Source organism: Staphylococcus sp. FSL W8-0056 (genome assembly GCF_037963075.1).
GTDB lineage: Bacteria > Bacillota > Bacilli > Staphylococcales > Staphylococcaceae > Staphylococcus > Staphylococcus aureus.
The window spans coordinates 2,131,495-2,362,180 of record NZ_CP150142.1; the positions used below are offsets into that span (position 1 = coordinate 2,131,495).

Annotated in this window: 219 protein-coding genes and 5 pseudogenes (2 of these 224 running past the window's edge); 62 read left to right on the forward strand and 162 right to left on the reverse strand. The window is 33.3% G+C overall.

Going from position 1 to position 230,686, the window contains the following annotated elements; all coding sequences use genetic code 11:
• The 16 genes and pseudogenes from NSS86_RS10910 to NSS86_RS10985 form a co-directional block, all read right to left on the reverse strand.
• A protein-coding gene (locus NSS86_RS10910; RefSeq protein WP_000514408.1) for a nitrate reductase subunit alpha crosses the window boundary here: on the reverse strand, positions 1-2,646 show its 5' portion. It extends 1,044 nt beyond the left edge of the window; the window shows 2,646 of its 3,690 coding nt (coding positions 1-2,646); it begins with the start codon at positions 2,644-2,646; the stop codon falls past the left edge of the window.
• Positions 2,647-2,954: 308 nt separating this feature from the next.
• The gene (gene cobA / locus NSS86_RS10915; protein ID WP_000109877.1) at positions 2,955-3,932 is read right to left on the reverse strand and encodes a uroporphyrinogen-III C-methyltransferase; all 978 of its coding nucleotides are present in this window, start codon (positions 3,930-3,932) and stop codon (positions 2,955-2,957) included.
• Positions 3,923-4,237: a nitrite reductase small subunit NirD gene (gene nirD, locus NSS86_RS10920; protein ID WP_000448224.1), complete on the reverse strand. Its 315-nt coding sequence runs from the start codon at positions 4,235-4,237 to the stop codon at positions 3,923-3,925. The genes cobA and nirD overlap by 10 nt, the downstream gene beginning before the upstream one ends.
• Positions 4,238-4,240: 3 nt before the next feature.
• A complete protein-coding gene (gene nirB, locus NSS86_RS10925; protein WP_001118725.1) occupies positions 4,241-6,646 on the reverse strand; it encodes a nitrite reductase large subunit NirB in 2,406 nt (801 codons plus the stop codon).
• A 65-nt stretch (positions 6,647-6,711) separates the two neighbouring features.
• Positions 6,712-7,443, reverse strand: a complete 732-nt coding sequence (locus tag NSS86_RS10930) for a sirohydrochlorin chelatase (protein WP_001014063.1) — start codon at positions 7,441-7,443, stop codon at positions 6,712-6,714.
• Positions 7,444-7,672: 229 nt separating this feature from the next.
• Complete coding sequence (locus NSS86_RS10935) at positions 7,673-8,209, reverse strand: GNAT family N-acetyltransferase (protein ID WP_000169317.1); 537 nt, start codon at positions 8,207-8,209, stop codon at positions 7,673-7,675.
• 233 nt (positions 8,210-8,442) lie between these two features.
• A complete protein-coding gene (locus NSS86_RS10940; RefSeq protein WP_000572038.1) occupies positions 8,443-9,267 on the reverse strand; it encodes a formate/nitrite transporter family protein in 825 nt (274 codons plus the stop codon).
• Between the two features lie 216 nt (positions 9,268-9,483).
• Entirely contained in the window at positions 9,484-9,666 is a 183-nt protein-coding gene (locus NSS86_RS10945) for a hypothetical protein (RefSeq protein ID WP_000230292.1), read from the reverse strand.
• An 83-nt stretch (positions 9,667-9,749) separates the two neighbouring features.
• Positions 9,750-10,217 (reverse strand): SRPBCC domain-containing protein, encoded by a 468-nt coding sequence (locus NSS86_RS10950; RefSeq protein WP_000153347.1) that lies wholly within the window; start codon positions 10,215-10,217, stop codon positions 9,750-9,752.
• 185 nt (positions 10,218-10,402) lie between these two features.
• Positions 10,403-11,950 (reverse strand): zinc ABC transporter substrate-binding lipoprotein AdcA, encoded by a 1,548-nt coding sequence (gene adcA / locus NSS86_RS10955; RefSeq protein WP_339302246.1) that lies wholly within the window; start codon positions 11,948-11,950, stop codon positions 10,403-10,405.
• Between the two features lie 188 nt (positions 11,951-12,138).
• Positions 12,139-12,210 (reverse strand): annotated as a pseudogene (locus NSS86_RS10960) (hypothetical protein); the annotation flags it as partial.
• 34 nt (positions 12,211-12,244) lie between these two features.
• On the reverse strand, positions 12,245-12,511 hold the full coding sequence (locus NSS86_RS10965; protein WP_000113265.1) for a Txe/YoeB family addiction module toxin: 267 nt from the start codon (positions 12,509-12,511) through the stop codon (positions 12,245-12,247).
• Positions 12,511-12,762, reverse strand: coding sequence for a type II toxin-antitoxin system Phd/YefM family antitoxin (locus NSS86_RS10970; RefSeq protein WP_000584499.1), 252 nt, complete (start codon positions 12,760-12,762; stop codon positions 12,511-12,513). The genes NSS86_RS10965 and NSS86_RS10970 overlap by 1 nt, the downstream gene beginning before the upstream one ends.
• Before the next feature lie 164 nt (positions 12,763-12,926).
• Positions 12,927-13,007, reverse strand: coding sequence for a hypothetical protein (locus NSS86_RS10975; RefSeq protein ID WP_223197974.1), 81 nt, complete (start codon positions 13,005-13,007; stop codon positions 12,927-12,929).
• 27 nt (positions 13,008-13,034) lie between these two features.
• Positions 13,035-13,634 carry a DsbA family protein gene (locus tag NSS86_RS10980; protein WP_000162810.1) on the reverse strand — a complete coding sequence of 200 codons (600 nt, stop codon included), beginning with the start codon at positions 13,632-13,634 and terminating at the stop codon, positions 13,035-13,037.
• An 18-nt stretch (positions 13,635-13,652) separates the two neighbouring features.
• Positions 13,653-14,015, reverse strand: a complete 363-nt coding sequence (locus tag NSS86_RS10985; RefSeq protein ID WP_000819843.1) for a DUF4467 domain-containing protein — start codon at positions 14,013-14,015, stop codon at positions 13,653-13,655.
• Positions 14,016-14,269: 254 nt separating this feature from the next.
• Here NSS86_RS10985 and fmhA point away from each other — a divergent pair, with 254 nt between their 5' ends.
• Positions 14,270-15,520, forward strand: coding sequence for a FemA/FemB family glycyltransferase FmhA (gene fmhA / locus NSS86_RS10990; protein WP_001012225.1), 1,251 nt, complete (start codon positions 14,270-14,272; stop codon positions 15,518-15,520).
• A gap of 96 nt (positions 15,521-15,616) precedes the next feature.
• Here fmhA and NSS86_RS10995 read toward each other — a convergent pair whose 3' ends face one another.
• The 4 genes from NSS86_RS10995 to mdeA form a co-directional block, all read right to left on the reverse strand.
• Positions 15,617-16,348, reverse strand: a complete 732-nt coding sequence (locus NSS86_RS10995; RefSeq protein WP_000615461.1) for an amino acid ABC transporter ATP-binding protein — start codon at positions 16,346-16,348, stop codon at positions 15,617-15,619.
• Complete coding sequence (locus NSS86_RS11000) at positions 16,345-17,064, reverse strand: amino acid ABC transporter permease (RefSeq protein ID WP_000479576.1); 720 nt, start codon at positions 17,062-17,064, stop codon at positions 16,345-16,347. The genes NSS86_RS10995 and NSS86_RS11000 overlap by 4 nt, the downstream gene beginning before the upstream one ends.
• The gene (locus NSS86_RS11005) at positions 17,045-17,824 is read right to left on the reverse strand and encodes a transporter substrate-binding domain-containing protein (RefSeq protein ID WP_000825921.1); all 780 of its coding nucleotides are present in this window, start codon (positions 17,822-17,824) and stop codon (positions 17,045-17,047) included. The genes NSS86_RS11000 and NSS86_RS11005 overlap by 20 nt, the downstream gene beginning before the upstream one ends.
• Before the next feature lie 120 nt (positions 17,825-17,944).
• On the reverse strand, positions 17,945-19,384 hold the full coding sequence (mdeA, locus tag NSS86_RS11010; protein WP_000038968.1) for a multidrug efflux MFS transporter MdeA: 1,440 nt from the start codon (positions 19,382-19,384) through the stop codon (positions 17,945-17,947).
• Between the two features lie 173 nt (positions 19,385-19,557).
• Here mdeA and NSS86_RS11015 point away from each other — a divergent pair, with 173 nt between their 5' ends.
• Positions 19,558-19,662, forward strand: coding sequence for a putative metal homeostasis protein (locus NSS86_RS11015; protein ID WP_000762708.1), 105 nt, complete (start codon positions 19,558-19,560; stop codon positions 19,660-19,662).
• A 153-nt stretch (positions 19,663-19,815) separates the two neighbouring features.
• Here the strand turns inward: NSS86_RS11015 and NSS86_RS11020 are convergent, their stop codons facing one another.
• From NSS86_RS11020 to NSS86_RS11030, 3 genes are all read right to left on the reverse strand, one after another.
• Positions 19,816-20,502: a 2,3-diphosphoglycerate-dependent phosphoglycerate mutase gene (locus tag NSS86_RS11020; RefSeq protein ID WP_001125208.1), complete on the reverse strand. Its 687-nt coding sequence runs from the start codon at positions 20,500-20,502 to the stop codon at positions 19,816-19,818.
• 326 nt (positions 20,503-20,828) lie between these two features.
• The gene (locus NSS86_RS11025) at positions 20,829-21,695 is read right to left on the reverse strand and encodes a cation diffusion facilitator family transporter (protein WP_000019127.1); all 867 of its coding nucleotides are present in this window, start codon (positions 21,693-21,695) and stop codon (positions 20,829-20,831) included.
• 620 nt (positions 21,696-22,315) lie between these two features.
• On the reverse strand, positions 22,316-22,420 hold the full coding sequence (locus NSS86_RS11030) for a hypothetical protein (RefSeq protein WP_001789935.1): 105 nt from the start codon (positions 22,418-22,420) through the stop codon (positions 22,316-22,318).
• A 94-nt stretch (positions 22,421-22,514) separates the two neighbouring features.
• Between NSS86_RS11030 and sbi the strand changes: the two genes are divergently transcribed.
• The 4 genes from sbi to hlgB all read left to right on the forward strand — a co-directional run bounded on the left by sbi (position 22,515) and on the right by hlgB (position 27,783).
• Positions 22,515-23,825: an immunoglobulin-binding protein Sbi gene (gene sbi, locus NSS86_RS11035; protein ID WP_000792559.1), complete on the forward strand. Its 1,311-nt coding sequence runs from the start codon at positions 22,515-22,517 to the stop codon at positions 23,823-23,825.
• 535 nt (positions 23,826-24,360) lie between these two features.
• Positions 24,361-25,290, forward strand: a complete 930-nt coding sequence (gene hlgA, locus NSS86_RS11040) for a bi-component gamma-hemolysin HlgAB subunit A (RefSeq protein ID WP_000594519.1) — start codon at positions 24,361-24,363, stop codon at positions 25,288-25,290.
• Positions 25,291-25,856: 566 nt separating this feature from the next.
• The gene (hlgC, locus tag NSS86_RS11045) at positions 25,857-26,804 is read left to right on the forward strand and encodes a bi-component gamma-hemolysin HlgCB subunit C (RefSeq protein WP_000916704.1); all 948 of its coding nucleotides are present in this window, start codon (positions 25,857-25,859) and stop codon (positions 26,802-26,804) included.
• Position 26,805: 1 nt separating this feature from the next.
• Positions 26,806-27,783 (forward strand): bi-component gamma-hemolysin HlgAB/HlgCB subunit B, encoded by a 978-nt coding sequence (gene hlgB, locus NSS86_RS11050; RefSeq protein WP_000783428.1) that lies wholly within the window; start codon positions 26,806-26,808, stop codon positions 27,781-27,783.
• Positions 27,784-27,834: 51 nt separating this feature from the next.
• Here hlgB and NSS86_RS11055 read toward each other — a convergent pair whose 3' ends face one another.
• From NSS86_RS11055 to gtxA, 11 genes are all read right to left on the reverse strand, one after another.
• A complete protein-coding gene (locus NSS86_RS11055; protein ID WP_000200956.1) occupies positions 27,835-28,302 on the reverse strand; it encodes a QueT transporter family protein in 468 nt (155 codons plus the stop codon).
• 10 nt (positions 28,303-28,312) lie between these two features.
• The gene (locus NSS86_RS11060) at positions 28,313-29,005 is read right to left on the reverse strand and encodes a 6-carboxyhexanoate--CoA ligase (protein WP_000286875.1); all 693 of its coding nucleotides are present in this window, start codon (positions 29,003-29,005) and stop codon (positions 28,313-28,315) included.
• Positions 29,006-29,015: 10 nt separating this feature from the next.
• A complete protein-coding gene (locus NSS86_RS11065; RefSeq protein ID WP_000971550.1) occupies positions 29,016-30,131 on the reverse strand; it encodes a pyridoxal phosphate-dependent aminotransferase family protein in 1,116 nt (371 codons plus the stop codon).
• Complete coding sequence (gene bioB / locus NSS86_RS11070; protein WP_001046645.1) at positions 30,109-31,116, reverse strand: biotin synthase BioB; 1,008 nt, start codon at positions 31,114-31,116, stop codon at positions 30,109-30,111. The genes NSS86_RS11065 and bioB overlap by 23 nt, the downstream gene beginning before the upstream one ends.
• A gap of 1 nt (position 31,117) precedes the next feature.
• Entirely contained in the window at positions 31,118-32,476 is a 1,359-nt protein-coding gene (gene bioA / locus NSS86_RS11075; RefSeq protein WP_001110061.1) for an adenosylmethionine--8-amino-7-oxononanoate transaminase, read from the reverse strand.
• Positions 32,454-33,140: a dethiobiotin synthase gene (gene bioD / locus NSS86_RS11080; RefSeq protein ID WP_001217926.1), complete on the reverse strand. Its 687-nt coding sequence runs from the start codon at positions 33,138-33,140 to the stop codon at positions 32,454-32,456. The genes bioA and bioD overlap by 23 nt, the downstream gene beginning before the upstream one ends.
• 54 nt (positions 33,141-33,194) lie before the next feature.
• Positions 33,195-33,326 (reverse strand): hypothetical protein, encoded by a 132-nt coding sequence (locus NSS86_RS11085; protein ID WP_223197975.1) that lies wholly within the window; start codon positions 33,324-33,326, stop codon positions 33,195-33,197.
• Between the two features lie 266 nt (positions 33,327-33,592).
• Positions 33,593-35,326 carry an ABC transporter ATP-binding protein gene (locus tag NSS86_RS11090; RefSeq protein ID WP_000486487.1) on the reverse strand — a complete coding sequence of 578 codons (1,734 nt, stop codon included), beginning with the start codon at positions 35,324-35,326 and terminating at the stop codon, positions 33,593-33,595.
• A 24-nt stretch (positions 35,327-35,350) separates the two neighbouring features.
• Positions 35,351-37,114: an ABC transporter ATP-binding protein gene (locus tag NSS86_RS11095; protein WP_001064825.1), complete on the reverse strand. Its 1,764-nt coding sequence runs from the start codon at positions 37,112-37,114 to the stop codon at positions 35,351-35,353.
• 702 nt (positions 37,115-37,816) lie between these two features.
• Positions 37,817-37,924 (reverse strand): type I toxin-antitoxin system Fst family toxin, encoded by a 108-nt coding sequence (locus tag NSS86_RS11100; protein ID WP_000482652.1) that lies wholly within the window; start codon positions 37,922-37,924, stop codon positions 37,817-37,819.
• A gap of 133 nt (positions 37,925-38,057) precedes the next feature.
• Positions 38,058-38,444 (reverse strand): flippase GtxA, encoded by a 387-nt coding sequence (gene gtxA / locus NSS86_RS11105; protein WP_000779360.1) that lies wholly within the window; start codon positions 38,442-38,444, stop codon positions 38,058-38,060.
• Positions 38,445-38,711: 267 nt separating this feature from the next.
• Between gtxA and NSS86_RS11110 the strand changes: the two genes are divergently transcribed.
• The 3 genes from NSS86_RS11110 (at position 38,712) to NSS86_RS11120 (ending at position 41,966) form a co-directional block, all read left to right on the forward strand.
• Complete coding sequence (locus NSS86_RS11110) at positions 38,712-39,854, forward strand: glycerate kinase (RefSeq protein ID WP_001176863.1); 1,143 nt, start codon at positions 38,712-38,714, stop codon at positions 39,852-39,854.
• Positions 39,855-39,913: 59 nt separating this feature from the next.
• Positions 39,914-40,573 (forward strand): membrane protein, encoded by a 660-nt coding sequence (locus NSS86_RS11115; protein ID WP_000831298.1) that lies wholly within the window; start codon positions 39,914-39,916, stop codon positions 40,571-40,573.
• Positions 40,574-40,754: 181 nt separating this feature from the next.
• The gene (locus NSS86_RS11120; RefSeq protein WP_001192075.1) at positions 40,755-41,966 is read left to right on the forward strand and encodes a multidrug effflux MFS transporter; all 1,212 of its coding nucleotides are present in this window, start codon (positions 40,755-40,757) and stop codon (positions 41,964-41,966) included.
• Positions 41,967-42,088: 122 nt separating this feature from the next.
• On the opposite strand, the gene NSS86_RS11125 is transcribed toward NSS86_RS11120, so the two are convergent.
• The gene (locus NSS86_RS11125; RefSeq protein ID WP_000456486.1) at positions 42,089-42,562 is read right to left on the reverse strand and encodes a GyrI-like domain-containing protein; all 474 of its coding nucleotides are present in this window, start codon (positions 42,560-42,562) and stop codon (positions 42,089-42,091) included.
• A 112-nt stretch (positions 42,563-42,674) separates the two neighbouring features.
• On the opposite strand from NSS86_RS11125, the gene NSS86_RS11130 reads away from it, so the two are divergent.
• Positions 42,675-43,331 (forward strand): C39 family peptidase, encoded by a 657-nt coding sequence (locus NSS86_RS11130; RefSeq protein ID WP_001080281.1) that lies wholly within the window; start codon positions 42,675-42,677, stop codon positions 43,329-43,331.
• 62 nt (positions 43,332-43,393) lie between these two features.
• On the opposite strand, the gene NSS86_RS11135 is transcribed toward NSS86_RS11130, so the two are convergent.
• Entirely contained in the window at positions 43,394-44,200 is an 807-nt protein-coding gene (locus NSS86_RS11135; protein WP_000690200.1) for a metallophosphoesterase, read from the reverse strand.
• Positions 44,201-44,485: 285 nt separating this feature from the next.
• Between NSS86_RS11135 and NSS86_RS11140 the strand changes: the two genes are divergently transcribed.
• Together NSS86_RS11140 and NSS86_RS11145 are read left to right on the forward strand one after the other, a co-directional pair.
• Positions 44,486-45,895 carry an amino acid permease gene (locus tag NSS86_RS11140; protein WP_000101538.1) on the forward strand — a complete coding sequence of 470 codons (1,410 nt, stop codon included), beginning with the start codon at positions 44,486-44,488 and terminating at the stop codon, positions 45,893-45,895.
• A 137-nt stretch (positions 45,896-46,032) separates the two neighbouring features.
• A complete protein-coding gene (locus NSS86_RS11145; RefSeq protein WP_001185695.1) occupies positions 46,033-48,111 on the forward strand; it encodes a sodium:proton antiporter in 2,079 nt (692 codons plus the stop codon).
• 140 nt (positions 48,112-48,251) lie between these two features.
• Here the strand turns inward: NSS86_RS11145 and NSS86_RS11150 are convergent, their stop codons facing one another.
• Complete coding sequence (locus NSS86_RS11150; RefSeq protein ID WP_000483052.1) at positions 48,252-50,081, reverse strand: APC family permease; 1,830 nt, start codon at positions 50,079-50,081, stop codon at positions 48,252-48,254.
• Positions 50,082-50,312: 231 nt separating this feature from the next.
• Between NSS86_RS11150 and NSS86_RS11155 the strand changes: the two genes are divergently transcribed.
• A complete protein-coding gene (locus tag NSS86_RS11155; protein ID WP_000208563.1) occupies positions 50,313-51,809 on the forward strand; it encodes a serine hydrolase domain-containing protein in 1,497 nt (498 codons plus the stop codon).
• Between the two features lie 91 nt (positions 51,810-51,900).
• On the opposite strand, the gene NSS86_RS11160 is transcribed toward NSS86_RS11155, so the two are convergent.
• The 10 genes from NSS86_RS11160 to NSS86_RS11205 all read right to left on the reverse strand — a co-directional run bounded on the left by NSS86_RS11160 (position 51,901) and on the right by NSS86_RS11205 (position 60,709).
• Positions 51,901-52,752 (reverse strand): NAD(P)-dependent oxidoreductase, encoded by an 852-nt coding sequence (locus tag NSS86_RS11160; protein ID WP_000034497.1) that lies wholly within the window; start codon positions 52,750-52,752, stop codon positions 51,901-51,903.
• A 321-nt stretch (positions 52,753-53,073) separates the two neighbouring features.
• On the reverse strand, positions 53,074-54,009 hold the full coding sequence (locus NSS86_RS11165) for a 2-dehydropantoate 2-reductase (protein WP_000684061.1): 936 nt from the start codon (positions 54,007-54,009) through the stop codon (positions 53,074-53,076).
• 225 nt (positions 54,010-54,234) lie between these two features.
• Positions 54,235-55,635: an MFS transporter gene (locus tag NSS86_RS11170; RefSeq protein WP_000381269.1), complete on the reverse strand. Its 1,401-nt coding sequence runs from the start codon at positions 55,633-55,635 to the stop codon at positions 54,235-54,237.
• Between the two features lie 293 nt (positions 55,636-55,928).
• A complete protein-coding gene (locus NSS86_RS11175; protein WP_000398941.1) occupies positions 55,929-56,624 on the reverse strand; it encodes an ABC transporter permease in 696 nt (231 codons plus the stop codon).
• A complete protein-coding gene (locus NSS86_RS11180; RefSeq protein WP_000721551.1) occupies positions 56,624-57,565 on the reverse strand; it encodes an osmoprotectant ABC transporter substrate-binding protein in 942 nt (313 codons plus the stop codon). The genes NSS86_RS11175 and NSS86_RS11180 overlap by 1 nt, the downstream gene beginning before the upstream one ends.
• Positions 57,566-57,581: 16 nt before the next feature.
• A complete protein-coding gene (locus NSS86_RS11185) occupies positions 57,582-58,217 on the reverse strand; it encodes an ABC transporter permease (protein ID WP_000569120.1) in 636 nt (211 codons plus the stop codon).
• The gene (locus tag NSS86_RS11190) at positions 58,214-59,440 is read right to left on the reverse strand and encodes an ABC transporter ATP-binding protein (RefSeq protein ID WP_000948974.1); all 1,227 of its coding nucleotides are present in this window, start codon (positions 59,438-59,440) and stop codon (positions 58,214-58,216) included. Before NSS86_RS11190 ends, NSS86_RS11185 begins: the two co-directional genes overlap by 4 nt.
• Positions 59,441-59,766: 326 nt before the next feature.
• Positions 59,767-59,886, reverse strand: a complete 120-nt coding sequence (locus NSS86_RS11195) for a hypothetical protein (protein ID WP_001789925.1) — start codon at positions 59,884-59,886, stop codon at positions 59,767-59,769.
• Between the two features lie 79 nt (positions 59,887-59,965).
• A complete protein-coding gene (locus NSS86_RS11200) occupies positions 59,966-60,106 on the reverse strand; it encodes a hypothetical protein (protein ID WP_001791736.1) in 141 nt (46 codons plus the stop codon).
• Between the two features lie 3 nt (positions 60,107-60,109).
• Complete coding sequence (locus NSS86_RS11205; protein ID WP_001291519.1) at positions 60,110-60,709, reverse strand: YdeI family protein; 600 nt, start codon at positions 60,707-60,709, stop codon at positions 60,110-60,112.
• A 179-nt stretch (positions 60,710-60,888) separates the two neighbouring features.
• Here NSS86_RS11205 and NSS86_RS11210 point away from each other — a divergent pair, with 179 nt between their 5' ends.
• Positions 60,889-62,526, forward strand: coding sequence for an APC family permease (locus NSS86_RS11210; RefSeq protein WP_001030712.1), 1,638 nt, complete (start codon positions 60,889-60,891; stop codon positions 62,524-62,526).
• Positions 62,527-62,834: 308 nt separating this feature from the next.
• Positions 62,835-64,187, forward strand: a complete 1,353-nt coding sequence (locus NSS86_RS11215; protein ID WP_000700925.1) for a carboxylesterase/lipase family protein — start codon at positions 62,835-62,837, stop codon at positions 64,185-64,187.
• Between the two features lie 61 nt (positions 64,188-64,248).
• Here the strand turns inward: NSS86_RS11215 and NSS86_RS11220 are convergent, their stop codons facing one another.
• From NSS86_RS11220 to NSS86_RS11245, 6 genes are all read right to left on the reverse strand, one after another.
• Positions 64,249-65,436, reverse strand: a complete 1,188-nt coding sequence (locus NSS86_RS11220) for an MFS transporter (RefSeq protein WP_000026189.1) — start codon at positions 65,434-65,436, stop codon at positions 64,249-64,251.
• Positions 65,437-65,831: 395 nt separating this feature from the next.
• Positions 65,832-66,608 (reverse strand): iron export ABC transporter permease subunit FetB, encoded by a 777-nt coding sequence (fetB, locus tag NSS86_RS11225; protein WP_000072149.1) that lies wholly within the window; start codon positions 66,606-66,608, stop codon positions 65,832-65,834.
• Positions 66,601-67,263 (reverse strand): ATP-binding cassette domain-containing protein, encoded by a 663-nt coding sequence (locus NSS86_RS11230; protein ID WP_000923526.1) that lies wholly within the window; start codon positions 67,261-67,263, stop codon positions 66,601-66,603. The genes fetB and NSS86_RS11230 overlap by 8 nt, the downstream gene beginning before the upstream one ends.
• A 247-nt stretch (positions 67,264-67,510) precedes the next feature.
• Complete coding sequence (locus NSS86_RS11235; RefSeq protein WP_001076673.1) at positions 67,511-68,587, reverse strand: M42 family metallopeptidase; 1,077 nt, start codon at positions 68,585-68,587, stop codon at positions 67,511-67,513.
• 354 nt (positions 68,588-68,941) lie between these two features.
• Complete coding sequence (locus NSS86_RS11240; RefSeq protein WP_000074049.1) at positions 68,942-69,208, reverse strand: Txe/YoeB family addiction module toxin; 267 nt, start codon at positions 69,206-69,208, stop codon at positions 68,942-68,944.
• The gene (locus NSS86_RS11245) at positions 69,208-69,465 is read right to left on the reverse strand and encodes a type II toxin-antitoxin system Phd/YefM family antitoxin (protein ID WP_000587616.1); all 258 of its coding nucleotides are present in this window, start codon (positions 69,463-69,465) and stop codon (positions 69,208-69,210) included. The genes NSS86_RS11240 and NSS86_RS11245 overlap by 1 nt, the downstream gene beginning before the upstream one ends.
• Before the next feature lie 358 nt (positions 69,466-69,823).
• Here NSS86_RS11245 and NSS86_RS11250 point away from each other — a divergent pair, with 358 nt between their 5' ends.
• The gene (locus NSS86_RS11250) at positions 69,824-70,279 is read left to right on the forward strand and encodes a DUF1307 domain-containing protein (protein ID WP_000732076.1); all 456 of its coding nucleotides are present in this window, start codon (positions 69,824-69,826) and stop codon (positions 70,277-70,279) included.
• Positions 70,280-70,446: 167 nt separating this feature from the next.
• Here the strand turns inward: NSS86_RS11250 and NSS86_RS11255 are convergent, their stop codons facing one another.
• Positions 70,447-72,024: an FMN-binding glutamate synthase family protein gene (locus tag NSS86_RS11255; protein WP_000143494.1), complete on the reverse strand. Its 1,578-nt coding sequence runs from the start codon at positions 72,022-72,024 to the stop codon at positions 70,447-70,449.
• 194 nt (positions 72,025-72,218) lie between these two features.
• Here NSS86_RS11255 and lnsB point away from each other — a divergent pair, with 194 nt between their 5' ends.
• A complete protein-coding gene (lnsB, locus tag NSS86_RS11260; RefSeq protein ID WP_000072462.1) occupies positions 72,219-72,968 on the forward strand; it encodes a CPBP family lipoprotein N-acylation protein LnsB in 750 nt (249 codons plus the stop codon).
• A gap of 361 nt (positions 72,969-73,329) precedes the next feature.
• Here the strand turns inward: lnsB and NSS86_RS11265 are convergent, their stop codons facing one another.
• The 11 genes from NSS86_RS11265 to NSS86_RS11315 form a co-directional block, all read right to left on the reverse strand.
• Positions 73,330-74,523, reverse strand: a complete 1,194-nt coding sequence (locus tag NSS86_RS11265) for an MFS transporter (protein WP_000675401.1) — start codon at positions 74,521-74,523, stop codon at positions 73,330-73,332.
• 11 nt (positions 74,524-74,534) lie between these two features.
• Positions 74,535-75,284 carry an ABC transporter ATP-binding protein gene (locus NSS86_RS11270; protein WP_000598772.1) on the reverse strand — a complete coding sequence of 250 codons (750 nt, stop codon included), beginning with the start codon at positions 75,282-75,284 and terminating at the stop codon, positions 74,535-74,537.
• Positions 75,277-76,092 carry an ABC transporter ATP-binding protein gene (locus NSS86_RS11275; protein ID WP_000173871.1) on the reverse strand — a complete coding sequence of 272 codons (816 nt, stop codon included), beginning with the start codon at positions 76,090-76,092 and terminating at the stop codon, positions 75,277-75,279. The genes NSS86_RS11270 and NSS86_RS11275 overlap by 8 nt, the downstream gene beginning before the upstream one ends.
• Positions 76,089-76,958: a nickel/cobalt ABC transporter permease gene (opp1C, locus tag NSS86_RS11280; RefSeq protein ID WP_000584759.1), complete on the reverse strand. Its 870-nt coding sequence runs from the start codon at positions 76,956-76,958 to the stop codon at positions 76,089-76,091. The genes NSS86_RS11275 and opp1C overlap by 4 nt, the downstream gene beginning before the upstream one ends.
• On the reverse strand, positions 76,955-77,890 hold the full coding sequence (gene opp1B, locus NSS86_RS11285; RefSeq protein WP_000472243.1) for a nickel/cobalt ABC transporter permease: 936 nt from the start codon (positions 77,888-77,890) through the stop codon (positions 76,955-76,957). Before opp1B ends, opp1C begins: the two co-directional genes overlap by 4 nt.
• Positions 77,891-77,902: 12 nt before the next feature.
• Positions 77,903-79,501 carry a staphylopine-dependent metal ABC transporter substrate-binding protein CntA gene (gene cntA / locus NSS86_RS11290; protein ID WP_001229087.1) on the reverse strand — a complete coding sequence of 533 codons (1,599 nt, stop codon included), beginning with the start codon at positions 79,499-79,501 and terminating at the stop codon, positions 77,903-77,905.
• A gap of 142 nt (positions 79,502-79,643) precedes the next feature.
• Complete coding sequence (cntM, locus tag NSS86_RS11295) at positions 79,644-80,945, reverse strand: staphylopine dehydrogenase CntM (RefSeq protein WP_000040588.1); 1,302 nt, start codon at positions 80,943-80,945, stop codon at positions 79,644-79,646.
• A complete protein-coding gene (gene cntL / locus NSS86_RS11300) occupies positions 80,938-81,756 on the reverse strand; it encodes a D-histidine (S)-2-aminobutanoyltransferase CntL (RefSeq protein WP_001058848.1) in 819 nt (272 codons plus the stop codon). The genes cntM and cntL overlap by 8 nt, the downstream gene beginning before the upstream one ends.
• Positions 81,757-81,766: 10 nt before the next feature.
• The gene (gene cntK / locus NSS86_RS11305) at positions 81,767-82,588 is read right to left on the reverse strand and encodes a histidine racemase CntK (RefSeq protein WP_001081693.1); all 822 of its coding nucleotides are present in this window, start codon (positions 82,586-82,588) and stop codon (positions 81,767-81,769) included.
• A gap of 689 nt (positions 82,589-83,277) precedes the next feature.
• Positions 83,278-84,045, reverse strand: coding sequence for an MBL fold metallo-hydrolase (locus NSS86_RS11310; protein WP_001026122.1), 768 nt, complete (start codon positions 84,043-84,045; stop codon positions 83,278-83,280).
• A gap of 99 nt (positions 84,046-84,144) precedes the next feature.
• Positions 84,145-84,963 (reverse strand): SDR family oxidoreductase, encoded by an 819-nt coding sequence (locus NSS86_RS11315; protein ID WP_000824948.1) that lies wholly within the window; start codon positions 84,961-84,963, stop codon positions 84,145-84,147.
• A 234-nt stretch (positions 84,964-85,197) separates the two neighbouring features.
• Here NSS86_RS11315 and NSS86_RS11320 point away from each other — a divergent pair, with 234 nt between their 5' ends.
• Positions 85,198-86,736: an AbgT family transporter gene (locus NSS86_RS11320; RefSeq protein ID WP_000202034.1), complete on the forward strand. Its 1,539-nt coding sequence runs from the start codon at positions 85,198-85,200 to the stop codon at positions 86,734-86,736.
• Positions 86,737-86,848: 112 nt separating this feature from the next.
• Here the strand turns inward: NSS86_RS11320 and NSS86_RS11325 are convergent, their stop codons facing one another.
• The 5 genes from NSS86_RS11325 to NSS86_RS11345 form a co-directional block, all read right to left on the reverse strand.
• Complete coding sequence (locus tag NSS86_RS11325; protein ID WP_001146763.1) at positions 86,849-87,271, reverse strand: carboxymuconolactone decarboxylase family protein; 423 nt, start codon at positions 87,269-87,271, stop codon at positions 86,849-86,851.
• Positions 87,272-87,722: 451 nt separating this feature from the next.
• Positions 87,723-88,142 (reverse strand): DUF1433 domain-containing protein, encoded by a 420-nt coding sequence (locus NSS86_RS11330; protein ID WP_001034766.1) that lies wholly within the window; start codon positions 88,140-88,142, stop codon positions 87,723-87,725.
• 26 nt (positions 88,143-88,168) lie between these two features.
• Positions 88,169-88,579, reverse strand: a complete 411-nt coding sequence (locus NSS86_RS11335) for a DUF1433 domain-containing protein (RefSeq protein ID WP_000038240.1) — start codon at positions 88,577-88,579, stop codon at positions 88,169-88,171.
• A gap of 266 nt (positions 88,580-88,845) precedes the next feature.
• The gene (locus tag NSS86_RS11340; protein ID WP_001034758.1) at positions 88,846-89,268 is read right to left on the reverse strand and encodes a DUF1433 domain-containing protein; all 423 of its coding nucleotides are present in this window, start codon (positions 89,266-89,268) and stop codon (positions 88,846-88,848) included.
• A gap of 249 nt (positions 89,269-89,517) precedes the next feature.
• Entirely contained in the window at positions 89,518-90,213 is a 696-nt protein-coding gene (locus NSS86_RS11345) for an SDR family oxidoreductase (protein ID WP_000217456.1), read from the reverse strand.
• Between the two features lie 288 nt (positions 90,214-90,501).
• On the opposite strand from NSS86_RS11345, the gene NSS86_RS11350 reads away from it, so the two are divergent.
• Positions 90,502-90,783, forward strand: coding sequence for a single-stranded DNA-binding protein (locus tag NSS86_RS11350; protein WP_000220938.1), 282 nt, complete (start codon positions 90,502-90,504; stop codon positions 90,781-90,783).
• Positions 90,719-90,904 (forward strand): hypothetical protein, encoded by a 186-nt coding sequence (locus tag NSS86_RS11355; RefSeq protein ID WP_001791851.1) that lies wholly within the window; start codon positions 90,719-90,721, stop codon positions 90,902-90,904. The genes NSS86_RS11350 and NSS86_RS11355 overlap by 65 nt, the downstream gene beginning before the upstream one ends.
• A gap of 138 nt (positions 90,905-91,042) precedes the next feature.
• Here the strand turns inward: NSS86_RS11355 and NSS86_RS11360 are convergent, their stop codons facing one another.
• Positions 91,043-91,234, reverse strand: a complete 192-nt coding sequence (locus tag NSS86_RS11360; RefSeq protein ID WP_001224379.1) for a hypothetical protein — start codon at positions 91,232-91,234, stop codon at positions 91,043-91,045.
• Between the two features lie 434 nt (positions 91,235-91,668).
• Between NSS86_RS11360 and NSS86_RS11365 the strand changes: the two genes are divergently transcribed.
• Positions 91,669-91,791, forward strand: coding sequence for a hypothetical protein (locus tag NSS86_RS11365; protein ID WP_001790144.1), 123 nt, complete (start codon positions 91,669-91,671; stop codon positions 91,789-91,791).
• Between the two features lie 3 nt (positions 91,792-91,794).
• Here the strand turns inward: NSS86_RS11365 and NSS86_RS11370 are convergent, their stop codons facing one another.
• The 11 genes and pseudogenes from NSS86_RS11370 to NSS86_RS11420 form a co-directional block, all read right to left on the reverse strand.
• Positions 91,795-92,589 carry a tandem-type lipoprotein gene (locus NSS86_RS11370; RefSeq protein ID WP_000581894.1) on the reverse strand — a complete coding sequence of 265 codons (795 nt, stop codon included), beginning with the start codon at positions 92,587-92,589 and terminating at the stop codon, positions 91,795-91,797.
• Between the two features lie 111 nt (positions 92,590-92,700).
• Positions 92,701-92,808 (reverse strand): annotated as a pseudogene (locus NSS86_RS11375) (Csa1 family protein); the annotation flags it as partial.
• Between the two features lie 316 nt (positions 92,809-93,124).
• Positions 93,125-93,412: a hypothetical protein gene (locus NSS86_RS11380; protein ID WP_000521959.1), complete on the reverse strand. Its 288-nt coding sequence runs from the start codon at positions 93,410-93,412 to the stop codon at positions 93,125-93,127.
• A gap of 2 nt (positions 93,413-93,414) precedes the next feature.
• Positions 93,415-93,741 carry a hypothetical protein gene (locus NSS86_RS11385; protein WP_000495498.1) on the reverse strand — a complete coding sequence of 109 codons (327 nt, stop codon included), beginning with the start codon at positions 93,739-93,741 and terminating at the stop codon, positions 93,415-93,417.
• The gene (locus NSS86_RS11390) at positions 93,741-95,066 is read right to left on the reverse strand and encodes a membrane protein (protein WP_001044255.1); all 1,326 of its coding nucleotides are present in this window, start codon (positions 95,064-95,066) and stop codon (positions 93,741-93,743) included. Before NSS86_RS11390 ends, NSS86_RS11385 begins: the two co-directional genes overlap by 1 nt.
• Positions 95,053-95,847 carry a tandem-type lipoprotein gene (locus tag NSS86_RS11395; RefSeq protein WP_000581871.1) on the reverse strand — a complete coding sequence of 265 codons (795 nt, stop codon included), beginning with the start codon at positions 95,845-95,847 and terminating at the stop codon, positions 95,053-95,055. The genes NSS86_RS11390 and NSS86_RS11395 overlap by 14 nt, the downstream gene beginning before the upstream one ends.
• Positions 95,848-96,090: 243 nt before the next feature.
• Positions 96,091-96,864, reverse strand: a complete 774-nt coding sequence (locus NSS86_RS11400; RefSeq protein ID WP_000581906.1) for a tandem-type lipoprotein — start codon at positions 96,862-96,864, stop codon at positions 96,091-96,093.
• A 113-nt stretch (positions 96,865-96,977) separates the two neighbouring features.
• The gene (locus NSS86_RS11405) at positions 96,978-97,772 is read right to left on the reverse strand and encodes a tandem-type lipoprotein (protein ID WP_000972275.1); all 795 of its coding nucleotides are present in this window, start codon (positions 97,770-97,772) and stop codon (positions 96,978-96,980) included.
• Between the two features lie 111 nt (positions 97,773-97,883).
• Positions 97,884-98,660: a tandem-type lipoprotein gene (locus tag NSS86_RS11410; RefSeq protein WP_000972657.1), complete on the reverse strand. Its 777-nt coding sequence runs from the start codon at positions 98,658-98,660 to the stop codon at positions 97,884-97,886.
• 303 nt (positions 98,661-98,963) lie between these two features.
• Complete coding sequence (locus tag NSS86_RS11415; RefSeq protein ID WP_000088733.1) at positions 98,964-101,825, reverse strand: DUF3427 domain-containing protein; 2,862 nt, start codon at positions 101,823-101,825, stop codon at positions 98,964-98,966.
• A gap of 1 nt (position 101,826) precedes the next feature.
• Complete coding sequence (locus NSS86_RS11420) at positions 101,827-102,219, reverse strand: (deoxy)nucleoside triphosphate pyrophosphohydrolase (RefSeq protein ID WP_000755946.1); 393 nt, start codon at positions 102,217-102,219, stop codon at positions 101,827-101,829.
• Between the two features lie 131 nt (positions 102,220-102,350).
• On the opposite strand from NSS86_RS11420, the gene NSS86_RS11425 reads away from it, so the two are divergent.
• The 3 genes from NSS86_RS11425 (at position 102,351) to NSS86_RS11435 (ending at position 105,161) form a co-directional block, all read left to right on the forward strand.
• Positions 102,351-104,159 (forward strand): phospho-sugar mutase, encoded by a 1,809-nt coding sequence (locus NSS86_RS11425; RefSeq protein WP_001835549.1) that lies wholly within the window; start codon positions 102,351-102,353, stop codon positions 104,157-104,159.
• Positions 104,160-104,442: 283 nt separating this feature from the next.
• Positions 104,443-104,709: a SaeRS system activator ScrA gene (scrA, locus tag NSS86_RS11430; protein ID WP_000678764.1), complete on the forward strand. Its 267-nt coding sequence runs from the start codon at positions 104,443-104,445 to the stop codon at positions 104,707-104,709.
• Between the two features lie 143 nt (positions 104,710-104,852).
• Complete coding sequence (locus NSS86_RS11435) at positions 104,853-105,161, forward strand: hypothetical protein (protein ID WP_000217714.1); 309 nt, start codon at positions 104,853-104,855, stop codon at positions 105,159-105,161.
• A 107-nt stretch (positions 105,162-105,268) separates the two neighbouring features.
• Here NSS86_RS11435 and NSS86_RS11440 read toward each other — a convergent pair whose 3' ends face one another.
• From NSS86_RS11440 to sarT, 4 genes and pseudogenes are all read right to left on the reverse strand, one after another.
• Positions 105,269-105,502 (reverse strand): hypothetical protein, encoded by a 234-nt coding sequence (locus tag NSS86_RS11440; protein ID WP_001795286.1) that lies wholly within the window; start codon positions 105,500-105,502, stop codon positions 105,269-105,271.
• A pseudogene (locus NSS86_RS11445) lies at positions 105,474-106,675 on the reverse strand (MFS transporter). Before NSS86_RS11445 ends, NSS86_RS11440 begins: the two are co-directional and overlap by 29 nt.
• A gap of 383 nt (positions 106,676-107,058) precedes the next feature.
• Positions 107,059-111,174 carry an E domain-containing protein gene (locus tag NSS86_RS11450; protein ID WP_339302254.1) on the reverse strand — a complete coding sequence of 1,372 codons (4,116 nt, stop codon included), beginning with the start codon at positions 111,172-111,174 and terminating at the stop codon, positions 107,059-107,061.
• 304 nt (positions 111,175-111,478) lie between these two features.
• Positions 111,479-111,835 carry an HTH-type transcriptional regulator SarT gene (gene sarT, locus NSS86_RS11455; protein ID WP_000998872.1) on the reverse strand — a complete coding sequence of 119 codons (357 nt, stop codon included), beginning with the start codon at positions 111,833-111,835 and terminating at the stop codon, positions 111,479-111,481.
• Between the two features lie 323 nt (positions 111,836-112,158).
• Between sarT and sarU the strand changes: the two genes are divergently transcribed.
• Positions 112,159-112,902, forward strand: a complete 744-nt coding sequence (sarU, locus tag NSS86_RS11460; RefSeq protein WP_000386367.1) for an HTH-type transcriptional regulator SarU — start codon at positions 112,159-112,161, stop codon at positions 112,900-112,902.
• Between the two features lie 210 nt (positions 112,903-113,112).
• Here the strand turns inward: sarU and galU are convergent, their stop codons facing one another.
• The 12 genes and pseudogenes from galU to NSS86_RS11520 all read right to left on the reverse strand — a co-directional run bounded on the left by galU (position 113,113) and on the right by NSS86_RS11520 (position 131,180).
• On the reverse strand, positions 113,113-113,979 hold the full coding sequence (gene galU / locus NSS86_RS11465) for a UTP--glucose-1-phosphate uridylyltransferase GalU (protein WP_000721336.1): 867 nt from the start codon (positions 113,977-113,979) through the stop codon (positions 113,113-113,115).
• A gap of 180 nt (positions 113,980-114,159) precedes the next feature.
• On the reverse strand, positions 114,160-117,045 hold the full coding sequence (gene fnbB / locus NSS86_RS11470; RefSeq protein WP_000841404.1) for a fibronectin-binding protein FnbB: 2,886 nt from the start codon (positions 117,043-117,045) through the stop codon (positions 114,160-114,162).
• A 680-nt stretch (positions 117,046-117,725) separates the two neighbouring features.
• Entirely contained in the window at positions 117,726-120,842 is a 3,117-nt protein-coding gene (fnbA, locus tag NSS86_RS11475; protein ID WP_000794607.1) for a fibronectin-binding protein FnbA, read from the reverse strand.
• Positions 120,826-120,928: pseudogene (locus tag NSS86_RS11480) on the reverse strand (hypothetical protein). Before NSS86_RS11480 ends, fnbA begins: the two are co-directional and overlap by 17 nt.
• A gap of 382 nt (positions 120,929-121,310) precedes the next feature.
• Entirely contained in the window at positions 121,311-122,669 is a 1,359-nt protein-coding gene (locus tag NSS86_RS11485; RefSeq protein WP_000481425.1) for a gluconate:H+ symporter, read from the reverse strand.
• A 116-nt stretch (positions 122,670-122,785) separates the two neighbouring features.
• Positions 122,786-124,339: a gluconokinase gene (gene gntK, locus NSS86_RS11490; RefSeq protein WP_000876638.1), complete on the reverse strand. Its 1,554-nt coding sequence runs from the start codon at positions 124,337-124,339 to the stop codon at positions 122,786-122,788.
• Positions 124,340-124,362: 23 nt separating this feature from the next.
• Entirely contained in the window at positions 124,363-125,043 is a 681-nt protein-coding gene (locus NSS86_RS11495; RefSeq protein WP_000990133.1) for a GntR family transcriptional regulator, read from the reverse strand.
• Positions 125,044-125,195: 152 nt separating this feature from the next.
• Positions 125,196-125,960 (reverse strand): MerR family transcriptional regulator, encoded by a 765-nt coding sequence (locus NSS86_RS11500; RefSeq protein WP_000074011.1) that lies wholly within the window; start codon positions 125,958-125,960, stop codon positions 125,196-125,198.
• 164 nt (positions 125,961-126,124) lie between these two features.
• Positions 126,125-126,817, reverse strand: coding sequence for a GTP pyrophosphokinase family protein (locus NSS86_RS11505; RefSeq protein ID WP_000289136.1), 693 nt, complete (start codon positions 126,815-126,817; stop codon positions 126,125-126,127).
• Positions 126,818-127,047: 230 nt separating this feature from the next.
• The gene (locus NSS86_RS11510; protein ID WP_001117049.1) at positions 127,048-127,464 is read right to left on the reverse strand and encodes a DUF2188 domain-containing protein; all 417 of its coding nucleotides are present in this window, start codon (positions 127,462-127,464) and stop codon (positions 127,048-127,050) included.
• A 138-nt stretch (positions 127,465-127,602) separates the two neighbouring features.
• On the reverse strand, positions 127,603-129,426 hold the full coding sequence (locus NSS86_RS11515; protein ID WP_001557523.1) for an FUSC family protein: 1,824 nt from the start codon (positions 129,424-129,426) through the stop codon (positions 127,603-127,605).
• Positions 129,427-129,902: 476 nt separating this feature from the next.
• Positions 129,903-131,180: an MFS transporter gene (locus NSS86_RS11520; protein ID WP_000660710.1), complete on the reverse strand. Its 1,278-nt coding sequence runs from the start codon at positions 131,178-131,180 to the stop codon at positions 129,903-129,905.
• A 546-nt stretch (positions 131,181-131,726) separates the two neighbouring features.
• Between NSS86_RS11520 and NSS86_RS11525 the strand changes: the two genes are divergently transcribed.
• Entirely contained in the window at positions 131,727-132,338 is a 612-nt protein-coding gene (locus NSS86_RS11525; RefSeq protein ID WP_000435044.1) for a DedA family protein, read from the forward strand.
• 8 nt (positions 132,339-132,346) lie between these two features.
• Here NSS86_RS11525 and NSS86_RS11530 read toward each other — a convergent pair.
• Positions 132,347-132,446 (reverse strand): annotated as a pseudogene (locus NSS86_RS11530) (hypothetical protein).
• A gap of 409 nt (positions 132,447-132,855) precedes the next feature.
• Between NSS86_RS11530 and NSS86_RS11535 the strand changes: the two are divergent.
• The 4 genes from NSS86_RS11535 to NSS86_RS11550 all read left to right on the forward strand — a co-directional run bounded on the left by NSS86_RS11535 (position 132,856) and on the right by NSS86_RS11550 (position 138,081).
• A complete protein-coding gene (locus tag NSS86_RS11535; RefSeq protein WP_000538625.1) occupies positions 132,856-133,551 on the forward strand; it encodes an ATP-binding cassette domain-containing protein in 696 nt (231 codons plus the stop codon).
• A gap of 1 nt (position 133,552) precedes the next feature.
• Entirely contained in the window at positions 133,553-134,323 is a 771-nt protein-coding gene (locus tag NSS86_RS11540) for an ABC transporter permease (protein WP_000536961.1), read from the forward strand.
• 372 nt (positions 134,324-134,695) lie between these two features.
• Entirely contained in the window at positions 134,696-136,660 is a 1,965-nt protein-coding gene (locus NSS86_RS11545; protein ID WP_000192172.1) for a fructose-1,6-bisphosphatase, read from the forward strand.
• A 341-nt stretch (positions 136,661-137,001) separates the two neighbouring features.
• The gene (locus NSS86_RS11550; RefSeq protein ID WP_001549787.1) at positions 137,002-138,081 is read left to right on the forward strand and encodes a membrane protein; all 1,080 of its coding nucleotides are present in this window, start codon (positions 137,002-137,004) and stop codon (positions 138,079-138,081) included.
• 104 nt (positions 138,082-138,185) lie between these two features.
• On the opposite strand, the gene NSS86_RS11555 is transcribed toward NSS86_RS11550, so the two are convergent.
• The 3 genes from NSS86_RS11555 to NSS86_RS11565 all read right to left on the reverse strand — a co-directional run bounded on the left by NSS86_RS11555 (position 138,186) and on the right by NSS86_RS11565 (position 140,281).
• Complete coding sequence (locus NSS86_RS11555; protein ID WP_000400021.1) at positions 138,186-138,779, reverse strand: alpha/beta hydrolase; 594 nt, start codon at positions 138,777-138,779, stop codon at positions 138,186-138,188.
• Between the two features lie 30 nt (positions 138,780-138,809).
• Positions 138,810-139,769 (reverse strand): ring-cleaving dioxygenase, encoded by a 960-nt coding sequence (locus tag NSS86_RS11560; RefSeq protein WP_000609346.1) that lies wholly within the window; start codon positions 139,767-139,769, stop codon positions 138,810-138,812.
• Between the two features lie 77 nt (positions 139,770-139,846).
• Complete coding sequence (locus tag NSS86_RS11565; protein ID WP_000376235.1) at positions 139,847-140,281, reverse strand: MarR family transcriptional regulator; 435 nt, start codon at positions 140,279-140,281, stop codon at positions 139,847-139,849.
• A 225-nt stretch (positions 140,282-140,506) separates the two neighbouring features.
• Between NSS86_RS11565 and NSS86_RS11570 the strand changes: the two genes are divergently transcribed.
• Both NSS86_RS11570 and NSS86_RS11575 read left to right on the forward strand, forming a co-directional pair.
• Positions 140,507-140,791 carry a GNAT family N-acetyltransferase gene (locus NSS86_RS11570; RefSeq protein WP_000067116.1) on the forward strand — a complete coding sequence of 95 codons (285 nt, stop codon included), beginning with the start codon at positions 140,507-140,509 and terminating at the stop codon, positions 140,789-140,791.
• Between the two features lie 170 nt (positions 140,792-140,961).
• Positions 140,962-141,768 carry a VOC family protein gene (locus NSS86_RS11575; protein ID WP_000863968.1) on the forward strand — a complete coding sequence of 269 codons (807 nt, stop codon included), beginning with the start codon at positions 140,962-140,964 and terminating at the stop codon, positions 141,766-141,768.
• Between the two features lie 120 nt (positions 141,769-141,888).
• Here the strand turns inward: NSS86_RS11575 and NSS86_RS11580 are convergent, their stop codons facing one another.
• A complete protein-coding gene (locus NSS86_RS11580; RefSeq protein WP_000069098.1) occupies positions 141,889-142,560 on the reverse strand; it encodes an NAD(P)H-dependent oxidoreductase in 672 nt (223 codons plus the stop codon).
• Between the two features lie 269 nt (positions 142,561-142,829).
• On the opposite strand from NSS86_RS11580, the gene NSS86_RS11585 reads away from it, so the two are divergent.
• Positions 142,830-143,822: a D-lactate dehydrogenase gene (locus NSS86_RS11585; RefSeq protein WP_000161545.1), complete on the forward strand. Its 993-nt coding sequence runs from the start codon at positions 142,830-142,832 to the stop codon at positions 143,820-143,822.
• 246 nt (positions 143,823-144,068) lie between these two features.
• Here the strand turns inward: NSS86_RS11585 and NSS86_RS11590 are convergent, their stop codons facing one another.
• Complete coding sequence (locus NSS86_RS11590; RefSeq protein ID WP_000237528.1) at positions 144,069-144,869, reverse strand: Cof-type HAD-IIB family hydrolase; 801 nt, start codon at positions 144,867-144,869, stop codon at positions 144,069-144,071.
• A 319-nt stretch (positions 144,870-145,188) separates the two neighbouring features.
• Between NSS86_RS11590 and NSS86_RS11595 the strand changes: the two genes are divergently transcribed.
• Positions 145,189-145,824 (forward strand): ATP-binding cassette domain-containing protein, encoded by a 636-nt coding sequence (locus NSS86_RS11595; RefSeq protein ID WP_000773921.1) that lies wholly within the window; start codon positions 145,189-145,191, stop codon positions 145,822-145,824.
• A 5-nt stretch (positions 145,825-145,829) separates the two neighbouring features.
• Positions 145,830-146,561 (forward strand): peptide ABC transporter permease, encoded by a 732-nt coding sequence (locus tag NSS86_RS11600; protein ID WP_078064089.1) that lies wholly within the window; start codon positions 145,830-145,832, stop codon positions 146,559-146,561.
• 161 nt (positions 146,562-146,722) lie between these two features.
• Here the strand turns inward: NSS86_RS11600 and srtA are convergent, their stop codons facing one another.
• Positions 146,723-147,343, reverse strand: coding sequence for a class A sortase SrtA (gene srtA, locus NSS86_RS11605; protein ID WP_000759366.1), 621 nt, complete (start codon positions 147,341-147,343; stop codon positions 146,723-146,725).
• A gap of 193 nt (positions 147,344-147,536) precedes the next feature.
• On the opposite strand from srtA, the gene NSS86_RS11610 reads away from it, so the two are divergent.
• Positions 147,537-148,028 (forward strand): GNAT family N-acetyltransferase, encoded by a 492-nt coding sequence (locus NSS86_RS11610; RefSeq protein ID WP_000617356.1) that lies wholly within the window; start codon positions 147,537-147,539, stop codon positions 148,026-148,028.
• A 143-nt stretch (positions 148,029-148,171) separates the two neighbouring features.
• On the opposite strand, the gene NSS86_RS11615 is transcribed toward NSS86_RS11610, so the two are convergent.
• The 5 genes from NSS86_RS11615 to NSS86_RS11635 form a co-directional block, all read right to left on the reverse strand.
• Complete coding sequence (locus NSS86_RS11615) at positions 148,172-148,342, reverse strand: hypothetical protein (protein ID WP_031764502.1); 171 nt, start codon at positions 148,340-148,342, stop codon at positions 148,172-148,174.
• 61 nt (positions 148,343-148,403) lie between these two features.
• Positions 148,404-148,502: a hypothetical protein gene (locus NSS86_RS11620; protein ID WP_031762133.1), complete on the reverse strand. Its 99-nt coding sequence runs from the start codon at positions 148,500-148,502 to the stop codon at positions 148,404-148,406.
• An 18-nt stretch (positions 148,503-148,520) separates the two neighbouring features.
• Positions 148,521-149,420 carry an L-serine ammonia-lyase, iron-sulfur-dependent, subunit alpha gene (sdaAA, locus tag NSS86_RS11625; protein ID WP_000460421.1) on the reverse strand — a complete coding sequence of 300 codons (900 nt, stop codon included), beginning with the start codon at positions 149,418-149,420 and terminating at the stop codon, positions 148,521-148,523.
• A 13-nt stretch (positions 149,421-149,433) separates the two neighbouring features.
• A complete protein-coding gene (gene sdaAB, locus NSS86_RS11630; protein ID WP_001140234.1) occupies positions 149,434-150,114 on the reverse strand; it encodes an L-serine ammonia-lyase, iron-sulfur-dependent subunit beta in 681 nt (226 codons plus the stop codon).
• Positions 150,115-150,116: 2 nt separating this feature from the next.
• On the reverse strand, positions 150,117-151,160 hold the full coding sequence (locus NSS86_RS11635; RefSeq protein WP_000353630.1) for a PTS fructose transporter subunit IIC: 1,044 nt from the start codon (positions 151,158-151,160) through the stop codon (positions 150,117-150,119).
• A gap of 549 nt (positions 151,161-151,709) precedes the next feature.
• Here NSS86_RS11635 and NSS86_RS11640 point away from each other — a divergent pair.
• Together NSS86_RS11640 and NSS86_RS11645 are read left to right on the forward strand one after the other, a co-directional pair.
• Complete coding sequence (locus NSS86_RS11640; RefSeq protein ID WP_001177186.1) at positions 151,710-151,913, forward strand: hypothetical protein; 204 nt, start codon at positions 151,710-151,712, stop codon at positions 151,911-151,913.
• Between the two features lie 182 nt (positions 151,914-152,095).
• Positions 152,096-153,031 carry a DMT family transporter gene (locus tag NSS86_RS11645; protein WP_072362001.1) on the forward strand — a complete coding sequence of 312 codons (936 nt, stop codon included), beginning with the start codon at positions 152,096-152,098 and terminating at the stop codon, positions 153,029-153,031.
• A gap of 80 nt (positions 153,032-153,111) precedes the next feature.
• On the opposite strand, the gene NSS86_RS11650 is transcribed toward NSS86_RS11645, so the two are convergent.
• From NSS86_RS11650 to NSS86_RS11685, 8 genes are all read right to left on the reverse strand, one after another.
• Positions 153,112-154,080 carry an alpha/beta hydrolase gene (locus NSS86_RS11650; protein WP_001228167.1) on the reverse strand — a complete coding sequence of 323 codons (969 nt, stop codon included), beginning with the start codon at positions 154,078-154,080 and terminating at the stop codon, positions 153,112-153,114.
• 120 nt (positions 154,081-154,200) lie between these two features.
• Complete coding sequence (locus NSS86_RS11655) at positions 154,201-154,557, reverse strand: thioredoxin family protein (protein WP_339302257.1); 357 nt, start codon at positions 154,555-154,557, stop codon at positions 154,201-154,203.
• Positions 154,558-154,598: 41 nt separating this feature from the next.
• Complete coding sequence (locus NSS86_RS11660) at positions 154,599-155,009, reverse strand: thioesterase family protein (RefSeq protein ID WP_000206031.1); 411 nt, start codon at positions 155,007-155,009, stop codon at positions 154,599-154,601.
• Positions 155,010-155,388: 379 nt separating this feature from the next.
• The gene (gene ptsG / locus NSS86_RS11665; RefSeq protein WP_000473679.1) at positions 155,389-157,455 is read right to left on the reverse strand and encodes a glucose-specific PTS transporter subunit IIBC; all 2,067 of its coding nucleotides are present in this window, start codon (positions 157,453-157,455) and stop codon (positions 155,389-155,391) included.
• 300 nt (positions 157,456-157,755) lie between these two features.
• Entirely contained in the window at positions 157,756-159,495 is a 1,740-nt protein-coding gene (locus NSS86_RS11670; RefSeq protein WP_001062663.1) for a pyruvate oxidase, read from the reverse strand.
• Between the two features lie 50 nt (positions 159,496-159,545).
• Entirely contained in the window at positions 159,546-160,235 is a 690-nt protein-coding gene (locus tag NSS86_RS11675) for an LrgB family protein (RefSeq protein ID WP_001001019.1), read from the reverse strand.
• Complete coding sequence (gene cidA / locus NSS86_RS11680; RefSeq protein WP_000549734.1) at positions 160,228-160,623, reverse strand: holin-like murein hydrolase modulator CidA; 396 nt, start codon at positions 160,621-160,623, stop codon at positions 160,228-160,230. The genes NSS86_RS11675 and cidA overlap by 8 nt, the downstream gene beginning before the upstream one ends.
• Positions 160,624-160,835: 212 nt before the next feature.
• Positions 160,836-161,714, reverse strand: a complete 879-nt coding sequence (locus NSS86_RS11685) for a LysR family transcriptional regulator (protein ID WP_000351761.1) — start codon at positions 161,712-161,714, stop codon at positions 160,836-160,838.
• Between the two features lie 166 nt (positions 161,715-161,880).
• On the opposite strand from NSS86_RS11685, the gene NSS86_RS11690 reads away from it, so the two are divergent.
• Complete coding sequence (locus tag NSS86_RS11690; protein WP_000011687.1) at positions 161,881-162,099, forward strand: sterile alpha motif-like domain-containing protein; 219 nt, start codon at positions 161,881-161,883, stop codon at positions 162,097-162,099.
• 389 nt (positions 162,100-162,488) lie between these two features.
• Positions 162,489-162,920 carry a CHAP domain-containing protein gene (locus NSS86_RS11695; RefSeq protein ID WP_000455861.1) on the forward strand — a complete coding sequence of 144 codons (432 nt, stop codon included), beginning with the start codon at positions 162,489-162,491 and terminating at the stop codon, positions 162,918-162,920.
• 138 nt (positions 162,921-163,058) lie between these two features.
• Here NSS86_RS11695 and NSS86_RS11700 read toward each other — a convergent pair whose 3' ends face one another.
• Positions 163,059-164,336, reverse strand: a complete 1,278-nt coding sequence (locus tag NSS86_RS11700; RefSeq protein ID WP_001190998.1) for a hydroxymethylglutaryl-CoA reductase, degradative — start codon at positions 164,334-164,336, stop codon at positions 163,059-163,061.
• A 254-nt stretch (positions 164,337-164,590) separates the two neighbouring features.
• Between NSS86_RS11700 and NSS86_RS11705 the strand changes: the two genes are divergently transcribed.
• On the forward strand, positions 164,591-165,757 hold the full coding sequence (locus NSS86_RS11705) for a hydroxymethylglutaryl-CoA synthase (protein ID WP_000151982.1): 1,167 nt from the start codon (positions 164,591-164,593) through the stop codon (positions 165,755-165,757).
• Between the two features lie 164 nt (positions 165,758-165,921).
• Here NSS86_RS11705 and NSS86_RS11710 read toward each other — a convergent pair whose 3' ends face one another.
• Positions 165,922-166,443 (reverse strand): methylated-DNA--[protein]-cysteine S-methyltransferase, encoded by a 522-nt coding sequence (locus tag NSS86_RS11710; protein ID WP_000455988.1) that lies wholly within the window; start codon positions 166,441-166,443, stop codon positions 165,922-165,924.
• 408 nt (positions 166,444-166,851) lie between these two features.
• Between NSS86_RS11710 and clpL the strand changes: the two genes are divergently transcribed.
• Positions 166,852-168,957: an ATP-dependent Clp protease ATP-binding subunit ClpL gene (clpL, locus tag NSS86_RS11715; RefSeq protein ID WP_001058993.1), complete on the forward strand. Its 2,106-nt coding sequence runs from the start codon at positions 166,852-166,854 to the stop codon at positions 168,955-168,957.
• A gap of 68 nt (positions 168,958-169,025) precedes the next feature.
• Here the strand turns inward: clpL and NSS86_RS11720 are convergent, their stop codons facing one another.
• The 4 genes from NSS86_RS11720 to farE all read right to left on the reverse strand — a co-directional run bounded on the left by NSS86_RS11720 (position 169,026) and on the right by farE (position 174,147).
• Positions 169,026-169,196 (reverse strand): FeoB-associated Cys-rich membrane protein, encoded by a 171-nt coding sequence (locus NSS86_RS11720; RefSeq protein ID WP_000111118.1) that lies wholly within the window; start codon positions 169,194-169,196, stop codon positions 169,026-169,028.
• 12 nt (positions 169,197-169,208) lie between these two features.
• Positions 169,209-171,203, reverse strand: a complete 1,995-nt coding sequence (gene feoB, locus NSS86_RS11725) for a ferrous iron transport protein B (RefSeq protein ID WP_000432915.1) — start codon at positions 171,201-171,203, stop codon at positions 169,209-169,211.
• Between the two features lie 11 nt (positions 171,204-171,214).
• Complete coding sequence (locus NSS86_RS11730) at positions 171,215-171,442, reverse strand: ferrous iron transport protein A (RefSeq protein WP_000932073.1); 228 nt, start codon at positions 171,440-171,442, stop codon at positions 171,215-171,217.
• 215 nt (positions 171,443-171,657) lie between these two features.
• On the reverse strand, positions 171,658-174,147 hold the full coding sequence (gene farE, locus NSS86_RS11735) for a fatty acid efflux MMPL transporter FarE (RefSeq protein ID WP_001051420.1): 2,490 nt from the start codon (positions 174,145-174,147) through the stop codon (positions 171,658-171,660).
• Between the two features lie 144 nt (positions 174,148-174,291).
• On the opposite strand from farE, the gene farR reads away from it, so the two are divergent.
• Entirely contained in the window at positions 174,292-174,840 is a 549-nt protein-coding gene (gene farR / locus NSS86_RS11740; protein ID WP_000665238.1) for a fatty acid efflux pump transcriptional regulator FarR, read from the forward strand.
• Positions 174,841-174,916: 76 nt separating this feature from the next.
• On the opposite strand, the gene NSS86_RS11745 is transcribed toward farR, so the two are convergent.
• The 3 genes from NSS86_RS11745 to NSS86_RS11755 all read right to left on the reverse strand — a co-directional run bounded on the left by NSS86_RS11745 (position 174,917) and on the right by NSS86_RS11755 (position 177,529).
• Positions 174,917-175,084 carry a hypothetical protein gene (locus NSS86_RS11745; RefSeq protein ID WP_001791990.1) on the reverse strand — a complete coding sequence of 56 codons (168 nt, stop codon included), beginning with the start codon at positions 175,082-175,084 and terminating at the stop codon, positions 174,917-174,919.
• 111 nt (positions 175,085-175,195) lie between these two features.
• Complete coding sequence (gene pruA, locus NSS86_RS11750; protein WP_000259692.1) at positions 175,196-176,740, reverse strand: L-glutamate gamma-semialdehyde dehydrogenase; 1,545 nt, start codon at positions 176,738-176,740, stop codon at positions 175,196-175,198.
• Positions 176,741-176,929: 189 nt separating this feature from the next.
• Positions 176,930-177,529: a sugar O-acetyltransferase gene (locus NSS86_RS11755; RefSeq protein ID WP_000136487.1), complete on the reverse strand. Its 600-nt coding sequence runs from the start codon at positions 177,527-177,529 to the stop codon at positions 176,930-176,932.
• Positions 177,530-177,767: 238 nt separating this feature from the next.
• Between NSS86_RS11755 and cwrA the strand changes: the two genes are divergently transcribed.
• From cwrA to copZ, 3 genes are all read left to right on the forward strand, one after another.
• Positions 177,768-177,959 carry a cell wall inhibition responsive protein CwrA gene (gene cwrA, locus NSS86_RS11760; protein WP_001221404.1) on the forward strand — a complete coding sequence of 64 codons (192 nt, stop codon included), beginning with the start codon at positions 177,768-177,770 and terminating at the stop codon, positions 177,957-177,959.
• A 239-nt stretch (positions 177,960-178,198) separates the two neighbouring features.
• Entirely contained in the window at positions 178,199-180,607 is a 2,409-nt protein-coding gene (locus NSS86_RS11765; RefSeq protein WP_000024139.1) for a heavy metal translocating P-type ATPase, read from the forward strand.
• A 410-nt stretch (positions 180,608-181,017) separates the two neighbouring features.
• The gene (copZ, locus tag NSS86_RS11770) at positions 181,018-181,224 is read left to right on the forward strand and encodes a copper chaperone CopZ (protein WP_000076661.1); all 207 of its coding nucleotides are present in this window, start codon (positions 181,018-181,020) and stop codon (positions 181,222-181,224) included.
• Positions 181,225-181,314: 90 nt separating this feature from the next.
• On the opposite strand, the gene NSS86_RS11775 is transcribed toward copZ, so the two are convergent.
• From NSS86_RS11775 to NSS86_RS11835, 13 genes are all read right to left on the reverse strand, one after another.
• Positions 181,315-182,313 carry a D-lactate dehydrogenase gene (locus NSS86_RS11775; protein ID WP_000161368.1) on the reverse strand — a complete coding sequence of 333 codons (999 nt, stop codon included), beginning with the start codon at positions 182,311-182,313 and terminating at the stop codon, positions 181,315-181,317.
• A gap of 22 nt (positions 182,314-182,335) precedes the next feature.
• Positions 182,336-183,490 carry an aminotransferase class I/II-fold pyridoxal phosphate-dependent enzyme gene (locus tag NSS86_RS11780; RefSeq protein WP_000625061.1) on the reverse strand — a complete coding sequence of 385 codons (1,155 nt, stop codon included), beginning with the start codon at positions 183,488-183,490 and terminating at the stop codon, positions 182,336-182,338.
• Positions 183,491-183,917: 427 nt separating this feature from the next.
• Positions 183,918-185,426 (reverse strand): NAD(P)/FAD-dependent oxidoreductase, encoded by a 1,509-nt coding sequence (locus tag NSS86_RS11785; protein ID WP_000686168.1) that lies wholly within the window; start codon positions 185,424-185,426, stop codon positions 183,918-183,920.
• An 11-nt stretch (positions 185,427-185,437) separates the two neighbouring features.
• Positions 185,438-186,301, reverse strand: coding sequence for a 4,4'-diapophytoene synthase CrtM (crtM, locus tag NSS86_RS11790; protein WP_000178308.1), 864 nt, complete (start codon positions 186,299-186,301; stop codon positions 185,438-185,440).
• 36 nt (positions 186,302-186,337) lie between these two features.
• Complete coding sequence (gene crtQ / locus NSS86_RS11795) at positions 186,338-187,465, reverse strand: 4,4'-diaponeurosporenoate glycosyltransferase (protein ID WP_000871744.1); 1,128 nt, start codon at positions 187,463-187,465, stop codon at positions 186,338-186,340.
• A 5-nt stretch (positions 187,466-187,470) separates the two neighbouring features.
• Positions 187,471-188,964, reverse strand: coding sequence for an NAD(P)/FAD-dependent oxidoreductase (locus NSS86_RS11800; RefSeq protein ID WP_000160471.1), 1,494 nt, complete (start codon positions 188,962-188,964; stop codon positions 187,471-187,473).
• A complete protein-coding gene (gene crtO / locus NSS86_RS11805) occupies positions 188,957-189,445 on the reverse strand; it encodes a glycosyl-4,4'-diaponeurosporenoate acyltransferase (protein WP_001805835.1) in 489 nt (162 codons plus the stop codon). Before crtO ends, NSS86_RS11800 begins: the two co-directional genes overlap by 8 nt.
• 174 nt (positions 189,446-189,619) lie before the next feature.
• Positions 189,620-190,387 (reverse strand): CHAP domain-containing protein, encoded by a 768-nt coding sequence (locus NSS86_RS11810; protein ID WP_000725225.1) that lies wholly within the window; start codon positions 190,385-190,387, stop codon positions 189,620-189,622.
• A gap of 360 nt (positions 190,388-190,747) precedes the next feature.
• Positions 190,748-192,559, reverse strand: coding sequence for an acyltransferase family protein (locus NSS86_RS11815; protein WP_000379821.1), 1,812 nt, complete (start codon positions 192,557-192,559; stop codon positions 190,748-190,750).
• Between the two features lie 513 nt (positions 192,560-193,072).
• A complete protein-coding gene (locus tag NSS86_RS11820) occupies positions 193,073-193,561 on the reverse strand; it encodes a GNAT family N-acetyltransferase (RefSeq protein ID WP_000996739.1) in 489 nt (162 codons plus the stop codon).
• 275 nt (positions 193,562-193,836) lie between these two features.
• On the reverse strand, positions 193,837-194,538 hold the full coding sequence (gene isaA, locus NSS86_RS11825) for a lytic transglycosylase IsaA (protein WP_000751263.1): 702 nt from the start codon (positions 194,536-194,538) through the stop codon (positions 193,837-193,839).
• 607 nt (positions 194,539-195,145) lie between these two features.
• Entirely contained in the window at positions 195,146-196,201 is a 1,056-nt protein-coding gene (locus NSS86_RS11830) for a PTS transporter subunit IIC (protein WP_000200684.1), read from the reverse strand.
• 126 nt (positions 196,202-196,327) lie between these two features.
• Positions 196,328-196,426 (reverse strand): hypothetical protein, encoded by a 99-nt coding sequence (locus NSS86_RS11835; RefSeq protein WP_223181132.1) that lies wholly within the window; start codon positions 196,424-196,426, stop codon positions 196,328-196,330.
• 184 nt (positions 196,427-196,610) lie between these two features.
• Between NSS86_RS11835 and NSS86_RS11840 the strand changes: the two genes are divergently transcribed.
• The 3 genes from NSS86_RS11840 to NSS86_RS11850 all read left to right on the forward strand — a co-directional run bounded on the left by NSS86_RS11840 (position 196,611) and on the right by NSS86_RS11850 (position 198,328).
• The gene (locus tag NSS86_RS11840) at positions 196,611-197,180 is read left to right on the forward strand and encodes a TetR/AcrR family transcriptional regulator (RefSeq protein ID WP_001789900.1); all 570 of its coding nucleotides are present in this window, start codon (positions 196,611-196,613) and stop codon (positions 197,178-197,180) included.
• 197 nt (positions 197,181-197,377) lie between these two features.
• The gene (locus NSS86_RS11845) at positions 197,378-197,878 is read left to right on the forward strand and encodes a hypothetical protein (protein WP_001795157.1); all 501 of its coding nucleotides are present in this window, start codon (positions 197,378-197,380) and stop codon (positions 197,876-197,878) included.
• 219 nt (positions 197,879-198,097) lie between these two features.
• The gene (locus tag NSS86_RS11850; protein ID WP_000697134.1) at positions 198,098-198,328 is read left to right on the forward strand and encodes a DUF896 domain-containing protein; all 231 of its coding nucleotides are present in this window, start codon (positions 198,098-198,100) and stop codon (positions 198,326-198,328) included.
• Between the two features lie 301 nt (positions 198,329-198,629).
• On the opposite strand, the gene NSS86_RS11855 is transcribed toward NSS86_RS11850, so the two are convergent.
• From NSS86_RS11855 to NSS86_RS11865, 3 genes are read right to left on the reverse strand one after another with little or no spacing between them, the layout of a single operon-like run.
• Entirely contained in the window at positions 198,630-199,007 is a 378-nt protein-coding gene (locus tag NSS86_RS11855; protein WP_000616225.1) for a VOC family protein, read from the reverse strand.
• 16 nt (positions 199,008-199,023) lie between these two features.
• Positions 199,024-199,845, reverse strand: coding sequence for an NmrA/HSCARG family protein (locus tag NSS86_RS11860; protein ID WP_000651837.1), 822 nt, complete (start codon positions 199,843-199,845; stop codon positions 199,024-199,026).
• A gap of 19 nt (positions 199,846-199,864) precedes the next feature.
• Entirely contained in the window at positions 199,865-200,164 is a 300-nt protein-coding gene (locus NSS86_RS11865) for a DUF2316 family protein (RefSeq protein ID WP_000055856.1), read from the reverse strand.
• Positions 200,165-200,294: 130 nt separating this feature from the next.
• Between NSS86_RS11865 and NSS86_RS11870 the strand changes: the two genes are divergently transcribed.
• The 4 genes from NSS86_RS11870 to NSS86_RS11885 all read left to right on the forward strand — a co-directional run bounded on the left by NSS86_RS11870 (position 200,295) and on the right by NSS86_RS11885 (position 203,507).
• Complete coding sequence (locus NSS86_RS11870; RefSeq protein ID WP_001224187.1) at positions 200,295-200,852, forward strand: TetR/AcrR family transcriptional regulator; 558 nt, start codon at positions 200,295-200,297, stop codon at positions 200,850-200,852.
• On the forward strand, positions 200,845-201,549 hold the full coding sequence (locus NSS86_RS11875) for an SDR family NAD(P)-dependent oxidoreductase (RefSeq protein ID WP_000161829.1): 705 nt from the start codon (positions 200,845-200,847) through the stop codon (positions 201,547-201,549). The genes NSS86_RS11870 and NSS86_RS11875 overlap by 8 nt, the downstream gene beginning before the upstream one ends.
• A gap of 97 nt (positions 201,550-201,646) precedes the next feature.
• Positions 201,647-202,657, forward strand: coding sequence for an amidohydrolase family protein (locus NSS86_RS11880; protein WP_000836421.1), 1,011 nt, complete (start codon positions 201,647-201,649; stop codon positions 202,655-202,657).
• 19 nt (positions 202,658-202,676) lie between these two features.
• Positions 202,677-203,507, forward strand: a complete 831-nt coding sequence (locus NSS86_RS11885) for an alpha/beta hydrolase (RefSeq protein WP_000448918.1) — start codon at positions 202,677-202,679, stop codon at positions 203,505-203,507.
• Positions 203,508-203,653: 146 nt separating this feature from the next.
• On the opposite strand, the gene NSS86_RS11890 is transcribed toward NSS86_RS11885, so the two are convergent.
• From NSS86_RS11890 to NSS86_RS11920, 7 genes are all read right to left on the reverse strand, one after another.
• Entirely contained in the window at positions 203,654-204,544 is an 891-nt protein-coding gene (locus tag NSS86_RS11890; RefSeq protein ID WP_000706515.1) for a GTP-binding protein, read from the reverse strand.
• 96 nt (positions 204,545-204,640) lie between these two features.
• The gene (locus NSS86_RS11895) at positions 204,641-205,981 is read right to left on the reverse strand and encodes a nucleoside recognition domain-containing protein (RefSeq protein WP_000895182.1); all 1,341 of its coding nucleotides are present in this window, start codon (positions 205,979-205,981) and stop codon (positions 204,641-204,643) included.
• Positions 205,975-207,081 carry an NAD(P)/FAD-dependent oxidoreductase gene (locus tag NSS86_RS11900; protein WP_001163746.1) on the reverse strand — a complete coding sequence of 369 codons (1,107 nt, stop codon included), beginning with the start codon at positions 207,079-207,081 and terminating at the stop codon, positions 205,975-205,977. Before NSS86_RS11900 ends, NSS86_RS11895 begins: the two co-directional genes overlap by 7 nt.
• A gap of 332 nt (positions 207,082-207,413) precedes the next feature.
• Complete coding sequence (locus NSS86_RS11905; RefSeq protein ID WP_000447712.1) at positions 207,414-207,710, reverse strand: DUF4176 domain-containing protein; 297 nt, start codon at positions 207,708-207,710, stop codon at positions 207,414-207,416.
• The gene (locus NSS86_RS11910) at positions 207,698-208,066 is read right to left on the reverse strand and encodes a hypothetical protein (RefSeq protein WP_000066369.1); all 369 of its coding nucleotides are present in this window, start codon (positions 208,064-208,066) and stop codon (positions 207,698-207,700) included. Before NSS86_RS11910 ends, NSS86_RS11905 begins: the two co-directional genes overlap by 13 nt.
• Before the next feature lie 14 nt (positions 208,067-208,080).
• Positions 208,081-208,359: a TIGR04197 family type VII secretion effector gene (locus NSS86_RS11915; RefSeq protein ID WP_020977619.1), complete on the reverse strand. Its 279-nt coding sequence runs from the start codon at positions 208,357-208,359 to the stop codon at positions 208,081-208,083.
• A gap of 340 nt (positions 208,360-208,699) precedes the next feature.
• On the reverse strand, positions 208,700-209,566 hold the full coding sequence (locus NSS86_RS11920) for a fructosamine kinase family protein (protein ID WP_001005520.1): 867 nt from the start codon (positions 209,564-209,566) through the stop codon (positions 208,700-208,702).
• A gap of 217 nt (positions 209,567-209,783) precedes the next feature.
• On the opposite strand from NSS86_RS11920, the gene NSS86_RS11925 reads away from it, so the two are divergent.
• On the forward strand, positions 209,784-210,848 hold the full coding sequence (locus tag NSS86_RS11925; RefSeq protein WP_000277419.1) for a quinone-dependent dihydroorotate dehydrogenase: 1,065 nt from the start codon (positions 209,784-209,786) through the stop codon (positions 210,846-210,848).
• Positions 210,849-211,002: 154 nt separating this feature from the next.
• The gene (locus NSS86_RS11930) at positions 211,003-211,278 is read left to right on the forward strand and encodes a hypothetical protein (RefSeq protein WP_000159839.1); all 276 of its coding nucleotides are present in this window, start codon (positions 211,003-211,005) and stop codon (positions 211,276-211,278) included.
• A gap of 185 nt (positions 211,279-211,463) precedes the next feature.
• On the opposite strand, the gene NSS86_RS11935 is transcribed toward NSS86_RS11930, so the two are convergent.
• The gene (locus tag NSS86_RS11935) at positions 211,464-212,186 is read right to left on the reverse strand and encodes an epoxyqueuosine reductase QueH (protein WP_000606210.1); all 723 of its coding nucleotides are present in this window, start codon (positions 212,184-212,186) and stop codon (positions 211,464-211,466) included.
• A 353-nt stretch (positions 212,187-212,539) separates the two neighbouring features.
• Between NSS86_RS11935 and NSS86_RS11940 the strand changes: the two genes are divergently transcribed.
• Entirely contained in the window at positions 212,540-212,989 is a 450-nt protein-coding gene (locus NSS86_RS11940) for a glyoxalase/bleomycin resistance/extradiol dioxygenase family protein (protein ID WP_000125705.1), read from the forward strand.
• Between the two features lie 80 nt (positions 212,990-213,069).
• Here NSS86_RS11940 and NSS86_RS11945 read toward each other — a convergent pair whose 3' ends face one another.
• Complete coding sequence (locus tag NSS86_RS11945) at positions 213,070-213,657, reverse strand: TetR/AcrR family transcriptional regulator (RefSeq protein ID WP_000151110.1); 588 nt, start codon at positions 213,655-213,657, stop codon at positions 213,070-213,072.
• 142 nt (positions 213,658-213,799) lie between these two features.
• Here NSS86_RS11945 and NSS86_RS11950 point away from each other — a divergent pair, with 142 nt between their 5' ends.
• Entirely contained in the window at positions 213,800-215,482 is a 1,683-nt protein-coding gene (locus NSS86_RS11950; RefSeq protein WP_001071595.1) for a CocE/NonD family hydrolase, read from the forward strand.
• Positions 215,483-215,579: 97 nt separating this feature from the next.
• Here the strand turns inward: NSS86_RS11950 and sasK are convergent, their stop codons facing one another.
• The 5 genes from sasK to panB form a co-directional block, all read right to left on the reverse strand.
• A complete protein-coding gene (gene sasK / locus NSS86_RS11955) occupies positions 215,580-216,215 on the reverse strand; it encodes an LPXTG-anchored surface protein SasK (protein WP_000755982.1) in 636 nt (211 codons plus the stop codon).
• Positions 216,216-216,230: 15 nt separating this feature from the next.
• On the reverse strand, positions 216,231-217,307 hold the full coding sequence (locus NSS86_RS11960; RefSeq protein WP_000161220.1) for a trypsin-like serine protease: 1,077 nt from the start codon (positions 217,305-217,307) through the stop codon (positions 216,231-216,233).
• 342 nt (positions 217,308-217,649) lie between these two features.
• Positions 217,650-218,033, reverse strand: coding sequence for an aspartate 1-decarboxylase (panD, locus tag NSS86_RS11965; RefSeq protein WP_000621532.1), 384 nt, complete (start codon positions 218,031-218,033; stop codon positions 217,650-217,652).
• A gap of 1 nt (position 218,034) precedes the next feature.
• Positions 218,035-218,886 carry a pantoate--beta-alanine ligase gene (gene panC / locus NSS86_RS11970; RefSeq protein ID WP_000163737.1) on the reverse strand — a complete coding sequence of 284 codons (852 nt, stop codon included), beginning with the start codon at positions 218,884-218,886 and terminating at the stop codon, positions 218,035-218,037.
• Positions 218,879-219,697, reverse strand: coding sequence for a 3-methyl-2-oxobutanoate hydroxymethyltransferase (gene panB, locus NSS86_RS11975; protein ID WP_000860047.1), 819 nt, complete (start codon positions 219,695-219,697; stop codon positions 218,879-218,881). Before panB ends, panC begins: the two co-directional genes overlap by 8 nt.
• A gap of 72 nt (positions 219,698-219,769) precedes the next feature.
• On the opposite strand from panB, the gene NSS86_RS11980 reads away from it, so the two are divergent.
• Positions 219,770-220,630 carry an oxidoreductase gene (locus NSS86_RS11980; RefSeq protein ID WP_000953572.1) on the forward strand — a complete coding sequence of 287 codons (861 nt, stop codon included), beginning with the start codon at positions 219,770-219,772 and terminating at the stop codon, positions 220,628-220,630.
• Positions 220,631-220,715: 85 nt separating this feature from the next.
• Here the strand turns inward: NSS86_RS11980 and budA are convergent, their stop codons facing one another.
• The gene (gene budA / locus NSS86_RS11985; protein ID WP_000186117.1) at positions 220,716-221,420 is read right to left on the reverse strand and encodes an acetolactate decarboxylase; all 705 of its coding nucleotides are present in this window, start codon (positions 221,418-221,420) and stop codon (positions 220,716-220,718) included.
• Between the two features lie 277 nt (positions 221,421-221,697).
• Positions 221,698-222,657 carry an L-lactate dehydrogenase gene (locus NSS86_RS11990; RefSeq protein ID WP_000846636.1) on the reverse strand — a complete coding sequence of 320 codons (960 nt, stop codon included), beginning with the start codon at positions 222,655-222,657 and terminating at the stop codon, positions 221,698-221,700.
• 685 nt (positions 222,658-223,342) lie between these two features.
• Here NSS86_RS11990 and NSS86_RS11995 point away from each other — a divergent pair.
• The gene (locus NSS86_RS11995) at positions 223,343-224,791 is read left to right on the forward strand and encodes an amino acid permease (protein WP_000534425.1); all 1,449 of its coding nucleotides are present in this window, start codon (positions 223,343-223,345) and stop codon (positions 224,789-224,791) included.
• A gap of 80 nt (positions 224,792-224,871) precedes the next feature.
• Here the strand turns inward: NSS86_RS11995 and NSS86_RS12000 are convergent, their stop codons facing one another.
• A complete protein-coding gene (locus tag NSS86_RS12000) occupies positions 224,872-226,209 on the reverse strand; it encodes an aspartate aminotransferase family protein (protein WP_000030072.1) in 1,338 nt (445 codons plus the stop codon).
• A 257-nt stretch (positions 226,210-226,466) separates the two neighbouring features.
• Between NSS86_RS12000 and NSS86_RS12005 the strand changes: the two genes are divergently transcribed.
• The gene (locus NSS86_RS12005) at positions 226,467-226,883 is read left to right on the forward strand and encodes a hypothetical protein (protein WP_001237629.1); all 417 of its coding nucleotides are present in this window, start codon (positions 226,467-226,469) and stop codon (positions 226,881-226,883) included.
• A 122-nt stretch (positions 226,884-227,005) separates the two neighbouring features.
• Positions 227,006-227,896 (forward strand): fructose bisphosphate aldolase, encoded by an 891-nt coding sequence (locus tag NSS86_RS12010; protein WP_001031409.1) that lies wholly within the window; start codon positions 227,006-227,008, stop codon positions 227,894-227,896.
• Positions 227,897-228,089: 193 nt separating this feature from the next.
• Here NSS86_RS12010 and lqo read toward each other — a convergent pair whose 3' ends face one another.
• Complete coding sequence (lqo, locus tag NSS86_RS12015) at positions 228,090-229,586, reverse strand: L-lactate dehydrogenase (quinone) (RefSeq protein ID WP_001130051.1); 1,497 nt, start codon at positions 229,584-229,586, stop codon at positions 228,090-228,092.
• Positions 229,587-229,881: 295 nt separating this feature from the next.
• Here lqo and NSS86_RS12020 point away from each other — a divergent pair, with 295 nt between their 5' ends.
• Positions 229,882-230,211, forward strand: a complete 330-nt coding sequence (locus NSS86_RS12020) for a hypothetical protein (RefSeq protein ID WP_001791980.1) — start codon at positions 229,882-229,884, stop codon at positions 230,209-230,211.
• 59 nt (positions 230,212-230,270) lie between these two features.
• On the opposite strand, the gene NSS86_RS12025 is transcribed toward NSS86_RS12020, so the two are convergent.
• Positions 230,271-230,686, reverse strand: partial view of an AMP-binding protein gene (locus NSS86_RS12025; protein ID WP_001172341.1) — the final stretch only. Its footprint extends 1,183 nt past the window's final position; only the last 416 of its 1,599 coding nucleotides appear in the window; its start codon lies off the right edge, out of view; the stop codon is at positions 230,271-230,273.

Here is a 230,686-nt window from a genome sequence, read left to right on the forward strand (position 1 = left end):
GTAGTCGCGTTCTACAATTGCAAAGTTAGGCATTGTACGTCCAGGTACCGCTTCAATTTCACCCTTCGACCAATCTTTCACTACGCCGTATGGTGTTGAAATTTCTTGCTTTGTATCATGACTAAGTGGAGTTGTCACAACATCTTTAAACGTTCCAGGTAAATAGTCTTTTGCCATTTCTGAAAATGCTTTTGCCAACGTTTTATAAATATCCCAGTCTGAACGCGATTCCCATAATGGATCAATAGCTGGATTAAAAGGATGTACATATGGATGCATATCTGTAGATGACAAATCATGCTTCTCATACCAAGTCGCTGCTGGCAAAACAATGTCAGAATATAAAGGTGTTGCTGTCATTCTGAAATCTAAAGAAACGACTAAATCTAATTTCCCTGTTGTTTCCTCACGCCACGTAATTTCTTCTGGCTTTTCATCTTCATTTGGTGTAGCTAATAACCCTGATTTTGTGCCAAGTAAATGCTTCATAAAGTATTCTTGACCTTTTGCAGAACTTGAGATTAGATTTGAGCGCCATATAAACAGTGATTTCGGATGATTCTTTTTCAAATCCGGATCTTCTATCGCAAATTGCGTTTGTTTTGACTTAACTTCATTTATCGCTCGTTTTAAAATTGCCTCATTCGACTCAATGCCTTCATCTTTAGCTTCTTCTGCAAACAACAAACTATTTTTATTAAATTGTGGATATGATGGTAACCAACCAAGTCTAGCTGCTAAAACATTATAATCAGCTGGGTGTTGATGCTTTAAATCCTCTGTTTTAGCTAATGGAGATTTTAAACGATCTACATTTGACTCTTCATATTTCCATTGGTCTGTTGCAAAATAGAACCAACTTGTTCCATTTTGCAAACGTGGTGGTCCTTGCCAGTCTTTCGCAAATGCGACAGTACTCCATCCTTCAATCGGACGACATTTTTCTTGTCCCACATAGTGAGCCCAACCGCCACCATTCACACCTTGACAGCCACATAACATAACTAAGTTTAAGATTGAACGATAAATCGTATCTGAGTTAAACCAATGGTTAATACCCGCACCCATGATAATCATTGAACGCCCTTCAGTATCGATAGCGTTTTGCGCAAATTCTTTCGCTACTTGAATGACAACACTTTGTTTTACGCCTGAAATGGCTTCTTGCCAAGCAGGTGTATATTTTGATTCTGCATCGTCGTATCCTTTTGATTCTAATTTATGATCAAAACGACGCACGCCATATTGACTTGCCATTAAGTCAAAAATTGTAGCAATACGGACTTTGTCACCATTTGCTAAAGTGACTTGTCGAGTTGGAATTGGACGATTGAATATCCCATCTCCATCACTATCAAAGTATGGGAATTGAATTGTTTCTAATTCGTATCCACCTTCTGCCATTGATAATGTAGGGTTAATTTTAGAACCATCTTCTGTTTCTAGTTTTAAGTTCCACTTCTTACCTTCTTCCCAACGTTGACCCATTGTGCCATTAGGTACTACTAAACTATCGCTGATTGCATCATGAATAACTGGCTTCCATTCGCCTTGCTCTGTTGTTTGACCTAAGTCACTCGCTCTTAAAAATCGACCCGCTTTATATCCATTTTCATCTTCATCCAGCATGATAAGAAACGGCATATCTGTATATTGTTTAGCGTAATTTATAAAGCGTTCATTAGGTTGATTAACATAATGTTCTTGTAAAATAACATGTGTCATTGCTTGAGCAATTGCAGCATCTGAACCAGGATTCGGTGCTAGCCAGTTATCTGCAAATTTCACATTTTCTGCGTAATCTGGTGCTACTGAAATGACTTTTGTACCTTTATAGCGGACTTCTGTCATAAAATGTGCATCCGGAGTACGTGTTAAAGGTACATTAGAGCCCCACATAATAATGTATGATGCGTTATACCAGTCACTTGATTCAGGCACATCTGTTTGCTCTCCCCAAATTTGTGGAGAGGCAGGTGGTAAATCTGCATACCAGTCATAAAAACTAAGCATTTCACCACCAAGCAAATTGATGAATCGAGCACCTGCTGCATAACTAATCATTGACATCGCTGGAATAGGTGTAAATCCTGCGATTCGATCTGGACCATATTTTTTTATTGTATACAGTAATTGTGCTGCGATTATCTCTGTAACGTCTTTCCAATTTGAACGCACGTGCCCTCCCATACCTCGGGCTTGCTTATATTGTTTGGCTTTGTCTTCATTTTCAACAATAGACGCCCATGCAGCAACGCGATTACCATAGTTTTCTTCTAATGCTTCAGTCCATAAATCCCAGAGTTTTCCACGAATATATGGATATTTGATTCGAAGCGGACTGTATTCATACCAAGAGAATGACGCACCTCGTGGACATCCTCTCGGTTCATATTCAGGCATATCCGGACCACAACTTGGATAGTCAGTTTGTTGATTTTCCCAGGTAATCACACCATTTTTCACAAATACTTTCCAAGAACATGAGCCTGTACAGTTAACACCATGTGTTGTTCTTACTTCTTTATCGTGGCTCCAACGTTCTCTGTACATTTTTTCCCATTCTCTACTTTTACTTTCTAGGATCGACCAATTCCCATTAAATTTTTCTGTTGGCTTAAAGAAATTCAATCCAAATTTTCCCATATTTATATCCTCCTACGTATAAAAATACGATGTGTAGATGTCGTGTTTTTAAATACTTTAAAATGCCCAAGACTATTGCTTTAATTAGATTGTACATTTTTTCACAAATATAAAATATTAGGGAATCACCTAATTACTTAAGGAATTTCCCTATCAATAACGGGATTTCATTGAAATAATACACAATCATGTATGGTCGTGCTTATTGCCAATCTAAATCGTTCAAATTTGGCACAACGACAAATAAGGCTTCAACACGAATATATTCTCTCGGTTGAAACCTTACTTATTCATTTATTTTTTATAAATTAGTGACATAACACTGTATTAGCATCTGCACGATCGGTTGAAATATATGTTACATTTTCTTGCTGCTTAATAAATGCATCATAGTAATCATATTGCGACGAATGATATGTGCCATTCGATGTATCATTTGGGTTTAGCAAACAGCCATAACCTTCGTCATATAAATGTTCACAGAGCATAAGGGCGTCATGTCTAGAACCACTTACTACATAAAATTGCTGAGTCGGATTAGAAGTTGTTGAGACATTTTCAGTATAACCCACTACTTCGCCTATAATACATATACCTGGTTTCGCCTCAATTGCGTAATGCTCCAGTTTCCCAACAATATTACTTAAACGCCCCTTAACAACAAACTCGTTAAAACACGATGCTTGAAAGACAATCGCTATCGGATAATCAATATCTGTGTACTGTTGTATCTGGGCGATAATTTTCCCTAAACGTTTAACTCCCATATATATCGCCAACGTACCACCATTTACTAAAGCGTTGACATCTACTTCATTTTCTTCTGAATCTTTAAAGTGACCTGTAGAAAATGTCACACTCTTAGCAACAGCACGCATCGTTAATCCTGTTTGCATCGTAGCAACTGCAGCACTCGCAGATGTCACACCAGGTACAATTTCAAACGCAATATTAAAGTTGTTTAGTGTGTCAACTTCTTCTTGAACTCGTCCAAATATTGCTGGGTCGCCACCTTTAAGCCTCACAACCTTGTTATATCGACGTGCTGCTTCCACGATACATTCATTTATTTTTTCTTGCTGAATGTGTTTTGCATACGGCTTTTTACCAACATCGATAATTTCAGTAGTCAAATTCGCATATTGTAAAATTAACGGATTCACTAATCGATCATATAGTATAACATCCGCTTCACGTATTAAACGCTCAGCCTTTTTAGTCAAATAATTCGGATTACCTGGTCCCGCACCTATCAAGTAAACCTTGCCATATTTATCTACAGACATATATATACGTTCCCGTCTGTAACTTCTACCTCATAAACATCTACACAACCTTCATCAGGTTCTTGTACAATCCCAGTATTTAAATCAATCTTTTGATCATGAAGTGGACAGAATACATATTCACCACTCACTGTTCCCTCTGACAATGGTCCTTGTTTATGCGGACAAATATTGTGAATCGCGTGAATTGTACCACTTTCAGTTAAAAACAATCCTACCTCTTTGCCTTTGACAATAACCTTTTTTCCAATTAGGGGTGTTAATTCATCTATAGTTGTCACTTTAATTTTTTCTTTTGTTTCCATGTATTACACCTTCTCCACTTCAAAAATTTTACGTGCTTGCGCATTGCTAGTTATTGCTTCCCAAGGTTCAGCTTCGACTGCTTTTTTAGCATCCATAATGCGTTCAAATAGTTCATTTTGTCTTTCTGGGTCAAGTAAGACTTCTTTTACATTTTCAAATCCAAGTCTTCTTAACCATGGCGCTGTTCTTTCAGCATATATACCTGTTTCGCGATAATATTGCATCAAAGCACCACATAATTTGATTACTTCATCTTCTGTTTCTACAGTTGTTAAAAATTCAGCTTTTTCGACTTCTGTACCACCATTACCACCGATATAGATTTGGAATCCATTTTCAACTGAGATAATACCAAAATCTTTAACACCTGATTCAACACAACTTCTTGGGCAGCCTGATACACCCATTTTGAATTTATGAGGTGTATCGATGTATTCAAATGTTTTTTCTAAACGAATGCCAAGTCGTGTCGTGTATTGCGTACCAAATCGACAAAACTCTTTACCAACACAGCTTTTAACTGAGCGTGTTTTCTTACCATAAGCTGATGCTGAACGCATACCTAGGTCTTCCCATATATTTGGTAATTCTTCTTTTTTAACTCCATACAAACCAACACGTTGCGAACCTGTCACTTTAACTAGTGGCACATGATATTTCTTAGCCACTTCTCCTAGACGAATCAGTTGGTCTGCATCTGTAACACCTCCACGCATTTGAGGTATAACAGAAAATGTACCATCATTTTGAATATTCGCATGGTAACGTTCGTTAGCAAATCTTGATTCTCTTTCATCTTCATGATCATGTGGATAAACCATGTTTAAATAATAGTTGATTGCTGGTCGACATTTTGGACATCCACCTTTATTTTTAAAGTTTAAAACATGTCGAACTTCTTTAGATGTTTTTAAACCTTTCGCTCTTATTTGCGTTACAATTTGATCGCGTGTCAAATCAGTACAACCACATATACCAGCAGGTTTTGCGGCAACAAAGTCATCTCCTAAGGTGTGCTGCAATATTTGAGCAATTTGCGGTTTACATTTACCACATGAATTCCCCGCTTTTGTTTTAGCCGTTACTTCTTCAACTGTTGTAAAGCCATTTTCCGTAATCGCATTTACTATAGTACCTTTATCAACACCATTACAACCACAAATTGTTTCATCATCAGCCATATCAGCAATTGATAGCGATGCCTCTTCTCCACCTTTAGTAAGCAATGATACAAGTGTGTAATCTTCAGTGGATTCACCTTTTTTCATCATGTTATAAAAGCGTGAACCATCATCGATATCACCATATAGTACTGCACCAACTACATTACCGTCTTTTAAAAAGATTTTTTTATAGTTATTATCAACACTATTAAATATTTCAATACCTTTAATTTCTGCATTTTCTACAATTTGACCAGCACTATACAAGTCACAACCAGAAACTTTTAATGACGTAAATGTTGTTGATCCCTTGTATCCGTTCGTTTCTTTATTTGTTAAATGATCAGCTAATACTTTACCTTGTTCATATAGTGGTGCAACGAGTCCATAAACTTTGCCGTTATGTTCTGCACATTCTCCAACTGCATATACATTGCTATCACTTGTTTGCATCACATCATTGACAACAATACCACGATTAACATCTAGACCTGATTCTTTGGCTACTTCTGTGTATGGTCGTATACCTACTGCCATAACAACTAAGTCTGCCGGAATCTCGCGTCCATCAGCCAATTTAACACCTTCAACATCATCTTCTCCTAAGATTTCAGTTGTGTTGGCTTGCATTTCAAACTTCATACCTTGCTTTTCTAAATCTGCTTTAAGCATATTTCCTGCTTTACGGTCTAGCTGCATTTCCATCAACCATTCAGCTAAATGTAACACCGTTACTTCCATACCTTGATCTAATAAACCACGTGCACACTCTAAACCTAGTAAGCCTCCACCAATTACAATTGCTTTCTTTTTAGTCTTCGCAATGTTCATCATTTGTTCAGTATCATCAATCGTTCTCCAACCAATTACACTCGGTAATGTCGAACCTGGAACTGGAATGACGAATGCTTTAGAACCTGTCGCAAAAATCAATTTATCGTATGATACTTCAATACCATTTGCAGTAGTAACTGATTGATTTGCTCTATCTACTTCAATTACAGGATCATTGGTAATTAACTCGATACCATGTTCCTCATACCACTCATATGGATTCATAATTGTTTCTTCAACTGTCATTTTATTTTGTAAAATATTTGAAAGCATGATGCGGTTATAGTTTGGATAAGGTTCTTTACCTATTACCGTAATATCATATAAATCGTTGGCGCGCTCTAATATTTCTTCGATTGTTCGAATGCCCGCCATACCGTTACCAATCATTACTAGTTTTTGCTTTGCCATAAAATATGCCCCTTTACTCCATAATATTTATTTCAAAAAAAGGTATTAATTTTTCGTTAGTGCTTTTATATTTTCATCGGAATCATTAAGCTTTCTAATCTATCGTTAATGATTTGCTTTAAAATTGGGTCGAAGTTAATTGAAGGTGTGAAGTGTATATCTGTATTAATAACCATGTCATTCATTTGCTGCTTCACTTTGTTAACAAGTCTTCCGTCATATAAAAATAATGGTACGACAATCAATTTTTGATACCGTTTCGAGATGCTTTCTAAATCATGTGTAAAACTAATCTCTCCATATAGCGTTCTCGCATAAGTAGGTTTATTAATCTGCAAATGTTGAGCGCATATTTGTAACTCTTCGTGTGCCTTAGTAAAATTTCCATTAATATTGCCGTGTGCAACAACCATAACTCCAACTTGTTGTTCGTCACCTGCTAATGCGTCACAAATACGTTGTTCAATTAATCGTCTCATTAAAGGATGTGTGCCAAGTGGCTCGCTTACTTCTACCTTTATGTCTGGATACCGTCGTTTCATTTCATGAACGATATTCGGTATATCCTTGAGATAATGCATTGCACTAAAGATTAGCAATGGTACAATTTTAAAATGGTCAACCCCACTTTGAATCAACGTCGTCATTACCGTCTCTAAATCCTGATGCTCACTTTCTAAAAACGCAATATCATAGTGATGTATATCATCTTTTACTAATTCAGAAATAAATGCTTCTAACGCTTGATTCTGTCGTCCGTGCCTCATGCCATGTGCAACAATGATATTCCCATTCACATTTACCAACCCTTTCACACGTATTGTATACCAAATCATTTTGTTTTTGTGAAAAGAATCACATTATAATGTAAAATCAGGGAATTCCCTGATGCCTGTAGTCATGCATATTCCTTATACATTTTCCCTTTTTGTTAAATCAAAAAAAGCGACCGATATATGAATCCCTACTCAACATTTATTTGAGCAAGCATCAATATATCGGTCGCTTGTAGTGTATATTATTATCTTAAAATGGTGGTTGGCCTAATATTGTTTCGTCAAAGCGCTCGGGTATCAATACTTTGCGCATGATCACACCTAAATCGCCATCATCATTTTCATGTTCGCTGTATATTTCATAACCTCTTTTTTCATAAATTTTAAGTAACCACGGATGCAATCTTGCAGATGTACCTAAAGTAACTGCCGCTGACTTTAACGTATCTCGCAAAAATGCTTCTTCAACATAAGTAAGTAATTGGCTACCATAGCCTTTCCCTTCATACTCAGGATTTGTCGCAAACCACCAGACAAAAGGATAGCCCGAAATACTTTTCACACTTCCCCAAGGATATCTAACCGTAATCGTAGATATAATTTCATCATCAATTGTCATGACAAATGTAGTATTTTTATCTATATTTTCTTTAACAGCATCTAAATTAGCATTAACTGAAGGCCAATCAATACCTAGTTCTCTTAGAGGCGTAAATGCTTCATGCATGAGTTGTTGCAATTTTTCTGCATCTTGTTCACTTGCGAGTCGAATCATCGTTTTTGTCATATTAATCCCCACTCTTTTTTAAATGATTTAACCATATTTTATTTTTAAAATAAATATCCATCAAAGTGTATCAATAAATTTATCACATGTCAGAAAGTATGCTTCATCTGAATACACCAATACTCTCATGAAACTTATTAAAAATTACTCTCTCAACGTAAAAAAACCATTCAAATTCATGAATGGTTTGGAAGAATGATTCATTGTTACGCTATTTAATCACTACATCTTAATTATTGTTGCTCTAAACGATTACGCTTACCATTTAAGAAAGCATAAACGAGACCTACAAAAATACCGCCACCGACAAAGTTACCTAAGAAAGCAAAAACGATATTTTTTAAAACATGTAACCATGAAACTGCATCAAGGTTAAAGAATACCATACCTGCATATAGACCTGCATTGAACACAACGTGCTCATATCCCATGTATACAAAGACCACGACACCACAAGCTATGAAGAATGCCTTTGTTAAGCCGCCTTTGAATTGCATAGAGATGAAAATACCAATATTAATAAAGAAGTTACAGAAAATACCTTTTGTAAAAATATTCAACCATGTTGAATCAACAGTCTTTTTCTGAACTAAAGCTGTTAAAGCTTGTGTCATTTCAGGTGTCATGACATGCGCAAATTTCATTAAGAAAAATAACACAAACCCACCTAAAATATTTCCTAAGAAACAATATAATAAAATCCAAGTCATCTTCTTAACAGAAACGACTTTATAATACCAGCCTACTGTAAAGTACATGAAGTTACTTGTTAATAATTCAGAGTTAGTTAATACAACTAAAATCAAACCTAAACTAAACGCAATGGCTCCCATTAAATTGATAAGTCCATCTACGTGAGTATTCGCAAACTGCGTCTTTATTCCGAACATAAATACAGTAACGATTGAGAGTAAAAATCCGGCCATCATTGCTTTAAGCATATATCGGCCAGGTGTTTGCTGTACCATTACTTGCTTCATTTGTACTGAAGATGATATTGAATCAACAATTGCGCCTGTTGAATATGTATCTTCAACTGTTTTCTTATTTTCTATCACAGTACTTCCCCCATTTACTTTGATCAAATAAAATTTACTTTCTAATTATATTAGTAAATCAATGTAATTGATAGATTAAATTTCAGAAAAATCTTTTTATTCTCTCAAAAATGTAGTTTTCTTTCATAAAAACAGCGAGATAAATCGCGTGATTGGCTAATATCTTTATGATTTAAGATATTACGACGCTCATTTTATCTCGCTTTATGTAAAGTATTACTTATTCTTTTTTAAATTTGAAAAGTAATGTAAACCATATGCAAATATACTGTAACCAATTGCAGTACGTAAAATAAACCTTATAACTTTATTAGGTACACATTTTGACGTTACTGAAATAGAAGATAGTAGTGTTGTGAAAATATATAATATTAAAACTTTGATATAACGTTCTACCATCGAATCATCCCTCATTTTTATAATATTACAAGATTATTATAAACCGAATGAAACAAAAAAGTTTTTACATATTTTCAACAACTTTATTTCAATAAAGCATCAAGTTGATCTAAAGTTTGATTCATACCTTGTTCAACACCCATGTTTATGACTTGTTGAGCGGCTTCTTTTGTTGGAAATACCGATGTTGATGTCACTGTCGTTTTCGTTGTATTGCTCTTGGAAAATGACAAAGTAATTTTCATGCTTGGCATTTTTGTATCTTTTGCACCTTGAGGTGTCGCAAATGAGTCAATATATTCAATTAAATATGGACGCTTAACCGTTTTATATTCTGCTAATGTATAGCTGGTCATTGTAGGTGTTTTAATCGCATAAAATGCATCACCGCCTGAAACAGCATTAAAGCGAAATACTTTTGTGCTAGCCCCTTTTGGATGAAACCATTTTTCAAATAATTCTTTTGTCGTATAGGCATCAAACACCTTTTCAATCGGTGCTTCTATCGTTCTTGAAAAAATAATTTTATTATCTTCAACTTTAATCGTCATCTTCCCACTCCCTATCTTTTATATTTACTCATCTTAACATGCATTGAGTAACATATGTTACCAAACCATTTGTTATAAACTATAGTAATATTAATCATTCCCTCTGTTGAAATTGATAACTACGAAATAAAAAACACACTCTATTCAGCTATTAACAGTTGAGTAGAGTGTGCAAACCTGTTGAATTAATGTGCTAACATTTCTTCTTTGATTTGGTCTTTATTTAATTTTGAAGGATAATATGTTGGCCAGTTATCCATTTCTTTTAATAACGCGTCATTATCATTACCCATAAAGATATGGAAGTGTTCTGCCTTTTTAGGTGCAATGTTGTGATCGCTAAATTGGATGAATTTCGGTAAGTCTTTATCATTACCATCGACCAATTTAAACATAAATCTCACGCCACGGTTACCTTTAGGATATTTCAATGTTTTCTTACCATTGTATTCATATTTACCAGTGTGTTTCTTACCATCTTTAGTAAATGTAATTTCATTTCCTTTTATATCAATGTTAGTAATATCAGTTTTATATCCTTTGTCATAATAAGCTTTTAAATCTTTAGCAGATTTCTTCGGATCATTTTCAGCTTTATGTTCCATCACTTCATCAAGCGTACCGTCTTTTAAGTAAGGGTAAACAGATTGCCATTCACCAGCATAATCGCTTAATTCACGGTCTTTAACTTGCTCATCTTTAAAATACCCATCAGAAATTGCTTTATCGTGTTTACTTTCAGCTTTGTCGTCTTTCACTTTAACACCACCGTCTAAAGCTTTACCGATATTTTCAATATTCGATTTCATTAATGATTGATACGTAATATTATCTTTTTTCTGTTGTTCTTTATTTAAAGACTCCATGTTGTAGAATTTTAAAGGCTTCGCATCTGTTTCTTTACGAATTGTTTCAGTCACTTTATTCGCAACATTATCTTCGTAAAGAATATATTTAGCATTGCTATCTCTAATTTCTTTAACAATTTTAGTTAATTCTTTTTGTGATGGATCTTCAGCATTCATATTTTGAATACCTTTTTGAACAAAACCATAACGATCAGCTAAGTATCCAATTGATTCATGTGAAATAAATACTGCATTACCTTGCTTATCTTTTGTAACTTGCTTCATATCGTTATCAATTTTCTTAAGATCGTCGTTTAATTTTTTGTAGTTTTTCTCATAGTCATCTTTATGTTTTGGATCTTTTTTCACTAATTCATCTTTAATTTCTTTAGCGAAAGTTTGGTTAATTTTAGGATCTAACCATACGTGTGGATCATATCCACCATGATGATGATGTTCTTCTTTCTCATGATCATGCCCCTCATGTTCATGCTCTTCACCATGCTCGTGTTGATCAGTTAAAAGCTTTGCTTTATCTAATTTATCCTCTAAAGACCGTTTTTTATCTTTATCTTTGATAGTAGATGCAACTTTCTTAGCAACCGGATCTAAATTATCCCCTGTATACATAAACAAGTCTGACTTGCTTGCACTTAATATATCTTTTTGTGTTGGTTCATAGCTATGTAAATCTGTCCCTGCTGGATAGATTGATGATACCTTCACGTGTTTTCCACCAATTTGCTCTGCAAATGATTGCAATGGATAAACTGTCGTTTTAATTGTTACCTTGCCATCTTTATCTTTTCCATCATCATTCCCACATGCGGCTAATGATAAAGTTACGGCTGGTACAAGAAGTAACATACCTAATTTCTTTTTCATAGTCACCCTCCTAAATAGTAATCTTTACGTTTTAAAATTATATACTCATGCTACTTAAAATACAAGCACTGTTTTTATAAATAATATAAAGTCGAATCATACTTTAGGTATTTACCACTTTTCGTTTTATCTAATACATGACTATTGTACAAATATGATACAGAAAACTTTATAGTATTTACGAACGTCATAATATAAGAAAAAAAGACAATCTCTATCATATTGCTAATAGAAATTGCCTTTTCATATTGTCCTAAAATAACTTACCCTATTTTTATAGTGTGACTTTTATATTTAATAATGGTATTTACATGATGCTATTTTTATATGATTGTCATCTACTGTATAAACCAATCTATGTTCGTGATTGATACGTCTACTATAATACCCAGTCAGATTCGATTTTAACTTTTCAGGCTTACCTATACCTTCCAATGCACCATTTCTGTCAATACTTTTAAGTAACTCATTAATCTTCTTCACCATTTTTTTATTGTTCTGCTGAAAATACTTATAATCTTCAAAGGCTTGAGGCGAAAACGTAATATTTAACCTAGCCATTATACATCTATATCTTTCGTTATAGTTTTCCCACGTTCTAGATCTGCAATTGATTGAGCTAAGTGTTCAGCATTATTTGGGTTCTGTTGGAGGTAAAGTGTTTCCATCATGGAGTTATAATCTGATTCTGACATGATTACTACGTTTTTATCATCAGTAGATGTTACAGTTACCATATCACTATCATCATTTACTTTTGTCATAAGTGCCTTTAAATTCTGTCGAGCGTATGAATAATTTTTAATAATCATATTTATCGCCTCCTTTTAACACACCTCAATTGTACAAATATCTGTACAATAAAACAAGCGACACAGAAAAAAACTACTAATCAAGATTTCGCACGGGGAAGAATCAATACCTATCCTGTACTGATTCCCTACTAAACAATGTTTACATGATAATTTCTACCTATTTAGACTTCATACATTAAAAAGACAATCTCTATCATATCGCTAATAGAAATTGCCTTTTCATATTGTCCTAATAAATTGATATCACTTACTTATCTCAACAATTAAGACTATTTTATTTTATCTTTTAATAACTTCTCATAACTTTCATAATCATATGGATCTTCAACTTTCTCGCCATTAATAAATGCAGTTGGTGTCGTTTTTATATGATTATCTTTCGCTATTTTTTTATCTTTCTCTGCAGCTTTCCAAGACTTGCTATCTTTTGTCTTGTAATCTTTTATAATTTTATTTTCCGTCTCTTTATCTAAATGCAGTTGTTTAATATGTTTATCTAATAGTTCTTTTGTTAACCATTCTTTATTTTCATCTTGCTGGGCAGCAAATAATTGCTTTTGAAAATCTAAAAATGATTTAGGTGCATACATCAATACTGCATGACTCGCACGCGAACCAACAATTGAGTCTTTACCTAAGAAAGCTAAATTGACAAATTGGTATTCCACTTTGTGATTATCTATATAATTTTTACGCAACTTTGGCATGACTTTTTCATCTAATTCTTTACAATAAGGACATTTATAGTCGCCATATATGACAACTAATGGTTTGCCGTTTTTCGAGGATGTCGTTGCTGATTCTTTTTTACCGCAAGCTGTTAAAATTAACATGCTCACTATAAATAATGTTAGTAATTTTTTAGTCATAATAACTCCTGTTCATATCTAGTTCGTCATATTTTCTTCATGATAATCCGCATCATGTTGTTGATAATATCGTCTCGAATCAAAATCTTGCTTATATGATACACGTTTATCACTAAAATCATATGCATAATAATGCACTTCATCATCATTACTCAAAGGTTTATAAGCTAAAATGATAATTTTATCCTTATCATAGACATAAATATTAGCATCTTTGCGTTCAAAATGATCAACACGATCACCGTTGCCTTTTTTGGCAAGTTGTTCTTGTTTTTGATTTTGAATTTTAACTGCTTCATCTATTTCTTTCACATATTTATCATTACCACATCCTGATATAAAGACTAGTAATAATAATACCGTCGCCACAAATCGCTTCAATGCTCCCACTCCTACTATCAACTTCCAACTAACTTTCAATATAATTAATACTATACACCGTCAAACATTAATGCGCTACAACTACTACCAATGCATTTAATATAAATATCCAAAGAAATAACAGTTATGTATAGTCAAAGAAAAATATATTTCATTTTCTATGTGTATTTGTAATCAGTTTTTGATAAAATAAAAAAATAGCATTATTAATAAATTCAAAAATTACAGTTCAATTCAGAGAGGGATGGGATAAAATGAACTTTGTAACGTTGACTTCGGATGAGTTCAATGCGTTTACAACAAAGCATTTTTCACATTACACACAATCAGCTATTCATTACAATCATAGAGTTGATTTAAAAGGCGATGTGCATCTTGTAGGGGTTAAAGATGACAATGGTCAAGTGATTGCAGGATGCTTATTGACAGAAGCACGCACACTTAAATTTTTCAAATATTTTTATACACATCGCGGGCCAGTGATGGATTATACAAATCAATCATTAGTAGCATTTTTCTTTAAAGCATTAACGTCATATTTAAAGAAACACAATTGTTTATATGTCCTTGTAGATCCATATTTAATTGAAAATTTACGCAATGCAGACGGTGAAATTGTTAAATCTTATGATAACCGAGCATTTGTTAGAACAATGGATAAATTAGGTTATAAACACCAAGGTTTCCCTGTAGGTTATGATTCAATGAGCCAAATCCGTTGGCTGTCAGTGTTAGATTTAAAAGATAAGACTGAAGACCAACTTTTAAAAGAAATGGATTATCAAACGAGACGTAATATTAAAAAAACATATGATATTGGTGTCAAAACTAAAACGTTAACGATTGATGAAACGCAAACTTTTTTCGACTTATTCCATATGGCTGAGGAAAAGCACGGTTTCAAATTCCGTGAGTTACCATACTTTGAAGAAATGCAAAAGTTATACGATGACCACGCCATGTTAAAGTTGGCGTATATTGATTTAAACGAGTATTTAAAAACGTTACAATTAAAGCAACAACAATTAACAGCTGAACTCTCAGGTGTTGAAGAAGCATTGGAAGAAAGTCCTAATTCAAAGAAAAATAAAACGAAACGCACACAGCTAGAACAACAGCTAAATAGCAATAAGCGTAAAATCGACAATACAATAGAACAAATTGAACAAGATGGTGCAGTCTTAAACTTAGCTTCTGCTTTATTTATCTACAATGAGCATGAAGTTTATTACTTATCTAGTGGTTCAAACCCTAAATATAATGCTTATATGGGTGCCTACCATTTGCAGTGGGAAATGATTAAGTTTGCTAAAGCGCATCATATTGATCGCTATAATTTTTATGGTATTACCGGTGACTATTCAGAGTCATCAGAAGACTATGGCGTCCAACAATTCAAAAAAGGTTTTAACGCACATGTAGAAGAGTATATCGGTGACTTTATTAAGCCTATCAAACCATTACTATATAAGGTACAAACGTACTTAAATCATAAACGTCGTTAAAATATCGCTCCAAGATTATGACAACATAACAAAGAACCACGCATCATGTATATGGCATCATCACCATACTAAAACATGATACGTGGTTTTATTTGATTATTCTTCATTTATAACATTTAAGAAACGTCTTAATTCTTCTGTTTTCGGACGATTGAACATCTCTTCTGGAGCCCCTTGTTCTCCGATCATGCCTTCATGAATAAATACAATGTTATTAGATACTTCTTTTGCAAAACGCATTTCATGTGTCACAATGACCATTGTCATGCCTTCATTAGCCAAATCTTTAATAACCTTTAAAACATCATTCACAAGTTCAGGATCAAGTGCAGATGTTGGTTCATCAAACAACATCACTTTAGGGTTCATTGCTAGTGCTCTTGCAATAGCAACACGTTGTTGTTGACCACCTGATAATGCATGTGGACGTTGATCTTTGACATGTGTTAAACCAACTTTCTCAAGTAACTCAAGTGATTTCCCACGTGCCTCATCCTTTTTCAACTTTTTAACTGTGATAAGACCTTCCATTACATTTTCTAATGCCGTCTTATGCGGAAAAAGGTTATAACTTTGAAATACCATGCCAGACTGTTTACGAACTTCTATTTGTGATTTTTTATCTTTAGATGTATATGTTTTGCCGTTAACATAAACTGTACCTTCAGTTGGAATTTCTAATGCATTAATCATACGTAACAATGTTGTTTTACCTGAACCAGATCGACCGATTAAGGTTACAACCTCACCTTGTTCAACAGATAAATCAATACCTTTGATGACTTCAACATCATTAAATGATTTATGGATATTGTTCAATTGAATCATGAGCGATACCCTCTTTCAATATAAGATTCATAGATACCTTGGATAATTGAAATAATAAAGCATACCACCCAGTACATTAGCGCAACTAACACATAAATTGTTAAATATTCATATGTTGTAGACGCAACTTCTTGAGCTTTTCTAAACATTTCAGCCACTAAAATAAATCCTAATAATGATGTATCTTTGATTAAACTTAAAAATGTATTACCTAGTGCAGGAATCGACACTCGAATTGCCTGCGGTAAAATGATACGTTGTATCGTTTGACCATACGTCATACCGATGGAATATGCAGCTTCTGTTTGTCCTTTCGGTATAGAAATAATACCGCCACGAATAATTTCCGAAGCATACGCACCTACATTTAATGATAAACCAATAATAGCAGCCACTACAGGTGCCAATGTCCATTGGTTGTCAGCGTCATTTGTTAATAATCTACCTAATTCTGGAATACCATAAAATATGATAAATAGTTGTACTATCATTGGTGTTCCTCGAATAATAGATACATAGACACGTGAAATACTTCTTAAAATTTTACTCGTTGAAATTCGCATTAATGCTGTAAATAATGCAATAATCAATCCTAAAACAAATGTAACTAATGTAATAGGAATTGAATATTTGACCAAACCTTCTAGCATAGGTCCGAAAGCTTGTTTTGCAGCATCTAGCGCATGTTGTTGTTCGCTATTTAGATTTAGAAACATCTTGACCAAACCATTTCTTACCTATTTTAGCTAATTCACCGTTTTCCTCGATTTTTTTCAAGCCATCATTGAATTTTTGAACTGTTTCATCATCTGCTTTTTTAGAAAATGCAAATGCAGATCTACTTTGTTCAGCATTACCTTTGATTGCTTTGATCTTAGCATTAGGTTTTTGTTTTTTATAATCCAAGTATGACAGACTATCATTAAATGTACCATCAACACGCTTAGACAATAATAAATCCATTGATTGGTTAAAGCCATCAACTTTTGTAATATCAGCACCTTTATCCTTAGCTAATTTACCATAATTAGATGTGAATGTTTGTGCTAACTTCTTACCTTTAACATCATCAAAATCTTTAATATCTTTTTCATTTTCACGAATAACTAAAACAGCACTTGAGAATGTGTAAGGCTTAGAAAATTTATATTTCTTTTCTCTATCAGGATTAATACCTACTTGGTTCGCGATTACATCAAAACGCCCTGCGTCTAAACCTGCAAACATAGAATCCCAAGAAGTTTCATTAAATTTAAGTTTTAAACCTTCTTCTTTAGCCACTGCTTTAATAACATCAATATCGTAACCAGTTAATTTACCATCTTTATCATGGAAACTAAATGGTGCATAAGTCCCCTCAGTACCAACATTAATTGTCTTGCTATCTTTATTAGCTTCCTTGTCTTTCGACGAATTGTTTCCACATGCAGCCAATATGAAAACGAAAGCTATCATCACAAATAAAAGTCTTTTCATAGAATATATCTCCTTATTCTTATTATTCTAATCGGAATAAAAATATTTTAATCTGAAATGCCGGATAAGTCAATATGTTGAACTTTTGCTAAAAAGCTTTATATAGCTAGCAACTTATATTTATTGACGAGAATCAACTTCTTTTTTCTTCCCTTGTAACATAAATGAACAAAAGAAACTAACAACTGTAATCAATAATGCAAATAAAAATCCAGCGTGATAACCATGCAACATCGTATCAACTTTAATTTGATTCATCATATCAATTTTGTTCATGCCATTATAGTCTGACATAGTTGGAGAAAAGTTTTTGCTTGCATGAGATAAAATAGTAATTAATGCAGCTGTTCCGATAGAACCAGCAATTTGTTGTACTGTGTTTGTCATAGATGAACCGTGTGCATTCATTTCTGGCTTTAATTGATTCATCGTATGGGTCATTACTGGAATTAATCCTAACGCGATACCAACCATTCGAATCGCATAAACTGTTGCCAACATGATTGTTGATGTTTGTTCATCCATTACAACAAAATAAGCCGTAGTAATAACAACAATCGCCATACCTACTAAAGCAAGCTTTCTAGGACCAAACTTTTCATATAAAGCACCCGAAGTCATCGACATAAATGCCATAACAATTGCTCCTGGTAATAAAGTTAATCCAGAATCTAAAGCTGAACGATGCAATAAATTTTGCACAAAGATAGGTAAAATCGTTTCCGAACCAATCATCGATACCATTGTGACACCCATAATAATGATACCAACTGTAAATTGTTTATTTTTAAATACAGCAAAATTTAATAATGGTGTTGATAGCCGATATTGACGTAATACAAATAATGCGACTAAAACAACGCCTCCAATCATAGATACTAATACGATAGGATTATCAAAACCTTTTTCTGAAATTGAACTCGTTCCATACAATAACCCGCCGAAACCTAGTACAGAAAAAATGACAGAAATAAAATCAATAGGTACTTTAATTGTAGTTCCAACATTTTTTATCGTTTTAAATCCAATTAAAAATGTAACAGCTGCAATTGGAGCGACAACATGGAAAAGCGATCTCCAGTTTAAATATTCAACAAGGTAACCTGAAAGAGTAGGTCCAATAGCTGGTGCTAAACCAATTACCAAACCAAATATCCCCATATATTTACCGCGTTCATGCGGTTGGAAAACATCCAAAATCGTTGTCATCATCAATGGCATCATAATACCTGCGCCTAACGCCTGAATAATTCTAGCAACTAATAATGTTGCAAAGTGCGGACTCAAGCCGCCGAGTAATGTACCTAAGAAAAAGATAGAAATACCCACTAAAAACACTTGTCTTGTTGTATAACGTTGTATAACAAGCGCGGACAAAGGAATAACAATCCCATTAGTCAATAAAAAAGCTGTTGTCAGCCATTGAACTTGTGTATATGAAATTTCAAAATCTTTCATAATACTTGGTAAAGCCGTCACTAATAGTGTTTCATTTAATAATCCAAAAAATCCACCCATCAGCATAGTAATAATCATCGTTAATTTTTGTTTCTTCGACATTTAAAGCTTCCCCCTCACCATCTAAAAAACGACACACATTTTTAGATATCCGGTAATTATACCCATTTTCCAAAAAATTAGCACGACTTTATTACAATTTCTTTAAAACGTAATCATTACTATTTACATATGAGTAGTTATCGGTCATAATATATTTACAAGGAGGGATAGAGATGAAATTAGATTTACAGACTGCTCGTCGAAATTTAAATAGCCCTAACATTAAAACAAGAAAGCGTGCTTTAAAGATTATTAAGCAACACAAAAGAGCGAAATAATTGTTTTAATTTGACTATATTGTATGTCTAACTATATTTTCGAGTATCCCTAGCTCGTTAATATAAACTCTATACTTAACTATTTCCTTACATTACTTCACATATTTAAGAGCTGCATATACACTCACTCCTTGTGTACATGCAGCTCTTTTTTTATAAGTAGTATTTATCTATAACTTCTAAATCATCCGTTAATTCATAAACAAGCGGTGCACCTGTTTTAATTTCATAATTAATGATATCTTCATCTGACACATCTTCAAGATATTTAATTAATGCGCGAATTGAATTTCCGTGTGCAGAAACTAATACCGTTTGACCATCTAGCAAATATTGTGAAATATGATCTGTCCAAAATGGTATCACTCGAACTAAAGTATCTTTCAGACTTTCAGAATAAGGCATCATACGTTTATCTAAATGATTATATCGACGATCAGCTAAGTAAGCTTCACGTTGTTCTTCGGTTTCAGCAGGTGGTTTCACATCATAAGAACGACGCCAAATATGTACTTGTTCTTCTCCAAATTCTTTTCTAGCATCATCTTTATTTAAGCCTTGCAATCCACCATAGTGGCGTTCATTTAAACGCCAGCTTTTATATACAGGAATCCATTGTTGTTTAGATTCAGTTAAAATATAATGCGTTGTATCTAAAGCACGTGTTAATAACGATGTAAAAGCTACATCGATGGCAATGTTATTTTCTCTTACTTTTTCACCTGCTCTAGTCGCTTCATTAATACCTTGTTCAGATAAATTAACATCTTCCCATCCAGTAAATAAGTTTTTAGCATTCCACTCGCTTTGTCCATGACGACATAAAATTAATTTTGGCATAACTTATAACCTCTTTCCTTTAATCTTTAGGACGTTATTTCAGGGATATTTTAAGATGATTTAATCTTAGTAATTTTCTTTTCAATATATTTTAAAATTCAATGATTAAATCAATTATCACTAGACATTAAATACATAAATCCTATTCCCCATTTTCATTTTTTAATTCATAAATGAATCAATAACCACCTAATAACAAATCATATTATACACCTTTGTTCGCTATTTTTCTAAGGTTTAAAAAATATTTTTAGGTAAGCCTAAAAATAGATGTAATAAAAACGCCTCCTCAGATATTTATATATCTATGAAGACGTTTAAATACATTATAGATGGTCTGGTTCTGGGTGAACGTATACTGAGGAAATACCTTTTTTGTGCAAATGATGTTCGACATTGTCACAAATTTGATGCGCTTCTACTAAGGAAAGGTTAGCATCTACAACAATTGTGACATCAATAAACACACTACTTCCATGGTAACGCCCTTTAATACTTTTAACTTCTTGTACTTCATCAACTTCTAAAATATCATTGCGATACGCTTCTAATTCAGTTTCATTGAAACCATCACTCAACATAAAAATTGCTTCTTTAAAAATACCAAAACCAGTATAAACGATTAGTAAGCCTAGTAATGTTGCTAAAATAATATCGACAATTGGGAAACCGATTTGCGTAAAAATTAATCCTATCGCTGTTCCAATGCTGACTAAACTATCTGATAAATTATCTTTGGCAGCCGAATTTAAAGAACTACTTTTCGTTCTTTTCGCTAGTCTTTGATTGACTGCAAATACAATCAACATTACAAGACCACTGATTAAGCTGACGATAATTGTTATTGCGTTAGGTACAACGTCATCTTCTTTGAACAAACGAGGTGCATTTTGAATAACTACTTGGATACCTACAAACATAATGACAAATGACACCAATAATGAAGAAATATTTTCAGACTTCAAATGGCCATAAGGATGATTTCGATCGGCAGGTTTAATTGAAATTTTCAATCCAATAATAACAGCTAAAGAAACGATAATATCTGTCATATTGTTTAATGCGTCGGCTCTTACAGCTGCAGAGTTAAAGACAAAACCCGTGACATACTTAACAATAGATAAGATTATATATACAATTAAACTCAAATAAGCACCGCGTTGCGCCAATTTAAGATTTTCATTATGAGACATGCGTTGAACCACCTTGAATTAGTATAGTAACAATATTATGAATGATTCATTTTAATTTTACAACGTTTTTAATTTTTATAAATTTTTATAAAATTAAACTAATTTATTCATTCGCAACCCCTAAAAATAATTTTTAGCCTTTCTTCAAATTTATTTGTTAGAAAGGCTTATGCATTAGTAGCGATGCTATCTAATGCGTTCCTTTATTTTCTGCGAATTTTATGAGCTAGAAAGGCTTATGCAGTTGACGTTTTACGTCCAACTGCGTTCCTTCGTCTTCTTCAAATTTATTTGTTAGAAAGGCACCCAACTCTCCCTGTTTGTTAACTTTCGTCTCGAAAGTTTCTATGTTGGGACCCAATGCATTAGTAGCGAAGCTATCTAATGCGTTCCTTTATTTTCTGCGAATTTTATGAGCTAGAAAGCCGCCCAACTCTTCCTGTTTGTGAACTTTCGCCTCGAAAGTTTCTATGTTGGGACCCTATGCATTAGTTGCGAAGCTATCTAATGTCGTGACCTAATTATATAGAAGAAAAAGTGCATCAGTGACAAATTAAATGAGATTTCTACTCTACCAAACTCTCTTCGAAAGACAATTTCCTCCTCTATTTATTAGCAAACTATTGCATTTCTCCATATAGTACTTCCTTACTTAAAATACGCTGAATGTTCTGAATTAAACGCTTTTTTACATAGTTAACACTAGTTAATCTATTAGTTAACATTAGTTAATAATTAGTTAATTTCCATTTGTATTCTCATGTGATAAATTCTAAAAGCATACAATAAATTTAATATGTAAAAAGAAAGGGAATACACATGAAAAATAAATATATCTCGAAGTTGCTAGTTGGGGCAGCAACAATTACTTTAGCTACAATGATTTCAAATGGGGAAGCAAAAGCGAGTGAAAACACGCAACAAACTTCAACTAAGCACCAAACAACTCAAAACAACTACGTAACAGATCAACAAAAAGCTTTTTATCAAGTATTACATCTAAAAGGTATCACAGAAGAACAACGTAACCAATACATCAAAACATTACGCGAACACCCAGAACGTGCACAAGAAGTATTCTCTGAATCACTTAAAGACAGCAAGAACCCAGACCGACGTGTTGCACAACAAAACGCTTTTTACAATGTTCTTAAAAATGATAACTTAACTGAACAAGAAAAAAATAATTACATTGCACAAATTAAAGAAAACCCTGATAGAAGCCAACAAGTTTGGGTAGAATCAGTACAATCTTCTAAAGCTAAAGAACGTCAAAATATTGAAAATGCGGATAAAGCAATTAAAGATTTCCAAGATAACAAAGCACCACACGATAAATCAGCAGCATATGAAGCTAACTCAAAATTACCTAAAGATTTACGCGATAAAAATAACCGCTTTGTAGAAAAAGTTTCAATTGAAAAAGCAATCGTTCGTCATGATGAGCGTGTGAAATCAGCAAATGATGCAATCTCAAAATTAAATGAAAAAGATTCAATTGAAAACAGACGTTTAGCACAACGTGAAGTTAACAAAGCACCTATGGATGTAAAAGAGCATTTACAGAAACAATTAGACGCATTAGTAGCTCAAAAAGATGCTGAAAAGAAAGTGGCGCCAAAAGTTGAGGCTCCTCAAATTCAATCACCACAAATTGAAAAACCTAAAGCAGAATCACCAAAAGTTGAAGTCCCTCAAATCCAATCACCAAAAGTTGAGGTTCCTCAATCTAAATTATTAGGTTACTACCAATCATTAAAAGATTCATTTAACTATGGTTACAAGTATTTAACAGATACTTATAAAAGCTATAAAGAAAAATATGATACAGCAAAGTACTACTATAATACGTACTATAAATACAAAGGTGCGATTGATCAAACAGTATTAACAGTACTAGGTAGTGGTTCTAAATCTTACATCCAACCATTGAAAGTTGATGATAAAAACGGCTACTTAGCTAAATCATATGCACAAGTAAGAAACTATGTAACTGAGTCAATCAATACTGGTAAAGTATTATATACTTTCTACCAAAACCCAACATTAGTAAAAACAGCTATTAAAGCTCAAGAAACTGCATCATCAATCAAAAATACATTAAGTAATTTATTATCATTCTGGAAATAATCAATCAAAAATATCTTCTCTAGTTTTACATCATTTTTTAAATAATTTTCGTAATAAACCGTGATTAAAAAGAACCGCTGATTCTCAATCGAATCTGTGGTTCTTTTTTTATTTTCCATCAATTAAATGTTTCTTCGCTATTTGTCAGTCCACTTCTTTACCTGCAACTTGTTAAATAATCCTTACATCGTTAACGAATAGTTCATCATTTAGTTGAATCAGCTCAACTTTATTAACTTCAAATTTTCACAAACTATTGCGAAATCCATTCCTCTTCCACTACAAGCACCATAATTAAACAACAATTCAATAGAATAAGACTTGCAAAACATAGTTATGTCGCTATATAAACGCCTGCGACCAATAAATCTTTTAAACATAACATAATGCAAAAACATCATTTAACAATGCTAAAAATGTCTCTTCAATACATGTTGATAGTAATTAACTTTTAACGAACAGTTAATTCGAAAACGCTTACAAATGGATTATTATATATATGAACTTAAAATTAAATAGAAAGAAAGTGATTTCTATGATTAAAAATAAAATATTAACAGCAACTTTAGCAGTTGGTTTAATAGCCCCTTTAGCCAATCCATTTATAGAAATTTCTAAAGCAGAAAATAAGATAGAAGATATCGGTCAAGGTGCAGAAATCATCAAAAGAACACAAGACATTACTAGCAAACGATTAGCTATAACTCAAAACATTCAATTTGATTTTGTAAAAGATAAAAAATATAACAAAGATGCCCTAGTTGTTAAGATGCAAGGCTTCATCAGCTCTAGAACAACATATTCAGACTTAAAAAAATATCCATATATTAAAAGAATGATATGGCCATTTCAATATAATATCAGTTTGAAAACGAAAGACTCTAATGTTGATTTAATCAATTATCTTCCTAAAAATAAAATTGATTCAGCAGATGTTAGTCAGAAATTAGGCTATAATATCGGCGGAAACTTCCAATCAGCGCCATCAATCGGAGGCAGTGGCTCATTCAACTACTCTAAAACAATTAGTTATAATCAAAAAAACTATGTTACTGAAGTAGAAAGTCAGAACTCTAAAGGTGTTAAATGGGGAGTGAAAGCAAATTCATTCGTTACACCGAATGGTCAAGTATCTGCATATGATCAATACTTATTTGCACAAGACCCAACTGGTCCAGCAGCAAGAGACTATTTCGTCCCAGATAATCAATTACCTCCTTTAATTCAAAGTGGCTTTAATCCATCATTTATTACAACATTGTCACACGAAAGAGGTAAAGGTGATAAAAGCGAGTTTGAAATCACTTACGGCAGAAACATGGATGCTACATATGCTTACGTGACAAGACATCGTTTAGCCGTTGATAGAAAACATGATGCTTTTAAAAACCGAAACGTTACAGTTAAATATGAAGTGAACTGGAAAACACATGAAGTAAAAATTAAAAGCATCACACCTAAGTAAACAGTTCAATCATTTTAAAAAATCCTGGGACACTTCATACTTGTCTCAGGATTTTTTAACATATTGAATCAGCCTCATAACATTAAATTAATTTATCGTACATTAAATTTAATAATAACAACTGATTTTTATAAGAACAAAGTATCGCACCAGAGTAGATACACAAATAATACAAATGAATCCATTTAAGTTGAAAGCTTAAATAAATATTCTCAAGTTAATAAATAATTAACTTTTAGATGGATTCATCAAAAATCGTAAAAAGAACAATTTGTATTTTACAAACATTAATTAAAAATAAAAGCAAGACATTCGTGCAATCGGTTACCTTAAATTGTTTACAACTGTCAACAATACCAAGGTTTTATTAACTATATTTCTCACAAAATTAGCTTTTAGCATTCCAAACAAAAAAGGTTAAATTGAACGGAATTATGGCATTTTTAACTTAATTGTAAAAAAAGTTGATAATGGTCAATTGTTAATGAACAGTTAATTATAATAACGTCCAAAATATATTATTATTTAATTAAGTTAAATAAAATTATAGAAAGAAAGTGAAACTTATGCTTAAAAATAAAATATTAGCTACAACTTTATCTGTGAGCTTACTTGCCCCTCTTGCCAATCCGTTATTAGAAAATGCTAAAGCTGCCAACGATACTGAAGACATCGGTAAAGGAAGCGATATAGAAATTATCAAAAGGACAGAAGATAAAACAAGTAATAAATGGGGCGTGACTCAAAATATTCAATTTGATTTTGTGAAGGATAAAAAATATAACAAAGATGCTCTGATATTAAAGATGCAAGGATTCATTAGCTCTAGAACAACATATTACAACTATAAAAAAACTAATCATGTTAAAGCTATGCGATGGCCATTCCAATATAATATTGGTTTAAAAACAAATGATAAATATGTTTCTTTAATTAATTATTTACCTAAAAATAAAATTGAATCTACAAACGTGAGTCAGACATTAGGATACAATATCGGTGGTAATTTCCAATCAGCCCCATCACTCGGTGGTAATGGATCATTTAACTATTCTAAATCGATTAGCTATACACAACAAAATTATGTAAGTGAAGTAGAACAACAAAACTCAAAAAGTGTTTTATGGGGCGTCAAAGCGAATTCATTCGCCACTGAATCAGGTCAAAAATCAGCATTTGATAGCGATTTATTTGTAGGCTACAAACCTCATAGTAAAGATCCTAGAGATTATTTCGTTCCAGACAGTGAGTTACCTCCTCTTGTACAAAGTGGATTTAACCCTTCATTTATCGCCACAGTATCTCATGAAAAAGGTTCAAGCGATACAAGCGAATTTGAAATTACTTACGGAAGAAACATGGATGTCACTCATGCCATTAAAAGATCAACGCATTATGGCAACAGTTATTTAGACGGACATAGAGTCCATAATGCATTCGTAAATAGAAACTATACTGTTAAATACGAGGTCAATTGGAAGACTCATGAAATCAAGGTGAAAGGACAGAATTGATATGAAAATGAATAAATTAGTCAAATCATCCGTTGCTACATCTATGGCATTATTATTACTTTCTGGTACTGCTAATGCTGAAGGTAAAATAACACCAGTCAGCGTAAAAAAAGTCGATGACAAAGTTACTTTATACAAAACAACAGCCACAGCAGATTCTGATAAGTTTAAAATTTCACAGATTTTAACATTTAATTTCATCAAAGATAAAAGTTATGATAAAGATACTTTAGTACTTAAAGCTACTGGGAATATTAACTCAGGCTTTGTGAAACCTAATCCTAATGACTATGACTTTTCAAAATTATATTGGGGAGCTAAATACAATGTATCTATAAGCTCACAATCTAATGATTCAGTAAACGTCGTTGATTATGCACCAAAAAATCAAAATGAAGAGTTTCAAGTTCAAAATACTTTAGGCTATACATTTGGTGGTGACATTAGTATCTCTAATGGTTTATCTGGTGGACTTAATGGAAATACAGCTTTTTCTGAAACAATTAATTATAAACAAGAAAGTTACAGAACAACATTAAGTCGCAACACAAATTATAAAAATGTTGGCTGGGGAGTTGAAGCACATAAAATTATGAATAATGGTTGGGGACCTTATGGAAGAGATAGCTTCCACCCAACATATGGTAATGAACTCTTCTTAGCTGGCAGACAAAGCAGTGCATACGCTGGCCAAAACTTCATAGCGCAACACCAAATGCCATTATTATCTAGAAGTAACTTCAATCCAGAATTTTTAAGCGTACTATCACACAGACAAGATGGCGCTAAAAAATCTAAAATTACAGTAACTTATCAACGTGAAATGGATTTATACCAAATTCGTTGGAATGGCTTCTACTGGGCAGGCGCAAATTATAAAAACTTTAAAACTAGAACATTTAAATCAACATATGAAATTGATTGGGAAAATCACAAAGTGAAATTGTTAGATACAAAAGAAACTGAAAACAATAAATAGCTAGTAAAACACGGTCGCCAACAGTAATTGTGACGACCGTGTTTTGATTTATTATCTTAGTAAGACTGCCATTCTTTTTCTCAATGTGAGATATAAAGGAATAGCTACAATTAAAGTGAATATTACGCCTGGAATCGCGTTTAACAACACTACCCACACAGGTAAATTTAAAATAATAGATAATAGTAGCCTAGATACCAAACTGCCTAATACACTTGATAAAACTAATGATAGTACATTTATTTTCAATAAATAAACAACTGCAATAGCTATAACTCTAAATATAATAGAAATAATCACATTAATTGGATTAAATACGCCAAATATCAGTAATAATACGCTTGATAAAAGCCCACCTAAAAAGTACTTTTTAATTCCAAAGAAAGCTAATATCAATAATGCTGCCGGTGCAGATAATTGAAAATCTAATCCTGGTATAATGGACGGTATTTTCAAAACTGCCAAAATGGTTAAAATCGCAGCAATGACACTAATTTGAGTAATATCTTTTGATGTCATACTAAAACCCCTATACCGTTTCATAAACAACTTGCTTCGGTGTGCTTTCTAAAAATGATATGTAATGATTTAAATCAATACAATCGTCCACAAATATTATTCTGCCTCCATATCTCGTATTAACTGGTTTAATATCAAATAATCGATGGTAACCAATTTTAGCAGCGGCAAAATAACCTGTCGTATACGTTAAGTCATCGGACACGCAAAGTTCTCCTTTGACATACGGATGCGCATTGATACAACTAGCAATTGCTAAGGCATCAGTCACTCTTTCATTAAGATCACCTTTATTATTTATATCTTCAAACGAAAAATGTGTTGCCCTAATCCCCCTTTGTCCAAATGAATCTAAACGTTTACCAGATATAGCAGATAGAATAATAGCTCCTGTATAAACCGTTTCATTTTTAATATATGTCATCCCTTGATTTAGCGCTTGTTCAGTGACACCACATTCTTGTGTTAAATGTTGGAGATTTGCTTTATCATCCTCAATAATTTGTAATGCTTTTATTTGTTGAATCGGTTCCATAATTTTTTGTATTTTTATATTGAGAAAATCCGGTTGCCCATTTTCATGAAAAAAACCTTTATTATAAAACCTTTGTACCGTCTGTTCTATTTTGTCAAACTCACAAATCGTTTCAGCACCACTAATATGAACATCTTGATTGCTAGAACGCATTTTTATACTATACATGACGATCACCTCAATCTTCTTGATGCAAAATTTCAAACAACCTATCTATATCTTGTTCAGTATGAAAATACGACAATGATATTCTTAACATTGGCTTAGTCACAGTTGGATACCTTAAATAACTTGTAAACACATGATGCTTTAATAATGTTTGATGAATGTTCTCAGCCGCTTCTATGTCATCAAACTCAATAAACTTAATCGGCGAGTTTGAACTATTATAATTAACATTGAGTGCTTTTAACTTTTGGTTAAAATATTTACTCAAACTATTTAATTTAGTGCGTCTATCATCAGCATTTATTAACTTTTCAATGTTTCTTTTTATAAAATACAAATTATAAATTGGCAAACTACTTGAGTAGATGAGTGGTCTACCGTGATTAATTAACATATCCTTCACATCATTTGAACTTAAAATCACACCCCCGTATGCACCACATGCTTTAGATAAACTAGAAGTGAGTATATCTACACCTTGATAATTCGAGTAATTCTCTATTCCAAAACTATGTGAAACATCGAGTATCAGTGTTGCGTTATATTTATGCTTTAATGAGACTAATTGACCAATATCCACAACGTCGCCATTCGTTGAAAATACACTATCAGATATGATTATTTTTGGTATATTTTGATTAGGGTATTTCTCTAACCTTTTTTCTAAATCAGCAATATCTAAATGCTTATATATCACTTTTTCTAAACCACTTAACTTAATACCGTCAATAATACTCGCATGATTTTCTTGATCTGAAAACACGACACAATTTGTATTTTTGAAAATATTAAACAACGCCAAATTAGCATCATAACCACTATTTAAGATAGTACATGCACTATATCCGAGCCAACCTGCTAACATTGTTTCAATTTCTTCATAAGCTGTCGAACTTCCACTAATTAATCTTGAACTTGATAAGTGATAACTATACTTCCGCATAAATCTTTCGAAATCATCCTTATCAAACGCTATTTGACCTAATCCTAAATAATCATTAGATGTATAGTTCGTACATCTCTTATTTTCTACTTCAATATACTGTCTATCTATATACCCTACCGATTTAAGCGACCGATATAACCCTTTCTGTTGTAATAAATCAATTTGCTCTTGAAACATCATTCTTGTTTTCCTTATTTTCACAAGTGTCATAATCAATTTCAAAGCCCAAATCATTAATCATATCGTAGTCTAATTGGTTCGGTTGCCCACCAGTAATTAGATAATCACCGACAAATATTGAATTCGCCGCTTTTAATGCTAATGGCTGTAACGAACGTAAGTTGACCTCTCTTCCTCCAGCAATACGAATTTCTTTCGTAGGATTGATTAATCGGAATAATGCTACGATTCTTAAACATTTCATTGGTGTTAAATCATCCATGCTTCCAAACTTTGTGCCTTTGATTGGATGCAAAAAATTAATCGGAATACTGTCGGCATCCATTTCTTTTAAAGCAAATGCCATATCAACAATATCTTGATTAGATTCTCCCATACCACAAATCACGCCAGAACATGGTGATATATTATTCGCTTTCATTAGTTCTATCGTATCTGTTCTATCTTTATAACTATGCGTTGTCACGACGTTATCATGGTAATTTTCACTTGTATTAATATTGTGGTTATATCTGTCTACACCAGCTGACTTAAGTTTCTTAGCTTGTTCGTCATTCGTTAATCCTAAACATGCACAGATTTTTAGTTGCGGGTGTTGAGATTTAATCGTTCTTACAGTATTACTAATATGATCAACTTCTTTATCGCTCGGTCCTCTACCACTCATAACAATACAATATGTTCCAATATGATTATCATGTGCCACCTTTGCTCCATCGATAATTTGTTCCTCTGGAATTAAAGCATATCGCTGTTTTTGTTTAATATCTCGTGATTGTCCACAGTACCCACAATTCTCAGGACATATACCACTTTTAGCATTTAAAATCATGTTTAATTTTACTTTTTTACCAAAATAATGTTTTCTTAAAATGTACGCCTCATTTAATAAATCTAAGGTATCAATATTAGTATCCTCATAAATTTTCAATACAGTCTCTTTTGTTAATTGTTCCCCTTGTAATATGCGTTTAGCCAAATTCATATTAACACTTCCTATCTAAAATGTTATGTACTGCCTTTTTAAAAATACGTACCATCGTTTTCACTTCTTTATTTGACATACTTAACACTGGCACAAACGTAATGACATTTTCTAAATTTCTAATCATTAGCCCGTTTTCTTTACATTTACGTACAATACGTTCAACTTTTTCAATTTCTAACGGCGTTTTACTATCTTTATCTGTAACTAATTCAACTCCAAACATTAAGCCTCGTCCTCTTACATCACCAACATTTCGATGACGCTTCAGCGCATGTAACTGTTTCTCAAGTGTTGATGATGTCGTTTCAATATGTGACAATAACTTACGTTTTTCATAAAGTCTTATATTTTCTAATGCAACCGTACAAACGATTTGATTTCCGGTGTATGTATGACCATGGAAAAAGGTATTAACACCATGCGAATCACTTAAAAATGTATTGTATATTTTTTGAGATGTCAATGTAGCTGCAAGTGGTAAGTAGCCACCAGTAATCGCCTTACCTAAACACATAATATCCGGTTGAACATCTTCATGGTTGCATGCAAACATCTTTCCAGTTCTCCCAAAACCAACTGCTACCTCATCACAAATTAATAAGACATCGTATTTTTTGCACAATTTCTCGACTTCTTTCAAAAAGCCTTTAGGATGAACAAACAAGCCTGTCGCACCTTGAATCAACGGTTCCAATATAAACCCTGCGATTTCATCATTTCTTTCAATTAGAATTTGCTCTATATTCGTTAAAATAGCTGTCATAATTTCATTTTCAGTATCGTAATTACTGCGATAGAAAGATGGGCTTTCTACTTGAATATTCTCAAATATTAAGTCTTTAAATATTTTATGAAAGGTCTTGATACCACCAACACTTACAGCACCAATCGTATCCCCATGATAACCGTGATTTAGCGTTATAAACTTGTTTTTCTTGGCATATTTTTCTCTATCAATATTTTTCCAATACTGATATGCCATCTTTATTGCGATTTCAACAGACGCACTGCCTGTATCAGAATAAAATACTTTTCTTAGATTACTTGGCGTGATTTCGATTAATTTTTCCGCAAGTTCTATTGACGGAATATTTGATGATCCTAGCAGCGTAGAATGGGCAATTTTATTGAGTTGCTTTTTAATTACCTTATTCAAGTATTTGTTATTATGACCATGCACATTGACCCACAACGATGCATAACCATCTAAATATTTATTGCCATTCGTATCGTAAAGGTAACTACCCTTTCCTTTTTCAATGATGATTGCTTCTTCTTTGCTATATACACCCATTTGTGTAAATGGATGCCAAACATATTCTGAGTCTTTTTGTTTAAGTTGTTGTGTGTAATTCATTTTTAACTCCTATTAATTGTTTTAAAAATGCTTCTGAGAAATTTTCATACGTGGCATGTTCTTCAAATGTATAGACTGTTTTATTTGTTAATTTTCCAATCGTAATTTGATTGTCTTTTTCAATATAGCTGTCTGTATAGCGATTCATTATTAAAAAATTACTCGCCGATACATTCTTATTAACATAATCTTGGTGAACAACGGCATCGCTAATAGCACCTAATTTTGATGGCAACACACTGATGACACAATCTGCACAATCATTGATTAGATCTTTAGTCATGTAGAAATCATCTGTACCTTCATATATTGGTACGGCAATTCCCCCAGCACCCTCAATTAAGATAAAATCAAATTCCTTATCTAAAACTTTTACCTTATCTAATACACGCTGCTTATTTAGAAAAATTTGATCTGTCATTTTAAATGCAAGGTGTGGTGATACAGGTTGCTTAAAAGTATAAAGTGACGTTATGTCATAGCTTAAATCACATTCATTTTTAAATACTTCTAAATCTGGAAATGTCCCGTCTTGGCGTTCCTCAGTTTGAAATGGTTTAAAAACACAAACACGATGACCACGTGTTTTCAAAGCATGGTATAAATGCTTTGTAACATAGGTTTTGCCTACATCAGTATTCGTACTTGTAATAAAAATCCTCATAAAAAATAAGCACCTCAATCCGAATGTAAACTTTTATAATTAATAAGTTTACATTTAAGGCGCATGTTTTTCAAGAAAACATGAATTTAAACTTCTCAGTATAACTATAATTTTTGGCAAAATTTTGACCTTGCTATTGAAATGACTAAGGCTTCTTACGAAATTTGGGCAGATATAAACAGCGATTCGTTAAAATATGTCAGTTAAAATTAATAATTGCATTATTTCTTAACAAAAAGACATCCTAGCTTTACCATGTTGTGAAACAATCCATTAATTGTAATATTACGTTGAGCGCCTTGTTCATCAATGCTATAATTAGTTACATAATAAATTGAACATCTAAATATACCAAATCCCCTCACTATTGCCCTAGTGAGGGGATTTATTTTGCTGTTGATTATCTATCACCCTTTTTATTTCCAAATTCTGATTCCATATTAAACTATTATTTATAATTTCCAGCCTGCTGATTTACTTTTTATTCTTATAAAGTCTTGATACATTCCTGGTTTTCGAATTAATTCATCATGACTACCTTTTTGAATTATTTCACCTTCATTGAGCACTATAATCTGATCTGCATTTTTAATAGTTTCAAGTTTATGTGCAATTGTAATTACTGTTTTGCCTTTACTTAATTCATTAATTGCCGTTTGAATCAGCTGTTCATTTTCAGGGTCAATACTTGCAGTTGCTTCATCTAAAATAATTATTGGTGCATCTTTTAATATCGCCCTAGCAATAGAAATCCTTTGCTTTTCTCCGCCAGATAAATTACTACCTTTTTCATTTAGCATTGTTTGATATCCCTCAGGTAATGACATGATGAAGTCGTGGCAACATGCTTGCTTCGCTGCACGAATAATTTCTTCTTTCGTTGCACCTGGATTGCCAAACAATATGTTATTTTCAATCGTATCATTAAATAAATACACCTTTTGAAATACTGCACTAATTTTCGACATTAACGTACTTAATGTCATATCTTTAATATCAACACCATCGATGCGAATATTTCCATCATCGATATCATAAAAGCGCAAGAGTAAGTGACATAATGTAGATTTCCCACTTCCTGAAGGTCCAATTATTGCTGTTGATGTTTGTGTAGGTATCTCAAAATTCACATTCTTTATCACTTGTTTATCATCATATGAAAAGTTCACGTTTTGAAAAGCGATATTTTCATTTTTAATCGTCAAATTTTTTCCATTCTCATCCAGTTCTGGAGCATTTTTTATCTTTTCAATATCATCTATCGTCATATCTATCATTTCAAGTACGTGTGCAGCACTATTAATATTTTCAACACTATCAAATATCACAAATGAAAAAATTGAAATCATAATAAGGGTAGGTAAATCAATACTATGATTCATATATAATAAGCATGCAACTAATACAATCATTATTGAAACAACTTTTAAACTAAGTAAATGCAATAAATTGAATGGGATATATTGCATTTCTATTTTTGTATTTATACGTTTACTTTCATTGACTGCTTGGTTAAAACTTTTAAGACTCGTATTTTCTTTCGCGAATGATTTTATTACTTGAATACCACGAATAACCTCCAATACCTTTTCCACTAATTGGTTTTGTACATTATGATACGCTGGCGCATTTTGTCGACTCTTTCTTTCTAATAATTGAATCGCAAAAAATGATAGTAATACGCCAATGCATGCTAATAATGATACTTGCCACGAAACTACAAGTAGAGACAATATGAGTACTGTAATTAATATGTATCCATTAACAACAATATCTACCATTTTCATGGCAAAGTTTTCTAGAAATGTTAAATCTGTTGTTACTATTGTTGTTAACTCATTTGAATGATGCGAATTAAAATAACCTAACCTTACATTTTTCAATTTATCCCCTATATCTAAACGTTCTTTCGCACTCATTTCATAAGCGATGCTCTCATGGCTTTTGCTTTTGAAATATGCTGTAATAAATCGTCCAATCACTAATAAAACCATGATAATTACAACATTCAATATATCTTTCATATAAATAGGTTTATGAGATAGCACATTATTAAATATTTTTGCAGCTAAAAAGATAGGTAACGCAATAAAAATAGCATTTAAAAATGACATGCTAAATCCTAAAATCATTCTTGCTTTATATGGTCTTATCCAGTTTAAAATTTTAAATGTAATTTGAAACATATTTGACCTCCTTTTCTCATTAGTTTAATTATGTCCAGTATTGATTCCCCAATCTTTTGTATGCATGTGCGTATCCCACATTTTCTTATAATTACCGTTTAATTTTAGCAATAAGTGATGTGACCCTTTTTCTAAAATTTGTTGTTTACCTAAAACAATAATTTGATCTGCATGTTGAATCGTAGATAACCGATGTGCAATAACAATCAATGTTTTATCCTGCGTCAACACATTTAATGCTTCTTGAATTTTTTGTTCGTTGTCTGGATCAACGTAAGCAGTCGCTTCATCTAATACAATGATAGGCGCATCTTTTAATATCATTCTTGCAATAGTGACTCGTTGTTTTTCACCACCAGACAATTTATCTCCCACTGTACCAACATTCGTATCATATCCATCTGGCAACTTTTCAATAAATTCATGACATTGTGCTAACTTGGCAGCTTTTTCAACTGCCTCATCCGTAGCTTCTGGATTGCCAAGTTTAATATTTTCTTTAAAAGTAAGATTTAATAAAAAGTTATCTTGTCCAACAAAACCAACTAAATCGTTAAGTTGTTTCGATTCAATATCTTTTATATTTATACCGCCAATCGTAATTTCACCTGAAGTCACATCCCAGTATCGTGATATAAGCTTGGCAATGGTTGACTTACCGCTACCAGAAGCCCCGACGATAGCTGTGAAATTATTTTCTGGTACTGTAAATGATAAATGCTTAAAGACCAGATCGTCCTTATCTTTGTTATATGAAAATCCAACATTATTAAAAGCAATTTCATAATGTTGAGGCTTCTTAAATTTTGTTGACAATACTAACTCTTCTAGACTTAATATTTGATTCACTTCAGTTAATGCGTATTGTATAGACTTTAAATGATTTACATAATTAGTAAAATTCTTAATCGGTGCTACTACACCTAAAGATAATACGATGCATAGGAAAAATTCCGCATAGTTTAATTGGTTGATAGATATCAAATACATGCCGACCGGTAAAATCCCTAAAAATGTTGAAGGTAATACACTAGCTCCTAAATTCATATACCCCCATGTATTTTTAAACCAATTCAAAGTGTGAATCTTATAATTATCTACTGCATCTTTATATTTTTTATATGAACTTTGAGATTGATTAAATGTTTTAATCACTTCAATGCCTTCGATAAACTCTACAATCGCGCTATTCATATAATTATTTGATTTCATTTGTTCAGCATATGTCTCATTAAATCCAGACATAACTTTTTTAAAAGCGAAAATTGAAATTGGTATCGTTACTAATAAGGCACTAGCCATACGCCAATCAATGAGCATTATGTATAAAAAGATAGCAGCTGACAAAAGTAAGTTTCCTATAACTTCAGGAATCATATGTGCTAAAGGTAATTCTATTGTTTCAACCTTATCGACAAATATATTTTTTAATTCACCTATTTTCTTAGATTCCACTACGCCTAAAGGGAGGCGCATTAATTTTTGAGCTAATTTTTTACGAATTTCAGATAAAATTTCATATGCCGTAATATGTGATAGCATCGTTGACGCTCCAAAACAACACACTTGTGAAATATAAGTGATTAAAGCAATAAAGATATAAACCATAATCGAATTAATCGTATATGCATTGTTAATCATCATTAAAATAATTTTAAAGACTGCCCAATATGGAACTAATCCAGAAAAGACACTGATGATAGACAACAAAATTGATAACATAATTTTCCATTTACTATCAGAAGCAAATCCGCTGAGTATCTTTATCCAATTTGTCTGATTGTTCATCGTATATGCAACTCCTTTCAATTAATAATCTAAATTAAGCCGCTTATATTATTTATTTCACTGGATGATATACATAATATAAATTTGTCATTTGTTAAAAATTAATACTTATTACAAGTACATCATATATTAGTTGATAACGATTATCAATGTCGCGTGGATTTGTGACACATTTCTTTTAAAAATTCACAAGGTTATGGGGCAGAAATGATAAAGAGCCACTAATGATTTATTATGTAATGATTCTTTATCCTTAGCCACAGCTAATATGTACTTAAAAATAGGAATACATGAGTAAAACTCTATGTTGGGGCTCCGCCAACTTGCACATTATTGTAAGCTGACTTTCCGCCAGCTACTGTGTTGGGGCCCCGCCAACTTGCATTGTCTGTAGAAACTGTGGATCCAAATTCTCTATGTTGGGTCCCTGAGTATAGCCTTGTAGAGTCTAGTACATTGATTTGTATCCCAATGTCCCTATAATTGATTATTCGCTTTATCTAATGATCCTATGACTCAACTATTAAATCATTTTTCGAAATACTTAATTCTAATATAATTAAATTCATTTATTGTAATATTGCAAAATACATTGCACACCTTGTTTATCAATGCTATAATTAATTACATAATAAATTGAACATCTAAATACACCAAATCCCCTCACTACTGCCATAGTGAGGGGATTTATTTAGGTGTTGGTTATTTGTCACCTTTTTTATTGTTGCGCGTTCGTAACCAATGTGCAAAAAACGCAACAAGACAGCCGCTTAAAGCTGAAGTCATGATGTTAATTAATAAATTGAACATCCATCATACACCTCCTCTCTGCGTTAAAGTAACGCCCGAGATGTTAGGCGACCATTATATTATATCATTTATTTATTATATTTCACGCAATATTAAAGTTCGAGTAAAGCGTTTTTTAGTGGTTTACGCTACTTTAATTACTATCTTTTAAAATCCATTTAGATAATACAAATGTGATGGGTATCGTAATCACTAAACCTGCAAATGGCGCAATTTCCGCTGGCAAATTTAGCCAGGATACAAAAACATATAATAAAACTGTTTGTAAGCTTACGTTGACAATCTGCGTAATTGGAAAACTAATGAATTTTCTCCAAGTAGGTTTTACCCTGTAAACAAAATAACAATTCAAATAATACGAAATCACAAAAGCGACTAGAAATCCGGTAATATGACTAATCATATATTCAATGTGTAATAATTTTAACAGCAATAAATAGACAACATAATAATTTAACGTATTAATGCCGCCAACAATGATAAATTTTAAAATTTCAGCATGCGTTTGTGTTAGTTTCATATGTGTAACTCCTCAACATCAAAATATATGCATAGCTACGTTCTCCAACATACTCGAATATGCGAGCCAATCCGCTTCACTTCAAATTTACTTATTTCAACCTTTATACCCTTTCACAGCAAATTTAGTCTCTTTCCTCTCATCCTTATACGCCATTATAATGTAACTGATTTATCGCGTGACTCATTAGCACTATAGAGATTACTTTAGTTCACTAGTAATTTTATATACAATAAGAGCGACAACAGTAATGAGAGGATGTCTACTATGCAATTACAAAAAATTGTCATCGCTCCTGACTCATTTAAGGAAAGTATGACCGCACAGCAAGTTGGCAATATTATAAAACAGGCATTTACTAATGTTTATGGGAATACCCTTCATTATGATATCATTCCGATGGCTGATGGTGGTGAAGGTACCACAGATGCTTTAATGCATGCAACAGGTGCCACTAAGTATACAGTCATCGTTAATGACCCTTTAATGCGACCTATTGAAGCATGTTATGCACGCGCAGACGAACAACAAATTGCAATTATTGAAATGGCGGCAGCGTCAGGTTTGGATTTATTAGAAAAAGAGGAACGTAATCCTTTATACACATCATCATATGGTACCGGTGAACTAATTAAAGATGCATTAAATCATGGTGCTAAGACCATTATTTTAGGGATTGGTGGCAGTGCAACAAATGATGGTGGTACAGGTATGCTAAGTGCACTAGGCGTAAAGTTTACTGATGTAAACGGGGACTTATTACAAATGAATGGTGCTAATCTTGCTCACATTGCACAAATCGATATAACCAATCTAGATTCGCGATTAAAAGAGGTGACCTTTAAAGTGGCCTGTGATGTTTCAAATCCTTTATTGGGTGAAAATGGTGCTACCTATATTTATGGTCCTCAAAAAGGCGCTGATGCAAAGATGATACCAAAGTTGGATTTCGCAATGTCGCATTATCATGATAAGATAAAAATGTGCACAGGAAAGTCCGTTAATCAAATACCAGGTTCTGGTGCAGCTGGCGGTATGGGCGCAGCATTATTAGCGTTTTGTGAGACAACTTTAACAAAAGGTATTGATGTCGTCTTTGACATTACAGATTTTCATCAAAGAATTAAAGATGCAGACCTCGTTATTACTGGAGAAGGACGCATGGATTATCAGACCATCTTTGGTAAAACACCCGTAGGCGTTGCGTTAGCTGCAAAACAATATCATATTCCTGTCATCGCGATTTGTGGCAGTCTAGGCGAAAATTATCAACATGTTTACGATTTCGGTATTGATAGTGCCTATTCTATAATCTCTTCACCTAGCACTTTAGAAGATGTCCTACAAAATAGCGAACAAAATTTATTAAACACTGCAACTGACATTGCTCGTATTCTGAAATTACAATAATGTCAAAGTAAATCATCAGCTTTATTATTTGCAGTTAAAACTTGAATGAGGTGAAACCCATGAAAAGAACTGATAAATACCGTGATTCATATCAATACGACAATCAAAACCAAAATCATCGTCGTCAATCTGAAGACGCATCGTATAGACAACAATATGCTAAAGGCGATCCTGAAGAACACCCGGAACGATACTATAATGGTAGAGATTATCGAAGAGAACAAATTCTTGAAGAAGAAAACGAGAAATCCCGCCGTTCAAAAAAATGGTTATATATCATTATTGCCATTCTCTTAATTATTGTCGCTATTTTTGTCACACGCGCCTTACTTAACAATGATAGCGATAAAGTTAGTAATGACCCTAAAGTCTCTCAAAATTATAAAAAACAAGTTGAAAATCAAGACGGCCAAATTAACCAGCAAGTAGATAATGCTAAAGAAAATATTAAAAACAACCAAAAAACTGATGACATTATTAAAAATTTACAAAATCAAATCGACAACTTGAAGCAGCAAGAACAAAACAAAGCTGATTCTAAGCTAACTCAATTTTATCAAGACCAAATCAACAAATTGACAGAGGCAAATAATGCACTTAAAAACAATGCAAGCCAAGGTAAAATTGAAAGCATGTTAAATGATATTAATACAAAATTCGACAGTATTAAATCTAAATTAGAAAGCTTATTTAAAGATGACAATGGTGGCGCTAATTAATTATTACACCTGCTTTGATGATAAACATTAATTCCCTATACTTTATCTGTATCACTACGTTATTCGTGATGATGCATTAAGAGTATAGGGATTTTTTATATAAACTTGTATTCTAACTACATACAAATACACACAAAACGTATATAATTTATATAATTATATCATTTAAAGGAGTCTGATCATGCAATCAACGAAAACCAAAACGAAGCATTTTTCATTTTTATTGCTAATTACGTTAGGCGTCATGACCGCTTTTGGCCCACTAACTATAGATATGTACGTACCATCATTACCTAAAGTGCAAGGTGATTTTGGTTCTACTACATCAGAAATTCAATTAACATTATCATTCACAATGATTGGTCTTGCACTAGGCCAATTTATCTTTGGACCTTTATCCGATGCTTTTGGTCGCAAACGGATTGCTGTATCCATTTTGATCATTTTCATTTTGGTATCAGGTTTGTCTATGTTTGTTGATCAATTGCCATTATTCTTAACTTTACGATTTATTCAAGGTTTAACTGGTGGTGGCGTCATCGTGATTGCCAAAGCCTCTGCTGGTGATAAATTTAGTGGCAACGCACTCGCTAAATTTTTAGCATCTTTAATGGTAGTAAATGGCATCATCACTATTCTTGCACCATTAGCTGGTGGATTAGCTTTATCCGTAGCAACATGGCGTTCTATTTTCACAATTTTAACTATTGTGGCACTCATCATTTTAATTGGCGTCGCTTCTCAATTACCTAAAACATCTAAAGATGAATTAAAGCAGGTGAATTTTAGTAGCGTCATTAAAGACTTTGGAAGTCTTTTGAAAAAACCAGCATTTATTATTCCAATGCTATTACAAGGTTTAACTTATGTAATGCTTTTTAGTTATTCATCTGCATCGCCATTTATTACTCAAAAATTGTATAATATGACACCCCAACAATTTAGTATCATGTTTGCTGTTAACGGTGTAGGTTTAATCATTGTCAGTCAAGTCGTTGCTTTATTAGTAGAAAAATTACATCGCCACATATTATTAATCATTTTAACTATTATACAAGTGGTGGGTGTTGCTTTAATTATCCTGACACTTACATTCCATTTACCACTTTGGGTCTTACTCATCGCATTCTTCTTAAATGTGTGTCCTGTGACGTCAATTGGACCACTTGGTTTCACAATGGCTATGGAAGAACGAACAGGTGGCAGTGGTAACGCATCAAGTTTACTTGGCTTATTCCAATTTATCTTAGGTGGCGCTGTTGCACCATTAGTTGGCTTAAAAGGCGAATTTAATACATCACCATATATGATTATTATCTTCATTACAGCCATTCTATTAGTCAGTCTACAAATCATTTACTTTAAAATGATTAAAAAGCAACATGTCGCATAACACTTCAACATAATTAGAACCCTAGCAAAGATATCTATCTTTGTCGGGGTTCTTCTTTATGAATTATGAAATCCAATCTTCAACTAAAATTACGCCTTCATATCAAGTACATTTCTATTCAATCACCCTTTAACAGGCATCCAAATTTCTGTAATATATTTTTCACTTGTAGTATCACCATCCTGATACAACTCAAAAAATGGTGCTGATTTTACCGTATTTGCTTGATATTGATGTATGTAGTGATGAACCTCTTCCATTTTTTGTTGAACTGCTTTAGGTACTGCGCCCTGTGCTTCAAATACCATATACTTTGAACTTGCTAATGTTATGACATCATATTTTGCAATATCAGCACTATTATCTCCGGTAACTGCAATCATATATGACATCTTACCGTCTAATTCGGGTATACATAAGCCAAGTATCCCGGCTAAATCACCATTATTTTTTAACTGTAAATCCGCAATTACTCCCTCTTGATAACACCTTTGCCAAAACCCGGCTATATGTTGCTGAGCCTGTCGTCCATTTTCATACGTTTCTTTAATACCTACTAACGTTAACGACGCAAGTTGTTGTAATTGATATTCCATTTTATCACTCCATTAATTTTATTCACTCATGTAAAACATATGTTTAGGACATTTTGCATTGACGCTATATAATTATATTAAATATTTATTGAATCAATGCGAGGACTATATTATGAACCGAAAAATATTACCAGTTAAACCTATCAGTCAGCTATTTCCTATCCCTATGGTCATGGGGTGTGAAGGTGTTTCCGCAGCCATGATGTTGCAATACAATAACCAACATATCCCTGCTACAGAAATTATGAGACATTGGCCGACACATCCGAACAATCCACATAAAGGTTATGTTGGACATCACTTATTCATTAAGCTTGGCAATTATCATCAAACGATATTTCCAGAAGCATATGTACCATTTTTACAAAAATACAATCCTAATATCGTAGACGGCACTGGTAAATCCTTAGAAGATCTTAAAGGTATTATCGATCAAGGTCAACCTGTGTTAATATACCATACTAATCTTGGCTCTAAACCATTACTACGTGTTTTCCGCTTTGATAACAAGCCAGCGAAACAAGTTTCAAATATTCACGTAACGTTACTCATTGGGTACGATGATTACTATTACTATTATATCGATCCACTTTGGAGTCATATTCGTCGTGGCCTAGTTTTACCTGCCATCATTCCAAATCGCAAACAAATTATTAAAATTCGTAAAGAGAAAATGGAATACAGCTTTAATTCACCAGGAAGAAAATGCATTTATGTGCAACCACATTCATATACAATTGAAAATCAACAACAAAATAAACACACGTAAGTAAACACATTACTCGCGTGTGTAAAACATAAAATGCGCAAACTGGGTCAGGTTTGCGCATTTTAAATTTCTATTATTTGTATCGTCTCATTTATTTCCTGGTAAATATCTTCTGAACGCCATTGTCTTGGATAGCCTAGACACGGACAGAGATAACATCTGCCATCATCCATCACACTTTTACGAAAATGAACATGGCCCATAATACTATATGGTATATCGAACATCGCATACAAAGGATTGAAATCACTTGTCCCAATAAATGCATTATAAAAATCGAATATACGATGTGGCATAGGAACAATGAAATCAGGGTGCGTCACAACATGTGTGACTAAAATCACTCGTCTATTTCCTACTTCTAATATATCTTTCTTCACTTGTTCAGCCGCTATTTTAGATAAATTTTGATCTGATATGCCCCAAGATATTCGTTCTTTATCTTGCCAAGTCGCACCATAATGTTTTCCTTTTTGTAAATGTTCTAATGAAAATCGTTGTGCTGCAAAGCTATAATCATACCAACCTGTATGTCCTATTATTGCCCATTCTTCATTTACTATAAATGGTTTTCCTACCAAGCACTGTGACATGCTCTTATAATTATTCCAAATGTCTTGCGTAGTCATACTTTCAACTTCCCATAAATCATGGTTTCCAGGAACAAATTTCACAGGTATATCTAATTGTTTTGTCAATTGCGTTATAAATTGGTGCGTCAATTGATAATGATTTGAGATATCTCCCGCAATCAACAATATATCCAATTTCTTATACTTAACTATTTCAACCAATGCCTCTAAGTAATCTTCGGATGTTTTTTTATTATGACGATCAATATGTAAATCGGCGATTGTCCCTATCTTCATACCCATACCTTCTTTACTCAAATTAAAATGTTATTTATTATGCCATAGCTTATCTAATATATATAGTTAACTGCTTCATTTAGATGATTATTTTATATTTTTGCATAAAAACTTATATCTTTTCAAAAAATCGATAAGTTTTAGTTATCATACCCTTACCTATCAAATGTTTTTTCTTATATTTAAAAAAATAATTGCTTTATTAAATGGATTTCTTTAGTATTTATAATTAAGAAAACGCTTACACACAACTTTTTTATTTGCTTTATCCTGAGGAGGAAAATTATGGCAAGAAAATTGCATAGAGAGTTGAATAACAGACACATCCAATTGATAGCAATTGGGGGCGCAATTGGAACTGGGTTATTCCTAGGATCAGGTCAAACAATATCTTTAACTGGTCCATCACTGTTATTCACATACATGATTATTGGGGTTGTACTATTCGCTTTTATGCGCGCATTAGGCGAATTGTTGTTGAGCAATACAAGATTTAATTCATTTGTTGATATTGCAAATGAATATTTAGGCCCTTTTGGTGGCTTTGTCATTGGCTGGACTTACTGGTTATGTTGGATTGTATCAAGTATGTCAGACCTAACTGCGATGGGACAATACTTTGCATTTTGGTATCCACAAGTCCCAAATTGGATTACCGTGCTATTTATTGTTTTAATCTTGATTAGCTTCAACTTATTAGGTGCCAGATTATTTGGTGAACTGGAGTTTTGGTTCTCTATTATTAAAGTTGTCACAATTATTGCGATGGTTATCGTTGGTCTTGTATTAATCTTTTTCTCATTTAAAACACATTATGGACATGCATCATTCACAAACTTAATCAGTCACGGCGGCATGTTCCCTGGAGGAACATTTGGTTTCCTAATGTCATTCCAAATTGCTGTATATTCATTCATTGGTATTGAACTTATAGGTGTAACTGCTGGTGAAACGAAAGATCCTGAAAAAACCTTACCGAAAGCAATTAATAATGTACCTATCCGTATTTTATTATTCTATATCGGTGGTCTATTAGTAATTATGTCAGTCATACCTTGGAATGATATCGATCCAAATAGTAGCCCTTTCGTTAAACTCTTTACATTAATCGGCGTGCCATTTGCAGCAGGCGTCGTTAACTTTGTCGTGCTAACTGCCGCGGCCTCTGCTACAAATAGTGGTATCTATTCGAATAGTCGTATCTTATTCGGACTGTCACAACAAGGGTTAGGTCCTAAAGTTTTAAATAAAACGAATAGTCATGGCGTGCCTTATTTATCAATGTTAGTTTCATCAATTGCATTACTTATAGCAGCCTTGTTAAACTACATTTTCCCTAATGCAATTCAACTATTCATATACGTTACAACGTTATCAACTGTGTTGTTTTTAGTTGTTTGGGCAATGATTATTGTCGCTTATCTAATGTATTTGAAAAAGCATCCTGAGGCACATAAAAACAGTAAATTTAAGTTGATTGGTGGTAAGCCTATTGCTTACATTATTCTAGCGTTCTTCTTCTTTGTATTCATTTTATTATTCTTTAGTGACGAAACAAGAGCAGCTATTTATATTTCACCATTCTGGTTTATATTTTTATTTTTCTTTTATAAAAAATACAAAACGAATGCTGAAAAGCTCGCGTATGAACAACGACAAAATGACAGCGGTCATTTCAGATATGACAATCAATAATTTAAACATCTCGCTCTAGTATCAGTTCAACCGATACTAGAGTTTTTTTGAAAATAACTTCATTTTATCAATATATCTATGTCATTATGCCTTAAAAGTGATAAAATATTAACTATTAAAATTTTGAGGAGTATTGTATGGCACTATTAGAAGCATTTTTAATTTTTATTTTTGCTGTGATTATTAGTTCGGTTATCAATAATCGATTCCCACAAATTCCTACTGCCTTTATTCAAATTGCATTAGGTGTCGTTATTTTCATTATTCCAATACAAGTTGATTTCCAATTCAATTCTGAAGTGTTTATGTTTGCCGTTATCGCGCCACTACTTTTTGTAGAAGGTACCCACGTCTCTCGAACAAAATTATTAGAATATCGTAAACCTATACTATTAATGTCAATGGCACTAGTGTTTGCAACTGTAGTCGGTGTTGGCTATTTTATACATTGGATTTGGCCTGCCTTACCAATGCCAGCCGCTTTTGCAATAGCAGCAATTTTATGTCCTACTGATGCAGTAGCAGTATCTGCTATTACACGCGGAAAATTATTACCTAAAGGTTCTATGACGATTTTAGAAGGTGAATCTTTACTCAATGATGCAGCAGGTATCATTTCATTTAAAATTGCTGTTACTGCATTAGTAACTGGTACCTTTTCATTATTCCAAGCTGTTGAACAATTTATCATTTCAACAATACTAGGTGTACTTATTGGTGCAATTATTGGATTCGTTGTCGTTAGAATACGTATAGACTTAACCGCTAATAAAGGTTTAAAAGATAACAATACCTTAACTTTTATTCAATTATTAACTCCTTTTGTCGTATACTTTTTAGCAGAAGAAGTTCATGCTTCAGGTATCATTGCAGTTGTAATCGCAGGTCTAATCCATGGTTTAGAACGCGACCGTTTAATTAGAGCACAAACGGAACTACAAATGAATTACCATCAAATTTGGAACACATTTAGTTATGCCTTAAATGGTTTTGTATTTGTTGTATTAGGTTTTATGATTCCTACTGTAGTCATAGATATTTTCCAAACAGAGCCTGACAACTTTTCATTTTTAATAGTGATCACTATATTAATCGCTATTGCAATTTATGCATGTCGATTTGTTTGGGTTTATTTCTGGTACAAAGATTTTTATTTCCCGAAAAATATACAATCTTATCTAGACGAAGAACATGATTCACATGAAACACCACCTTCTCGTGTGCGTTACGCATTTATTATGACGATGTGTGGTATTCACGGTACAATTTCACTTTCAATGGCACTTACATTACCATTTATCATTACAAAAGGACAAGCATTCGAATACCGTAATGATTTATTGTTTATTGCATCTTTCATGGTATTAATTAGTTTAATCTTAGCGCAAATTGTTTTACCTTTAATTACACCATCTGCCGAAGATACTACTTTTAAAGGTATGACTTATCAATCTGCCAAAATTTTCATTGTTCAAAAAGTGATACAGCATTTTAAAAACGAAAGTAAAAAAGACAAAAACGATACAAATTATCGCCCAGTATTAAACCAATACTATGGAGAATTGTTATTTTTATTAAATTCAGAACCTAATAATCAAAATACAAAAGAACTCAAACGTTTAGAAGATATTGCAAAAGTAATCGAAACATCTACACTTGAGCGTTTAATTGATAAAGGTAAGGCAACGTATCAGGATATTAATAATTACCGCAATATTGTCGAATTAACAGAGACACACCGTACTGCATCATTTGTTGAAAAATTTGCAAACTTCTTCAAGATGTTATGGCTTAGACTTAAAGCGATGAAGCACTACAAAGCCTTAAACAAAGAATCTAAGAAGCAAGAATTTGAAAATTCATTCAAAGATGTTCAAAAAATTATGCGTATTGTGAATCACAATATTATTTTACGCTTAAAAGAAGAACAAAATAGTACAAATGTACTTGAGGTTAGCTTAGTCATTAATCATTACTATGATATGAGTCGCTCATTAAAGTGGCGTGCACAACGTCGAAAAGAACGTCAAGAAAACAGCAATCAAATCATACCGCAAGCTATGTTCCATAACCACAAATTGGAAGCATTGTACTTACAACGTCACCTTTTAGATGAATTAATTCGCAAAAATAAAATCAACAATATCGTTGCAGCTCAAATTCGAGAAAATATCAATTACAACGAAATTGTCTTGTCTTTACAGTCCAAACATTAAGCAAGACATAACAATACCCCCCATACATATGAGACAAAGTCATTATCATCTCATATGTACGGGGTTTTTATATTCAACATCAAAAAATCGGATTGATGAAAAGTAAATAACCTTTCATCAATCCGATTTGATTATAGAATCTATTTTTTAAGTTTAAATGGAATTGTACATACGTTAACATTCTTTTGATAAATTAAATACAATTTCATACGCAAACTAGTTTGATTGTGTAATAAATTATGCCAACGTTTCTTAGTAATAAATTCTGGTATCACTACTGTAATCATATAGTTTTGATCGTTTGCTTTACGATTAATCTTATCGATAAAACGTGAAATTGGTCGTATAATACTGCGATATTCCGAATGTAAAATAACTAATCTTACATCTGGGAAATGACGTTTCCATTTCTCTTGGAATGCTTTTTCATCTTCATCTCCAAATGATACATGTACTGCTATGACATCATTATTCGCAAGCATTTGTGCGTAATAAATAGACTTATCAACTGCTGTTGTAATACTTGTTATCGGCACAATTGCTAAATTACGATCTACCACGTCCACATTAAGAACATCAATGTCAGAACGTAATTGTTCTGCGATATCTCGATAATGTTTGTTAATTTTCAAGAAGAAAATCACCACGAACGGCAAGAAAATAAGTATCGGCCATACTTGGCTAAATTTAGTTATGAGTAAAATCATAAAAACAATAAATGTCACGATACCACCTAGTAAGTTCACAGACAACTTACTTAACCAATTCTTAGGACGTTCATGAATCCATTTAATAACCATACCGAATTGTGCTAGTGTAAATGGAATAAATACACCAACAGCATACAATGGAATTAAATCTTCAGTCATACCATCAAATACAATAATTAAAATAATGGCTAATACACCTAAAATAATAATTGAGTTAGAGTAGCCTAAGCGATCACCTCTAACAGTAAACATTCTAGGCATATATTTATCTTTAGACATTGAAGCCGCTAACATCGGAAAAGCTGTAAATCCAGTGTTGGCTGCTAATACCAAAATCATCACGGTCGTTGCCTGTACAAAATAGAAGGCAGCATTATCACCAAATATTTGCATAGCTAATTGTGATAAAACTGTCGTTTCCGTTTGTGGCATAATTCCATAAACATATGCTAAACCAACGATACCAACTAATAAAAACGCTAAAATTGAACCCATAGCAATTAACGTTTTTACAGCATTATTAGCACTTGGTTCTCTAAAATTGGTTACCGCATTTGAAATAGCTTCAACACCTGTTAATGATGAAGCCCCTGATGAAAAAGCTTTTAATAGCAAGAATAATGTTACTCCAGGAACCGCAGTTCCTACTGATGCATGCATATGTGGTTGAATATCTCCTGTCGCCACACGGAAAGTACCTATAAATATTAATATCACTAACCCTATAATGAAAAGATATACTGGATAGGATAATACGGTGGCAGATTCAGTTAAACCACGTAAATTTAATATTAAAATAAAAAGTACAAGTAAACATGCAATCAGTACTTTATGCCCATATAAACTTGGGAATGCAGCAACAAATGCATCAGCACCAGATGATATACTAACAGCGACAGTCAGTATGTAATCGACTAATAATGAGCCTCCTGCAAGCAATCCCCATTTTTCTCCTAAATTGGTCTTGGACACCATATACGCGCCGCCACCTTTAGGATATGCATAAATAATTTGCCTATAAGACATAATTAAAGCAGCTAATAAGATCAGAACAGCACCTGCAATCGGTAAAGTATACCAAGTTGCAACTGCACCCACTACTGATAATGTAATCAGTATTTGTTCGGGACCGTAAGCCACTGAAGATAATGCATCCGACGAAAGAATCGCTAACCCTTTAAACTTCGATATCTTTTCGTCTTTTAGTTCTCTGTTTTTTTTAGGTTGCCCTATAATAAGTCTTTTAAATTGATTGAACATAATCTCCTATTCCTTTTTATAGTTTTTGATGGATATCACTATACGCCTATCTTTCCAAAAAGTATAGAGAGTTAATTAATATTTTTTATGTAATTATACACCTATTAACATATAAGGTGTCAAAAATAATGGTAAATATACCTCTTTAATTAATTTATTCAATAGAACTGGTATAATAAAATAAATCTCATTAGGCACTTAAGTAAATTTAACATATAAAAAGGAACGTTTATGACTACTAAAAAACTGTATTTTCTATCCATTTCTATTATCATTTTAGTCGCCATTTCAATTGCTATATATATAACATTAAATAGCAATACGAAGACACGGCTAACCAATGATTCGCAACAACAAATAGATAAAATTATCGAGCATGATTTACAAAAGGGACACATTCCTGGAGCATCAATTTTAATAGTAAAAAATGGCAAAGTTTTTTTAAATAAAGGTTATGGTTATCAAGATGTTGATAAAAAAGTCAAAGCTTCTCCCACAACAAAGTATGAAATTGCTTCTAATACTAAAGCTTTCACAGGTCTTGCAATTTTAAAATTAGCTCAAGAAGGTCGATTAAACTTAAATGATGACGTATCCAAACATGTGCCTCATTTTAAAATGAACTATAATGGTCAAAATGAAACTATTACGATTAAGCAACTTTTGGCTCAAACAAGTGGTATACCTAGTGATATTACAAGCGAAGACGCCGTAACAAATAAAAATAATCGTTTAAATGATGTAACCCGTGCAATTATGGGTGATGAATTACATCATAAGCCCGGAGAAGAATTTGAATACTCAAATATGAACTATGATTTATTAGGTTTAATTATCCAAAACGTTACGAAGCAATCCTATACAAAATATATTACAAATTCATGGCTCAAGCCTTTGCATATGACACATACATCATTCAAACAAACCAATAACAAATCAAAACATGATGCTATTGGCTACGAATTACAAGGTTCGACACCTGTCGTCTCTAAACCTGAATTTAACCTTTGGGATACACCATCAGCATATATGATGACATCAACTGAAGATTTGGAACATTGGATAAAATTCCAACTTAATCCACCTGATAAATACAAATCATTAGTTCAACAATCACATAAAAATTTATCATCAACAATTGGTGAACCTAATGCCAATGCATATGCTTCGGGCTGGTTTACCAATAATGATGAACATTTAGTGTTTCATTCAGGAACGCTCGATAACTTTTCATCATTTATTTTACTAAATCCAAAACAAAATTATGGAATTGTTGTGCTTGCAAATCTAAATTCGGAATATGTACCCAAATTAGTTGAGCATCTTAATACACAAATTGTAAATCACAAGCGATATTCGACGGTTGCGTCTATACTCAATCAATATAAAGACCAATTTAATATTGTTACCGTTTTGATGACAACACTTATTTTATTAGCATTTATATTCTCAGCTTATCGTGCTTGGCAAATGCGCCATGGTCAAATTCTTTTGCGTAGATCAAAACGGATTGCTGTATTGAGTTGGCTAACTTTATGTTTATGTATCGCTATAGCGCTCATATTATATGCATTACCATATCTCATTCTCGGTAGCAATAATTGGTCTTTTGTACTGACTTGGCTACCAATAGAAATTAAATTAGCACTAATCACAACATTAATTGCATTATTCAGTACATTAATTGTAATTCTGTTATTCCTTCATACAAAGATAACGAAGACATAATAAAAAAGACTTGTTCGAGCCGTGCGTTTGATAATATATCATCCACGATTCGACCAAGTCTTTATTCTTTGTATATTAAACGGATAAATTATTATTTAATTGGATTCATGCCGTCTTTCCAAGTTTTATAAATCAGAGTACCACCTTGCGCTTTAAACTTCTCATTGCTTACGCCACGTTCAAATGGTTGCGCAGGTTGAATATCAATATTTGGTTCAACACCAAGTTGTTCTTTATACCATTCTGCAAATTCAGAACCTTTAACAGGTGCATCATCTGCTACATTATAGATACCATTTTCAAAATGAATAGCTTGAATAGATGTTTCAACTGCATCATCAAGATGCACAAATGATGTTACGCCATCTGAAAGTGTCACTTGACCATCCATAAATTGATTATAAATCATGCCATCTTTTCCGTACCAAGTACCTGGGCCATATAACCAACCAAAACGTAAAACAACGTATTCATCCATACGAGCCGTTTCTTCTTCTAGACCAACCACACCATCAACCGTTACTTTTCTATCACCAGTTGAGTTAAAATCAAGTGAAGTTTCCTCATTTGCTAATCCTTCGCCAGGTTCATACATAAAGGCAATACTTTGGGCAATTACTTTCTTAACGTCATGCTTTTTCGCCGCATCAATTAAGTTTTTAGAACCTTCAATACGTACTTTCGTATTTGCTGCCATATCAACATTTTTTAAATCCGTAATTTGGTTGATAATGATTTCTGGTTTAAAATCTGCTAACGCTTGATCAATAGTATCAGCTTTTAATATATCACCAATATATGCTTTTACATTAATAGCAGCTAGCTTTTGTTGACCATTCTCAGATGTAGTAAAACCAGCAACCTCATGCCCCTCTTCTTTTAGTCTTTGAACTAATTTAATGCCAATAAGGCCCGTTGCACCAGTTACAAAAATTTTACTCATTATAAACACCTTTTCTCTATTTGTCTTTTTAATATAATTACTTGCTTGATGAGTTTACAAAATTCACGTGAGACTTCCAAATGATTTGCCTCAAAATTTTTCAAAGTGTCGTCGTAAAAACTGTCTAGTAAATACTAATAGTATGTCGTAGACCTATGACAAATCTGAATTATGACGAAGATCAATCAAGAAAAACAGCACCAAGATCATTTCAATTTGAAAGTACCTTACTGCTGTTCTTTATTTATTACATTTCAATCTTAATAATGACCGTAATATCACGTGATTGTCATTTCCTTGTAATCATACCTAAAACACCAATTAATCCTGTGCGTGTCGCTGACTTTCTTTAGTATGAATTAAATCAGTAATAAAGCGATTGACTGGCGCTTCAATATGACGTTGTTTACCCAATGTTGCAACTGCGCCATTAATATAATCAATTTCAGTTTTTCTATTATTAACAATTAAATCTTGATACATGGATGGATAATGCGCACCAACTTTTTCATTTAAATCAACTAAATATTCAAATACTTCATCAACATTTAAATGAACATTATCAATCGTCGCTACATGCACTATTTCTTGCGTTAATTTATAAATCAAACACTTCGCATAACTACTTTCATTCAGTGATGCCATATTACACTCCAACACTGTGCTTAATGCATTTGCCGTACCATTAACACAAATCTTTTTCCAAATCGATTGGTATAAATCTTTACTAATGACACCATTCAATTCCGCTTCGTTAAGTAAATCAGCAACTTTTATAACATTTTCTTTACCTTCATCCACTAGTTCACCTATTTCAACTGGTCCACTACCAAGTAAATGACTGTGTCCAGGGCTTTCAAGACCTGCCGTCCAAGTCGTAACACCTCTGACAATTTGTGATTGAGCAACATACTGCGCAATGACTTCTTCATGCTTCAGACCATTCATCGTACATACGACGATCGTTTCATTATCAATATGTGGCTTCATATCTTCCATCACTTCTTTTAATTGCATAGACTTTGGAAATAGAAAGACAACATCGTAAATGCTTTCGTCCCGTTGATCATTAAAATGATACATCGGAATGTTTAACTCGAATGCCTCTCCATTAATCGTTATATTTAATCCATGTTGCTTAACCGCTTCAACATGAGATGTATATCCGTCAATAAGTGTGACATCATATCCTGCTTGAAATAGTTTGGCACCAAAGCCACTACCTAATGCACCCGATCCAGCAATTGCAATTTTCATCCTATAAACCCCTCTTCATCGTTGTTGTTCATTTTAAAAATACTACTTTCGCATATTAGCGTCAATTTGAAAATCATTCGCTTAATATGCACACAGCTTTTATCGTCTATAAAAGAACACACCTAACATTAAACGTCAATACGTAACATTAAGTGTGTATGATAAACTTACTTTCACAAAATTTCCTTTAAAATCCCTACATAATAACTTGCTTTCATTTCGGTTTTACAAATTCGTTTGATTTTTAGGAACTAATAGTAAAATGACTAAAAATGCAACAATTGCTAGCAAGGCATTAAACATCATACCTGTGAAACCACCTAAGTTCAAATTTAAATTAGCTGCTAACACAGTATAAACTGTACCAGATACTGCTACTCCAAATGCATTTCCTAATGATGACGCCATTTTATATACGCCTGAAGCAACACCCGACTTATCATCTGGCGCACTAGCAACTGCTGTATCAGTTGATGGTGTAGCATATAATCCTAAACCAGTACCAAACAATAAATATCCAACTATACTAGATATGATATACCACACTTCTGGTAAAAATGTTAACGACAATAAGATTAACCCAATCACTGTAAAGCCACTTCCTAGTAATAGTGGGCGCTTCGGACCATGTTGAGATAAAATCTTTTCACCTACACGAATCATTGACAACACTGCTATTAAATACGTTAATGAAATATAACCCGTTTGCGAAGAATTAAATCCTAATTGTTGTTGATAATACGTGTTAATAACGATAAGTGCACCACCTGCTACACCATTTAATAAGAAGTTTGAAATAGTTGCACCACTGTATCCTCTATTTTTAAAAATTGAAAAATCAACAAGTGGATGCTTTATTTTATTTTCGTAATATACAAAACCAACTAATGAACAGATAAACACAACAATTAAACCTAGAATTAACGGTGAAACTAAACCAAAATGAGACGTCTGTGTGATGATTACATTTAAACTTAACATCGTCACTACTAAAATGACTAAACCAATAACGTCAAACTTTTTAGCTTCTGCTTTCATACCTTTGATTGGTTCTGCTTTAGTCTCAGGTGCATGTTTGATTAAGTACATTGCTAATAATGTTAATAGAATTGAAACAACAAATATTGAACGCCAACCTATATATGTAGCCATTAAGCCACCAAACAACGTACAAATACCACTACCACCCCAAGAACCAATAGACCAATAGCTTAAGGCACGTTGTCTTCTTGTACCAATATAATATTCGTTAATAATAGCAAGTGTGGATGGCATAATACATGCTGCAGACAAACCTTGAATTATTCTACCTATAATTAAAAATGCTGGCAAAGGTGTAATGATGATGAGTAATGAACCTACAACATTTAATATCAATCCTACATAAGTAATTTTGACGCGACCAAATTTATCAGCAACATCACCAGCACCTACGATAAACAAACCAGCAAATAAGGCAGATAAGCTAACAGCGATATTTATCGTTCCAACGTCACTACTATATGTTGATTGTAATGGGACAACAAGATTAACAAGTGACTGCGCGAATAGCCAAAAGGTAATAACCCCTAAAACGATACCCAAAAGCAATCGGTTGTCACCTCTAAATTGTTTTGATGTGTCCATGAATTAGATAAGCCTCCTATGTTTAAGAAAAACAAATTTTTAATATGATATATTAAGAAACAATATCATAAATTTGCAGAAAATTATAAATAAAACATCTCATTTTTTAGCATTTTTACAATAATTAACGCTTTTTATCCAAAAACTTTCATGATAATAATTGCTATTTTAGTGTAAACGCATACAAACACAACCTATAAAAAGGCTACTCAAAGATTATTTGAGCTCCTTGAGTAGCCTCATTTTTTATAAATCATGAAACGAAATCGCTAAATTATAAACATCTTCTACTATTACATATTAATACTTTGCGGCCGATGATTAGATTGATTTTTACGATGTCGTGTTGTTGGGTCTAATCGTTTTTCTAAAAATCTTAATAGTACATCAATGACGATTGCAATGATAGCAATCGGAATCGCACCTGCTAAAATAAACGTTGTGCCATCCGTCGCATTTGTACCACGAATCACAATGTCACCAAGCGTAGGTGCTCCTATAAATGATCCAACGGCAACAACACCTATCGCAACAACCAAGGCAATACGAATGCCACCGATAATAACCGAAACAGATAACGGTAATTCAATCATTCGTAGCACTTGATTGCGTGTCATTCCCATACCTTTGCCAGCATCCTTAATATTCGCATCAACACTAGCTATACCAGTATAAGTGTTTTTTATAATTGGAAGTAACGCATATAAAAACACTGTTAAAACTACTGTTTCTGAACCTAAGCCCATGACTAACATTAAAATAGCTAACATTGCAATGACTGGAACTGTTTGAATTATATTTGCAATTGTAATTACAAATCCAGAAAGTTTTGTGTATCTTGCAAGCAAGATTCCCAATGGAATACCAATTAAAGCTGCAAACAGCACACCATAGACAGACATTAATAAGTGTTTGAAAAATAAATCCCATAGATAACCAAAGTTCGTAACATAATAATTGAATAATTGCTGTAATAAATTACCTTCCATTACTTATGACCACCTTTCTGTTTATCAAAATAGTGGTGTTTTTTCAAAAATTCTTCTGCGACGACAGCAGGTTCTTTACCTTTACCATCCGCTTCATAATTCAAGCGTTGCATCTCTGAAGTCGAAATCTTTCCTGTCAACTTATTAATCGTCGTTTTAAGTTCTGGGTGTTGCCGTAATAATTCATTTGTTGCAACAGCACTCGCAGCATAAGGTGGGAAAAATTGTTTATCATCTTTAAGTACTTTCAAATCATACGCGGCAATTCGACCATCTGTAGAATAACCTAATGCAACGTCTAACTTCTCTGTGTTTAATGCGTCGTAGACTAGACCTATTTGCATTGGTCTCACTGTACCAAAGTCAAAACCATACTCTTTTTTAAATCCTTCATAGCCATCGCCTTTACGATTCATCCATGAACTATCCATACCTAAACGTAAATCTTTACTATGCTTTGCTAAATCTGAAACTGTCTCTAAATGATATTTTTTAGCAGTTTCCTTCGTTACCATGAATGCATACGTATTCGCAAAACCATACGAATCAAAAAACGTTTGATCAAATTTCTTTTTAAATCCTTGTTGTGTGGCTATCATTGCTTTCTTAGGATCTTTAATTGGTGCTTCCTTCAAAGCTCCCGTTAAATCTGTGCCATTATATCTAACACCTGATATATTAGCATCCCCATTAATTAAGGCATTATGTTGAATCGTACTTGACCCTAAATTATTTACTAATGTTGGCTTTATCTTACCATGTGTATCATGCTCTATTAACAACCGTAACATATGTGAAATAATTTGCGATTCGCTTGTTGATAATGCTGTAATTTTGACATCATTTTTCGTGCTCTTACTACCTAGTCCGGGCAAACTACATCCAGATAATACGGTAAGCGATAAGACAAACACGACAAGTATATATTTAATTTTCTTCATTATCTTAGCCTCCTAATTATCCAGATACTTTTAAGCCTTTGGGAACTACCCATTTTTCAACTAAAGCTAATAAGGCATCAACACCTAATGCTAGTGCAGTAACGAGTACCGTTGCAGTTACAATCATCAGTGGATCATATAAATTTAAACCATTGAAAATGAAATCACCTAATCCACCCGCACCTACATAACTTGCAAGTGTAGCCCAACTAATTACATACACAGATGACAAACGAATGCCACCAATGATAAGCGGCAATGCTAACGGCAATTCAACATCCTTCATCAATTGAAATTGTGTCATTCCCATACTTTTTCCAGCTTCTTTAATGTTGCTATCAATATTTTGAACACCGAGTACCGTGTTATTTAAAATAGGTAATAATACATAAATAAATAGCGCTACAATTGCAGGCGTTTTACCAACACCAAAAATCGGTATCATAATAGCAAGTACAGCTAGTGTTGGAATAGTTTGTAAGACACCTGCCACAGTTAATACAATATTGGCAGTTCGCTTTGTTTTTGATAATAAAATGCCTATAGGTACTGCAACAATGATGGCAAGTAATAATGCCACTATAGAAATATAAAAATGTTCCAGTGTTTTCGACATCAACTGTCCACCATGTTCATGTAGGAACTCAATCATGATTTATCATCTCCTATGTCACGTACTTTGACATTAGTAGTGTGTTGCTCATGCATTTTTGAGGACACAGTGTCTTCCCCCACATGTTCTGTTTGCACTGCATCCTCACTATCGCCCCAAATCGTGTCATATACAATGTCAACAACATTGGCACGCGTAATCAGTCCTACTAAACGTTGCTTATCATCTACGACAGGTACATTCCTAACGTTTCTTTTTAAAATCGTACGTACAGAATCTTGTAATTTAGAATCAATTTGAACGGTATAAATATGTTGTTGCATGGTGTCTCGTAAACTTTTGTGTCCACGTATACCCTGATTTATATCTTCAATGTCTAAGAAACCTAGTAAATGGTTATTACTATCTACTACAAAAATAGTATCAACACGCTTTTGTCTCATAATATGAACAGCATCATTAAGCGTTGCATCTGCCTGTATCGTGATTGGTTTAATCATTACACCTTCTACAGTCTTGTCATTGGGACGGTCTTGAATCAGTCTATTTTGTCCTATAAAATCACGTACAAAATCATTTGCGGGATGTCTTAAAATATTGTCTGGTGTATCAAATTGCACCACCTTACCTTCTGACATAATACAAATTTTGTCTGCTAATTTAATCGCTTCATCCATATCATGTGTTACAAAGATAAACGTCTTGCCTAATTTTCGTTGTAACGTTTTAACTAAATCTTGTAACGTATCTCTCGTAATAGGATCCAATGCACCAAAAGGTTCATCCATTAAAATAATATCTTGTTCGGCCGCAAGTGCTCTTACGACACCGATACGTTGTTGTTGCCCACCTGATAGTTCTGCTGGATAACGCTCTAAAAATGACTCCGGTAAATCCACAAGTTTAATTAATTCCTTTGCACGTTTATCCTTTTCTTCTTTAGTCCATTTCAACAATTTGGGTACCAATACAATATTCTCTTTAATCGTCATATGAGGCATTAACCCAATTTGTTGAATAACATAACCAATATTTCTACGTAATTCGACAGGATTCATACTCCGAACATCTTTACCATCAATTTCAATTTGTCCTTCTGTCGCTTCAATCATACGGTTTATCATTCTTAAAGCAGTTGTTTTACCACTTCCACTGGTTCCAATAAATGCGATAAATTCCCCAGATTGAATATCTAAAGAGATGTCATCTACTGCCTTTTTATTACCAGAATAAATTTTCGTTAAATGCTTAATACTTAACATAATCATTTCTCCTTCCTCATAAAAAATATGGCGAATGATACGCATAAAATAAAAAGACCATTATCGCAATTGTTAAACAAATAGAGTCATAAGTTAAACAAGTACACATCATGGTCTTGATTATGTAGAATTTTATATTTTTCATCTGTAATGTGAATACTTAACAGTAAACGGCGCTATGTATGTTGAATTTCTACCGATTACTTTGTTTGCACATTCGTATATTCGACATTTAAAACTAACATACTCTATATGATGTTATTAAACATTATTATTTTATCTTTGGCAACTAAATAGATAACTCATATTTTTTAAAAGCGAATTTATTATCGCTCAATTGGTTGTTTTATAGCAAAAAAGTGTCGAAAATGTGAAATATTATTACAAAAGTCGAATTTTTGTAATAATGCACACGCATCCATTGTTACAGACGGACAACCGCCCATCCGCCACTCACAAAGTCATCCTTATATTTTAATATCTTCATCATTCATTGTAGACACCCTTGCCTTTTGCTAACATTTTCTACTCCCAAGCCTGTAACGGAATTCCAACGTCAAAGTGTTGCCCATGACAGACACACCTAAAAAAACAACCAACAGCATGAGCCATTGGTTGTTTCGTGTCATCTTGTATGTTGTTGTATAACCGGTATGCTTTACTCATTAATTACTTATCATGCATCCCTTTACCTTCTAGTATTTGGTTAATATACTTTTCAACACGCTTTTGTCTTGTTTCACTGCGTTTAGCTTGTCCAATATGATATATATATTGATGTTGTCTGCCTGGCGTTAATTTATAAAATGAAGACTCTAACTGTGGCATTTCTTCGAACTTAGCTTCTAACTCTTTAGGAATAACATATTCCTCTGTTTTCTTCATTTCAACTTTTTTACCAGCTTTTTCAGCTTTAATTGCTTCGGCTAGATAATATTTAATTTCTTCGGTACGTGCTTGAATCTCTGTTAAATTTTCAAATCGTAACTGACGAGCTGCTTGCACCTTTTCAGTCTGTTGAATGAGTGTATGATATTTATCCTCCAAAATGGCACCTTTATGAAATAATAGTGCAACATAATTTTTGAAGCCATGGATAAGTACTACATTTTTATTATTCAACGTGTAACAAGGATGCATCCATTTATACGCTTCCTCTAATTCTGTTTCATTAAAGATTAACGCTCTCAAATATTTATATTCTTCTTGCCATTGACTCTCTTTATTTAAAAATGCTTCAACTTGTTCATTTGATTGTTTCTCACTCATAGTCATCACTTCCATTTTGTTTTTCAATACACATTGTATTATATATCCTAATTTTATAAAAAACTAATTTTACAAATGCTTTTGCGTTCTTACAAAAAATGCATTTGACTATTATTATAATAAGCGTATAATTGTCGCATATTATTTTTTGTATTTTTGGCAATAACGAAGGAGTATTTATGAATAAAGACAAGCAATTGCACAACGACAAAATCAATCTATCCCAATTAGTCTTATTAGGGTTAGGCTCTTTAATAGGATCTGGTTGGCTATTTGGTGCGTGGGAAGCATCATCAATAGCTGGACCAGCAGCAATCATATCATGGGTTCTTGGATTCCTAGTCATTGGAACCATTGCCTATAACTACATTGAAATCGGCACAATGTTTCCTCAATCAGGTGGCATGAGTAACTATGCCCAGTATACACATGGCTCATTATTAGGCTTTATTGCTGCTTGGGCGAATTGGGTGTCTTTGGTGACAATAATACCTATCGAAGCTGTGTCAGCTGTTCAATATATGAGTTCTTGGCCGTGGCATTGGGCGAAACCAATGAGATATTTAATGGAAAATGGCTCTATTAGCACATACGGATTGCTAGCTGTATATCTCATCATTGTTATTTTTTCATTATTAAACTATTGGTCCGTAAAACTTTTAACATCATTTACGAGTTTAATTTCTGTATTTAAATTAGGCGTACCCATGTTAACCATCATCATGTTGATGTTATCAGGATTCGACACTTCAAATTACGGCCATTCGGCAAGCACATTTATGCCTTACGGAAGTGCACCGATTTTTGCTGCAACAACAGCATCAGGGATTATTTTTTCATTCAATTCATTCCAGACAATTATTAATATGGGTTCAGAAATTAAAAATCCTGAAAAAAATATCGCAAGAGGCATCGCTATTTCACTGTCAATCAGTGCAGTGTTGTACATCATTTTACAAAGTACGTTTATCACTTCTATGCCTCAATCAATGTTACAACATAGTGGATGGAATGGCATCAACTTCAATTCACCATTTGCAGATTTAGCTATCTTATTAGGAATTAATTGGCTCGCAATTTTACTATATATTGAAGCTTTTGTATCACCATTCGGTACTGGCGTGTCATTTGTCGCCGTTACAGGTCGAGTTTTACGAGCAATGGAGAAAAATGGACATATCCCTAAATTTCTTGGGAAGATGAATGAAAAATATCATATCCCACGTGTAGCAATCATCTTTAATGCCATCATTAGTATGATTATGGTTACATTATTTAGAGATTGGGGTACGCTAGCAGCAGTTATTTCTACTGCAACTTTAGTAGCCTATTTAACTGGCCCAACGACAGTGATTGCATTAAGAAAAATGGGACCAACAATGACTCGTCCATTTAGAGCAAAAATTTTAAAAGTAATGGCACCATTATCATTTGTATTAGCTTCATTAGCTATATATTGGGCAATGTGGCCAACAACGGCTGAAGTTATTTTAATCATTATACTTGGATTACCAATCTACTTCTTCTATGAATACCGTATGAATTGGCGTAATACAAAGAAACAAATTGGTGGTAGCTTATGGATTATTGTATATTTAATCGTGCTATCAATACTGTCATTTATAGGAAGCAAAGAATTTAAAGGCTTAAATATGATTCACTATCCATTTGACTTTATCGTTATTATTGTTGTGGCGCTTATATTCTATTACATCGGTACAACGAGTTCATTTGAAAGCGTCTATTTCCGTCGCGCAACACGAATCAATACAAAGATGCGCGAGTCACTAAATAATGAATCAAAGTCATCTCATTAAATATTTTAAAATGCAATGCCATATATGATTTCAACACACACACATTAACCAACCATTGATTTCAACATCTTGGTTGGTTTTTTATTTTGAAAATCGGTTATAAATAACTAACATAACAATGTGGCGAGAGTGATATTGTAATGAAATGTCACTGTAGAAGAACATCATATAATACTGAAAATGGTTTGAGTTAAAACAGATATCAAGCTAGTCTGATTCAGTCACAAAATTGTCTTGTTATACTTGTCACCTATCATCTATAGACCGTGGTATGATTAAATTGGGGATGATAAAGGAGGTTAATAAATATGAAGATTAATACTACAGGTGGTCAAATTCATGGTATTACACAAGATGGTTTAGATATCTTCTTAGGCATTCCTTATGCAGAACCACCAGTTCATGATAATCGCTTTAAACATTCTACGTTAAAAACACAATGGTCAGAGCCAATTGATGCAACTGAAATACAACCCATCCCACCGCAACCAGACAACAAATTAGAAGATTTTTTCTCCTCACAATCTACAACTTTTACTGAACATGAAGACTGTTTATATCTAAATATTTGGAAACAACATAATGATCAGACGAAGAAACCTGTCATCATTTATTTTTATGGTGGTAGTTTTGAAAATGGTCATGGTACAGCCGAACTCTATCAACCGGCACATTTAGTACAAAATAACGACATTATCGTTATTACATGCAATTATCGTTTAGGCGCATTAGGATATTTAGACTGGTCATATTTTAATAAAGATTTTCATTCCAATAATGGACTTTCAGATCAAATCAATGTCATAAAATGGGTGCATCAATTTATTGAATCCTTTGGTGGCGACGCTAATAACATTACTTTAATGGGTCAGTCTGCAGGCAGTATGAGCATTTTGACTTTACTTAAAATACCTGACATTGAGCCATACTTCCATAAAGTCGTTCTACTAAGTGGCGCACTACGATTAGACACCCTTAAGAGTGCACGCAATAAAGCACAATATTTCCAAAAAATGATGCGCGATTATTTAGATACAGATGATGTTACATCATTATCGACAGATGATATTCTTATGCTGATGGCGAAGCTAAAACAATCTCGAGGACCTTCTAAAGGGCTTGATTTAATATATGCGCCTATTAAAACAGATTATATACAAAATGATTATCCAACAACGAAACCAATTTTTGCATGTTATACAAAAGATGAAGGCGATATTTATATTACTAGTGAACAGAAAAAATTATCGCCGCAACGCTTTATCGACATTATGGAATTAAATGATATTCCTTTAAAATACGAAGATGTTCAGACTGCGAAGCAACAATCTTTAGCGATTACACATTGTTATTTCAAACAGCCGATGAAGCAATTTTTACAACATCTTAATATACAAGATTCAAACGCACAACTATGGCTTGCTGAATTTGCATGGCATGATACTTCTAGCGCACACTATCGCAGTGCTTACCATATTCTAGATATGGTATTTTGGTTCGGAAACTTACAAATATTAGCAGCACATCAATATCCAACAACTGCTCACCTTAAATTTTTAAGTCGACAAATGCAAAATGATTTAGCTAATTTTGCTAAAAGCGGTAAAATGCCTTGGCCGATGTATCATAATGAACGTCGCTATTATCGCACATATCAATAACGTTATCGCATCTAAAAAAGCACACCTGAATTTGATAGCAGGCGTGCTTTTCATATGAGAATTATGATGATTTAAATGTTTTAGCATAATGATTATTTTTCAATGTGAAAACAACGATTAATCCTAATGCGCCAATGATGGCACTCGTATATGTGATAGCTTGAACAGAAACATGTGTCATGACCAAGCCTCCAATAATGCCGCCAACACCAATACCAGCGTTTAAACTAGACATGTTCCAACTCATTACTTGGCTTGTGTCGCCTTCAACATGTTGAATCACACCGCTTTGCACTGCTGGATTAGTACTCCATTGCATGATATTCCAAATAAATAGTCCTGCTAACAATAGACCTGAACCAGGTAAGATTAAATTCATAAGTAACATCATAACGATAAAAATAGAAACAGAAATCATTAACCAACGCTTACTTGTAATTTTATCGGAGAATATACCACCCAATGATGTTCCAATAACGCCAGCGATTCCATTTACTAGAAGTGCTAATGAAACGAATGACATATCATGACCATTAGATAAAATAAGTGGATTTATAAAGACGAATGTCACTGAGTTTGCAATCAATACTAAAAACGTAATAATTAAATATTTTGCTACTTCAGCAGGTCTTAATATTTTCGAAGTAACATGATTTTCATGAGATGGTGCCTCATGATTCACAGGGCCTCGTTGTATTTCCTGATCCTTCGGTAAATAGATCATCATCAAGAAGCCAACAATAATACTCACAATAATTAAGAATAGAAATGTATAGCGCCAACCTACTAAATCGCCGATAACCGTTCCAATTGGTACACCAAAAACATTGGCCCCACTAAACCCTGTATAGACAAGTCCAATCATTTTGCCACGATTTTTAGGTGCTGATAACATCGCTGTAATAGCTAATACTTTTACGATAATTAGTGCTGCTGCTGCAGATGAGATAATTCTACCAACTACTAATATTGAAAAATTTGGCGCTACAGCAATAATGCCATTACCAATGATAAATATAAGTAATGTCCATAATAATACAGGCCTTGATGAAAAACGGTTCGTTAATTTAACCAGAATAGGTCCACATATCGCAAATGTTAAAGCGTACATTGTCACTAATTGACCAACGACAGCTTCTGATACATGTAAGTCCTGACTCATCAAGTTCATAATTCCTGCAACCATCATTTCAACCATTCCTACGATAAAAATACTTAAAATGAATGTAAATAGTCGCATGATTGACATTTTAAAACTCCTTTCAAACAAAATTTCCGATATTCATTTCCCTTAGAATAACGATTTATTAAAAAATGTGTGCAACACAATTTTATATATAACCGTTCTATTATATAATATTTTGCTTTAATTTTCTGTGCTTAAATGGAAAATTATTGAAATTGTTTTTCAGTATTTGAAAAATTAACACAAGTATGTCATTTAATAATTATGTATAATTACTTCAGTTTCAACAATGTCTTCAAAAAAGCACGCACGCTTTATATGTCAGAACAGATAACTGACTACAAAGTATGCGTGCCTTTATGAATATTTTCGCTGTGTTAATGAATAGCGATACTATATGTGCGCGTCACTTCATTTCCAATTAAAACTAATGCCTAAATCTGATGCAGTAAAATCTATCATGATTCACTCTTAACATCCGTATTTCGTGCTACTAATTGATGTCTTGCATTGAAAAATTGACCATAGCTTAAATATGTCGCAATCAAAGCAGACATAATGGTCGCAGTTGTATGAATAAACACGACTAACAATTGAAATTTAATCGCTTGTAAAGGTGGTACGCCACCAATAATTAAGCCTGTCATCATACCAGGAATCGACACAAGCCCATATGTTTTAACCGAATCAATTGTTGGCACTATAGCTAAACGAATACTTTCACGTATTGCACCTTTAGAAGCCAATTTAGGTGTAGCTGCAAGTGATAATTTAGATTCAATATTAGTACCATCTTGTACGAATGCACGATCTAAATTCTGGTAAGCTAAATTAATTGCAATCAAGCCATTATTTGCAAGCATGCCGCCGATAGGTATAACTTCATTGGCTGTAAAATGAATTGCCCCTGTAGCTACAGTACCTGCAAGTGGTAATGCTGTTCCAATGAAGATAGCTAGAAATGATATCCAAAACACATGATGCATCACTGGTGATGCTCGACTAATTGTATTCCATGATGCATTAATAATAATGACCAATACACATAAAATAAGCAGCCATTTATCGTTTATTTTAAAAATATAATGCAGCAAAAATCCCAAAATGATTAATTGCACCACTGCGCGTAGTGTCGCAACAATTAAATCTTTAATAATATGTAAACCTTCTTTATATGAAATGATAATCGGAATGACTAAAAGCAATGCCGTCAATCCAAGTGCCGTATTACTCATGTTGATTCAACTCCTCAACCTTAGAAATTTTGCCATCAACAATCGTTATGCGCTTTTGAAAATGTCTCATACTTTGATCATCACTATGGGTAATCCACATGATAGCAACATCCTGTTCCACTAACTTAAAAATGATATTTTCTATCTTTTCTTTATTATTAACGTCTAATGCACTGGTCGATTCATCTAATAAAAGAATATCCGGTGTATACATCAGTTGGCGCGCTATAGCAATTCTTTGCCGCTCACCACCCGACATATTTTCCACTTCCGAACTTAATTGATAATGTCCCAAACCGACATCTTTAATTAATTGCTTTGCACGTTTTCTATCAAATTTATCATTACGTGCAAGTGATGGGAATATCATGTTATCTTCAATCGTTTCACCAAACAAGTCACTTTGCTGCATCAAATAACTGATTCGTTGACGCAATTCTTCCGGGTCATAATCATTATAGGGTTTACCTTTAAAATAAAGTTCTCCACTAGTTGGACTAATCAAATTACATATTTGCTTTTGAAATGTACTTTTACCACTACCTGATGGACCTATAATGGCAATACTCTCGCCTTTATCTACTTTTAGACTGATATGATCTAGTATGATTCTATCGCTCGCTTTATACACTAAATCTTTAATTTCTAACAACATTTGCACCGCTCCTCATGTAATATATCAGGTATATTATTCCCGTTTTTTTGGTTTTTAGTGCAATTACATTTAAGAAAAAATCATTTTCTTGTAATATCAAAATTTAGGCATAATTGATTTTCAGCATTTAAATTAAAAACAAAAAATCCTATTAACATGGATACTGTCTAATGACTAAGAATTAAAGTTAGACAATTGTTTAACAACCTACCATATTAAAAGGATTCTTTATTATTTATGGATTTGATTACCACATGATATTTTTATAACTTTCATCATTCAATGAACGGACAATTTCAGTAACAAGACGGATAGAATTTTCATAATCATCTACATTGAGCACTGAAACATTAGAATGCATGTATCGCAGCGTAACACCGATTGTCATCGTTGGAATACCTTCATTTGCGACATGAATACTTCCCGCATCTGTACCTCCACCTGGTGTCGTATCCCATTGTACTTCGATGTTATGTTCCTTAGCTACATCTTTAATATGCTTACGCAAACCTTGGTGAGCAATACTTGTAGCATCCATCATAATGACAACTGGACCACCGCCTAGTTTACTATCGCTCGTTTGACCTGACATACCTGGGGTATCATAAGCAATACCTACATCGACAGCTATCGCCAAATCTGGTTTAATTGTATTCGCTGCCACTTTCGCACCACGCAAACCAACTTCTTCTTGCACTGTGGCACCACTGTATAAGTTAATTCCAATATTTTCATCTTTTAAACGTTTTAATACCTCAACAGCTAATGCACAGCCATAGCGATTATCAAATGCTTTCGCAGTTAAATATTTATCATTTGCAAGCACTTCAAATTCACTATATGGCGTTACCATATTGCCTACTTCAACGCCAGCTTCTTCAGCTTCTTCCTTGCTACTAACACCAATATCTATAAACATATTTTTGATTTCCATTGGCTTTTTACGTTCTTCAGGCGTTAAGACATGTGGCGGTTTAGAACCGATGATACCTCTAATTTCTTTGCCCGAATCTGTTGTAATCGTTACTTTTTGAGATAGCATGACTTGATTCCACCATCCACCAACTGGCGTAAATGAAATAAAACCATGTTTATCAATCTTTGTTACCATAAAACCAACTTCATCCATATGACCAGAAATCATAATTGAGTATTGACCATTCTCAGCATTTTTCTTTCCAAAAATGCCACCCAAGTTATCTTCAATAATTTGATCACTGACAGGCTCTATATAGTTACGCATTGCTTCTTTAACTTGCATTTCATAACCAGCAATGCCGTTTACATCTGTTAAATGTTTAAGTAATTTGACTGACTGATTCATGTTATTCATCCTCCTGTATTTCAACTTAAAACTATTGTATCACTAACTTTCAGAAAAACGTTCCCTACCGCTTTATCATTTTCAGGCTTAAATTTTTTAAAATTTTGTGAGAAATCCGCTTCAAAAACCTCATATTTTTAAAATTTAATATTCCGAAAAAGTCACAATTTAAAATTCCTTATTATAATATGTTATTCTTTTATTGTTACTAATTTCAATTTGTTTAGTCTTGCGCTATTATAAAATTAAAAAGTGTAGAGATAACAACGCATTAACGTCGCTATTTTCCCTACACTTAAATACTAGTTTCTTTAATTAACTTACCATTAAAGTTATTCAGATATTGAATATTCATTAATCATAATGTGACCATGCCGATAGTATTAATACTTCTTTATTTCGATCATCTACGGTATAGACGACCCTGTGCTGATGGTTAATTCTTCTTGAATATCGCTCTAAATATTTAGGCTCTAATTTTTCAAAAGATTGTGTTATTTTATACGGATCATTTTTTAAAGTCTCAACAATTTCTAAAAATGACTTCTTTAAATAAGAATGTTTTATTTTCCTTAAATCTGATTTCGCTGAATTTTTAATCTTAACCGTGTAATTGCTCATTAAAGATTATCCCAATCAATATCATCTATATTTGTTGTACCACTATTATCTTTTTCTCTTTCTCTTACTTTGTCCATTGTACCAGTAGATTCAAGATATATTGTCTCTTGTATACTTTTCCAATCTTCTAAACCTATAATCACAGCATTATTTTCGGCATTATTGCCACTAATATAAATTGGTTCGTGATTATTATTAACATTTTTTAGTAATTGATAAAAATCTTTTCTCGCTTCTGTAGGGCTAGTGATAATCATATAAACCCTCCTTTGTTTTCTGTTACGCTAATTATAGCGTACGCACTTGAGTACGTCAATATTGCCAACGAGTTCATCGTATTCTTAATACCTATATGCTATCGTACACAAGCTTTTGTTCTTTTCTTCCAACATACCGTCTATAATGCTCAAAAAGAAATCAGCAGTGGAACACACTACGTTCCCTACCGCTTTATCATTTTTCAGGCTTAAATATTTTTAAAATTTTGTGAGGAATCCGCTTAAAAAACTCATATCTTCAAAAAAAATGACAAAATTTAAATTTTTGAATAACATCATTTTTTAGTAAATGTTATAATTTCTTTATAATACAAATATCGAAAGAAGGCGACTGACTTTGAAAAAATTATGTTCATTAATTGTAGTAGCATTAATTTGTATCATTGCATTATCAGCTTGTGGTAAAGAACAAACCAAAACATATGAAGGTGATGTTAGTGGTAAACATGTACTAACTTCTATCACATATAAAGATGATAAGGTTTTAAAACAGTCTACAATCAACACAATTAAATATGACGATCTAGGTATGGATAAAGACGAAGCCAAAAAGTTATTCGCCAAATCTGAAAGTATTTTCAAAGACCTTAAAGGCGTAAAATACAAAGTAGACTATAAAGATAAAAAAGCAATTGAACACTTAGACATAGATTACACAGAAGTTGACATGAAAAAATTAAATAAACGTCTTGGTGTTTCAACTAAAGAAAATAAAGATATTAGTTTTGAAAAACTTGAAAAGCAATTAAAGCACAGAGGTTTAAAAGAAAAAGATAAAATGGACGACAAATAGTTTATAACATAAAAATGCCCTCAGATAAGACTAAGGATACAAACCTTAATTCATATTCTGAGGGCTTTAATATTTGAAATTCTTGTGTGACCAGCATCCACTACTAATATAAAATTATTTGCAGTAACACTAAAATCCGCTGCTTTCATTTTCTCGAAATAGATAAATCAACTAATCAATTTCAATTTATAATCATGTATCGTTTGTAACTCACCATCGACTTTTCGATATACAATATGATCAGCAGTAATTTCTGTAGGACTGGATACGCCAACAGCTGCTGCAATATTGAATAAGCCTTCATGCAAACTTGTTACATAGTTTGTGACACGATATTGCTTTTCTCCAACAATCAATGCTTTTTCTTTTTTCGCATCTGTCGTTGCAACACCTACAGGACATGTATTCATATGGCATTGTTGACTCATAATACAACCGACACTAATCATCATGCCACGTGCGATATTTACAAAATCTGCACCTAAACCTAGTGCAATCGCAATTTTATCTGGTGTCACTAACTTACCAGATGCCGCCAATTTCACTTTATCTCGAATACCATATTTTTCTAACATGCCAGACACAATAGGTAGAGCTGTAAATAGCGGTAAGCCAACACCATCTTGTAATTCTTGGAATGTTGCACCAGTACCACCTTCACCACCATCAATCGTAATAAAGCTTGGATACTTATCTAGTTCCACCATCGTACGTACAAGTGTTTCAATTTCTGAAACTTTGCTTACTACAATTTTGAATCCTACTGGTTTTTGACCTAATTGCTGCAACTGATCGACGAAACGAATCAAATCTTCAGCATTATGAATAAATTCGTAACGGTTAGGTGAATTGATTGTTTTATAAGGTTCAACATTTCGGATTTTAGCAATTTCTTCGTTTACCTTTTCAGCTTCCATATGACCACCACGAGTCTTAGCACCTTGTGCCAACTTCAGCTCAAATGCGCGTACGTTAGATAACTGTGCGACCTCTTTAAATAAACCTTCACTAAAATTACCTTCTTTATCACGAACACCAAATAAACCGGGACCAATTTGGAAAATGATATCCCCATTACCTTTTAAATGATATTCTGATAAGCCACCTTCACCTGTATTCATCCAAGTGCCCGCTTTAGCTAGACCTTTAGATAAAGCTGTAATGGCATTTTTTCCTAAAGCGCCATAACTCATACCAGATTGTCCTACGATACGTTTTAAAATAAATGGATGTTTTAAATGTTCACCTAATTTTATTGCATGGTCATCACTTAAGTAATACGGATCAATCTTTGTCGGTACACGATATTCTTCACGACTAAATAAACGCTCATTCGCGATTTTATAAATGAATGTTGATAACAATGTTGTATTATCTACTGAAATCTCATTACGTTGCATCGGAAACATTGTGTTCTGTATGTAAAAGCCGTCTTGATAATCTTTAGTAGTACCGAAGCTGGTCATACGAGAGTTATATTTTCCAGCCAAAACGATATTTTTATAATCATTACGTGAAAAAGGTTTCCCTTCATTATCCCCAGAAAATAAATACTGACGTAATTCCGGTCCCATTTTTTCTGAAATATATCTAATACGTGCTAGTAAAGGATAATTCCTTAATACACTATGTTGTGATTGTCTTTTATCTTTAATTAACCAAATAAGCCCGATAACAATAACCGTAAGCAGGAAGCCTACAACGATAATGTTAACTATAAATTGCATGACTGTAAGAAACGTCATTACAATACCTCCCCCCAAAATTTCAATTCAATATTTATGATACACCTTACAAAACAAAACACAATGGAAGCGCTTCATTTTATAAAACAATTTTATGATATGTTTTTCATTTTAAATTTTAATGTATAAAACATACAATACAAAGTAATATGTGCTAAAGTATCTATATAATACAACTATTTAAGAGGTATACTATGTCAAATACAAATAAACATTACATAGAAGAAGAATACGCTACTGAACAATCGCGTTTTTTCAAACGTGATATTGGATTTATTTTCCTTTATATATTTTTGGTTAACATCTTGCCAATCATTATCGTCTTTTTAACTTTTGGGTTAGTAGCTGTATTCACTCAACAAGCCCCATGGGGTTTCTCTTTTCCTATTTCAATGAACATTAGCTATTTACTCGCAGTTATTATTTCACTAGCTATTTTTCGTCGGATGCATGAAGATGCATTTGTTCCGATGATACGTACGCAAATCATTGCCAGCACCAAATATAAATGGCATATTCTTATATCATTTACACTAAGTGTCGTACTCTTTTTACTTTTAAATTATTTCGATATTTTCGCACTAAATGTAGATGCCTTTACTGTCTTTGACATTTACCCGCTCATTAGAGATTATGGTTCCATCAGTTTAATAGTAATGTTGTGGTTAACCATTATATTAAATACTTTGATTTGCCAACTTATTTTCCGTCATATTTTAATTCAAGAATTAAGCAGATTAATACCTTTAAAGATTACAATAGTATTATCCGTTATCCTTGAAACACTGTACTATTATCCATACATTAATACATGGTGGGAATTCATTCCAGCATTGATACTAGCTAGTAGTGCGACTTACTTATATTTAAAGTCAAACCGTAATTTTATGGTGAGCTATTTCTATCAATTAGCAGTTATACTCGTTTTGCATATTTTCATGTAAAATTTTTCAGAGTATTATCCATTATCCATACACATCAAAAAGCACACTTAAAAGTCAGTATCACAACTCACTTTTAAGCGTGCTTTATTTAGATATACTGTCGTTCTAAAAACGAGCCATATAGAGAGCCTGAGACATAAATCAATGTTCAATGCTCTACAAAGTTATATTGGCAGTAGTTGACTGAACGAAAATGCGCTTGTAACAAGCTTTTTTCAATTCTAGTCAACCTTGCCGGGGTGGGACGACGAAATAAATTTTTCGAAAATATCATTTCTGTCCCACTCCCATGAATCGCCATGCTCAATATACCTTTTAAAATTTAAATATTCATTAACTTAATATGCTTTAATTCACTTCATTAAAGACTACTCGCTGGACGTGGTGTTGGCTTTTTCAAGAAACTCATAATCATTATTACAATGACTAACATACCACAAATTAGATACATCCATTTAAATCCTACTAAATCGGAAATAGGTCCCATCAATGCGCCACCTAACGATATACCTAAGTCTGCACAGGCAATAAATAAACCTAACAACATATTACGACCTACTTTTGGTAAGACGAAGCTTAAGTATGATGTTAATGTTGGGTACACCATTGCTTGCGTCATTCCTATTAATATCGCACTACCATAGAAAATAATTGCACCTACTTGCGGACCAAATGCCACTACAAATGACGCGATTACTAATAATGATAGTACAGATACCATATATTTAGGATGCCACATACCATCTGACGGAATGTATTTCCTTAAGTAAAATCTTGCCGCAACAACTGCGATGGCCTGTATTGTCAAAAAGATTCCCGCATTCGCGAATCCTAAACTCACTGTGTATAACGGTACAAATGTACTAACTGCACCAAATACAATCGATGCAACAATCATGATAATACCACTGTTCAACAACTCTTTATTTTTGAAAAATTGCGCAAAAACAGTTACAGCGTTAAACGGCATTTTTTCAATCTTATCTGACGTATCGGGTTCCTGTTCAGCAAAGGTCACGCGATAGCCAAAGAATGTTGTTGTTAATGCGATAAAGATAATGACAATTGCAAATAGTGAAATATTATTTGCATTCCAAATACCTACGGCAACTAATGGTCCAATTAAGTTTGGAATCGTTGAAAATAGCGAGTACAATGATACACCTTCAGAACGATGTTCCTCTGGTAATGCATCAATAATACCTAACTGTAAAGACATAGAAAAGAATGCCGTACACACACCTTGCATAACACGTGCTACGAAATAACCTTCTAATCCAGTAAAACCATAAATAATTAAAGCTATGGCATTGATGATCAAAATAATTCTTAAAACTTTAATGGGACCGACACGAGCAATAATTTGTCCTGCCCATGGTCGAAACACCATTGCTGTTAACATGTATGCCCCCATAACGATACCGATAACCGTATTCGTTGCGCCTAAATCATGCCCTCGTAACGGTATAAATACGTTTAAGATTGCATTGGCACTAAAGAACATCAATGTTAATATATATAATCTCAAAAAGGGCCAAGCCATTGCACCTTTCATTATCTCACTCCTTAGAATGATAGTTGTTTTTCTATTAATTCTCTTGTATAAGCATTGTCACTTTTATGCAATGCGCTTGTCGGAATTTGTTCTTCTATTTTTCCGTTTTTAAAAATAATTAATTGATCACATAAATACGTGGCAGCTTGAATATCATGTGTGATAAAAATATAACTCAACTGACGCGTTTCACGTAAATGAATCAATAAATCTAATATTTGTGTTTGAATTGACATGTCGAGTGAACTAATGGCTTCATCAAACAAAATATATTTAGGGTTAATACATATTGCACGCGCAATCGCAACACGCTGCGCTTCTCCACCTGATAACATATTAGGATATTTATCCATGTATGCCTTAGATAGACCGACTTCTTCCAACAATGTAATTGCTTGGACTTCCATAACTTCTTTAGGTTGTCCATCACATTGACACATCACTTCAAATAAGATTTCTCTAACAGTCTGAAATGGGTGTAATGATGACGTATAATCTTGAAATACAGCACCAATTTGATGACGTCTGACTTTCTTCTTATGCATCGGTAGATCATTTAAGGTTACACAGCCTTTATCCGGTTTCTCAATACCTAATATCATACGACTCAACGTCGATTTACCGCTACCACTTTCTCCGATAATCGCAATCGTCGCACCGATTGGACACTCAAATGACACACCTTTCACGATAGGTGTTCGACGACGCTTAAAAACATGTGCGCTTTGATATGATTTTTCAACATCTGTAACTTTAATCATGTACATCACCCCTCATCACATGTTTAAAATGATCATTAATCTTCTTCTTCGTTGATAATAAATACTTCGTATAAACATGTTCTGGATGATGCAAGACTGATTCACGTGTACCATGCTCTATCAGTTGACCATTTTTCATCACAACAACACGGTCTGCAATCTTGTTAATAACCGTTAAATCATGTGAAATGAAAATCATCGCACAGTCAAAGTGTTTTTTAATATCTATAAATGCTTCCAGTACATCATATTGTGTAATTGTATCTAAAGCCGTTGTCGGCTCATCAGCAATGATTAACTTTGGTTTCAAAGCTAACGCTAAAGCAATCATCAATCGCTGTAACATTCCTCCTGATAACATGTAAGGGTATGATTTTAATATACGTTTAGGATCTTTCAAACTTAAATAATCCATATATTCAATCAATGTCTTTTCAATTTCTTGTGTAGACATTGACGTATGTACTTTCATAGTCTCAAACATTTGTTTACCGACAGTAGTTGATGGGTCAAAGGCACGACTACCTTGTTGCATGACCATCGCAATATCTTTACCACGGTACTTTTTCCGTTGCGATTCAGATAATGACAACATTGATGTACCATCAAAGATAATTTCACCTGTCACCCCGAGTCGTTCGGGATTCAAACCAATAATCGATTTGCATGTAATTGATTTACCGCTACCACTTTCTCCAATAACGCCTAAAGTTTCACCCTTAGTTAATGTAAAATTCACATCACTCACGAGTGGTTGATCTGTCCAGGTATCTGTAATCGTCAAATGCTTAACTGTTAACAATGTCATGATTGCACCACTCCTTTTTTCACAGAACGAAGTTTATCTTTAGAAGAGATGCGGGGATCAATAGCAATTTGTAAAGCATCGGATAAGAAGTTAAATGCCATCACTATAATCACTATGGCAATACCTGGCGCAAACATCATTTCAGGATGTGTAAACATCACTTTTCTAGCTTCGTTAAGCATCATGCCCCACTCTGCAGTAGGCGCTTTGACACCTAATCCTAAAAATGAAAAGCCAGATATTTGCAAGATCATTGAACACATCGAACTACTAGAGATGATAGCAATATCTGCTAATGTTAACGGCATAATATGTTTGTGAATAATTTTCATATCATTCATACCGATTGTTTTAGCAAATCTGACATGGTCAGAAGCAGTGTACTGCATAACACTTGTACGTATAACACGACAGAACCATGCCCAACGCGTCAAAATAAATGCCATGATAATATTTTCGGCACCCATTCCAAACAATGCAATTAATGCTAACGTTACAACATAACTTGGGAATGCCAACATAACATCACACGCACGCATGATTAAGGCGTCAACAAACCCTTGGAAATATCCTGATAAGAATCCTAAAATAGATCCAATAAGTACAGAAACAAATAGCGCAACAAAGACATATAACAAACTTGGTCTAATCGCATAAATTAACCTAGTTAAAATATCTCTACCTAAATGGTCAGTACCTAGTAGATGTTGAAAACTGATGCCAGCAAATTTGTTTGCTGTATCGATATGGTTAGGATCATAAAATGTCACAAGTGGTGCTGCTAATCCTAAAAAGACATATAATACAATAATGCCTAAAGCAATTACTGCACCTTTATCTTGTAATAATCGTTTTAAAATTATCATCGTGCGCCCTCCCTTAATCTTGGATTTAATAGCGCATTAATGATATCTGCTAATGTATTAAATACAATAAATAATACCGCTACAATTAATACATATGCTTGAATGACTGGAAAATCGTGTTCAAGTATTGCTTTTAAACTTAATTGACCTAGTCCAGGCCATGCAAAGATATACTCGATAACAACTAGTCCACCCATTATCATTGGTATAGACATACAAAAGATTGATACCGCAACTTGTATAGCATTACGCAACACATGCAACATTAATGTGATAGATTTCACACCGCTTGCTCTTAAATAAAGTACATAATCTTCATTTAATTGTTCCACCATCGAGCGTCTAACATTTCTAAAGTAAATACCAGCATAGGCAATCGTAATAACGATCACTGGCAATATGTAACTTTCTGGACCTGTTAATCCAGAAGTCGGCAATATGTTTAACTTCACTGAAACGTAAATAATAAGTATTGAAGCTATCCAATATGATGGTAATGCAGTTAGAAAGAAAGCCACTGAACGTATCGCACGATCAGTGAACTTTCCTCTTTTTAATGCACTAACTACACCTAAAATAATTGATGTAATCATCACCATAACACTTGAAATTATTGTTAATTTCAATGTGTTCATAAATGCTGGGCCAATGCGTTCAGCAACAGGATCCCCTGTAATGTAACTTGTACCAAAATTAAATTGCATCGCTTCAAGTAACCAGTTTTTATATTGAATTAATAATGGATCATTGAAACCGTACTTTTCATTCGTTTCTGCAATCAACTCTGGTGTTACATTTGGCGTTCCTTGTGCATGTAAAATTGTCACAGCTGGATTTTCATTTGTAATATACGTCAATAGAAATGTCATAAAACTTACTACAATCACTAATGGAAACATGAGCGCAATACGTTTTAAGATAAATTTGAACATCTAATTGCTCCTTTATTTATACTGCATTTCATTGAATGGTAATTCATACTGTGATTGTGTGAATGATACTTTTTCTAAATCTTTCGGCGCAACAACTGTCATACTACCGTGTGAAATAGGGATAAAGATACCTTCATCATCAATTTGTTTCAAAATGTTTTTATAAGCGTCTGAACGCTCTTTACCGTTTTGGATTTTAAATGCGTCATCAATGCTGTTGTATATTTTATCTTTGTTCTCAATGCCTGATGTTGCACTTTCATAACCATTTTTCGCTTTAAATGCTGCAATAGTACTTTGTGGATCGTACAATAATCCCCAAGTTTGGTTGAACATTAAGTCATAATCACCAGAAGTACGACGTTCAGCAATTTTATCTGATGTTTCGCCATTGATGTTTAACTTAATACCCATTTTCTTAAATTCTGCTTGTAAGTATTCTGCTTGTTCTTTTTGACTTGAAGAACCTTTGTCATAGTACATTGCCATTTCAAGGTTTTTACCATCTTTTTGACGAACATCACTGTCTTTACCTTTCTTCCAACCAGCTTCATCTAATAATGATTCTGCTTTTTTAAGGTCATACTTACGTGTTGGCATATCGAAATTAATGTCTGTTACATTTTTCGCAAATAATTGAGTTGCTGGTTTTTCTTGACCATCTAAAATTTCTTTGGCAATTTTATCTCTGTTTACCATATGACCAATCGCTTGTCTGACTGTTTTGTCACTGACAGCGTTATCTTTTTTACCAGAATTGACAACTAACATTTTCGTATTCATAGGTTGACTACGCTTAACTTGATAGTCACCTGTATCTTTCAATTGTTTTAAAGAGTCTTTGTCTAAGCTATCCGTACCTCTATCATCTGTGAAGGCAAAGTTCGTTTCACCTTTTTTCATTGATAGGAATGCTGTTTCACCAGCAGGCATTACTTTTGCTTGTACTTTGTTAAGTTTAGACTTTTCGCCCCAGTATTGATCATTTTTGTTAAAGTCTGCAGACTCATCTTTTTTGTGTTCACCTAATTTAAATGGACCAGTACCATCGAACTTTTTAACGCCATCTTTTGTTGTACCGTTTTTAAAGTCTTTTGGAGACACAAATACATATGGACGAGGCATCGCTAATTCAGCCAATGCAGGTTGATATGCTTCTTTCAAATTCAATTCAACCGTGTACTTATCTTTAACTTTAACATTGTCAATTAATGTTGAAATCTTTAACCAAGAATGCAATTTTTTATTTTGTTGAACCGCATCAATATTTTTCTTAACTGCGTCAGCATCAAATGTTGTTCCATCATGGAATTTCACATCATCTCTTAAATGGAATGTATAAGTCTTCCCATCTTCAGACACATCCCATTTTTTAGCTAGTAAAGGCTTAATACCATCTTTCGTGTTACGTACAAGCGGCTCGTATATCATACTTTCAGCAGACATTGATCCACCGTAAACATGCGGATTCATATCACCGATATCTTTAACCGTCGTATACGTTAATTGCTTGTTTTCTTTTTTCTCCTCTAAACCTTTATTACCGCCACAACCAGTTAAAATTAGCCCTGATGCAAGTAACATTGCACTCATTTTAGTTAGTTTTCTCATTTGCTTTTCCTCTTTCTAAATTGATAAGTTGCATTACTTAATCAAATCGTAATGATTATTTTTCTCAATTATTTGCTTATTTTTATGTAAATGTCAAACATAATTCAATAATTTTTTTCTATTATAAAACTTCAAACCCTTATTATGAAAGCGTTCTATTGATTTCCAAAAATTTTGTGACGAGTGCCTTATCTCCTTCAAATAGATTTGTATTAAATTGAGAAGATAGTTGTTGATCTTGGTGCATATCCTTGTACGCCTGGCAACTTGCTTCATAGCGAGTTAGGAACTGATCAATCATTGGCGTTTTGATACCTAACATTTTCCCAATATGCTGAATCATCGCCGTTCTGTAATAATCTTCACTTGGCATTCTTGGAATTTGAACAACATCCTGTTCATTTTTATAGACTTGCTTAAATGGTACAGCTGAAAAATCAAAGTAATGTCCGTTTTCGTCTGGCTGTGAAAATGGATCAATGAGGATTGCGGTGTATCTTACATAAAGCAGATATTCTTGTAAGATATCTGGCAAGATTTCGAAATGCTCAATATCACCTTCATCCAAAGTTTCAGGACGTACTGGATAATTTTCCTTCACCATAAATTGAAGCAGGTTGACTGACGGCACTCTAAATGCTTGTAAAATAGCCATCATTTCCTTCCACATTAAACGCATTTCACGGATTAATGTCATCGTTATCGGTCCTTCAGGAAATAACTTATACACATAAACCGGTACATCCGTTCCTTCGAAAATGGCTTTCAATGAAAAGTCATTCATAAATAGTGGCGGGTGCACATAAAGCGAACTGTTACGTGTTTCAGCATGCAGTGGCGATTCAACGACTTCTAATTGAATCTTCAATTGCTCAGCTAAAGCAGAGATTCGTTGACACATTGTTGAGTTTGAATGTGTCGATCCCATGTACAATTTCTTTTTTACACCTGTTGTCAACACATGATTAGGTGCTTCTTTATCAACAATACGTGTATCGCCAAGATAAGTTGAAAATGAAATCACTTCGATATCCTGACTGAACTTAGACATAAATTGTTCCACAATCATTTGCGATCCAAATGTCGGTGAAATTAAAATGACATGTTTGACACTTTGCAAAGTTTCTAACGACAATTGCTGTAGTGTGTCATAATAAGCATCTGCTGTGCATGCCATGACAACCGTTTCGTATTCACCCTTAACGTTTTTAACATCTTTATACAAACGATTAATTTCAAACTTACCTTCCAGATGTTGATGCGCCTCGTTTTGTATTTTGACTTCAAATTGTTTCTCTTTTTTATACGCTTGATATAAGCGTTTTGATTTTTCTGATGTTGAGGCACGTCCAACCATATCAATCTCATAATCTGATTTTAAATAGCAAATATTCGCTAATTGGATTGCGACCGGACCAGTGCCTATCATTAATAATTTAGACATCCGTAATACCTACCTTTATAGCTGCTTTTTTATAAAGTGCTATATCAAAAATTTGCTGTGGTCTCATATGTTTATTCACACATTGCCACTTATCTTCCGCTGTTTCTTGTGACGGATAATTAAATATTGCTTTGATGCCATCACCAAAGCGCATTGCAACTACGACATTTTCATTTGTTAAATCATATAATTCTTCTAAAATGCTGTACTTTAAAGGAATTGTCGAGCTGAATATGATATGCGTCACATCTTTGATATCTTTAAGTTCAGATACCTTTTGATCCGTAATTGTTATATCTTCATTTGGTGCTAAGACGTTAACGATTCTGCGCCCTAGGTCAACGGCTTGTGGATCAATATCAATACCGATAACTGAAGCACCTGTTTCTTTTGCTACTTGAATTAACGTCATTGGATATGCACCTGAACCAACTAACAATAATTTGTCATTGCTAGTGATACTACATTGTCCAAACTCTTCATCAATACAATGTTCTATATTGTCAAAGTAACCTGTGGTAGACGCCTGTCCGTCTAATAGACGTCTAGCTCTAATGACTTCCACTTGTTTAACACACTGCGCTGTAATATATTGCAGTGATTTTATTAATTGTGCTTTTTCTTCAACGTCACGCCAAGCATTAAATTGTTGTTCATAAATAGGATTTAAAATAAATTCACTATAGTCATCCATCAATGTTTCTAATGCTTCGATATATTGATCGTCTTGTAATACACGCTCGTAATGCGCTTCAAACTTTTCCAAATATTGTTGTAATATCAATTTGATTTCATTATTAAAGTTATTCATTGTAGGCTCCTTATTCTATATATGCTTTTCCTGTAGCTACAGTTGTAACCTGTCCTTTAATTGAAGTTTGATATCCCAATTGATGACATCGCTTTGATGTCACTAAAATACTGCCCCCTGGCTGATGTACTGTAAAATCTTTGCATGCGTCATTACGTTGATAATTATTAAAAACCCCAATTGATGCTGTACCAGAACCACAGCTATTTTCCCAAATTAAACTTTGAATTTCTGGTATATAGATTAATGGCTGTAAAAATTGACGTTGTTCATCAAAAAGCATCATACCTACTGTTTTATATTTGTGACTCCATTGTTGCTCACGCACAAATGCTTCAACCAAATGTTGAATTTCAGTTGTTACTTGTTTAACTGGAATCACATAATGTACATATGTTTCATAAATAATTTCTAATGCTTTCCATGAATGATTACCCATATTAATTGTTGTTGGCACAACACGATGGGCTTGTGGCATTTGAACTTCATAGTATTGGCAATCATGAATTGCGCATTGCACTAAATCCGAACAGCCAGATACCTTCACCTTAAACTGTTGGTCTTTAAGCAAATGACTTTCCTGCAAATGATGTATATATGACATCGTCGCATTACCGCAAAATTCATTACCGCTCATAACTAAGTGAAAATCATTGCCATCATCATTTTGTGTTGATTCTATAAAGCCTACCTGTTCACAACATACATGTGTTGCGGCCATCAACTGATTGGCGATAGATGCATATTCACTAGCATCATGTTTTGAATGAACAAGTATCGTCATATTCCCCGAAGGATTATACTTAGAAAATTCTATAACCTGCCGATTCATACGACACTCCTTTAGATGTATTTTTAGAGCCTCTTTTACCATAAGTAATTAGAGGCTCTTATGCAGTTGGTGCGAAGCAAGCAACTGTATTCCTCTAAAACTGTAATTTTTAGAAGATGAACCTAATATTTTCCCATCTATTAGGTAAGTCATGCTAACCCGCAAAAGCGAAAACCATGGCTCTTATGCAGTTGGTGCGAAGCAAACAACTGTATTCCTCTAAACCTTGTAATTTTTATAAAAAGAACCTAATATTTTCCCATCTATTAGGTAAGTCATGCTAATCCGCATAGTGGAAAGCATGACTTAGTAATCGGTTGTTTCATCAACATGCAACCGTAAACCTTATTTAAAGTTGCTTCTTGTGGCTCTACAAGTGAATGCAGTTGTCCGTTAACTTCATTCACTTAGATGCTTTTACTGTTTTCACCTCAACTAAAACTTCAAAAAAGTTGCAGAAATCAAATCGTAACTATTACGATTTGATTATATACTATATTAGTTGAGAATCATTGTCAATAAAGGTTGTAAATGAATGCACATTTATATTTTGATAATCTTTCCATAAACATCGTATTCTCAGCACATTCAAGTCTTTTGAAAATTTTTATCAAACAAAAAAACCAGCTTCAACGTAAAATACGTTAAAACTAGCTTTAAGCAATACACTTCATCAAATAAACAAACATTTATTTTTCAAAGGTTAATAATTCCCCGTCATTTGGTACAACAACTCTATTACCTAAGTCGTTAGAATTTATAAATTCATTCAGCTCTTTACGAGATAAATGCCAATGATTGACCGCTTCCATATGCACAACAACAATTTGCGCAAGTGGCAATGTATTAGCAACTTTTAACACATCATGTTCATCCATAACTAACGGCCCACCTTCAAAGAATTGATTTGCACCACCATTAAGAACAACAACATCTGGTTGATACGTTTTTAATGCTTTTTCAACCCCTTCAAACCAAACTGTATCTGCTGCTAAGTATAATGTCGGCTCTTCAGAATGTTTTAAAATCATGCCGTGAACATGTCCTGTCATCTTCAAAATTTCACCATGACCATGTTGAGCATCTGTTTTAATCAACTCAATTTCTCCAATGTGTGTCACATCATTAAATACAGAAACATTTGTAAACCCATAACGCTCTACTTCACTAGCATCTTCTTCATTTTGTGCGTAAATTTTAATATCTTTCGGCAATACTTCAATTGCTTTCGGATCAAAATGATCAATATGCAAATGCGTTAAAATCACTAAATCGATGTCATTTATAATGTCTTCAATTGCCATGGGTAGTTCTACAAGTGGGTTTTTTTGATCTTGTCTCGGTGAATTTGGAAAAGGGTCAAATGAACCTTTATCACTTAACATTGGATCAATCAAAATGCGTTTACCTCCATACTCAATCACGGCCGTGGCATTTCTTATATGTCTAATATTCATGTTAAATCCCCCTATTTCATATGTCTGTCATTGCGACAATATGCATACATTGCCTACTTCATGCCAAATTCTTTTCCACTGGATATCGATTTTAAATAATTATTCCAATGTCCGCTTCCACGAATCATCACTTAACATCTCGCCAGGCCATGTGTAAGCCATCACACCACCATCAATTCGAATCGTCTCTCCAGTTATGAATGAACTGTCGTCAGATGCTAAGAAGACTACTAATTTAGCAACTTCTTCTGGTTTACCTAAACGTCCCAGCGGAGTCATCCATTTTTGATTTTCTCTAAATGTTTTACCTGCATCATCCTCACTCGTACCTGTCAGTTTATCTACTAACGGGGTTTCAATTGTACCTGGTGCAATTGCATTGGATCGAATGCCATCACGACCATACTCAATTGCGATTGATTTTGTAAAATTAATCACTGCGCCTTTCGCAGCATTATATCCTGAGCGATACAAATCTTCTGCCTGTCCTGAAAATGAAGACGTATTAACAATAGAGCCACCTTGATTCATCATTAAAGGTAACATCATTTTCGTCATTAAAATTGTCCCACGCATATCTACATTCATAATCTTGTCATACACATCTATTGGATACTCATGAATTCTACCAGCCGCATTATCCACACCGGCATTATTAAACAACACATCGATTCTTCCAAACTGTTCCTTTATGTCAGACACAAAGTCTACCACTTGTTGTTCATCTGAAATATCCACATTATACGCCTTCGCATTGTCACCGTTACTTTTAATTTTATCGACAGTCTCCGATACCGCTTCAGCTATGTCTACCGCCAATACATACGCACCTTCTTGAGCTAAAGCGATTGCAGAAGCTTGTCCGATACCTGTACTTGCTCCTGTTACGACTGCAACTTTATTTTCCAAACGTTTCATTCAGTCACTCCTATACAACATATCTTAAACTTACAGTCCTTATTTTCCACTGTTCAATGCTTCATAAACCTAATAGATAAGTCTCCAGGCAGTCTTAGCTACTCTCTGCTATACAATTTCTATTGAATAACTCAAAATATTTAACAATATTAGTCTTTTCATTTTCTGAAAATTGTTACTTTTGAGAGTATTTTTTGTTACACTTTAAATATTTAACAAAGGGGGGAATCATTGATGACATCAAAACATCAACAAAAGGGGTCTATCGTCAATCGTTTCTTGAATAGTGTTGAAAAAATTGGAAATAAATTGCCAGATCCTAGCGTCTTATTCTTTTTAATGTGTGTGGGCTTAGCCATTATGACGTGGGTTATCTCATTATTTAATGTATCTGTTAAGCATCCAGGTACGCATCAAACCATTTATATTAAAAATATAATTAGCCATGATGGATTTACGATGATAATGAATGATACGATTAAAAATTTCTCAGAGTTCCCAGCATTAGGCTTAGTACTAGCAGTGATGATTGGTATTGGTGTTGCAGAGAAAACAGGATACTTCGATAAGTTAATGATTTCTGTTGTGAATCGCGCACCACGATTTTTAATTTTACCGACTATTATATTAATTGGTATTTTAGGTAGTACAGCCGGCGATGCTGCGACAATTATCTTGCCGCCGCTTGCAGCAATGCTTTTTATTAAAATTGGCTATCACCCTATTGCTGGTTTAACGATGGCATATGCTTCCGCTGTTGGAGGATTTGCAGCAAATATAGTTGTTGGTATGCAAGATGCTTTGGTCTATTCATTTACAGAACCGGCAACACGTATCGTTTCAGATTCTATTAAAACAAACGTTGCTATGAACTGGTACTTTATCGCAGCGAGTGTCGTTGTATTACTTCCTACGATATTGCTAGTTACAACTAAGCTCATTATTCCTAGATTAGGAAAATATGATGACAGTTTAATGCATGATGACCATGAAGAAGCATCTTCACATATTACTGACAAAGAAGCACATGCTTTAAAATGGGCAAATATCAGTTTCATAGTCACAATTATTTTATTAATTATTACAGCTATTCCTGAACATAGTTTTTTAAGAAATGCTAAAACAGGCAGCTTACTAGACGATGCGCCATTAATTAACGGTGTCGGATTAATTATTCTTGTCGTATTTTTAGTACCTGGATTAGTTTATGGGATTTTAAGCAAAGAAATTAAAAATACAAAAGACTTAGGTAAAATGTTCGGCGATGCTGTAGGATCAATGGGAACATTTATCGTTATTGTGTTTTTTGCAGCACAGCTACTTGCGTATTTAAAGTGGAGTAATTTAGGAATTATCGCTGCTGTTAAAGGTGCCAAATTATTAGAACATCAAAACGGTATTGTATTGATACTAGGTATTATTGTACTGAGTGCAATGGTCAACATGTTAATCGGAAGCGCATCGGCTAAATGGGGTATTTTAGGACCGATATTCGTACCAATGTTAATCCTTATCGGCTTTCATCCCGCATTTACGCAAGTCATTTACCGTGTAGGCGATTCAATTACCAATCCAATTACACCGATGATGCCGTACTTACCTTTATTATTAACTTATGCACAAAAATACGATAAACGCATGAAACTCGGAGCCTTACTTTCTAGTTTAATGCCGTATTCAATCGCGCTAAGCATTGTATGGACAGTATTTGTCATCATTTGGTTCTTATTAGGTATCCCTGTTGGACCAGGTGGACCGATATTCGTTAAATAACAGTATTCAAAGGGATAAATTAAAAATGCCACTATACAAGATTTGACCTGTATAGTGGCATGATTTGTTATGATATAGCGTTCGAGATGAAACTCTGCATTTATATGAACAATTATAGTCTATCACTAATAATATTTAGTCTGTTCCAACCGTTAATTTGGTTTACAACAAAGACAAGATCAATAATTTGTTCTTCATCATAAAATGATTTTAGCCGGTCAATAATTTCAAACTTCTTAAAGTCTTTGATTGAATTTAACATTTCTGCAAATTCAAGCGTCACTTTTTCTTGATCAGTAAATAAATCTAAATGTCTAAAACTCAAGACTTCATCAATTTTCATTTGTGTTACACCCAATTCCTTTAATTCTTTTTTATGGATATCAACACAATAATGACAACCGTTAATTTTTGAAATTAATAACTTAATCAATGCACTAAGTTCATCATTAACCGGTGATTGATGAATAAACTTTTCACCTTGGCTCATTACAGACATTAACTCTCCATTTTGTTTCTTGTAATTATACGGCATTTGCAATCTCTCCTTTACATTGTTTAATACCAATCCAGTGATACTACACTTCGAACAATATTGGATAGAATTTAAAATTCTGTATAACATCTTGTCAATCTATGCTTTAGTTAAAACATTTAGCGCTTATATTTAAAAAATATATAAAATATGAAAACAGATTGAAAGGATATTATACCTTGCTCTACCCTTTTTTATAAAAAATCACACACATTTGAGAAAATTTGATAATGTCAATAAATCACGTCATCGCCATTGTTATTCGGTATATAATGTTTTTATAATGGCTAAACTATTATTTCATTTACATTAATGGGGTTCGCTTGTGTTAATGTACTGTACAAAACTGGGGAAGTATTGGTGATGATGAAGTGATTGATATTAATTGCGAAACACCTTCGATAGCAATGACATAGATTATTGGAAGATTAAATCAAAAATAAAGAAGACCCTAGTGGCCTTCTTTTTTGTCTAATTCTTCTTTGATTTCGTCAGGTGATTTTAATTGATGCGCTGGTTTTAGTAACTCACTTAATCTTTCACTTTCTATCATAGCACCACCAAACTGATAATTATGTTCTGGTGTAGCATAAGCAGTAAAATTATCTTTTTTGTTTTCATTGATGTAGCCTTCAATTACGGCATCGCCCATGGGTCCTCTTTTTAAACTTGTGAAATGCACAGATTTGATGGTATTGGGTTCTTTGGTATTATGCTGGAGATAGAGTGTAATACGCTCCTGTTGTTCTTTATAGTATATTGCTTTTTGTTTTTCTTTTTCGTCATATTTCACTTTTAAATAAATGACTGATGCAACTATACATATACATAAAATGACACCAATAATTACAAAAACATGTTTTTTGTTCATTAAAGTAACTCCTAACTTTAGTGACTCTACTTTTTATTTAGTTCTTTTTTTATATCATCTGGTGATTTTAATTGATGCGCTGGTTTTAGTAACTCACTTAATCTTTCACTTTTAATTAAATCACCTACAAATTGAAAGTTATTTTCAGGTGATGCATAGGCAACAAAATCATCTTCTTTATTTTCATTTATGTAACCTTCAATCACAGCACTTCCCATAGGACTTGTTTCCAATTTTGTGAAATGTACAGATTTGATTGTGTTCGGTTCTATAGTATTATGCTTAAGATAAAGTGTAATGCGCGCTTGTTGTTCTTTATAATAAATTGATTTTTGTTTTTCTTTTTCGTCATATTTCATTTTAAAATAGATACTTGCAACACTAATTAATATGATTAACATAATACTAGTTAATATTAAAATTTTCTTTTTCGACATCTATCACCAGCTCCTAAAATGTGGTGGAATTTTATACAGTTTACATATTTATGATACTACAAAACACACTCTTACAAAGAAAATCTATAATTTTAATCTAGGTCAAGGAAAAGCAGCCAAAAGTGTTTATATAAGATCAACGAAATATTGCGGGTATAAAGTGGTTAACAGATAAATACAGTGGAAATTGTACTAAAAATTCAACTTTTCATTTTTATATGTAAGTATGATTAACTTGAAAACAAAATTAAAACGGCCGCATAGTTTTAGCGGTCGTTCTTTTTAGACTCTAATTCCTTTTTTATCTCATCAGGTGATTTGGTTTGATGTACTGGTTTTAATAACGTGCTTAAATTTTTACTTTTGATTAAACTTCCACCAAATTGATAATTATGTTCTGGAGACCCATATGCAACAAAATCATCTTCTTTATTTTCATTTATGTAACCTTCAATTACTGCATCGCCCATAGGTCCTCTTTTTAAACTTGTGAAATGTACAGTTTTGATGGTATTGGGTTCTTTAGTATTATGATTAAGATAGAGTGTAATACGCTCCTGTTGTTCTTTATAGTATATTGCTTTTTGTTTTTCTTTTTCGTCATATTTCACTTTTAAATAAATGACTGATGCAACTATACATATACATAAAATGACACCAATAATTATAAAAACATGTTTTTTGTTCATTAAAGTAACTCCTAAAATGTGGTGGAAAATGAAATTTTTTTGTAATCTGTAATTACGAACATTATAGATTATAAACCATAACACTAACATCGTCGCCTTCATTAACTTGATTGTTAAAATCACCAATTACTGAGAATTGTACAAGGAATAATTGCCTATTATGCCCTCATGTCATTATTGCCTTACTAACATTAACAAAATCGATAGCTATTACATTAAATGTCTATCTCCCACACCTCAAACACCTTTTTATACAGGACGCACTGTAATTTCATTCACGTTAACATGCTTTGGTTGTGTTAATGCATACAATACCGCTTCTGCAATATCTTGTGGATCAAGCTTTTTACGATCACTTGGATTATATGCGGCTGTTATTGCTGTATCTACCATTCCTGGAGAAATGCTTGTTACTTTAACGCCTGTCTTTGCCAACTCTTTTTCTAATCCTTGAGTAATAGTGTGAACTGCTGCTTTCGTCGCACTATAAATCGTACTACTTTTCGTTACTTCAAAGCCAGAAATAGATGCAATGTTAATAAGATGTCCACTTGATTGTTCTAACATAGTTGGTAATGCAGCCTGTGCCGTATATAAAGTGCCTTTGATATTCACATCAATCATACTATCCCACTCATCTACTTGATAATCAGTAATCTTAGACGATAACATTTGTCCCGCACTATTGATAACAATATCCAAACCACCGAATGTTTGTTGTGCAATTTTCATCAATTCATCGACTTCTTCTTTATTCGTTACATCTGTTGGCACTACCTTCACACTATCTTGAGCTAATTGATTCGCCACATTTTGTAGTTTATCTTTATTTCTACCGGCTAAGACAACTTTCGCCCCTTCTTCATGTAGTAATGTTGCAATTGCTTCTCCAATACCACTACCTGCACCTGTAACTACTGCTATTTTATCTGTTAATACTGTCATAATGATCGACTCCTTTGATTCTTTTTATTTTTTCAGGGTAAATCATAAATACATATTACTTTTAAAAAGCGTATCACAATTCATATAACGGTCATAATAACTCGCTTCATTTTCATAGATAAATTACATTACAAGCCATTCGAAATATACAATTAATCGTTGCTTATATTTTTTATTTTTAAAAATGTTGAAAAATCGTCACTTCTTTATTGTAAAAACATTATATTAGTACTAAAGTTAATACTGTGATTTATCATTCGATTGAATGATTAGAGGGAGGAATTAAACGTGACATATCATGAGCGTGTTTTAGCATTAAGAGCAGAAAGTAAAAGAACCGCATTTGATTTTCGATTCGAAGATTTATTTAGCAAAGAAGAATGGCTAAGTATGTCTCTTGCAGAAAGACAAAAAGCTGAAAAAGCATTTCGACACGAAGTTAAAAATATGGACGATGTAAGAATGCCCTTCTCAAGTGTCCATGACGCCCAAGTAAAATTATATAATGTTGTATATTCTTATAACGGCATTAAACGTAATTTTAAACAAGTTGAAAATGAAGGATTCTAATATCATTTCGTTTATATATAGCAGACATGATAGAATTTTATATGTAAATCTTGTAGGTAATCGTTTTAAAAATAATATAAGTATGACTAAAGCCACATCCAATATAGGACGTGGCTTTTAGTATCGTTCCAGATTTGTGGGGAGTTAGGGTTTACTTAATTAAAGGGATCTGCCCTCAATTGCTCACCAACGAGGGCAAGTTACATCAATCACACTTCAATTGCCGCCGACTAGGGGTAGTAATCATTGGCAATAAGAACTAGTTAGTGACTAACGATTTACGTTCCATAGCAAAGTGATACAAACGCTCAGCATCAATGTAAGGCATAGAATCAATAGTTAGGTAACCATCTTTGATGTCACCAATTAATCCTTGATTTACACCAGTGTTCACGTAAATATCATAGCTACTTACGTCTGAGAAAATAAGCGCTTCAATCTCTTTTCTCATAATCATCACTCCAATGTTTATATATTATTTATATAAACTCTCTCGTCTCTCTCTATTTATTAACTTCTTACAAGTCTAATATTACATGAATTTCCAAATAAATAAAGAGGTTTGTGATGTATTTCACAAATTTATCACTATTTTGGAAAATTAAGAAATAGTTAATTATATAAAAGTTTAATAAGTCAGAAAATATGATAAAATGTAGATGTTCTTTAGACATTAAAAGCTTCTAACATGATACGGAATATGAGGTTCCTGTATCACATTAGAAGCTTTTTTGTTGCGGTGCTTATATTAATAATGGCATGAATGAACGCATGCTGTCTTAGTTTCAGGAATCGGCTAGAATATTAAACTTCCGTTCTTTGAATATTTTTTAATTTCTTACTAATATCATCCAGTTCATTCTTCGCCTTTTTAACCCAATCTCCTTGAGCTACATTATCAAATTCACCTTTAAATTTTTTGAAATGGCTACCTATATTTCACAGCTCACTTTAGATATCGAACTTGTTTCTTCAGAGTTACTTGTTATATTACCAGGTTTTATTTGATATTCAGTTTGACTCATAACTTGTATCCTCACTTGAAGTATATTGTACAGAATCTGTAAAATAAATGTTTTCTTCTTTATTTTCTACAAAGGTAAATTCTAGATTTTTTGACCCTACAGATGAGCCTTTTAAATCACCATCACCTTTTATTAATAATTTCGGAGCTTTGTTGGTTGGAATATTATATCTTTTTCGAAGTTGCTTCACATTGTAGTCATCGTTTTTCAATTGATATTTTGCGGAATAACTTGGAACATTAGGATTATATGAAATGTCACCATCTTTATAATCATTAATATCTTTAAAGTCACCGTATTGTACAAAGAATTTAAAGTTTTCGATTTCTTTTCTTAACTTGTCATTCGGTAGTGGCTTCGTTGGTATGATTTTATTATGTTCCATTTTTACCGGATACCTTTTTTCATCATCCTTTGGTCTGCCGTTACTGTCATCTGTCATTTCACTTATAAAATAATACCCTTTTGTGGTTCTAGTATTGCGATTGATATAGAGCACCATTCCTCTCGTTTCCATATCCTTACCTTTTGGCTCGATTACCATTTCAGAATTAACTATCCAAGTACCTTTATCACCCTTTTTAAATTCTTGATCTCGAAAGCCTTCTTTATCGTAAAAATCATCGAGATTTTTGGTTGGATATAATTTTAATGTTTGATTAAATGTGTCTTTAATTTGGGCGTTTCGACCATTTGTTTTTGTCATAATGACATAACCTACAATCAATATAATGAGTAATACCAAGCATATACCGAGCGTTAATTTCTTTGAATGAATCATCATTTCTCCACCTTATATTTTTAATATTGACTCAATCTTTAATTTATACAACTAAAGCGAAAAATTATTTTGAACACTTTATGAAATTTTTATTTCAAACTTCTATTAACCCTATTCAGTAGGTTTGAAATTAATACTATCAGAAAAATACACATTTTCTTCTTTATTTCTTATAAAGTTAAATTCTAGTTCTTTAGAACCTACGGATGAGCCTTTTAATCGCCATCACCTTCATACAGTTTGAAGTCATATTTACCAATTGTAAATGACGACTAGATGATATATAGTTCAAGAAACATCAAAATTCGTTAAAACATAATCAAATTTTATTATGTTCAAAACTTTATTTTCCAAAAAATAAAAAAGAAGTTAAACAAAGATTGGTTGCTTAACTTCCATTATTGAATTCATTAGTCCGATTTGACATAGATCCCGAAAAATAATGGCTAATAGCCACTTATAGTCGAGATTATGAACTATATAATTTATTTATTATTAAATGGATTATATACTTATTGTGTTTCTTAATACCTTTTTATACTTTAATATCTTGAATTTTTTCTAAATCATTACTAATATCTTTTAATTCGTCTGTGGCATTTTTCACCCAAGCCCCTTGTGCCGCATTTTTAAAATCATCTTCAAAGTTTTTGAAATGACTTACCATTTGGTCAAGTAATATTTTCTCATCACTTTTCAGCTTATTTTGATGATCATGATGCATACGAACATGTTCAGGCGCAATAACCTCACTAATCTGTTCTTTTTCCTTCATTTGTTCCAATACTGCTAAATCTGGTAAACCACTAAAATCAAGTCCCACGCTTATTCATCTCCTTCAATTCTGTCAGATTGTTTTAGATATTCTCTTCTTAACTCATCTTTATAATCTTCTAATTTCATTTCGTGATGTCGGATACGTTGATTCGTTTCTCTATCGAAAGATTCTATAATACGTGTCATCCTGATCATAGCGTCTTCACTATAATTCATTTTATGTTTGAGATATAAGAAATGATCATACATTTGTTCACATTTCTTGCGTGTTTGATGTCTTAATTCATCAATTTGATTGAATGCATCATTCAATTGTTTTCTTTCTTCATCATAGGCATTTTCAAGTTCATTAATATTTTTATACGTAGTAAACATTACATCATCCCATCAATCTGGCTCGCTAACATTTGGTCATTAGAAACAATTGCTTCGATACTCTGTTTAATTTTTGCGATATAGCCATTACAATTTTTATAAACATCATTTAATTTCTTTATCTTATCATCAATTTTTCTTTTGGGATCTGTTTCAAGTTTACTTTCATACGCGCCACCTTTTCTTAATTCATCTATAACCTCTTCAGAGGTTAATTTTTCACCAATTTCATTTCCAACTTCTTGCGCTTTTTTCCAGTTGTCTCCAAATTTATGTGCCATCGCGTGATACATTTTTTTCAAATGTTGGCTTTCTTCATTCACTAATTGATTTAAGCCTTCGGCAATGGTTAGTGCTGTTAAAGCTTCTAATAATTGTTGTTGGGAGGAAGAGAGTGATCCACCCGTTGTTTGAATCCAATTCGCTCTTAACGTCTCTACTTTATGTAATCTATGCCTCGTTTGTTTACGAACGGATTTTAATGCTTTATTATTTTCGTCTTGGTAGCCTTTAACTTTGTTTAATTCAGCTAAGATTATAGCCTGTGTTCTGCTCATTAAAATACCACTCATTGCATGGCCTTCTCCATTTTTAAGTACTATTTTTTCTCCAGCAGTTTCATATAAATGATTGCGGACACCTGCATCTAATTCGTCTTCATCAGACACAAATCTTACAATGTGACCATCGTACTTTTCAATCAATTTTTTAAGTTCTTCTTGATCGGCATAAAGGCCGCTCACATCTTTGATCGCTAATGGAGCTGGATTATACACAACGATATGTTTAATATCATTACTCATACCTAAAATCATCGCATCTCTACCGCCCAGCGAATGTCCGGTAATAATATCAATATCATAGTCTTTTTTGATATTTTTGATAAAGTCTTGGGTATTTTTATAATGTGGATCTTTATCTGTGACGGAATGAAGGCCAATATTGACATCGGCCCCAATATCCTTTAGCGTTTCACTCGCATCTATATATCCTTGATAAGAAGGAACACCAAATGTTTGTTTTAATATTGCGTCTTTGTGTACATTAGTACCTGTCATACCTAAAGTAACTTTGCCAGTGTCTTTATTTAAAAAGGCGCTTGTAGTCGTACCTGTTTTGGGGTCCGTATAACTTTTAAGATATGAAAGATTTTTAGGGAAACTATTTTGTGATTTTAATATTTCTATTTGCGTTTGAATACTTGCATTATTTAAATCGTTATTATTTGCGTTTTCTATTTCATAACTTATACTAGATATTGCGCTTGTTTCTTCAGAGTTACTCTTTATATTGTCAGAATTTATTTGATATTTAGTTTTGTTCATGATTCATTTCCTCAGTAGGTTTGAAATTAATACCATCAGAAAAATACACATTTTCCTCTTTATTTCTTACAAAGTTAAATTCTAGTTCTTTAGAACCTACGGATGAGCCTTTTAAATCGCCAGATCCTCTCAATTTTAATTCAGGTGCCCTTTTGGTTGATATATCATATCGTTTTCTTAATTGTTGGACATTATAATCATCATTATTCAATTGATACTTTGCGGAATAACTTGGTACGTTAGGATTGTATGAAATATCCCCATCTTTATAATCTTTAAAATCTTTAAAATTCCCATATTGTACAAAGAACTTAAAGTTTTCAATCTCTTTTTTTAACTTCTCGTCCGTTATGGGCTTCGTTGGAATTATTCGATTACGTTCCATCTTGACAGGGTATTTTTTATCTTTATTATGAACGTATCCTTTTTTGTCTTCTGTTGTCTCACTTATTAAAAAATATCCCTTAGCTGTTCTAGTGTTACGATTGATGTAAAGTACCATCGCTCTGGATTTTAAGGCTCCTCCTTTTAATTGGATGTACATTCCAGAATTAATAATCCAAGTCCCTTTATCTCTTTTATCAAATTCTTGATCTCGAAAGCCTTCCTTATCGTAAAAATCATCAAGATTCTTGGTTGGATACACATTTAATGTTTGATTAAATGTGTCTTTAATTTGGGCATTTCGACTATTTATTTTTGTCATAATGATACAACCTCCAATCAATATAATGAGTAATACCAAACATATACCGAGCGTTAATTTTTTTGAATGAATCATCATTTCTCCACCTTATATTTATAATTCTGACTCAGTTTTTAATATTTACAACTAAAGCGAAAAATTGTTTTGAACAAATGAATTTAATTGTAATTATTTTGTATTTTAAATCTTCTTATCAGAATTATAAAACAATTAAATCAAAAGATAAAGTTTCTGTGATTTATTATTAATTTTAAGAGTTATCGTTATAATCTTTTACCTAGTGCTTTATGGAATTTTCATTCCAAACTTCTATTAACCCTATTCAGTAGGTTTGAAATTAATACTATCAGAAAAATAAATGTTCTCTTCTTTATTTTCTACAAAGGTAAATTCTAGATTTTTTGATCCTATTGATGAACCTTTTAAATCACCATCACCTTTCAATAATAGTTTCGGAGCTTTGTTGGTTGGAATATTATATCTTTTTCGAAGTTGCTTCACATTGTAATCATCGTTTTTCAATTGATATTTTGCGGAATAACTTGGAACATTAGGATTATATGAAATGTCACCATCTTTATAATCATTAATATCTTTAAAGTCACCGTATTGTACAAAGAATTTAAAGTTTTCTATTTCTTTTCTTAATTTATCATCAGCTATCGGTTTCGTTGGGATAATTCGATTATGTTCCATTTTCACTGGATATTTTGTATCTTTACTTTGTGCATACCCTTTACTATCTTCCCACAATTCTCTAACAATAAAATTACCTTTCGTTGTTCTAGTATTACGATTTATATAGAGCACCATACTTCTAGATTCCATTTTTTTATCCTTCAGCTCAATTACCATCTCAGAATCAACAATCCAATTGCCTTTGTCGCCCTTTTCAAACTCTTGATCTCGAAAGCCTTCCTTATCATAAAAGTCTTCAAGATTTTTAGTTGGATACAGGCTCAACGTTTTGTTGAAGTTTTCTTTAATTTGTTTATCTTTACTACTTTCTTCTTTTTTCATTCCGCAAGCGCCTATAAAAACAGATAGTATTATCAGGCATAGACACAATTTTAACCTTTTTGAATGAATCATCATTTCTCCACCTTATATTTTTAATACTGACTCAATCTTTAATTTATACATTTAAAGCGAAAAATTTTTTAACACTTTATGAAATTTTCAATCCAAACTTCTATTAACCCTATTTAGTTTGACTCATAACTTGTATCCTCGCTTGGAGTAAATTCAACCGAATCTGTAAAATAGATATTCTCTCTTTTATTTTGTACAAAGGTAAATTCTAAGTCTTTAGAGCCTATGGATGAACCTTTTAAATCGCCATCACCTTTCAACAATAGTTCTGGTGCTTTTTTAGTCGGTATATCATATCTTTTTCTTAATTGTTGGATATTATAATCATCATTACTTAAATGATATTTTGCCGAATAACTTGGTACGTTTGGATTGTATGAAATATCCCCATTTTTATAATCTTTAAAATCTTTAAAGTTGCCATATTGTACAAAAAACTTGAAGTTTTCAATTTCTTTTTTTAACTTCTCGTCTTTTATAGGTTTTGTTGGGATAATTTGATTATGTTCCATCTTGACAGGATATTTTTTATCTTTATCATGTGTATATCCCTTTTTATCTTTAGTTATCTCCCCTACTATAAAATATCCTTTCGTTGTTCTAGTGTTACGATTGATGTAAAGTATCATCTCTCTGGATTTTAAGGCTCCCCCTTTTAATTGGATGTTCATTCCAGAATTAATAATCCAAGTCCCTTTATCTCTTTTATCAAATTCTTGATCTCGAAAGCCTTCCTTATCATAAAAGTCTTCAAGATTTTTGGTTGGATATAATTTTAATGTTTGATTAAATGTGTCTTTAATTTGGGCGCTTCGACTATTTATTTTTGTCATAATGACATAACCTACAATCAATATAATGAGTAATACCAAACATATACCGAGCATTAATTTCTTTGAATGCATCATCATTTCTCCACCTTATATTTTTAATACTGACTCAATCTTTAATTTACACAACTAAAGCGAAAAATTATTTTGAACACTTTATGAAATTTTCATTTCAAACTTCTATTAACCCTATTCAGTAGGTTTGAAATTAATACTATCCGTAAAATAGATGTTTTCTTCTTTATTTTCTATAAATATAAACTCTAAATTTTTGTGTCCTATAGATGATCCTTTTAAATCACCATCACCTTTTAACAATAGTTTCGGAGCTTTCTTAGTTGGTATATCATACCTCTTTCTAAGTTGCTTCACATTGTAGTCATTGTTACTCAATTGATATTTTGCGGAATAACTTGGAACATTAGGATTATATGAAATGTCACCATCTTTATAATCATTAATATCTTTAAAGTCACCGTATTGTACAAAAAACTTAAAGTCTTCAATTTCTTTTCTTAATTTATCATCAGCTATCGGTTTAGTTGGGATAATTTTATTATGTTCCATTTTCACTGGATATTCTTTTTCTTTACTACGTGAGTATCCTTTTTTATCTTCCCATAATTCTCTCACAATAAATTCACCTTTTGTCGTTCTGGTATTGCGGTCTACATACAGGACCAAGCCTCTGGATTCCATATTCTTTCCATTTGTTTCTATTGTCATTTTAGAGTGAATTATCCAAGTCCCTTTATCTCCTTTTTCAAACTCTTCATCTCGAAAACCTTCTTTATCATAAAAGTCTTCAAGATTTTTAGTTGGATATAAGCTCAACGTTTTGTTGAAGTTTTCTTTAATTTGTTTATCCTTACTGCTTTCTTCCTTTTTCATTCCGCAAGCGCCTATAAAAACAGCTAATAATACTAAATACAGCCAAAGCCTCAACTTTCTTGAATGAATCATCATTTCACATCCCCATTTTTATTTTTGATGCAAAGTTAAGTTCAAATTCCAATATTAATAATACTAGAGGAAATTTTATGATTAAATCCTCGTGGATTTTAATTGTTAGTTGTATTTTTCACATATCAACATCACAAATTATTTAAAAAGCGCAAATATCTTTATAATTTTTATTGGCCTAACCAACTAATTAATTAAGATAAATTGCGCTTATATTTAAAATAATAACACTGAAACTTCAATGTCTTTACTTATTACAATTGATGTTTAAATACATCTTTACTAACATTCATTTTTCGGTTTACATTAATTTGTTATATAGCGATATATATCATCTCTTACAGCTTTATCGAGTGCTAAATCCATCGTTACTACGTTTGAACCATTCGGCATTTTATCTTGCTTCTCTGAACCTTCTATATATCCAGCAGTTCCTAAATAATAAAAATATATACCATCATCATCTTTTTTCTGTACAAAAATATACATTTTAATTCCTTTTGCTCTATGGGACAAAATTTTCTGAACTTCTTTTGATTTTAGCGTTCTATTAGATTTAGTAAACCATTTTAATTCATCTTGACTTAAAAATTCATCTTCATATTTTGTACTATCACTTATATCCTCATGCTTATCATAAGTGATAAATATTGGCATTTCTTGGCTTCTTATCATGTATCCCATGATTACAGACGAACCATTTTTATTCCAATTAAATATTTTGCTAAAATCTTCTCTTGAATATTTATTATATAAAATCAGTCCATTTTTACCTTTTTGGTATTTTTCATTGTTATACTTTGATAATTCAATAAGATCTTCTAAAAATATTTTAAATGTTTGATTACTTAGAGCATTAGTAAATGCATCGCTTAGTCTTATCATTCTTTCATTACATTCTATAATGGGACTTCCATAGATTTTTTCAATTCCTGCGTTGTAAAATGAAAAATCTAAAATTCTTAATGAAGTATCTATATCATCTTCTGTTATATCCTTAACTTCGTTCAACATTTTATTTTTTAATTCATCATATGTTAATTCATTTTTTAAAAGTTCTTCTAAAACTAAACTATCGATTCTTTTCAATCCAGGTGCTATTTGTCTTGAAAAGAAAACCAGATTTTTAGATTCATTTTCCGTCAATAAAGCATCTATTTTTTTATACCTTAATAAAAATTCGTAATAATTACTAAATTTAGAAAATATAACGCTTGGATCTATAGAATGTTGTTGTATAAAATCCATTAGTAACGGCATGTGTCCCAATCTATTTTCAACTTCTTCATAAGCTTTTAATATTAATTTATTTTGATTCAATGATACTGCATCCAATGAATTGTAAATCTGTTTTTTAGCAACTTCTTCAAAATTAATTGTAGATACTCCATTAATCGAATCGTTATTCGTTAAAAACTTCTTATAATTATCTTTATTTTGCGATTGATCCCCAGAAAGCGCAATCGGAATTAAATAATTGGTCTTATAATTACCAATAAAATCAATTACAGTAACATACTCTTTATTTGCACTTTTTCTTAATCCTCTACCAAGTTGCTGAATGAATATAATACTAGACTCTGTTGGTCTCAACATTACAACTTGATTGACTTCTGGAATATCAATACCTTCGTTAAAAAGATCTACAGTTATAATATAGTTAATCTTACCTTCTTTTAATTTTTCTATTACAATTTGGCGATAATTAACACTATCATCTCCTGTTAAAGCAACACTTTTAATCCCTTTTGAACTTAGTTTATCCGCTAAATCATAAGCTTCTTTTTTGCTACTCACAAAAATTAATCCTTGTAAAATTTCACCTGAATATCCATAGTAATCTGTCTTTTGAATAATATAATTAACTCTTTCATCAGAAGTTAAATATCTCAGTTTAGTTACATCATCTTCTTTAATACCTTGATGTACATAATCAGTCACACCAAAATAATGAAATGGACATAAAATATCACTTTCTAACGCTGCTTGTAACCTTATTTCATATGCAATATTATAATCAAACAGTTCAAATATACTTAATTCATCTGATCTTTCTGGTGTAGCAGTCATTCCCAGCATGAACTTAGGTTTGAAGTAGTTAAATACTCGTTGATAAGTAGATGCAGCAGAACGATGTGCTTCATCAAAAACAATATAATCAAATTCATTTTCATCAAATTGCTTAAAATTATCATCTCTAGATAATGTTTGAATGGTTGCAAATAAATATTTGGCATCGACATCTCTATGTTTTCCTGTCAACAATCCAAAATCACTATCATTTTTTATAGGTAATACTTTTTTAAATTCTTCCTTAGCTCTATTTAAAATCCCCTCATTATGAACAATAAATAAAAATTTATTAGGGTTTACTTCTCTAACATCTAATGCACATAAAATCGTTTTACCTGTACCAGTTGCAGATATTATTAACGCCTTATCTTTGGTTTTATCCCTAATAGCTTTTAATGACCTTAATGCTTCTGCTTGCATTAAATTGGGTACAATTTCCACTGATTTTTTCACCTTATCAGCTAGCAGCATTTGAGTTTGTTCAACCTCCGCTAATTTTTCTAAGGAACGGTACTCAAATGATTCTTTATATGAATTAATCCATTGCTCAGTCAGTGGGGTACTCTTTTGCCATAACAATTCAAATTCATTTTTTACACTATCAACTAAATCACCATTTTTCATAGTAGACAGTAAAACATTATGCTCATAATTAACCTTTAACGCATTAGATGTTAAATTAGAGCTTCCTATTACCATAGAACTATAATCCTTATGTTCAAAAATATATCCTTTGGCATGGAATCCAGCAATATCAGTTAATCTTACCTCTACATTTTTTAATTTAAGTAATTCTCCATACATTTTAGGACTATTAAATCCTAAGTAATTAGATGTTAATATTTTCCCTTTAACACCCTTATTGCTTAAATCTAATAGTTGAGCCTTTAAGCTGGCTAATCCGCTTTCTGTTATAAAAGCTACAGAAAAATAGAACGTTTCACATTTTTGAAGTTCATCTATAATTGTTGAAAGGACTTTTTCATTTTTATTATTTACTAAAAGCTTCGGTGTATAATTCCCTTTATGAGAAATATCTTTGTCTATAAAACCTTTTTTTAAAGATTGATTGAAATCATTTAGTAATCTACTCATATTATCCCTCAGTCATAATTTTATTAACGGCTGGTATATCCGCTGGGGCCCAATTTAATTTATCAAGTTCGTTTATTGACAACCATTCAATACTCTTATGTTCAGTTAAAGTTGGTAACTCTTTGTTTAAAGTACATTTGTATGTTGTTAACTTAACAATGCCAAAATCATATTCATGTTCTGTAGTTATGACTTTGTCTCCAACAATTAGATCACATTTCATTTCTTCTCTAATTTCTCTAATCAAAGCTTCTTTTTCAGTTTCATTCTTTTCAATCTTACCGCCAGGAAATTCCCACATTAAAGGTAGACTCATTTCTTCACTTCTCTGTGCACAAAGAATTTTGTTATCAGAAAAAATAATAGCTCCTACTACATTGATTACTTTTTTCATAAGACTCACCCTTCAATTTAAAATCATCTTAATTGTTATTCTATCAAAAATTACAAAACTATATATAAATCAATATTAAAAATTAATATTTTACAATTTCCTGCATGATATATCACTCTTACATCTACTCCATGCATTTTCATACACATCTATTATATAATACTTGTGAAAAGTATTGTCTTGGGGCTGTGTTTTTTTACTTTTGGGGCGTATTTCTTTATAATTCATTACATAAATGTAAGGGCTTTAGTTTTCATGTTTTATTAAGTCTAACTGAGATTTTGAAAGGATGTTTAGCAACAATGGATAAAGAATTATGGATAGAAAGAGCTAATGATAGTTTAGTTAAACATTTTTATGAGCAGCAATCTGACATTGAACAGCGAGAAGGTTTTGAAAGTAAATTAACATTTGGTACTGCGGGTATACGCGGAAAATTCGGTCTTGGTGAAGGTCGACTTAATAAGTTTACTATTGAAAAATTGGCATTAGGTTTAGCGCGTTATTTAAATGCCCAAACAAACAGTCCAACAATAGTCATTCATTATGATATTAGACATCTTTCAACTGAATTCGCCCAAATTATTGCTAATGTATTAGCAAACCATCAAATAACAGTTTATTTACCTGATACATATAAAACGACACCGGAATTATCGTTCGCGGTTCGCAATCTTAATACTACTGCCGGCATTATGATTACAGCAAGTCATAATCCGAAAGACTATAACGGCATTAAAGTATATGGTTCTGATGGCGCGCAATTATCGACTGATGCATCTGAGCTTGCAAGTCGTTATATCGAAGAAGTTGGCGATCCATTACAGATTGATATACCTATTTCAAAACAAAATACATCTTATATCAAACCTTTTCCGAAATCTGTAACTGATGACTATATGAAACACATTCAAAATATGATTGGCTATATTCCTAAATCTGATTTACAAGTTGTGTTCACTAGTTTGCATGGTACAAGTGTTCCAATTGTACCTGAGTTATTAAAATCTTTGAATTTCAATCAATTTAATCTTGTAGATGCACAATGTAAACCTGATCCGAATTTTAGTTCAGTTCAAAGTGCTAATCCTGAAGATCATCGCGCTTTTGATCAAGCAGTCGAACTTGCAAATAAAAGTCATGCAGACTTATTAATATCAACTGACCCAGATGCAGATCGACTTGGTATTGCTGAACGTGATGCACATGGTCATATCACATATTTTAATGGCAACCAAATTGGTGCGCTGTTACTTAATTATCGTATTCAACAAACGTCTCAATTACGTCACCGCTTAATGATTCAATCTATTGTAAGTAGTGAGTTAACAAAGTCATTAGCACGCTATAATAATGTTAAATACAAAGAGGTACTGACGGGCTTTAAATTTATTGCTCAGGAAATAAGACAACTGGATGATCATCAAAATATGATTTTCGCATTTGAAGAGAGTTACGGTTTTCTATCAGAGCCTTTTGTACGTGATAAAGATGCCGTACAAATTGTGCCACTCATTATAAAATACGCTTCTGAGTTAAAATTATATGGCAAAACATTGAAAGATGAATTAGAACAGATTTATCAAACTGTTGGTAGACATGAGGATACATTATTCTCGCATACGCTAGAAGGATTAGAAGGTAAGAAAAAAATTGAATCAATTATGACACATTTCCGTTCAAATCCACCGCAAGAGATTCAAGGACTGAAAGTGAAAGCAATTGAAGATTATTTAACTAGCGAGGTTTATCATTTGGATAAAGATACAACGTCACAGATTAATTCTTCTAAATCAAATGTTATTCGTGTCTTATTTGACGAAGGATTTATCGCTTTACGTCCTTCTGGTACTGAACCTAAAATTAAATTATATGTGTCGTTAAAATGTCCGGATTTTGATGATGTAGCTCAAAAAATTAATGCGATGATTTTTAGCTAATTAAAAATTTTATACATCGAAATATTACATTTCATTTTATACTTATCAGCCCTTTTGAAACTAGAATCCTTATGTTTTCGCGTTTTGAAGGGGCTAATTTGTAATAATTTTTCAAAAGTATATTAGAAAATTAATTTTCATGTATTTTTCATATTAAGCGGTAATAATATAATAATTAATACCGCGACCTATTTAATTGTTTTCGCGATGAAAAAGGTTTAGAATTACAAAAATAACTATTTTAAATTTAGTTACAAATATATTTTAGAAAGGATGTGAAATAATGAAAGGCTCTAAACAAATACTTTTGATTATGGGCATTATATCTCTTATTGTTTTATTTATTTTTACACTATTCATCATGGCACAATATGCAAAACATTATGAACAAAAATCCGACAGTTCCAACGCACATACTTTAAACTCATCATCAGCCATAATTGAGCAACATACTATGTCGAATTTAGCGTCTCTAGATTTATACGCTCCTGTTCGTAACATTACTTCTAGTCGTGATATTCATCCCATTTATTTCATGACAAAAGATTAAAACTTCCTTTTTCATAACCCCATTCATTCAACTAATAAATTAAAAATTGATAAAAACGTACTGTTTTTTAGAAACATACATATATAAGATACGCATTCATTACTAAAAGACAGTACATTATATTCTATCAGGAAGGTGCAACAATGACCGTCAACATCGTATTTAGTATCGTATTCTGCATAAGTATGGTTATATTAGGCATTTATGTCGCAATAACTAAAGATTTCACACTAATTTCTTATATAAATCAAACGACCATTGCAGATAAACACAAGAACCAAATTGCATATATATTTACGCTATGTATCAGTTTGAGTGCAGTATTTTTAATGTCTTCAATTCTATGCTTTGAATATGATTTTATTGCATTGTCATTCTTATTTTTAACGATAGCATTATTACTTATCGCATTATTCTACGTTTGCTTTTATAAAATCACAAAATATCCATAAATGTTTGCGATAGTGTGTTGGTTAGATTTATTGATGCGCTGTCATTAAGTAATTGTTTGCGAAAAAAATACAACCTTGTACGAATACAAAGTTGCATTAATATAGAATCATTTATGCTTTTTAATATCACAAATTAAATTGATTAAACTAGCTAAAATAGTCAAAATTGGAATCAAGATTACATATATATCATAACCTCTAGATATTAGTATACATAATATAATTAGCGACCCTATTATAATTGCTAAATTATAAGCCAAACTAATTTTATATTTCATTTCAATTCCCACCTTAATAGCATTGATTAAAATTCTATTTTGTTTGCATAGACTTCTTAACAAACTTTAACCCAGCTAAGCTAAGCATTGAAATAATTGCACCTCCTGATATAAATATATTACTTAAGCTTAGTAAAGGTATAATTAAACTTATCAGTCCTAAGATAATGTATCCGCTGCGTAATTCGATGTAGATGAGATACTAAATACTTTCCCCATCAAATGATTTGGCGTTTTTATTTGAATGGCAACTGATCTTGTTAGTCCCTCTATAGATTGTCCAAGTCCCACTAATGTTGCACCTATATATAGTATCGCCACACTTGGAAACACATTAATTATCGATAAGCCAATCCCCCAAACTAAAACACCAATACTAAATTTAAAGATTAATCGTTTTTCTGATAGTAAACCCATAATCAATGACATTAATAAAGATGCTATACCTAAACATGATGTAGCTAGTCCATATACACCAATGCCCTCTTTTAATATATTGGAAATAAACAATGGTAATGCAACACGCCAAAGGCCAGTATTAATCAATATGCAGGCAAATTGGATGATTATGATAAATGGAATTTCTTTAGATTGTTTCAAGAATTCCCAAGTTTCAGAAAAATCTTCTTTTGAGTGTCTATCAATCATGTTGTTATTTGTATATTTTAAAAGTGCATTAAAAATAAATCCTAAAAATAGCAATATACTGCAAATAAAAAAGACGCCAACATTACCAACTAGTATTACAATGACACCAATTAAAGCAGGTAAAATAATATTTGAGCCTCTTTGCAAACTATCGATTAACGCATTACTTGTTGCTAAATGCTCCTCATCAATAATTTCAGGAAGAATTGCCCTAAACGCAGGATCCGTATAGCAGTTAATAATGGTGATAGCTGTAGATATGGTTAGAAGCGTCAGATAATTTAAATTTGATGTTATTGCAAGTAAAGGAATAATTATTATAATCAAACTTAGTATAAGATCAGATAGATAAAGTATTTTCTTTTTATTATGTTTATCAGAATATGCGCCACCGAAAATACCAAATATAATAAATGGAAGTGTTTGACTCATAACCATCATTGATAATTTTAAAGATGATTGGTTTGTCAATTCAACAGTAAACCAAATTATTTGTAACGAAAACAGCACAAAGCAACTCCGACGTAAGAAATTACCAATCAATAAATATGTAAAGTTTCTATTTTTCAAAACTTCTAAGTACAACATATTTATCACCTCTCATAAAAATAATTGAATGCATCCACCAGCCTTTTTTAGACCTTCTTCTAAACTCTCTTTATCCAAAGCGCAATTAATTCTAATAAAATTAAGTCAGTTAAATATCAATTATTTCGAAATATACATACTACTTGAAACACCATACATACCCCCCAAAATGACTACTCAGAGGTTATATTCTACTAATTATGATTATATTAAATATGAAAATATTATCAAAAAATCAAATTTATAACAAAAATACACCCCTTAAAGTTAGGTGTTTCAATCCAACTTTTGGGGTGTATATCATTCTCATCATATTCTAGGTTGTTTTTAACAAACTAAATATAGTGAATGCAAATCAACTATTATTTAAATTATGAATTATTTTAATTCTTTCTTCTACGAGCCAATAACATTAATCCAGCAATTCCAATTATACTACTAAAGATCAAACCTTTTTGCGTGCTTTCTAAACCTGTTTTTGGTAATTCTGCTCGTTTTTTCTCTTGATTAGCTACTGATTCTTTAGCAATTTTAGATTTTTTAACTTTATCATTTTTATCCATTGAATGAACTGGGCCATTTGGTTTTGCTCTGTCTTTCGATAATCCTGGATTGTTAGGATTTACTGGGCCACTTGGATGAGTTGGTCTGCTCGGCTTCTCTGGGTTTTCAGGTCCTTTTGGATCTTTTGGTTTCTCTCCACCGAACTCTACAATCTTATCTACTGGTTGTTTTGTGATCTCTTCTGTTGGTTGACCCTCGCCAACTTTTTCACCTGTTAATGGGTTCACTGTGATTGGTGTTGTGATTGTCTTACTTCCTGGTTGTCCTTCTTGTTTCACTCGCTCTTCACCAGGTTGTAATTTTGGATTAAACTCACGTTTTGTTTCAAACGGTATCTCTACTGTTTTTGTTTCTGGTGTACCCGTTTTTGGTCCGTGTTTAATCACATCATCCACTGGCTCTTCGATCACTTTTCCTGTGTCTGGATTCTTGATTCCTGGTTTACCTGGTACTTTTTCCGTTTGATCTGTTGGTAAGTTTGGATCAAAGATATCTTTATGACCTTGCGGTATTTTCTCGCCACCGAATTCTGTTAATTCATTAATCGGATCTTTTGTGATTTCTTCTTTCGATTCACCTTTACTAATAATTTCTCCAGTTAATGGATTTTTTAGTGTTGGCGTCGTTATTGTCTTCTCACCTTTTTGTCCTTCTCTTGTTACTTTTTCTGTCCCTGGTGCTAAATCAGGATTAAATTTACGTTCTTTCTCGAATGGAATTTCTTCTTTTTCTACAATCGAGTCTCCTTTTACAGGTCCATATTTTGTTACGCTATCGACCGGTGGTCTAACTACATCTCCTGTTTCTGGATTCTTAATTCCTGGTTTACCTGGAACTTCCTCTTTCTCTCCTGTTGGTAACTTCGGATCAAATTCGTCTCGATGACCTGGTGTTATCGTTTCTGGTCCGTATTCTGTTAATTCATTAATCGGATCTTTTGTGATTTCTTCTTTCGATTCACCTTTACTAATAATTTCTCCAGTTAATGGATTTTTTAGTGTTGGCGTCGTTATTGTCTTCTCACCTTTTTGTCCTTCTCTTGTTACTTTTTCTGTCCCTGGTGCTAAATCCGGATTAAATTTACGTTCTTTCTTGAATGGAATCTCTTCTTTTTCTACAATCGAGTCTCCTTTTACAGGTCCATATTTTGTTACGCTATCGACCGGTGGTCTAACTACGTCTCCTGTTTCTGGATTCTTAATTCCTGGTTTACCTGGAACTTCTTCTTTCTCTCCTGTTGGTAACTTCGGATCAAATTCGTCTCGATGACCTGGCGCTATTGTTTCAGGTCCGTATTCTGTTAATTCATTAATCGGATCTTTTGTGATCTCTTCTTTCGATTCACCTTTACTAATAATTTCTCCAGTTAATGGATTTTTTAGTGTTGGTGTCGTTATTGTCTCCTCACCTTTTTGTCCTTCTCTTGTTACTTTTTCTGTTCCTGGTGCTAAATCAGGATTAAATTTACGTTCTTTCTCGAATGGAATTTCTTCTTTTTCTACAATCGAGTCTCCTTTTACAGGTCCATATTTTGTTACACTATCGACCGGTGGTCTAACTACGTCTCCTGTTTCTGGATTCTTAATTCCTGGTTTACCTGGAACTTCTTCTTTCTCTCCTGTTGGTAACTTCGGATCAAATTCGTCTCGATGACCTGGTGCTATCGTTTCTGGTCCGTATTCTGTTAATTCATTAATCGGATCTTTTGTGATCTCTTCTTTCGATTCACCTTTACTAATAATTTCTCCAGTTAATGGATTTTTTAGTGTCGGTGTCGTTATTGTCTTCTCACCTTTTTGTCCTTCTCTTGTTACTTTTTCTGTCCCTGGTGCTAAATCAGGATTAAATTTACGTTCTTTCTCGAATGGAATCTCTTCTTTTTCTACAATCGAGTCTCCTTTTACAGGTCCATATTTTGTTACGCTATCGACCGGCGGTCTAACTACGTCTCCTGTTTCTGGATTCTTAATTCCTGGTTTACCTGGAACTTCTTCTTTCTCTCCTGTTGGTAACTTCGGATCAAATTCGTCTCGATGACCTGGCGCTATTGTTTCAGGTCCGTATTCTGTTAATTCATTAATCGGATCTTTTGTGATCTCTTCTTTCGATTCACCTTTACTAATAATTTCTCCAGTTAATGGATTTTTTAGTGTTGGTGTCGTTATTGTCTTCTCACCTTTTTGTCCTTCTCTTGTTACTTTTTCTGTTCCTGGTGCTAAATCAGGATTAAATTTACGTTCTTTCTCGAATGGAATTTCTTCTTTTTCTACAATCGAGTCTCCTTTTACAGGTCCATATTTTGTTACACTATCGACCGGTGGTCTAACTACGTCTCCTGTTTCTGGATTCTTAATTCCTGGTTTACCTGGAACTTCTTCTTTCTCTCCTGTTGGTAACTTCGGATCAAATTCGTCTCGATGACCTGGTGCTATCGTTTCTGGTCCGTATTCTGTTAATTCATTAATCGGATCTTTTGTGATCTCTTCTTTCGATTCACCTTTACTAATAATTTCTCCAGTTAATGGATTTTTTAGTGTTGGTGTTGTTATTGTCTTCTCACCTTTTTGTCCTTCTCTTGTTACTTTTTCTGTCCCTGGTGCTAAATCCGGATTAAATTTACGTTCTTTCTTGAATGGAATCTCTTCAACTTTTTTTTCTAATTCTGTTATTGTTTTTGGCGCTTCTGGTGTAAAAGTAAACTCTGAACCTTTCAAGTCAGTTCTCATCCAGCCATTTGCATTTATCCCTTGATTAAGGCCCCATCTTTGACTAGATGTAATTAAGAAATTATATGCCTGATTTTTAGATAAACCTAAATCTGTTATTGAAGTCTCCCAAGTTTTACCAGCATATTCTGCTCTCATTTTACCAGTTGAAGCAACATAAGTTAAGATGACATCATTTAAACGTTGCCCATGAAACTTTCCATCTGATGTATTAGTTGAATTGTCCGCATAGTTTAAAAAATTAGTTTTTGATTTATCAATATTTTCTCCAACCATTTGTGAATTACCAGAACTGTCATTTTTCACAAAAGCTCCGTATCCTCTATAACCTTGTCCAGCTTGCTTTTCAGTTTTGTCCATGGAACTTGTATAAATGTATCCAGTATCAATTTTAAATCCGCCTGAATTTACCAGACCTTTATCCCCAAGGATTCCACCATTAGTTAAATATTCTTCTGCATTTCCTTTACTAAATAAGAACCCCCAACCATCAGCACCTGTGGTATTTGATTGATGGTTATTTGCCACTCTAACTTTAAAATTGAAATCCTTACTAAAATCTATTTTATTTTTTAATTGTAAAGCTCCTATCAAACCATTACTTTCATTACCAACATTAAACCTGGTTACCTCTGATACCCCTAAATCTGTTGGGTTTTTTTGTATATCAACACTTCCGTAACCTTCAAAATGTTCTTTACCTTGAATTGTAATTGGGGTAGATTCAACTACATTTTTAGAATCTCTTGTAATATCAAAAGAGCCTTCATCAACAGAACGAGCTTTTCTAACCTTAGGTGCCTCTGCGTTATGAGTGACTGACGATTTCGGCTGAACTTCAGCAACATTAGCTACTTCTTTTGGTGTATCCTCCTTTTTTGATATATCTTCAGCTTTTACTGATGCTTCATGTTCGATTGTGTCTTTGTTTGAAGTTACTTCAGATTTAGCTTCTACACCTTGTGGTGCAGTGTCTTTGTTTGTTACTTCTTCAATCTTCACTTCTTTTGATTGGACATTATCTTTTAATGTAGTTGGATTCTCAATATTGTTTTCAGCTGCTTCTGCTTCTTGTTGAGTTCCCAAATACATTAGTGAGCCAATTAAAATAGATGCTGTTCCAACTGTAAATTTTCTTATTGAATATTTATTCAATTTATTTGATAGAAAATCTACTCTTTTATTTACCGGTCCTTTCTTATCTCTCATTTGCATACTCCTTTTTCCATATTTTCCACTTTACTTACAGTGAATTTACATGTAATTTTACAAATACAATAGGAGTTGCACAATGGAATATAACACTTATCTTTATAAAATTATTTTATATATTGACACACTTAAAACAATCTACAACTAAAAATATTATTTTTAGTTTTCAATGAATAATTCATTCTTATCTGTTGGAAAAACCCATCAACTCAATAGCATTGAATTTCTAAAATAAAAAATACCTTAACGCATTTAAAAATACATTTAACTGCACCAAGATATTAAAATCTCGAAACATACTTTATGTTTCATTAATATTTATTTCACTCAAAAGATTTTTAATATAATTGTGTTGTTTTACAGAAACAACAATGATTACATTTCTACTATCATGTGGGTCTCTACATTTATTCAAGTAACCCTTTTTTGATAATTCTTTTACGCTTTTAACAATTCTAGATTGGTCTATACCGATATAACTTATAATGTCTCTCATAAAATATTTACCTTCATCATTTTTAAATACATCTAAATATGCTAATACTAAATAATTATCTAATGTAAGACAAAAATATTTTTTTAAATATTTACGCAGCTCATATGTAGTTAATACTCTTTTCATTAATTTAATATTGCTCTTGCTTTTCAAATCATTCATCAAGTCTTCATCCCTTACTTTTAATTGTCACGTCAAATAATATTTGTCTTTAACTAGTAATAACTCCAAATATATTTAGTTTGTGGTGCTAGCTATAAACACAAATGAATCATAACACTATATTTTGATTTTGTTCAATTGTTTTTGTTTTTGGATAATAAATGAATTTGTCATTTGTTATTCCGTTATTTTTAGTTATTTATATTTTATATATATTATATATAAAAATATTTAGTTTAACATGTCTTCAAAAGAGATTGCTTTTATATTACTTTAAATAATATAAAGTATTGGGACATCAGAAAATAGTAGGAGAATGTAAGGTGGACTATCAAACTTTCGAAAAGGTCAATAAATTCATAAATGTAGAAGCGTACATATTTTTTCTCACTCAAGAGTTAAAGCAACAATATAAATTATCATTAAAAGAATTGTTGATATTAGCATATTTTTATTACAAAAATGAACACAGTATTTCACTAAAAGAAATCATTGGTGACATACTTTACAAACAATCTGATGTTGTAAAGAACATTAAGTCACTATCTAAAAAAGGATTTATAAATAAGTCTAGAAACGAAGCAGATGAACGCCGTATTTTTGTTTCAGTTACTCCAATACAACGTAAAAAGATTGCTTGTGTTATTAATGAGTTAGATAAAATAATTAAAGGATTTAATAAGGAAAGAGACTACATAAAATATCAATGGGCTCCAAAATATAGCAAAGAATTTTTTATACTTTTTATGAACATTATGTACTCAAAAGATTTTTTAAAATATCGATTTAATTTAACATTTCTTGATTTATCTATCTTATATGTAATATCATCTCGAAAAAATGAGATACTAAATTTAAAAGATTTGTTTGAAAGTATTAGATTTATGTATCCTCAAATTGTTAGGTCAGTTAATAGATTAAATAATAAAGGTATGCTAATCAAAGAACGATCCCTTGCAGATGAAAGGATTGTGTTAATCAAAATAAATAAAATACAATATAACACTATTAAAAGCATATTCACAGATACTTCCAAGATTCTCAAACCAAGAAAATTTTTCTTTTAAATTTAAACAGATTTACCTCTTGATAAAATAAATAAGCAATCATAATACTTCTCAATTTAGTATAAATAAAAATACATAATTAACTTTCTTTTGTTTTTATATTATTTCAATACCCTACTATATATCACAACACATAAATTAAGCATGACACTCATTCAATTTAGTTCACCATTTCGTGTTCCAATTTTATTGAGTATCATGCTTTTAATATTATAAACCTAATGCTTTAATAAATCGTGTTAATTCTTCTCGCATACTGTCATCTTTCAACGCATATTCTATTGTTGTTTTGACAAATCCTAATTTTTCTCCAACGTCATAACGTTCGCCTTCGAAGTCATATGCATACACTTGATTATCATTGTTCATACGCTCAATCGCATCTGTTAACTGAATTTCGTTACCTGCGCCTTCTTTTTGCGTTTTTAAATAATCGAAAATTTCAGGCGTTAATACATATCGGCCCATAATAGCTAGGTTTGATGGTGCCGTACCTTGTGCTGGCTTTTCAACAAACTTTTTCACTTCATACTGACGTCCATTTTTAGTTAATGGATCAATAATTCCATAACGATGAGTATCTGCTTCCGGAACTTCTTGGACACCTATAACTGAGTGCCCCGTTTCTTCATAAACGTCAATCAACTGTTTCACTGCTGGCACTTCAGATTCAACAATATCGTCACCTAATAATACCGCAAATGGTTCATTGCCGATAAATTGACGCGCAGAACTAATCGCATGCCCTAAACCTTTTTGTTCTTTCTGTCTTACATAAAAAATATTCGCAAGTTCTGTCGAGTATTGAACTTTTTCTAGTAATTCAGATTTACCTTTTTCTTTTAACACCATTTCTAATTCTTTTTGACTATCAAAATGATCTTCAATCGCGCGTTTGTGGCGACCTGTCACTATAATAATATCTTCAATTCCAGCTCTTGCAGCTTCTTCAACGATATATTGTATTGTGGGTTTATCTAAGATAGGAAGCATTTCCTTTGGCATCGCTTTAGTTGCTGGTAAAAATCTAGTCCCTAAACCAGCAGCGGGAATGATTGCCTTTTTTATTTTTTTCAAAGTTAATGTGCTCCTTTTCCTAAGTATTAAATCTATGTATCAACGTCATTTTAACACTAATTAGAACGCCTTCATAGTGTCATTGAGTATGTAATTATTTCTTGGGAAATTTGATTTAATTTTAAAAAAACAGGTTTACTTCATATAATTTATGAAATAAACCCGTCAATTTTTGTTTAATTATGCTTTGTTATTCTTTTTATTTCTGCGTAATAATACTAAACCTAGAATGCTGAATAATCCGCCGAACAACATACCTTTGTTTGTTGATTCTTCTCCACCTGTTTCAGGTAGTTCAGATTTCTTAGATTGTTTTTGTTTAGTTGGTGCCACTGCTTTAACCTTTTCATTGATTTCAATAACAGGTGTTACTACCTTACCTTGTTCCACTGGTTTAGAAGGTTTTTTAGGTTCTTCTTTAGCAGGTGGTACTGGTTTACCAGGTTCAGATGGTACCTCTGGTGTTGGTGGTACTGGTGTTTCCGGCTCACTTGGTACTTCCGGTTTTGGTGGCGTTGGTTCGCCTGGCTCACTCGGTACTTCTGGTGTTGGTGGTGTTGGTGTTTCCGGCTCACTTGGTACCTCTGGTGTTGGCGGTGTTGGCGGCGTTGTATCTTCTTCAATCGTTTGTTGACCTTCATTTTGACCACTTACTTTTGGAAGTGTATCTTCTTCAAAATCAACACTGTTGTGTCCACCAAATTGATAATTAGGTTTATCTTTGTTTGTATCTTCTTCAATAATTTCATTATGCTTATTGAATCCATGAATTTGTGGCACACTGTCGAAGTCGATATCAATGATGTTACCACCTTGTTCATACTTAGGCTTGTCTTCTTCTGTGTCTTCCTCGAATGACTGGTTACCATTATTTTGACCATGAATTTGAGGTACACTGTCGAAATCGATATCTACGATATTACCACCTTGTTCATATTTAGGTTTATCTTCTTCTGTGTCTTCCTCGAATGACTGATTACCGCTATTTTGGCCACCTTCATAACCTAATTCACTCTTAATATCAACGTGGCTATTTTCTTCGATTTCATCAATCACGCCATAATTACCGTGACCATTTTCAGTTCCTAAACCAGAATGAGAAATATGATGATTGTTTTCAGTAATTTCCTCGATTGGCCCTTGTGCTTGACCATGTTCTTCAGGTAATTCATCCACTAATTCAATCAGATTACTTTCAGTTGTATATTCTTTCGTATCTTCAACTGTTGTATGGTCGCTCACTGCGCCAGTTACAATACCTTTTGTAGACTCTTCGTCAAATTCAACTAAGTTAGACTCAGTTGTTACTTGGCCACCACCTGGGTTTGTATCCTCTTCATATTCAACAACATCAGCGTGATGTTTTGAATTTTCATGTGTAGATTCTTCAAAATCCACATGAATAGAATCTTCTTCAGTTTCAATAATACCTTCTGCATGACCTTCTGCACCTTCAACAGCTGTATGATATTCAAAATCAATTGGCTTAGAATCGTTACTTTCTTCGATTGTACCAGTCAATTCATGCTTCTCCACTGGTGGCTCTGATTTAATGTCTAAATCAATTGGTTCACTCTTCTCAATGATAGGATCATTTGGTTTATCTTTACCATCGCCTTTAGCATTATTAGAGTAAAATGCAACACCGTTGTTCCAAGTTAATTGAACTGGATAATACGGGTAATAAGGATAGTATGGGTAGTATTTATGATATCCTGAAAGATGTGTTCGGAAATTTAGATCCTTAGCATTTTGATCATATTCACCTTCATATTTAATTACATAGTCTTTCGAATTATCTAAATCGCCAAGGTTCAATGTGTACCCACCATTACTTGTGTAAGATAGATTTACTTTTTCAGTCACATCTTCAAATTTACTGGTATCATCAAGCTTTGCATAAACACTTTCAGCTAATTCATCTGAACCAATGTGTTTATATACTTTGACTGTTGGATTATTAGCACTTTGTTTATATCCAGATGTTACTTGACCAGTTACTGTGACAGAAGTTAACGACTGGTTGTTAGGCTTCACATATGCAAAATGGCTAAATTTACCCTCTTCTTTATTCAAAGTATCAATACGACCATTAACAGTAACACCCATTCTATCTTTAACGCCGTCTAAATATTTGATATCAAATTCTTTTGAGACTTTATTTTGACCTAGTGTTACTTCAACTTTTTGACTCCCTTGCTTTGTCACTGTTGTTGGGTCAATGAATAGGTTTAAGTTTAATTCAGCAGTTAAATCTTTTTTGTTATTTATATAATCAGTAAATGTATAGCGAATTGTACGTTCATTTATAACTTGACCATTTGCCATAACTTTATCTTCTGTTGAACTTTTTATCTCCGGAACTTTACGCAGTGTTGATATACCATGTGTTTCAACATTATCACTTAATGTGAAATCAAAATAATCTCCTGCCTTAATTCCTTCTCCAAATTTCCATTTGTATTTTAAAGTTACTCTTTGAGCATTATGCGGATTAACAATATTCGAATCTTTATTATGTCCTTCTAAAGAGCTTTCAGTAACTTCCACTTTATTTGTTACATCTGTACCTGTCGCTTTAGCTTCTTCCGCTACTTCTTTCTCTGAAACTGCTGTAACGTCAGCTGATCTTTTCATTCTTGGTTTAATTTCTGAGACGTTACTTGGTTGAGCTATGTCAACTTGAGTTCCTGTAGTTTCCTTATCAGCAACTTTTTCTGATGGTAAATCTTCTTGTGATTTCATTTCGGTTTCTACTTTTGGTGCTTGCACAGTTGTTGGTGCTTCTTCTGTTGTTACTTGAGTTGATTTTGATGGTTGCTCAGTTGATGTCGCGCTGTATGATTGTGTTTCATCTATTGTATTAACGTTATTTGTAGTTGTTTGTGTTTCGCTTGCTTTACTTTCAGTAGCTGAACTCCCACTTTCCTCTACTGTAGTATTGTTTTGTTCCGATGCTGCAGCTTCTTTTTCTTGTCCCATTCCAACAACGATCATTGTTCCTAAGAATACTGAGGCCGCTCCCAATTTGTGTTTTCTTATGCCGTATCTAAGATTGCTTTTCACTATAATATTCTCCCTTAAATGCAAAATTCATTTATTTTTAAAACTCAATAAATGCAATTCTATATTGTTCGGTTTTTAAAAGCAATGAAAAAAAGCGAGTTAATAAAAAGTTAAGATTGTTGTTAACTTTATGTATAATGAGTTTTTTATTATTTATAACTCACATATATATTGCATGCAAAACTCTTGAATCCCTTGATATAACAGGCTTGTATTTTTTATACTTATTTTTTAAATTAAATTCAAATTCATCTAATTTAAAGCAATATACTAAAGCATACATAATAATCGCCTGTACAATGCATCATTAACAAGTCACTGAAATGCCTTTCATTGCATTAATAACGTCATTATAATTTTATATCGTTCGGTTTTTGTTTTATTTTAATGATTATTTATACAGAAACAGCCGTATTTCAAGACGACATTTTAAGTTTAACTAAATTTGCATCTAGTTAATAATTGCATTTATCAAATTTGTCTTATTGATTCAATCTAATTTGTACTAACAAACTAGTTTTAAATTCTAACTTTATCTCTCATTTTGTAATCAATCATCAGACATAAAGCGCTTCAGCAATCAGAAAACACTCTAATTTTCTATTAGAAATTTGATTTAATCTAAAAAAACAGGTTTACTTCATATAATTTATGAAATAAACCCGTCAATTTTTGTTTAATTATGCTTTGTTATTCTTTTTATTTCTGCGTAATAATGCTAAACCTAGAATGCTGAATAATCCGCCGAACAACATACCTTTGTTTGTTGATTCTTCTCCACCTGTTTCAGGTAGTTCAGATTTCTTAGATTGTGCTTTTTTAGTTGGTGCCACTGCTTTAACCTTTTCATTGATTTCAATAACAGGTGTTACTACTTTACCTTGTTCCACTGGTTTAGAAGGCTTTTTAGGTTCTTCTTTTGCGGGTGGTACTGGTTTACCAGGTTCAGCTGGTACCTCTGGTGTTGGCGGTGTTGGTGTTTCTGGCTCACTCGGCACTTCTGGTGTCGGTGGTGTTGGTGTTTCCGGCTCACTTGGTACTTCCGGAGTCGGTGGTGTTGGTGTTTCCGGCTCACTTGGTACCTCTGGTGTTGGTGGCGTTGGTGTTTCCGGCTCACTCGGTACTTCTGGTGTCGGTGGCATTGGTGTTTCCGGCTCACTCGGTACTTCTGGTGTCGGTGGCGTTGGCGGCGTTGTATCTTCTTCAATCGTTTGTTGACCTTCATTTTGGCCGCTTACTTTTGGAAGTGTATCTTCTTCAAAGTCAACACTATTGTGTCCACCGAATTGATAATTAGGTTTATCTTTGTTTGTATCTTCTTCAATAATTTCATTATGCTTATTGAATCCATGAATTTGTGGCACACTGTCGAAGTCGATATCAATGATATTACCGCCATGTTCATATTTAGGCTTGTCTTTCTCTGTATCTTCTTCGAATGACTGGTCACCTTTATTTTGACCATGAATTTGAGGTACACTGTCGAAATCGATATCTACGATATTGCCACCTTGTTCATATTTAGGTTTGTCTTCTTCTGTGTCTTCCTCGAATGACTGGTTACCGCTATTTTGGCCACCTTCGTAACCTAATTCACTCTTAATATCAACGTGGCTATTTTCTTCGATTTCTTCAATCACGCCATAATTACCGTGACCATTTTCAGTTCCTAAACCAGAATGAGAAATATGATGATTGTTTTCAGTAATTTCCTCGATTGGTCCTTGTGCTTGACCATGTTCTTCAGGTAGTTCATCTACTAGTTCAATCAGATTACTTTCAGTCGTATATTCTTTCGTATCTTCAATTGTTGTATGGTCGCTCACTGCGCCAGTTACAATACCTTTTGTAGACTCTTCGTCAAATTCAACTAAGTTAGACTCAGTTGTTACTTGGCCACCACCTGGATTTGTATCCTCTTCATATTCAACAACATCAGCGTGATGTTTTGAATTTTCATGTGTCGATTCTTCAAAGTCAATTGGATTTGATTCCTCAGAGGACTCAGTGTATCCTCCAACGTGACCCGCTTCACTATCCACAGCAGTATGGTAATCGATATCAATAGCTGATGAATCCGTTTCTTCTATTGTTTCAATATACCCATCAACATAACCACCCTCACCATCTATAGCTGTGTGGTAATCAATGTCAAGCGGTGTATTGTCTTGATTTTCTTCTGTTTCAATAATTTGCTTGGCATCGTACTGCCCGCTCATAGTTCCTTTTGCAGTATCTTCTTTATATTCAAAATCATTATCTTGAATAATTTGTCCATTTTTACCATTGCCGTCAGCTTTATTGCTATATAAAACTAAACCATTATCCCAAGTTAAACGATATCCCCCATAAACATAGTAAGATTTATATGCTCGTTCTGGATACCCATATAATTCAGTTCTAAAATTAACCTGATCTGACCCTTGCAAATATTCACCTGTATAATGAATGACATACGTTTTATCCAACTTATCTAAATTCAATGAGTAACTACCATTGTCTTGCACACTCAATTTTCCATTCATTTCCTTTGTTACATCTTTGAATTTGTTAGTATCTGATGTATTTGCATAAACACTTTGTGGCAATTCATCTTTTTTCCCTAGATATTCATATACTTTAACAGTAGGTTGTCCACCAGCTAAATTACTACCTTCAGTCAACGTCCCTGTTACTGATACAGTGTTTGACTGGTTTCCATTCATTGGCTTAATATAAGCTATATGTGTAAATTTATTAGATTCTTTATTAAATGTTTCAATTGATCCATTTACATTTGTATAACTATTGCTAACACCTGGATTATAAACAACTGGTATTGTTTTTTCTGTTTCTTCACCATTTAATTTAGAAGTAATCTTTTGTTCTCCATTGCTTTGTACAGTTTTAGGGTCAATAAATAAGTTGATTTCTAAATTAGCTGTTACCTCTACCTTGTGTTCAATTTCGTTAGTAAATGTATATCTTATGTTACCATTCCCTAAGATCTCACCTGTAGCCATTACAACTGAGCCATTTTTAATCTCTGGTACCTTTCTAGCTGTTGAAACCCCATAAGTATTTACATTATTTGATAATGTAAAATCAAAATAATCTCCTCTTTTTAATCCATCTGCGAATTTCAATTTGTATTTCAATACGACACGTTGACCAGCATGTGGCTCTACTTTATTTCCTTGAGGTGCCTCAATAGAACCACTTTCTACTGTAACTTTACTTGTAACATCTGTGCCTTTAACTTCTGAAACGTCACTAGCTTCCTTAGCTTCCGCTACATCTGCTGATCTTGTCACACGTGGCTTACTTTCTGATGCCGTTCTTGGCTGTGCCACTTCAACTTGTGTTTCTGTCCCTTGATTTTGTGTAACCTTTTTAGGTGTTAAATCTACTTGTCTTTGATTTCCGCTATTGTCTTGAGGTTGTGTCGTTTCCTTAACTTGAGGTTTCTCTTCTTCTTTAACTGTTTCTACATTTGCTGGTTGTGCAGTTTGTGGTGCTTGTACTGCTTTTGGTGCTTCTTCAGTTGTTACTTGTGTTGCGTTTGACGGTTGTTCTGTTACTGTTGCGTTATATGATTGAGTTTCTTCTATATGATTAACGTTAGTAGCAGTTGTTTGTGTTTCACTTGTTTTATTATCAGTAGCTGAATTCCCATTTTCTTCTACTGTAGTTGTCTTTTGTTCTGATGCTGCAGCTTCTTTATCTTGTCCCATCCCAACAACGATCATTGTTCCTAAGAATACTGATGCTGCTCCCAATTTATGTTTTCTAATGCCGTACCTAAGATTGTTTTTCACTATAATATCTCCCTTTAAATGCAAAATTCATTAATTTTTTTAAACTTAATAAATGCAAGTCTATATTGTTCGGTTTTTAAAAGCAATACAAAAAAGCGAGTTAATGAAAAGTTAAGATTGTCATTAATTTTATGTTAATTGATAATTTTATTATTTGAAATATACCTATAAATTGTATTCAAGTCATCATAAACCCTTGTCACACAAGGCTTGTATTTTTTATACTTATTTTTCAAATTAAATTCATCATTATCTAATTTAAAACAATATACTAAGTGTTTCATAATTATCGCCTGTACAATACGCACAAAAACATGTCTTGAAACGCCTTTCATTACACTAAAATCCCCAATATACTTTTTATATCGTTCGGATTCTGACTATTTCAGACGATTTTCTGCATAAAAATAAACGTGTTTCAAGGCAATATATTGCAATTACCTAAAAACACGTTTACTTAATATTTAGTTAAACAAATAAGCTGATGAATAGAATGAAGATGATACCTGAAACGGAAATAATCGTTTCTAATAATGACCATGTTAAGAATGTTTCTTTTACAGTTAAACCAAAATATTCTTTAAACATCCAAAATCCTGCGTCATTTACATGAGACAAAATCACACTACCTGCACCTATCGCAAGTACAACTAATGCAACATTTACATCTGATGATTGTAATAATGGTAAGACAATACCTGTAGTTGAAATCGCAGCTACTGTAGCCGAACCTAATGCGATACGTAGCACAGCTGCAACAATCCATGCTAGTAAAATTGGAGACATCTCTGTACCTTCAAACATTTTAGCAATTGTATTTCCGACACCACCGTCAATTAATACTTGTTTAAATGTACCGCCACCGCCAATAATCAATAACATCATTCCGATTGGATAAATCGCATTCGTCACTGATTCCATAATATGATTCATCTTACGTTTTCTCATTAATCCCATCGTAACGATTGCAAATAATACTGCTATTAGCATGGCTGTCCCTGCTGTTCCTATCATATAAATGATAGATTCAAATAGATTTGTAGGTTTGTCGTGCCCAGTTACAAGTTGCGTTATCGTAGACACTAACATTAATATGACTGGTAATGTTGCAGTTAATAAACTCATACCAAATCCTGGCATCTCTTGATCCGTAAATTCTTTTTGTGCACCTAACGCTGAAATATCGCCTTCTCGTGTATACGCAGACGGAATCATTTTTTGTGCAACTTTGTTAAATATAGGTCCTGCAATGAGTGTAACTGGAATGGCAATAATCATACCGTACAGTAATACATCTCCAACATTTGCCTTTAATTCTTTTGCGATGACTACCGGTCCTGGATGTGGTGGTAAAAAGCCATGTGTCACAGATAAAGCTGTTACCATAGGTAGTCCTAGTTTTAACACTGAAACATTTGCGCGTTTTGCTACTGTAAATACTAATGGAATCAGTAAGACTAAACCTACTTCAAAGAACAATGCAATACCGACAATAAATGCTGCAACAAGCATTGCCCATTGTACATGTTTTTGACCAAATTTTTGAATCAACGTGTCTGCAATTCGAGTTGCACCACCACCATCAGCAAGTAATTTCCCAAGTATGGCACCTAAACCGAATATTAGTGCAATGTGGCCGAGCGTACTGCCCATCCCTTTCTCAATCGTCTCCATAATTTTAGTCAATGGTATACCTAGCATTAACGCTGTAATCATCGATGTGATAATTAATGAAATAAATGTATTTAATTTAAACCCAATAATTAATACTAATAAAATAACGATACCTAAAACAACACTGATTAACGGCCATATTTCGTTAAACATGACATTCCCCTCTTTCTCTTTTCAATAGAATGTAACACCGTCGTCGCGCACGTATTCCAGATAATATATAGTAGTCATGGCACAACAACTTTATCTAAGATGCTTGAGTGACGTATTTATTGTGTTTTATTTTCAGCCATATGTTGGCGTTGAAAATCTGCAATTTGTTCATAATTCTCTGTTAAAGAACGACTTAAATTGATAAAAATGGATACGAGCTCTTGGTAAACAGCGACATTTTCTTCAAACGGCGTATGATTATTTGTAGCACCGACCATCGATGAAACGATTGAAAAATCTTCAATGTCACCTACAGCTTTAAGTCCAAGCACGCAGGCACCTAAGCATGAACTTTCATAACTTTCAGGAACCACTAACTCTGTGTCAAATATATCTGACATCATTTGACGCCATACTTCACTTTTCGCAAAACCACCTGTTGCTTTTATCATATTAGGCGTTTCATTCATTACTTCAATGAGTGCAAGGTAGACGGTATACAAATTGTAAAGAACACCTTCTAATGCAGCGCGAATCATATGTTCTTTTTTATGAGATAAAGTTAAACCGAAGAATGAACCTCTTGCATTTGCGTTCCAAAGCGGCGCACGTTCTCCAGCTAAATAGGGATGGAATATTAAACCATCTGCACCTGGTTTAACACGCTTTGCAATTTGAGTTAAGACATCATAAGGATCAACACCGAGACGTTTCGCAGTTTCGACTTCACTCGCTAGCAACTCGTCGCGCAACCATCTCAATACGACACCACCATTATTTACAGGACCTCCGATGACGTAGTGGTCCTCTGTTAAGACATAACAAAATATTCTACCTTTGTAATCAGTACGTGGTTTATCTATCACAGTACGAATCGCGCCAGATGTACCGATTGTGACAGCAACTTCTCCTTTACCAACACTATTGACACCCAAATTAGAAAGGACCCCATCACTCGCACCAATAACAAACGGTGTATCTTCATTAAGCCCCATTAATGTTGCATAACGTTCTTTCATGCCTTTCATTACGTACGTTGTTGGCACTAATTCCGGGAACATTTCCTTGGAAATACCAAGCAATTCTAATGCCCCAACATCCCAATCTAATGTTTCTAAATTAAACATCCCTGTTGCGGAAGCCATTGAATAATCAATGATATATGTATCAAATAAATGATAGAAAATGTATGTTTTAATATCTGCAAACTTAGCAGTACGTTGAAATACATCTTGCCATTCATGTTTCATCCAAAAAATTTTCACTAAAGGCGACATAGGATGAATAGGCGTACCTGTTCGCTGATAAATCGCATTGCCATCATGCACTTCATTTATTACTGTTGCATATTTTGCAGCGCGGTTATCTGCCCAAGTAATATTATTTGTTAATCTTTGATGTTGCTGATCCATCGCAATCAAGCTATGCATTTGCGCACTAAATGACACAAATTTAATATCATCTTGATTAACTTTCGATTCCCTCATTATGTATTTAATTGTCATTAATACCGCATCAAATAATTCATCTGGGTTTTCTTCTGAGACATCAACGTTTGGTGTGTGTAAATCATAGCCGATTTGATGTTTCATGATAAAAGCTCCATTTTCATCATATAAGACTGACTTGGTACTCGTCGTTCCAATGTCGACACCAATCATATATTTCATGATAAATCCTTCTTTCTTTCATTTTAATTCAACCAAAATCCTTCAATATCTTTACCAACATCGTCAAAATTTAAATGAAACGCTTCCTTCAAAATTTGACTGTCGTATTGTTCCACTGCATCAATAAACACTTGATGATTATGATGTATGCGTTCAAAATCTTGCGGGTTCTGTTGCATACGTTGTCGCATGGATGTTAAAACGAGTGCCATCATTACTGGTTTTAAATGACTCCAAAATGAGTTTAAATATTGGTGGTTAGATGCTTTGATTAATGTTTCATGAAATTCAAAGTCATGCTTCGTAAATGATTCTGCATCTTCAAATTTTACTGCCACTTTCATCATTTCAAGTTGTTTCTTCATTTCTTTTACGATAGGTAGTCTCTCTTGATTTTTAACTCTTGAAAATGCAAATGACTCTAGCATCAGTCGCAAATCGTACATTTCTTTCTTTTCTTGTTCCCCAAACGGCAACACATGTGCACCCATTCTTTCTAATTGGATGAGTTGATTTTGTTGCAATAATTTAAATGCATCTCGAATTGGCGAACGACTCACATTAAATTGCTTTGCCATTTGATTTTCAGTGAGTAACGTACCTTCAGCTATGTGACCATTCACAATACCTAAGCGTAATTCTGCCGCGATACCTTCTCCAGTTGTCATACCTTCCAACCATTTCTCTGGATATCCATACATCATCAAAGCACTCCTTCATTACATGACATACTTGTATACAAGTATGTTAATATAGTTCTTAAGTGTTTGCAAGCGCTTTCTTTATGCGAACTAAAATAGTGACCACCCCTCTTCGATGTAAATTTAAAGGGAATGATCACTATCACACGAATGATTTAATTGTTATGTTGTATGTGGGATATTTCTAATTGTTCTGTACTCATATGCGCTTTAGGTACTTCAATGCAATAATGCGTTTCATGACAGTTCGGACATTCGAATCGACGTGTTGTCGCTGTATGTTTCGCTTTGATAACTGCCCACAAAGATGGTGAGAATATATGCTGGCAGTTAGGACATAAATAGGCAACCTTTTGTTGGTAATAAAAAGTAACACCAATGCCGTAACAATTCATAAATGGTAAAGCAATTAAAAACGGCCATTTGTTTTTCATCAAGATTGAACTCATAATGCTAGAATATTGAATTATTCCTATAATACCAGCACTAATCCAAATGTTACGACGAATACTTTTCATTTCAGCTGATTTACTCATGACATGCTCTATGTCTTTTAAGTGTGTGATTGGAGACGTCGACGCTTCATTTACGTAATATTGAACATTTTTAATTTTGTTTAATACCGCTTGTTGCTGTTTGACTTGTTGGTTAATTTCTTGTTGTTTCATGGTTAGTAAGGTATTGAGTGTCTTCAAAGTACCTTCACCTTTTAGCAACATATCTATATCGCTTAACGCACAACCTAAATCTTTAAGCAATAAGATTAACTCTAATGTTTGTCGCTGTTGTTCTGTATACACACGACGCTTTCCTTCTGTAAATCCTTGTGGTTTCAAAATACCTTTGCGATCATAATATTGAATCGTTCGTGTTGTCACATTGCATAATTTTGCGAGTTCTCCAGTCGAATAGTTAGACATAGATTCCACCTCCTACAATCACCATAGTTGATGACCCGACGTCACGAGCAAGTACAATTTCCATATTTTTAAGAAATTTATTATACTTGGCGTCTTATTTTTATGATTTCGTACCATGTTGATTTACAAAATCACTCAAATTAAGCAACACTCCTACTAAACGTCTACTCTGTTATTTCAGAATGAATTTGTTGTAATTTATCTTCAACTTCAGTAATCTCTGTCGCACATTCTTTCAGTAAATCTCGATACTTTTCCGTCTCTGCATTGTTTTTATAACGTATTTTATGTTCTAAACTTGCCCACATATCCATACCTATCGTTCTAATTTGAATTTCAACAGGCAATACCTCAACGCGTTCTGCTAAAAAGACTGGAATGGATACAACGATATGTAAACTGCGGTAACCATTTTCTTTAGGGTGCTGAATATAATCTTTACGTTTTATCAATTGTACGTCTTCTTGTTTAAGCAACATCTCTTCAATCAAATAAATATCATCTAAGTAATTACATACTACGCGAATTCCCGCAATATCCAGTATGTGTTCTTTGGCAGTTTCTGCACTAATCTGTAATCCTTTACGATTAAGCTTTTCTATTAAACTACGCATTTCTTTCACACGTCGCTCCATATGATGTATAGGATTGTGTTTATAAATGTGATTGAAATTGTCATCTAAAATACTCAGTTTAGTGCTTATTTCCTTTAGTGCTGACGAATAAATATGATCTAACTCTACGAAACCTAATAACGTATCAAATGCTTCATCACCATTTTCAAATTTACTTAAACTATTTTTAAAATCATGTCGCAAATCCTCTAAATATAGTGATGGTTTTCGATCTACATACATTTTTATACTAACCTCCGATATATAATCATCTTTATTGTACCTAACATTTTATTAAGATAATACTAATACACTATCGAACTTTGGGCTGATACTGAAACAGCACAAAGAAACTCAAACAATCCGAATTATGTATCAAAACCTTCAATTACAGGAAGTAATTTTAAAATGATTTAACGCAAAAAAACACCTGTTACCGTTATATAGGTACAAGTGCTTAATTGATAGAGATGTTATACGTCTTTAAATGATTCCACAACTTTTGGATGTGCACCATCCATAAGCGGTTCTCTTTGTCGAACGCCACCACTTTGGTTGCCAATTGATTCGCTATCAAAGTACGATTTATCTTGATTTGATTGTTCTTGAATATGTTCTTCATTATCAGTTGTTGCATATTCACTATCCACCTCTGCTTTTTCCATTGTTGCTGTATGGAATTGTACGAAGTTCTCTTCTTCTAATGCTTTGATTTCTTCTTTCGATAACGCTCGATACCAATCTTTCGCTTTTTTCGCCGCAATAGGAACAACATCTTTTTCAAGATATCCTTCTTTTAACATTGCATTCGCAATTTCTATCGCTTTTTGCCGTTTAATTACTTCAAATTCTTTCCATTTTTCGGGGTAACCTTTCATTGTAAAGGGCATTTCCTTAACCTCCAATATGTTATAATTCATGTTATATACCACCATAATTATAAAATGAAACATATTAAACACAATTTTTTAGACTCCCGTCATAATAACTTCAGACAAACGTTAGTCTGACCTGATAAATATTTTATTTTAAACGTTCTTGTCTCTCTCACGAAAACCATTGTGTTGAATATTCATCATTGCTGATTGAATATAATTATACTGTGGTAAATCTGGTAATATCTTTATTTCTAATTCTGTATTTAATTCTAAATGCTTAGCGATGTTTTCAAATGTTGCTAAATACTCGCCCATTAATTGTTCATTTATTGTAAGTCTATCTTCATTAGCCATGGCTCTATTTAACATAAAGCTAATTTCTTCTAATGCGAATAAGCTAGGATAATAATTTTGAATCAATGTCTTATCACTAAATAATTCACCATTAGCTGCATTATAAACTTGCGTCATGTTATTTAATTTCACAGATAGGTTCATGGCCGTGTTTTTCTGATACACATTATCTTTATATTGGTTTTCAGAAAACAAATAATGGAAGAGCGTTGCTTCTTTACGAACAACTTCAGCCATTACATTAGGAAGCAATACGGATGCGGTACGTTGTCCAAGGACAAATAAACCTATGATTGCAATCACAATACCTATTGCAACGTCAATAACTCTTGGAAACGCAATGTTAATTGTTAAATTCTGTGATGCTAATCCATTCATTAAAATAACTTGTATTGTAATAAAAACTACTGCAATCGCATAATTTGCTCCCACCAATGCTTCAGTAAACAATGCTGCAATGCCCATTAAAATTACTGCAACAGGTGTTGGTATTGAAAACAACAATATGACTGAAAGTACTAACACACCTAAAATAGTACCTAAACCTCGTGCCATACCTCTCTCGATTGCATGTATAGTTGATGTTCCTAGTAATATTGTATGTGCAGATAACGGTATCCAGTATGCTTTTTCAAAATCAAACATTAACGCAATAAATATCGCTATCATCATAATCGCTGTATATCTCAATGTATTTCTAAAAACAATAGAGTCTAATGTTAAATTTTGATAAATGCGTTTACTATATAAAGGTTTTCGCATGTCTGCTTCATACGCAATACGCGCTTCATTTGCATGCACCATTTCATCAATTTTCAATATATGGTTGAATAAATTTTGAAATTCCTCTGTTACTGTCACTTCTTTTCGCCAATATCTTACATTTTCATCACTATTATCTAGTTGTGCAATGATATGATCCATCATTTCAATTAACTCATCTGGCAATGGTCGAATTTGTTTAGCGTTCAACTCTAACAGTTCAGAATAAATCCCTTGGGCAGATGTGTGTAATAATAATAATTTTTGGAAACGTCTACTTAATTTATCGTTACTTGAAGTAGAAGTGATTAATAATTTATCAGATGCTTTAAAACTATCCACCGCTGTTTTTGCTACTTGTAAAAAAGCAGCTTTATCATTATAAGTGTGTAACAACTTAGATATGAGTTTAAAATCATTTTGAATTGCTTGTTCTTCAGCTTTGTTTTTAGAAAATACGATCGTGATTAACACCATCATAGTGGCAAGTATACCGCCTACTAAAATCGCAAAGCCTCTATATAATGCTTCTTCGGGAGCTATAGGTAAGTTAATGGGTAGACTGAATGTCACAATGAAGAATGTCGATGACGGTCCAGCTATTTTTAAGGCAGTAAATATATAAAATGGTATAACCGTAACAATTAATAATGTCATTCCAAAAACGAGTGGCGTTTTGGCTGTTAGCGTACCAAGCATCATACATATTGCAAACGCTAAATTACAAATTATTACAGTTCGCAGCTTAGATCGCGACGGACCTTTAAAAACATAAATATGGGCTAGTGTTCCGGTTGCAACTAATAATCCAAATTGGAAATTACCACATAAGTAACCGATTATTGCAGGAATAATCATTAACAGTCCCTGTCTTACACCTTTATAAAAGTCTAAGTTAAGTCGATTGATTTTTATAAGTGATGTCAAAAAGATGTCATTTTGACTTCTCCTTTCCTTGTCAAAATATTTCCATAATCTTTTTATTAGCATAGTTAAAATGAATTTGTTGCTATAAATTTTAATTACGCAACATATGTGATTATAACACCTTATGCTCAATTATCTAAATTTAAAAACTTTTAAAGTCCAATTAAAATTAATTTCTAATGTTATTTAACATCGTTGAACCTTTGGTCGCCCACCTTTGGGCTAGTTAAAATTTATATGTACTTTTACAAGCGTTACCTGACTAATGTTTTAAAACTTTATTTCTTTACATATATCATTTTAATAACTTCCCGTTCATCTTAAACCATATCTGTTTTAAAAAGTTTCAATTTCAACGTAAAAAAGCAATAAGCCCCAACAATGTGAAAGCTTACTGCTTGTTTAAATTATTTTTCTATTGCTTTATCATCACTAACAATTAAAGGTTGATCTGGTTTCACATAGAACCACATAATCACAGCGATTACTGCTGGAACGATTAACAATTGGAATGTCATTGTCCAACCTAAATGTTCTACGAATAGACCTGCTAATAGCGGACTGATTAATGCACCTATATTACCCCATAAGTTCATCCACCCTGATACTGTACCAGAGAAGTTACGTCCTAAGTCAGTTGCTGCAGCCCAACTCATACCCATTGAAATACCGATACCACCAAGACCTAGTGATAACCAGAAAATACTTACATATAAATTTCCTGTACGTACAGCAAAGATAATTGAAACTGCAAACACAATAAATCCTGCGATTGCAATTACACCTCTAGCTACGAATTTTGAACGACCTAATCCTAATACACGGTCAGAAATTGCACCTGCTGATAAGATTAAGAAGAACATTAATAACCAAGGTAATGAACTAATGCTCATTTCTTTAAAGTTAACGTGGAATACTTCTGTTAAATACGTCGGTAACCAAATTAAGAATAATGTAATGATAAATTGTACAACAAAGTATTGAATTGCAATTGCATAGAAGCTAAAACGTTTAAAGAAATTATTCCATGGTGGTGATGACTTTTCAGTAGCTACGATATCACGATTTTCCATAATGAAACGTTTCTCCGCTTCATTAACCATTCTATGTTGCTCAGGTAAGTCTTTGGCAATAATCGCCCATAATACAGCCATTAAAATACCTACTGCACCAAAAATGTAAAATACTGCTTGCCAGTTAAATGCGTTAACAATAGCAATTGTAACTATTGGTGCTAATACAGGTCCGAAATATGATCCTGCTAATAATGCACTTGATGCTCTACCTTTTTCATTTTTAGAGAACCAAAATGAGTTAAACACAGCATTAGAAGGATACATTGGCGCCTCACCCACACCAAATAAGAATCTCACTAAATAAATTAAACCGTGGTTCTTAATCATACCCGTTAAGATTGTAAATGCACTCCACCAAACTAATGCAATTGTAATCATCTTACGTGGACCGAATTTTTCAGCCAACATCCCCGATGGTACTTGCATTAATGCATAACCTAGAGAGAAGAATGATGCCAATAAACCAAATTGTGGTTTGGTCATCCCTAAATCATCCATCATTTGTTTAGCGATATATGAAATGTTTGCTCTATCCATATACGCAATAACCCCAATAAAGAAGAACGCAAGCGCGAACATCCACCTTACGTTAGTTCGTTTTTCCTTCATAACTATTCCTACTTCCCTAATTAATTTTTTAAAACTTACCCTGAAACGTTAAAATTTTCGGACATCTGGCATGTCCACCCCTACTTTGTCACAAAATTGTACCAAAGTTATTTTTTATAATATTATCAGACATGGAAAGCGTTTACAATAGAATCTATAAAAATTTTATTAAATTCCGCTTAACTTTTGCTATTAAAACGATATAAAGGAACTTTTAGTTACATAGTAGCCTATCATTTGTTAATTAAAAATACTGCAATCCTAGTGTTTTAAAACGTATATTGCAGGCTTTCTTACATATTCGACATTCATTTTAAATTGCATAAAACTACATTGCTCATTCATTGTGCAGCGCCTGTTATTTAGATGATCATTTGTTGACTTTTCGTACTTATAGCAAGCAATTTTTTGATTTATTGCTTATAATACATTTTAAGACAAATGCTTGTTTCAACATCGCATACGACATCATTCATTATTCATTTGAATTTATCCAGTTTCTATTTGTCTGCAATTGCTGAAAATTAAAGGAGCTTATTTTTAATAATGGAACAAATTATCACTGAATTTATTAGTCGTTTTGGGTATGCAGCCATTTTTATATTAATTTTATTAGAAAATGTTTTACCTATCGTACCATCGGAAATTATTCTGACATTTGCTGGCCTTATGTCTGTTAAATCACATTTATCAATTTTAACCTTATTTATTATTGCAACCATCGCATCGTTTATAGGGCTGTTAATTTTATATTATATCTGCCGTTTGATTTCAGAAGAACGTCTATATCGTTTTATTGATCGACACGGTAAGTGGATTAAATTGAAAAGTAAGGATTTAAAGCGAGCAAATGATTGGTTTAAAAAGTATGGCGTATGGGCTGTATTTATCTGTCGTTTCATACCTGTATTACGTGTATTGATTACCATTCCAGCCGGTGTAAACCGCATGAATGTTGTGACATTTACCGTTATTTCATTAATAGGTACAACAATTTGGAATTTCGGTTTAATTTTACTAGGACGCACGTTGAGCGATAGCTTTGGTATGTTGATGACTGGTCTTCATACATATTCACGTATTATGTATGTTGTCATCATTATCGCAGTCATTTACTTTGCTATACGTTACATTGGCAAACGTAAGAGAGTAAAATAATATTGTTGTTAGTATAAAGGCATGAATTTTAAATTTCTATACACAAAAAGCAGTAAAATCATTCCATCTATTGAAATGATTCACTGCTTTTTTAAGTTTATTTGGCATACTTTAGCTGAAAGTCACCTAAAATCCTTTACGTTAAGAGATATAATGAAGTTTCCCATCAAAGTTCAGTTCCCTCAGTATGTATACATTCCGCAAACTTATCTCACAAATCCATCTATAATACAAACTATCATCTTAAATAAACAGAATTTACCCTGTCCTCCACACAAATTGTTTTCGACACTTTAATGTGCCTACTATCCAAAAAAGTTACTCATAACAAATTGCGCATTTTAATAAATGTAGCAATACCATTTGCACGCTACAAAAATACTCGTGTTCATATTTATATTTTATATTATTAAAGTTTTTTAAATCCATATTTTCATAAAACTTGCTATGTGATAAAATTAATTTTATATATAAAATCTTAAGATTCAGATTATTTAATAGCAAAGGAGATAGTGATATGGGTGTTTTAACAATAGAACATTTAACAAAGAAGATAGGCAACAAAACGATTCTCGAAGATGTATCATTTAAGCTGAAACGCGGACAAATAGTTGGTCTCGTTGGAGCGAATGGTGCAGGTAAAACAACTTTAATGAAAGTTATATTAGGTTACTCTAGTTTCCAAAGCGGAAATTTTAATGTTATTAACAGCAAAGACAGCAAAAGCAATATCGGTGCATTGATTGAAAATCCAGGAATATATCCTTTTATGTCTGGATATGAAAACTTGAAGTTATTGAATGAATCAAAAAACACTCAAGATATCGATAAAATTGTCTCACAACTTCATATGGATGAATACATTCATAAAAAAGCTAAAACGTATTCTCTTGGTATGAAACAAAAATTAGGAATTGCTATAGCATTTTTAAATGAACCTCAATTCATTATCTTAGATGAACCAATGAACGGCTTAGATCCAAAAGCTGTGCGAGATGTACGTGAATTGATTGTCCAAAAGTCGCAAGAAGGTGTTACTTTCTTAATTTCGAGTCATATTTTAAGTGAGTTAGTTAAAATCACAAACTCTATCCTTATTATTAACAAAGGTAAAATTGTTACAGAAACATCGGAAGAAGAACTTAAACAATTTAAAGATAATGATTTAGAAAATGTATTACTAGAAATCATAGAAAGGGAGGACCAAGCATAAAATGGGAACTTTAATTAAACAAGAATGTTTCAAATTATTTAAAAAGAAATCAACTTTTATCGCACCTATTGTCTTCATTCTACTAATGGTTGCTCAAGGTTATATCGCTACAAAATACAATGAAATTTTTACGCCACAGGAATCTTTCACATCTGCTTATAATGGTTTTTCATGGTTTGCATTTTTATTAATTATTCAAGCAAGTACAATCATTTCAATGGAATTTCATTACGGTACGATTAAAAATTTACTCTATCGTGAATATTCAAGAACAACTATGATTGTTAGCAAAATCATCACATTATTTATTATTTCTTTAATTTATTTTGTTATTACAATTATTGCTTCAATTGTTATTGGGTCTTTATTCTTTAATGATTTAAATATATTTGAAAGTAGCGGTAATCAATTATCTTTATTGAATCAATTATTATTAGTTAGTTTAGGTACATTTGTTGGCGTTTGGTTAGTTTTAAGCTTAACGTTGCTATTATCATCTGCAACTAATTCAACGGGTGTAGCCATTGCTGTAGGTATTGTTTTTTATTTTGCAAGTTCTATTTTAGCAGTTATTCAAACGGCACTTTTAGAAAAAATAGACTGGCTAAAGTGGAATCCTATTAATATGATGAATATTATGCTTCAAACAGTTGAAAAAGGCTTTAGTAAGTCGACGAAATTAGAACTTCATGAATTGTTTATTGGTAATATTGCTTATATTTCTATTTTCTTAATACTTGTAGTATTTATTTTCAAGAAGAAAAATATTTAGTAACTTAAAGTATTAGATGAATAAATACACACATATTCCATCGTAATTCAAAATCATTTTCAAATCCCTTCACCCAAATAATGGTGCGGGGATTTTTTTATCCAAATTTTGGCAATTCCACATTTTACATATCGTAATTTTTTAGGAAACTAGTGAATATAACAAATTCCTCCTCTCATTTTTAAAATAAATATATCACTTTCCCACTTTTACTTAACTAAACTGCAACGACTCCTAATACCAAAATCCTGCCCTCTATTTTTATCAATCCAAGCATACTTATTGAAAAATGTTAACGTTTTCTTGATAATCATTGTAAGCGCATTTATTTTATAAACTAACGTTTGAAATATACTACAGGAGTGACACGTAATGACTCAAATTACTGAAAAAGAATTAAAAAAGAAGTATTTAGATTTACTATCCCAAAATTTTGATACTCCAGAAAAACTTGCAACTGAAATTATCAATTTAGAATCAATTTTAGAATTACCTAAAGGTACGGAACATTTCGTCAGCGATTTACATGGTGAATACGAAGCTTTCCAACACGTATTACGCAACGGTTCTGGGAATGTGCGAGCGAAAATCAATGATATTTTCAAAGAGAGACTTTCAACTAAGGAGCTTAATGATTTAACTGCTCTTGTCTACTATCCAGAAGACAAATTAAAATTGATTAAAAGTGATTTCCAAAGTTGCGGTCAACTTAATGTCTGGTATATCACAACAATCGAACATTTAATTGAGTTGATTAAATATTGTTCTTCAAAATATACGCGTTCAAAACTGCGTAAAGCATTGCCAAAACAATACGTTTATATTATTGAGGAACTACTGTATAAAAGTAATGAATATCAAAATAAAAAATCATATTACGAAACACTTGTTAACCAAGTAATTGAACTTAAACAGGCAGATGATTTAATTATTGGACTCGCTTATTCCGTACAACGCTTAGTCGTCGATCATTTACACGTTGTCGGTGATATTTATGATCGTGGACCACAACCAGATAAAATTATGGATACACTGATTAATTATCATTCCCTAGATATTCAATGGGGTAATCATGATGTGCTTTGGGTTGGAGCCTATGCTGGGTCAAAAGTATGCTTAGCAAACTTACTTCGAATTTGTGCACGCTATGATAATTTAGATATTATCGAAGACGCTTATGGCATTAATTTAAGACCACTGCTTACTTTAGCTGAAAAATACTATGACGCAGATAATCCTGCTTTTAAGCCTAAAAAAAGACCTGACAAACACGAACGTTTAACTCAACGTGAAGAAAGTCAAATTACTAAAATTCATCAAGCTATTGCGATGATTCAATTCAAGTTAGAAATACCAATTATTAAACGTCGTCCAAATTTCGAAATGGAAGAACGTCTTGTGCTTGAAAAGGTTAATTATGATACAAATGAAATTACAGTTTATGGTAATACATACCCGTTGAAAGACACATGTTTCCAAACTATCAATCGTAATAATCCAGCAGAATTACTACCTGAAGAAGAAGAAGTCATGAATAAACTATTATTGTCATTCCAACAATCTGAAAAATTACGTCGTCATATGTCTTTCTTGATGCGTAAAGGTTCGCTTTACTTACCATATAATGGTAATTTACTCATTCATGGTTGTATTCCAGTTGATGAAAATGGTGAGATGGAATCATTTGAAATTGATGGTCATACTTACAGCGGCCAAGAATTATTAGATGTGTTTGAGTATCATGTCCGTAAATCATTTGATGAAAAAGAAAATACTGATGACTTATCGACGGATTTAGTTTGGTATTTATGGACTGGGAAATATTCGTCATTATTTGGTAAACGCGCGATGACTACGTTTGAGCGATATTTTATTGCAGATAAAGCTTCTCATAAAGAAGAAAAAAATCCATACTATCATTTACGTGAAGATGTGAATATGGTTCGTAAAATGCTCAGTGATTTCGGATTAAATCCAGATGAAGGACGCATTATTAATGGTCACACACCAGTGAAAGAAATCAATGGCGAAGATCCTATCAAGGCTGATGGAAAGATGCTTGTCATTGATGGTGGTTTTTCAAAAGCTTATCAGTCAACAACTGGCATTGCAGGCTATACATTGTTGTATAATTCATTCGGAATGCAACTCGTTGCACACCAACAATTTAACGCTAAAGAAAAAATACTTTCCGAAGGTATCGATGAACTTTCTATAAAGCGCGTTGTAGACAAAGAATTACAACGTAAGAAGATTCGTGATACCAATATTGGTAAAGAGCTTCAAGCTCAAATAGATATTTTGAAAATGTTAATGCATGATCGTTACTTAGACTAAAGACGACATTTTATGCATGTATTGTATACTGTTGTATTGATGCGGTTTACGCATTGGCTACGCAAACGCGATGATAAATAGGCGACCTAGCTACACCGAAAAAAATCCCCTCACTATTGCGAGTAGTGAGGGGATTGGTGTATCTATGCTAATTCCTGTTAACTGTATTATAACAACTTTACAGCAAAAAAATGCAAAATCAACTAATAAATTAATGAAATGACCGACGCCCTCGCTTCTACTTCAATTTAACAAAATACTATATTAGTACTATATTTTTCATTAACATGTATGTTACATTTTCTATATTACTTAAAATTACGAAGGGACATTTTTAAATCATGCGTATCTTAAAAGAGTCCATTATTGTGGCATTTGCCTTTGTTGGTGTTGTCGTTGGTGCCGGCTTTGCTACTGGTCAAGAAATTTTCCAGTTTTTCACAAGTCATGGCGCATATAGCATTTCAGGCATTATTGTAACAGGACTATTGATTACTTTAGGTGGAATGGTTGTCATGCATACAGGTCATCATCTAAAGTCCAGAAATCATTCTGATTCAATTAACTATTTCTTATACCCCTCTATTGCAAGAGGTTTTGATATTATTTTAACAATGTTTATGTTGTCTTTAGCTATTATTATGACTGCAGGTGGTGCGTCAACCATTCATCAAAGTTTCAACTTACCGTATTGGCTGAGCGCACTCATATTAGTCGCCTTTATTTTAGCAACACTGTTTCTAAAATTCGATCGTTTAATTGCTGTGCTTGGTGGAGTTACTCCATTTTTAATTGCAATTGTCATTATGATTGCGGTCTACTATTTCACAACGAGTCATCTTGATTTTACTGCCGCTAATAATGATGCTCAGATTCATAAGCAGAAATCATTATCACCTGGATGGTGGTTTGATGCGATTAACTATGCAAGCTTGCAAATTGCTGCTGCCTTCAGCTTCTTATCAGTGATGGGTAGCAAAGTTAAATATCGTGACTCAACGTTATACGGGGGCTTGATTGGCGGTTTAATCATTACATTTTTACTCATGATGATTAACCTAGGTTTAATTTCTCAATTCGATAAAATTAAACACGTCGATTTACCTACATTAAAATTAGCGACACAAATGTCTCCGTCAATTGGTATTATTATGTCTGTCATTATGATACTTGTCATCTACAATACTGTTGTTGGATTAATGTATGCATTTGCGTCACGTTTCAGCGTTCCATTCAGCAGACGTTACTTCATCATTATTATTACAATGGCTGTCATCACTTATATTAGTACATTTATCGGTTTCATTTCATTAATTGGAAAAGTATTCCCTATTATGGGATTGTTCGGTTTCATCTTACTCATACCTGTACTCTATAAAGGTTTAATTAAGCGTATTACCGGCAAATCTCATATCGATTAAAACATCTATACTATTGTAAAATTTATTACAGCACTTCAAAATCAAAAAAACGGGCAGATGAAAAGTAAAAATCTTTTCCATCTGTCCGCTTCTTAATAGAACTGTTATTTCCCAAGTATTTGTTGACCAGCCGTTAATCCAGTTTCTGTAATTTCATGACCATTCACCCAAACTTCTTCGACTACTGCCCCACGTGTCTTAAACAAGTTAATGACTTGTTCACTTGCAGCTAATGGCACAATTGGATCATGTTTCCCCATAGAAAGCAACACACTTACATCTGATAAATCCTTTGTTGACGTTACTTCAACTGGGTATAACGGTGCATATAACAATGCTTTTTTAAATGGTGCTTCCGAACGCAACATTAAGTTAATCGCTATATTTGATCCATTTGAAAATCCAACAAGTACTGCTTTTTCAATATCAAATTCATAACGTTCAGCAGCTTCTTTAATGAACGCTAACAATTCTTGTCCACGAAATTCCAAATCTTCTTCATCATAAACACCTTCACCAAGACGTTTGAAATACCGGTTCATCCCATTTTCTGAAACTTGTCCTCTAATACTTAACAAGTGATAATTTTCATTCAATGCTTCGCCTAATGGCAATAAATCGAATTCATCGCCACCTGTACCATGCAACAATATTAGCGTTGGTGCACCTTTTTGTCCTTCACGAAAAATATGTTCCATCACAAATCCTCCTCATTCCAATTAATCATGTTAACGCTTAGTATTAAATGGTCTTATTTCTGATTCTATATACTCTCTTTTATTTTCTAAAAATGGTGGCAATGATAAACCTTCACCTAATGTTTCATACGGTTCATCTTCCATAAATCCTGGTCCATCTGTTGAAATTTCTATTAAAATATGCCCCACACGTGCATATAATGCTTCAAAATAGAAACGATTAACGATGCCTGAGTTGTTAATACCTACCTCTTTATATTTCGTTGCCCACGCTTCTATTGCATCATGATCTTTCACACGAAATGACACATGATGTACCTCACCATAACCTTGACGTGCTGCTGGCCCTTTATCATCTTTTATTAAGATTACCTGGCCACCATTGCCGCCTTCGCCAACTTCAAGTAATGCGACATTATCTTCATGCGCAATAGTTGTCATACCGTAAACAGTCTCTAAAATATTTTTAAAGTCGTCAAAATAACTTACTTTAATTTCAATGGGTCCTAATCCATAAATCGCTTTATCTACTGGAACCGGTCCATTCTTCCAAGGTACACCAGGTGCTACCCCATCATTTAACTCATCTGAAATTAATTGATACACTTGGCCATCGACTTCTTCAAATGGCAACACTTTTTTACCAAATAATTCTTGAATACCTTCGTGTTTAACACCAAATTCATCAAAGCGCTGTTCATAATACATTAATGCGTCATCGTTAGGCACTCTAAAAGACGGTCTTGTAATGGAATTTGTTCCTGCCTGCCCTTTTGTAATATTTGGAAAATCAAAGAATGTCATATCTGTACCTGCTGAACCTACATCATCTGCAAAAAATGTATGATACGTATAAATATCATCTTGATTGACTGTCTTTTTAACTAAACGCATGCCTAATACTTCTGTAAAAAATTTATAATTACGTTCTGCATCATCTGTCATTGCTGTGACATGGTGAATACCTAGTAATTCATGATTATTTATCATTTTATATACCCTCTTTATATTTTTAGTGTATTTATCTCGAAATCGAGATATTTTAATGTAAATTTTTAGTGCACGCCTTACACTTCTGTAGATTGTGCACTTAGTTTCTTAAACGCTTGTTGTAAGATTGTTAATTCATCCTTTGTTAACACATCAAACGCTTTTGTTAATGTCTCAGCATGCTTAGGGAAAATATCTGCCATTTGACTTTGACCTTTTTCAGTTAAACAAGCCATATATACACGTTTATCATCTTTATCCTTTTCACGTGTAATCCAACCTTTGTCCTCTAATTGACTTACAACATATGAAATGCTGCTACTTGCAATTAATACGCGGTCTCTAATACGTTGAATTGGTTGCGGACCTTTATTATAAAGCAACTCGAGCACTGCAAATTCAGTAATATTTAAGCCATATCGCTTTACGTCTTCTTTTGTAATTTGCTCTAATGTGTCTAACGCCCTATTCATTCCGACAAAGACATTGAGCGATTGTTTCGTTCGATCCATATCATCACCAACTTTTTAATTTATTTCGATTTCGAGATAAATTATATAGCTGAATGGATTTAATGTCAAGATACGTGTTTTCATCTTTATTTCAAATTGCGCTTAATAAAAACGACTACATAAATGCGGCAATGTCGTCACATGACTGTCATGCACCTTTTACTTCGTTTAAGTTAAAATAGAATAGGGAAATATTATAATCAAACATGATAGGAGTTGATATGTATGAGTAACCTTGAAATCAAACAAGGCGAGAACAAATTCTATATTGGTGATGATGAAAATAATGCTTTAGCTGAAATCACATACCGTTTTGTGGATAATAATGAAATTAACATTGATCATACAGGCGTATCTGATGAACTTGGTGGTCAAGGTGTTGGCAAAAAACTAGTTAAAGCAGTTGTTGAACACGCTCGAGAAAATCATTTAAAAATTATTGCCTCATGTTCATTTGCCAAACATATGTTAGAAAAAGAAGATTCATATCAAGATGTATATCTTGGTTAAATAAATTTTGCGATGGTGCAACTGTACCATCGCTTTTTTGTTCGCATCAATATAAAATTGCAAAACGACTAGTTATTTTGCATTTCAAACTTTATGCTATCAATTCATTTTCTTTTCTGGTATACTTTTTATACTAACTTATAGAAAAATAGAAAACGAGGCGATGCATAATGGCATTTCACGATAAAACAGCAACACAAGTGACAAACATTGAACTGAACGTAAGAGACTTAGACTTAATGACAACATTTTACAAAAACATTTTAGGACTATCCGTTAAAAGTTCTGACGATAACACAACCGTATTATCTGTTGGGACTGGTGGCCATACTCTAACGTTACATTTATTAGAAGACGGCCGTCAGACTTCCCCACGTGAAGCAGGACTTTTTCATATAGCATTTTTATTACCAACTACTGAGGATCTAGCTAACTTCTTATATTTCGTGGCACAAAAAAATATGGGCATTGGCGCTGGTGATCATTTAGTAAGTGAAGCTTTATATTTCAACGACCCCGAAGGTAATGGTATTGAAGTCTATCGCGATAGACCTTCATCTTCATGGGAATGGCAAAATGGCAAAGTTAAAATGGATACTTTAGAAGTTGATAGCCAAACCTTATTAACACATCGTACTGATGAAGGTTGGCAAGGAATGCCAGCAAAAGGCATGATTGGACACTTACATTTAAAAACACATGATTTAGACGCAGCATATCAATGTTACATTGAACAATTAGGATTCCAACATGTGTCTGATTTTCCACGTGCGCTATTTATGTCAACGAATCATTATCACCATCATATTGCTGCTAATACTTGGCAATCCAATCAAGCAAGACAAAACAATGCACAAAGTTATGGATTAACACATGTTGATATTTATCAACCCGACGCCTCAACACATACATTTACGGCACCAGAAGGGTTTGACATCACAGTTCATTCAAATACTGACCTTGTTCCAGAAAAATAATCATCCATACTTTATTAATACAATTTTTTCACGCAAAAACCTGCGATTCATTTATGTAATCGCAGGCTTTTTTTATTGCTAACTTTTTAATTTTATATATTTAGACATACTGTATTCTATTTATTCTTTTGGTCCAACCCATTCAATAACATCTTCATATGCTTGGCGTGTTTTATTTTTCGGTGGATCTTGTTGTCTGTAGCCAAATGCAACCATCACTGATAAACCAAATTGCTCAGTATCTAAGATACCTTTATTTGCTAAAATGTCTGTCACTGTATCCAGACTAAAACCTTCCATCGGACATGAATCAATACCTAACAATGCGGCTGTCGTCATCATATTGCCTAATGCGATATACGTTTGTTTACTTGACCAGTCATACAAGGCTTGATCATTATCAGAAATATGGAAATCTGCTTGGAATGCATCGAATTTTTGTTCAACAGCTGGGATCGTTTGTGCCTCATATTTTTTAATATCTCTTAACATATGTTGTACATACGGTGATCTTGACGTTACATTTTTACGCGCAAAAATTAGCACAAAATGGCTCGCTGTATCTAATTGTTTTGCTGCGCCCCAACTGTGCGCTTTTAATTCATCACGTAACGCTTGATCTTGAATCACGACAAACTTCCAAGGTTCTAACCCAAGAGAACTTGGAGACAATCTACCTGACTCTAATATTGTTTCAAAATCTTCTTTCGAAACTTTCTTTTGTGGATCGAATTGCTTAGTCGCATGTCTGAAATGAAATGCATCCATAATTGTTTGATTCATATTGCTCATTGAACATAGCCTCCAATTTTTATATTTATTACTATACAAATTATACTTCATGTTTTAAAAAGACTAAAGTAATCCGTTTGCAATTCGCTATAACTTGTGCACATGTTATAAGTTTTCTGCAATAAAACACACTTTTGAATTTTGGAAAATTTAGTGTTATAATATATTTGTGATATTTTTCACAATTAAATTGTGGCGTGATTTTAATGTACATAATCTTTAATTTCACTCATTTACTTTTCAATCTTTTAAAAGCGAGGTTTTTAATAATGACAAAAATTATGTTCTTTGGTACGCGTGATTATGAGAAAGAGATGGCATTAAATTGGGGGAAAAAGAATAATGTCGAAGTAACTACTTCTAAAGAGCTATTATCAAGTGCTACAGTCGATCAATTAAAAGATTACGATGGCGTAACTACAATGCAATTTGGTAAGTTAGAAAATGACGTTTATCCTAAATTAGAATCTTACGGTATTAAACAAATTGCACAACGTACTGCTGGATTTGATATGTATGATTTAGATTTAGCTAAAAAACACAACATTGTGATATCTAACGTTCCTAGTTATTCACCTGAAACAATTGCAGAGTATTCTGTTTCTATCGCCCTACAATTAGTGCGTCGCTTCCCAGATATTGAACGCCGTGTACAAACACATGATTTTACTTGGCAAGCAGAAATCATGTCTAAACCAGTTAAAAATATGACTGTTGCAATTATCGGTACGGGTCGTATCGGTGCTGCTACAGCTAAAATATATGCAGGATTTGGTGCTACAATTACAGCTTATGACGCTTATCCTAATAAAGATTTAGACTTTTTAACTTATAAAGATAGTGTTAAAGAAGCTATTAAAGATGCCGATATTATTTCTTTACATGTTCCAGCGAACAAAGAAAGCTATCATTTATTCGATAAAGCAATGTTTGATCATGTGAAAAAAGGTGCAATCTTAGTTAACGCAGCACGTGGTGCAGTCATCAATACACCTGATTTAATCGCTGCAGTGAACGATGGTACTTTGTTAGGTGCTGCGATTGATACTTATGAAAATGAAGCTGCATACTTCACAAATGACTGGACTAATAAAGACATTGACGATAAAACATTATTAGAGTTAATCGAACATGAAAGAATTTTAGTAACACCACATATTGCTTTCTTCTCTGATGAAGCAGTACAAAACCTTGTTGAAGGTGGTTTAAACGCAGCATTATCTGTCATTAACACTGGTACATGTGAAACACGTTTAAATTAATATATATTTAAAAGCAAAGGCGCACCATGTGCCTTTGCTTTTTATTTTGTTTATCTGTATCAAAATCGGTTTGATTAAAATCTGCTTTATTTTATCATCTATTCAACTGATTGTAGTGCGCTTATTTTACTATGGCATTATTGCCTAACCTGTTTGAGATATATTAATGTTTGATGATTCGTATTCAAAGTTTTCATTTAACATGTATTTAGTATCATGATAGCCGCTTCATTGATGATGTGCTACCTACTTGTTCAATACTTCTTGTTCGATAATCGTTAAAACACCCTGCTTATCATTACTTGGAGCGACAGCCGAGGCAATATTGAACAATTCTTCATCATGACTATTTTCCATCACATAACTATGCTTAGCGAACGCTAGCATATCTTTATCATTATTCGCATCTCCAAAGGCCATGAGCTCTGAAGGAGACATTTCCCATTTATCTAACAATCGTTTTAATGCCTGCCCTTTAGTCATGTTTGGCATAATAATATCAATGCTATCGTGCCCACTTGAGACAAGTTTAATATCATTGCTGAATTGCGTTGCTACTTCTTCGTCAACATTTGGATGCGTCTCACGATTAATATTAAATGCTATTTTGACATAATCATCCTCAGGTAATTGTTGTAGACTGTCAATTTCTTTTAACTGATGATAATAAAATCTCGTATCTTCTTTAAATGCTTCAGAAGTATGTTTTAAAATATACGCGCTTTTCAAACCACAGATGACGAGTTGATCAATACTTTGGTTCATATTTAAGTAATCGACGACCTGTTGAAACACCTGACGATTAAAGCTTTTATAATTATATAACTCATTGCCTTTATAAATAACTGCACCATTTTCAGAAATAAAATACATATCTCTATCCCCGAAAATAGACTTCAACTTCGCATATTGATTGCCACTCGCAGCAATAAATGTAATATCTCTATTTCTAAGTTCAGTAAAAATCGCTTCAAATCTCGGTTTATCGTATGTCTTTTTCGAATCTAAAAACGTCCCGTCCATATCTACCGCAATAGCCTTAACCATGATTATCCTCCTCATTGCTCTTTTAGTCGTCTTCATTATATCCATCTCATGACAAGCAATGAAGTTTGTCATACCACAATGAAACTATATTCACATTTTGAAATTGCTTTCATATATGCAAAACACATTACACTGGATATAGCATTCGGAGGCGAACATAAATTTCAGAATATTGTAAAAATATAACGATATATTTATCATTTGGACAAAATATAGTGTGATATACTAATTTATAACATCTATACATAATGTGAAAAAATTTTTAAAATACAATTAAATATCGGTGTAATAAATCCCTTTATACATAGGAGTTGTATACATGAAACTAAATAACTATTCTTTAAAAGTTAAAAACAAACAACTAGTTGACAATTGTGATTTAAATTTCTATCTTGGTCAGATCAATCACATTGTTGGTAAAAATGGTGTAGGAAAATCTTTATTAGCTAAAGATTTCTTACTAAATAATAGTGGAAATATCCCTAAGTCCATTTCTCAAAATGTAACCTTAATATCAAGTTCATCAAATATTCCTAATGATATAACAAAAGATTTTTTATTATCATTGTTAAAATCAAAATTTGAAAACAATCGACAAACATTCGATAAGATTTATAACATACTAAACATCGAAGCAATACCGTCTAACGTACTACTAAAAAACTTGAGTGATGGTCAAAAACAAAAGCTTAAATTATTAAGTTTCTTATTGGAAGATCATGATTTAATCATATTAGATGAAGTTACAAACGCTTTAGACAAGAAAACAGTTAATGAAATTTATGAATTTTTAAATGATTTTATTCAAAGCCATCAAACTAAAACTATTATCAATATTACACATAATTTATCCGATTTAAGTGCTTTGCCGGGTAAATACTTTATTTTTAAAGACCTTCAAATAGAAGAGTACCAATCAAAAGAAGAAGTCATAAATGATTACATTAATTTATAATTGAGGTGTCCACTTTGAAATTAGAATTTAAAAAAAGTATTTCCAATAAAATTATTTACACGCTTGGTGTGCTATTCATATTCCTTTTCTTACTTGGGTATTTTTTACCAATAGGAATAGACAAAGTTAAAAATTTAAGCTATGGTCAGTTTTTCTTTAGTTCTTATACAGTTGCCACTGAATTTGGCTTTTTATTATTTTCATTTGTTATTGCATATTTTATTAATAAAGAGTATTCGAATAAAAATATATTATTTTACAAGCTGATTGGCGATAATATATTTACCTTCTTCTATAAAAAAGTAGCAGTTCTATTCATTGAATGTTTAATTTATATTATTTTAGGCATCACAATTATTTCAATAATATATTCGGATTTCTCACATTACTTACTATTAATAATCTTATTTTCACTCGTTATCTTACAATATATCTTAGTTGTTGGAACGATTAGTATGGTTTCACCTAACATTTTAATCAGCTTAGGTATCAGCATTGTATATTGGATTGGTTCAGTCATCTTAGTTGCCATTAATAAAAGTATATTTGGTATCGTTGCTCCGTTTGAGGCGAGCAACACGATGTATCGTGCCGTAGAAAAAATATTGAATAACGAGTCAACATTTATATGTCCTACTGAAATTATAAATACAGTATCATTCTTCGTTCTTCTATTTATAGTTAATACTATTGTCTTATTACTAAGTAGAAAGAGATGGTTGAAAATCGGTATGTAGTACATAAAAAAGAGCGGCATCCATTGTCGCTCCTTTTTATTATGTATTTTTACAATCTCCACCAATGACACGTCGTCATTGGTGCCTCACACCAAACAAAAAAACAGTCTCGCAATCAAGACTGTTTTCCACTCAATATATTCATCCATTAGCGTAATGGATTATTTGACTTCTGTAGCTACAAAGATTTTACGTTTTTCCCAAACGCCTGTCTTTTCATTGTAATCATCACAAGTAATTAATGTTAATTGTTTATCTTTACCTTTTTGTTCATCTAGAACTTCTACATCTGTTGGCTTAACATCTCTTATACTTGTCATTTTATACTTACGTGTTTCATTACCAACTTTAAAGTACACCATACTACCTTTTTTGGCTGCTTTAAGATTTGTAAATTGATAGTTCGGACGGTCAATGAAAGTGTGTCCTGCAATTGAAATATTTTGATCATCTAGTGATTCATTTTCTTCTGCAAAGCTTACACCTCTATTTAATTGTTCAGGTGTTGCTGGTCCTGGATATACTGGTTCTTTAATATCAGCATCTGGAATTTCAATATAGCCTGCCACTTTTGATTTATCTTTCGGAATTTGAGGTTTAGCTTGCTGCTTATTGTCTTTACTCGCCTGTTCTTTTACATTTTTATCATATTGTTCAATCTTTTCATCTTTATCTTTATCGTGAAGATAATTATCGATATGTGGTTTAGCAAACAAATATGCTGCCACTAGGATAAGTACTACACCAGCGATTGTCATTAATCGATTTGTCCATTTTTTCATACGTTAAGGCTCCTTTTATACATTTCACAATGCCTATTAACATTTCATATAGTATACCATTAATTATAAAATGACTCATAGCAATTCATTTTATATTATAAAATTTGCACATATATTGTCACGTTAGATTTCATTACACATATTTGCATTCAAATAACGAAACGTTTTTAATAATTACTAAGGGGGAATTATTATGATTCGATGTGCTAAAAAAGAAGATTTAAACGCTATATTAGCGATATACAACGATGCCATTATTAATACAACAGCTGTTTATACTTATAAACCGCAAACCATAGACGAACGTATCGCATGGTTTGAAACGAAACAACGTAATCATGAGCCTATCTTTGTATTTGAGGAAAATGGAAGTGTATTAGGGTTTGCGACGTTCGGTTCGTTTAGACCTTGGCCAGCATATCAATATACTATCGAGCATTCTATTTATGTCGATGCTTCAGCTAGAGGAAAAGGTATCGCTAGTCAATTATTACAGCGTTTAATTGTAGAGGCAAAAGCTAAAGGTTATCGTACACTTGTTGCTGGTATTGATGCTTCTAATGAAGCGAGTATTAAATTACATCAAAAATTCAATTTCAAGCATGCCGGCACACTGACCAATGTAGGCTATAAATTTGATTACTGGTTAGATTTAGCTTTTTATGAATTAGATTTAAAAGACTAGTAGTGTTTAAATCACATAATATAAACAAGACAACCATGTTAATTCACTTAACATAACATGCTAACATATAAAACTATAAACCTCTTAGGGACAATTTACATCGTCCCTTTTTTCATTTCAAATACTATCCCCATAGCTTTGATTTAACGCTTTTTCTCAATAACAAAACGAATAAAGTAGAACATGAAAACGATAATCATGCTGAGCGATAAAGATTTAAATAATAGATTGACCCACGTTCCCTCAGTCGTATATCCATATGTAATCGTTGTGTTAATGATGAATGCTATAAAGATGATTGATAGTCTTAGCATATCATCACTCCTTTTAAGTTATTTTAGATATACGGGGGCGCTTTTGCAATCACTATTTTGATTAGCATGTATTTCCCATAAATTTTTCAACTTTATGAAAGATAATTAAGAAGCATCTATCTGGTACTAATGATCCAGACAGATGCTTCTTTTTTATCAATATCTTATTGTTATCTCATTAATTATTTTTAACCATATCTTCAGCTGTGCCAAAGATTTTACGTTTAATTGCTTCGCCAGTTGGTGTGCCTGCTAGTCCACCCAATCCAGTTTCACGTAATGATGCAGGAAGGTTACGACCAACCTTATCCATTGCTTCAATAACTTCATCAACAGGTATTCTACTTTCAATACCTGCTAATGCTAAATCTGCTGAAATTAAAGCGTTACCCGAACCAATTGCATTTCTCATAACACAAGGAATTTCAACAAGTCCGGCTACTGGGTCACAAACTAAACCTAATAAATTACTTATCGCTAATGCCATAGCGTGCCCGGATGCTTCTGGTGATCCTCCGAATATAGCTACTGCTGCAGCTGCGGCCATTGCAGATGCTGAACCAACTTCAGCTTGGCAGCCACCTGTTGCACCAGCTACACTTGCATTGTTTGCTACGACACGCCCAAACAATGCTGAAGTGAATAAGAAATCAATCATTTGCTCTTCTGTTAAATCATGTGTTTTTTCTAATTTAAAAAGTGCACCGGGAATGGTACCCGAGGAACCAGCTGTTGGCGTTGCACAAATAATACCCATCGCAGCATTGACTTCATTTGTTGCAATGGCACCTTTGACTGCATCAATCATTTCATATCCAGACAAAGCATGATGTGTTTCATTATAATCACGTAGTTTAGCAGCGTCATGACCAGTGTAGCCCGTTACACTTTCAACGCCATCACCTGTCGTCCCTTTGATTACTGCGTCTCGCATGACATCTAAATTTTGTTTCATTTGCGCTCGCACTTCATCACGTGATTTACCGCTTAATTCCATTTCTTCTTTAACCATGATATCCGCAAATGACATATTATTTTCTACGGCATAATCTATAGTCTCTCTAATTGAATCAAACATGTTTATTCCCCCTCTAATTTATATAGGAAACGTTTACGTCACTGTATTTCTCTTTAATTGTATTTAATGTCGATTCTGAGATTGCTTTATTTAATGGTATTACAACCAAGCATTTATCTTCATCTATCTTAATAAATTCATCTTTACAGTCTAATTTCATATCGTTGATATCATTAATGAAATGATTTACTTGTGCTTTAGTCATATTTCCGTCAACAACTAAAATTGGTAATCCATGATTTAAATCTACTTCTAGTCCATTTATATGAATACCTTTAATTTTAATTGTACCACCACCGATTGAAATACCGATAATTTCAATATAGCGACCATCATTACGAGATGATTTAATATAAGCACAGTTTGGATGTTGACCAATACTATCGCCTTCTTCTTCGATGATATCTATTTTAATACCATCATCAGCTGCAATTTCTAATGAAGATTTAATTCGGTTATCAAATGTTGAATATCCCATTGCTCCACCCACAATAGCGACATCTGTACCATGTCCTTGGTGTGTTTGAGCAAATGATTCATAATAATGTATTTCAATATTTTTAGGAATATCTCCCAATATTGCGCGTGCTGAATTCCCAATCTTTACTGCACCAGCCGTATGAGAACTTGAAGGGCCCATCATAACTGGTCCGATAATATCGAAAGCACTTTGATAATCATAGCTCTTTGCCATAATTAAACACTCTCCTTAATATGATTCTTTTTGCTCGGCATTTTAAAGTTGATATTCATTAAATTAAACTTATTAATTAGTGTTCCAATAATATAGGCTAAGACAATGCTGACAATAATCACTGTTGCGATTGTTACAATTGATGTCACTGCATTATTAAAGCCAAACAATACGATGGCACCTGCAATTGGTGTTGCCATACCTTTGACACCTATTACTAGTCCGCTAAATGTCACGATACATGCGTTGACGACCCCAATCAGTGCATTTGTACCATATAGTTGTACTGGATATTGCGCTATTAAATCAATTTGCGTCAATGGCTCAATACAAACTGCAAATGCTTTTGACGGTCCACCAATGTTTAATTTTCGGAATAAAATAAGGTTAACAAATGAGCTACCTGTACATGTTAGTGCTCCAATAGCCATAGGAACACCTGTCAGTCCTAATAAACTTGTTAATACCATTGAACTTAGCGGTGTCATACCTGTAACAGGAATCACTAGTCCTAAAATGACCGCTAATGCATATGGATTGTTATCACCTACCGCAGTGACAGCACTACCTATTTGTTTTAATGTTGCTAGCACACCAGGTGTAATGATTGATGCAAGTCCGAAAGCAATTGCTGGTGCAAATAAGATCACCACAATTAAGTCCAAGCCTTCTGGAACTTTCTTTTCAATCCATTTAATTAAAAAAGCTACGCAATAAGCTGCGATGAATGCTGGTAATAATTTAAAGTCATGTAATACTAAACCAACAATAACCGCAAATACTGGTGCAACGCCTAAGTTTAAGCACGTTAGAATACCTACTGCGATACCGCTTAAACTTCCTGCTAAATCCCCAATATCTTGTAGAAATTTAATATCAAATACGCCACCAATAGCGTAACTTAAGAATGCTTGTGGTAGAAATGTCGCACAAGCTGCACCGGATAATGCTTGTAGTCCTTGTTTACCGTACGGTGCATACTTTAAAAATAGCGTCATGATCACTAAAACCAAGACTAATGTGCCTACACCTAACAGAATATCCATTTCCCAAAAACCTCTCTCTATGTTTATTTTATTTTCAGACCATAAACATCGTACACCCTTAAGAAAACGTTTTCAACTTTTATCTGTTATCAAATCAAATATTTAAGTGAAATATTTCATATTTGTGAAAGATTTTTAAAATGGATTGTTTCAAAAACTACTTATGTTGTCATTAATATTTACTAATTAACTTTTTACTCTATATTTCAAACAGTTGTGTGACAGTTTTTTGATAACTTTTTTACATCTGAAAGTGAGTAATATTTCTAAAAATCTTTAATATTTATACACTTTATCTTTCGAGCTATTTATTTTTTGTTTTTGTGCTGTGTTTATAAAACCGCACACTATATTCAAAAATAACTTATTACACATATATTTGCAATAAGATAATTAAAGTAGGATATTATTTTTAGTTTTCTGATAGGAATGATGATAGTCTATAGGTTGAATCTTTACTTTTTTTAAAGCTAAATTTACATCAACTTAACAATGGCTGGTTATACTGAAGATGAAAATATTTAGTATAACTTAGTGGAGGCGATAAAGGTGCAATTGAGTCATTCCGTTAAAGTTGCAATTTCTATCTATTTAGCACTTATCTTTATAACGTTCACTTCTTATTTAGTCATTATTTTATATACGAGTATGACTGGACATGATGTATCACATTTCGTGTTAGATAGTCAGCATTCTCATCATGGATCTCTTACGCAAAAACATTTGAGTCTTCCTGAAATCTCATTTAAATAGTTTATCCTCTGTGTTTCAACATTCATTTCCCATATCGATTCATTTATCTATCATCTAGACCACTACATCTTAGATGATTTTTTTATTTTCTCATTTCACTCTTTCTTAAAAGTCGATATAATGAATTAAATCATTATCATACACCGACATATTTTATGTTGTTGGTGTTAAGTTTTAAAGGGGTGAGATACTTGGCGAATAATCATTCAGCTTTGCGTTTAAAAGGAATTATACTTGCCATTGTCGGTGCTTGTTTATGGGGATTAGGTGGTACTGTTTCTGATTTCTTGTTCAAATATAAGAATATTAATGTCGATTGGTACGTCACTGCTCGACTTGTAGTCAGTGGTGTTTTCTTACTTATTATGTACAAAATGATGCAACCCAAACGTTCAATATTTAGCGTATTCCAAGATCGACGTATGTTAGGCAAATTACTTATCTTCAGTATACTGGGCATGTTAGTTGTACAATATGCTTATATGGCATCTATTAATACAGGTAATGCTGCGATTGCAACATTACTACAATACATTGCGCCAGTTTATATTATTATTTGGTTTGTCATAAGAGGCGTTGCAAAACTAACATTATTTGATGTGCTTGCTATTATCATGACACTATTAGGAACATTTTTATTATTAACGAATGGTTCATTTTCTAATTTAGTCGTCAATCCTGCAAGTTTATTCTGGGGTATTTTAGCTGGTGTAGCACTCGCTTTTTACACAATTTATCCTTCAGACCTACTTAACCGCTTCGGTTCGATTCTAATTGTCGGGTGGGCAATGCTTATTTCTGGTGTTGCGATGAATTTACGCCATCCAATTTGGCACATTGATATCACTAAATGGGACATATCAATTATATTATTTTTAATCTTTGGTATTATCGGTGGTACCGCACTCGCATTTTATTTCTTTATCGACAGTTTACAATACATATCAGCGAAAGAAACAACATTATTCGGAACTGTTGAACCTGTCGTAGCCGTTATCGCAAGCAGTCTATGGTTACATGTGGCATTCAAACCATTTCAAATCGTAGGCATCATTCTTATTATGATTTTAATTTTATTACTATCACTTAAAAGACAACCTGAAGCATTAGATGAATAAGAAAACTCTGATAATCACTTTAGCAAGTAACTATTTTTAACAACGTAGCTACCTTGTATGTGATATCAGAGTTTTTTATTTTAATTAATAATATTTTTCACTTGGTATAAAAAGCGTCGGCGCTCTGGTATCGGAAATACTGGATAAATATGGAATTGGTAATATCCAGGTATAAAGTCATGTTCGATACCTTTTGCACTCAACAATTGCGATAAGTTCAAAGCATCTGGGTACAGTACTTCTTTTGTGCCAACAGTTAATGTAATACGACCTAAACCATCTAAGTCACCATTAATTGGTGATACTTTGTAGTTATCTAAAGGTGTGTCCCCTGCCCATTGTTCAGCTAAGAACACACTGCCATCCACACCTACCATTGGGTCTTTCTTTAAGTAGTCAGGAATTTCAGGATGCTGCATCGTTGCATCTAAAACTGGTGAAATTAATACAATATGTCCTGGTTGCACAATATGTTTTTCTTTTAACAATTGAGCAAATGATAAAGCAATTTGACCGCCCGCAGAGTCACCCATTACAACGATTTGTTTAGAATCTGCTACTTGATTCAATAAATCATGGTATAACTTTTCAAAAAGCACATACGTCGCTTGATAATCTTGATGCGGAATCTTCGGATATACTGGCATGATGACTTTAGCATTGAGTGTTTCTGCAAGTTCATCAATAAATTCGAAATGAATTTTGAGTGGGTCTTGGAACCATGCGCCTCCATGTGCGTATAATACAACGCGTTGATGCTTATCTTGTTTATCATTAACGTTATAAACGGTTGAACCGTAGTGCTTATCCACTGTTACTGGCATCTTAAACTGATAATTGGTGCCCTCATATTCACCTGCTGTCTGTGGCGCCATTTTTTCTAATGCTTTCATCGCTTCTTCTTTATACATAAAACGACGCTTAGCTCTAGATAATCGTATACCTTGTTCTAACATATAACTTTTCACACTGCGTTTTTCTTTAATTCTAATATGTGCGTATGCTGCTACTAAAAATCCAAACGCAAGTGTAGACCATTTTTTACGCATTTGTCGTCACTCCTCTTTGATGATTTCTACTATAGTTCTACTGTACCATGCTGATTCTTATTACTACCAATATTTACTGGGAAATAAGTTATGATGTCTACATAATCTTAGCAATGCTAATCATTTGCGATATTCATGCTCATCGACATCGTTATTCACACTATCATTCATTTGCTTAAGATGATGTTCAAAACGTTGCATATCGATAAAACGCCCTTGACGATGCATTTCTTTTCCATTCATAAAAATTAAATCCACAGGTACAGTGAAAATATTTAATTCTCCAGCAATAGCTCCAACTTGACTTTGATTAATCACAGCTAATGGCACATTGGGATATGATTGCATCAAGTCTTCAATTTGTGGTAAAACGGCATGACACACGCTACACTGATCGCGCATGACATGTACAACTGCTAACGGATATTGATGAATAAATTCACGGAATGCTTCGACACTATTTAATTGCTTAACCATTTCGAACACCTTCTTACTTTTTATATTTTAAAATGAAGTCATTATTTTGTTGCTAAAATGTCTTGAAACACTTGTGGCACAGAGGTTATCTTCTTATCACTCAATCTGTAAAAACCGCCTGTCTGTGTACCAATACAATGCACGCAATGTGCGGACACAATTTCAAACTGAAACACCCATTTCATCTTGCTTGCTTTAACTAAGTAAATACGACCTACTGGTTTGTCATGTATTGTGACAGGTACTTTATACTCTGCTTCCGTTTTCATAAGTATAGGTGAAATGCCTTGATTGATCATTGTTGAGTAATTCATGTGCTGATTAATAAACGCTGTTCTCAAATCTTCGAACCATCTAATATAAACGATATTACTAACGACACCCATCGCATCAATGTCGTAACCATTCACTTCGATTTCTTTCTCTGCAACTAATAGACCTTCTGTTGTCATAATGACAAATCTCCTTATCTTACAAATAGATTTAAAATCATGTTAATTTATTTTTATTACTTTCATGATAAAAATACAAGCAATTGAACTTTATTACGGAAAATCAAACTTTTCAATGAGACTATTAATTTGGCTAGTCGCGAAGATGCATTTTTCTAAAATGTGACAAAAACATAAGCAATGTTTTCTATATCTAACACTAATATTTAACTTATTATCATCAACACACCTGCTATACATCATTGCGCACTAAAAAGGCAGTAGCTTCATTTTAAGCTACTGCCTTTTGTAACGTATTCTCTTTCAACTCGCTACTTCGCATACGCACTACGAATGACTAAAAGTTCATTCATTTGATATGCTGTTTCATTTTTAATCATTATTTGACTGTCATAATTAGCTTACCTGGATCAGCATCTTGTACATCTTCAATGACAAGTTCTTTATTTTCAAGATTTGTAATAATCATTGGTGTAACGATGCTTGGTGCGTGTGCTTTCAAGTATGCTAAATTCACTTTCATTAATGGTTGGCCTTGTGTTACTTTTTCATCAACGTTAATCAGACTTTCGAATCCTTCACCATTCAGTTTCACTGTATCGATACCAATATGAATAAGTACTTCGACGCCACTTTCAGATTCTAATCCTATCGCATGTTTCGTAGGGAAGATTGTTTTCACTGTACCATCAAACGGTGCTACAATTTCACCTTTTTCAGGGATAAAGCCAATACCATCACCCATCATTTTACCAGCGAATACTTGATCAGGTACTTCTGATAATGGAATGATTTGACCGACACCTGGTGCATAGATGTCTGTTGTTCCAAGTGCTTCTACGTGAACTGGTTCATCTGACATTTCTTCAGTCACTGTCGTTTCACTTGGTTTCGTAATTTCACCACTCATAATCTTGGCCATATCATGTTTAATTTGATCTGATTTTGGACCAAAGATAGCTTGCATATTGTTTCCAACTTCTAATACACCTGATGCGCCTAAAGCTTTAATACCTGCTACATCTACTTTTGATTTATCAACCACTTCTACGCGCAGACGTGTAATACATGCATCTAAATGTTTAATGTTTTCTTTTCCACCCATTGCATCTAAGACATCAAATGGTAATTTTGCGACACTAGAGTTACGAATTTCAGTTTCTTCATCTTCACGACCTGGTGTTTTCAATTTAAACTTACGAATTGCAAAGTCGAATAAGAAGTAATACACGATAGCATATACAATACCGACTGGAATAACTAATAATGCGTGTGAACGATCCCAGTTTAATAAACCATATAAAATATAATCTATGAAACCACCTGAGAATGTCATACCAATTTTAACGCCTAATAAATGCATTACTAAGAATGATGTACCAGCTAATAATACGTGAATTCCATAAAGTACTGGTGCTACAAATAAGAATGAAAATTCTAATGGCTCAGTGATACCAGTTAAAAATGCAGTTAATCCTGCTGATAACATTAAACCACCCACGACTTTTTTGCGTTCTGGTCGTGCATTTTTATAAATAGCAAATGCCGCCGCTGGTAAACCAAACATCATAAATGGATATTTACCAGTAGTAAATGCACCAGCAGTAAATGGTACGCCATCTTTCAATTGTGCCATCCAAATACGTTGGTCACCACGAACTAATTCACCTGCGTGATTTGTATAACTTCCGAATTCAAACCAGAACGGTGAATAGAAAATATGATGTAAACCAAATGGAATTAATGAGCGTTCAATAATACCGAATATAAACGTTGTTAATGTTAAATTTTTATTTAATAAGAAATTCGATAAACTATTTAATCCATCTTGAATTGGTGGCCACGCAAAGCTTAAAAGCACACCTGTTGCGATTGCTACGACCGATGTCACAATCGGTACAAATCGTTTACCTGCAAAGAATCCTAAAAATGGTGGTAGTGTAATATTATAAAATTTGTTGTAACACCATGCGGCTAAAGCACCCATGATAATACCACCAAACACACCCGTTTGTAACGTTGGAATACCTAATACTAAAGCATGTGCTGGTTCTTTCGCTGCTTGACTTAATTCTTTTGCCCCTTTGGCATATGAGAAAATGTCATCAATTGTAATGTGCAACACTTTCCCCATTGTTGCATTCATAATTAAGTAACCTACTAGCGCTGCTAATGCTGCAACACCGTCTCCTCCTGCTAATCCAAGTGCTGTACCAACTGCAAATAATAATGGCAAGTTATCAAATACAACTTGTCCTGCTGCTTCCATGACCGACGAAATCATTACAATGATATCGTTTTTTAACCATGGTGCAATTTCTACTAATTGTTCGTTGTGCATTGCGTTACCAAACGCTAATAAAATACCAGCTGCTGGTAAAATCGCAACAGGTAACATTAATGCTTTACCGATACGTTGCAATTGTCCAAACAATTTCTTAAACATATAAACATCCCCTATCTCAATTTCCGCTTCCATGTACAAAAAAAGCAGGCATGAACAAACAAGACTATTCTCATAGTACGGTTGTTTGCTCATGCCTGCATTACCAGTAACACGCAAGTGATATGTAATTCATAGCTATTATACATATTTGTAAAAGCGTTTTCAACAACTTTTTCACAATTTTATCATCAATTCAGTACGATCATTTGTGATAAATAAACAAAACGGCAATTCCCATTTTGTTGAAATAGAAATTACCGTTTTTATAGTTCAATTCAATTGTGATAACCTTTCAATCAGTTATAAGAAACGTTTTGCTGCAACTGAAATAGGTGGAATTTGATCTAAATCTAAATATTTATCTTCAGTAATAGATCTAAATGCCCATTTACCATAACCAAGCGCTTCTTCATTTACAATTTTACCTGGTAATGGCGCAGCATTAGGATCAACATATACATCTACAATCGTTGGTACATCTTGTGCTAATGCCTCTTCGACTATAGCATCTACTTCGCTAGCACTCTTAATTGTATAACCTTTACCACCTGCTGCCTCAGCAAATTTTGCATGATCCATATCAGAAAAATCAACTGCATATTCTAATTCACCAGCTGCTTGTTGTTCATATTTAATAAATGCTAACTGTTTGTTATTAAGTACAAATACAGTTAAAGGTAAATCATATTGTACTGCTGTAGCGAAGTCTTGCATTACCATTTGGAATGCACCGTCACCAGCAATGGCAATCGCTTGTCTATTTGGATATGCAATTTTTGATGCCATAGCTCCTGGAAGACCGCAACCCATTGTACCTAACCAACTTGAAATGATGAACTTGTTGTTCACACCAAGATTTAAATAACGTGTAGACCAAACTGTTGCAGTACCAACATCTGCTGAAATTACTGCATCATCTTTAATAAATTTGTTAATTGATGCCATTAAACGTTCTGGACGTAATGGTTTGCTATTATTATTTTTATCTTGTTCCATCCATTTATCCCAAACCGCTTTACGTTCTAACGTTTTGTTTAAAAATGGTCTTTCCGCAACATGTTTAATATTTTCAGTTAACTGATGCAATGCAATTTTACTGTCTCCAACAATTCCTACATTAATATTAAAACGATGTCCGATATTTTTAGGATTTGTGTCGATTTGGATTGCTTTAATATTTTTCTTAGGTAAGTAATCCACATATGGATAGTTTGTACCAACCATAATTAATAAATCCGCTTCCTGCATTGTTTGATAAGATGTTTTGGTACCAATTTTACCTAAGTTACCGATACTATATGGATGATCATCCGGCAAGATTGTTTTAGCTGGTAATGAATGAATGACAGGAATTTTAGCCATTTCAATAAATTCACGTAGCTCATCTTTCGCATGTTTTGCACCTACACCAATTAACATGACAGGCTTTTTACTTTTATTAATTAGTTTAACCGCTTTTTTGATGTCTTTATATTTTGGTGATACAACTGTTGGTCTTGATGTATCTACTGGTTTATTCGTTGTATCTTTAATTTTTTCAGTTAATAAGTCGTTAGGACAAATAACAACAGCGACACCTTTTTGTTCATATGCCGTACGAATTGCTTCGTTAACGATTTCAAACACATTGTCACCTTTTTCAATTTGGTGATTATAAACGGCTACATCTTCACATAATTTTTGTAAATTTGTTTCTTGAAATGCTTTCGTTCCAAGTGCTGTACTATTCGTTTGTCCAGATAATATTAATTGCGGTACATTATCCATTTTGGCATCGTACATACCATTTAATAAATGAATTAAACCAGGGCCACCGATACTTAATGCCACACCGATTTTACCAGTTAATTTTGTGTAACCAGCAGCCGCTAAGCTTGCTACTTCTTCATGACGTACATGATAAAATTTAAATTGATCTCTCACTGTACGTAAACTATCGACAACTGCGTCGATTGAGTCTCCTGGAATACCATACAAGTGATCTATATCCCATGCTTGTAATGCTTTAACTAATGCTTCATTTGCTTTTATTTTTGCCATTATTACTAATAGCCTCCCTTTCTTAGTGTCTATCATTTTAAATATCTAAATTAATAGAATAATAAAATTAGAACAGGTATTAACACTGAACTAATAACTGCAGTTAAAATCATCCCAATTGAACTAAATGCACCGGATTCAATATCCATTTCTAGTGCTTTAGCTGTGCCAAATGCATGTGACGCATTCCCATACGTTAAACCTTTGGCGATAGAAGATTCAAATCTTCCAAATCTTAATAACATCGAACCTAAAATACTACCGATTAAACCCGTTGTGATAATAAAAAGTACGGTCATCGTATCTGTACCACCTAGTTCATGTGACACTTCGATACCTACTGCGGCTGTTATAGATCGGGGCAATAACGTTACAATGACGTCTTTAGAATAGCCAAATGCTTTAAGTGTTAAGAACACTAACATGAAATTCAGCATGACGCCAGTTAATACACTTGCAAAAATGATAGAGACATTGTCTTTAATTTTCTCTCTATTTTTATAAAGTGGGTACGCTAAACATACGACCGTTGCGTTTAAAATATGGTTGATCCAACTGCCACCTTTCATATACCCGTTATAACTAATTCCAAAGATAAGTAAGACAAAAATAATTCCTAAAGATGCAATTAATGCTGGATTCAAAAATGGGTTCGGATATTTTTGTTGTAACCTTTTAGCGAAATAATATAAAACGACAGTCAACAAAATCATTAATAAGGCTTGCACGTAATCATTCATAAGCGTCTACACCTTTACGATGTTTATGTTTAACAGACATTTTTTCAGCAATATAACCTGAAGATAATGCAACGATACATGTTCCTATAATAATGACTGCGAAAAAGAGTATATAATTTAGCGTAATTTCGGAAGCAACATCCATAATACCTACAACTGACGGTATGAAGAAAAAGACCATCGTCTTTAATAAAAAGTTTGCACCGTCTTCTACCCAAGTTAGCGGTACAATCTTAAATTGTAATAGTAAATAAAATAAAAATAGACCAACAATACTGCCGGCTAAGGGAAGATGAAAAATCTTTTGAATTTCTGTGCCAATATAAGTAATCACAATGATGATTCCTAGTTGTAGTAGTAGTTTGATTATTAATTGGACTTTGTGCATGGCGCCATCCCTTTCTAAATATGTCTAAAATGTTACAATAACTATTATAAAGATGGCGTGCACAATATAAAAATACTCTTTTTTTATAGTTTGTATTACTATTTTCTATGGAAACGCTCTCTCAATTTCACTTCATTTTCACAAAAAAACACTCATCATTTCAATGACCCACGTAATGATGGGCCTTAAATAATGAGTGCTTTATTAATATGTTAGCCTAAACGATCTTTCAAAAATTCTATCCATTTCGTTGTGGCATGACTTAATTGTTTATCCTTCTTCCAAACAACACCTAATTCCCAATGTACATGCGCATCTTCAATGCGTAGCAGCTTCACATCTCCATTTAGTTGCTCTGAAATTGATGTTGGTAAAATACTAATACCTAATTCATTCGTAACTAAATCTTCTATAACATGCCATTGTGAAATTTGCGCTACAGTATTCGGAACAAAGCCAACGTTTTTAGCATTTTCAATAATTTTATCATTCAAGTAAAAGTCTTTATTAAATAAAATGAAGTCTTCACCTGCTAAATCTTCGAGTTTAACAGTTTCATATTTTGCGAGTCGATGCTCTCTGCTCACGATAAGTCGCAAATCTTCCTTATCTAGGGTAGTATAATCGAAAATATGATGATCGACTGGCAAAGTGGTCACGCCTATATCTACTTCATCATTGATAATTTGCTGCTCAATCGTTTTGCCGCCATTTTCTATTAAATTATATGTAACATTTGGATATTGCTGATGGAATGCACCAAGAATATTGATAAGAATCTTCATATTCATGACTGCCGACATGCCCATGTTTATATGCCCTGTTTCCAGTCCATTCAAGCGTTCCATTTCAGATGGTAAATAATCATACAGTGCAACAATTTCTTTACTTTTCTCATAAAAAATTTGACCTGCATCGGTAAGTATTAAATGTCTTTTACTTCTATCAAATAAGGGCGTGCCCATTTCATTTTCAATATCTTTAATTGCTTTACTAATTGTAGGTTGTGCAATATATAATGATTTGGAGGCATTAGTCATGCCTCCTTGCTTAACGACTTCAATAAAATATTTCATATGTTTGATATCCACTAACATCATCCTAACTATTTCAACACGTTTATTTCATTATACACAACTTCTTAAACATTCAATAAATTTAGATTTATAAAATTGCTTTATAAAAAGTTTTATGTAAAATACACATTCTTTTATGGTATTATATTAATGGCTCAAGTTTGTTATTCGAGGTGAGGTATTGAGCTTTTACGAATTTATGCAAAGTTTTCTTGGTGATGACACACCATTAGGTGAATTGGTTGATTGGATTAATCAAGATAGCAATTTCCCTAGAGAAGTGAAGAGCCATAGTGAAATATTGTCATATTTTCGAACAAATCCATGTCCTGAAAGCATCTCAGTACCTGTAATTAAACGGGCACTATCAGTTTTCAACCAATTCACAAATGTACAATGATACATGAATACATGGAGTCACATCATCTCATGTTAGCGCTCTGATTGCAGGGCGCTATTTTTAATGTTATCGCTACATTTAGTATATTGTGATTGCTATTTTCTTTCAGTTATAGAACCACGTACCTTTTCTTTTAAATCATTTTATATTTTCCCACTAATATCCGCTGTTAATCAATTCTGACATCCTTGTATCACTATGACAATTAATTGTTAAATACATGAATTTCTACATTTTATGAAAAAATCCATTTTTATTACAATTCAACACTTTATATGACAACTTCATTACAGTTACTTTTATTGTTGATTGCTTGCATTGTTTTCTAAAAAAATTTTGTTATCATAATTAACGTTGAATAAAGAAAAAAATTAACTTGGGAGATAAAAATGGAATATAAAAAGATACTAATTCGTTTATTAATTGCTTTTGCAGTACTTTTCTCAGCAGATTTCACTTATCAATCCGTCGAACAAACGCATCAATCGCATGCCGCAGTTAATTATTATAGTAAAAACCAATGTACATGGTGGGCATTTAAACGTCGCGCACAAGTCGGCAAACCTGTTTCTAATAGATGGGGCAATGCTAAAAATTGGTATTACAATGCACGTAAATCAAAATATGCGACTGGTCGTACACCAAGAAAATTTGCTGTCATGCAATCAACTGCAGGATATTATGGACATGTCGCAGTTGTTGAACAAGTATATAAAAACGGTAGTATTAAAGTTTCAGAATACAACTTTTATCGCCCATTAAAATACAATACACGTGTACTAAGCAAAAAGGCAGCACGTAACTTTAACTATATTTACTAATCAAAAAACTTCTATCACGAACGCTTCAATTTCCTGTATGCGTGTGATAGAAGTTTTTATTTTTTGTTCATATTAATTTATCTAAGCGCTACGATGGACTGACTTAAACTTTTCTTTAAAATCGCTATTCGCCATTTACTATTGTTGTCTAATTTCTTGTAAAATGCGTTCAGCTACTTGTGTATTCGCACGGGGTTCTTGCTTCAATGCTTCAGCTACTTGCGCAATTTCATCACCTTTTGCACCTACAACAATAGCTAAAGATTTATATTGCAAGCTCATATGGCCTTGCTGGATACCTTCGGAAACGAGCGCGCGACATGCTGCAAAGTTCTGTGCTAAACCAACGGCAGCAACTACATGACCTAATTCTTGTGCTGAATCTACATTTAGCAATTCTAAAGAAGCTTTAGCAATTGGTAATACTTTTGTACCACCGCCAACGATTGCCAATGTCATAGGCACTTCTATTGTACCAATTAAACGTTGACGTTTTTGATCGTATCTCCATGTTGCAATACCACGATACTGTCCGTCACGACTCGCGTATGCATGCGCACTTGCTTCTGCACCACGCGTATCATTTCCTGTTGCTAAAACAACGGCATGTATGCCATTCATAACACCTTTATTATGTGTTGCAGCACGATGAATATCAACTTGTGCCAATACAGAAGCACGTTCCATTCGTTTGGCAACCTCTTCTCCAGTTCTCTCGCCCCTTGCTAAATCTTTAACGTCAATTTCGCCTTGAACTTTAACAACGGACGCTGTTGCATGATTGGATAAAATACTCATTAAAATGTCGCTTTGTGGAGATTCATTTTTTAAAAATGCAGTTATGGCCTCTAAAATCGTATTAAGCATATTAGCGCCCATAGCATCTTTCGTATCAACAAATACTTTTAAAGATAGTAACTGTTGCTCAGGAAATGTATCAATAGCTATACGTTGGTAACCACCACCACGCGCTTTAATAGAAGGATATGCCTCATCCGCAATTTTATGAATTTGCTTTTCTAAAGCTTTAATGTCTGCTGATAATTTTTCAGTATCGTCAACGCCATCAAAGACGATTTGACCTATCATAATACGTTCAGAAGATACCGTTTTAAATCCGCCAGTCTGATTCACTAGCTTTGCACCATAACTAGCTGCAGCGACAACTGAAGGCTCTTCCACCATCATAGGTACAACATATGCCTTATCGTCCACAATGATATTCGGTAATAATCCAACGGGTAATGCACCTTGCGCGATGACATTTTCAATTAAACTATTTGCTACTTCCTCATCAATTAATGGATGATTCAATAAAATGTCGAATTGATCTTCTGATAACCATTGCTTATCTACCAATTGTTGTAACTTTTGTTGACGAGATAAATGTCGGAAATTCTTATCTAAACTTTGCATGGACATACTCCTTTTACTTCACATAATTTTTTAACATTTCAATCACTACTATTTTTACCATAAAATAACGTTATTCGTCTTAAAATTCAATTGAATAATTATTGTTTTAACTATAAAATAAAGCAAGGTAAATTAAAACGCTTACAAGAAACGTCAAATCATTTTTAAATTTAGTGTATTTCTTTGTATAAGATAAGCATATTCTGATATGATACAAGTGTTGCTTTTATAAATTTGAAAGGATGTAAAACCTTATGACAATAGGTATCGACAAAATAAACTTTTACGTTCCAAAGTACTATGTAGACATGGCTAAATTAGCAGAAGCACGCCAAGTAGACCCAAACAAATTTTTAATTGGAATTGGTCAAACTGAAATGGCTGTTAGTCCTGTAAACCAAGACATCGTTTCAATGGGCGCTAACGCTGCTAAGGACATTATAACAGACGAAGATAAAAAGAAAATTGGTATGGTAATTGTGGCAACTGAATCAGCAGTTGATGCTGCTAAAGCAGCCGCTGTTCAAATTCACAACTTATTAGGTATTCAACCTTTTGCACGTTGCTTTGAAATGAAAGAAGCTTGTTATGCTGCAACACCAGCAATTCAATTAGCTAAAGATTATTTAGCAACTAGACCGAATGAAAAAGTATTAGTTATTGCTACAGATACAGCACGTTATGGATTGAATTCAGGCGGCGAGCCAACACAAGGTGCTGGCGCAGTTGCGATGGTTATTGCACATAATCCAAGCATTTTGGCATTAAATGAAGATGCTGTTGCTTACACTGAAGACGTTTATGATTTCTGGCGTCCAACTGGACATAAATATCCATTAGTTGATGGTGCATTATCTAAAGATGCTTATATCCGCTCATTCCAACAAAGCTGGAATGAATACGCAAAACGTCAAGGTAAGTCGCTAGCTGACTTCGCATCTCTATGCTTCCATGTTCCATTTACAAAAATGGGTAAAAAGGCATTAGAGTCAATCATTGATAACGCTGATGAAACAACTCAAGAGCGTTTACGTTCAGGATATGAAGATGCTGTAGATTATAACCGTTATGTCGGTAATATTTATACTGGATCATTATATTTAAGCCTAATATCATTACTTGAAAATCGTGATTTACAAGCTGGTGAAACAATCGGTTTATTCAGTTATGGCTCAGGTTCAGTTGGTGAATTTTATAGTGCGACATTAGTTGAAGGCTACAAAGATCATTTAGATCAAGCTGCACATAAAGCATTATTAAATAACCGTACTGAAGTATCTGTTGATGCATATGAAACATTCTTCAAACGTTTTGATGACGTTGAATTTGACGAAGAACAAGATGCTGTTCATGAAGATCGTCATATTTTCTACTTATCAAATATTGAAAATAACGTTCGCGAATATCACAGACCAGAGTAATCTGTGTATTTGAAAGACATTTAAATATAACCTAAAAACAGCAGTAAGACAGCTTCTCATTGAAATCGTCTTACTGCTGTTCTCTATTTATAACACTTCGTATTGAATGAATTCATTATGCCTATTTGACACATTATTGAAATTTTTAATATACCCCTTATACGTTACGGCTTTGTACTGTGTTTAGGTATATAAAGCTTTGACATATCGATATTCTCCAACTCTAACAGCTTAATTTTATTATTAATCGTTCCACCGAATCCTGTTAAGCTACCCGTTTTACCGACAACACGATGACATGGCACGATAATTGATAATGGATTACTTCCGACTGCACCTCCAACCGCTTGGGCTGACATTTTTGGCTTATCAAGCACCTTACCTACTTTTTTGGCAATAGCACCATACGTTGTTAGAGTCCCATAAGGAACCTGTCTTAATTCATTCCAAACACACTGTTGAAAATGACTACCTGTTGGCTTTAAAGGTATTGTGATTTCAGGATTGTCACCTTTAAAATACGCGTCTAACCACTGTGTCGCCTCTCTAAATATCGCTAAAGACGTATTTTCTTCCCTAGTACCATCACCTTGTTGATTTTCAAACAAAACAGCGGTCAGACTTACCCCATCACTCAAAAGTTCCAATCGTCCTACAGGCGAATCATAGTAACTCTTATACTCCATAAAAATTCCCCCTTTTTCTAATCATACGCCTTAATTGTTAAATTAGAAAATATTCATGTTCACATTTTTTAAAAATAAATAAGTCGTCAATTACGTATATAAACACGTAATACCAGCTATCCCTTTGCTGCAATATACAGTTACATAACTTACTACACGTGCTAACCTATTACTTTGTAAACCAAATCTTAAATTAAAATATTGAAAATGCAATGGATCCTTAATATTTTATTAAACCTATAATTACTTATTAAAAATAACACACAATATTCATAAAGTTTTAAAAATATTCTGTTTTATCACCTATTATTAGTGGAAAAGTACAATTGCAATTGTATATAGTTTGCATAACGCTTCAAAAGTAATTTCTTTTTTGTTTAGTTCAAAAAAATTTAGAGGTGATGTTATATGAATAACGGTTTTTTCAATAGCGACTTTGATTCAATTTTTCGAAGAATGATGCAAGATATGCAAGGTTCAAATCAAGTCGGTAACAAAAAGTACTATATTAATGGTAAAGAAGTTTCACCTGAAGAACTAGCGCAACTCACACAACAAGGTAGCAATCAATCTGCTGAACAAAGTGCGCAAGCTTTTCAACAAGCAGCACAAAGACAACAAGGGCAACAAGGTGGCAACGGCAATTATTTAGAACAAATTGGTCGTAACCTTACGCAAGAAGCACGTGACGGTTTATTAGATCCAGTCATTGGTCGTGATAAAGAAATTCAAGAAACTGCTGAAGTCTTAAGTAGACGAACTAAAAACAATCCTATATTAGTTGGAGAAGCTGGTGTTGGTAAAACTGCGATTGTTGAAGGTTTAGCACAGGCAATCGTTGAAGGAAATGTACCAGCAGCAATCAAAGACAAAGAAATTATTTCTGTAGATATTTCATCATTAGAAGCTGGAACGCAATATCGTGGTGCTTTTGAAGAAAATATTCAAAAATTAATCGAAGGTGTTAAATCTTCACAAAATGCCGTACTATTCTTTGATGAAATCCATCAAATTATCGGTTCAGGTGCCACAGGAAGTGATTCAGGTAGCAAAGGGTTATCTGATATTTTGAAACCTGCATTAAGTCGTGGTGAGATTTCTATTATTGGTGCAACAACACAAGATGAATATCGAAACAATATTCTTAAAGATGCTGCATTAACGCGCAGATTTAATGAAGTGCTTGTTAATGAACCAAGCGCTAAAGATACTGTTGAAATTTTAAAAGGTATTCGCGAAAAATTCGAAGAACACCATCAAGTAAAATTACCAGATGACGTATTAAAAGCATGTGTTGACTTATCAATTCAATATATTCCACAACGATTATTACCAGATAAAGCAATCGATGTGTTAGATATTACAGCAGCACATTTATCTGCGCAAAGTCCAGCTGTCGATAAAGTTGAAACTGAAAAACGAATTTCTGAATTAGAAAATGATAAACGTAAAGCAGTAAGTGCTGAAGAATATAAAAAAGCTGACGACATTCAAAATGAAATCAAATCATTACAAGATAAATTAGAAAACAGTAATGGTGAACATACTGCTGTTGCTACAGTTCATGATATTTCAGATACTATTCAACGATTAACTGGCATTCCAGTTTCTCAAATGGATGATAACGATATTGAACGTTTAAAAAATATTTCTAATCGTTTAAGAAGTAAAATCATAGGTCAAGATCAAGCTGTAGAAATGGTTTCACGTGCAATTCGCCGTAATCGCGCTGGGTTTGATGACGGCAACCGTCCAATTGGTAGTTTCTTATTTGTCGGCCCTACTGGTGTTGGTAAAACAGAGCTTGCTAAACAATTAGCAATTGATCTATTTGGTAATAAAGATGCACTTATTCGACTTGATATGAGTGAATATAGTGACACAACAGCTGTTTCAAAAATGATTGGTACAACTGCTGGTTATGTCGGTTATGATGACAATTCAAATACGTTAACTGAAAAAGTACGCCGTAATCCATACTCAGTCATTCTATTTGATGAAATCGAAAAAGCAAATCCACAAATTTTAACATTGTTATTACAAGTAATGGATGATGGTAATTTGACTGATGGTCAAGGTAATGTCATCAACTTTAAAAATACAATTATTATTTGTACATCAAATGCTGGCTTTGGCAATGGCAATGACGCTGAAGAAAAAGATATTATGCACGAAATGAAAAAATTCTTCCGCCCTGAATTCCTTAACCGCTTCAACGGCATCGTTGAATTCTTACATTTAGATAAAGATGCATTGCAAGATATCGTCAACTTATTATTAGACGATGTACAAGTTACATTAGATAAAAAAGGTATTACGATGGACGTTTCTCAAGATGCGAAAGATTGGTTAATTGAAGAAGGCTATGATGAAGAATTAGGTGCACGTCCATTAAGACGTATTGTTGAACAGCAAGTACGTGACAAAATTACAGATTATTATCTAGATCATACAGACGTTAAACATGTGGATATAGATGTTGAGGATAACGAATTAGTCGTAAAAGGTAAATAACGACACTTTAACATATCGCGCATCAAAAATGAGCATCAGGTCGCCCTTGCCTGTGCTCATTTTTTTAATTATTTCCCTGGAAAATGATTCGCTGTGTGCTGTTCTGTTCCACAACAATCACGATTAATGTCACATGTACCACATTTTCCTTGTTTCGAACGCTTGAAAAATTTTACTAGTGTATATAAGGCATATCCGAAAATTGCTAAAAAAATTAAAATGTTAATAATGACTGACACTTTAACCACTCCTTAAACAAATAAATGTCCGACTTGATAAAAAATGAATGTTAAGACATATGCAGTGACTAGAGGATAGGCAACTGCAAGTGCCGTCCATTTCCATGAATAAGTCTCTTTACGGATTGCTGCCACTGTAGAAACACAAGGAATATACAATAGTATAAATATCATAAATGCATACGCAGATAGCGGTGTGAATTGATTTTGAATCACATTAACAAGGCCTGCATCACCTGATGAATAGATAATCGCCATCGAACTTACGATAACTTCTTTTGCTAAAAATCCTGGCACTAACGTAGCACCTGCTTGCCATGTTCCAAATCCGAGCGGTTGCACTAACATACCAAAGAAACTACCAACCATATGTAAAAAACTTTGATTGATATTCACATTGATACCATGTGGTCCTACATAACTTAATAGCCAAATGACTACTGAGCCGCCAAAAATAAATGTACCTGCTTTACGAACAAAGCCCTTAGCCTTTTCCCAAGTACTACGCCACAACGTTTTAATGGAAGGCACACGGTATGTTGGCAATTCCACAATAAAGATTGCATTATCATTTTTTAAAATCGTCTTAGTAAGTACTGTACTGACTAAAAATGCCATAATAATACCTAAAACATACAGGCTTAATACTACTAAAGATTGATTCTCTTTGAAAAAGATACCTACGAACAACGCATACACTGGCAGTCTAGCAGAGCATGACATGAATGGTGCAATTAATATCGTTGTTAAACGCTCTTTTTCATTTTCAATACTGCGCGCAGCCATAATACTCGGTACATTACAACCAAATCCGATAATCATTGGTATAAAAGACTTCCCGCTTAAACCGAACGATTCCATAATACGATCCATTAAAACCGCAATACGTGCCATATAACCTGAATCTTCTAATAAAGATATAAAGAAAAAGAGCACAACAATTTGTGGTACAAAGACTAATACTGATCCTACACCAGCAATAATGCCATCTGTAATTAAATCTTGTAAAAATGGTATAACCCCTAGATAATTCATAATCGTCTTCACACTATCTGTAAATGTACCACCTATAAATGCATCGAGTTGATCCGACAAAGGTGTGCCAATCCATGTAAATGTAGTTTGAAAGATCAACCACATAATTGCTAGAAAGATAGGCATCCCTATATATTTATGTGTTAATATCTTGTCTATTCTAGAGCTGAAATATTGCTTATCTTCATCTGGATACGTTACCACGTCTTGCAATAACGTCTCAATATAATGATTGCGTATACGCTCCATCTCTCGACGAACAGATACAGCCCCTACTTGTTCAGCAACTTGATCACGTAAACTCGACAATTTATTTACAACCTCTGAATTAAGTTCGTTTGCAATTTGCATGTTATTTAATAAGAATTGAATCGCAATAAACCTAGCTTGATACTTATCATGAGATGTCTCTGTCATTATTATTTGACACATATTTTTAATTGTCTCTTCAATCTTCTCACCATAATTGATTTTAAAATGCGGTTGATACCCTTCCCCTAGATGCTTTATTTCGCCAAGTAAATATTTTGTTCCTTTGCCTGTACGTGCCACAACTGGAAAAATAGGTGTTTTTAACTTTTTCATCAATTTATGATAATCGATTTTTATCCCGCGCTTTGTAGCTACATCAATCATATTTAATCCGATGTATATTGGTTGATTAAGTTCTAACAATTGTACTGTTAATTGCACATTTCTTTTTAGTTGACTCGCATCAACAATGTTAATGATTCCTGAAAATGAATCGTTTAATAAATAGTCTGTCACTACAGTTTCATCTTTAGAAATCGGCGATAAATCATATGTACCTGGTAAATCAATTAATTGTCCTACATTTTCTTTAAGTTTCCCTACTTTTTTCTCTACCGTTACGCCACTCCAGTTGCCTATATATTCATACGAACCAGTTAAAGCGTTAAACAAAGATGTTTTACCAACATTAGGATTTCCTAAAATACAATAATTTTCCATTCGTCCGGCTCCTATTCTTCTAATGCAATAGAACAAGCATCGCAATGTCTAATACTTAACTGTTGTCCGTTTACTTCAATAATACATGGCCCTTTAAATAAACATTTTTGTTTAATCGTTATGATAGCGTCATCTGTTAACCCAAAGGCACTTAGACGATACAACATATTCTCATTAGCAATATCCATTCGCTTTATTTTATAAGCCTTATTCATTTCACCATTTTTAATGTTTAACATACTATTTCGCTCTCCTATTAGAAATAATAATCATTATCACTTAAAAATCATAACCCTTAAAATTGTAGCTCGCAATACTTTATTTAAATAATTTTCATTTTTCATGTAAAATTTGCGACATTGCAAAAATGTTTTGTATAATCACTTCCATGCAAAAAACCTCCGCTTCAAATGTCATTGATAGACATTTAAAGCGGAGGCATGTACATGTTATTTTATGATTTATTTCGTAGATTTTTTTCTAACAATTGATTGAGCTTTTCAATATTTTTATTCAACTGTTCTATATTCGTTACTTGTTGTTTTGAATTTAGTTGATGCTTGTTTTGATAATCTATTAAAGCATCATATAAGAACAATGAACTTGCAGATTGCTGTTTCACTTCTTGGTACAATGCCATCGTTTTATCATCTAGTACTATTGAATGTGCATCATCTTGCCCATGTACATCTTGATGTTTCGATACATTTGTTGCACCTTGTGGATATACTTTAAAGGTTGTGTCGTATGTTTCCTTACTATCTTTGGCTTCAGATTCCTGTGATTCAACCGTTTTATATTTTTCAAGTGCATGTCCTTCAATATCAACTCGTGGAATAATGCGATTCAACCATGCTGGTAAATACCACGAACCTTTTCCAAACAATTTCGTTAATGCAGGAATTAACATCATTCTGACTACGAAGGCATCAAAGAGTACACCAAACGCTAATGCCATACCCATTGATTTAATCATGACATCTTCTTGGAATACAAACGCAAAGAAGACACTAAACATAATTAATGCAGCGGCTACAATAACAGGACCGCTTTCTTTCAATCCTACTTTGATAGAATAATCATTATCCCCTGTTTTACTATATTCTTCATGAATTCGCGACATAAGGAAGACTTCATAATCCATCGCTAATCCAAATAAGATACCTATAGTAATAACCGGTAAAAATGCTAGCATTGGTCCTGTCGTTTCAATACCAAACAGACCTTTCATAAAACCATCTTGCATTACTAATGTTGTAAATCCTAGCGTTGCCATTAATGACAAGACAAATCCTAAAACTGCTTTTAACGGTATTAGAATTGAACGGAAGACAATCATTAATAAGAAAAATGCCAATACAACAATTACTGTTGCAAATAAAGGTATCGCCTCATTTAACTTTTTAGACATATCAATATTAATGACACTTTGTCCCGAAATCTCCGTTTTGAACCCATATTTATCTTGTGCATCTTTATGATAATCTCGTAAATCATGCACTAAATCATTTGTGCTCTCTGCATTAGGCCCTTGCTTAGGTATCACGACCATCAAAGCATAATCATTATCTTTACTCATTTGTGGCGGCGTAACGATATCTACATTTTTCTTATCTTTAATATCTTTATATACAGACTGTAAATCTTGTTGTAATCCTTGTGGATCATCTTTTTTATCTTTAACATTTATCAACATCGGAATTTGGCCATTAAATCCTTCACCAAATTTATCCGAGATTATATCGTAAGCTTTTTTCTGTGTAGAATCTGCTGGTTTAACACCGTCATCTGGAATACCAAGTCGCATATGACTAACTGGTATTGCAGCTGCTACTAATATGATTAAACCTAGTAATACTGCCGCAAGTGCATTTCCTGTAATAAATTTAGACCACGGCGTATCAATATCTTTTTTAAAATTAGACTGCAATTTGTTCACTTTAATGCGTTTATGGAAAATACTAATTAACGCAGGTAATAAAGTCAGTGCACTGAATACAGCAAATATAACACTAATTGCCGAAGCAAACCCCATCACTGCTAAGAAATCTATGCCAACTAGCGATAAACCACATACGGCAATCACAACTGTCACACCAGCAAAAACAACTGCACTACCTGCTGTTCCTATTGCAAGACCAATGCCTTTAATGTAATCTGTTTCAGTTTTCATAACTTGTCGATACCTGAATAAAATAAACAAAGCATAATCGATACCAACTGCTAGTCCAATCATTACGGCTAATGTCAATGTGACATTTGGTATATCAAATGCATAAGTTAACAAACTGATAATACCTACACCAGAGGCTAGACCAATCAATGCACTTATAATTGGTAATCCTGCAGCAATGACTGAACCGAATGTGATTAACAGTACAACAAATGCAACAATAATACCAACTAGTTCAGAATTACCGCCTACTTCTGTAGATGTCATTCCTGTACCAGTTAACTCTGTTTGTACATTATGATTGTCACGTAAGTCTTTCAAATGACTTTTAACATTATCTCTAGAGCCATCTTTTAAAGATGTTTGACTAACGTCATATGTGATATCTGCAAATGCAGTTGTTTTATCTTTACTAATTTGCTTATTTTCATATGGATCTGATATTTTATCAATGTGCTTGTCATCTTTTTTTATATCCTCTAATGTTTTCTTAATGTCTTCTGTAATGTTCGGTTGCACAATACCATCATCTTTAGTCGTCTTAAAGACAACACGTATTTGTGCCTTTTCACTATCTTGATTAAAATGTTTTTCAATCTTTTTATTCGTATCTAACGACTCTAATCCTGTCATTTTAATATCATTGTCAAATTTCGGTGCATTTGTAGCAAGTGGTATCAATATTGCAGCTACAATCACTATCCATGCAATGACCGCGGACCATTTATGTTTTGCGATGAATGTCCCCATCTTATATAAAAATTTTGCCAAAGTATATTGCCTCCTTTTAAAATCAACGTTATAGTTTAAATATACAGTGTAGATTATTGTTCGATTATAGTATCTATCCCCGACCTCTTAAAGAATCAATTGGAAAATTTTGTATATTAAACTACACACAAAGGAGAAATGTAGATGAAAGAGACTGATTTACGAGTTATAAAGACAAAAAAAGCATTGTCGAGTAGCTTGCTACAATTGTTAGAACAGCAATTATTCCAAACGATTACTGTCAATCAAATTTGCGACAATGCACTCGTACACCGCACAACATTTTATAAACATTTTTATGATAAATATGATCTTCTAGAGTATTTGTTCAATCAATTGACTAAAGACTACTTTGCTAGAGATATCAGTGACCGTCTTAATCATCCATTCCAAACGATGAGTGATACGATTAATAATAAAGAGGATTTGAGAGAAATCGCAGAATTCCAAGAAGAAGACGCTGAATTTAATAAAGTATTAAAAAATGTCTGCATTAAAATTATGCATAACGATATCAAAAATAATAGAGACCGTATCGATATTGACAGCGACATCCCAGATAATCTCATATTTTATATTTATGACTCGTTGATTGAAGGTTTTATACATTGGATAAAAGATGAAAAAATTGACTGGCCTGGCGAAGATATTGATAACATTTTCCATAGATTAATCAATATTAAGATTAAATAGTAGATGAGAAACTCATGAGCGTTACCAACATTCATAATAAAAACGATAGTGTACACGTTAATGAATTCGTGTACTACTATCGTTTTTTATTTTTATCGTGCTTATCGTTATTAAAATAACTGATACACAACACATAAACTATGAAGAAAAAAATAAATCCGCTATCTAAATGACTTTGACTCAGTTGTTTATATGACCAAATTGCTAATACAATTCCCATTATTATTGAAATAACGTATCTCACATTCTTATACCTATAATCCTTTTCTAAAAATATGGTTGCTATTACTTAATTTTTAAAGTTATAAATAAAAAGAGCCAACCGCAATGGATGGCCCTTGTTCATTATGAAGCATTAGAACATTTCTGAAACAACCTTTTGTTCTAAGAAGTGTAATAAGTAGTCTGGGCTACCTGTTTTAGCGTCCGTACCTGACATTTTGAAACCACCAAATGGATGGTATCCAACAACTGCTGAAGTACAACCTCTGTTAAGGTATAAATTACCTACATCAAATTCGTTTACCGCTTTAATCCAATGCTCGCGATTATTTGTAATCACTGCACCAGTTAAACCGTAATCTGTATCATTTGCAACCTCAATGGCTTCATCAAAATCGTTAACTTTCACAAAGCCAACAACTGGACCAAAAATTTCTTCTTGCATGATTCTATCTTTAGATTTAAGTCCTGAAATGATTGTTGGTTCTACAAAGTAACCTTTTGAATCATCAGTGCCGCCACCTTGTTCTAATTTACCTTCTTCTTTACCAATCTCAATATAATTTTTAATCTTATCAAATTGTTTTTTATTAATAACTGGGCCCATATACGTATTGTCTACAGTATTGCCCAACGTTAATTCTTTTGTTAATTTGATTGATTTCTCTAATACTTCGTCATAAACGTCTTTATGCACAATTGCACGTGAACATGCAGAACATTTTTGACCAGAGAAACCAAACGCTGACGTTACAATAGCTTCTGCCGCCATATCTGTATCAATATTTTCATCAACTACAATGGCATCTTTACCACCCATTTCAGCGATAACACGTTTCAAGAAGTTTTGACCTTCTTGAACTACGGCACTACGTTCATAAATTCTAGTACCTGTCGCACGTGATCCTGTAAATGTAACGAAATGCGTATCTTTATGATCAACTAAGTAATCACCAATTTCTTTCGGATCACCAGGAACAAAGTTAACTACGCCTTTTGGTAATCCTGCTTCTTCTAAAATTTCCATTAATTTATAAGCGATATAAGGTGTATCCTCAGCAGGTTTCAATAACACTGTATTACCTGCAACAACTGGTGCTAAAGTCGTACCAGCCATAATCGCAAACGGGAAGTTCCACGGTGGAATTGTAACACCTGTACCAATTGATTTATAGAAATATTTATTGTGTTCACCTTCACGATCAAGTACTGGCTTACCTTGAGCCAAATCCATCATTGAACGTGCATAGTATTCAATAAAATCAATACCTTCAGCTGCATCACCAACTGCTTCATCCCATGGCTTACCTGCTTCATAAACCATAATTGCTGCAATTTCCGCTTTTCGACGACGAATAATTGCCGAAACACGTAACATAAGCTCTGCACGATCATTTGCTGACCATGTTTTCCAAGATTTATAAGCTTCGTTTGCTGCTTTAAATGCATCTTCAACATCTTGTTTTGTTGCCTTTGATGCATTTGCAATCACTTGTGATGTGTCTGCAGGATTGATTGATTTAATTTTGTCATCTTTGAAAATCTTCTCTCCATTAATCACTAATGGTATGTCTTGACCTAATTCTTTTTCCACGTCTTTCAATGCTTTCTTAAACATATCCACATTTTCTTGGACTGAAAAATCGTAACCAGGTTCATTTTTAAATTCTACTACCATGTACACTTACCCCCTATAAATTTTGAAAGTGGTTTAACCCTTTGATTTAATGATATAACATCATTTAAACTCATTTTACTATGATTAAGGTTAGTTTTGCAATCGCTTTCATTTTTATGCTTTATCACTTATTCTCAAGTATTTTGAAATTGATTGGTTACTTTTTAAAATTTATATGGGTCGCAACTGCTACTTTATCGTTTCGTCATTTAATGTTTCGGATGGTAGGTCATTATCAATTTTACGAACGACTTTACAAGGGTTTCCAACCGCTAAGCTGTGTGGCGGAATATCTTTAGTGACAACACTACCAGCACCAATCACACTGCCTTCTCCAATCGTCACCCCTGGTAACACGGCTACATGACCGCCAAACCAAGTATTACTGCCAATATGAATGGGTCCGGCTTTTTCATAACCTTCATTTCTATGATAAAAATTAAGTGGATGTGTTGCTGTGTAGAATCCACAATTAGGTCCTATAAAAACATTATCGCCAATTGTAATCTGTCCACCATCCATAAAATAACAATTGGTGTTTACATAGACATTTTTTCCTAGTTTAACGTTCCAACCATAATCTGTATCAAAAGGAATCGAAATACTTACATTGTCTGTTGTTGTTTGAAATAATTGATCGATTAATTCCTTTCTTTTATTTGTATCACTCGGCTTTGTATGATTTAATTCAAAGCAAATATCTTTCGCTCGTGCACGTTCATTGATTAAGTCTTGATCAAAGTTTGCATCGTACCATTTTTCTGCTAACATTTTTTCTTTTTCAGTCATTACACCTTTCAACTCCTAATAACTTATTTACTTGTTTAAAAGTTAATCAAATAAACATTCGCCTATGCAACTAATACGCTATAACATTATGAAATCATGACCTTATCACCCTTATCTATACAATTCTCGCATCAAATACTGCTAAAGTAGTAGATAAATTCAATACTACAGACGCATTCATTTTTTAATCTATTAACGTACAATGTGAGTAAGAGAAATATAAAGGAGTATGATAGCGATGAGAATATTAATTACAGGCACAGTTGCTATCTTAATCATTCTAGGTTTAGTTAAAACGATACAAGATTACGAAATGACAAACGATACAAGTCGTCAGTTGTCAGACAACAAAGATGATGATAAAGTCATCCATCTTAATAATTTCAAAAATTTACATGCGAAAGAATTTAACCCATCTGATTTCTTTTAAGTCACCTAAGAATTGCAAATCCAGAAGTCATTTAAGTTTTACCTTTCATTCATACATCCTTTAATATTAATTACGACTTCTTTTATATAGATGCTAAATAGAGAGATTGTTGTGCAATGTTTGCACGGCAATCTCTCTTTTTCTTTTTAAAATTGGTAAAAGTAAAACGCAACGATTGACTTATATACCTAGAGGGGGTACATTAGACGTGTAACAATGAATCACAGGGAGGCAATAATGTGGCTAATACGAAAAAAACAACATTAGATATCACTGGTATGACTTGTGCCGCATGTTCAAATCGTATCGAAAAGAAACTGAATAAACTTGATGACGTTAATGCCCAAGTGAATTTAACTACAGAGAAAGCAACTGTTGAGTATAACCCTGATCAACATGATGTCCAAGAATTTATTAATACGATTCAACATTTAGGTTACGGTGTCACTGTAGAAACTGTCGAATTAGACATTACAGGTATGACTTGTGCTGCATGCTCAAGCCGTATTGAAAAAGTGTTAAATAAAATGAACGGCGTTCAAAATGCAACGGTCAATTTAACAACAGAGCAAGCTAAAGTTGACTATTATCCTGAAGAAACAGATGCTGATAAACTTGTCACTCGCATTCAAAAATTAGGTTATGACGCGTCTATTAAAGATAACAATAAAGATCAAACGTCACGCAAAGCTGAAGCGCTACAACATAAATTGATTAAGCTTATCATATCAGCAGTATTATCTTTACCACTATTAATGTTAATGTTTGTGCATCTTTTCAATATGCATATACCAGCACTATTTACGAATCCATGGTTCCAATTTATTTTAGCTACACCTGTACAATTTATTATTGGATGGCAATTTTATGTAGGTGCTTATAAAAACTTAAGAAATGGTGGCGCCAATATGGATGTACTTGTTGCTGTTGGTACAAGTGCAGCATATTTTTACAGTATTTATGAAATGGTTCGTTGGCTAAATGGCTCAACAACGCAACCGCATTTATACTTTGAAACAAGCGCCGTACTACTTACCTTAATCTTATTCGGTAAGTATTTAGAAGCTAGAGCGAAGTCTCAAACAACCAATGCGCTTGGCGAATTATTAAGTTTACAAGCTAAAGAAGCACGCATTTTAAAAGATGGTAATGAAGTGATGATTCCTCTAAATGAAGTACATGTTGGAGATACACTTATCGTTAAACCAGGTGAAAAGATACCTGTTGATGGCAAAATTATTAAAGGTATGACTGCCATCGACGAATCTATGTTAACAGGTGAATCTATCCCTGTTGAGAAGAATGTTGATGATACTGTAATTGGTTCAACGATGAACAAAAACGGTACTATTACTATGACAGCAACAAAAGTTGGCGGGGACACTGCGTTGGCAAATATTATTAAAGTTGTCGAAGAAGCTCAAAGTTCTAAAGCGCCGATTCAACGATTGGCAGATATTATTTCTGGTTATTTCGTTCCTATCGTTGTTGGTATCGCACTATTAATATTTATCGTGTGGATTACTTTAGTTACACCAGGTACATTTGAACCTGCACTTGTTGCGAGTATTTCCGTTCTTGTCATTGCTTGTCCATGCGCATTAGGACTTGCTACACCAACTTCTATTATGGTAGGTACTGGTCGCGCTGCTGAAAATGGCATTTTATTTAAAGGTGGCGAGTTTGTTGAACGCACACATCAAATTGATACCATCGTTTTAGATAAGACGGGTACCATTACAAATGGTCGTCCAGTCGTGACAGATTATCATGGTGACAATCAAACGCTACAACTGCTTGCTACTGCTGAAAAAGATTCTGAACACCCATTGGCAGAAGCCATTGTCAATTATGCAAAAGAAAAGCAATTAACATTAACTGAGACAACAACATTTAAAGCAGTACCTGGCCATGGTATTGAAGCAACGATTGATCATCACCATATATTGGTTGGTAACCGTAAATTAATGGCTGACAATGATATTAGCTTGCCTAAGCATATTTCTGATGATTTAACACATTATGAACGAGATGGTAAAACTGCTATGCTCATCGCTGTTAATTATTCATTAACTGGTATCATCGCAGTGGCAGATACTGTCAAAGATCATGCCAAAGATGCTATAAAACAATTGCATGATATGGGCATTGAAGTTGCCATGTTAACTGGCGATAATAAAAACACTGCTCAAGCCATTGCAAAACAAGTAGGCATAGATACTGTTATTGCAGATATTTTACCAGAAGAAAAAGCTGCACAAATTGCGAAACTACAGCAACAAGGTAAGAAGGTTGCGATGGTTGGTGACGGTGTAAATGATGCACCTGCATTAGTTAAAGCTGATATCGGTATCGCCATTGGTACAGGTACAGAAGTTGCCATTGAAGCAGCTGATATTACTATTCTTGGTGGCGACTTGATGCTTATTCCTAAAGCCATTTATGCAAGTAAAGCAACCATTCGTAATATTCGTCAAAATCTATTTTGGGCATTCGGCTATAATATTGCCGGTATCCCTATAGCTGCATTGGGCTTACTTGCGCCATGGGTTGCTGGTGCTGCAATGGCACTAAGTTCAGTAAGTGTTGTCACAAACGCACTTAGATTGAAAAAGATGCGATTAGAACCACGCCGTAAAGATGCCTAGATTCCTTAATAATGAAGGATTCGTTGGTGATTCTGAGATAGGCTAGTGATTGGCTCTATAATGTCGCGGTTTACAGTTGGGTCTTCGCTCCAACTGCATATATAGTTACACTTTTCGCTTAGCGAATTAGTGTATCTTACCTAATAGCTTCGCCTATTAGGTTCCATCATTATTATAAATAATAAGTACACTATGGTTTACAGTTGGATCTTCGCTCCAACTGCATAAGAGCCTGAGACATAAATCAATGTTCTATGCTCTACAAAGTTATAATGGCAGTAGTTGACTGAACGAAAATGCGCTTGTAACAAGCTTTTTTCAATTCTAGTCAACTTTGCCGGGGTGGGACGACGAAATAAATTTTACGAAAATATCATTTCTGTCCCACTCCCTAAAAGGAGGTGAATGCTATGTCACAAGAAATTTTAAATGTTGAAGGTATGAGCTGTGGTCACTGCAAAAGTGCTGTTGAATCTGCATTAAATAATATTGACGGTGTCACTTCAGCTGACGTTAACCTTGAAAATGGTCAAGTAAGTGTTCAATATGATGACAGTAAAGTTGCTGTATCTCAAATGAAAGACGCAATTGAAGATCAAGGTTACGATGTCGTTTAATTAGGCAATATTCAACGTCATCAACACCAAATTAAAAAAATCGAACTGATGAGAATCCCAACAATCCAAATTATCTCATCAGTTCGATTTTTAATTTACTCGTAACCTAGCATCTCCAGTCTGCAATACATCTAATGTTGCATCTAATGCATCGACAATTAGATTTTTAACTGCAGCTTCAGTATAAAACGCAATATGTGGTGTTAATATGACATCTTCCCTGTCAATCAACGATTCTAACAATGGATCGTTCGGTGTTTTGCCCCTTTGATCACTTGGGAAAAGTTTGCGTTCAAATTCATACGTATCAAGTGCTGCACCTTTAATCACACCATTGTCTAATGCGTCTAATAACGCCTTAGTATCTACTAAAGAACCTCTCGCACAATTGACAAATACTGCGCCCTTTTTAAAATGTTTAAATAATTCAGCATTAAATAGATAATGATTATATTTCGTTGCAGGTACATGTAATGTCACGATATCAGCACCTTCAACCGCTTCCTCAATCGTATCTTTGTAATCGACATACGTTGCAATTTTAGCATTAGGAAACGGGTCGTATGCGACCACATCACTTTGATAACCATTGGCAAATATATCGGCTACTACACGGCCAATTCGACCTGTACCAATAACAGCTACTTTTAAATCTTTAATGGATTTCGATAAAATAGTAGGTTCCCATCTAAAATCATGCTCCCGCACTTTCGTTTGAATTTGATTAAAATGACGAACCACATTAATAGCCTGGTTCACAGCAAACTCCGCAATTGAATTCGGAGAGTATGACGGCACATTTGACACAATCAAGTTATACTTGTTTGCTAACTCCAAATCATATGTATCAAATCCAGCACTACGTTGTGCGATTTGTTTAATACCTAGTTCATTTAATCGTTTATAAACATGCTCTGATAATGGTATTTGTTGTGATAGCGATAAGCCATCATAACCAGCGACACCTTCAACATTGTCATCAGTTAATGCTTCTTTAGTAATATCTACCTCAACATGATGTTTCTCTGCCCACGCCTTGATATAAGGCATATCTTCATCACGTACACTCATGATTTTAATTTTTGTCATTTTAACATCACCCTTAACTTTATTATTCATATAAATATGCTAGTTCTGTTAATCTTATTGCAGCTTCGTCTAATTTCTGGTCATCTAACGCCAATGAAATTCTCACATAACGATTACCATTCTCTCCAAATGGTTTCCCTGGAGCAACAAGTATTGACTTCTCTTGCACTAAAAATTGCTCAAATTGCTCGCTGTCATAACCAGGCGGTGTTTCCAACCATACATATATGCCACCTTTAGCATGAACAAATGGCAAATCAGCTTTTGCAAGCATGGCTTCGAATCGGTCACGACGTGTTTTAAATACATTGCTTTGTTCTTCTAAAAAATCATCATAATGATTCAAAGCATATATTGCGGCATCTTGTAATGCACCAAACATCCCAGCATTTGTGTGCGTTTGGTACTTTTTCAAAGCTTGAATCATATCTTTATTACCAACTGCAAAACCGACTCTAAAACCTGACATGTTATAACCTTTAGACAAGGAATAAATTTCAATCGCAACATCTTTCCCATTTTCCGAAGCAAGTATACTAGGATTTTTAGCGTCGAAACCGAAAGCACCATAAGCAAAATCATGCACGATTTTAGTGTCTGTACCTTTAAATTTAGCTATCGCTTCATCAAAAACTTCTTTCGTAGCTGTCGATCCAGTTGGATTATTTGGATACGTTAAATAAATGAGTTTTGTTTTATCTATTATTTGTGAATCAACTGTGGACCAATCTGGCAAATAATGTGGCGGTTCTAAATTAAGCGGAACTGGCTTGCCATCAGCTAAAAGTACACCTGCTAAATAGTCCGTGTAGCCTGGATCAGGTAGTAATACATAGTCTCCTGGATTGATAACACATGTTGGTACTGCCACTAATCCATTTTTTGTACCATATAAAATGCATACTTCATCTTCTTTATCTAACGTCACATTATATTGTCTTTGATAAAAATCTACAATAGCTTGCTTGAACGCTTCTTTACCATGAAAAGCACCATATTTTTGATTTTCAGGAATAGTTAGTGCTTTTTGAAAATGATCAATAATACCTTGTGGCGTGGGCCCATCAGGGATCCCAACTGCCATATTAATTAATGGCAATGGTCCATGTTCGATTTTACGTCCCATCGTTTTCCCGAAATAACTATCAGGGATATTTGCTAATTTGTTAGAGATCATCAAATTCCTCCTCTATCATTAAACATAGCCTGGGCGACTATCATAATCCTAACAACTTGTATCACTCTCATTTAGATGGTTACAATGACATCGCCATTCACCGTTATGTTCAACAGAACTTATGACACACGTTGTATTGAATGAATTTATTTTCATTTTAGGTAGGTACATTATTATTGTCAATATTAGGAATTTTCAGATTAATATGCACTCAATCGTTATGATTTAACTGTCATGCATATCCGCATGCGCAACCAGTTAGATATGCTTATATAAAGTATAACGCCCCTCAAGGTACGTATTCAAACGTGAACCTTAACAGGCGCCTATTCATTGTTAAATAAAACTTCTTTAGAACATACTTATTTCACTATGCCTTTTACTTTCCCCTTATACTTTTCTCACATCTTTCTCTTAGACTACTCCCTTATACGCCCCGCTCAATATCTTTAATCATTTCGTCTACAGTTATTTTCGCACTTGTTAAGACAATAGGAACGCCTGCACCTGGGTGCGTACTTGCACCTGCAAAATATAAATCTTTATAATCTCGCGATACATTTTGTGGACGATAATAATTACTTTGCGCTAAAGTTGGCATTAAACCGAATGCCGAACCAAATTTCGCATGATACGTTTGCTCAAAATCATTTGGCGTAAAGATTGTTTCTGAAACAATATGCGATTTTATATCTTCAAATACTTCAATTGTTGCTAATTTACGATAAATAATTTCCTTTATTTGTTGCGTCAAAGCTTCATCTGACCAATCGATTCCGCTACCTGTTTTAAGTTCCGGCGTCGGCATTAGCACATAAATACCAGTTTTGCCTTCTGGCGCAAGTGATTTATCAGCGACCGCTGGTACATACACATAAATAGAAGGATCATATGATAAACGTCCCTCAAATATTTCTTCAATATTGCCTCTAAAGTCATCTGAAAAAATAACATTATGAAGTCTCACTTGATCTGTCACATCAATATCTATACCGATATACATTAAAAATGCTGAACAAGAGTAATCTAAGTCTGCAATTTTATGTGGTGGATACTTTTTAATAGGTGCAAAATCTGGCATTAATGATTCCGCAACACTAGGGAAATCAGCCGTACATAAAATTTTATCAAATTTTCTTATGTCACCATTCACTTTTATCGCATCGGCCCGTTTGAATTTAGGATCAATAATAATTTGCTCAATTTCAGCATTTAGTTCAATATTAACGCCTAAGTCTTTATTTAATTGCGCTAGCCCTTGAGCCATACCATACATACCGCCTTTAATAAAATGCACACCAAACATCATTTCAATCATAGGAATAATTGAATATAGTGACGGGCCTCGTTTTGGATCAATTCCTATGTATAACGTTTGAAACGCTAAAAGCTTTTGTATCTTTTCGTTATCAATATAATGTTCAATTAGCTGATCTGCATGATTTAACGTTTTTAACTTAGCACCTTGCACAAGTGACGTCATATTATAAAAGTCACTCGGTTTGCGATACGTTCTTTCTAAGAAATAGCGACGTGCAATTTCATATTTTTTATAAACATCCGTTAAAAAGGACATAAAACCATGCGTTGAACCAGGTTCTATACTTTCTAGCATTTGCTGTAATTCAGCTAAATCTGTAGGCACCGTTATACGATCATCGTGGTCAAAATACACATCGTAAATATAACGTAATTGTCTCAATTCAATATAATCTTCATAATTTTTACCACACGCTGTAAAAACATCTTTATAAACATCTGGCATCATGACAATTGTGGGACCCATATCAAATGTAAAGCCGTCTTTCTTTAATTGATTCATACGCCCGCCTACATTATTATTTTTTTCAAATATCGTCACTTCATGACCTTGAGAAGCAATACGGGCTGCCGCTGCTAATCCTGTGACACCTGCACCAATTACTGCAATCTTCATTATTCAACCACCTATATTCTATGATATTTACTATTTATTTCATGAAACAACTTTGCCTTTTTCCGCTTATCCACAAAAACACGTTCATGTAATGTATAGTTAGCCTGTCTCACTTCGTCCAGTATTTCAATATATATACGTGCTGCTAATTCTATGATTGGTTGTGCTTCAATACTAAATACTTTGATTTGATCCATAACATCTTGAAAATCTTTTTCTGCGATAGCTGCATAATATTCCCATAAGTCAATATAATGATTATTAACACCATTTTGGTACACTTCAGCAATATCAACTTCATATTGCTTTAATCGTTGCTTACTAAAATATACCCGTTCATTGTCAAAATCTTCACCGACATCTCTTAATATATTAATCAATTGCAACGATTCACCAAGTCTTCTTGCGACATCGTATGTCTGATGTGTTTCATGATCACTTAAAATCGGCGTCAATACTTCACCTACTGTACCAGCAACACCATAACAATATCCGAATAATTCAGCGTCCGTTTCAAACATTGTAAAATGTTGATCTTTATATACAGTATCAATGAGATTATAAAAAGATTGAAAGGCGATATTTTTATGTTGTGCAACATGCTGAAGCGCCATCATGATTCTACGATCACTTTGAAAGTGATGATGTTCATATGGGTATTTTTCAATAGATTGTATATCTTCTTTTATTTGATTTAAAAATTGAATATCGCCATAAACATCTATACTGTCATCAATTTTACGACACACAGCATAAATTGCCCAAACCGCTTTTCTTTGATCTTCTGGTAACAAGTCAAAAGCGTAAGAAAAGCTTTTTGAATGTTTCTTCATGATTTTATGACAATATTTAAAATTCATATCCATCATTGTCATACTAGTCCTCCTATATTGAAATGCCATTACCTTGATTTATTGTTCTTTAGATATAGAATATTGACGACCTTTCCATTCAACTACACCATAACGATGCGTTTGTTTCCAAGATTGGATGAAAATTTTAGTAAAAAACATAAATAACAATGGATGACATACCATTAATAAATTAGAAAATTGGCCGACCCTTCGATGCAGATAAATAAATTGTGTAGTATAGCTCAAGTAAAGTGCTACCATTTTTCTTACAGACATTTGGCGATATTTTAAACTAAGACATAGCCCTAAAATACTCGCTATAGAACCGAACAACCACAACACAATTGCTGTCATGATCTTAGGCTTTGTGCCACCTGCCCCAGTTGACAAATGCTTTGTCCATCCTTCTTGTAATGACTGAAATCCTTCTTGATACATGCGAAATGCAACAAATGGAAATCCTTCATAAACTGTTACGGGCAATGATTGTGAAGTATATGCACTTCCTAAAGCAAATCCTTCAATAATATGACGGTTCGCACTTTTATGACCTCCAGTTGCATAATAATCTTCTTTATTTGTTAATGTCACCGGTCCAAATGCATGCTGGTTAGTCCGACCGTCGTCTAAGGTAGAAAATACATTCATACCAACGACTGTCATTAAATTAAATATCGCTGAAAACCCTTCGTAGAAACGCTTTGTTATATGATAAGGCTGTACGCTTAACAATCCTTTTTCACCTTGTAATTGATACTGATTAATCAACGTTTCAACAGCATCTTTCCTTAAGAAAGTTACATCAGCATCTACAAAGGCAATACGATTCGTACATGCATGCGTCACACCTTGATAACAAGCATGTGATTTCCCATACCATTTGCCGTCAGTATCATCAACAACATCTACTACAGTCGCACCATATGAACGTGCTACACGTGCTGTTTCATCTGTCGATCCGTCATTCATAACAATGACATCTACTGGAACTTGCTGTTGTATTATCGAATGTAGTAAATGACCTATTCTTTTTTCTTCATTTCTAGCCGGAATAATAATTGTTAATGCTTTATGATTGAAGTTCAGCGTTTTCGTCTTTAGCTGATGTCTACGATTAAATATCAATGCACCACACGCCATAGACATGGTCACTATTACTGTTAATATTCGTGATAACCATTTCATAGATATCACTTCCTATTCTTCGCTTCTCGCGCGTTTATTTTGTCTGCGACTTGTTGCCCACTTAATGTAACCATTGGCATGCCACCACCAGGATTTACTGATCCACCTACAAAGTACAAGTTTTCAAAATACTGACTTTCTTTAGGAAATTTAAATCCTTTGTTTTTCTTTTTATCTGCTACAACACCATATATTGCACCACGATTAGAACGATAATTTTTTTCAATATCCTCCGGTGTCCAAACATCTTCATAAATAATGTGTTTTCTTAAATCAGTAAGTCCCATTTTTTCTAATTTATCCAAAATTTTATCCCTAAACTTCGCATAATCTTCAGTGGTAAAAGGCTGATCTTGAATATATGGAATATGTGGTAAGACTTTGATATTTTCATAACCTACTGGCGCTTGTGTGTGATCAGTTTTATTCGTATTTACTAGATAAATGGTCGGATCATCTGGCAATACCTTTTCATGAAAAACTTGTTGATAATTGAGATAAGCATTTTCCGTAAAAAAGAAATTATGATGTGCTAATTGCGGGTATTGGCAAGCAACACCTAAATGCATCACATATCCTGAGCTTGCCGGCTCAAATTCCCTCTCTAATTTGTTTAATCGTTGAGTATCAAGGTGAATTAAATATTTATAAGTAGGTATGACTTCCATATTTGAAATAATATAATCTGCCTTTACAAACTCACCTGTATCTAATCTGACACCCGTCACACGTCTTTGATATGTTTTAATATTGTCCACACGTGCACCTGTATGAATTGTGACACCTTCTTCACGCGCTAGCTTTTCCAAGGCATTGGCTAAATGATGGATTCCACCTTCTACATACCAAAGGCCTTGCTCTTGTTGCATATGGAATAACATAGATAATACAGCTGGCGCATCGTATGATGAAGAACCTACATATTTGATAAAATAGCCTAACATTTGTCGCAAGTATGGATTCGAGATACGCTTGTCTATGGCCTGTTGCATAGTATGTACATAATCATAATTAATAAGAGCATTTAATGGCCCATGAAATTTAATAATTTGAGATAGTGTATCTAAACCATAGTTAAAATACCCTTTTTCAGTAATACGATCGATTCGTCTTGTATAATTCAAATAATTTTGCAGTTCCTCTATATCCTGTTTCGACAATATCGCATTATGCTGACCTGTTTCTTTAATACCTTCATACAAATCGATAGTCGTGCCATCTGGAAAAAAGCTACGCCATTGATGTGGCAAACGCTTGATTGTAACGTAGTCTGACATTTGCTTCTTGCTATATTCGAATAATTTTTCAAAAATATAAGGCATCGTTAAAATAGATGGACCTAAATCAAAGCCAAAGCCATCTGATTCATGACGATTCACTTTGCCTCCTATATGAGTATTTTGTTCATATAATGAGACCGAATAGCCACTTTGTGCCATTCGAATTGCTGCAGAAATCCCACCTAAGCCACCACCAATAACGATGATATGTTTAGTCATGACGTTCACCTCTTCGTTTTAATATGCGTAGTAACTGCGTTAATCTCGGTCGATTATAGCGTTGCACAATAATGATTGGAACATTAGCTATCATTGCATAGAAAATATTTATATACTTTACTAAACGAGAGCCTTTATTGAATATGATGACTGGAAGTATCGATATCCAATGAATCAACTCTGCCCTCTTTGTCTCTATAATCATTTTTTCAATTTCATCAGTATTGATTGTCATTAAATGACGCTGATCATATATATTTTGATTAAGCTGATGACCATCTAAAATCTTATGTTTCCATTTTCTTACGTAAAACCATTTGTTCCAAAATTTTCCATGCTTCTCAAAATTAAATGATTTAAATATTATGTACTTCTGACGAAAATACTTATCAGGAATTCTTGTACCTAAATTTGCTATATTTAGTTGAACAATTAACCAATACATACTACAAAAAAATGCTGTTTTGATATATTTTTTCATGGTTTTCATCTAAATTGAATCACTCTCAATCATACTGACATAGTATAAATTATCACTTTATTACTTAGTTCCCTAAAGATCAGTGAATAAACCGCTCTCATTTATATTTATATAAAACAAAAACGCCAATACTCTCATGTTAGAGAATATTGACGTCATTTGATTTACATTTGATTAATGAATGAAATTATATGAACCTGCTTGGTTTGCTGAAATTGTACGAGACGTAACCACACCAGCACCATGTCCATAGTTCATTTCTGAAACACGAACAGAACCGTTGCTGTTAACGCCTTCAACGTAAGCAACATGACCGTAATAGCCTTGTGTTGTTTGCATGATAGCACCAACTTTTGGTGTATTGTTCACTGTATAGCCAGATGATGCAGCTGCGTTAGCCCAATTACTTGCGTTACCCCATGTTGAACCAATTTTCCCACCAACACGATCAAATACATAATAAGTACATTGTCCTGAAGTATATAAGTTACTTCCTGATGCATAACCATTAGAAATTGAACGACCATTTGAAGATGGCGCTGCAGTTGTAGTCACATGAACATTATTACTTGTTGTGCTATAACTTGCACCTGAACCACCAGTATAATAGTTATTTGTTGCTGTTTGGCTATTGTTTGTATAGTTATTGTATTGATATGAATGATTATAGTAGTTATTGTAAGATGCATTGTTATAACTATAAGTATTGTAGTTGTTGTAGTAGTATGTGTTGTTTTGCGTTAATTGACTTGGATTCCAATTTCCTGTCCAAGTGTAATGATAATTACCTTGTGCATCAATTGTATACGTATAGCTGTATGATTGAGCGTCATTAGAATTATATCCATTGTTATTTTGTTCTGCGGCTTGTGCATCATGTCCTGCAAATGCGATAGTGGCAAGTCCTGCTGTAGCGATTGTAGCTGTAACGATTTTTTTCATAATTAAATATCCTCCCAATAATCAAAACACTCTATACATATAGTCATTAGCGACTCAATTATTTTAAATTTTATATTTTTTATTTTTTTAGTATGCAAATAATTATAACTTTTATAGTTTTGCGACAAAACAAACTATAACAGAGATTAGGTGTCTTGCGGGCTTTGTTATCATAATGTAATCTGTTCCTAATAAAGCTTCATTGAATGTAATATACCAATTAGAATGTTTACAACACTTTTTCTGCACCGTTAACATGGGATTTGAAAATAAAAAAGCACTAAACTTTTAATGAAATACATCATTTTTGATAATAAATATCAGAAGTAATGTAATATTTCAAAAGTTTAGTGCATCAAGTTATTTCTTATTTGTAGCATGTGTTTCCATCGTTTTTACAATCAAATCAGTCAGCGCTTTACTACCTGCATATTCTAAGTGAATACCGTCATATGCAAAGTATTCCGGATGACCTGCAGAAGCTTTATACCAATCGACTAGATGTACATTAGAGCGCTTTTCAGCTGCCTCATAAATTAATTTATTTATTCTACCTTCATAATCTCTAGGTACTCTAATAGAAACTAAATATATGTCTGCTTTTCCAAAACTATCCAATAGTTCATTTAATTGATCTTTCGTAAATGCCCCATTTGTACCAAGCTCTACTACAACTTTTTGACCTTTTTTAGCATAGTCTTTATATTGCGATTTCACAATTGGTGTAGCATCAACGAGTTGCCGTCCAACTTTACCATCAATTTGTGCATTTGGTATTTTCTTAGTAAAGACATTACCAATATCCACCATGACCGAGTCACCAATTAATAGTGGTGATGACTTTTTAATATCCTCTTTGCTATTCGCTGTCTGCTTATCCTCTTGCTTATCTTTTTTAACGACTTTTTTCTTCGTTGTTTTAAATTCCGTCTTCTTCTCTTTCTTCTCGGCTTCATGTTGTTTGCCAAGTGCATCAAACTGTCCACTGAGCACAACGATAGACGGAACCAATAATAGGATAACTAACACTGTTCTAGCAAATTGCCCCTTCTTTTTAGGTAAAAATGCAAAAGCTTTAAATCCTTTTTTACGTATAGGTGTTTCAATAAAGCGATACGAAATTTCAGCCATTAACGCTGTTAACAAAATTTCTATAATATAAACGTATACCGGTATTTGTCCTTGTACGTAATAACTGTTCACAAAAACAATGATAGGATAATGCCATAAATATAAGCTATATGATCGTTTACCTATAATTAGTAAAGGTTTCATACTTAAAAATTTAGCAAATAAACTAGAAGGATGTACCGCAATTGCAATAATGAATAAAGTTGCAAATGATATAATGTAAAATCCTCCATTATAGATCCATTGATCTTGGTCGCCAACTATAAAGAACAAAGTCATTAGAACCGCAAAACCAGATATCCCTATAATATCTAATGATACGACAATCTTTTTAGAAATATCTTTTTTCAAAGCAAACGGAGGCCAAATAAATGCTAATATACAACCAAGCAATAAAGTTTGCAGTCGTGTATCTGTCCCAAAATACACACGTGAATTATCTCCAGTGATGAAATGAATCACTATCATAAGTCCTAAAGAAATCAACGATACAATAAATAGCGTTTGAATAATATTTCTCGGTTTAAATCTATGTAATAAGAACGTGATAACCAATGGGAAAAGCAAGTAAAATTGTTCTTCAATGGCTAAAGACCATAAATGTTTGAGTGGTTCAATAGCAAATTGGTTAAAATAATCTACATTCTGTGAAATGTACCACCAGTTTGAAACATAGAATATAGCTGCAATAGCATCTCGTTTCATTTGTATAATCAATTCCGGTTTAAATATCAGTGTGAACGTAAGCACGACACAGATTAAAAATAACACTGCCGGAATGAGTCGTTTCAATCGTCGCTTCCAAAACTCTAGCAAATCGATTTTTTGCGTCCGATAATACTCACTTATCAACAAACTTGTTATTAAATAACCTGAAATAACGAAGAATGTATCTACTCCTAAAAAGCCCCCACTTAACCATTGTGCATTCAAGTGATAAATAATGATTCCTATAACTGCGAATGCCCTCAATCCATCTAATCCGGGTAAGTATCGCGGGGAATACATTTTTTCTAAACGTTTAAAGTCTTTTGTATCCATGTTAATAAACGCCCCATTTATTTTTCTCTATTTTGTAGCATATCACAATATTTTTGAAAATAAAATATTGCACTGATTTTCATTAATTGATTTAACCCTTAATTAAGATAGTTTTAAATTTTTTATTAAGTAGAAAACAATTATTACAGTTAATTTCATTACTGCAAACCACATATAAATTTGTCGATTTTACTACATAACATAGATTATCATAGATTCTTGAATTTTTAGCAAAATAACTGTTATTTTCATTATATTTTTACAAAAAAAAGGTTCGTTTTATATTTTATGCATCTTACTGTAACAGAATCATTAAGATATGCTATTCGAATTTACTTTTTCAAAATTTCTATAATGAATAAATTACCATGTATTGAAAATAAAGCGAAATGCAGCCTATCCTCTAATTTAAACCAAGCGATATATCACGTCAGCCTTTATATTTAAACGCTATGTGTCACTTTTAAAATGAATATTACTAAGATTGTCATACCAATTATTCATTGCATCGAATTAATCTTTTAAATTTCTGTAATAAAACCTATTATCTACATCTAATTTAGGAAAACTACTTGGTAAATCTCCTCGCTTAATTTCACGGAAGCCATTATTAGAATAAAAATACTGTGCACTAATAAATTTATCAATTGTTCCTAAATAAATACCATCGATATTTTGTTCTTTACATGTCATTATAACTTTATCTAAAAGTTTTTTACCTATTTTTAAATTCCTATAACCTTTATCAACAAACATTTTTTTAAGTGCAGACATATTATTATCTAGTCTAATCAAACCTATAGTACCAACAATATTTTGATGATTGTTTATTGCAAGCCAAAATTGCCCTCCACTATTCAAATAGTTATGTTCGATGTTCTCCAAATCAGGTTGATCATCTCTATCAATTTTTATATTAAATTCATTTTTTTGAATCGATAAAATAAACTCGATTAGCTCTTCCTTATAAGACCTATTATATTCAATTATGTTTATAGCCATTTTTATCTCCTTTTTCATTTAATTTAATCATAAAATGCGCGTTTAGTTTGTATCTAGTGTACTCAGTACAGCCTCAAATGAAGTTTTATTCCACTTGGCACTTAATAAAGACAAGTATTTTAGCAGTAATACAATAAAGTCCAATAAATTTCCCTAACTTCAATATCCACTTTTTAAGAAATGTATTTTTAATTAATAAAAAAACTCTCCCCAATTTCTATGGGAAGAGCTATATATTTAATGTCTAAACATTACTTTTATTTATTATGAAGGAATTAGAATCCCCAAGCACCTAAACCTTGTGCTTTGTATGCTTTAACAGCTGCGTTGATTTGTTGGTCAACAGTGTTTGTCGGACCCCAACCTGGCATAGTTTGGAATAAACCTGAAGCACCTGATGGGTTGTAAGCATTTACTTGACCATTTGATTCACGAGCGATGATTGCAGCCCATGTAGAAGCTGAAACACCAGTACGTTGAGCCATGATTTGAGCTGCTGATGAACCAGTAGCACCTGCAGTATTACCATTGCTTAATCTCACTGAACTTGAAGTAGTTGAAGTGCTGTAGTTATGGTAAGTTGGAGCTGAAACAGCTTCAACGTTTGAGTTACTTGATTGTGCATTGTAGCTTACTGATTGTACATCTGAACCTTGGTTGTATGAAGTAGTGTAGTCTGCACCTGCAACGTTTGAGAAACCAGCAGTTTGACCATTAGCTGCTTCATAGCTCCATGACCATGTAGTACCATTTGAAGTAAAGTTATATTGGAAACCATCTTTTACAAAGTGGATGTCATATGCACCATCTTTGATTGGAGCTGCATTTAATTGATCTTGGTGATTATGCGCTAAGTCAACTAAGTGTGCTTGATCAACGTTTACTTCAGCAGCGTGTGCTTGATGTCCTGTACCTGCTGCGTAACCTGTTACACCTAATGCCACTGCTAATGATGATGCCATAATTGTCTTTTTCATAGTAAAAAATCCTCCAGTAATAATTGTAAGTTTATGTTTTTAGTAATTATATTTTGAATTTGAATGTCGTAGTGCAAGTTTAAATTGTCTTTTATTTCTTTCAACGGTACTCACTATATCACAAAAAACCAGCCAGTAAATTACACTTTCTTTACAAAACATTACAATATCAAGTGTTATTTGTAATGTTGAAATATGGCTGTTTTATACTGTAATGTGAAATATGTGCCCTTTAGAATCCAATCAACCCTTGAAATAGTCTTTAACACATAAGATTTTTACTATATTTAGCTCAACTATTACAGCTTTCGTAATATTACAGATTGTATTTTTGTTACATAGCTGTAATATATCTGACATGTAACTTCTCTTATTTTCGTACATTAAACGCAATTAAAAAGCAATCAACACATATGTTTCTGCACATGTATTGATTGCTATTATTGTTGTATATTCAAAGTTTTAAAACACACATCTTTTGTGAATTATCTTATCTTTTATAAGCACAAATAAACTGCAACTCAATTATATTGCTAAACTTTATTCTCGCAATTCACAATAACATTAAATAATTTTTGGTCTAATATTTTCAAAAAACATACTGTCCTTATCCCATGAATTTAAAAATATCATTAGTATATAAACGAAACACTTTACGATAAATGATATCTGCAAGCCAAGCTGTTACAAATGGCACAACAAAGAACGCTACTACAATTAGTAAGACACTCAACCAAGCAGAATCAACCTCCATAAATTTAAATGCATTAATCGGTCCTACCATTCCTATAAAACCAAATCCAGCTGATTCTTTCGTTCCATGAATACCTACTAATGCTGATACCAAACCTGATACAATGGCTGTTGTCAATATTGGTAACATAAGAATTGGATATTTCACCATATTAGGTATCATCATTTTAACGCCTCCAAAGAAGACGGATAACGGCACCCCTAAACGATTCACTTTACTTGTACCAATTATCAATACTGCTTCAGTCGCGGAGATACCAATTGACGCTGATCCAGCTGCTAAACCTGTAATACCTATCGCAAAGGCAATGGCCACAGTTGATAGTGGCGAAATAATAATAAGACTAAATACCATTGAAATCAAAATACTCATGACAATCGGTTGTAATTCTGTAAAACCATTAACCATATTACCGATGGCTGTTGTAATCATTTTCGTATACGGCAATATTAAAACACCAATTGCACCAGAAATACCGCCAACAACTGTTGGGAATACAATCAATGCCATACTACCTACACGATGTTGAATAAGTAAAATGAACAACACTGCAATCGCTGCTGTAATCATTGTATTAATTAAATCACCAATACCCGTAATCATCCAAGCACCATTTTTAAACTGCGCTGCACCGCTTCCTACATATGCTGCACTTGCCACAACAGCAATTGCTAATGGCGATAGGTCAAATTTCATGGCAACCAATGCACCAATCAAAGCAGGTACTGTAAATTGAATTGCAACGACAACGCCTAATAACGTTTTAAAAATCGGATGATAATCCATAAAGTATTTAAAAATTTCTCCAAGTATCGCATTAGGAACTAAACCCGCAACAATACCTATGGCGACACCTGATAAAACTCTAAATATAAAATCTTTGGGTGTAATTGTTTTAATTGATGTCATAATATCATCCTTCCATTTATGTATATACATCTGTATGCAAATAATAAAGAGCCTTAAGTTATAAGCTGCCACTAGCTTAAATTCTAAGATGTGCATGCCGATGTTGTTATATTTAGGCTAGCAGTATCATCTATAACTCAAGACTATGAAAAATAGTATATCACAAAATTCTGAATTTTTAGATAAAGAAATTGGCAATTTTTCAAACATATTGTTACAATACACTTTTATTTTATCTTCATTTTTAAAATCCATTAATACAATAGAAGAAAGACATTCAAATGCTTACCAAAAAGGTACATTATTTGTTAGGAGCGTATCAACACTTACATATCATCAACACAATTGACAATATAATAGAAGATACTGATAATAAGTGTTAAAACAACAGATGTTAGGTAGTGAACAAATGATGGAAAGTAAATCCATAGATCCAAGAATCGTTAGAACCAAACAATTGCTTGTCGATGCTTTTCTTAAAATTTCTAGAGAAAAGAAATTATCTCAAATTACAGTTAAAGATATCACTGATATTGCTACGCTAAATCGTGCAACATTTTACGCTCATTTCACTGATAAAGAAGACCTCCTAGACTACACATTATCTGTAACCATTTTAAAAGACTTGAATGATAACTTGAGCATTTCTAATGTCATTAATGAAAAGGTGCTGCGTAATATTTTCATTTCAATTGCGAGTTATATCAAAGATGCTGCAAAGTCTTGCGAATTAAATAGTGAAGCATTTTGCAACAAAGCACATCAACGTATTAATAATGAATTAGAAGATATTTTTGCGATTATGTTAGAAAACAGCTATCCGGAGCATCAACGAGATATCATTGTAAATAGTGCGAGTTTTTTAGCAGCTGGTATCTCAGGCTTAGCATTACATTGGTTTAACACGAGTCAAGAGACAGCCGATGTGTTTATCGATCGCAACCTTCCATTTTTAATTCATCATATAGCACATTTTTAATAAAACTTGGTATTTAGTCATGCATCTTGAAATCACTATGTGACTTAGGTTCATACTTGTACACACAATAAAATTTAACATATTACGATTGATTAGCCGTGTCTAGGACATAAATCAACGTCCTATACTCTACAATGTCATATTAGCAGTCGTTAACTGAATGAAAATAAGCTTGTCATTAAAACATATAGATTTTAGTGACAAGCATTTTTGTTTTTGCGTACTTAAACAACACTTCAGGCAATATGTTGTTTAGGCAACAAATGATATGTGCGTGTTTATTGGCAAACGTACGACATAGTAGTATAGTATGTCTAAACAACATATGTTGCATAGTTGATATGCGTTGTTTAAATACTAAGATAGGAGGGATTGACGTGAGCGAGACAGATGAACCTCAGGGGTTTGAACGCACGCATAATATATTAAATATTAATCAGAGTAGTCTGGGTGTAGTGACATACATTACAAATAAATTAAAGTCGACGTTGAAGCAACACATAATAATTGCTCGTGGTAAAAAGCGAATCGACTATCGACTGTCGTATAACTTTTACACTACGTATTATGATAATGTAGAAATCAAGAAAATCGACTGTGAATATACCTATGCTATGCCCATTGCAATTTTAATAAGACACACGATGTCATTCGACAATGCTCATTTCTTTGCTCAGTTACGTCATCCTGTCTTATAAAACAACATTGCAGACATGTATATCAAACGACACTTCAATAACATCACTTTGCCATCGTACTACTATTAAAATCGTGTCTCAAACCCCTTATTTTAATTCCAAAAATCTGCTGGTCAAAAGACCGAGAAACTAAAAACATTACTGGATGTGTTGATAAATTATCTTATAGAAATAAACTCAAAATATATCAACACTTGATTCTAAGGAGGATATGACAATATGAAAATTTTAGATAGAATTAATGAACTTGCAAATAAAGAAAAAGTCCAACCACTTACTGTAGCTGAAAAACAAGAACAACATGCATTGCGTCAAGACTACTTAAGTATGATCCGAGGACAAGTATTAACAACATTTTCCACAATAAAAGTGGTTGATCCAATCGGTCAGGATGTCACACCAGATAAAGTTTATGATCTTCGCCAACAATACGGTTATATTCAAAATTAATATTTGCTCACGAGGTATTGCACTTAAGGTGCCAACTGACCTCATAAACAAAGCCCATACTGATTGAAGACACTAATGTGTCCAGGCTGGGACATAAATCAATGTTCTATGCTCTACGAAGTTATATTGGCAGTAGTTGACTGAATGAAAATGCGCTTGTAACAAGCTTTTTTCAATTCTAGTCAACCTTGCCGGGGTGGGACGACGAAATAAATTTTGCGAAAATATCATTTCTGTCCCACTCCCACATTAAACTTCATCTCTGTATGGGCTTTTTATTTATTCTTTTGAGAATTTCATTTTAGCAGACTAAAAAATTAAAATGGTGTCCATCAAGATCTTTGAACATTGCACCATAAAACCCTTGGCTTACTGTTGGTTCTTGAACGACTGCGCCACCCGCTTCTTTCACTTTATTCACCAACTGGTCAACTTCTTCATTTGTGTTCACACCTAGAGAAATCATCACTTCATTTGGTTCAGTATTAAGGCTTTGCTGACTTACATTTTGAAAATGCTTGTTTTCTATTAAAATTACGGTTGTTTGACCTATTTGAATACCGACCATTTTATCTAACATTTGTGGGTTTCTATTTATTTTAAATCCTAACGCTTTATAAAACTGTGCGCTCTTTTCTAAATCTTGCACATGCAAATTAAACCACATTGATTGAATCATGATTGCACCCCATTCATTACTTATTATAGTTTTGGACTTTAAGCCAATCACTTAATGATAATCTTGTTGGATTTATTTCAGCCATTAATTCAAAGTCTACTTCATAACCTTTTTCTTCCAACCATTGCTTTTCTGCAACACCACTAACAAATTCTCCTTCTATAACAGTAGATTTACCTGTCACTTCACTAAAAATTGTTGCTGCTTCACTTAATGTAACTTCATCGGAACCAATCTCTATTGATTGATGCGTAAAGCTTTGTGGATGTGCAAAAATATACGATGCAATTTTAGCTATATCAATAGAAGAAATCATTGTGAATTTTATATTCGGATTAATAAATTCTGGTAATGTAATACGTTCATCTTCGACTTTAGCAATGCGTAAAAAATTATCCATAAAGAATGATGGTTTGATAACTGTTGCATTTATATTAGATTCCATTAATCTATTTTCTATTTTTGCTAGTACTTCAAAGTGTGGGCCAGTTCGATTTCGATTAACCCCTCCCGCAGTACTATACACAATATGTTGAATATTTTCTTGCTCAGCTATTTCAATTATCTTCATACCTTGTCTTAATTCTTCGCTAACATCATCTTTAACGATTGGCTGAATACTGTATAAGCCATACTTCCCTTTCATCGCTGATTGCAAACTAACATTATCACTCAGATCACCTTCAACGATTGATAAATGCGGATGTCCTATGTCTGAAAGTTTACGATTATTCTTATTTCTAGTTAATGCACTTACATACCATCCATCCTCTAACAACTGTTTTACAACTGCATTACCTTGCTTCCCTGTTGCGCCTATTACTAAAATATCTTTCATTTTAGATCCACTCCTCTTTTTATCTTAAAAACCAATAGTCCTCTTTTTCACCTTTTAAATACGTATATGGTTCTGGTGTTTGTCCATTTCCTTTAATATTGTCGTTTATTACATCTCTGACATCCCATACTAAATGAATAAATCGTTGTAATTGATGACTAAAAATGCCTAGTGGCGCTGTCATAGCTAATACTTTTTCCACATCTTCTGTAGTGACATTCAGTTTTTCAGCAATCATTTGAACCGATAAGGTAGATTCTTCAAAATGTGCTTGCAACTCTTCAGCTGTGATGCGTCTTTGCTCTTTATTTAAAGACATTATCAACACTCTTTTCTTTTATGATATTTAATAGTTATTGCAAATTCATTGCTAACTTTCTTAACACGTTTTATAATAAACGGATAGTTATCCGTTTGTCAATTTTAGAGAATTTTAAGTAGGTGTAATCATGCGAAAAGATGCAAAAGAGAATAGACAACGAATTGAAGAAATAGCGCACAAACTTTTTGATGAAGAAGGCGTTGAAAACATTAGTATGAATCGTATTGCTAAAGAACTAGGTATCGGTATGGGGACATTGTATCGACATTTCAAAGATAAAAGCGATTTATGCTACTACGTCATACAAAGAGACCTTGATATTTTTATCACTCATTTTAAGCAAATTAAAGATGACTATCATTCTAATTATGAGGTTATGCAAGTGTCGTTAGATTATCTTTTACAATTTAAAATCGATAATAAGGCACTACTGCAATGTATTGAAGCAGGCAACAATAAATTACGTTTTTACCAAAGCGCATTTTATCAAGAATTATTTGATTTTTATTATGACTTATTTAAAAGCGATGACGACACTTACACGAAGTTCAAAACAGATATGCTGTTGCAATCATTATCAACTAGTGTATTTGCCTTCCAAATAGAGCATCGCCATATTTCAATTGAAGCGTACAGAAATTATTTATTAAACATTTATTTAGATGAGGTGGAACGTAATGACTAAAATTGTGTTAATCACAGGAGGCAATAAAGGGTTAGGCTATGCAAGTGCAGAGGCACTTAAAGCATTGGGTTACAAAGTTTATATAGGTTCTCGGAATGATGTAAGAGGACAACAAGCATCACAAAAATTAGGTGTTCATTATGTACAGTTAGATGTTACAAGTGACTACTCAGTCAAAAATGCTTATAACATGATTGCTGAAAAAGAAGGCCGTCTTGATATCCTCATTAACAATGCAGGTATATCTGGTCAATTTTCAGCACCTTCCAAATTGACACCTCGTGACGTTGAAGAAGTATATCAAACGAATGTATTCGGTATCGTACGAATGATGAATACATTCGTCCCTCTCTTAGAAAAATCTGAACAACCTGTTGTCGTCAACGTATCAAGTGGTTTAGGTTCATTTGGAATGGTTACAAACCCCGAAACAGCTGAATCTAAAGTGAATTCATTAGCTTATTGTTCGTCTAAATCGGCAGTAACAATGCTAACGCTACAATACGCTAAAGGATTACCTAACATGCAAATCAATGCTGCTGACCCAGGCGCTACAAATACTGATTTAGTTGGTGATTTTAGTAATAATTCCAAACACGTTTCTGAAGGAATCAAGCCAATCATTCAATTAGCAACGATTGGTGCAGATGGCCCAACAGGTACATTTATTAATGGCGATGGAGAAATGCCTTGGTAGATCAATTTTATGTTACAAACATTGAAATTAGAGGTATATAAAAAATGCTTCTGCAATAGATGCAATATACATGCAAAACAATATGGAGGCGAATTAAATGAAAAGTATTACGTTTGAAGAACATTATGTCATTGAAGATATTCAAAAAGAAACGATGAATGCGATATCAGCAGATCCTAAAGGTGTACCGATGAAAGTAATGTTAGAAGGCCTTGAAAAAAAGACAGGTTTTACAAATGCCGACGAATTATCACATCATGATGAACGTATCCAATTTATGAATAATCAAGACGTTCAAATTCAAGTCTTATCTTATGGAAATGGATCTCCTTCAAATTTAGTTGGTCAGAAAGCCATTGAATTATGTCAAAAAGCAAATGATCAATTGGCAAACTATATTGCCCAATATCCCAATCGCTTTGTAGGCTTTGCAACTTTACCTATCAATGAGCCTGAAGCCGCAGCGCGAGAATTCGAACGTTGCATCAATGATTTAGGATTCAAAGGTGCGCTCATTATGGGACGTGCACAAGATGGTTTTCTTGATCAAGACAAATATGACATTATTTTCAAAACAGCTGAAAATTTAGACGTACCGATTTATCTACATCCCGCGCCAGTTAACAGTGACATTTATCAATCATACTATAAAGGAAATTATCCTGAAGTAACTGCGGCAACATTTGCTTGTTTTGGTTATGGTTGGCACATTGATGTCGGAATTCATGCAATACATCTAGTATTATCTGGCATTTTTGATCGTTATCCAAAGTTAAATATGATTATTGGACATTGGGGTGAGTTTATCCCATTCTTCTTAGAACGTATGGATGAAGCTTTATTCGCTGAACATTTGAACCACTCTGTAAGCTATTACTTTAAAAATAGTTTTTATATCACACCAAGTGGCATGTTAACGAAGCCACAGTTTGATTTAGTCAAGAAAGAAGTAGGTATTGATAGAATTCTTTATGCTGCTGATTATCCATATATTGAGCCTGAAAAATTAGGTGTATTTTTAGATGAACTGGGTTTAACAGATGAAGAAAAAGAGAAAATAAGTTATACAAATGGTGCTAAATTATTAGGTTTATCATCTAACAATTAACAAATGGAGGTCATTGAATATGGAAACTTTAGAATTACAAGGCGCTAAATTACGATACCACCAAGTCGGACAAGGACCCGTGCTCATCTTTATTCCTGGTGCAAACGGTACCGGAAACATTTTTCTGCCTCTTGCAGAACAGTTAAAAGACCATTTTACTGTTGTAGCCGTTGATCGTCGTGATTATGGAGAAAGCGAGTTAACTGAACCACTCCCTGATTCCGCTTCAAACCCTGACAGTGATTATCGTGTCAAACGCGACGCACAGGACATTGCCGAACTTGCAAAGTCATTAAGTGATGAACCTGTCTATATATTAGGTTCAAGTTCAGGTTCAATCGTTGCGATGCATGTGTTAAAAGATTACCCTGAAGTCGTTAAAAAGATTGCATTTCACGAACCACCAATTAATACATTTTTACCAGACAGTACTTATTGGAAAGATAAAAATGATGACATTGTGCATCAAATTTTAACAGAAGGCTTAGAAAAAGGTATGAAAACATTTGGTGAAACATTAAATATCGCACCAATTGATGCAAAAATGATGTCTCAACCTGCTGATACTGAAGAAGGACGTATAGAACAGTACAAACGTACGATGTTCTGGTCAGAATTTGAAATTAGACAATATACGCATTCAGATATTACTTTGGATGATTTCACAAAATACAGCGATAAAATCACCCTACTAAATGGGACAGATTCTAGAGGCTCCTTCCCACAAGATGTTAACTTTTATATAAACAAAGAAACTGGCATACCTATTGTAGATATTCCAGGCGGTCACTTAGGTTATATTCAAAAACCTGAAGGCTTTGCTGATGTATTATTAAATATGTGGGGTTAATTGATCGTTCTCTAATAAAACAGCTTGGACAGTTTTCAAATTATATTTGATGGCTGACCAAGCTTATTTTTGTTTACGTTTAAACGTTCAAATCAACTCGTTATTATACATGAAGGCATGTTAACCATTCTCTTCCACTGAAAACACTACTGTTCCAAACATTGATAGTCTTCTTTTGAAATACCCTTTCCGATAAGCACCAAATATTCTGGCACTTTTTTTGAAAATGCTACAGGTGTTAATTCATATTGGCCTTGTGTAAATTGAATGAGATACGTATGTGTGGTGTCTTCAAATGTCATAAACCCTTTCAACCTATAAATATGAGACGGAAGGCATGCTAAACGTTTTATAAACTCTGCTTTAGTACATGTGACTGGTGATTGCACAAATTGATGATTTATTGTTTTGTGTAATGATTCATGTTTATTGTCAGAAGTTGCTGTCATTTGTCTAACTGATATTGGCAAAGTGACGCTGCCATGCATACCGACTTGTATATCGGCCTCTGGGTTAATAACTTCTAAATCTTTCAATAGTTTGCTCGTTGTTTCAACATCTGCTGAATCTATTTTATTAACAAATAAGACAGAACAATATGCTAATTGCTCATAAAATAAGCCTTGGATGTCTTTAGGGAATGATTTAATGTGTTTATACATGCTTGCGTCTATTACACCAATCATATGTGTAATTGTTGTAAACGGAGCTAAAATAGGCGTTAAACAAGCATCTAAGACAGAGACTGGTTCTGCAATCCCACTACATTCAATAAATACAATGTCTGGTTGCTCTTTTAAATATAATTGATGTAACTGTTCTGATACATCTGCTTTCATTGCGCAACAGATACACCCCTCTGTCAGTTCACTTAAAGGTATGTCTTCAGATACTAAGGCACCATCAACACTCATTTTCCCAAATTCATTCATGATGACTGCTGGTTTCAGCGATTCCTTTAATGATTCAGCGAGCAAATGATTTAAGACAGTCGTTTTACCGCCACCTAAAAACCCACCTATAATAACTATTTTCATCTGCGACTCTCCTCTTATACTTCATATGAATAGCATATTCCAAGATAGATCTCCTATTGACTGACATGACTCTATATTCAGTTATAGTTCATTTTTTTAAATAATCAGCATTACTATTTTAACAATGATGCCTACACCAATAACTAAAGACAATGATGTCACCATTTGCTTTCCAATTAATTTTAGTGCTGACTGACCACCTAAATGTTTCAAAAGCATCGTCATTGTGACCGAGCACGCTGTAAATGTTGAACTAAAAAACACAAGTAGTAGTAACTGTGTTGCTGTCATTCCTTGTAATAAGGCGCCTTGATGCAAATTAAACAAGAGCATGCCGTCTTTTCGAATCATTGAAAATAAAATCCCTGGTGACAATTCTGAAGAGATGCCTAATAACGATAATATAGGTGTAAATATTTGTGATAAAACATTCAAAATTGGCGTTAGTGATAAAATACTAACAATAAGACAGATTGTGATAAAAATAGGTAGCGCTTGAACGATAAACATTTGTATATTTTGCCACATTTGTAGCAACATTTGACGTATATTTGGCATATGTAATTGCCTATCATAAGGTAGCGGAACACTAAGTTGTTGATCATTCTTTTTCAACCATATCCTATTATGTAAGATGCCACCTAAAAGTACTAATATTAAGTACGGCATAAATAGCCATGACTTTCCAGCTACACTAAAAATAGATAATGTCGCACCTATTTGATAACTACAAGAACTACCAAAGCTTATTAAACTCATACACTGTGTCTTCGTGCAGGTATGGCATTGGTGTGCTGCTTGTGAAATAGCTGCTGCATTACATCCAAATCCTTCTAATAGTGGCACGATATCATTACCTTGTAATCCGATCCATAACATTGACGGTTCAATTGCCCATATCATCCATGATTTGAGTCCTGTTTGATCAATTATTGCAGTTGATAAACTAATTAATATTACAACCGGCAATGCCCATACGAGCGAATATGTTCCAAGTGATAGCACACCATAATCACCAAATAATATATGCTGTAATATATCGTGATTGAGCAATGTTGTTTGAGTTAAATATTCTATCCATGCTGATACATACTGATTTTGAAACCAATCTGAAAATTGATAAGCGATACCAATTGGCAATGCAAACATTAAAAATATCAACAACCAGGCTAAAAATGTCGCACTTATTTTAGGTCTTAAATGTCGTCGCTCATGTTGAAATAGTGTCAATTGTTCTATCACATGTTCACTCGCTATAGGCGAAGAAACTACACTTTCTGCCAATGAAATATCTAATTTCTGTTTTATGATTAATAATCTTAATTTCGCTTTTTCTGTTGCGGTAAGTTTATCCGCATGGCTAATAACCAAATAATGAGGTTCATGAGGTATGGGCGTATAATGCCCAGTTCTCATATCATATTTCACTTCTAACATGTGCATGACACTTCACAACATGAATAATCATCTAAATACATTTGATTTTTTTGGTAATTTTCAATGACCTCTTGTTTAGCTGGTAAGCCTTCCCGCTGTGTTAAAAGATGGGCAAGTACTGCAAATCGCGCTCTGAATTTATAGATATAGCATAATTTGGCATTATCATTTTCAACTGTTGCACCAATCATAAAAATATTCGGATAACGTGTCGATTCATCATGTGTTGTTAATTTAATATCTTGATTTGTTGTCACAAATAATTGTTGAACGATTGGATTTTTTGTTGCATCAAAGCCAGTTGCTAGTATTGGTTCATGAGGCGTATGCACACTTTGTCCGCTATCAAAACTGATATGATACTGTCCATTGTTAAAATCAATATCTTTAACTGTATAATGTACATTCATTTCGATGCGAGCACCTTGCTTAATGACATTACCTAGTCGCTGACGTGTATAAGGTGACAATCTAACACTAGGATCAGCATCCGGATCATTTAAACCGGTTGTGCTAGTATAAAGTGCGATGTCAGAGCCATTTTTTGCAAGTTGATATGCAGCATCAAAGCCACTTTCATTACCTCCGATAACCACATATTGCCCCTTATTAAAGTTATCAAAGTCTTCAATTTCACTATAATGAATACCATATTTAAATGGCTTTTTAGGGAAATTATAATCACCTGTTGCGACAAAGATATAATCCGCGTGATATGTCTCTGTTGTCGTTGCAATCGTATAATATGCATCATCTGCAGATATATTTGTGACAACTGTATTTTCAAAGATATTCAGCTCGTAATGGTTGGCAACCACTTGTAAATATTCAGCATATGTTTCTCCGGAAATATGTTCTTCATTAAATGTAAATGCTGGTGAAGTATCCATGGAAATTGCATTCATATCAGGCATGCCAAATCCATTAGACGTAAATGATGGCGTGATCGTACGGGTCGATTTCGGCCAATGTTTAAATGAATGTCCTACTGTTCCTTTTTCTAAAATAATGACATCTGTTATACCGAAATCTTTTAAGGTAATGGCCATACCTATACCTGCAGCACCGGCACCGATAATAGCCACTTTATGATGTTGCATATTAACACTCCCTCAATGATCTATTTCAAGTTATTGTTTTTGACTATAAATCGTAATAATTACGATTTATAAAGTATAGACCTATCCTTAAGAAATTTCAATATTAAAAGAAAAACTTCCGTTATTGTAGAGAATTCATCTACATTTCGGAAGTTGGTATGTGTCTTTTTTATTAAATTTAAGGATGCTACGGTTAGTTCAAATGATTATGAATGACATTTAATGGTATCATCCAGCCTCAGTACTTGGAGATAACATTTTGGCGGTGAGACATAAATCATATTTTTACAAAACTTATTTCGTCGTCTCCCCAATAAAGATAAAGTATTTCTTTATTGTGGTGTAACTTCTCCACGTTGTATTTCACTATCCAAATTTTGTTTCATATTTTCAAACAACTCTTGAAATCTAACCTCATCTTGATCAGAATAACCTTTAAAAATAACTGAATCTATATTTTCTTCGTTAAAATAATAAATTTCATCTTCCACAACACCAATCGGATATTTACATGCAGAATAGTCAAACATATACTTTTGATTTTCAATTTCTACAATTGATCCTCTATTAATAATCATTAACTTTTGCGAACCTTCTTTTAAATAAATAATGCTTCCTATTGTTTCCATTTATTTTCCTCCTTTGTCACCGTCTCAATTTCAACATTCCTTCGCATTTCCAAGTCAATCATCTCTTCTTCCGCTTTACGAATGCCATGTTGAATTTGCTGTTGCTGCTCGTATAACGCTTCCGTTGAACGTCGTTTCGCAAAATGAAATTCATCGCGGAACTGTTCCATACGACTAGCCATATTGCTACTATGATAACGGTCACCTAAATGTTGATATAATTGTTCTATCGAATGATTAAGCTCATCACTTTCGTCTATCAAAGCTTTAACCTCTCGCTTTTCATCATATAAGTCATCCATTTGCTTATGTTTCGCTGTGATCATTTTATTGATTCCATCAAGTTTATTCGACATCATTTCACCACGGTTTAATTTTTACCAATTTCATTACCAATCATTACGTCTGTTTGATTAAATTCTTCGCCAACTTTTTGTATACTATCGCTCGCATTTCTTATTGCTTCAGCAACAGATTGATTCTTACTAATCAAATCGTCTATCACACTATGAGCATTATTATTTCCACTTACTGTTGTACTTTCATCTTTATCCGGTTTCGACACATTATTACATGTTTCAACGGCACTTTTAATAGATGATGATGCACTATTAGTCTTGAAAATATCACTTTGAACTGTACTCATTATTTACACCTCTTCCCATTTAAATTATTTTAAAATTATTAGAAACTGTATCAATATATGATATTCAAACATTCAATAATACTTAAATATTGTTTTGTGATTATATTCAAAATTATTGTATCAATAAATATGTATCATTCCTAGAATTTTATTGAACAAAAAGTTATAAAATCACTTTTATTGCAACTCAACCTTGTTTTGCATTACAGAAATTAACAATAGCGATTAAAATTTTATTTTCCAGCAATAAAAAAGCACAAATATTTTTATTGAGGCAACTGAAGGCCTTCTCTTCATAAAATATCTGTGCATATTATCTATTTATCTCAATCTAACGTCTTAACTAACTTGTTGTACCTTGTAAAATCCTATCCATAGAATGCGCAACACTATCACGGTACATCTCACCAAATTTCAATAAATGCACCATCAATAAATATAAACGATAAAATTCAAGTCTATAGGATGCTCCTTTTGCGAGCGGATAATGTTTATTATACGCATCGTAAAATTCGCTCGTAAAACCACCAAATACCGTTGTAATACCGATATCAAATTCTCTGTCACCATATAATGGTGCTGGATCAAATAATGCAGGACGTCCATCTTTTAAAAACATATAATTACCGCCCCATAAATCACCATGTAATAAAGACGGTTTACTTTGATGCTTTTCTAATTCCTCCACAATTTGACTTCGCACTTTGTCATATACTTTGATATCGTTGGCATCCCATAGCCCTCTATTTAGCAACTCTTCTTTCAAATGATCCAAACGTTTATCGACAAAAATGGTACGCCAATCATCTTGCCAATGATTATCAAAAGAAATATCGCCACCTTCATAAGGTAATGAGAAGCCAAATTTGCCTTCTTCTTGTTGCTGACTGTGTAATTGAGCTACGAGTTGACCTAATTGACGTTGACTCCCTGAAGCTCCTTCTTCTAAATACGTCATCACTAAATACGCATCACCGTTAACTTCGCCACTTGCAATTACTCTAGGTGCCGTGATACCTGCACGTTCAAATTCATTTAAACCTGCAATTTCTGCAGCATAAAATGATTCTTTACGTCCACGTTGGACAAGTAAGAAAAATGTATCCGTATCTGTTTCGACTCGATATGCTTCGTTTACATCACCACCACTCACTGGTGAAATCTCTTTAATATCTTTTAAAGGTAAATGCTCTAACCATTGTTCATTCATACAAACACCTTCCAATCTACTTACTTTATACTATAATATTGCCTAATTAGGATGATTTAATCTTAAAAACGTTATTCAAACTTGCGTCAATTTTCAAAACTTTTTAGTTTTAACTAGGAAATTATGTAGGGAAATGCTAGTCTATTAAAAGAATATATTTCACATATATTAAGTTGAGGATAGTAAGCCTCAAATATAATGAAATAGGAGCATACTCATGTACAAATTAATTAAACCTTTCTTATTCAAAATCGAACCCGAAAAAGCACACGGACTAACTATCGATGCATTAAAAACGTTACAAAAGTTTCCGGTTTTATTCCCAGTCGTCGATAAACTATTTACTTATAAGAATCCAACGTTATCACAAACGATACAAGGTAATACGTACGACAATCCAATTGGCTTAGCAGCTGGTTTCGACAAATCTTGCGAAGTACCAAAAGCATTGGAACACCTTGGATTCGGTGCTTTAGAATTAGGTGGTATCACACCTAAACCTCAACCGGGTAACCCTCAACCACGCATGTTTAGATTATTAGAAGATGACGCCTTGATAAATCGAATGGGCTTCAATAATATTGGTATGAACAAAGCACTCAGTCATTTGCGTAAAAATGCTTATCAAGTACCTGTTGGTATCAATGTTGGTGTGAATAAAATGACACCTTATGAAGCGCGTTATCAAGATTATATAAAAGTCATTGATACGTTTAAACACGACGTTTCATTTTTCACAGTCAATATCAGTTCTCCAAATACTGAAAACCTTCAAAATTTCCATGATAAAGATGAATTTTCAATGTTATGTCAAGCTTTGACAACATTTAAAAAACAGCACGATGTAACAGTGCCAATTTACTTAAAACTAACGTCTGATATGGATTTCGATGGCTTAAAAGCACTATTACCAGCGATTACTGAGACATTTGACGGTATCATCTTAGCAAACACAACGCGACAACGAGATGGTTTAACTTCTGCTAATAAAGTCGAAGAAGGCGGTTTGAGTGGTCGTCCATTATTTGAACGTAATTTAAAATTGATTAAGTATGCTTATCAGCAAACAAATGGTGAATTTTTAATTATAGGTACAGGCGGCGTATTCAGTACTGAAGATGCAATCAAAATGATGCGTCACGGTGCGTCACTTATTCAAATTTATTCATCACTTGTTATTGAAGGCCCAGGTTTAACTAAGAAAATGAACAAAGGCATCGCACGTTACTTAAAAGATCATCATTTTGACAATGTCAGTGATATTATAGGACTAGATGCCTAATCCAACGTAGTCAAATAACACTTTAAAACTTGCTGAATCGTCTTATTAAAATTATGATATAACTCAAGAAGATATATTTATCACCATTTTTCAAAATAATGGCTTAAATATCACATATCATTAAATATAGCGTTTTATAACGGAGGCGTTTGTTATGACTAAAGAAACAGATAATAAAAAAACAGTAGCGACTTCTGACAACAAAGACACACAGCAACAAAATCAAACTGAAGAAGATGAACGTCAAGGTTTGAATGGTTATCGTAAAACAGATCTTGATTTAGAAATTGAGCAAGAGCTACGTGAAATGATGAAAACAGGAGAAAATGAAACGAAAAACGACTACAAAAAGTTTAAAGTGTTTTCACTTATTTCAACACTTGTCATTGTCATTTTAGCAATTATAAGATTTGTTCATAAAATGATTTAATTAGAGTGAGACATTGTTTTATGTCTCAGGATCCAGTTATTCAGTATAGCTACAATATTTACGATTATATAAATAACCCGAGATTTTAGTATGATTCATTTCACTAAAATCTCGGGTTTCTATTTGATAATTTTTAATGGGATATGGCATGTATACGAGCCTGCCTTTTATCTCATTTCCAATGATTAATCTGGATATTGTTCTAAAAATGCTTTCGCTTCTTTATTAACTGTTTTAAAATCAATACCTTGTTGCATCGCTGCAAAGACACATCCACAATAACACTGCCTAAAGATATTATAGTCATTACACATTTCTATGGAACGCTCATAACCTTTACTTTTCTTAAAATCACTTGGCAAATAGTTCACATCGTATATTTTTTGGACATCCATACCAAGTTCATTGATTAATTGTGCGTTCTTTTTAGGTGATAACGTGATTGCACTGCCAAAATAATCATAGCCATGTTCTACAGCTGCTTTCGCTACAATATCCAAACGCATTTCAAAACAAGCGGTACAACGTAAGCCGCCTTCTTTTTCATCAGCTAATTCTTTATCCTTCACCATTTTCACAAACTTATGCGGTTCATAAGGTGCTTCAATATACTTCACATTCGCACCAGTCTTGCGATTAAAATCTTCCACAAATTGTTCTTGCACTTTAGCACGTCGTAAATATTCATTTTTCGGATGAATATTTGAATTCGCGAAATAAATTGCAATGTCTGCATATTGTGTTAAAAACTCTAATGTATATGTACTACAAGGTGCACAACAACTATGCAATAAGATTTTAGGTCTGATTGCTTCTCTTTCCCACTGCCCGATTAATTTCTTCAACACCTTGTCATAATTAATTTTTTGATTTTTCATTTTACTGATAATAGGTTCAGCATTAATCATGATTTAACCTCCCACATTTAATCATTAACTTCTATTATATATGATTCATATTAAATGTCAGTCAAAAAAGTTAGAAATTCATTTTAATGCATTTATATTTCGAAAGTCCCTTATGTATCTAAAAGCATTTTTTAAACTTGAATTTTAAAACACTAAACAACACATACGTCTCTGTGTCATTTTCATTTTTTGTATGTCATATATATGTTTACTTCATTTAAATCAATTTCATCTTACAATTTATCGTGTATTTTACAAAAGATTGACTTCAATTCATCGTAAAAGTTATACTTTTGCCATTTTTTAATGTAACATGGTGTTAGTAATAAAAATACTACATTGAGGTGTTTTACATGACAGCATTATTCCCTTATATCGCTTTTGAAAATTCAAAAGAAGCCCTTGCATATTACGAAGAAGTATTTGGTGCAACTGACGTTAAACGTTTAGAAGTTGGCGAAGAACAAGCGTCACATTTTGGTATGACTAAGGAAGAAGCGCAAGAAGCAACTATGCATGCTGAATTTGAAGTGCTTGGCGTAAAAGTGCTATGTTCTGATTCTTTTGGTCGCGCTGACAAAATTAATAATGGCATATCATTATTAATTGATTATGATGTTAACAATAAGGAAGATGCTGATAAAGTTGAAGCATTCTATGAGAAAATTAAAGATCATTCTTCAATTGAAATAGAATTACCGTTTGCTGACCAATTCTGGGGTGGCAAAATGGGCGTCTTTACCGATAAATACGGTGTTCGTTGGATGTTACATGGTCAAGACTATACTGCAATCCAACAATAATGTTATTGATAAAGATATCATTTAATAAGCTTATGTTATTTAGCAAGGCAAGCCACTCTCGATTCATGGCTTGCCTTATTTTATTGTATATTTTTAATTATCGTTGCTGGCCCTTGATTGACAATCGTATTAAAATGCATTATTAAGTCAACTTTGTCTATACGGTTTGGATCTTCTACCCAATGTCTTATCAAAGACAATCCCGCACCTGAAACATAACTCATGAAATAAGAAAATGGTATACCATTAATTTGATCATTTTCATTTTTATAACGTTGTAAATGACACATAATTAAGTCATATAGTTTTTCGTGTATATTTGAATCTTTACCCATACGAAACATCAATTGATAAAATGCGATGTCTTTTTCTATCATATCTATTAAAACAGTCATAATTTGATGTATGTTATCCGTGGATAACTTAACTGCTCCATTTAACTTCTCATCATGAATGAAGTCTCTTATTTCCTCCAACTGCTGGTCCTCTAATTTTTCAAGCAAATCATATTTATCATAATAATGCGTATAAAATGTACTACGGTTAACATCAGCTAAATCTGCAATTTGTTGCACAGTAATCTCTTCTAATTGGTGTTGATGTAAAAGTTCAATAAATGCATTTCTCATTGCAACTTGTGATTTTCTAATACGTCGATCTATAGTCATTTATATCAAGTCCTCCCCAATGATTATAAACAATTATAAACGTTATGTTCATTATCCCACAAATCTCCAACATTGATGATTGGCACACAATGTTTACCTGTTTAATATAGGTGATACAAACAAACAGAAAAAGGTGATAACAATGAACCAACATTTACTAGGAAATCCAAAATTAACTGTAACTCATGTCAATGAAGTGAAAACCGGTATTAACCACATCGTTGTCGACAGTGTTCAATATGGAAATCAAGAAATGATTATGGAAAAAGATGTCACTGTGGAAATGCGCGATGGCGAAAAATTATATATTAATATTTTCAGACCAAATAAAGATGGCAAATTCCCTGTAGTTATGTCTGCAGATACTTACGGTAAAGATAATAAGCCTAAAATCACCAATATGGGTGCCCTTTGGCCAACATTAGGCGCCATTCCGACATCTAGTTTTACACCTGAAGAATCACCAGACCCAGGATTTTGGGTACCAAACGATTATGTTGTAGTTAAAGTTGCATTACGCGGTAGTGACAAATCCAAAGGCGTCTTATCTCCATGGTCAAAAAGAGAAGCGGAAGATTATTACGAAGTGATTGAATGGGCAGCAAAACAGCCATGGAGTAATGGAAATATCGGAACAAATGGTGTTTCTTATCTTGCGGTGACTCAATGGTGGGTCGCATCATTAAATCCACCACATTTAAAAGCAATGATTCCTTGGGAAGGATTAAATGATATGTATAGAGAAGTAGCCTTTCACGGGGGTATTCCTGATACTGGCTTTTATCGTTTCTGGATACAAGGTATTTTTGCGAGATGGACAGATAATCCAAATATCGAAGACATGATTCAAGCACAACAAGAACACCCTTTGTTCGATGATTTTTGGAAACAGCGTCAAGTGCCATTATCACAAATTAAAACACCTCTACTAACATGTGCTAGTTGGTCTACACAAGGTTTGCACAACCGTGGCTCTTTTGAAGGATTTAAACAAGCTGCATCAGAAGAAAAATGGCTATATGTGCATGGACGTAAAGAGTGGGAAAGTTACTACGCTAGAGAAAATCTCGAACGCCAAAAATCATTCTTTGATTTTTACCTTAAAGAAGAAAATAACGATTGGAAAGATACGCCTCATGTCATATATGAAGTTAGAGATCAATTTTATAAAGGCGAATTCAAATCAGCGTCAGCGTTCCCTTTACCTAACACAGAATATACACCATTGTATTTAAATGCTGAAAATCACACATTGAATCATGCAAAGATTAGTAGCGCGTATGTCGCACAATATGACTCTGAAGATAAACGACAAGATGTAAGTTTTAAATATACGTTTGACAAAGATACTGAGTTAGTTGGAAACATGAACTTAAAACTATGGGTAAGCACTACAGACTCAGACGATATGGATTTATTTGCAGGTATTAAAAAGTTAGATCGTCGTGGTAATGAAGTTAACTTCCCTGATTTTAATCATATTGAAAATGGTCAAGTAGCTACTGGTTGGTTACGCGTATCACATCGTGAATTAGATCAAGAAAAATCCACAATCGCGCAACCTTGGCATAAACATGAAACAGAATTAAAGTTGTCACAAGATGAGATTGTACCTGTTGAAATCGAATTGTTACCTTCAGGCACGCTATTTAAACAAGGCGAAACATTGGAAGTTGTTGTAAAAGGTAGTGAAATTGTAATTGGTAATAGTACCCCTGGCATGAAAACACGTTATGAACATGAAGAAACCATAAATAACGGCATGCACATGATTTATACTGGTGGTAAATATGATTCACAATTAATCATTCCTATCGTTAATTGACATGCAGGAATTACGGTCGATTTTGATTAAAAGTGACATAGTGATAGAAGAGAAGGCCACACGCTTGGAATCTTAAACCAAGGTGTGGCCCTTTTTATTATTGATGGCTATTTAATTTTATAAATCTTGTCACTAAACTTACTACAAGCAATATTAAACCAATAAATAAAGCCATTATTGCTGTATTACTTTCGTTGTTTACTCCTGTTTTTGGCAATTCTTTCAATTGTTGCTTATGTACTGACTTGCTCTTGCTATCCAAATGAATACTTTGTTGTTTAGCCATTTGTTTATTACTTTTTGTGTGAATATCATTTGCTTTAATACTTGGATTTACAGCACTATTATTCGATGTTCCATTTGCGTTTTTCAACTGATTAATAACATTTGGATCTTTCGTGCCATCTATTAAATTATCTGGATGTTTTAGTAAATGTCTGCAGTCGGATACTATTTTAGAATCTTTTGCCTTTACCGCATTATTCGGCACCTCATTATCATCTTTCAACTGCTTGATAACATCTGGATCTTTCGTGCCATCTATTAAATTATCAAGTTTTTTCACACGTGCTATGTCACTAACTGGCCCTGGATAATTTGCATCCGGTTGTCTAACTGGTATTAAATTGCTGTTTTCATTCACACCTTCAGGTTTGTTATTTTCGGCGTTCGCATTATCCGTAAAAATCAACACTGATAAAATTGCAACAAATAAACTTATAACTTTTTTCATCTTATTCATCCTTTCCTATTTTACTACCTTAATATCATTGCTATTAAAGTAACCCATCCATCTATTTTTTTCGTCGTATAAAGAGTAATATTTATACCCATTTGGAATATTGTAATAGAGTTTAGCTGTGTACGCTTTATCTTTTTTAATTAATTTATTATCACCCTTTTTTGTAATTTCAATGTTTTTCCAATATATATACTTACTTTTAATTACTTTCACTTTCTTATTATATGGATGACTTCTATACTTACCTATCCAATAATTTATGTAATCTAATTTTAAATCATTTATTCTCACGCCTGAATTATGATTATATCTGCCGTATGCATGTACTCCGATGATATTGTTTTTTGAATCTCTTATCGCACTACCACTTTGTCCTGAAAATGTGTCTACCGTATAATACATTTCATTCTCATCAAAACTTTCTAATTTCCCTTTACCTTTATATTGTCTGTTGTCTGACTTGTCTCCTGGAAATCCAGAAATTTCAATATTTTCACCTTTGCTAATGTGTGTGTTCAAAGTTAAGTAACCTGTTTTATTTCCTAAATTACTATTTAACTTAATAATTGCTATATCTTCTTTTGTAGGAGCATTATTAATCCAAGTTTTAGATACAAAAAACTTATGCGAAAAGGCCTTTCCTATTGTATATGTTTGCCCATTTACTCCAGCATAGACATCAATCTTTTTAGCCCAACCCTTATCGTCTTTAGAATAGACATTATGAGCCGCTGTCAATACAATGTCCTTACCAATCATAGTACCGGTGCCTTTATATACACGGTTATTTGAAAACGTCATATTTAATAATACAGTCTGCTTATAAGGTCTTTGTAAAATATTATTAACAACCGTTCTTTGATCTTTACCGAAAACTCGCTCAGTTAAGGGCGTACTATAATCACCTACTTCATAAAGCTCATTTTGATTACGTTCAATTGTTCCTGATTCAAAATTATTATCACTACCATTTTCTGAATTGACGATAGGATTATTATCAGCTAAGACAAAACTTTCACCATAATAACTAGAAACAATTACTACTAACAAAATCAAAAATGATATTTTAAAAATTTTTGTCATAGGCATTCCTCCTTTAATCTATATTATTTTTATCTATTTCATATAATTTTATTATATAATTGCTATCAATTCAATATTTTTACTTCACGAAACTAAACAACATGTCATTAACTTATCTCGTTAAGTTAAGAATTCTATTTTCTACCAAATAAATTCTGAATACTGTTTTAGATAATCAATTCGCAAAACTATTTCTTTATAAATATGTCCATCATTTAACACTGATAAAATTGCAACGATAATACCTTTACTTCTATTACGCTAACCCAATTGGCATAAAAATAAAAACCCCTAATGGATAACTACATTGTTATCTACTAGAGGTTTCTAACTTATACTATTTTATAACACTATCGTATTTTCTTTTTCATGAATCATTTCAATAATGACATTGTCTTCATTCATTACTGCTACTTTAGGAGCATGGTTTTTAATTTCTTCTTCATTTAACTGTGCATAAGTCATGATTATGACTACATCGCCTACTTCAACAAGTCTTGATGCTGCACCGTTCAAACAAATTTTACCACTACCTCTTTCACCAGCTATTACGTATGTTTCAAAACGTGCACCATTATTATTATTCACGATGGCTACTTTTTCATTTGGCAAGATGTCTACCGCTTCCAAAATATCTGAATCAATCGTAATACTACCTACATAATTTAAATTTGACTCAGTCACTCTTGCTCTATGAATTTTAGCATTCATCATTGTTCTTATCACTTTATTCAGCTCCAATTATTATATTATCTATTAAACGCGCTTTTGAAAATTTGACAGCTAACGAGATAAATATGCGTCCAGTTATTTCGTGTTGTTCTACTAATTGAGGATAACTATAAACAGCAACTTCTTCAATGCGTCCACTTATATGTGATTCAAGATATTCAGTAACCCTGTCTATAATTACTTTACTTTGACGTTCACCGTCTTGATACAACGCTTGTGCTAATAGCAAACTTTTACTTAAATGTACCGCTTCTTGTCGTTCTTGCTCCGTTAAATAAACATTTCTTGAACTTTTCGCCAAACCATCTGCTTCTCGAACGATATCAATACCAATAATTTCAACGGCATGATTGAAGTCTTTTACCATTTGCTCGACAATAGCCAATTGCTGGGCATCTTTTTTACCAAAATAAGCATAATCCGGCATAACAATATTAAATAGCTTATTAACTACTGTTACCACCCCATCAAAATGCCCTGGACGCTTCGCTCCTTCTAACACATCAGCTAATGGACCTACTTTGACATCAATACCTAATTCACCTGGATATATATCTTCTACTGCAGGATGAAAAACAATGTCCGCCCCTACTTCTGATACTAATTCTAAATCTTTATCAATTTGTCTCGGATAAGCATCGAAATCTTCGTTTGGACCAAATTGTAATGGATTAACAAATACACTCACAACTGTAATATCATTTGTACTAACTGATTCGCGTACCATCGTTAAATGTCCATCATGTAAGGCACCCATTGTTGGGATAAAACCAATCGTTGTTCCTGAGCGTTTGGCTGCTTTAACAATGTGTTGCATCTCTTTTACCGTAGTAATCAGCTTAGTCATTGTTATTAACCTCATTCATAATTTTCTTTTTATACGTATATTCTTCTGATGGAAATGCACCAGATTTAACTTCTTGATCGTATTGTTTTAAACCATCCACACCAACACTAAAATCAGCAAATTGCTTCACAAATTTCGCTTTATGTTCAACACCATAATTTAACATATCGTGATAAACCAATACTTGACCATCTGTACCTTTTCCTGCACCAATACCAATGACTGGAATTGTTAAGTGCTTGCTAATTTCCTCTGCTAAATCATTTGGAATTGCTTCAAGTACTAACGCAACTGCACCAGCTTGTTCTACATTTTTCGCATCTAAAATAAGTTGCTCCGCTGCTTCTTTCGTTGCACCTTGTAATTTATACCCCATAACGCCAACACTTTGAGGTGTTAATCCTAAATGTGCAACAACAGGAATACCAATTGCCGTTGCTTTTTCAATAAATGGTGTAATATGCGCTCCTTCTGCTTTAATTGCATTTGCATTCGTCTCCTGATAAAGCTTTAGAGCATGATTTAAGTCTTGTGTCATAGAGATGCCTACTGCACCAATCGGCATATCAACAACTACAAATGTATTTGGTGCGCCTCTTCTTACTGCACGACCGTGATGAATCATATCTGCTAACGTCACTTGTACGGTACTTTCATAACCTAATACAGTCATACCAAGTGAATCCCCAACAAGAATCATATCAATACCCGCTGCTTCCACTTGTTTAGCACTTGGAAAATCATAAGCTGTTACCATAGAAATTTTAGTTTGCTTTTGTTTCATATCTATTAATTGACTTACTGTTTTCAATGTTATTCAACCTCTTTTTGCAGTATTATTAGAAATAGTATAATGAATCTTTTATAGAAAGGAAAGAAGAAGATGTTATCAGTTGCGATTATCGGCCCAGGCGCTGTCGGTACAACTATTGCCTATGAATTACAACAATCATTGCCTCATACAACGCTTATCGGGAGACACGCCAAAACAATAACATATTATACTGTACCACATGCACCTGCACAAGATATTGTTGTGAAAGGTTATGAAGATGTCACAAACACATTTGATGTTATTATTATTGCAGTCAAAACACATCAACTTGATGCCGTTATTCCTCATTTAACTTATCTTGCACATGAGGACACGCTCATCATTTTAGCCCAAAATGGTTATGGTCAACTCGAACATATTCCATTTAAAAATGTATGCCAAGCAGTTGTCTATATAAGTGGTCAAAAGAAAGGCGATGTTGTTACGCACTTCAGAGATTATCAATTACGTATACAAGATAATGCATTAACTCGACAATTTAGAGATTTGGTCCAAGACAGTCAAATCGACATTGTATTAGAAGCAAATATTCAACAAGCTATTTGGTATAAATTGTTAGTTAACTTGGGCATTAATTCTATCACAGCACTCGGGAGACAGACAGTTGCAATCATGCATAATCCTGAAATACGTATACTGTGTAGACAGTTATTACTAGATGGTTGTCGTGTTGCACAGGCAGAGGGGTTAAACTTTTCAGAACAAACTGTCGATACTATTATGACTATATATCAAGGTTATCCCGACGAAATGGGAACGAGCATGTATTACGACATTGTGCATCAGCAACCTCTTGAAGTCGAAGCGATTCAAGGCTTTATTTATCGACGTGCACGTGAACACAATCTTGACACCCCATATCTTGATACTATTTATAGCTTTTTACGCGCTTATCAACAAAATATGTAAGCACATATATAATATAAAAAGACCTTAACGATGCATTTAGAACCACCTGTTCCTAATATCGCTAAGGTCTTTTAATTATATTAGACTATTCAGCTTCTCTAATTTCTTCTGCCACATCTTTATAGTCTATTTTCGCTTTAACAAACGTCTCGTTATTTACCGGGAAATGTTGTTGGAATGTTTCAAAGTTTTGTATCTCAACGACAACGTCATCCACTTCAAAGTCAAGAACATGTCCACCATAAGCTCTTTCATCATCCGCAAAATGTATATGAAAACCAGCAGACCCTACGCCATGAAATAATTCTGGTGTAAAAAATCCAACAATGGCACCACGAATATCTTGTCTTTTTTCCTCAGGTTGTCTGCGTGCTGAATCAATCAAACGTGTATATGGCGGTTGCTGAGCAGGCATCATTCGTACATGCATATGTTTAAATGTGCCATAAATTTTAACAGCCGAAAATAAATTCTCACTTAACATTTCATTTTTAATTTGTGCGAATACATCATCTTGTGATAATTGTTGCAATGGAAATGTCTTACTCGCTTTAAAATTAGTAATCGATGCATACGGTACTTTCTCATCGCCTTTTAATTCTATAAATTCTTTATGCTCGTTAGCATGATATGCCTTCCCGTCTAAAAATATTACTTCGCCATCAGACCCTGTTAACGTTGCAATCCCTAAATTCCCATGTTCTAACAATTCATTAATTGTAGCTGTTCCTTCTAGTAAGCCAGCCATTAACGTACCTAATGTACCATGTTGATACAAGACATTCGTCATTCCAAAACCATCTCCCTATAGTTATTCCTCGTTGTCATGCTCTACTTCGTGCTTAATGCAGAACTACTTTCCTTTATACTCAATGACGCCTCGGCATTTCGATTCATGTCACTAAATTTTCACGAGTCATAATACTTTATTCAATTATTATTTTACGCAAAAGTATTGCCTCTATCAATGCTTGCTAAAAAAATGGATCTATCAGTGCCACATGTTACTGCAACACTAATAGATCCTCTTACCATTAATATATTTCTAATTAATACTTAAAATAGGCTTAGTCTTCTAATAAATATTTAATTGAATCAAATGTATCTTCTAATATTTTAACAGATTTATCGAACAACGCTTGTTCTTCGGCACTTAATGGCATTTCATAAATTTTAACTGCGCCATGTTGGTTAACTAATGTTGGTACACCTAGGTAAACGCCTTTGTGACCACCATATTGACCATCTAATTGTATAGAAACATTTAAGACATTATTTTCATTATTTAAAATGGCTTTTGAAATGCGCATCAATGCTAATGCAATTCCATAGTATGTTGACCCTTTAGCTTGGATAATTTCATAAGCAGCGTCACGTGTATTTACATAAATTTCTTCCGCTTTAGCTTCGCTACCAGTTTGTTCTTTTAATGTGTCATATACTGAAATACCTGCTACATTTGCTTGTGACCAAACTGCAAGTTCAGTATCACCATGCTCACCAATAATACTAGCGTCAACACTTGAAGGTGCAACACCAAGTTCTTGGCTAATTAAATATTGTAAACGTGCACTGTCCAATACAGTACCTGAACCGATAACACGCTCTGCTGGTAAACCAGTATATTCTTTTACAAATCTTGTTAAAATGTCAACAGGGTTTGCCGCGATTAAGAAATATCCATCAAAGCCGCTATCCATAACACTCTTAACAATGCTCTTCATAATCTTAGTATTTTTTTCAACTAATTGTAAACGTGTTTCACCTGGCTTTTGAGGTGCACCAGCTGTAATAACAACTAAATCTGCATCTTTACAGTCTTCGTATTCACCTGCTTTCACATCAACTGGTGAAGGACTGTGGACTGTACCATGGTTTAAATCTTGAACATCTGCTTTTACTTTGTCTTTTGCAATGTCAATAATTACAAATTCATCAGCAACACCTTGCGTAACCATTGCAAAGGCATAGCTTGATCCTACAGATCCATCTCCGATTAATACAACCTTTTTACCAAATGTTTTCATAATTATGTCTCCTAACCTAATTGAATTTATTTTACACGTGACTACACGTAAAAATATCTATACTGAAATTAAAGATTAACAATTTTATTTTATTATAATATTATGCTACCAAATTACAAACATAAAACTGAGATGTAAGCGGAGTCAAATTACACTCTATCGCCAATAAATATTGATATCTCAAGCTTTAGCACGTAATTTGAAATTTGTGACAATTTTTAGCATTCTAAAATTGCGTAATGACGCTATTTAAAGCCTTTAACAAACTATTGAGCTTTCTATTTTTTTCATTTTAAAAAGGATGGCTATTCGACTTAAATGACTTACTATATAACCTCCTATTTTCCGCCTTACCCTCATCATATTTGATGCATCATTTTATAGTCAAAGAATTACATTTCATACAAACTAGCCAATCAGACATAAACATGAAATTGATTTTAAAAATATAATGTGCAAAATTGTTAGAAAATTAGCAAAAATAGTACTTATTCATTTAATATCTGTTATAATCAGTTTTATCATTTAAAAAATCTATGGATGTTATCAAGACAAGTCATTAATACGTAACATAAAGTTGTGATTTTTCAGAATTTTTAGACAAAATATTGATTATTTGTGCTATGATATAACATATTAAAAAACACCGTATAGAATTGTTTATGAATGTTTGGGAGGAAAGTTTATGGGAAGTTTTTTCAATAAAATAGCACGAAAAGAGGATCCGGCTATCTATCAAAATAAAGATGGTCATTTAAAGCGTACACTTCGGGTGCGTGATTTCTTAGCTTTAGGTGTAGGAACAATTGTATCGACATCTATCTTTACGCTACCTGGCATTGTTGCTGCAGAACATGCAGGACCGGCCGTTGCGTTATCATTCTTACTCGCTGCTATTGTTGCTGGTTTAGTTGCATTTACTTATGCAGAAATGGCTGCCGCTATGCCATTTGCAGGTTCAGCCTATTCTTGGGTCAATGTATTATTTGGTGAATTTTTTGGATGGGTTGCCGGTTGGGCTCTATTAGCTGAATATTTTATCGCCGTAGCCTTTGTTGCATCAGGATTCTCAGCGAATTTACGCGGACTTGTGAAACCAATTGGCATCGAATTACCTGCAGCATTATCAAATCCATTTGGTACGAATGGCGGTTTTATCGATATTATTGCTGCTATCGTTATTTTATTAACTGCATTATTACTATCACGTGGTATGTCAGAAGCAGCACGTATGGAAAACATTTTAGTTATTTTAAAAGTATTAGCTATTATTTTATTTGTCATCGTAGGTTTAACAGCAATAAATGTTAGTAACTATGTGCCATTTATTCCAGAACACAAAGTAACTGCTACAGGTGACTTTGGTGGATGGCAAGGCATATATGCTGGTGTTTCAATGATTTTCTTAGCGTATATCGGTTTCGATTCTATCGCAGCAAACTCAGCAGAAGCACTTGACCCTCAAAAGACAATGCCTAGAGGTATTCTTGGTTCTTTAAGTGTTGCTATCGTATTATTTATTGCTGTAGCACTTGTGTTAGTTGGTATGTTCCATTACTCACAATACGCAAACAATGCTGAACCTGTTGGTTGGGCTTTACGTCAAAGTGGTCATGGTGTTGTAGCAGCTATTGTTCAAGCTATCTCTGTTATCGGTATGTTTACAGCATTAATTGGTATGATGTTAGCAGGCTCACGTTTACTTTATTCATTTGGACGTGACGGCTTATTACCTTCATGGTTAAGCCATTTAAACGACAAACATTTACCTAATCGCGCACTAGTTATACTTACTATTATTGGTGTTTTAATTGGTTCTATGTTCCCATTCGCATTTTTAGCACAATTAATTTCAGCAGGTACACTTGTTGCATTTATGTTCGTTTCATTAGCAATGTATCGTTTGAGAAAGCGTGAAGGTAAAGATCTACCAATTCCTGCATTTAAATTACCTTTATATCCTGTGTTACCAGCAATTACATTTGTTTTAGTATTGCTAGTATTCTGGGGATTAGGATTCGAAGCGAAATTATACACTTTAATTTGGTTTATTGTTGGTATCATTCTATATTTAAGTTATGGACTTAGACATTCTAAGAAAAATGATGTAGCTGAATACCACCCACCAAAATAAAAAATCAAAAAAATCATTTCCCATCTGATTAACATCCAGATGTGGAAATGATTTTTTATTTTATATTAAGATAATCGCTATTACCAACCTTGTCCAGATATGTCATATTGATCTAAGTTACCTGCTTCCAAAGCAGTCAGTGCATCTTCTATAGTGTTTAACGCCGTGTCTAATTGCTCATATGTTATCACCAATGGCGGTTGGAATCGCAACACATTTCCTGCTACAGCTATAATAACTACGCCATGCTCAAAGCAGTAATTACAAATTTTAAGTGCCGCACTGGCATCACGTGTTTTGAGTTTTTTGTCGGAAACAATATCAATACCAATGCTCAGACCTTTACCTCTAACATCGCCTACACTATTGTATTTAGATACCCATTGATCCATTCGTTTCCTAACATATTCCCCTTTTTCCGCACTAGCCTGAAGAAGCGACTGATCTTCAATCATTTGAATTGTGGCTAATGCAGCTTCACAACTAACTGGATTAGCACCTGTTGTAAATAAATGTGCTGGTGCTTCTAAACAATTCATAATCTCTTTGCGTCCAACAATTGCTGACATGGGCATACCACCTGCTAAGGATTTTCCGAAAGTGATTAAATCAGGCGTAAAATTAAAATGCGAGACTGAACTCCATGTACCTGTTCGCCCAAAACCTTGTTGAATATCATCGACAGCGATTAAAATACCATGTTCACGACAAATCTTTTCTAACGCTTCAAAATACCCTGGAACTGGTTCTAAAAGTCCACCATCGCCTTGTATCGTTTCAATAACAATACATGCTACTTCGTCAGCAGGTACATATTTCGCAAACATTTCTTTTAAGGGTGCTAAATATTCTTCTACTGAATTAGCTTGTGGCTGCTCGTACATACCACGATATTTATCTGGAAACGGAATATGATAAAAACCATTCAATAACGGACCATAATGTTTGCGCATATTTAAACTAATAGCTGACATAGACAATGAGCCAAAAGTTGAACCATGATATGCATTAGTGAAACTAATGATATAAGGACGCCCTGTATATGCTCTGGCAAATTTAATGATGCCATCATTTGCGTCTGATCCGGTTAATCCGAAGGTCACTCTTTTTTCAAAATCTCCAGGTGCAAGCTCACAAAGCTTCTTAGCTAAACGTACCAACGGTTCATGATACATATATGCTGGTGTATAATGAATAAATTTATCAACTTGTGCCTTTATCGCTTCTGTTACTTCTCTAGGTGCATGACCTACGTTTTGAGAACTTGCACTCGATAACAAATCGATATATGTCTTCCCCTCAATATCAACCAATGTTGCTCCATATCCATGATCAATCACTAACGGATAATATTTAATACGTCCTGATTTCGCAAAATAATGTTCATCCTCTTGAATTAATTGATGTGCTTTACTCATATACATTCCCCTCCCATTGACAGTATTAATGTGCAAGCAAAGTGGCCTCTCTTAAATCGATTATAAAATCCGATTTAAAATCCTGCTCAAATACCGTCATGCCTCTATGAATACTATCCAATATACTAATAAAATTCAGATTTGTAAATATATTCTGATAATTAAGAATTTTATATCAATCTACTTTGTTTATGCGCATAATTTTGTTCGATTAGGGAATTGTTTACTATATTCCATTTGACTCTGAGGTGATACGAATGCGTTTAAAAGTATTGTTCCATTTCATTGCTGCTATTTTCATATCATTCATGTTGCTATGGATGACCATGTTGTTTGACTTAATAAGCAATCAATCACATTTAAAAGCTTTATTATTGAATTTAGATTTTCTAATTCCTTCTGACAATACACCATATATTCTAGAAATAATATGTCACTTACTAATTGGTAGCGTCATTTATTTTGTATTTGTGTTGCTGTTTCATACTTCTAAAAGGCTTTACTATCTATGTTATATCCCTTTATTTTTCTTATTTATAGCATTGTATCCCTTTTTAGTATTTATTGCGCAACGTCCAATTTTTCAATTTAGTGTGACAGAATTAATCGGTTGGATTATTACACATATTTTCTTTATGTCATTAATGGCGTTAGTCATACCTAGAATAAAATAATATTTTTAATTAAACTGACAATTATTTTTCACATTTTATACACTTTTCAAGGTTTATGACTTGAGAAATGTTCTCATTTTTATCATACTGGAGGTGTATTGAAAAGTTAAGGAGTGGAAAGTATGAATAAAGAGCAATTAGAAAAAATGAAAAATGGAAAAGGCTTTATTGCCGCATTAGACCAAAGTGGTGGTAGTACACCAAAAGCACTTAAAGAATATGGTGTAAACGAAGATCAATATAGCAATGAAGACGAAATGTTCCAACTTGTTCACGATATGCGTACACGTGTGGTAACTTCACCTTCATTCTCACCAGATAAAATTTTGGGTGCTATTCTTTTCGAACAAACAATGGATCGCGAAGTAGAAGGCAAATACACTGCAGATTACTTAGCTGATAAAGGTGTTGTTCCGTTCTTAAAAGTAGACAAAGGTCTTGCTGAAGAGCAAAATGGTGTTCAATTAATGAAACCAATCGACAACTTAGACAGTTTATTAGACCGTGCAAACGAACGTCACATTTTTGGTACAAAAATGCGTTCTAACATTTTAGAATTAAATGAGCAAGGTATCAAAGACGTTGTTGAACAACAATTTGAAGTTGCTAAACAAATTATTGCTAAAGGTTTAGTGCCAATTATCGAACCAGAAGTTAATATTAATGCAAAAGACAAAGCTGAAATTGAAAAAGTATTAAAAGCTGAACTTAAAAAAGGTTTAGATAGCTTAAATGCTGATCAATTAGTAATGTTGAAATTAACAATTCCTACTGAACCAAACTTATACAAAGAGTTAGCTGAACATCCTAATGTTGTTCGTGTCGTTGTATTATCAGGTGGTTACAGCAGAGAAAAAGCAAATGAATTACTTAAAGATAACGATGAACTTATCGCAAGTTTCTCACGTGCATTAGCTAGTGATTTAAGAGCTGATCAATCTAAAGAAGAATTCGATAAAGCTTTAGGTGATGCTGTAGAATCAATCTACGACGCATCTGTAAACAAAAACTAATTTATACATTAAACGTATTTTTTGATATAAACTACTAAAAAGGACTCATACATGTGCTTTAAGGGCATTGTGTATGAGTCTTTTTTGATTAAAGTTGAATTTGCCGTATGTATTAGATTACGTAAAAAAATCGGACAGCTGAAAAATCTTTAAGATTTCTCAGTTGTCCGATTTTAAATATAGCTATTAGAATTTAGTTTTCGTAGTAACCTAATTCTAAGTCTTTTGAAGTTTGTTTACGGATTTTTCTCATTAATTTTTCGTCTTCAATTAATGATTCACCGTATGATGGAATCATTTTCTTGATTTTAGGTGCCCATTCAGTTTTGTATTCAGGGAAGTTACGTTCTAATACTTCTAACGCAACTGAAACTGAAGTTGAAGCCCCTGGTGATTCACCTAATAATGCAATTACAGTGTGGTCTTGTGAGTTAACCACTTCTGTACCGAATTGGATGAATCCTTTACCGTGTTCAGGTGTATCTTTGATAACTTGTACACGTTTACCAGCAGTGTATAATTGCCAATCTTCATTACGTGCTTCTGGATAGAAAGTACGTAAGTGGTTCATACAACCTTCTTTTGTCATAATCACTTGATCAAATGAGTATTTAATTAAAGGTAAGTTTTTAACTGCTGCTGCTAATAAAGTTGTAATGTTGTATGTTTTAACAGACTTGAATAAATCTAAGTTAGAACCATTTTTCAAGAATTTAGGTCCAACATTAGCAAATGGTCCAAATAATAATGTTCTTTGACCATCAATGTAACGCGTATCTAAATGAGGTACAGTCATTGGTGGTGTACCAGGTGGCTCTTTACCATAAACTTTGGCATCGTGTTGTTCAATAACTTGTGGGTTTGTACAAGCTAAGAATTGACCACTGATAGGGAATCCACCCAAATGTTTACTTTCAGGGATACCTGTTTTTTGTAATAATGGAATCGCTCCACCGCCAGCACCGATGAATACATAGTCAGTTACTTGTTTGAATTTCTCACCAGTTAGGCGATTTTTAACAGTAACTTCCCATTGACCATTTGATAATTGTTCAAAATCAACAACTTCATGGTTAAATTGCACTGTAGCATTTGGATGTGCTTCAATGCTTTTAGCCATTTTACGTGTTAATTCACCGAAGTTTACATCTGTACCTTCGTCAATTTTACTTGCCGCCATGATACCAGGGTTATCTTCACGGCCTTTCATCATCAATGGAATCCATTTTTTCATTACTTCGATGTCTTCAGTATATTCGATATTATCGAACATAGGGAAAGCTTTCATCGCTTCGTAACGATCTTTTAAGAATTTAACATTGTTTTTACCTCTAACATAACTGATGTGTGGTAATGGATTGATAAATTCTCTTGGGTTCTCGATGCTACCGCTTTTCACTAAGTGACCCCAGAATTGTTTTGAAATCTCAAACTCTTCGTTAATCACTTTCGCTTTTTCGATGTCGATAGAACCATCAGGTTGTAAAACTGTGTAGTTCAACTCACATAATGCTGCATGACCCGTACCAGCATTATTTCTTTCGTTTGAACTTTCGATTGCAGGACGATCCAAGCGTTCGTAAACGTGGATATTCCAGTCTGGCTCAATTTCTTTTAACATTGAACCAAATGTTGTGCTAAGTACACCGGCTCCAATTAAAACGATGTCTTTACTATTAGACTTAGCCATTGGTTTCACCTCTCCAAAAATTGTAAATGTGTATCATCAATATGAAAGTTACATAAAACTGACATATTTCTTTAAAATATCAACGCCATAGATAACTTCCTGTTTTAATTGATACGCTGTAACAAAATACTATAGTTAGTGCTTACATGTATATGTTAAAGCAAGCAGTGGTAAATGTAAATTATAATTATTCATTAACTTTGCAATATATTAAATCTTTTATTCATAGAAGATAAATATCAAATCAATCATAATTATTTGACAACAAATAGCTAACGATTGTTTTAATCTACATTTGGCTTATAGCATTTTAAACCTATACTCTATTTTGATACAATATAAGTGTAAAATCAATCATAAAAAGGAGATTCAATATCTGCATCCAAGAAAAACATTACAATTACCTTTAATATTGAAAATTATTTTGAATCTTGCACTTATAGGTATTGTAATTATCGTTCTAACACATACTGAGTTTCAACTTAATGCCGGTGATAGTAATGTGTTTTTATTAAACTGGGATATTCGAGGTTTAACATCTTATATTTTCTCATTCTTAATACTGGTTGCGCTTGTTTCTAAACTAATTTTAATATTTATAACTAGACGACAAAGAACATCATAAATAAACAAGCAGTCCAGTGCGTATCATCATACCTTACGCATTGGACTGCTTTGCTATGTTTATTGATTGCTATCTTTTTGTTGTTGCCATTTTTCTATTTCAGAATCTCGTAGTTCAACACGACGAATTTTACCTGAGTTTGTTTTTGGTAAGTCGTCAACGAATTCAATCTCTCTCGGATATTTATATGGTGCAACTTCATTTTTAACAAATTGTTGTAGTTCTTTAACTAACGTATCATCACCCGCAGTATGGTCCTGTAAAATAACGAATGCTTTAACAATATTTCCTCGTATATCATGAGGTTTTGCTACTACAGCACATTCTTTAACGGCTGGATGATTCGTTAACGCATCTTCAACTTCAAAAGGCCCAATCGTATAGCCTGAACTAATAATAATGTCATCTCGACGTCCTTCAAACCAGAAATAACCATCATCATCTACATGAGCTAAGTCACCAGTGATGTAGTATT

Coding starts and splice junctions, on each gene's coding strand:
- cobA (WP_000109877.1), bottom strand. CDS start 3,932: ATGTCTGTAGATAAATATGGCAAGGTTTACTTGATAGGTGCGGGACCA.
- nirD (WP_000448224.1), bottom strand. CDS start 4,237: ATGGAAACAAAAGAAAAAATTAAAGTGACAACTATAGATGAATTAACA.
- nirB (WP_001118725.1), bottom strand. CDS start 6,646: ATGGCAAAGCAAAAACTAGTAATGATTGGTAACGGTATGGCGGGCATT.
- NSS86_RS10935 (WP_000169317.1), bottom strand. CDS start 8,209: ATGACAAAAACGATGATTCGACTCGCAAGTGAACAAGATGCAGAAAAA.
- NSS86_RS10945 (WP_000230292.1), bottom strand. CDS start 9,666: ATGGTAGAACGTTATATCAAAGTTTTAATATTATATATTTTCACAACA.
- NSS86_RS10950 (WP_000153347.1), bottom strand. CDS start 10,217: ATGACGATTAAAGTTGAAGATAATAAAATTATTTTTTCAAGAACGATA.
- adcA (WP_339302246.1), bottom strand. CDS start 11,950: ATGAAAAAGAAATTAGGTATGTTACTTCTTGTACCAGCCGTAACTTTA.
- NSS86_RS10965 (WP_000113265.1), bottom strand. CDS start 12,511: ATGGCTAGGTTAAATATTACGTTTTCGCCTCAAGCCTTTGAAGATTAT.
- NSS86_RS10970 (WP_000584499.1), bottom strand. CDS start 12,762: ATGATTATTAAAAATTATTCATACGCTCGACAGAATTTAAAGGCACTT.
- NSS86_RS10980 (WP_000162810.1), bottom strand. CDS start 13,634: ATGACTAAAAAATTACTAACATTATTTATAGTGAGCATGTTAATTTTA.
- fmhA (WP_001012225.1), top strand. CDS start 14,270: ATGAACTTTGTAACGTTGACTTCGGATGAGTTCAATGCGTTTACAACA.
- NSS86_RS10995 (WP_000615461.1), bottom strand. CDS start 16,348: ATGATTCAATTGAACAATATCCATAAATCATTTAATGATGTTGAAGTC.
- NSS86_RS11000 (WP_000479576.1), bottom strand. CDS start 17,064: ATGTTTCTAAATCTAAATAGCGAACAACAACATGCGCTAGATGCTGCA.
- NSS86_RS11005 (WP_000825921.1), bottom strand. CDS start 17,824: ATGAAAAGACTTTTATTTGTGATGATAGCTTTCGTTTTCATATTGGCT.
- mdeA (WP_000038968.1), bottom strand. CDS start 19,384: ATGTCGAAGAAACAAAAATTAACGATGATTATTACTATGCTGATGGGT.
- NSS86_RS11015 (WP_000762708.1), top strand. CDS start 19,558: ATGAAATTAGATTTACAGACTGCTCGTCGAAATTTAAATAGCCCTAAC.
- NSS86_RS11020 (WP_001125208.1), bottom strand. CDS start 20,502: ATGCCAAAATTAATTTTATGTCGTCATGGACAAAGCGAGTGGAATGCT.
- NSS86_RS11025 (WP_000019127.1), bottom strand. CDS start 21,695: ATGTCTCATAATGAAAATCTTAAATTGGCGCAACGCGGTGCTTATTTG.
- NSS86_RS11030 (WP_001789935.1), bottom strand. CDS start 22,420: ATGTTAACTAATAGATTAACTAGTGTTAACTATGTAAAAAAGCGTTTA.
- sbi (WP_000792559.1), top strand. CDS start 22,515: ATGAAAAATAAATATATCTCGAAGTTGCTAGTTGGGGCAGCAACAATT.
- hlgA (WP_000594519.1), top strand. CDS start 24,361: ATGATTAAAAATAAAATATTAACAGCAACTTTAGCAGTTGGTTTAATA.
- hlgC (WP_000916704.1), top strand. CDS start 25,857: ATGCTTAAAAATAAAATATTAGCTACAACTTTATCTGTGAGCTTACTT.
- hlgB (WP_000783428.1), top strand. CDS start 26,806: ATGAAAATGAATAAATTAGTCAAATCATCCGTTGCTACATCTATGGCA.
- NSS86_RS11055 (WP_000200956.1), bottom strand. CDS start 28,302: ATGACATCAAAAGATATTACTCAAATTAGTGTCATTGCTGCGATTTTA.
- NSS86_RS11060 (WP_000286875.1), bottom strand. CDS start 29,005: ATGTATAGTATAAAAATGCGTTCTAGCAATCAAGATGTTCATATTAGT.
- NSS86_RS11065 (WP_000971550.1), bottom strand. CDS start 30,131: ATGATGTTTCAAGAGCAAATTGATTTATTACAACAGAAAGGGTTATAT.
- bioB (WP_001046645.1), bottom strand. CDS start 31,116: ATGAATTTGGCTAAACGCATATTACAAGGGGAACAATTAACAAAAGAG.
- bioA (WP_001110061.1), bottom strand. CDS start 32,476: ATGAATTACACACAACAACTTAAACAAAAAGACTCAGAATATGTTTGG.
- bioD (WP_001217926.1), bottom strand. CDS start 33,140: ATGAGGATTTTTATTACAAGTACGAATACTGATGTAGGCAAAACCTAT.
- NSS86_RS11090 (WP_000486487.1), bottom strand. CDS start 35,326: ATGTTTCAAATTACATTTAAAATTTTAAACTGGATAAGACCATATAAA.
- NSS86_RS11095 (WP_001064825.1), bottom strand. CDS start 37,114: ATGAACAATCAGACAAATTGGATAAAGATACTCAGCGGATTTGCTTCT.
- NSS86_RS11100 (WP_000482652.1), bottom strand. CDS start 37,924: ATGTTCAATTTATTAATTAACATCATGACTTCAGCTTTAAGCGGCTGT.
- gtxA (WP_000779360.1), bottom strand. CDS start 38,444: ATGAAACTAACACAAACGCATGCTGAAATTTTAAAATTTATCATTGTT.
- NSS86_RS11110 (WP_001176863.1), top strand. CDS start 38,712: ATGCAATTACAAAAAATTGTCATCGCTCCTGACTCATTTAAGGAAAGT.
- NSS86_RS11115 (WP_000831298.1), top strand. CDS start 39,914: ATGAAAAGAACTGATAAATACCGTGATTCATATCAATACGACAATCAA.
- NSS86_RS11120 (WP_001192075.1), top strand. CDS start 40,755: ATGCAATCAACGAAAACCAAAACGAAGCATTTTTCATTTTTATTGCTA.
- NSS86_RS11125 (WP_000456486.1), bottom strand. CDS start 42,562: ATGGAATATCAATTACAACAACTTGCGTCGTTAACGTTAGTAGGTATT.
- NSS86_RS11130 (WP_001080281.1), top strand. CDS start 42,675: ATGAACCGAAAAATATTACCAGTTAAACCTATCAGTCAGCTATTTCCT.
- NSS86_RS11135 (WP_000690200.1), bottom strand. CDS start 44,200: ATGAAGATAGGGACAATCGCCGATTTACATATTGATCGTCATAATAAA.
- NSS86_RS11140 (WP_000101538.1), top strand. CDS start 44,486: ATGGCAAGAAAATTGCATAGAGAGTTGAATAACAGACACATCCAATTG.
- NSS86_RS11145 (WP_001185695.1), top strand. CDS start 46,033: ATGGCACTATTAGAAGCATTTTTAATTTTTATTTTTGCTGTGATTATT.
- NSS86_RS11150 (WP_000483052.1), bottom strand. CDS start 50,081: ATGTTCAATCAATTTAAAAGACTTATTATAGGGCAACCTAAAAAAAAC.
- NSS86_RS11155 (WP_000208563.1), top strand. CDS start 50,313: ATGACTACTAAAAAACTGTATTTTCTATCCATTTCTATTATCATTTTA.
- NSS86_RS11160 (WP_000034497.1), bottom strand. CDS start 52,752: ATGAGTAAAATTTTTGTAACTGGTGCAACGGGCCTTATTGGCATTAAA.
- NSS86_RS11165 (WP_000684061.1), bottom strand. CDS start 54,009: ATGAAAATTGCAATTGCTGGATCGGGTGCATTAGGTAGTGGCTTTGGT.
- NSS86_RS11170 (WP_000381269.1), bottom strand. CDS start 55,635: ATGGACACATCAAAACAATTTAGAGGTGACAACCGATTGCTTTTGGGT.
- NSS86_RS11175 (WP_000398941.1), bottom strand. CDS start 56,624: ATGGAAGGTAATTTATTACAGCAATTATTCAATTATTATGTTACGAAC.
- NSS86_RS11180 (WP_000721551.1), bottom strand. CDS start 57,565: ATGAAGAAAATTAAATATATACTTGTCGTGTTTGTCTTATCGCTTACC.
- NSS86_RS11185 (WP_000569120.1), bottom strand. CDS start 58,217: ATGATTGAGTTCCTACATGAACATGGTGGACAGTTGATGTCGAAAACA.
- NSS86_RS11190 (WP_000948974.1), bottom strand. CDS start 59,440: ATGTTAAGTATTAAGCATTTAACGAAAATTTATTCTGGTAATAAAAAG.
- NSS86_RS11195 (WP_001789925.1), bottom strand. CDS start 59,886: ATGGGCGGTTGTCCGTCTGTAACAATGGATGCGTGTGCATTATTACAA.
- NSS86_RS11200 (WP_001791736.1), bottom strand. CDS start 60,106: ATGAGTAAAGCATACCGGTTATACAACAACATACAAGATGACACGAAA.
- NSS86_RS11205 (WP_001291519.1), bottom strand. CDS start 60,709: ATGAGTGAGAAACAATCAAATGAACAAGTTGAAGCATTTTTAAATAAA.
- NSS86_RS11210 (WP_001030712.1), top strand. CDS start 60,889: ATGAATAAAGACAAGCAATTGCACAACGACAAAATCAATCTATCCCAA.
- NSS86_RS11215 (WP_000700925.1), top strand. CDS start 62,835: ATGAAGATTAATACTACAGGTGGTCAAATTCATGGTATTACACAAGAT.
- NSS86_RS11220 (WP_000026189.1), bottom strand. CDS start 65,436: ATGTCAATCATGCGACTATTTACATTCATTTTAAGTATTTTTATCGTA.
- fetB (WP_000072149.1), bottom strand. CDS start 66,608: ATGAGTAATACGGCACTTGGATTGACGGCATTGCTTTTAGTCATTCCG.
- NSS86_RS11230 (WP_000923526.1), bottom strand. CDS start 67,263: ATGTTGTTAGAAATTAAAGATTTAGTGTATAAAGCGAGCGATAGAATC.
- NSS86_RS11235 (WP_001076673.1), bottom strand. CDS start 68,587: ATGAATCAGTCAGTCAAATTACTTAAACATTTAACAGATGTAAACGGC.
- NSS86_RS11240 (WP_000074049.1), bottom strand. CDS start 69,208: ATGAGCAATTACACGGTTAAGATTAAAAATTCAGCGAAATCAGATTTA.
- NSS86_RS11245 (WP_000587616.1), bottom strand. CDS start 69,465: ATGATTATCACTAGCCCTACAGAAGCGAGAAAAGATTTTTATCAATTA.
- NSS86_RS11255 (WP_000143494.1), bottom strand. CDS start 72,024: ATGACGTTTCTTACAGTCATGCAATTTATAGTTAACATTATCGTTGTA.
- lnsB (WP_000072462.1), top strand. CDS start 72,219: ATGTCAAATACAAATAAACATTACATAGAAGAAGAATACGCTACTGAA.
- NSS86_RS11265 (WP_000675401.1), bottom strand. CDS start 74,523: ATGAAAGGTGCAATGGCTTGGCCCTTTTTGAGATTATATATATTAACA.
- NSS86_RS11270 (WP_000598772.1), bottom strand. CDS start 75,284: ATGATTAAAGTTACAGATGTTGAAAAATCATATCAAAGCGCACATGTT.
- NSS86_RS11275 (WP_000173871.1), bottom strand. CDS start 76,092: ATGACATTGTTAACAGTTAAGCATTTGACGATTACAGATACCTGGACA.
- opp1C (WP_000584759.1), bottom strand. CDS start 76,958: ATGATAATTTTAAAACGATTATTACAAGATAAAGGTGCAGTAATTGCT.
- opp1B (WP_000472243.1), bottom strand. CDS start 77,890: ATGTTCAAATTTATCTTAAAACGTATTGCGCTCATGTTTCCATTAGTG.
- cntA (WP_001229087.1), bottom strand. CDS start 79,501: ATGAGAAAACTAACTAAAATGAGTGCAATGTTACTTGCATCAGGGCTA.
- cntM (WP_000040588.1), bottom strand. CDS start 80,945: ATGTCTAAATTATTAATGATAGGCACTGGTCCGGTCGCAATCCAATTA.
- cntL (WP_001058848.1), bottom strand. CDS start 81,756: ATGAATAACTTTAATAATGAAATCAAATTGATATTACAACAATATTTG.
- cntK (WP_001081693.1), bottom strand. CDS start 82,588: ATGAATCGGCAGGTTATAGAATTTTCTAAGTATAATCCTTCGGGGAAT.
- NSS86_RS11310 (WP_001026122.1), bottom strand. CDS start 84,045: ATGAATATTAGACATATAAGAAATGCCACGGCCGTGATTGAGTATGGA.
- NSS86_RS11315 (WP_000824948.1), bottom strand. CDS start 84,963: ATGAAACGTTTGGAAAATAAAGTTGCAGTCGTAACAGGAGCAAGTACA.
- NSS86_RS11320 (WP_000202034.1), top strand. CDS start 85,198: ATGACATCAAAACATCAACAAAAGGGGTCTATCGTCAATCGTTTCTTG.
- NSS86_RS11325 (WP_001146763.1), bottom strand. CDS start 87,271: ATGCCGTATAATTACAAGAAACAAAATGGAGAGTTAATGTCTGTAATG.
- NSS86_RS11330 (WP_001034766.1), bottom strand. CDS start 88,142: ATGAACAAAAAACATGTTTTTGTAATTATTGGTGTCATTTTATGTATA.
- NSS86_RS11335 (WP_000038240.1), bottom strand. CDS start 88,579: ATGTCGAAAAAGAAAATTTTAATATTAACTAGTATTATGTTAATCATA.
- NSS86_RS11340 (WP_001034758.1), bottom strand. CDS start 89,268: ATGAACAAAAAACATGTTTTTATAATTATTGGTGTCATTTTATGTATA.
- NSS86_RS11345 (WP_000217456.1), bottom strand. CDS start 90,213: ATGACAGTATTAACAGATAAAATAGCAGTAGTTACAGGTGCAGGTAGT.
- NSS86_RS11355 (WP_001791851.1), top strand. CDS start 90,719: ATGTTGTATATTCTTATAACGGCATTAAACGTAATTTTAAACAAGTTG.
- NSS86_RS11360 (WP_001224379.1), bottom strand. CDS start 91,234: ATGAGAAAAGAGATTGAAGCGCTTATTTTCTCAGACGTAAGTAGCTAT.
- NSS86_RS11370 (WP_000581894.1), bottom strand. CDS start 92,589: ATGATTCATTCAAAGAAATTAACGCTCGGTATATGCTTGGTATTACTC.
- NSS86_RS11385 (WP_000495498.1), bottom strand. CDS start 93,741: ATGTTTACTACGTATAAAAATATTAATGAACTTGAAAATGCCTATGAT.
- NSS86_RS11390 (WP_001044255.1), bottom strand. CDS start 95,066: ATGAACAAAACTAAATATCAAATAAATTCTGACAATATAAAGAGTAAC.
- NSS86_RS11395 (WP_000581871.1), bottom strand. CDS start 95,847: ATGATTCATTCAAAAAAATTAACGCTCGGTATATGTTTGGTATTACTC.
- NSS86_RS11400 (WP_000581906.1), bottom strand. CDS start 96,864: ATGATTCATTCAAAAAGGTTAAAATTGTGTCTATGCCTGATAATACTA.
- NSS86_RS11405 (WP_000972275.1), bottom strand. CDS start 97,772: ATGATGCATTCAAAGAAATTAATGCTCGGTATATGTTTGGTATTACTC.
- NSS86_RS11410 (WP_000972657.1), bottom strand. CDS start 98,660: ATGATGATTCATTCAAGAAAGTTGAGGCTTTGGCTGTATTTAGTATTA.
- NSS86_RS11415 (WP_000088733.1), bottom strand. CDS start 101,825: ATGAGTAGATTACTAAATGATTTCAATCAATCTTTAAAAAAAGGTTTT.
- NSS86_RS11420 (WP_000755946.1), bottom strand. CDS start 102,219: ATGAAAAAAGTAATCAATGTAGTAGGAGCTATTATTTTTTCTGATAAC.
- NSS86_RS11425 (WP_001835549.1), top strand. CDS start 102,351: ATGCATTTTCATACACATCTATTATATAATACTTGTGAAAAGTATTGT.
- scrA (WP_000678764.1), top strand. CDS start 104,443: ATGAAAGGCTCTAAACAAATACTTTTGATTATGGGCATTATATCTCTT.
- NSS86_RS11435 (WP_000217714.1), top strand. CDS start 104,853: ATGACCGTCAACATCGTATTTAGTATCGTATTCTGCATAAGTATGGTT.
- NSS86_RS11450 (WP_339302254.1), bottom strand. CDS start 111,174: ATGAGAGATAAGAAAGGACCGGTAAATAAAAGAGTAGATTTTCTATCA.
- sarT (WP_000998872.1), bottom strand. CDS start 111,835: ATGAATGATTTGAAAAGCAAGAGCAATATTAAATTAATGAAAAGAGTA.
- NSS86_RS11485 (WP_000481425.1), bottom strand. CDS start 122,669: ATGTTTAACGAAATATGGCCGTTAATCAGTGTTGTTTTAGGTATCGTT.
- gntK (WP_000876638.1), bottom strand. CDS start 124,339: ATGAAATATATGATTGGTGTCGACATTGGAACGACGAGTACCAAGTCA.
- NSS86_RS11495 (WP_000990133.1), bottom strand. CDS start 125,043: ATGATGTATGGATATCCAGAGAAATGGTTGGAAGGTATGACAACTGGA.
- NSS86_RS11500 (WP_000074011.1), bottom strand. CDS start 125,960: ATGTCTAACTATTCGACTGGAGAACTCGCAAAATTATGCAATGTGACA.
- NSS86_RS11505 (WP_000289136.1), bottom strand. CDS start 126,817: ATGTATGTAGATCGAAAACCATCACTATATTTAGAGGATTTGCGACAT.
- NSS86_RS11510 (WP_001117049.1), bottom strand. CDS start 127,464: ATGCCCTTTACAATGAAAGGTTACCCCGAAAAATGGAAAGAATTTGAA.
- NSS86_RS11515 (WP_001557523.1), bottom strand. CDS start 129,426: ATGATTATTCCTGCAATAATCGGTTACTTATGTGGTAATTTCCAATTT.
- NSS86_RS11520 (WP_000660710.1), bottom strand. CDS start 131,180: ATGAAGGAAAAACGAACTAACGTAAGGTGGATGTTCGCGCTTGCGTTC.
- NSS86_RS11525 (WP_000435044.1), top strand. CDS start 131,727: ATGGAACAAATTATCACTGAATTTATTAGTCGTTTTGGGTATGCAGCC.
- NSS86_RS11535 (WP_000538625.1), top strand. CDS start 132,856: ATGGGTGTTTTAACAATAGAACATTTAACAAAGAAGATAGGCAACAAA.
- NSS86_RS11540 (WP_000536961.1), top strand. CDS start 133,553: ATGGGAACTTTAATTAAACAAGAATGTTTCAAATTATTTAAAAAGAAA.
- NSS86_RS11545 (WP_000192172.1), top strand. CDS start 134,696: ATGACTCAAATTACTGAAAAAGAATTAAAAAAGAAGTATTTAGATTTA.
- NSS86_RS11550 (WP_001549787.1), top strand. CDS start 137,002: ATGCGTATCTTAAAAGAGTCCATTATTGTGGCATTTGCCTTTGTTGGT.
- NSS86_RS11555 (WP_000400021.1), bottom strand. CDS start 138,779: ATGGAACATATTTTTCGTGAAGGACAAAAAGGTGCACCAACGCTAATA.
- NSS86_RS11560 (WP_000609346.1), bottom strand. CDS start 139,769: ATGATAAATAATCATGAATTACTAGGTATTCACCATGTCACAGCAATG.
- NSS86_RS11565 (WP_000376235.1), bottom strand. CDS start 140,281: ATGGATCGAACGAAACAATCGCTCAATGTCTTTGTCGGAATGAATAGG.
- NSS86_RS11570 (WP_000067116.1), top strand. CDS start 140,507: ATGAGTAACCTTGAAATCAAACAAGGCGAGAACAAATTCTATATTGGT.
- NSS86_RS11575 (WP_000863968.1), top strand. CDS start 140,962: ATGGCATTTCACGATAAAACAGCAACACAAGTGACAAACATTGAACTG.
- NSS86_RS11580 (WP_000069098.1), bottom strand. CDS start 142,560: ATGAGCAATATGAATCAAACAATTATGGATGCATTTCATTTCAGACAT.
- NSS86_RS11585 (WP_000161545.1), top strand. CDS start 142,830: ATGACAAAAATTATGTTCTTTGGTACGCGTGATTATGAGAAAGAGATG.
- NSS86_RS11590 (WP_000237528.1), bottom strand. CDS start 144,869: ATGGTTAAGGCTATTGCGGTAGATATGGACGGGACGTTTTTAGATTCG.
- NSS86_RS11595 (WP_000773921.1), top strand. CDS start 145,189: ATGAAACTAAATAACTATTCTTTAAAAGTTAAAAACAAACAACTAGTT.
- srtA (WP_000759366.1), bottom strand. CDS start 147,343: ATGAAAAAATGGACAAATCGATTAATGACAATCGCTGGTGTAGTACTT.
- NSS86_RS11610 (WP_000617356.1), top strand. CDS start 147,537: ATGATTCGATGTGCTAAAAAAGAAGATTTAAACGCTATATTAGCGATA.
- NSS86_RS11615 (WP_031764502.1), bottom strand. CDS start 148,342: ATGCTAAGACTATCAATCATCTTTATAGCATTCATCATTAACACAACG.
- sdaAA (WP_000460421.1), bottom strand. CDS start 149,420: ATGTTTGATTCAATTAGAGAGACTATAGATTATGCCGTAGAAAATAAT.
- sdaAB (WP_001140234.1), bottom strand. CDS start 150,114: ATGGCAAAGAGCTATGATTATCAAAGTGCTTTCGATATTATCGGACCA.
- NSS86_RS11635 (WP_000353630.1), bottom strand. CDS start 151,160: ATGGATATTCTGTTAGGTGTAGGCACATTAGTCTTGGTTTTAGTGATC.
- NSS86_RS11650 (WP_001228167.1), bottom strand. CDS start 154,080: ATGCGTAAAAAATGGTCTACACTTGCGTTTGGATTTTTAGTAGCAGCA.
- NSS86_RS11655 (WP_339302257.1), bottom strand. CDS start 154,557: ATGGTTAAGCAATTAAATAGTGTCGAAGCATTCCGTGAATTTATTCAT.
- NSS86_RS11660 (WP_000206031.1), bottom strand. CDS start 155,009: ATGACAACAGAAGGTCTATTAGTTGCAGAGAAAGAAATCGAAGTGAAT.
- ptsG (WP_000473679.1), bottom strand. CDS start 157,455: ATGTTTAAGAAATTGTTTGGACAATTGCAACGTATCGGTAAAGCATTA.
- NSS86_RS11670 (WP_001062663.1), bottom strand. CDS start 159,495: ATGGCAAAAATAAAAGCAAATGAAGCATTAGTTAAAGCATTACAAGCA.
- NSS86_RS11675 (WP_001001019.1), bottom strand. CDS start 160,235: ATGAATGATTACGTGCAAGCCTTATTAATGATTTTGTTGACTGTCGTT.
- cidA (WP_000549734.1), bottom strand. CDS start 160,623: ATGCACAAAGTCCAATTAATAATCAAACTACTACTACAACTAGGAATC.
- NSS86_RS11695 (WP_000455861.1), top strand. CDS start 162,489: ATGGAATATAAAAAGATACTAATTCGTTTATTAATTGCTTTTGCAGTA.
- NSS86_RS11700 (WP_001190998.1), bottom strand. CDS start 164,336: ATGCAAAGTTTAGATAAGAATTTCCGACATTTATCTCGTCAACAAAAG.
- NSS86_RS11705 (WP_000151982.1), top strand. CDS start 164,591: ATGACAATAGGTATCGACAAAATAAACTTTTACGTTCCAAAGTACTAT.
- NSS86_RS11710 (WP_000455988.1), bottom strand. CDS start 166,443: ATGGAGTATAAGAGTTACTATGATTCGCCTGTAGGACGATTGGAACTT.
- clpL (WP_001058993.1), top strand. CDS start 166,852: ATGAATAACGGTTTTTTCAATAGCGACTTTGATTCAATTTTTCGAAGA.
- feoB (WP_000432915.1), bottom strand. CDS start 171,203: ATGGAAAATTATTGTATTTTAGGAAATCCTAATGTTGGTAAAACATCT.
- NSS86_RS11730 (WP_000932073.1), bottom strand. CDS start 171,442: ATGTTAAACATTAAAAATGGTGAAATGAATAAGGCTTATAAAATAAAG.
- farR (WP_000665238.1), top strand. CDS start 174,292: ATGAAAGAGACTGATTTACGAGTTATAAAGACAAAAAAAGCATTGTCG.
- pruA (WP_000259692.1), bottom strand. CDS start 176,740: ATGGTAGTAGAATTTAAAAATGAACCTGGTTACGATTTTTCAGTCCAA.
- NSS86_RS11755 (WP_000136487.1), bottom strand. CDS start 177,529: ATGACTGAAAAAGAAAAAATGTTAGCAGAAAAATGGTACGATGCAAAC.
- cwrA (WP_001221404.1), top strand. CDS start 177,768: ATGAGAATATTAATTACAGGCACAGTTGCTATCTTAATCATTCTAGGT.
- copZ (WP_000076661.1), top strand. CDS start 181,018: ATGTCACAAGAAATTTTAAATGTTGAAGGTATGAGCTGTGGTCACTGC.
- NSS86_RS11775 (WP_000161368.1), bottom strand. CDS start 182,313: ATGACAAAAATTAAAATCATGAGTGTACGTGATGAAGATATGCCTTAT.
- NSS86_RS11780 (WP_000625061.1), bottom strand. CDS start 183,490: ATGATCTCTAACAAATTAGCAAATATCCCTGATAGTTATTTCGGGAAA.
- NSS86_RS11785 (WP_000686168.1), bottom strand. CDS start 185,426: ATGAAGATTGCAGTAATTGGTGCAGGTGTCACAGGATTAGCAGCGGCA.
- crtM (WP_000178308.1), bottom strand. CDS start 186,301: ATGACAATGATGGATATGAATTTTAAATATTGTCATAAAATCATGAAG.
- crtQ (WP_000871744.1), bottom strand. CDS start 187,465: ATGAAATGGTTATCACGAATATTAACAGTAATAGTGACCATGTCTATG.
- NSS86_RS11800 (WP_000160471.1), bottom strand. CDS start 188,964: ATGACTAAACATATCATCGTTATTGGTGGTGGCTTAGGTGGGATTTCT.
- crtO (WP_001805835.1), bottom strand. CDS start 189,445: ATGAAAAAATATATCAAAACAGCATTTTTTTGTAGTATGTATTGGTTA.
- NSS86_RS11810 (WP_000725225.1), bottom strand. CDS start 190,387: ATGAAAAAAATCGTTACAGCTACAATCGCTACAGCAGGACTTGCCACT.
- NSS86_RS11815 (WP_000379821.1), bottom strand. CDS start 192,559: ATGGATACAAAAGACTTTAAACGTTTAGAAAAAATGTATTCCCCGCGA.
- NSS86_RS11820 (WP_000996739.1), bottom strand. CDS start 193,561: ATGGCTATAAACATAATTGAATATAATAGGTCTTATAAGGAAGAGCTA.
- isaA (WP_000751263.1), bottom strand. CDS start 194,538: ATGAAAAAGACAATTATGGCATCATCATTAGCAGTGGCATTAGGTGTA.
- NSS86_RS11830 (WP_000200684.1), bottom strand. CDS start 196,201: ATGACATCAATTAAAACAATTACACCCAAAGATTTTATATTTAGAGTT.
- NSS86_RS11840 (WP_001789900.1), top strand. CDS start 196,611: ATGATGGAAAGTAAATCCATAGATCCAAGAATCGTTAGAACCAAACAA.
- NSS86_RS11850 (WP_000697134.1), top strand. CDS start 198,098: ATGAAAATTTTAGATAGAATTAATGAACTTGCAAATAAAGAAAAAGTC.
- NSS86_RS11855 (WP_000616225.1), bottom strand. CDS start 199,007: ATGATTCAATCAATGTGGTTTAATTTGCATGTGCAAGATTTAGAAAAG.
- NSS86_RS11860 (WP_000651837.1), bottom strand. CDS start 199,845: ATGAAAGATATTTTAGTAATAGGCGCAACAGGGAAGCAAGGTAATGCA.
- NSS86_RS11865 (WP_000055856.1), bottom strand. CDS start 200,164: ATGTCTTTAAATAAAGAGCAAAGACGCATCACAGCTGAAGAGTTGCAA.
- NSS86_RS11870 (WP_001224187.1), top strand. CDS start 200,295: ATGCGAAAAGATGCAAAAGAGAATAGACAACGAATTGAAGAAATAGCG.
- NSS86_RS11875 (WP_000161829.1), top strand. CDS start 200,845: ATGACTAAAATTGTGTTAATCACAGGAGGCAATAAAGGGTTAGGCTAT.
- NSS86_RS11880 (WP_000836421.1), top strand. CDS start 201,647: ATGAAAAGTATTACGTTTGAAGAACATTATGTCATTGAAGATATTCAA.
- NSS86_RS11885 (WP_000448918.1), top strand. CDS start 202,677: ATGGAAACTTTAGAATTACAAGGCGCTAAATTACGATACCACCAAGTC.
- NSS86_RS11890 (WP_000706515.1), bottom strand. CDS start 204,544: ATGAAAATAGTTATTATAGGTGGGTTTTTAGGTGGCGGTAAAACGACT.
- NSS86_RS11895 (WP_000895182.1), bottom strand. CDS start 205,981: ATGTTAGAAGTGAAATATGATATGAGAACTGGGCATTATACGCCCATA.
- NSS86_RS11900 (WP_001163746.1), bottom strand. CDS start 207,081: ATGCAACATCATAAAGTGGCTATTATCGGTGCCGGTGCTGCAGGTATA.
- NSS86_RS11905 (WP_000447712.1), bottom strand. CDS start 207,710: ATGGAAACAATAGGAAGCATTATTTATTTAAAAGAAGGTTCGCAAAAG.
- NSS86_RS11910 (WP_000066369.1), bottom strand. CDS start 208,066: ATGTCGAATAAACTTGATGGAATCAATAAAATGATCACAGCGAAACAT.
- NSS86_RS11920 (WP_001005520.1), bottom strand. CDS start 209,566: ATGAATGAACAATGGTTAGAGCATTTACCTTTAAAAGATATTAAAGAG.
- NSS86_RS11925 (WP_000277419.1), top strand. CDS start 209,784: ATGTACAAATTAATTAAACCTTTCTTATTCAAAATCGAACCCGAAAAA.
- NSS86_RS11930 (WP_000159839.1), top strand. CDS start 211,003: ATGACTAAAGAAACAGATAATAAAAAAACAGTAGCGACTTCTGACAAC.
- NSS86_RS11935 (WP_000606210.1), bottom strand. CDS start 212,186: ATGATTAATGCTGAACCTATTATCAGTAAAATGAAAAATCAAAAAATT.
- NSS86_RS11940 (WP_000125705.1), top strand. CDS start 212,540: ATGACAGCATTATTCCCTTATATCGCTTTTGAAAATTCAAAAGAAGCC.
- NSS86_RS11945 (WP_000151110.1), bottom strand. CDS start 213,657: ATGACTATAGATCGACGTATTAGAAAATCACAAGTTGCAATGAGAAAT.
- NSS86_RS11950 (WP_001071595.1), top strand. CDS start 213,800: ATGAACCAACATTTACTAGGAAATCCAAAATTAACTGTAACTCATGTC.
- sasK (WP_000755982.1), bottom strand. CDS start 216,215: ATGAAAAAAGTTATAAGTTTATTTGTTGCAATTTTATCAGTGTTGATT.
- NSS86_RS11960 (WP_000161220.1), bottom strand. CDS start 217,307: ATGACAAAAATTTTTAAAATATCATTTTTGATTTTGTTAGTAGTAATT.
- panC (WP_000163737.1), bottom strand. CDS start 218,886: ATGACTAAGCTGATTACTACGGTAAAAGAGATGCAACACATTGTTAAA.
- NSS86_RS11980 (WP_000953572.1), top strand. CDS start 219,770: ATGTTATCAGTTGCGATTATCGGCCCAGGCGCTGTCGGTACAACTATT.
- budA (WP_000186117.1), bottom strand. CDS start 221,420: ATGACGAATGTCTTGTATCAACATGGTACATTAGGTACGTTAATGGCT.
- NSS86_RS11990 (WP_000846636.1), bottom strand. CDS start 222,657: ATGAAAACATTTGGTAAAAAGGTTGTATTAATCGGAGATGGATCTGTA.
- NSS86_RS11995 (WP_000534425.1), top strand. CDS start 223,343: ATGGGAAGTTTTTTCAATAAAATAGCACGAAAAGAGGATCCGGCTATC.
- NSS86_RS12000 (WP_000030072.1), bottom strand. CDS start 226,209: ATGAGTAAAGCACATCAATTAATTCAAGAGGATGAACATTATTTTGCG.
- NSS86_RS12005 (WP_001237629.1), top strand. CDS start 226,467: ATGCGTTTAAAAGTATTGTTCCATTTCATTGCTGCTATTTTCATATCA.
- NSS86_RS12010 (WP_001031409.1), top strand. CDS start 227,006: ATGAATAAAGAGCAATTAGAAAAAATGAAAAATGGAAAAGGCTTTATT.
- lqo (WP_001130051.1), bottom strand. CDS start 229,586: ATGGCTAAGTCTAATAGTAAAGACATCGTTTTAATTGGAGCCGGTGTA.